197 protein-coding genes, 5 tRNA genes, 13 pseudogenes and 1 other annotated feature (2 of these 216 running past the window's edge) are annotated in these 230,686 nt (G+C 47.4%); of the genes and pseudogenes, 65 read left to right on the top strand and 150 right to left on the bottom strand.

Annotation, left to right across the window (positions count from 1 at the left end):
* On the bottom strand, nucleotides 1–1,982 hold the 5' portion of the coding sequence (locus tag ACW5MY_RS02125) for a penicillin-binding transpeptidase domain-containing protein (protein WP_289394141.1). The gene continues 22 nt to the left of window position 1, outside the view; only the first 1,982 of its 2,004 coding nucleotides appear in the window; its start codon is at nucleotides 1,980–1,982; its stop codon lies off the left edge, out of view.
* Nucleotides 1,983–2,137: 155 nt separating this feature from the next.
* Between ACW5MY_RS02125 and ACW5MY_RS02120 the strand changes: the two genes are divergently transcribed.
* Nucleotides 2,138–2,458 carry an antibiotic biosynthesis monooxygenase family protein gene (locus ACW5MY_RS02120; protein WP_013351038.1) on the top strand — a complete coding sequence of 107 codons (321 nt, stop codon included), beginning with the start codon at nucleotides 2,138–2,140 and terminating at the stop codon, nucleotides 2,456–2,458.
* On the opposite strand, the gene ACW5MY_RS02115 is transcribed toward ACW5MY_RS02120, so the two are convergent.
* The 9 genes from ACW5MY_RS02115 to ACW5MY_RS02075 all read right to left on the bottom strand — a co-directional run bounded on the left by ACW5MY_RS02115 (nucleotide 2,429) and on the right by ACW5MY_RS02075 (nucleotide 9,834).
* Nucleotides 2,429–2,644 (bottom strand): YczI family protein, encoded by a 216-nt coding sequence (locus ACW5MY_RS02115; RefSeq protein WP_326373844.1) that lies wholly within the window; start codon nucleotides 2,642–2,644, stop codon nucleotides 2,429–2,431. The genes ACW5MY_RS02120 and ACW5MY_RS02115 overlap by 30 nt on opposite strands.
* Nucleotides 2,645–2,839: 195 nt before the next feature.
* Nucleotides 2,840–3,481 carry a GDSL-type esterase/lipase family protein gene (locus tag ACW5MY_RS02110; RefSeq protein ID WP_013351036.1) on the bottom strand — a complete coding sequence of 214 codons (642 nt, stop codon included), beginning with the start codon at nucleotides 3,479–3,481 and terminating at the stop codon, nucleotides 2,840–2,842.
* A gap of 64 nt (nucleotides 3,482–3,545) precedes the next feature.
* Nucleotides 3,546–4,295: an IclR family transcriptional regulator gene (locus tag ACW5MY_RS02105; protein ID WP_013351035.1), complete on the bottom strand. Its 750-nt coding sequence runs from the start codon at nucleotides 4,293–4,295 to the stop codon at nucleotides 3,546–3,548.
* A 17-nt stretch (nucleotides 4,296–4,312) separates the two neighbouring features.
* Nucleotides 4,313–5,320, bottom strand: a complete 1,008-nt coding sequence (locus ACW5MY_RS02100; protein WP_289394445.1) for a 5-oxoprolinase subunit C family protein — start codon at nucleotides 5,318–5,320, stop codon at nucleotides 4,313–4,315.
* A gap of 2 nt (nucleotides 5,321–5,322) precedes the next feature.
* Complete coding sequence (gene pxpB, locus ACW5MY_RS02095) at nucleotides 5,323–6,054, bottom strand: 5-oxoprolinase subunit PxpB (protein ID WP_013351033.1); 732 nt, start codon at nucleotides 6,052–6,054, stop codon at nucleotides 5,323–5,325.
* Nucleotides 6,055–6,083: 29 nt separating this feature from the next.
* Nucleotides 6,084–6,878 carry a putative hydro-lyase gene (locus tag ACW5MY_RS02090; RefSeq protein WP_013351032.1) on the bottom strand — a complete coding sequence of 265 codons (795 nt, stop codon included), beginning with the start codon at nucleotides 6,876–6,878 and terminating at the stop codon, nucleotides 6,084–6,086.
* A 4-nt stretch (nucleotides 6,879–6,882) separates the two neighbouring features.
* Nucleotides 6,883–8,097 carry an NRAMP family divalent metal transporter gene (locus tag ACW5MY_RS02085; protein ID WP_013351031.1) on the bottom strand — a complete coding sequence of 405 codons (1,215 nt, stop codon included), beginning with the start codon at nucleotides 8,095–8,097 and terminating at the stop codon, nucleotides 6,883–6,885.
* Nucleotides 8,098–8,119: 22 nt separating this feature from the next.
* Nucleotides 8,120–8,884, bottom strand: coding sequence for a 5-oxoprolinase subunit PxpA (locus tag ACW5MY_RS02080; protein WP_014469757.1), 765 nt, complete (start codon nucleotides 8,882–8,884; stop codon nucleotides 8,120–8,122).
* A 200-nt stretch (nucleotides 8,885–9,084) separates the two neighbouring features.
* Nucleotides 9,085–9,834, bottom strand: coding sequence for a Cof-type HAD-IIB family hydrolase (locus tag ACW5MY_RS02075; RefSeq protein ID WP_013351029.1), 750 nt, complete (start codon nucleotides 9,832–9,834; stop codon nucleotides 9,085–9,087).
* Between the two features lie 128 nt (nucleotides 9,835–9,962).
* Here ACW5MY_RS02075 and ACW5MY_RS02070 point away from each other — a divergent pair, with 128 nt between their 5' ends.
* The gene (locus ACW5MY_RS02070; RefSeq protein WP_003156294.1) at nucleotides 9,963–10,127 is read left to right on the top strand and encodes a hypothetical protein; all 165 of its coding nucleotides are present in this window, start codon (nucleotides 9,963–9,965) and stop codon (nucleotides 10,125–10,127) included.
* 38 nt (nucleotides 10,128–10,165) lie between these two features.
* Here the strand turns inward: ACW5MY_RS02070 and ACW5MY_RS02065 are convergent, their stop codons facing one another.
* From ACW5MY_RS02065 to ACW5MY_RS02045, 5 genes are all read right to left on the bottom strand, one after another.
* A complete protein-coding gene (locus ACW5MY_RS02065) occupies nucleotides 10,166–10,561 on the bottom strand; it encodes a 3-hydroxyacyl-ACP dehydratase FabZ family protein (protein WP_013351028.1) in 396 nt (131 codons plus the stop codon).
* A 68-nt stretch (nucleotides 10,562–10,629) separates the two neighbouring features.
* Entirely contained in the window at nucleotides 10,630–11,751 is a 1,122-nt protein-coding gene (locus ACW5MY_RS02060; RefSeq protein WP_013351027.1) for a mannitol-1-phosphate 5-dehydrogenase, read from the bottom strand.
* 1 nt (nucleotide 11,752) lies between these two features.
* Complete coding sequence (locus ACW5MY_RS02055) at nucleotides 11,753–12,184, bottom strand: PTS sugar transporter subunit IIA (protein ID WP_013351026.1); 432 nt, start codon at nucleotides 12,182–12,184, stop codon at nucleotides 11,753–11,755.
* Nucleotides 12,185–12,209: 25 nt separating this feature from the next.
* On the bottom strand, nucleotides 12,210–13,643 hold the full coding sequence (locus ACW5MY_RS02050; RefSeq protein ID WP_434534067.1) for a PTS mannitol transporter subunit IICB: 1,434 nt from the start codon (nucleotides 13,641–13,643) through the stop codon (nucleotides 12,210–12,212).
* A gap of 183 nt (nucleotides 13,644–13,826) precedes the next feature.
* Nucleotides 13,827–14,168 carry a hypothetical protein gene (locus ACW5MY_RS02045; protein WP_013351024.1) on the bottom strand — a complete coding sequence of 114 codons (342 nt, stop codon included), beginning with the start codon at nucleotides 14,166–14,168 and terminating at the stop codon, nucleotides 13,827–13,829.
* A 176-nt stretch (nucleotides 14,169–14,344) separates the two neighbouring features.
* Here ACW5MY_RS02045 and ACW5MY_RS02040 point away from each other — a divergent pair, with 176 nt between their 5' ends.
* Genes ACW5MY_RS02040 through ACW5MY_RS02030 form a run of 3 tightly spaced genes read left to right on the top strand, consistent with a single transcriptional unit; the run spans nucleotide 14,345 to nucleotide 17,202 of the window.
* Entirely contained in the window at nucleotides 14,345–14,917 is a 573-nt protein-coding gene (locus tag ACW5MY_RS02040; RefSeq protein WP_041481699.1) for a DeoR family transcriptional regulator, read from the top strand.
* Between the two features lie 32 nt (nucleotides 14,918–14,949).
* On the top strand, nucleotides 14,950–16,578 hold the full coding sequence (locus ACW5MY_RS02035; RefSeq protein WP_014469750.1) for a copper resistance protein CopC: 1,629 nt from the start codon (nucleotides 14,950–14,952) through the stop codon (nucleotides 16,576–16,578).
* Between the two features lie 12 nt (nucleotides 16,579–16,590).
* Entirely contained in the window at nucleotides 16,591–17,202 is a 612-nt protein-coding gene (locus ACW5MY_RS02030; RefSeq protein ID WP_013351021.1) for a YcnI family copper-binding membrane protein, read from the top strand.
* 45 nt (nucleotides 17,203–17,247) lie between these two features.
* On the opposite strand, the gene gdh is transcribed toward ACW5MY_RS02030, so the two are convergent.
* The 4 genes from gdh to gabT form a co-directional block, all read right to left on the bottom strand.
* The gene (gdh, locus tag ACW5MY_RS02025) at nucleotides 17,248–18,033 is read right to left on the bottom strand and encodes a glucose 1-dehydrogenase (protein WP_013351020.1); all 786 of its coding nucleotides are present in this window, start codon (nucleotides 18,031–18,033) and stop codon (nucleotides 17,248–17,250) included.
* A gap of 20 nt (nucleotides 18,034–18,053) precedes the next feature.
* Nucleotides 18,054–18,917 carry a RhaT/GlcU family sugar-proton symporter gene (locus ACW5MY_RS02020; protein WP_013351019.1) on the bottom strand — a complete coding sequence of 288 codons (864 nt, stop codon included), beginning with the start codon at nucleotides 18,915–18,917 and terminating at the stop codon, nucleotides 18,054–18,056.
* A gap of 153 nt (nucleotides 18,918–19,070) precedes the next feature.
* A complete protein-coding gene (gene gabD, locus ACW5MY_RS02015; RefSeq protein ID WP_013351018.1) occupies nucleotides 19,071–20,459 on the bottom strand; it encodes a succinate-semialdehyde dehydrogenase in 1,389 nt (462 codons plus the stop codon).
* A 105-nt stretch (nucleotides 20,460–20,564) separates the two neighbouring features.
* A complete protein-coding gene (gabT, locus tag ACW5MY_RS02010) occupies nucleotides 20,565–21,872 on the bottom strand; it encodes a 4-aminobutyrate--2-oxoglutarate transaminase (RefSeq protein ID WP_013351017.1) in 1,308 nt (435 codons plus the stop codon).
* Nucleotides 21,873–21,980: 108 nt separating this feature from the next.
* Here gabT and gabR point away from each other — a divergent pair, with 108 nt between their 5' ends.
* Entirely contained in the window at nucleotides 21,981–23,390 is a 1,410-nt protein-coding gene (gene gabR / locus ACW5MY_RS02005; protein ID WP_013351016.1) for a MocR-like transcriptional regulator GabR, read from the top strand.
* A 27-nt stretch (nucleotides 23,391–23,417) separates the two neighbouring features.
* On the opposite strand, the gene ACW5MY_RS02000 is transcribed toward gabR, so the two are convergent.
* Nucleotides 23,418–23,732, bottom strand: a complete 315-nt coding sequence (locus ACW5MY_RS02000) for an ArsR/SmtB family transcription factor (RefSeq protein ID WP_013351015.1) — start codon at nucleotides 23,730–23,732, stop codon at nucleotides 23,418–23,420.
* A 141-nt stretch (nucleotides 23,733–23,873) separates the two neighbouring features.
* Here ACW5MY_RS02000 and ACW5MY_RS01995 point away from each other — a divergent pair, with 141 nt between their 5' ends.
* From ACW5MY_RS01995 to ACW5MY_RS01980, 4 genes are all read left to right on the top strand, one after another.
* Nucleotides 23,874–24,161 (top strand): putative quinol monooxygenase, encoded by a 288-nt coding sequence (locus ACW5MY_RS01995; protein WP_013351014.1) that lies wholly within the window; start codon nucleotides 23,874–23,876, stop codon nucleotides 24,159–24,161.
* 16 nt (nucleotides 24,162–24,177) lie between these two features.
* A complete protein-coding gene (locus tag ACW5MY_RS01990) occupies nucleotides 24,178–24,924 on the top strand; it encodes an NADPH-dependent oxidoreductase (protein ID WP_289394140.1) in 747 nt (248 codons plus the stop codon).
* Nucleotides 24,925–25,085: 161 nt separating this feature from the next.
* Nucleotides 25,086–25,961, top strand: coding sequence for a TetR/AcrR family transcriptional regulator (locus ACW5MY_RS01985; RefSeq protein ID WP_462061660.1), 876 nt, complete (start codon nucleotides 25,086–25,088; stop codon nucleotides 25,959–25,961).
* Nucleotides 25,962–25,978: 17 nt separating this feature from the next.
* A complete protein-coding gene (locus ACW5MY_RS01980) occupies nucleotides 25,979–27,403 on the top strand; it encodes an MDR family MFS transporter (protein ID WP_014469749.1) in 1,425 nt (474 codons plus the stop codon).
* A 40-nt stretch (nucleotides 27,404–27,443) separates the two neighbouring features.
* On the opposite strand, the gene ACW5MY_RS01975 is transcribed toward ACW5MY_RS01980, so the two are convergent.
* Genes ACW5MY_RS01975 through ACW5MY_RS01960 form a run of 4 tightly spaced genes read right to left on the bottom strand, consistent with a single transcriptional unit; the run spans nucleotide 27,444 to nucleotide 31,058 of the window.
* Nucleotides 27,444–28,394, bottom strand: coding sequence for a siderophore ABC transporter substrate-binding protein (locus tag ACW5MY_RS01975; protein ID WP_289394138.1), 951 nt, complete (start codon nucleotides 28,392–28,394; stop codon nucleotides 27,444–27,446).
* 21 nt (nucleotides 28,395–28,415) lie between these two features.
* Complete coding sequence (locus tag ACW5MY_RS01970; RefSeq protein WP_013351009.1) at nucleotides 28,416–29,174, bottom strand: iron ABC transporter ATP-binding protein; 759 nt, start codon at nucleotides 29,172–29,174, stop codon at nucleotides 28,416–28,418.
* A complete protein-coding gene (locus tag ACW5MY_RS01965; protein ID WP_003156331.1) occupies nucleotides 29,168–30,115 on the bottom strand; it encodes an iron chelate uptake ABC transporter family permease subunit in 948 nt (315 codons plus the stop codon). Before ACW5MY_RS01965 ends, ACW5MY_RS01970 begins: the two co-directional genes overlap by 7 nt.
* Entirely contained in the window at nucleotides 30,105–31,058 is a 954-nt protein-coding gene (locus tag ACW5MY_RS01960; RefSeq protein WP_013351008.1) for an ABC transporter permease, read from the bottom strand. Before ACW5MY_RS01960 ends, ACW5MY_RS01965 begins: the two co-directional genes overlap by 11 nt.
* A 413-nt stretch (nucleotides 31,059–31,471) precedes the next feature.
* Between ACW5MY_RS01960 and ACW5MY_RS01955 the strand changes: the two genes are divergently transcribed.
* Together ACW5MY_RS01955 and ACW5MY_RS01950 are read left to right on the top strand one after the other, a co-directional pair.
* Nucleotides 31,472–32,836 carry an aspartate kinase gene (locus ACW5MY_RS01955; RefSeq protein ID WP_014469748.1) on the top strand — a complete coding sequence of 455 codons (1,365 nt, stop codon included), beginning with the start codon at nucleotides 31,472–31,474 and terminating at the stop codon, nucleotides 32,834–32,836.
* Between the two features lie 94 nt (nucleotides 32,837–32,930).
* The gene (locus tag ACW5MY_RS01950) at nucleotides 32,931–33,032 is read left to right on the top strand and encodes a YjcZ family sporulation protein (RefSeq protein ID WP_013351006.1); all 102 of its coding nucleotides are present in this window, start codon (nucleotides 32,931–32,933) and stop codon (nucleotides 33,030–33,032) included.
* Between the two features lie 147 nt (nucleotides 33,033–33,179).
* Here ACW5MY_RS01950 and phrC read toward each other — a convergent pair whose 3' ends face one another.
* The 4 genes from phrC to ACW5MY_RS01930 form a co-directional block, all read right to left on the bottom strand.
* Nucleotides 33,180–33,299, bottom strand: a complete 120-nt coding sequence (gene phrC, locus ACW5MY_RS01945; protein ID WP_013351005.1) for a phosphatase RapC inhibitor PhrC — start codon at nucleotides 33,297–33,299, stop codon at nucleotides 33,180–33,182.
* Nucleotides 33,283–34,431, bottom strand: a complete 1,149-nt coding sequence (locus tag ACW5MY_RS01940) for a response regulator aspartate phosphatase (protein WP_013351004.1) — start codon at nucleotides 34,429–34,431, stop codon at nucleotides 33,283–33,285. The genes phrC and ACW5MY_RS01940 overlap by 17 nt, the downstream gene beginning before the upstream one ends.
* A 158-nt stretch (nucleotides 34,432–34,589) precedes the next feature.
* The gene (locus tag ACW5MY_RS01935; protein ID WP_161988189.1) at nucleotides 34,590–36,017 is read right to left on the bottom strand and encodes a sensor histidine kinase; all 1,428 of its coding nucleotides are present in this window, start codon (nucleotides 36,015–36,017) and stop codon (nucleotides 34,590–34,592) included.
* Nucleotides 36,004–36,687: a response regulator transcription factor gene (locus tag ACW5MY_RS01930; RefSeq protein ID WP_013351002.1), complete on the bottom strand. Its 684-nt coding sequence runs from the start codon at nucleotides 36,685–36,687 to the stop codon at nucleotides 36,004–36,006. Before ACW5MY_RS01930 ends, ACW5MY_RS01935 begins: the two co-directional genes overlap by 14 nt.
* A 212-nt stretch (nucleotides 36,688–36,899) precedes the next feature.
* On the opposite strand from ACW5MY_RS01930, the gene ACW5MY_RS01925 reads away from it, so the two are divergent.
* Nucleotides 36,900–38,336 (top strand): ABC transporter permease, encoded by a 1,437-nt coding sequence (locus ACW5MY_RS01925; RefSeq protein WP_013351001.1) that lies wholly within the window; start codon nucleotides 36,900–36,902, stop codon nucleotides 38,334–38,336.
* Between the two features lie 14 nt (nucleotides 38,337–38,350).
* A complete protein-coding gene (locus ACW5MY_RS01920) occupies nucleotides 38,351–39,034 on the top strand; it encodes an ABC transporter ATP-binding protein (protein ID WP_014469746.1) in 684 nt (227 codons plus the stop codon).
* A 103-nt stretch (nucleotides 39,035–39,137) separates the two neighbouring features.
* On the opposite strand, the gene ACW5MY_RS01915 is transcribed toward ACW5MY_RS01920, so the two are convergent.
* The 10 genes from ACW5MY_RS01915 to gerKA all read right to left on the bottom strand — a co-directional run bounded on the left by ACW5MY_RS01915 (nucleotide 39,138) and on the right by gerKA (nucleotide 49,924).
* The gene (locus ACW5MY_RS01915) at nucleotides 39,138–40,484 is read right to left on the bottom strand and encodes an MmgE/PrpD family protein (protein ID WP_013350999.1); all 1,347 of its coding nucleotides are present in this window, start codon (nucleotides 40,482–40,484) and stop codon (nucleotides 39,138–39,140) included.
* A complete protein-coding gene (locus ACW5MY_RS01910) occupies nucleotides 40,481–41,632 on the bottom strand; it encodes a M20 peptidase aminoacylase family protein (protein WP_013350998.1) in 1,152 nt (383 codons plus the stop codon). Before ACW5MY_RS01910 ends, ACW5MY_RS01915 begins: the two co-directional genes overlap by 4 nt.
* A gap of 17 nt (nucleotides 41,633–41,649) precedes the next feature.
* The gene (locus tag ACW5MY_RS01905) at nucleotides 41,650–42,399 is read right to left on the bottom strand and encodes an amino acid ABC transporter ATP-binding protein (protein WP_013350997.1); all 750 of its coding nucleotides are present in this window, start codon (nucleotides 42,397–42,399) and stop codon (nucleotides 41,650–41,652) included.
* Between the two features lie 13 nt (nucleotides 42,400–42,412).
* Complete coding sequence (locus ACW5MY_RS01900; RefSeq protein ID WP_014469745.1) at nucleotides 42,413–43,087, bottom strand: amino acid ABC transporter permease; 675 nt, start codon at nucleotides 43,085–43,087, stop codon at nucleotides 42,413–42,415.
* 22 nt (nucleotides 43,088–43,109) lie between these two features.
* On the bottom strand, nucleotides 43,110–43,901 hold the full coding sequence (locus ACW5MY_RS01895; protein ID WP_013350995.1) for an amino acid ABC transporter substrate-binding protein: 792 nt from the start codon (nucleotides 43,899–43,901) through the stop codon (nucleotides 43,110–43,112).
* Between the two features lie 28 nt (nucleotides 43,902–43,929).
* Nucleotides 43,930–44,421, bottom strand: a complete 492-nt coding sequence (locus ACW5MY_RS01890) for a GNAT family N-acetyltransferase (protein ID WP_013350994.1) — start codon at nucleotides 44,419–44,421, stop codon at nucleotides 43,930–43,932.
* Between the two features lie 12 nt (nucleotides 44,422–44,433).
* On the bottom strand, nucleotides 44,434–45,756 hold the full coding sequence (locus ACW5MY_RS01885) for an LLM class flavin-dependent oxidoreductase (RefSeq protein ID WP_014469744.1): 1,323 nt from the start codon (nucleotides 45,754–45,756) through the stop codon (nucleotides 44,434–44,436).
* A 171-nt stretch (nucleotides 45,757–45,927) separates the two neighbouring features.
* Nucleotides 45,928–47,046, bottom strand: coding sequence for a GerAB/ArcD/ProY family transporter (locus tag ACW5MY_RS01880; RefSeq protein WP_014469743.1), 1,119 nt, complete (start codon nucleotides 47,044–47,046; stop codon nucleotides 45,928–45,930).
* Between the two features lie 24 nt (nucleotides 47,047–47,070).
* The gene (locus ACW5MY_RS01875; RefSeq protein WP_462061659.1) at nucleotides 47,071–48,297 is read right to left on the bottom strand and encodes a Ger(x)C family spore germination protein; all 1,227 of its coding nucleotides are present in this window, start codon (nucleotides 48,295–48,297) and stop codon (nucleotides 47,071–47,073) included.
* Entirely contained in the window at nucleotides 48,284–49,924 is a 1,641-nt protein-coding gene (gene gerKA, locus ACW5MY_RS01870) for a spore germination protein GerKA (protein ID WP_014469741.1), read from the bottom strand. Before gerKA ends, ACW5MY_RS01875 begins: the two co-directional genes overlap by 14 nt.
* Nucleotides 49,925–50,046: 122 nt before the next feature.
* Between gerKA and ACW5MY_RS01865 the strand changes: the two genes are divergently transcribed.
* Nucleotides 50,047–50,268, top strand: coding sequence for a hypothetical protein (locus ACW5MY_RS01865; protein ID WP_014469740.1), 222 nt, complete (start codon nucleotides 50,047–50,049; stop codon nucleotides 50,266–50,268).
* A gap of 115 nt (nucleotides 50,269–50,383) precedes the next feature.
* Here the strand turns inward: ACW5MY_RS01865 and ACW5MY_RS01860 are convergent, their stop codons facing one another.
* Nucleotides 50,384–52,129 carry a right-handed parallel beta-helix repeat-containing protein gene (locus ACW5MY_RS01860; RefSeq protein WP_014469739.1) on the bottom strand — a complete coding sequence of 582 codons (1,746 nt, stop codon included), beginning with the start codon at nucleotides 52,127–52,129 and terminating at the stop codon, nucleotides 50,384–50,386.
* A 279-nt stretch (nucleotides 52,130–52,408) separates the two neighbouring features.
* On the opposite strand from ACW5MY_RS01860, the gene ACW5MY_RS01855 reads away from it, so the two are divergent.
* Nucleotides 52,409–53,887 (top strand): peptide MFS transporter, encoded by a 1,479-nt coding sequence (locus tag ACW5MY_RS01855; RefSeq protein WP_013350987.1) that lies wholly within the window; start codon nucleotides 52,409–52,411, stop codon nucleotides 53,885–53,887.
* Nucleotides 53,888–53,929: 42 nt separating this feature from the next.
* Here the strand turns inward: ACW5MY_RS01855 and ACW5MY_RS01850 are convergent, their stop codons facing one another.
* From ACW5MY_RS01850 to ACW5MY_RS01835, 4 genes are read right to left on the bottom strand one after another with little or no spacing between them, the layout of a single operon-like run.
* Complete coding sequence (locus ACW5MY_RS01850; protein WP_014469738.1) at nucleotides 53,930–54,391, bottom strand: hypothetical protein; 462 nt, start codon at nucleotides 54,389–54,391, stop codon at nucleotides 53,930–53,932.
* Entirely contained in the window at nucleotides 54,391–54,618 is a 228-nt protein-coding gene (locus ACW5MY_RS01845; protein ID WP_014469737.1) for a non-oxidative hydroxyarylic acid decarboxylases subunit D, read from the bottom strand. Before ACW5MY_RS01845 ends, ACW5MY_RS01850 begins: the two co-directional genes overlap by 1 nt.
* Nucleotides 54,619–54,635: 17 nt before the next feature.
* Nucleotides 54,636–56,057: a phenolic acid decarboxylase BsdC gene (gene bsdC, locus ACW5MY_RS01840; protein WP_014469736.1), complete on the bottom strand. Its 1,422-nt coding sequence runs from the start codon at nucleotides 56,055–56,057 to the stop codon at nucleotides 54,636–54,638.
* 2 nt (nucleotides 56,058–56,059) lie between these two features.
* On the bottom strand, nucleotides 56,060–56,680 hold the full coding sequence (locus tag ACW5MY_RS01835; protein ID WP_013350983.1) for a non-oxidative hydroxyarylic acid decarboxylases subunit B: 621 nt from the start codon (nucleotides 56,678–56,680) through the stop codon (nucleotides 56,060–56,062).
* Between the two features lie 83 nt (nucleotides 56,681–56,763).
* Between ACW5MY_RS01835 and ACW5MY_RS01830 the strand changes: the two genes are divergently transcribed.
* The 6 genes from ACW5MY_RS01830 (at nucleotide 56,764) to ACW5MY_RS01805 (ending at nucleotide 61,515) form a co-directional block, all read left to right on the top strand.
* Nucleotides 56,764–57,636: a LysR family transcriptional regulator gene (locus ACW5MY_RS01830; RefSeq protein ID WP_013350982.1), complete on the top strand. Its 873-nt coding sequence runs from the start codon at nucleotides 56,764–56,766 to the stop codon at nucleotides 57,634–57,636.
* 132 nt (nucleotides 57,637–57,768) lie between these two features.
* A complete protein-coding gene (gene tcyA / locus ACW5MY_RS01825) occupies nucleotides 57,769–58,566 on the top strand; it encodes a cystine ABC transporter substrate-binding lipoprotein TcyA (protein ID WP_289394443.1) in 798 nt (265 codons plus the stop codon).
* Nucleotides 58,553–59,257 carry an amino acid ABC transporter permease gene (locus ACW5MY_RS01820; RefSeq protein ID WP_013350980.1) on the top strand — a complete coding sequence of 235 codons (705 nt, stop codon included), beginning with the start codon at nucleotides 58,553–58,555 and terminating at the stop codon, nucleotides 59,255–59,257. The genes tcyA and ACW5MY_RS01820 overlap by 14 nt, the downstream gene beginning before the upstream one ends.
* Nucleotides 59,258–59,269: 12 nt before the next feature.
* Nucleotides 59,270–60,013 carry a cystine ABC transporter ATP-binding protein TcyC gene (tcyC, locus tag ACW5MY_RS01815; protein WP_013350979.1) on the top strand — a complete coding sequence of 248 codons (744 nt, stop codon included), beginning with the start codon at nucleotides 59,270–59,272 and terminating at the stop codon, nucleotides 60,011–60,013.
* 98 nt (nucleotides 60,014–60,111) lie between these two features.
* The gene (locus ACW5MY_RS01810; protein WP_014469732.1) at nucleotides 60,112–60,741 is read left to right on the top strand and encodes a YczE/YyaS/YitT family protein; all 630 of its coding nucleotides are present in this window, start codon (nucleotides 60,112–60,114) and stop codon (nucleotides 60,739–60,741) included.
* A gap of 99 nt (nucleotides 60,742–60,840) precedes the next feature.
* Nucleotides 60,841–61,515, top strand: a complete 675-nt coding sequence (locus tag ACW5MY_RS01805; RefSeq protein WP_013350977.1) for a 4'-phosphopantetheinyl transferase family protein — start codon at nucleotides 60,841–60,843, stop codon at nucleotides 61,513–61,515.
* A gap of 35 nt (nucleotides 61,516–61,550) precedes the next feature.
* Here the strand turns inward: ACW5MY_RS01805 and ACW5MY_RS01800 are convergent, their stop codons facing one another.
* The 6 genes from ACW5MY_RS01800 to ACW5MY_RS01775 form a co-directional block, all read right to left on the bottom strand.
* Entirely contained in the window at nucleotides 61,551–62,861 is a 1,311-nt protein-coding gene (locus ACW5MY_RS01800) for an aminotransferase class I/II-fold pyridoxal phosphate-dependent enzyme (protein ID WP_061573951.1), read from the bottom strand.
* A 121-nt stretch (nucleotides 62,862–62,982) separates the two neighbouring features.
* Nucleotides 62,983–63,714 carry a surfactin biosynthesis thioesterase SrfAD gene (gene srfAD / locus ACW5MY_RS01795; RefSeq protein WP_013350975.1) on the bottom strand — a complete coding sequence of 244 codons (732 nt, stop codon included), beginning with the start codon at nucleotides 63,712–63,714 and terminating at the stop codon, nucleotides 62,983–62,985.
* A gap of 18 nt (nucleotides 63,715–63,732) precedes the next feature.
* Nucleotides 63,733–67,572: a non-ribosomal peptide synthetase gene (locus ACW5MY_RS01790; protein ID WP_289394134.1), complete on the bottom strand. Its 3,840-nt coding sequence runs from the start codon at nucleotides 67,570–67,572 to the stop codon at nucleotides 63,733–63,735.
* Nucleotides 67,573–67,606: 34 nt separating this feature from the next.
* Nucleotides 67,607–78,367, bottom strand: coding sequence for a surfactin non-ribosomal peptide synthetase SrfAB (gene srfAB / locus ACW5MY_RS01785; RefSeq protein ID WP_462061658.1), 10,761 nt, complete (start codon nucleotides 78,365–78,367; stop codon nucleotides 67,607–67,609).
* Nucleotides 78,368–78,388: 21 nt separating this feature from the next.
* Nucleotides 78,389–89,143: a surfactin non-ribosomal peptide synthetase SrfAA gene (gene srfAA / locus ACW5MY_RS01780; protein WP_462061657.1), complete on the bottom strand. Its 10,755-nt coding sequence runs from the start codon at nucleotides 89,141–89,143 to the stop codon at nucleotides 78,389–78,391.
* Nucleotides 89,144–89,732: 589 nt separating this feature from the next.
* The gene (locus ACW5MY_RS01775; protein ID WP_013350971.1) at nucleotides 89,733–90,095 is read right to left on the bottom strand and encodes a winged helix-turn-helix transcriptional regulator; all 363 of its coding nucleotides are present in this window, start codon (nucleotides 90,093–90,095) and stop codon (nucleotides 89,733–89,735) included.
* Nucleotides 90,096–90,326: 231 nt separating this feature from the next.
* Between ACW5MY_RS01775 and hxlA the strand changes: the two genes are divergently transcribed.
* The 4 genes from hxlA to comJ all read left to right on the top strand — a co-directional run bounded on the left by hxlA (nucleotide 90,327) and on the right by comJ (nucleotide 92,723).
* Nucleotides 90,327–90,962, top strand: a complete 636-nt coding sequence (gene hxlA / locus ACW5MY_RS01770; protein ID WP_013350970.1) for a 3-hexulose-6-phosphate synthase — start codon at nucleotides 90,327–90,329, stop codon at nucleotides 90,960–90,962.
* Nucleotides 90,959–91,516 carry a 6-phospho-3-hexuloisomerase gene (hxlB, locus tag ACW5MY_RS01765; protein ID WP_013350969.1) on the top strand — a complete coding sequence of 186 codons (558 nt, stop codon included), beginning with the start codon at nucleotides 90,959–90,961 and terminating at the stop codon, nucleotides 91,514–91,516. The genes hxlA and hxlB overlap by 4 nt, the downstream gene beginning before the upstream one ends.
* 350 nt (nucleotides 91,517–91,866) lie before the next feature.
* Nucleotides 91,867–92,304 carry a NucA/NucB deoxyribonuclease domain-containing protein gene (locus tag ACW5MY_RS01760; protein ID WP_013350968.1) on the top strand — a complete coding sequence of 146 codons (438 nt, stop codon included), beginning with the start codon at nucleotides 91,867–91,869 and terminating at the stop codon, nucleotides 92,302–92,304.
* Between the two features lie 20 nt (nucleotides 92,305–92,324).
* Nucleotides 92,325–92,723 carry a competence protein ComJ gene (gene comJ / locus ACW5MY_RS01755; RefSeq protein WP_462061656.1) on the top strand — a complete coding sequence of 133 codons (399 nt, stop codon included), beginning with the start codon at nucleotides 92,325–92,327 and terminating at the stop codon, nucleotides 92,721–92,723.
* A 40-nt stretch (nucleotides 92,724–92,763) separates the two neighbouring features.
* Here the strand turns inward: comJ and ACW5MY_RS01750 are convergent, their stop codons facing one another.
* The 6 genes and pseudogenes from ACW5MY_RS01750 to ACW5MY_RS01725 all read right to left on the bottom strand — a co-directional run.
* Nucleotides 92,764–94,200, bottom strand: coding sequence for a glycoside hydrolase family 1 protein (locus ACW5MY_RS01750; RefSeq protein WP_013350966.1), 1,437 nt, complete (start codon nucleotides 94,198–94,200; stop codon nucleotides 92,764–92,766).
* A 104-nt stretch (nucleotides 94,201–94,304) separates the two neighbouring features.
* On the bottom strand, nucleotides 94,305–94,628 hold the full coding sequence (locus tag ACW5MY_RS01745) for a YckD family protein (RefSeq protein WP_013350965.1): 324 nt from the start codon (nucleotides 94,626–94,628) through the stop codon (nucleotides 94,305–94,307).
* Nucleotides 94,629–94,701: 73 nt separating this feature from the next.
* Nucleotides 94,702–95,136, bottom strand: coding sequence for an RDD family protein (locus tag ACW5MY_RS01740; protein ID WP_013350964.1), 435 nt, complete (start codon nucleotides 95,134–95,136; stop codon nucleotides 94,702–94,704).
* Between the two features lie 14 nt (nucleotides 95,137–95,150).
* Nucleotides 95,151–96,287: a zinc-dependent alcohol dehydrogenase gene (locus ACW5MY_RS01735; protein ID WP_462061892.1), complete on the bottom strand. Its 1,137-nt coding sequence runs from the start codon at nucleotides 96,285–96,287 to the stop codon at nucleotides 95,151–95,153.
* Between the two features lie 63 nt (nucleotides 96,288–96,350).
* Nucleotides 96,351–97,546 (bottom strand): annotated as a pseudogene (locus tag ACW5MY_RS01730) (GTP-binding protein).
* A 188-nt stretch (nucleotides 97,547–97,734) separates the two neighbouring features.
* Nucleotides 97,735–98,031, bottom strand: a pseudogene (locus ACW5MY_RS01725) (MFS transporter); the annotation flags it as partial.
* A 172-nt stretch (nucleotides 98,032–98,203) separates the two neighbouring features.
* Here ACW5MY_RS01725 and nasD point away from each other — a divergent pair.
* The 3 genes from nasD (at nucleotide 98,204) to cobA (ending at nucleotide 102,478) form a co-directional block, all read left to right on the top strand.
* Nucleotides 98,204–100,621, top strand: coding sequence for an NADPH-nitrite reductase (gene nasD, locus ACW5MY_RS01720; protein WP_013350961.1), 2,418 nt, complete (start codon nucleotides 98,204–98,206; stop codon nucleotides 100,619–100,621).
* Nucleotides 100,622–100,651: 30 nt separating this feature from the next.
* Nucleotides 100,652–100,972: a nitrite reductase small subunit NirD gene (nirD, locus tag ACW5MY_RS01715; protein ID WP_013350960.1), complete on the top strand. Its 321-nt coding sequence runs from the start codon at nucleotides 100,652–100,654 to the stop codon at nucleotides 100,970–100,972.
* A 66-nt stretch (nucleotides 100,973–101,038) separates the two neighbouring features.
* Nucleotides 101,039–102,478: a uroporphyrinogen-III C-methyltransferase gene (cobA, locus tag ACW5MY_RS01710; RefSeq protein ID WP_013350959.1), complete on the top strand. Its 1,440-nt coding sequence runs from the start codon at nucleotides 101,039–101,041 to the stop codon at nucleotides 102,476–102,478.
* Between the two features lie 46 nt (nucleotides 102,479–102,524).
* Here the strand turns inward: cobA and ACW5MY_RS01705 are convergent, their stop codons facing one another.
* The 9 genes and pseudogenes from ACW5MY_RS01705 to ACW5MY_RS01665 form a co-directional block, all read right to left on the bottom strand.
* On the bottom strand, nucleotides 102,525–103,535 hold the full coding sequence (locus tag ACW5MY_RS01705; protein WP_013350958.1) for an NAD(P)/FAD-dependent oxidoreductase: 1,011 nt from the start codon (nucleotides 103,533–103,535) through the stop codon (nucleotides 102,525–102,527).
* 198 nt (nucleotides 103,536–103,733) lie between these two features.
* Entirely contained in the window at nucleotides 103,734–104,969 is a 1,236-nt protein-coding gene (locus tag ACW5MY_RS01700) for a PucR family transcriptional regulator (protein ID WP_013350957.1), read from the bottom strand.
* Nucleotides 104,970–105,126: 157 nt separating this feature from the next.
* On the bottom strand, nucleotides 105,127–106,581 hold the full coding sequence (gene putP / locus ACW5MY_RS01695; protein ID WP_013350956.1) for a sodium/proline symporter PutP: 1,455 nt from the start codon (nucleotides 106,579–106,581) through the stop codon (nucleotides 105,127–105,129).
* A 90-nt stretch (nucleotides 106,582–106,671) separates the two neighbouring features.
* Nucleotides 106,672–108,219: an L-glutamate gamma-semialdehyde dehydrogenase gene (gene pruA / locus ACW5MY_RS01690; protein ID WP_013350955.1), complete on the bottom strand. Its 1,548-nt coding sequence runs from the start codon at nucleotides 108,217–108,219 to the stop codon at nucleotides 106,672–106,674.
* 18 nt (nucleotides 108,220–108,237) lie between these two features.
* Nucleotides 108,238–109,149, bottom strand: coding sequence for a proline dehydrogenase family protein (locus tag ACW5MY_RS01685; RefSeq protein WP_088030667.1), 912 nt, complete (start codon nucleotides 109,147–109,149; stop codon nucleotides 108,238–108,240).
* Between the two features lie 187 nt (nucleotides 109,150–109,336).
* Nucleotides 109,337–110,122 (bottom strand): nucleotidyltransferase domain-containing protein, encoded by a 786-nt coding sequence (locus ACW5MY_RS01680; protein WP_462061655.1) that lies wholly within the window; start codon nucleotides 110,120–110,122, stop codon nucleotides 109,337–109,339.
* Between the two features lie 70 nt (nucleotides 110,123–110,192).
* Complete coding sequence (gene cah, locus ACW5MY_RS01675; protein WP_289394131.1) at nucleotides 110,193–111,149, bottom strand: cephalosporin C deacetylase; 957 nt, start codon at nucleotides 111,147–111,149, stop codon at nucleotides 110,193–110,195.
* 173 nt (nucleotides 111,150–111,322) lie between these two features.
* Nucleotides 111,323–111,883: a shikimate kinase gene (locus tag ACW5MY_RS01670; RefSeq protein WP_013350951.1), complete on the bottom strand. Its 561-nt coding sequence runs from the start codon at nucleotides 111,881–111,883 to the stop codon at nucleotides 111,323–111,325.
* Nucleotides 111,884–112,007: 124 nt separating this feature from the next.
* Nucleotides 112,008–113,317 (bottom strand): annotated as a pseudogene (locus tag ACW5MY_RS01665) (MFS transporter).
* Between the two features lie 212 nt (nucleotides 113,318–113,529).
* Here ACW5MY_RS01665 and ACW5MY_RS01660 point away from each other — a divergent pair.
* Nucleotides 113,530–114,321, top strand: a complete 792-nt coding sequence (locus ACW5MY_RS01660) for a sugar phosphate isomerase/epimerase family protein (protein WP_289394130.1) — start codon at nucleotides 113,530–113,532, stop codon at nucleotides 114,319–114,321.
* Nucleotides 114,322–114,354: 33 nt separating this feature from the next.
* Here the strand turns inward: ACW5MY_RS01660 and nadE are convergent, their stop codons facing one another.
* Both nadE and ACW5MY_RS01650 read right to left on the bottom strand, forming a co-directional pair.
* On the bottom strand, nucleotides 114,355–115,173 hold the full coding sequence (gene nadE / locus ACW5MY_RS01655) for an ammonia-dependent NAD(+) synthetase (protein ID WP_013350949.1): 819 nt from the start codon (nucleotides 115,171–115,173) through the stop codon (nucleotides 114,355–114,357).
* A gap of 131 nt (nucleotides 115,174–115,304) precedes the next feature.
* The gene (locus ACW5MY_RS01650; RefSeq protein ID WP_013350948.1) at nucleotides 115,305–115,901 is read right to left on the bottom strand and encodes a DUF1989 domain-containing protein; all 597 of its coding nucleotides are present in this window, start codon (nucleotides 115,899–115,901) and stop codon (nucleotides 115,305–115,307) included.
* A 123-nt stretch (nucleotides 115,902–116,024) separates the two neighbouring features.
* Here ACW5MY_RS01650 and ACW5MY_RS01645 point away from each other — a divergent pair, with 123 nt between their 5' ends.
* Nucleotides 116,025–117,371, top strand: a complete 1,347-nt coding sequence (locus ACW5MY_RS01645; RefSeq protein ID WP_013350947.1) for an amino acid permease — start codon at nucleotides 116,025–116,027, stop codon at nucleotides 117,369–117,371.
* On the opposite strand, the gene ACW5MY_RS01640 is transcribed toward ACW5MY_RS01645, so the two are convergent.
* Complete coding sequence (locus ACW5MY_RS01640; RefSeq protein ID WP_013350946.1) at nucleotides 117,355–118,116, bottom strand: YqcI/YcgG family protein; 762 nt, start codon at nucleotides 118,114–118,116, stop codon at nucleotides 117,355–117,357. The two genes, ACW5MY_RS01645 and ACW5MY_RS01640, sit on opposite strands and share 17 nt — an antisense overlap.
* 67 nt (nucleotides 118,117–118,183) lie before the next feature.
* Nucleotides 118,184–118,813, bottom strand: a pseudogene (locus ACW5MY_RS01635) (LysE family translocator).
* Between the two features lie 337 nt (nucleotides 118,814–119,150).
* On the opposite strand from ACW5MY_RS01635, the gene ACW5MY_RS01630 reads away from it, so the two are divergent.
* Entirely contained in the window at nucleotides 119,151–119,816 is a 666-nt protein-coding gene (locus ACW5MY_RS01630) for a MerR family transcriptional regulator (protein WP_157862695.1), read from the top strand.
* Nucleotides 119,817–119,873: 57 nt separating this feature from the next.
* Here ACW5MY_RS01630 and ACW5MY_RS01625 read toward each other — a convergent pair whose 3' ends face one another.
* Complete coding sequence (locus tag ACW5MY_RS01625) at nucleotides 119,874–120,335, bottom strand: MarR family transcriptional regulator (RefSeq protein ID WP_013350944.1); 462 nt, start codon at nucleotides 120,333–120,335, stop codon at nucleotides 119,874–119,876.
* Between the two features lie 113 nt (nucleotides 120,336–120,448).
* Here ACW5MY_RS01625 and ACW5MY_RS01620 point away from each other — a divergent pair, with 113 nt between their 5' ends.
* Nucleotides 120,449–121,981 (top strand): MDR family MFS transporter, encoded by a 1,533-nt coding sequence (locus ACW5MY_RS01620; RefSeq protein ID WP_289394129.1) that lies wholly within the window; start codon nucleotides 120,449–120,451, stop codon nucleotides 121,979–121,981.
* 43 nt (nucleotides 121,982–122,024) lie between these two features.
* Here the strand turns inward: ACW5MY_RS01620 and ACW5MY_RS01615 are convergent, their stop codons facing one another.
* Nucleotides 122,025–122,978 (bottom strand): L-lactate dehydrogenase, encoded by a 954-nt coding sequence (locus tag ACW5MY_RS01615; protein WP_013350942.1) that lies wholly within the window; start codon nucleotides 122,976–122,978, stop codon nucleotides 122,025–122,027.
* A 257-nt stretch (nucleotides 122,979–123,235) separates the two neighbouring features.
* Between ACW5MY_RS01615 and ACW5MY_RS01610 the strand changes: the two genes are divergently transcribed.
* Entirely contained in the window at nucleotides 123,236–124,054 is an 819-nt protein-coding gene (locus ACW5MY_RS01610; protein ID WP_289394128.1) for an RDD family protein, read from the top strand.
* A gap of 43 nt (nucleotides 124,055–124,097) precedes the next feature.
* Here the strand turns inward: ACW5MY_RS01610 and ACW5MY_RS01605 are convergent, their stop codons facing one another.
* Nucleotides 124,098–124,571, bottom strand: coding sequence for a DUF6773 family protein (locus tag ACW5MY_RS01605; protein WP_061573692.1), 474 nt, complete (start codon nucleotides 124,569–124,571; stop codon nucleotides 124,098–124,100).
* 90 nt (nucleotides 124,572–124,661) lie between these two features.
* A pseudogene (locus ACW5MY_RS01600) lies at nucleotides 124,662–126,096 on the bottom strand (YfcC family protein).
* A gap of 133 nt (nucleotides 126,097–126,229) precedes the next feature.
* Here ACW5MY_RS01600 and ACW5MY_RS01595 point away from each other — a divergent pair.
* Entirely contained in the window at nucleotides 126,230–127,351 is a 1,122-nt protein-coding gene (locus ACW5MY_RS01595) for a M20 peptidase aminoacylase family protein (protein ID WP_013350937.1), read from the top strand.
* A 35-nt stretch (nucleotides 127,352–127,386) separates the two neighbouring features.
* Here ACW5MY_RS01595 and ACW5MY_RS01590 read toward each other — a convergent pair whose 3' ends face one another.
* The 10 genes from ACW5MY_RS01590 to ACW5MY_RS01545 all read right to left on the bottom strand — a co-directional run bounded on the left by ACW5MY_RS01590 (nucleotide 127,387) and on the right by ACW5MY_RS01545 (nucleotide 137,488).
* Complete coding sequence (locus tag ACW5MY_RS01590) at nucleotides 127,387–128,268, bottom strand: glycine betaine ABC transporter substrate-binding protein (protein WP_013350936.1); 882 nt, start codon at nucleotides 128,266–128,268, stop codon at nucleotides 127,387–127,389.
* On the bottom strand, nucleotides 128,268–129,116 hold the full coding sequence (opuAB, locus tag ACW5MY_RS01585; protein ID WP_013350935.1) for a glycine/proline betaine ABC transporter permease subunit OpuAB: 849 nt from the start codon (nucleotides 129,114–129,116) through the stop codon (nucleotides 128,268–128,270). The genes ACW5MY_RS01590 and opuAB overlap by 1 nt, the downstream gene beginning before the upstream one ends.
* The gene (opuAA, locus tag ACW5MY_RS01580; protein ID WP_013350934.1) at nucleotides 129,117–130,373 is read right to left on the bottom strand and encodes a glycine/proline betaine ABC transporter ATP-binding protein OpuAA; all 1,257 of its coding nucleotides are present in this window, start codon (nucleotides 130,371–130,373) and stop codon (nucleotides 129,117–129,119) included.
* A gap of 382 nt (nucleotides 130,374–130,755) precedes the next feature.
* Complete coding sequence (locus tag ACW5MY_RS01575) at nucleotides 130,756–131,958, bottom strand: MFS transporter (protein ID WP_013350933.1); 1,203 nt, start codon at nucleotides 131,956–131,958, stop codon at nucleotides 130,756–130,758.
* Between the two features lie 114 nt (nucleotides 131,959–132,072).
* The gene (locus ACW5MY_RS01570; protein WP_014469703.1) at nucleotides 132,073–133,161 is read right to left on the bottom strand and encodes a toxic anion resistance protein; all 1,089 of its coding nucleotides are present in this window, start codon (nucleotides 133,159–133,161) and stop codon (nucleotides 132,073–132,075) included.
* A 6-nt stretch (nucleotides 133,162–133,167) separates the two neighbouring features.
* Entirely contained in the window at nucleotides 133,168–134,790 is a 1,623-nt protein-coding gene (locus tag ACW5MY_RS01565; RefSeq protein ID WP_013350931.1) for a YceG family protein, read from the bottom strand.
* Nucleotides 134,791–134,862: 72 nt separating this feature from the next.
* Nucleotides 134,863–135,636 carry a TerC family protein gene (locus ACW5MY_RS01560; RefSeq protein ID WP_013350930.1) on the bottom strand — a complete coding sequence of 258 codons (774 nt, stop codon included), beginning with the start codon at nucleotides 135,634–135,636 and terminating at the stop codon, nucleotides 134,863–134,865.
* A 38-nt stretch (nucleotides 135,637–135,674) separates the two neighbouring features.
* Complete coding sequence (locus ACW5MY_RS01555) at nucleotides 135,675–136,253, bottom strand: TerD family protein (RefSeq protein WP_013350929.1); 579 nt, start codon at nucleotides 136,251–136,253, stop codon at nucleotides 135,675–135,677.
* 33 nt (nucleotides 136,254–136,286) lie between these two features.
* Nucleotides 136,287–136,868, bottom strand: a complete 582-nt coding sequence (locus tag ACW5MY_RS01550) for a TerD family protein (protein ID WP_003156648.1) — start codon at nucleotides 136,866–136,868, stop codon at nucleotides 136,287–136,289.
* 23 nt (nucleotides 136,869–136,891) lie between these two features.
* Entirely contained in the window at nucleotides 136,892–137,488 is a 597-nt protein-coding gene (locus ACW5MY_RS01545) for a TerD family protein (RefSeq protein WP_013350928.1), read from the bottom strand.
* Between the two features lie 274 nt (nucleotides 137,489–137,762).
* Between ACW5MY_RS01545 and ACW5MY_RS01540 the strand changes: the two genes are divergently transcribed.
* Nucleotides 137,763–138,758 (top strand): LLM class flavin-dependent oxidoreductase, encoded by a 996-nt coding sequence (locus ACW5MY_RS01540; protein ID WP_462061654.1) that lies wholly within the window; start codon nucleotides 137,763–137,765, stop codon nucleotides 138,756–138,758.
* A gap of 43 nt (nucleotides 138,759–138,801) precedes the next feature.
* Here ACW5MY_RS01540 and ACW5MY_RS01535 read toward each other — a convergent pair whose 3' ends face one another.
* The 3 genes from ACW5MY_RS01535 to ACW5MY_RS01525 are packed head-to-tail and all read right to left on the bottom strand — an operon-like array spanning nucleotide 138,802 to nucleotide 141,308.
* Nucleotides 138,802–139,641 carry a metal ABC transporter permease gene (locus tag ACW5MY_RS01535; RefSeq protein ID WP_013350926.1) on the bottom strand — a complete coding sequence of 280 codons (840 nt, stop codon included), beginning with the start codon at nucleotides 139,639–139,641 and terminating at the stop codon, nucleotides 138,802–138,804.
* Nucleotides 139,599–140,294 carry a metal ABC transporter ATP-binding protein gene (locus tag ACW5MY_RS01530; RefSeq protein ID WP_014469701.1) on the bottom strand — a complete coding sequence of 232 codons (696 nt, stop codon included), beginning with the start codon at nucleotides 140,292–140,294 and terminating at the stop codon, nucleotides 139,599–139,601. The genes ACW5MY_RS01535 and ACW5MY_RS01530 overlap by 43 nt, the downstream gene beginning before the upstream one ends.
* 54 nt (nucleotides 140,295–140,348) lie before the next feature.
* Nucleotides 140,349–141,308, bottom strand: coding sequence for a metal ABC transporter substrate-binding protein (locus ACW5MY_RS01525; RefSeq protein ID WP_013350924.1), 960 nt, complete (start codon nucleotides 141,306–141,308; stop codon nucleotides 140,349–140,351).
* A gap of 208 nt (nucleotides 141,309–141,516) precedes the next feature.
* Here ACW5MY_RS01525 and ACW5MY_RS01520 point away from each other — a divergent pair, with 208 nt between their 5' ends.
* The gene (locus ACW5MY_RS01520) at nucleotides 141,517–142,062 is read left to right on the top strand and encodes a PadR family transcriptional regulator (RefSeq protein WP_013350923.1); all 546 of its coding nucleotides are present in this window, start codon (nucleotides 141,517–141,519) and stop codon (nucleotides 142,060–142,062) included.
* A complete protein-coding gene (locus tag ACW5MY_RS01515; protein ID WP_013350922.1) occupies nucleotides 142,063–142,557 on the top strand; it encodes a DUF4188 domain-containing protein in 495 nt (164 codons plus the stop codon).
* On the opposite strand, the gene ACW5MY_RS01510 is transcribed toward ACW5MY_RS01515, so the two are convergent.
* From ACW5MY_RS01510 to ACW5MY_RS01500, 3 genes are all read right to left on the bottom strand, one after another.
* Nucleotides 142,542–144,221 carry a glycoside hydrolase family 13 protein gene (locus ACW5MY_RS01510; RefSeq protein ID WP_013350921.1) on the bottom strand — a complete coding sequence of 560 codons (1,680 nt, stop codon included), beginning with the start codon at nucleotides 144,219–144,221 and terminating at the stop codon, nucleotides 142,542–142,544. The genes ACW5MY_RS01515 and ACW5MY_RS01510 overlap by 16 nt on opposite strands.
* Nucleotides 144,222–144,304: 83 nt before the next feature.
* Nucleotides 144,305–145,084, bottom strand: a complete 780-nt coding sequence (locus ACW5MY_RS01505; protein WP_013350920.1) for a glucose 1-dehydrogenase — start codon at nucleotides 145,082–145,084, stop codon at nucleotides 144,305–144,307.
* 113 nt (nucleotides 145,085–145,197) lie between these two features.
* Complete coding sequence (locus ACW5MY_RS01500) at nucleotides 145,198–146,319, bottom strand: response regulator aspartate phosphatase (RefSeq protein WP_013350919.1); 1,122 nt, start codon at nucleotides 146,317–146,319, stop codon at nucleotides 145,198–145,200.
* A gap of 109 nt (nucleotides 146,320–146,428) precedes the next feature.
* Between ACW5MY_RS01500 and ACW5MY_RS01495 the strand changes: the two genes are divergently transcribed.
* Nucleotides 146,429–146,932, top strand: a complete 504-nt coding sequence (locus ACW5MY_RS01495) for a M15 family metallopeptidase (RefSeq protein WP_014469700.1) — start codon at nucleotides 146,429–146,431, stop codon at nucleotides 146,930–146,932.
* Here the strand turns inward: ACW5MY_RS01495 and ACW5MY_RS01490 are convergent.
* A complete protein-coding gene (locus tag ACW5MY_RS01490; protein ID WP_014469699.1) occupies nucleotides 146,929–148,287 on the bottom strand; it encodes a YcdB/YcdC domain-containing protein in 1,359 nt (452 codons plus the stop codon). The two genes, ACW5MY_RS01495 and ACW5MY_RS01490, sit on opposite strands and share 4 nt — an antisense overlap.
* 201 nt (nucleotides 148,288–148,488) lie before the next feature.
* Complete coding sequence (locus ACW5MY_RS01485) at nucleotides 148,489–149,886, bottom strand: YcdB/YcdC domain-containing protein (protein WP_289394123.1); 1,398 nt, start codon at nucleotides 149,884–149,886, stop codon at nucleotides 148,489–148,491.
* 117 nt (nucleotides 149,887–150,003) lie between these two features.
* Between ACW5MY_RS01485 and ACW5MY_RS01480 the strand changes: the two genes are divergently transcribed.
* On the top strand, nucleotides 150,004–150,999 hold the full coding sequence (locus ACW5MY_RS01480; protein WP_013350915.1) for a DUF5105 domain-containing protein: 996 nt from the start codon (nucleotides 150,004–150,006) through the stop codon (nucleotides 150,997–150,999).
* A gap of 42 nt (nucleotides 151,000–151,041) precedes the next feature.
* Here the strand turns inward: ACW5MY_RS01480 and ACW5MY_RS01475 are convergent, their stop codons facing one another.
* The 3 genes and pseudogenes from ACW5MY_RS01475 to ACW5MY_RS01465 form a co-directional block, all read right to left on the bottom strand.
* Nucleotides 151,042–151,974, bottom strand: a complete 933-nt coding sequence (locus ACW5MY_RS01475; RefSeq protein ID WP_013350914.1) for an aldo/keto reductase — start codon at nucleotides 151,972–151,974, stop codon at nucleotides 151,042–151,044.
* Between the two features lie 136 nt (nucleotides 151,975–152,110).
* Complete coding sequence (locus ACW5MY_RS01470; protein ID WP_013350913.1) at nucleotides 152,111–153,181, bottom strand: helix-turn-helix domain-containing protein; 1,071 nt, start codon at nucleotides 153,179–153,181, stop codon at nucleotides 152,111–152,113.
* A 136-nt stretch (nucleotides 153,182–153,317) separates the two neighbouring features.
* Nucleotides 153,318–153,963, bottom strand: a pseudogene (locus ACW5MY_RS01465) (esterase/lipase family protein).
* Nucleotides 153,964–154,401: 438 nt separating this feature from the next.
* Between ACW5MY_RS01465 and ACW5MY_RS01460 the strand changes: the two are divergent.
* Together ACW5MY_RS01460 and lmr(B) are read left to right on the top strand one after the other, a co-directional pair.
* The gene (locus tag ACW5MY_RS01460) at nucleotides 154,402–154,968 is read left to right on the top strand and encodes a TetR/AcrR family transcriptional regulator (RefSeq protein WP_014469693.1); all 567 of its coding nucleotides are present in this window, start codon (nucleotides 154,402–154,404) and stop codon (nucleotides 154,966–154,968) included.
* 36 nt (nucleotides 154,969–155,004) lie between these two features.
* Nucleotides 155,005–156,444, top strand: coding sequence for a lincomycin efflux MFS transporter Lmr(B) (gene lmr(B) / locus ACW5MY_RS01455; protein ID WP_041481591.1), 1,440 nt, complete (start codon nucleotides 155,005–155,007; stop codon nucleotides 156,442–156,444).
* Between the two features lie 34 nt (nucleotides 156,445–156,478).
* Here the strand turns inward: lmr(B) and ACW5MY_RS01450 are convergent, their stop codons facing one another.
* The gene (locus ACW5MY_RS01450; RefSeq protein WP_013350910.1) at nucleotides 156,479–157,606 is read right to left on the bottom strand and encodes an aminotransferase class V-fold PLP-dependent enzyme; all 1,128 of its coding nucleotides are present in this window, start codon (nucleotides 157,604–157,606) and stop codon (nucleotides 156,479–156,481) included.
* Nucleotides 157,607–157,678: 72 nt separating this feature from the next.
* Here ACW5MY_RS01450 and pcp point away from each other — a divergent pair, with 72 nt between their 5' ends.
* Nucleotides 157,679–158,326: a pyroglutamyl-peptidase I gene (gene pcp, locus ACW5MY_RS01445; RefSeq protein ID WP_013350909.1), complete on the top strand. Its 648-nt coding sequence runs from the start codon at nucleotides 157,679–157,681 to the stop codon at nucleotides 158,324–158,326.
* Here the strand turns inward: pcp and tatC are convergent.
* The 4 genes from tatC to ACW5MY_RS01425 form a co-directional block, all read right to left on the bottom strand.
* On the bottom strand, nucleotides 158,323–159,048 hold the full coding sequence (tatC, locus tag ACW5MY_RS01440) for a twin-arginine translocase subunit TatC (RefSeq protein ID WP_013350908.1): 726 nt from the start codon (nucleotides 159,046–159,048) through the stop codon (nucleotides 158,323–158,325). The genes pcp and tatC overlap by 4 nt on opposite strands.
* Nucleotides 159,049–159,111: 63 nt before the next feature.
* A complete protein-coding gene (locus tag ACW5MY_RS01435; protein ID WP_003156681.1) occupies nucleotides 159,112–159,309 on the bottom strand; it encodes a twin-arginine translocase TatA/TatE family subunit in 198 nt (65 codons plus the stop codon).
* A gap of 12 nt (nucleotides 159,310–159,321) precedes the next feature.
* Nucleotides 159,322–161,073, bottom strand: coding sequence for an alkaline phosphatase D family protein (locus ACW5MY_RS01430; RefSeq protein WP_014471400.1), 1,752 nt, complete (start codon nucleotides 161,071–161,073; stop codon nucleotides 159,322–159,324).
* A gap of 263 nt (nucleotides 161,074–161,336) precedes the next feature.
* Complete coding sequence (locus tag ACW5MY_RS01425) at nucleotides 161,337–161,765, bottom strand: cell wall hydrolase (RefSeq protein ID WP_013350906.1); 429 nt, start codon at nucleotides 161,763–161,765, stop codon at nucleotides 161,337–161,339.
* A gap of 153 nt (nucleotides 161,766–161,918) precedes the next feature.
* Between ACW5MY_RS01425 and ACW5MY_RS01420 the strand changes: the two genes are divergently transcribed.
* Entirely contained in the window at nucleotides 161,919–162,302 is a 384-nt protein-coding gene (locus ACW5MY_RS01420; RefSeq protein WP_013350905.1) for a DUF2512 family protein, read from the top strand.
* A 91-nt stretch (nucleotides 162,303–162,393) separates the two neighbouring features.
* Here ACW5MY_RS01420 and ACW5MY_RS01415 read toward each other — a convergent pair whose 3' ends face one another.
* The 5 genes and pseudogenes from ACW5MY_RS01415 to ACW5MY_RS01395 all read right to left on the bottom strand — a co-directional run bounded on the left by ACW5MY_RS01415 (nucleotide 162,394) and on the right by ACW5MY_RS01395 (nucleotide 165,663).
* Nucleotides 162,394–162,828 carry a transposase gene (locus ACW5MY_RS01415; RefSeq protein WP_076983823.1) on the bottom strand — a complete coding sequence of 145 codons (435 nt, stop codon included), beginning with the start codon at nucleotides 162,826–162,828 and terminating at the stop codon, nucleotides 162,394–162,396.
* 219 nt (nucleotides 162,829–163,047) lie between these two features.
* Nucleotides 163,048–163,386: a thioredoxin family protein gene (locus tag ACW5MY_RS01410; RefSeq protein ID WP_013350904.1), complete on the bottom strand. Its 339-nt coding sequence runs from the start codon at nucleotides 163,384–163,386 to the stop codon at nucleotides 163,048–163,050.
* A gap of 185 nt (nucleotides 163,387–163,571) precedes the next feature.
* Complete coding sequence (locus tag ACW5MY_RS01405) at nucleotides 163,572–163,961, bottom strand: DoxX family protein (RefSeq protein ID WP_289394120.1); 390 nt, start codon at nucleotides 163,959–163,961, stop codon at nucleotides 163,572–163,574.
* A gap of 131 nt (nucleotides 163,962–164,092) precedes the next feature.
* Nucleotides 164,093–165,031 (bottom strand): ring-cleaving dioxygenase, encoded by a 939-nt coding sequence (locus ACW5MY_RS01400; protein ID WP_289394119.1) that lies wholly within the window; start codon nucleotides 165,029–165,031, stop codon nucleotides 164,093–164,095.
* A gap of 24 nt (nucleotides 165,032–165,055) precedes the next feature.
* Nucleotides 165,056–165,663 (bottom strand): annotated as a pseudogene (locus ACW5MY_RS01395) (nitroreductase family protein).
* Nucleotides 165,664–166,092: 429 nt separating this feature from the next.
* Here ACW5MY_RS01395 and ACW5MY_RS01390 point away from each other — a divergent pair.
* Nucleotides 166,093–166,986: a cation diffusion facilitator family transporter gene (locus tag ACW5MY_RS01390; protein WP_013350900.1), complete on the top strand. Its 894-nt coding sequence runs from the start codon at nucleotides 166,093–166,095 to the stop codon at nucleotides 166,984–166,986.
* 128 nt (nucleotides 166,987–167,114) lie between these two features.
* Here the strand turns inward: ACW5MY_RS01390 and ACW5MY_RS01385 are convergent.
* The 5 genes and pseudogenes from ACW5MY_RS01385 to ACW5MY_RS01365 form a co-directional block, all read right to left on the bottom strand.
* Nucleotides 167,115–167,252 (bottom strand): annotated as a pseudogene (locus ACW5MY_RS01385) (IS5/IS1182 family transposase); the annotation flags it as partial.
* 140 nt (nucleotides 167,253–167,392) lie between these two features.
* Nucleotides 167,393–167,557 (bottom strand): tryptophan RNA-binding attenuator protein inhibitory protein, encoded by a 165-nt coding sequence (locus ACW5MY_RS01380; protein WP_013350899.1) that lies wholly within the window; start codon nucleotides 167,555–167,557, stop codon nucleotides 167,393–167,395.
* Between the two features lie 88 nt (nucleotides 167,558–167,645).
* Nucleotides 167,646–167,897 (bottom strand) — a binding site (T-box leader).
* 48 nt (nucleotides 167,898–167,945) lie between these two features.
* Nucleotides 167,946–168,866, bottom strand: a complete 921-nt coding sequence (locus ACW5MY_RS01375; protein WP_013350898.1) for a macrolide 2'-phosphotransferase — start codon at nucleotides 168,864–168,866, stop codon at nucleotides 167,946–167,948.
* Between the two features lie 296 nt (nucleotides 168,867–169,162).
* Nucleotides 169,163–170,110, bottom strand: coding sequence for a DNA-binding domain-containing protein (locus tag ACW5MY_RS01370; RefSeq protein WP_013350897.1), 948 nt, complete (start codon nucleotides 170,108–170,110; stop codon nucleotides 169,163–169,165).
* A complete protein-coding gene (locus ACW5MY_RS01365) occupies nucleotides 170,110–171,402 on the bottom strand; it encodes an ATP-binding protein (protein WP_013350896.1) in 1,293 nt (430 codons plus the stop codon). Before ACW5MY_RS01365 ends, ACW5MY_RS01370 begins: the two co-directional genes overlap by 1 nt.
* Before the next feature lie 275 nt (nucleotides 171,403–171,677).
* Here ACW5MY_RS01365 and ACW5MY_RS01360 point away from each other — a divergent pair.
* From ACW5MY_RS01360 to ACW5MY_RS01345, 4 genes and pseudogenes are all read left to right on the top strand, one after another.
* Nucleotides 171,678–172,620: pseudogene (locus ACW5MY_RS01360) on the top strand (glutaminase).
* 24 nt (nucleotides 172,621–172,644) lie between these two features.
* Nucleotides 172,645–174,081: an alanine/glycine:cation symporter family protein gene (locus ACW5MY_RS01355; RefSeq protein ID WP_013350894.1), complete on the top strand. Its 1,437-nt coding sequence runs from the start codon at nucleotides 172,645–172,647 to the stop codon at nucleotides 174,079–174,081.
* Nucleotides 174,082–174,197: 116 nt separating this feature from the next.
* Nucleotides 174,198–175,148 carry a homocysteine S-methyltransferase gene (mmuM, locus tag ACW5MY_RS01350; RefSeq protein WP_013350893.1) on the top strand — a complete coding sequence of 317 codons (951 nt, stop codon included), beginning with the start codon at nucleotides 174,198–174,200 and terminating at the stop codon, nucleotides 175,146–175,148.
* 113 nt (nucleotides 175,149–175,261) lie between these two features.
* Nucleotides 175,262–176,665 carry an amino acid permease gene (locus tag ACW5MY_RS01345; protein WP_162145046.1) on the top strand — a complete coding sequence of 468 codons (1,404 nt, stop codon included), beginning with the start codon at nucleotides 175,262–175,264 and terminating at the stop codon, nucleotides 176,663–176,665.
* 40 nt (nucleotides 176,666–176,705) lie between these two features.
* Here the strand turns inward: ACW5MY_RS01345 and ACW5MY_RS01340 are convergent, their stop codons facing one another.
* Nucleotides 176,706–177,773: a branched-chain amino acid aminotransferase gene (locus ACW5MY_RS01340; RefSeq protein WP_041481589.1), complete on the bottom strand. Its 1,068-nt coding sequence runs from the start codon at nucleotides 177,771–177,773 to the stop codon at nucleotides 176,706–176,708.
* A 351-nt stretch (nucleotides 177,774–178,124) separates the two neighbouring features.
* Here ACW5MY_RS01340 and gltP point away from each other — a divergent pair, with 351 nt between their 5' ends.
* Nucleotides 178,125–179,378 (top strand): glutamate-aspartate/proton symporter GltP, encoded by a 1,254-nt coding sequence (gltP, locus tag ACW5MY_RS01335; RefSeq protein ID WP_013350890.1) that lies wholly within the window; start codon nucleotides 178,125–178,127, stop codon nucleotides 179,376–179,378.
* A 36-nt stretch (nucleotides 179,379–179,414) separates the two neighbouring features.
* Here the strand turns inward: gltP and trhO are convergent, their stop codons facing one another.
* The 8 genes and pseudogenes from trhO to ACW5MY_RS01295 form a co-directional block, all read right to left on the bottom strand.
* Entirely contained in the window at nucleotides 179,415–180,383 is a 969-nt protein-coding gene (trhO, locus tag ACW5MY_RS01330; protein WP_013350889.1) for an oxygen-dependent tRNA uridine(34) hydroxylase TrhO, read from the bottom strand.
* Nucleotides 180,384–180,488: 105 nt separating this feature from the next.
* Nucleotides 180,489–180,764: a hypothetical protein gene (locus tag ACW5MY_RS01325; RefSeq protein ID WP_013350888.1), complete on the bottom strand. Its 276-nt coding sequence runs from the start codon at nucleotides 180,762–180,764 to the stop codon at nucleotides 180,489–180,491.
* Between the two features lie 41 nt (nucleotides 180,765–180,805).
* Complete coding sequence (locus ACW5MY_RS01320; RefSeq protein WP_013350887.1) at nucleotides 180,806–181,621, bottom strand: phosphatidylserine decarboxylase; 816 nt, start codon at nucleotides 181,619–181,621, stop codon at nucleotides 180,806–180,808.
* Complete coding sequence (locus ACW5MY_RS01315; protein ID WP_013350886.1) at nucleotides 181,614–182,102, bottom strand: DedA family protein; 489 nt, start codon at nucleotides 182,100–182,102, stop codon at nucleotides 181,614–181,616. The genes ACW5MY_RS01320 and ACW5MY_RS01315 overlap by 8 nt, the downstream gene beginning before the upstream one ends.
* Nucleotides 182,093–182,626, bottom strand: coding sequence for a CDP-diacylglycerol--serine O-phosphatidyltransferase (pssA, locus tag ACW5MY_RS01310; protein WP_013350885.1), 534 nt, complete (start codon nucleotides 182,624–182,626; stop codon nucleotides 182,093–182,095). The genes ACW5MY_RS01315 and pssA overlap by 10 nt, the downstream gene beginning before the upstream one ends.
* Nucleotides 182,627–183,104: 478 nt before the next feature.
* Nucleotides 183,105–184,259, bottom strand: coding sequence for a phosphoribosylglycinamide formyltransferase 2 (gene purT / locus ACW5MY_RS01305; RefSeq protein WP_014469669.1), 1,155 nt, complete (start codon nucleotides 184,257–184,259; stop codon nucleotides 183,105–183,107).
* Between the two features lie 82 nt (nucleotides 184,260–184,341).
* Nucleotides 184,342–185,409 carry an iron-containing alcohol dehydrogenase family protein gene (locus tag ACW5MY_RS01300; protein ID WP_013350883.1) on the bottom strand — a complete coding sequence of 356 codons (1,068 nt, stop codon included), beginning with the start codon at nucleotides 185,407–185,409 and terminating at the stop codon, nucleotides 184,342–184,344.
* 72 nt (nucleotides 185,410–185,481) lie between these two features.
* Nucleotides 185,482–185,950, bottom strand: a pseudogene (locus tag ACW5MY_RS01295) (helix-turn-helix transcriptional regulator).
* A gap of 648 nt (nucleotides 185,951–186,598) precedes the next feature.
* Between ACW5MY_RS01295 and hpaB the strand changes: the two are divergent.
* Nucleotides 186,599–188,044: a 4-hydroxyphenylacetate 3-monooxygenase, oxygenase component gene (gene hpaB / locus ACW5MY_RS01290; RefSeq protein ID WP_041481588.1), complete on the top strand. Its 1,446-nt coding sequence runs from the start codon at nucleotides 186,599–186,601 to the stop codon at nucleotides 188,042–188,044.
* Nucleotides 188,045–188,098: 54 nt separating this feature from the next.
* Here the strand turns inward: hpaB and ACW5MY_RS01285 are convergent, their stop codons facing one another.
* Entirely contained in the window at nucleotides 188,099–188,341 is a 243-nt protein-coding gene (locus ACW5MY_RS01285) for a DUF2651 family protein (RefSeq protein ID WP_013350879.1), read from the bottom strand.
* Nucleotides 188,342–188,676: 335 nt separating this feature from the next.
* Here ACW5MY_RS01285 and glpT point away from each other — a divergent pair, with 335 nt between their 5' ends.
* Nucleotides 188,677–190,011: a glycerol-3-phosphate transporter gene (gene glpT / locus ACW5MY_RS01280; protein ID WP_013350878.1), complete on the top strand. Its 1,335-nt coding sequence runs from the start codon at nucleotides 188,677–188,679 to the stop codon at nucleotides 190,009–190,011.
* A 97-nt stretch (nucleotides 190,012–190,108) separates the two neighbouring features.
* Complete coding sequence (locus ACW5MY_RS01275; protein WP_013350877.1) at nucleotides 190,109–190,993, top strand: glycerophosphodiester phosphodiesterase; 885 nt, start codon at nucleotides 190,109–190,111, stop codon at nucleotides 190,991–190,993.
* Nucleotides 190,994–191,094: 101 nt separating this feature from the next.
* Here the strand turns inward: ACW5MY_RS01275 and ACW5MY_RS01270 are convergent, their stop codons facing one another.
* Nucleotides 191,095–191,343 carry a DUF2651 family protein gene (locus tag ACW5MY_RS01270; RefSeq protein WP_041481587.1) on the bottom strand — a complete coding sequence of 83 codons (249 nt, stop codon included), beginning with the start codon at nucleotides 191,341–191,343 and terminating at the stop codon, nucleotides 191,095–191,097.
* Between the two features lie 550 nt (nucleotides 191,344–191,893).
* A pseudogene (locus ACW5MY_RS01265) lies at nucleotides 191,894–193,512 on the bottom strand (APC family permease).
* 184 nt (nucleotides 193,513–193,696) lie between these two features.
* Here ACW5MY_RS01265 and ACW5MY_RS01260 point away from each other — a divergent pair.
* Nucleotides 193,697–193,957, top strand: a complete 261-nt coding sequence (locus ACW5MY_RS01260) for a hypothetical protein (protein WP_013350875.1) — start codon at nucleotides 193,697–193,699, stop codon at nucleotides 193,955–193,957.
* A gap of 45 nt (nucleotides 193,958–194,002) precedes the next feature.
* Here ACW5MY_RS01260 and ACW5MY_RS01255 read toward each other — a convergent pair whose 3' ends face one another.
* The 12 genes from ACW5MY_RS01255 to ACW5MY_RS01200 all read right to left on the bottom strand — a co-directional run bounded on the left by ACW5MY_RS01255 (nucleotide 194,003) and on the right by ACW5MY_RS01200 (nucleotide 204,159).
* Nucleotides 194,003–194,701, bottom strand: coding sequence for a YqeB family protein (locus ACW5MY_RS01255; RefSeq protein WP_013350874.1), 699 nt, complete (start codon nucleotides 194,699–194,701; stop codon nucleotides 194,003–194,005).
* Between the two features lie 110 nt (nucleotides 194,702–194,811).
* Nucleotides 194,812–195,060: a sigma-G-dependent sporulation-specific acid-soluble spore protein CsgA gene (locus tag ACW5MY_RS01250; RefSeq protein WP_041481694.1), complete on the bottom strand. Its 249-nt coding sequence runs from the start codon at nucleotides 195,058–195,060 to the stop codon at nucleotides 194,812–194,814.
* 93 nt (nucleotides 195,061–195,153) lie between these two features.
* Nucleotides 195,154–195,630: a DUF4879 domain-containing protein gene (locus tag ACW5MY_RS01245; protein WP_014469659.1), complete on the bottom strand. Its 477-nt coding sequence runs from the start codon at nucleotides 195,628–195,630 to the stop codon at nucleotides 195,154–195,156.
* Nucleotides 195,631–195,734: 104 nt separating this feature from the next.
* Nucleotides 195,735–195,914: a hypothetical protein gene (locus ACW5MY_RS01240; RefSeq protein ID WP_013350871.1), complete on the bottom strand. Its 180-nt coding sequence runs from the start codon at nucleotides 195,912–195,914 to the stop codon at nucleotides 195,735–195,737.
* 13 nt (nucleotides 195,915–195,927) lie between these two features.
* Nucleotides 195,928–197,070 carry an ABC transporter permease gene (locus ACW5MY_RS01235; protein WP_013350870.1) on the bottom strand — a complete coding sequence of 381 codons (1,143 nt, stop codon included), beginning with the start codon at nucleotides 197,068–197,070 and terminating at the stop codon, nucleotides 195,928–195,930.
* Nucleotides 197,067–198,254, bottom strand: a complete 1,188-nt coding sequence (locus ACW5MY_RS01230; RefSeq protein ID WP_289394114.1) for an ABC transporter permease — start codon at nucleotides 198,252–198,254, stop codon at nucleotides 197,067–197,069. The genes ACW5MY_RS01235 and ACW5MY_RS01230 overlap by 4 nt, the downstream gene beginning before the upstream one ends.
* A gap of 9 nt (nucleotides 198,255–198,263) precedes the next feature.
* Nucleotides 198,264–199,199, bottom strand: coding sequence for an ABC transporter ATP-binding protein (locus ACW5MY_RS01225; RefSeq protein ID WP_289394113.1), 936 nt, complete (start codon nucleotides 199,197–199,199; stop codon nucleotides 198,264–198,266).
* Between the two features lie 138 nt (nucleotides 199,200–199,337).
* Entirely contained in the window at nucleotides 199,338–199,982 is a 645-nt protein-coding gene (locus ACW5MY_RS01220) for a response regulator transcription factor (RefSeq protein WP_013350867.1), read from the bottom strand.
* A gap of 4 nt (nucleotides 199,983–199,986) precedes the next feature.
* Nucleotides 199,987–201,099, bottom strand: coding sequence for a sensor histidine kinase (locus ACW5MY_RS01215; protein WP_013350866.1), 1,113 nt, complete (start codon nucleotides 201,097–201,099; stop codon nucleotides 199,987–199,989).
* Nucleotides 201,100–201,112: 13 nt separating this feature from the next.
* Nucleotides 201,113–201,826 (bottom strand): YjjG family noncanonical pyrimidine nucleotidase, encoded by a 714-nt coding sequence (locus ACW5MY_RS01210; RefSeq protein ID WP_013350865.1) that lies wholly within the window; start codon nucleotides 201,824–201,826, stop codon nucleotides 201,113–201,115.
* A 91-nt stretch (nucleotides 201,827–201,917) separates the two neighbouring features.
* Nucleotides 201,918–203,303 carry an amino acid permease gene (locus tag ACW5MY_RS01205; RefSeq protein ID WP_041481586.1) on the bottom strand — a complete coding sequence of 462 codons (1,386 nt, stop codon included), beginning with the start codon at nucleotides 203,301–203,303 and terminating at the stop codon, nucleotides 201,918–201,920.
* Nucleotides 203,304–203,727: 424 nt separating this feature from the next.
* Nucleotides 203,728–204,159 carry a MarR family winged helix-turn-helix transcriptional regulator gene (locus tag ACW5MY_RS01200; protein WP_013350863.1) on the bottom strand — a complete coding sequence of 144 codons (432 nt, stop codon included), beginning with the start codon at nucleotides 204,157–204,159 and terminating at the stop codon, nucleotides 203,728–203,730.
* 196 nt (nucleotides 204,160–204,355) lie between these two features.
* On the opposite strand from ACW5MY_RS01200, the gene ACW5MY_RS01195 reads away from it, so the two are divergent.
* The 3 genes from ACW5MY_RS01195 to ACW5MY_RS01185 all read left to right on the top strand — a co-directional run bounded on the left by ACW5MY_RS01195 (nucleotide 204,356) and on the right by ACW5MY_RS01185 (nucleotide 206,378).
* Nucleotides 204,356–204,760, top strand: a complete 405-nt coding sequence (locus ACW5MY_RS01195; RefSeq protein WP_014469649.1) for a CidA/LrgA family holin-like protein — start codon at nucleotides 204,356–204,358, stop codon at nucleotides 204,758–204,760.
* Complete coding sequence (locus ACW5MY_RS01190; RefSeq protein WP_013350861.1) at nucleotides 204,730–205,422, top strand: LrgB family protein; 693 nt, start codon at nucleotides 204,730–204,732, stop codon at nucleotides 205,420–205,422. The genes ACW5MY_RS01195 and ACW5MY_RS01190 overlap by 31 nt, the downstream gene beginning before the upstream one ends.
* Nucleotides 205,423–205,532: 110 nt before the next feature.
* Nucleotides 205,533–206,378 (top strand): aldo/keto reductase, encoded by an 846-nt coding sequence (locus ACW5MY_RS01185; protein ID WP_013350860.1) that lies wholly within the window; start codon nucleotides 205,533–205,535, stop codon nucleotides 206,376–206,378.
* Between the two features lie 50 nt (nucleotides 206,379–206,428).
* Here ACW5MY_RS01185 and ACW5MY_RS01180 read toward each other — a convergent pair whose 3' ends face one another.
* The gene (locus tag ACW5MY_RS01180) at nucleotides 206,429–207,595 is read right to left on the bottom strand and encodes a DUF4885 family protein (protein WP_013350859.1); all 1,167 of its coding nucleotides are present in this window, start codon (nucleotides 207,593–207,595) and stop codon (nucleotides 206,429–206,431) included.
* Between the two features lie 134 nt (nucleotides 207,596–207,729).
* Between ACW5MY_RS01180 and ACW5MY_RS01175 the strand changes: the two genes are divergently transcribed.
* Nucleotides 207,730–208,611: a hypothetical protein gene (locus tag ACW5MY_RS01175; protein ID WP_013350858.1), complete on the top strand. Its 882-nt coding sequence runs from the start codon at nucleotides 207,730–207,732 to the stop codon at nucleotides 208,609–208,611.
* A gap of 76 nt (nucleotides 208,612–208,687) precedes the next feature.
* On the opposite strand, the pseudogene ACW5MY_RS01170 reads toward ACW5MY_RS01175, so the two are convergent.
* The 17 genes and pseudogenes from ACW5MY_RS01170 to ACW5MY_RS01090 all read right to left on the bottom strand — a co-directional run.
* Nucleotides 208,688–209,155: pseudogene (locus ACW5MY_RS01170) on the bottom strand (ABC-2 transporter permease); the annotation flags it as partial.
* A gap of 99 nt (nucleotides 209,156–209,254) precedes the next feature.
* Nucleotides 209,255–211,342, bottom strand: a complete 2,088-nt coding sequence (locus ACW5MY_RS01165) for a hypothetical protein (protein ID WP_462061653.1) — start codon at nucleotides 211,340–211,342, stop codon at nucleotides 209,255–209,257.
* A 68-nt stretch (nucleotides 211,343–211,410) separates the two neighbouring features.
* Nucleotides 211,411–211,812, bottom strand: a complete 402-nt coding sequence (locus tag ACW5MY_RS01160; RefSeq protein WP_462061652.1) for a hypothetical protein — start codon at nucleotides 211,810–211,812, stop codon at nucleotides 211,411–211,413.
* A gap of 29 nt (nucleotides 211,813–211,841) precedes the next feature.
* A complete protein-coding gene (locus ACW5MY_RS01155; protein WP_462061651.1) occupies nucleotides 211,842–213,071 on the bottom strand; it encodes a hypothetical protein in 1,230 nt (409 codons plus the stop codon).
* A complete protein-coding gene (locus ACW5MY_RS01150) occupies nucleotides 213,049–213,729 on the bottom strand; it encodes a hypothetical protein (RefSeq protein WP_462061650.1) in 681 nt (226 codons plus the stop codon). The genes ACW5MY_RS01155 and ACW5MY_RS01150 overlap by 23 nt, the downstream gene beginning before the upstream one ends.
* A 509-nt stretch (nucleotides 213,730–214,238) precedes the next feature.
* Nucleotides 214,239–214,895, bottom strand: a complete 657-nt coding sequence (locus ACW5MY_RS01145; protein ID WP_232469713.1) for a hypothetical protein — start codon at nucleotides 214,893–214,895, stop codon at nucleotides 214,239–214,241.
* A 317-nt stretch (nucleotides 214,896–215,212) separates the two neighbouring features.
* Nucleotides 215,213–217,015 (bottom strand): glutamine--fructose-6-phosphate transaminase (isomerizing), encoded by a 1,803-nt coding sequence (glmS, locus tag ACW5MY_RS01140; protein WP_013350854.1) that lies wholly within the window; start codon nucleotides 217,013–217,015, stop codon nucleotides 215,213–215,215.
* Nucleotides 217,016–217,445: 430 nt separating this feature from the next.
* Nucleotides 217,446–218,792: a phosphoglucosamine mutase gene (gene glmM, locus ACW5MY_RS01135; RefSeq protein WP_013350853.1), complete on the bottom strand. Its 1,347-nt coding sequence runs from the start codon at nucleotides 218,790–218,792 to the stop codon at nucleotides 217,446–217,448.
* A gap of 17 nt (nucleotides 218,793–218,809) precedes the next feature.
* Complete coding sequence (locus ACW5MY_RS01130) at nucleotides 218,810–220,240, bottom strand: CdaR family protein (RefSeq protein WP_013350852.1); 1,431 nt, start codon at nucleotides 220,238–220,240, stop codon at nucleotides 218,810–218,812.
* Nucleotides 220,233–221,054 carry a diadenylate cyclase CdaA gene (gene cdaA / locus ACW5MY_RS01125; protein WP_013350851.1) on the bottom strand — a complete coding sequence of 274 codons (822 nt, stop codon included), beginning with the start codon at nucleotides 221,052–221,054 and terminating at the stop codon, nucleotides 220,233–220,235. Before cdaA ends, ACW5MY_RS01130 begins: the two co-directional genes overlap by 8 nt.
* A gap of 165 nt (nucleotides 221,055–221,219) precedes the next feature.
* On the bottom strand, nucleotides 221,220–221,846 hold the full coding sequence (gene rsiW / locus ACW5MY_RS01120; RefSeq protein ID WP_014469641.1) for an anti-sigma-W factor RsiW: 627 nt from the start codon (nucleotides 221,844–221,846) through the stop codon (nucleotides 221,220–221,222).
* Between the two features lie 13 nt (nucleotides 221,847–221,859).
* Nucleotides 221,860–222,423, bottom strand: coding sequence for an RNA polymerase sigma factor SigW (sigW, locus tag ACW5MY_RS01115; RefSeq protein WP_003156766.1), 564 nt, complete (start codon nucleotides 222,421–222,423; stop codon nucleotides 221,860–221,862).
* Nucleotides 222,424–222,655: 232 nt separating this feature from the next.
* Nucleotides 222,656–222,727: transfer RNA gene (locus ACW5MY_RS01110), tRNA-Gln, on the bottom strand.
* A gap of 4 nt (nucleotides 222,728–222,731) precedes the next feature.
* A tRNA-Tyr gene (locus tag ACW5MY_RS01105) sits at nucleotides 222,732–222,816 on the bottom strand.
* 19 nt (nucleotides 222,817–222,835) lie between these two features.
* Nucleotides 222,836–222,908: transfer RNA gene (locus ACW5MY_RS01100), tRNA-Thr, on the bottom strand.
* Nucleotides 222,909–222,913: 5 nt separating this feature from the next.
* A tRNA-Val gene (locus tag ACW5MY_RS01095) sits at nucleotides 222,914–222,989 on the bottom strand.
* 3 nt (nucleotides 222,990–222,992) lie between these two features.
* A tRNA-Glu gene (locus tag ACW5MY_RS01090) sits at nucleotides 222,993–223,064 on the bottom strand.
* Between the two features lie 181 nt (nucleotides 223,065–223,245).
* Between ACW5MY_RS01090 and ACW5MY_RS01085 the strand changes: the two genes are divergently transcribed.
* The 7 genes and pseudogenes from ACW5MY_RS01085 to ACW5MY_RS01055 all read left to right on the top strand — a co-directional run.
* Nucleotides 223,246–223,698 carry a 2-thiouracil desulfurase family protein gene (locus ACW5MY_RS01085; RefSeq protein ID WP_014471375.1) on the top strand — a complete coding sequence of 151 codons (453 nt, stop codon included), beginning with the start codon at nucleotides 223,246–223,248 and terminating at the stop codon, nucleotides 223,696–223,698.
* Between the two features lie 18 nt (nucleotides 223,699–223,716).
* Nucleotides 223,717–224,192, top strand: a pseudogene (locus ACW5MY_RS01080) (GNAT family N-acetyltransferase).
* A 99-nt stretch (nucleotides 224,193–224,291) separates the two neighbouring features.
* Nucleotides 224,292–225,221, top strand: coding sequence for an N-acetylmuramic acid 6-phosphate etherase (gene murQ / locus ACW5MY_RS01075; protein ID WP_013350847.1), 930 nt, complete (start codon nucleotides 224,292–224,294; stop codon nucleotides 225,219–225,221).
* A gap of 143 nt (nucleotides 225,222–225,364) precedes the next feature.
* Complete coding sequence (locus ACW5MY_RS01070) at nucleotides 225,365–226,732, top strand: PTS transporter subunit EIIC (protein WP_013350846.1); 1,368 nt, start codon at nucleotides 225,365–225,367, stop codon at nucleotides 226,730–226,732.
* Between the two features lie 17 nt (nucleotides 226,733–226,749).
* The gene (pbp4b, locus tag ACW5MY_RS01065) at nucleotides 226,750–228,033 is read left to right on the top strand and encodes a penicillin binding protein PBP4B (protein ID WP_013350845.1); all 1,284 of its coding nucleotides are present in this window, start codon (nucleotides 226,750–226,752) and stop codon (nucleotides 228,031–228,033) included.
* Between the two features lie 46 nt (nucleotides 228,034–228,079).
* Entirely contained in the window at nucleotides 228,080–229,990 is a 1,911-nt protein-coding gene (locus ACW5MY_RS01060; protein WP_013350844.1) for a glycoside hydrolase family 3 protein, read from the top strand.
* 15 nt (nucleotides 229,991–230,005) lie between these two features.
* Nucleotides 230,006–230,686 carry the 5' portion of an exo-beta-N-acetylmuramidase NamZ family protein gene (locus ACW5MY_RS01055; RefSeq protein WP_013350843.1) on the top strand. It continues 564 nt past the right edge of the window, so the window shows 681 of its 1,245 coding nt (coding positions 1–681); its start codon is at nucleotides 230,006–230,008; the stop codon falls past the right edge of the window.

Here is a 230,686-nt window from a genome sequence, read left to right as displayed (position 1 = left end):
TTCGCTTTTTCAACGACGTAATGGCTTCCGCCGCGTTTTTTGACGTCTTGAATCATCATGGCGATCAAGAGGTCTTTCTTTTTATAGTCGTAGCCGACAAACCAGCCGTTTTCTTTGCCGTCTTTATCTTCTTTAGACGTTTTCAGCTCGGCTGTACCGGTTTTTCCGGCTACGTTAATGCCGCTTACGACCGGCTGATATGCAGAGCCGCGCGGATCTTCAACGACGCCTCTCAGCCCTTTTGTGATTTCTTCGGCATTGGCTTTGGATACCACTTGCTTATGCCAGATTTGCGGTGTTTTTTCTCCGTCTTTGATTAATGTCGGTTTGACGAGATTTCCGTCTGTTACAAATGCGGTATAGTCAGCCGCTAAATGCAGCGGAGACATCAGCATCTGCCCCTGGCCGTAGCCCGTATCTCCGAGAAGAATCTCGGAATCAAGCTTGCCGTTAGCGATTGACGATTTTTCAATCGGAAATTGGTATGGAATGTCTTCATCAAAACCAAATGATTTTAATCCTTTTGTAAACGCGTCAGCTCCGGCATCTATGGCATTTTGCGCAAAGTAGATGTTGTCCGAGGTAATCAGCGCGTTTTCGAGATCCACTTCATTCAGACGCTCTGATACGCGTGTGACATGGTAGCCGCCCCAGCTTGAATCTTTCTGCCACTCTTTTCCGGTGATTTTTTTCTTTTCTGATGCTTTCAACGTTCCGTTTGTCAGGCCGACTGCCGCGGCAATCGGTTTAATCGTTGATCCCGGCGCATAGAGTTTGTTGAATTTCGCTGAAAACGGATTGTTTTTATCTTCATTCAGCTTTTTCCATTCTTTGCTGTTCCAGCCGAAGATAAAGCCGTTCGGGTCATAAGACGGAGCGCTGACAAGCGCGAGGGTCTCTCCCGTTTGCGGTTCGAGGGCGACTGCCGCTCCGCTGTCATCTTTCATGGAATCATACAGCTTCGTCTGCGTTTTCATGTCAATCGTTACATGAATATCCTGCCCGTTTTTGGCTTTCTTTTCAGCGATGACCTCACCCGTTTGCGGAACGTAAATTTTCCAGCCGGTCGTGCCGCGCAGCTTGTCTTCATATACATTCTCAAGGCCGGCGATGCCGATTTTGGAGGTGTCGCTGTATTGGCCGTCTTTTGCTTTTTTCAGATCCTCCGCTGTGATCGTTTTAATATACCCGGTCAGGTGGGCCGCTTTTTCGCCGTACGGATAGTAGCGGGAGCTGACTGTCGTTTTCGTCACGCCGTCTAATGAAAGCAGGCTCTTGACCTTGCTTTCGTCATCCGGTCTGATTTTTTGAACCGGGACATAGGAGTCGTCTTTTACCCAGCCCTGATTCAGCTTGCTTTTTATATCGTCTTCAGAAAGGTCCAGTTTTTCAGACAGTTTTTTGATTACGCTGTCTTTATCCTTGCCGAGTTTTCCCGGAATAATGCCGATTTCCGGCACCTCCGTATTCACAGCGAGGCCTTTGCCGTCTTTGTCGTAGATTTGCCCGCGCTTCGGTTCTTCATTTGCGATCTGCACGGTTTTGTCGTCGGAAAGCTGTTTGAAAATAAAAGAAGGATTCCAGTCGATGTTCCATGCTTCTCCATCGTCTGTTTTTTCTTTTTTCAGGACGGCCGTGTTTTCAAAGGCGACCTTCCCTGCTTTTGTATCCATGCTGACTTTATAATCGATGTGCTGAAGGTCATCTTTTTTCTTATCGTCTTCGTCCTGTTTTTCGGCAGTGACTTTCAGATTTTTGACCCCTGCTTGTTCATAGATGGTTTCATATCGTTTTACAAAATCCTTTTTGGACAATTTTTTCTTTTCATCCTGTGTGAGGCTTTGGTACATCTTATCGTAATGACCGCCGTTCCAGTCTTTCACGAAATCTTTCATTCTGTCTTTGGCCGACTCCGTTTTCGAACAGCCGATCAAACCTAGGATTCCTGCGAGTAAAAGTAATAGGTATAATCCTTTTTTCACTGTTAATTCCCCTGCCTTCCAATTGTTATTTTCTCCTAAATCAAATCAGGCTGGCAAGGATTTTTTTCTTATAGCGTTTAAAATTTTTTTGTTTTTCCAGCCATCACGGTCCATATACTTATACAATGTATCTATTAAAAAAGGGGGAATTTCAGATGATCAGAGAAGCAGCCATGCTGCATGTAAAAGAAGGCTTTGAAGGGGAATTCGAAGAGGCATTCCGCCGGGCGGAGCCGATTATATCGGGCATGAAAGGTTATCTGTCCCATTCCTTGTCCAAATGTATGGAAAAGACGCATAAATATTTGCTGCTTGTGGAATGGGAGACATTGGAGGATCATACAAAAGGCTTTCGCGGATCACCGGAATATCAGGAATGGAAAGCCTTACTTCACCGTTTTTATTCACCATTTCCCGTTGTGGAACATTTTGAGGATCTATCAAACTCAGATCGCGTGAAGCGTAAAACCGATTAAGGAGATCGACCATACAAAAACAGCGGTATAGATATTGAATCTCCCCGAACCGTCGTTTTCCTTCCGCTTTTCTTCCAGTCCCTGAATGAACATGACCGCACCGAGAAACACGAGCATAACCGGCTGTATGACAGAGGTATGTTCCGCATACGTAAATGCGGCGGCCGCAAGTATAATAATCAGCATCGCGAGTGACAGTTTTAAGGCGCGCAGCAAAGCAATCCATCCTTTCTGTTATCATTTTTTGAACACAATTCTATTTCTGTCTTTATCCCCCATTATTCTAGCGTACTTTTTGCACGGATAGAACGAAAGTCGGACAATTTTAAGTTTGTTTTAAGGAGAACGAAAAGCGCGCTCCCGATGAAAAGGAGCGCGCGGTTATGAGCGGGCGAGGCTTCCGTATCCGAGCCCCCGCAGGACGCATGCCATGACTTCATATCCTCTGCTGTTGGGATGTACGCGGTCATGAGAGAGATATTCGTTCAGCTTTCCTTTGAAAGCGCTGTGGACATCGGCAATTTTGACGTGCGGCGCTGATGCGAGTGTGCTGAGGTGCGCATTATAAGAAGATATCCATTTTTCCGCAATGGAGATGCCCGGAAAAGGATTGTATAAATTGAAAACGCGGATCTCATAAGGAGAGGGGTGCGTTTCTTTTAAGGCAGCGATCTTGGCAATCATCTTTTCAAAGTTCTCATGGCAGTGACGGGACACGCCGGCGAACACCGAAGCGTCTTTCGTTTGCTGATACGCCCGAACCGAATCGATCAAATCGTTGCCGCAGCCCGTAATCGTAATCATATCAGCAGCCTGAATCCGCCTCTGAATGTACGGCAAGGACATAAGCCCGAGAATTTCTCCCGTCTCAAGGCCTGACTTGGCAAAGATGGATACCTCGGTCCTTGTCTGTAAATCTTCTGCCATCATACACCCGAACCGCTGAACAAAGCCGGGGGAAAACGGCCCGGATCCCCTTCCCGTCGTCAAAGAATCCCCTAGCGCCGTATAAACAAGTCCCATTTACTTTCCTCCACTCATTACTGTCGATATTGTAATGTACGCGAGCGAAGGAAAATTGGCTCGGTCAATACCCCAATTTCTCAGAAATATGCTGTGCCGCGGCTTTGACCTTTTCCGTTAAATACGGCAGCCGATCCTCTGAAAACCTGGCTTCAAAGCCGGCGATGCTGATTCCCGCCGCCACCTTTCCTTCGTGGTTGAAAATAGGCGCCCCAATCGCCGCCGTGTAATCCTCTAATTCCGAATAGCTGATCGTATACCCTGATTGTAATGACGTTTCAATAGATTGAAGCAGTTCAGCCGGATTCGTCATCGTGCCTGAGGCAATTGCGGCAAACTCTGTCTTCTGAAGGTATGTGTCAATCTCCTCTCTCGGCAGAAACGATAAAATGCTTCTGGCGCACGCCCCCGCGTACAGCGGCGAGCGGCGGCCGATTGCGGTAAACAGCCGGACGGTTTGGGTGCCTTCAATTTTTTCAACGTAAATGGCTTCATCGCCGTCCCTCATAATCAGCTGAACGGCTTCATCCACTTCACCGCACAGCTCTTCCATTATCGGCTTGGCTATTTTCCTGATGTCCAGACGCTCAGAGACAAGCTGGCCGAATTGCAAAAAGATCAGACCCAGCTGATAACGGCCGTCCGCTGCCCGGGTGAGAAATCCCATTTCCTCCAGTGAACTTGCCATCCGGTGAACCGAGGTCTTCGGCATCTCCGATCGAGAAACAAGCTCATTTAGGCTCAGGCTTGGTTCAGTCAGAAACAAATGAAGCAGCTCCATTGATTTGATGACGGTTTTGTTTTTGTTTTCCATGGTCTTTAGCCCCTTTGTCAGATCAGCCATTCCATTTTGAGCCTGGCTTTCAGCTCCTTTATCTGCTGTTCCCTCTCCAAAAGCAGCATTTCCGCTTCCTCCAGCGAAACGGCCGAGAACGTGATATGTTCGCCCGGCATCGTTTGGGCGGCAAGAGGAAGATCGGCGGATATAATATGCGCCATTCGCGGGTAGCCTCCCGTCGTCTGCCTGTCAGCCAGCAGAATAATCGGATTGCCGTCCGGCGGCACCTGCACCGTCCCGAATGTCACGGCCTCAGATACCATTTCAAGCGGCTGCTGTAATTCAAGCGGAGCGCCCTTCAGCCGGTAGCCCATTCGGTCGGACTGCGGCGTGACCGTAAACGGCTCTTTGTAAAAACGTGATTTTGCTTCTTCTGTAAAAGCATGAAATTGCGCCCCTTCAAGCATACGAATGACCGGATTTTTTTTCAGCGGCAGAAAACCTCTGCTGCTGACAGACCAATCAGGCGCTGAGAAACCATGCTGCCCGAGAGAATCGCTCAAACGGTGCGCGATGATTTCCGAGCACTGCGTCATACTGCCGAGCGGAAGTTCATCATCCTTTTGCAGGGCTCTTCCGTAAAAGCCGCCGATCCCCGCTCTGACATACGTGCTTTTGCTTTCCATGACGGCGGGCACGTCAAATCCCCCCGCGACGGCGAGATAAGCGCGGCTCCCCATCTTGCACGGTCCAAATGAAACAACGCTGTTTTCCTTTACAAGAACCGGTTTCCACAGAGGGGCCGGTTCTCCATTAATATGAAAGGCGAAATCAGCCCCCGTGACGGCAATGACTGCCGGTTCTGAAAGCTCAAAGGAAGGACCGGGCCCCATTAGCGTAATTTCCAGTCCTGCTTCTGTTTCTTTATTTCCGGCAAGAAGATTGGCAATGCGCAGAGAGATCGTATCCATTGCGCCGCTTCCCAGTACACCGTATTTCTGGTACCCCGTTCGCCCCGTATCCTGAATCGTCGTCAGAAGACCGGGCTTCACCACTTTCATGCTCATTCGGCTCCCTCCTTGATGCGGCTGTATTCTTCTGCTGTGATTCGGACGAATTTCACCGTATCGCCCGCTCTCAACAGGCTTGGCGGATGTTCTTCCGGCCTGAAAAGCCGAAGCGGGGTGCTGCCGATCAGCTGCCAGCCGCCGGGAGTGGATATCGGATACACACCGGTCTGCATTCCGGCGATTCCTACTGAACCGGCCGGGATTGACGGCCTTGGCGACGACTTTCTCGGCGCTCTGATCCGCTCAGACATTCCTCCTAAAAACGGAAATCCCGGCGCGAATCCGAGCATATAGACGAGATATTCGCCTTCGGTATGAATGCGGATGACGTCTTCCGGCGTCAGATCGTTCATCTTAGCGACCTCTTCTAAATCAGGACCGAAATCACCGCCGTAGCAAACGGGGATTTCCATTACCCGGCGCTCTTTTTGCCTGTCGGTCTTTAAATGGCTGAGGCGTTCTATCACTTCTTTCTTGGCCAATGCAAAAGGAGAGACGCCTTTTTTTATATTTGAGACGGCATACACATCATAAAAGATCGTTAAGCTCGTAAATGCCGGGATACATTCAACGAAGCCCGGAAACGGCCGTTCTTCAATACAGGCCGCCGCCGCATGAACCCGGCTGTTAACCTCTTCGCTGATTTGCCCGCCAAAGCGGATGATAACGGCGGAATCACCGTGCGGCTGTATATCAAGCGCTGTATTGCCGCTATACTGCATCATTGTCATCACCTCGTTGTTTTCTTTCTCACTTACAGAACAGCAAGCGATTCATTCCGGATATCGGTGATCAGCATGTGCCCCGGTGAATGCGTCATCACGATCTCAGGCTTTGCTTCCATGATCACCGCCTGCGGTGTAACGCCGCACGCCCAGAATACGGGAACTTCGCCTTCCCGCACCGTCACGGCATCGCCGAAGTCCGGCTGATTCAAATCGCTGATGCCGATGCTTTTCGGATTTCCGATGCTGACGGGGGCGCCGTGTACGGCGGGAAAACGTGACGTGACCTGCGCCGCGCGGACTGCAAGCCTTTCCGGAATCGGCCTCATGCTGACGACCATCTTTCCTGAAAACCGCCCGGCCGGAACACAGTCAATGTTTGTTATATACATGGGAACATTCACTCCCTCATCGATGTGCCTGATGGGAATTTGCTGATTGATAAGGGCTTGCTCGAATGAAAAGCTGCAGCCGATCAAAAACCCGACAAAATCATCCTTCCAATACCGGGTGATATCCGTTACCTCTTCAGTAAGCACGCCATGCCGATAAATCCTGTACTTCGGAAAGTCCGTCCGGATATCAGCTCCCGGCGCCGCAACAGCCGGTACGGGTGAGCCCGTATCCGTCACGTCAAGCACCGGACACGGCTTTTGATTGCGCTGGCAGAATAAGAGAAAATCAAAGGCAAGATCCTTTTGCAAAACGACGAGATTGGCTTGTGCATAAGAAGCGGCCCATCCTGCCGTCGGCCCGGTCATCTGCCCCTTCCTGATAAGCTGTCTGACTTCTTCGGGAGTCATGTCACTCATATGTTTTTTCATGTCATCAGCTCCATAGCTGCGGCAATTGCGAGAATAATGTATAGATGCCCATAATCGCCATGACAACGACGACTGTCGCCCCCGCAATAGTGAGCCAGACTGGATGCTTGTAATCGCCGACGATTTTTTTCTTATAAGCGCCCAACAGAATCATCGCTAACGCAAGCGGCAGAATTAAACCGTTAAGCGAACCGACCGCGACCAGAATTTTGGCAGGCTGGCCGATCGTGACAAAAATGAGCGTGGATACGATGATAAAACCGATAATGACGCCGTGTGAATGCTTTTCGATTTTTGCCGAGAACGATTTGAAGAATGACACCGATGTATATGCCGCGCCGATGACGGACGTAATAGCCGCAGACCACATGATGACGCCGAAAATTTTATAGCCGACATTTCCCGCTGCAAGCCGGAATACAGAAGCCGCGGGATTATCGGGATCAATACGCAGGCCCTTTGAGACGACGCCGAGCACGGCGAGAAACAGGGCAATCCGCATAATAGATGTAATTAAGACACCTGTGATGGAGCTTTTCGTGACCTGAGGAATGACTTCCTTCCCTTGGATGCCTGAATCAAGTAAACGGTGGCCGCCGGCAAATGTAATGTATCCGCCGACCGTGCCGCCGACAAGGGTCACGATCGCCAGCACACTGATATGATCAGGCATAAAGGTTTTCGCAACGGCGTGTCCGACCGGCGGGGCCGTCGTTACGGCAACATACACCGTTAATATGATCATGACGATTCCGGCGATTTGCATAAAACGGTCCATGACTTTTCCGGCTTCCTTTATGACGAAAATCAGAACCGCGACCGCAGCGCTGATTAAAGCGCCGATTTCCGGTTTGATCCCGAATAATACTTGAAGGCCGAGACCCGCGCCGCCAATGTTTCCGATATTAAACGCAAGTCCGCCGAGCACGACCAGAAAAGCAATGGCATAACCGGCGCCCGGGAGCACCATATTTGCAATCTCTTGGCCGCGCTTTCCGGAAACTGCGATAATCCGCCACACATTGGTCTGTGCGAAAATGTCCAAAATAATGGAGATTAAAATGATAAAGCCGAAGCTTGCCGCCAATGTATTGGTGAACGTGGCCGTTTGCGTCAGAAAGCCGGGCCCGATTGAAGATGTCGCCATCAGAAATGTCGCGCCTAAAAGCAGCGACCATCTGCCGGGAGCCTTTCCGGCTGTTTTTTTCTTTTGTTCCATGCTGTCTTCCTCCCTCTGCTGCTCAGTCTTTTGCAAGCGCGCTGATTTGAATGTCAGCCGCTTTTAGTTCTTTTCTGATCGTTTTTGCGAATGTGAGCGCATGGGCGCCGTCTCCGTGAATACAGACGGTGTCCGCTTTCAGGTTTACAGCTTGTCCCTCCGCAGATGTCACCGTATTGTCTTTCACCATTCGGATCACTTGCCCGACCGCTTTTTTGTCATCCTGAATCAGCGCATCCGGCTGTGAACGCGGCGTCAGCGTGCCGTCTTTCTGATAGGTGCGGTCCGCAAACACTTCACTTGCCGTCTGCAGTCCGATTCGGTCCCCCGCTTTAATCAGCTCGCTTCCGGAAAGTCCGAATAAAATAAGTCCGGGATCAAAATGAAAAACCGCTTGAGCGATCGCATCTGACAGACCGCGGTTGACGGCGGCCATATTATATAAAGCGCCGTGCGGCTTCACATGCTGCATCGCGACACCTTCTGCTTTTAAAAATCCTGACAGCGCGCCGATTTGGTACAGTGTCAGATCATACGCTTCCTCGGGCGTAATCGCGATCTGCCTCCGCCCGAATCCCTGAAGATCGAACAGCCCGGGATGAGCGCCGATTTTCACGCCTTTCTCCGCCGCAAGCGCAACTGTTTTGCGCATCACGGTGGGATCACCCGCATGAAAGCCGCAGGCGATGTTTGCAGATGTCACATAATCCAAAATCTCTTCATCAAGCCCGATCTTATAAGCACCGAAACTTTCTCCTAAATCACAATTGATGTCAATCTGAAACATAAGATCCCTCCTGTATTGTAAACGTTTTATTTTATTATCATTCCGCTATTCGGAACGACTATTCCGAATTATTGGACTTTTTTCATTATATCAATTCTGACAGATTTGAACATCCTTTTGTCAGAAAACCTACCATGGACCTAGTCAGAAATGTGACAAAACAAAAAAGAGAGCCTCATACAGAGACCCTCTTTTTTCTATTACAGCACCCAGTGGCGGATCGCTTTGGCGACCCCGTTTTCCGTGTTGACATCAGTCACCCAGTCAGCCGTTTCTTTCACGATGTCCTGCGCATTTCCCATGGCGACGCCGACGCCCGCCTTTTCAATCATGGCAATGTCATTCAGACTGTCGCCCATTGCCATCACATTTTCCATCGTGAAGCCGAGTTTTTCCGAAACCTTCGCAAGCGCTGCCGCTTTATTAATGCCGAGCGCATTGACTTCGATATTGATCGGGCTGGAGTTTGTGATTTCGAGCTCCTTGTTTTCCTTCAGCTCTTTCAGCACCTCATTCCGCACATCGTCATCCTCGATTTCAAATCCGAACTTGAGCCACTGGTGATCCGTAATCGTTTCCGGGAATTCCCCTCTCCATACTCTATCGACGGTAGAGGCCCAGAAATTCGTGTTGTGCTTATTTCTCAGATCCCATAATTTTTGAATATGATCGGTATGAAGAAGCTTGCGCTCAACCAGCTCAAAGTTGGAATCCCAGATTTCGCTGCCGTTTGCCGTAATTAAAAAGGATGACAGCTCGAGAGACTCAGCCAGCTCGCGGCAGGTCATCAGCGTGCGTCCTGTGCTGATGACGACGTGAATTCCTTTCGCCTCCGCTTCCTTGATCGCCCGCCGGTTTTCCTCCGGGATGAGCTGCTCGTCATTGAGCAGGGTTCCGTCCATATCAATCGCGATCAGTTTAATATCTGCGTCTTCTCTTTGTATCGGCATATATGTACCTCACTTTTTATAATGTAGTCGTTTCTATTTTAATACATATGACCCACAGGAACAAAAAACCGCTCCCAGACGTTTGGCGGGGAGAACGTTGAGGAAAAGAACTATTGAGGTGATGAAGGATGAAAGAAAGAAAACAGAAGAACAAACCGAATGAAAATCCTGAACATCATGATTTAACCGATCCGATTCCGCTGGAAGAGCTGAAAGAAAACGCCAATGACGAAAAACACAAACACGACCAAAGGGACAATTCACAAAGTGAAAGAGATTATGATACAAAATGACGGGCTTGTCCGAAAGCCGCCGCTGAAGGCGGCTTTTTTTATGATGGCTGGATAAATATGCTGATCTCAGCTTCCGCCACAGGCTTCCCGGCAACGGACGCTTTCGCCCGGCCGAATACAAACCCGCGCCTGATTCGCGTGACTTCAAACAAAAGATCCAGACGGTCTCCCGGCAAAGCGGCACCTAATCTTTCCGCTTTCTTCACCGCAGACAGCAGGCCGAGGCTGTTTTCACCTGTAATTCCCGCGCAGGCGGCCGTTTGGGCCATTGCTTCAACGATGAGCGAAAACGGCATCTCTCTTTGTGATTCTGACATAAACCAGTCATTTTCACTGATGTATTTATAAGCTTCCGCCCATTTTCCGGCTTCGCTGTTCTTCGTGCCGTCAATCAAAAGAAACGGATAACGATGGGGCAAAAGCTCCTCATTCATCACGCAGCCTCCCTTCCCTCACATTATAACAGAAGAAAAAAACCCGCGTCCCCCGATGCGGGTTCATCTTATTGATTCAGCTTTTTAAGTACGATGCCGTGCAGCGGTTCATGCGGCTGAATACCGCAAATGTCTTGAAGAACCGCGCTCGTGCCTTTTTCCGCGATAAGCTTTTGCAGCTCAACCGCTTCCGGATCACCCTTATAGTCAAAGCGCAGGGCGGCGGCGATGCCTTCTGCCAGCGCGTTCGGCTCTTTTATTTTTTTGGCCGGCCCTACTAATCTATCATTCGCTCCGAGTTTTCTGAGCGGTGATCTGGCGACCCTCGTCACATCATCCGTGATGTATTCATTTTCAAAACGGCTGATGATTTTCTTCATGTACTGCTCGTGTTCGGCTTGCTTAAAGCCGTACGCCTTTACCAGGTACTCGCCCGTTTCTGAAAGGGCATCGTACACGACACGCCGGATTTCGGGATGGTCGATGGCTTCTTTGACGGTTTTTAATCCGCGCTGATAGCCGACGTACGCCGTAACGGCATGGCCGGTATTGACGGTAAACAGCTTCCGTTCAATAAACGGTGTAAGATCATCAGTAAACAGCGCGCCTTTCAGTGCCGGCTGACCGCCGGAAAAGCCGGTTCTGTCTATGACCCATTCAAAAAACGGCTCTACGGATACTTTCAGCGGGTCCTCATGGTGCTGAATCGGCACGATCCGATCCACCGCGGAATCCGGGAAGCCGACCGTCTGATTCACCAGTTCCCGCTCCGCTTCCATCAAATGTCCGAAAACCTCTTTTTTCAAAAAACTGCTGCCGCCGATCATATTTTCACAGGCGATGATATTCAGAGGTTCAGAGGACGTTCTGCGCTTCAGCCCTTCCGCAATTGACGGGGCGATGAATTTGAGAACGTTCGGCCCTACTGCCGTCGTAATGATCGCCGCGTCATTGATCAGCCTGTACAGCTCTTGTTCTTGCTTCGCGCTGTTGATGGCTGAAACGGGGCCGATGGTTTCTGTCTGCCGGCCGCCGTCGGCAAGCTCCACGGTATATTCCTTCTTTTCATTAAGAAGGCTGACCATCGTTTCATTCACATCAGCGAAAACAACCTCATAGCCGGAATGATGGAGCAGGGCGCCGATAAAGCCCCGCCCGATGTTTCCCGCTCCGAAATGAAGGGCAATCATGTCAGTTCACCTCGCTGAAAATAGCGGCCAGTTCTTCTTCCGTTTTTGCACTGATCAGCCGTTCGATGTTTTCTTCCTCTGAGCAGATGATGGCGATGTTTGACAAAATGTCTAAGTGCTCATTGTTTTTTCCGGCGATACCGAAAACGACCTTTGCCGTATTGCCTTCACCGTATTCAACACCATTCGGAATCTGGATGATGGAAATGCCTGAATGAAGCACTTCTTCCTTCGCGTCTTCCGTGCCGTGCGGGATCGCAATGAAATTCCCCATAAAAGTGGATGATGTTTCTTCACGTTCGAACATTTTTTCCACGTAGCCGTTTTTCACGTAACCGTTATCAATTAATGTCTGTCCCGCCAGGCGGATGGCATCCTCTTTTGAGTTCACTGTTTGGTTCAGTTTGATATTCGCTTTAGCCAATACTTCCATGATGAAAATCCCTCTTTCTGTTTGATTAGTTTTTAAGCTTTTCAATCAGTTCATCGTATTTCGGACTGTTTAAGAAATTATCAACCGAAATGTGCACCGCCTCCGGCCGCTTCGCTTTCGCGCGGTCAGTCAGGTCCTTATGCGTAATGACGATATCCGCGTCATTCGGAAGATTATTGATCGACGTATTTGTCACATCAATATCCAGCTCTGCTTTTTTCACTTTGTTTCTTAAAATGGAAGCGCCCATTGCGCTCGATCCCATACCCGCATCACACGCGAAGATAATGCGGCTGACTTGATCAGCGGAAATATCGGCTGCGCCGCTTTCCGGCTCTTCCTCTGTATCTGCCAATGCGGCCGCCGCTTCGCTTTTCCTGCCTTTCATTTCCTGCATTTTTTCCGCAGCGGCTGTCAGATCTTCTTCACCCGCTTTAGATGATTTCAGAATAAGCGCCGATACGATAAACGATACGGCGGCTGCAACGATGACACCCGCCAGCACACCGAGATAGCTTCCTTTCGGCGTCAGCGCTAAAATCGCGATGATGCTGCCCGGCGATGATGCTGCGACAAGTCCCGCGTTAAAAATCGAGAATGTGAGCAGTCCGCTCGCTCCTCCCGCGATCGCCGCGAGGATCAGCATCGGTTTCATTAAAATGTAAGGGAAATAGATTTCATGAATCCCCCCGAAGAAATGAATGATCGCCGCTCCCGGAGCCGTCGATTTTGAAGAGCCTTTTCCAAAGAACATGTATGCCAGTAAAATACCGAGTCCAGGCCCGGGGTTCGCTTCCACTAAGAACAGAATGGATTTACCCGCTTTTGCGGCCTGCTCGATTCCGATCGGACTTAAAATGCCGTGGTTGATCGCGTTATTGAGGAACAGGACTTTCGCCGGTTCAACGAAAACGCTTGCAATCGGCAGCAAATTCGCATGGACAATGACTTCCACACCCGCCGCCAGCAATTTGTTAAGAGACAGGACGACCGGGCCGATCGCATAAAATGCGATAATTGTCAGCACAGCGCCGATAATTCCCGCCGTGAAGTTGTTGATCAGCATTTCAAAACCCTGTCTGACTTTATCTTTAAATAAACGGTCTACTTGTTTAATGAGATAACCGCCCAAAGGCCCCATAATCATTGCGCCTAAGAACATCGGAATGTCTGCTCCGACAATGACTCCGATGGCGGCCGTCGCCCCGACGACTCCCCCGCGATGATCGTAAATCATTTTTCCGCCCGTATATGCGATTAAAAGCGGCAGAAGATACGTAATCATCGGGCTTACCAATGTATTCAGCTGCGGATTCGGAAACCATCCCTTAGGAATAAACAGCGCGGTGATAATTCCCCACGCAATAAATGCGCCGATATTCGGCATGATCATACCGCTTAAATAACTGCCGAACCGCTGTATCTTCACTTTCATGCCAGCTTGCTGTTCTTGCTGCATGTCAATTCCCTCCCTGTTTGCTCGCCTTAAGATGAAAATAAATAAGACACGGGGTTTCTTTCTCCCCTGTGTCTTCATCATAAAACGCTTACAATACTCATTCAACGAAAAGTAAAGAGGAGTTTGGCACATAGAGTGTGACAAATCCTTAACTAAAAAAAAGACACCTCATAACAAGGTGTCTTACCGCTTTCTGTATATAATGTGTCCTTTTGTAACGACGAGTTTCGCAATGAGCCGCTCACTGACAATGAACACCGGATATGCGCATACGAGCGCGAAAATGGCGGCCGGCACATACCGCGCCGCCGGAAACATCGGCATGACAGCGATTCGGGCCATCTGCACAAGATAAATCAAAAGGACCGTTATCGCAATGGCAACAGCCATAATCGGAGCTGATACTTTATATTCACGCAATTTCACATGGCAGTGCCCGCAATCAAACTGGCACGGGATTATGGATGATCTGACCATGTCGCCTGTAATCGGCTTGCCGCAGTTCGGGCAGGTCGTTTCTTTCATGTTTATTCCTCCATTCAACTCTTCTATTATAACAGACTCTGTCTCCGCGTTTTACATTTGTGATTGTTCAACATGTTTTCACATATTTTATCATCAGGCTCTTGTACACATTTGTGAAAACATCTACTCTTAGAAGGAGGTTCATCACTCATTTGCATAAAAAGGAGGATGCAGAATTGCTTCCGATTCACAGACAGCAAACATTGCTTGAATGGCTGAAAGAGGAGGGCCCGCTGAAAATCTCTGACATCAGCGAGAGATTCGGCGTTTCCGAGATGACCGTGTACAGAGACGTCAATCAGCTGGCGGATGCAAACCGGATTATCCGGACCCCCGGCGGCATTACGCTCCCGCCCGCTTCAGAACAAAGCGCCAATCAATGCGGCTATTGCCTGCGGCCGATTCAGCATTCATATTCTGTTCAGCTTATTACCGTTTCACAAGCCGTTGAGCAGATGTGCTGCATTCATTGCGCGATTTTGCGGTATGAGGATAAAAAGGAAGAAGTGTCCCACGTCATTTGTAAGGATTTCCTTCTCCAAACGACGCTGACAGCCGCTTCTGCATACTTTTTAGTTCATGCCGACATTGACCTTCATTGCTGCCGGCCTCAGGCGATTCCTTTCTCAACGCTTGATTACGCGGAACGGTTTCAAAAAGGCTTCGGCGGGGTCATTTGCACTTTTGACAAGGCGGCGGACATCATCTTACACGACAGGCAGAAAGGATGCACCTGCAGCAAGACATAACAACAACCAACCGGAAGGCGGTGTCACCAGCCATGAGACAGAACAAACGCTGGCTCATCTTTTTGCTGTTCCTTGTTTTGATTCCGAAAACAAGCTTCGCCCACGCCTACATCACAAACTCAAATCCGGGTGAGAACAGCGAATTAAAACAAGCGCCAAAGCAGATTGAAATTGAGTTTAATGAACAGATTGAAGAAGGCTTCCACTCCATTAAGGTCTATAATTCATCCGGCGAACGGGTCGATGCGGGCAAAACGGTGATTCAAAAAAATGATTCCCGCATCATGACCGCGGCTTTGAAAAAAAATCTGCCGCATGATATTTACAGAGCGGAATGGAACGCGGTGTCAGCTGACGGACACCCGGTATCCGGCGTCATTCCTTTCAGTATCGGGAAAGCCGGCGGAGACCTTCAGGAGAAAACATCATCGCAAGCGGCCCTCCACCCCGAAGCGGCCATCGACCGCGGTATTTTGTACACCGCTCTCTCCCTGTTTATCGGCACGGCCTTTTTCCATCTGTTTTGGTTCAGAAAAAATGAAAGTTCATCAAAAAACAGCCGAACCGTAAAGCTGCTCGTTATCTCTTTATGTTTAATGGGACTCGCGCTTGTCTGCCAGCTCCCGATCCAGACGAAAGAAAACGCGGGCGGCGCTTGGAGCGCCGCGTTTCAGCCGGACTATGTAAAAGAAACGCTTCTGAAAACGGCCGGCGGGTATGTCTGGATGATCCAGATCAGCTTATTTATCCTGCTTGCTGTGTCCATGATCCCGCTGTTGAAGAAGAAAGCATTTCGGTCATTTGCGTACTGGACGGCGCCGCTATTGTTCTTTTTCGCTTCGCTTTTGGCAAAAGCATTTGCCGGACATGCGGCGGTCATTGACGAAAAAGCGGTCGGCATCACAATGGACTTTCTCCATTTATCAGCCGCGTCTGTATGGACGGGCGGTATAGCCGCGCTTGTGCTGCTTCTTTCATCAGAGTGGAGAAACACCGATAAAACCATCGCCTGGGAAACGGTCAGACGGTTCTCCCCTTGGGCATTCGCCTCTGTCGGCGTGCTTTTATTTTCAGGTGTGCTGAACGGATTTTTCATTATCCGTTCGTTTGATTCACTCTTTCACACCGCTTACGGCAAGACGCTTCTTTTGAAAATCGGACTGTTTGTCATCATGCTTGCTCTCGGCGCCATTCACGTATGGATGACAAAACTCCGCAGAAACAAAAGCATCAGCGGCACAATAAAGGCCGAATGGGTAATAGGGATTGCGGTGTTATTTACAACCGCCGTCTTCACAAGCCTGCCCAGCCCGCCGCCGCCTGCGCCATTGCCTTTTAACGGCTCAGACATGATCGGAAACGGGGAAACCCTGTCCTTGCACATAACGCCGAACCAGCCGGGTAAAAATGAATTTCAAGTCATTGTCACCGATCACAACGGCAGCCTTGTGAAAGACATTCAGCAATTTACGGTGACGGTTTATCAGACGGGCTTCAGCGGCAAACAGCATGAAAGCACCTTTGATTTGAAAAAAACGAAGGAAGGCACATTCGAAGCCGCCAATATGTCCATCACCGAAAAGGGAAACTGGAAGATCAAAGTCCACGGACTGACAAACGACTTTAATGAAATCAATCAAATATTCTCAACCACAAACTAAGGAGTGTATCTCATGTTGAAAAAAAAGGCTTTAGTATTCATGTCTGCCATAACCCTGTCACTCATCGGTTTTACGGCAACAGCAAGCGCCCACGTCTCAGTCAAACCCGCGGAATCCGCGGCGGGTTCCTGGGAAACGTACACGATGAAAGTGCCTGTGGAAAAAAATGAGCCGACAACGAAAGTCGTGCTGAAAATGCCTGCGGGCGTTGAATTTCAGCAGTACCAGCCGATTCCGGGCTGGAAAACGTCCGTATCAAAGCATGATGACAAAGCGGTCTCCGTCACTTGGGAAGCGAAGAACGGCGGCATTCAGCCCGGCCAATTCCAGCAGTTCACATTTGTTGCGAAAAACCCTGAAAAGACCGGGGATGCCGCTTGGGACGCCTACCAATATTACAAAGACGGCAGCATTGTAGAATGGACGGGTGATGAAAAAGCTGACACGCCTCACTCGATTACGAAAATCACAAAAGCGGCCAACGTGACGGATGCGCACGGAGCTGAACAGTCAAAAGAAGAAAGCAAATCCGGCGTATCAGCGCTTGATATCGCGGCCATCGTTCTGTCAGCTGCGGCGATTATCCTTTCCATCGCGGCGCTTGTTAAGAAAAAACGCGCATAAAGCAAAAAGCGATCCGGCTCATAAGAGCTGCGATCGCTTTTTTTCTTATCCGCGGCCTGCCTGGAATGACGGATATTGTGTCATTCCGCCGTCAGCAAACAGCGTAATGCCGGTCACGTAGCTTGATTCCTTTGAAGCAAGCCAGACGGCGACAGCCGCGATTTCTTCCGGCTCACCGATATACCCCATCGGAATCATGCTTTCCACATCTTTTTTCTGAACGGGATCCGCAAACTTTTCCGCATTGATCGGCGTATTGATGGCGCCCGGCCCGATATTGTTAACACGGATGCGCTTCGGCGCGTACTCAAGCGCCAATGTTTCCGTCATTAATTTAATGCCGCCTTTACTTGCCGCATAGTGGACAAACAGCGGCCACGGAATCATTTCATGTACGCTCGACATGTTAATGACGTTTCCTTGAATATCATTCTCTACGTAATATTTAATGGCTTCGCGGCATCCCAGAAAAGCGCCGGTCAGGTTGGTGTTGATGACTTTGTTCCAGTCTTTTAGCGGCATTTTATGCGACTCGACCGGATTTTCCATGCCGGCGTTGTTGATCATGATATCTAATGTGCCGAATTCCTTGACCGCGGTCTGCACAATGTTTTTGACATCCTCTTCTTTTGTAACGTCACCTTGAATAATGACCGCTTCGCCGCCCGCTTTTTGAACTTCTTCTTTTACGGTTTGAGCCTCTTTTTCATTACTGTAGTAGTTAATCACGACTTTCGCCTGCTCCTGCCCGAAGCGGATCGCCATCGCTCTTCCTAATCCTGATGATGCTCCTGTAATGGCAACGACTTTTCCTTTTAGATCCGTGTACATGTTCAAACCTCCTGCATTTGTTATGAATTTGATTTCGCAACGCCTAAGAATACCGCGGCCACGATGATCAGGATAATCCCGATCGCAATGGCGACCAGCTGACGCTTCGTTTTGCTCTCACGGAGAATGAAGATTCCGCCGAGCGTGCTGATGACGATTCCCATTTGAGACAGAGAAAAGCTTGTCGCGACACCGACGCGCGGCTGTGAGATGAACAGAAACATATTCCCGAGCGCCCAGATGATTCCCGGCAGAATGTTCCTGAGGGCGTACTTATTAAACGGTTTGTGCTTGTACGTCAGCAGCAGCCCGCCAATTACCATCCCGATCGCCTGCGGCAGAAGCGCTGACCAGCCGGATACTCCGAACAGCCGGGCCACGACGACATATACCAAATAACCGAGCGTGGAAATAAGCAGGATGACAATGCCTTTTTTTAAGTTTCCCGGTTCTCCGTCCGCCCGCCCCTTTTTATCTTCTAAAGATGTGAGCACAATACCGACGATGATAAAAATAAGGGCGAGAATACCCAGTGTAATCGCGATAGGAGTTGACCATTCCTTGAATACGATCACGCCGAATAAAGAAGTCGAGACGAGCTGCATTCCCGTCGAAATCGGCATGGTTTTCGAAACGCCCATCAGCTGTATGCTTTTCAGCTGATTGCTTTGGCCGAGCGACCAAAACAGCCCCGATACGATGCCGACAATAAAGATCCGCACAGACAGCACCGGGTGGACAAACAGATATAACACAAACGAAACGATGAGCGCCCCGATTGTCGTTCCCAGTGTCTGACTGTAAGGCCCGCCGCCTAATTTGACGTTAAATAACACGATGCTCCCCCAGAACAAAGCCGGGAGAAGAGCCAGTAATATATCCATGATGGCGACCTTCTTTCAATCGTATTTGCTGTTATTTTGTCTGGAATCGAACCGATTATTCCCATGAGATCAAAAAAGCCTGCCGGCGATTTCACCGGCAGACTGCTCAATTAAAAAAGCCCCCGCTTAGAAGCAGGGGCTCTCTTTCAGCTATTAAAGTCCGATTGACATGTATTTGGTTTCGAGATACGGCTCAATGCCTTCCGTACCGCCTTCTCGGCCGATGCCGCTTTCTTTCATTCCGCCGAACGGCGCTTGAACCGCGGACGGACCGCCGTCGTTCCAGCCGATGATGCCGTATTCAAGCTGTTCAGAAATATAGATGCCGCGGCGGTAGTTTTCTGTGAAGAAATAAGCCGCAAGCCCGAACGGCGTATCGTTCGCAAGCTTGATCGCTTCATCGATATCTGAGAACGTAACGATCGGCGCAACCGGACCGAATGTTTCTTCATGCATGATGTTCATGGATGTGTCTACATTTGACAGCACGGTCGGCGTAACGAAATAGCATCCTTTTTCATCGTTTTGGTCATACGTTCCGCCCGTCAGCACTTTCGCGCCTTTTTCCACGGCGTCATTAATTTGGCCGACGATTTTATCGAAGCCTTTTTTGTTGATGACGGGACCAACGTTTACGCCTTTTTCAAGACCGTTTCCGACTTTGAGTTTCGCAGCTTCTTCACTCAGTTTTTTCGCAAACTCGTCTTTCACGGATTCGTGAACGATCAGGCGGTTCGCACAGACGCAGGTTTGGCCGGCATTTCTGAATTTAGAGGCCATTGTTTGGGCTACCGCCAGATCAAGATCAGCGTCTTCATCCACGATCAGCGGCGCATGTCCGCCAAGCTCCATCGACATATGTTTGACGGTGTCGGCACTGTTTTTCATCAGGATTTTGCCGACAGGCGTTGAGCCGGTGAAAGTAATTTTGCGGATTTTCGGACTGCTGGTAAAGACGTTTCCGATTTCGGCTCCGTCACCGATCACCACTTGCAGCACGTCCTCCGGAATTCCCGCTTCAAATGCGAGACGCGCAAGGGCGTAAGCGGAAAGCGGCGTATCTTCCGCCGGCTTGATGATGAATGTACAGCCTGCCGCCAAAGCCGGCGCGGCTTTTCGGGTGATCATCGCATTCGGGAAATTCCACGGCGTGATCGCCGCTACCGGGCCGACCGCCTGACGGGTGACGACAATCCGTTTGCCCGTAGTCGGCGCAGGTACGGTTCTGCCGTAAATCCGTTTTGCTTCTTCGGCAAACCATTCAATATAGCCGGCGCCGTATAAAACTTCTCCGACCGCTTCTTCATACGGTTTACCGTTTTCCTTCGTAATTAATTCCGCAAGTTCTTCTTTATTTTCAACAATCAGCTCATACCATTTTTTCAAAAGGGAAGCACGTTCTCCCGCTGATGTTTTGGACCATGATTGAAACGCTTTGTGTGAACGTTCAATCGCTTTTTCAACATCTTCGGCCGTCTGCTGAGGGATGCTTTCGATCGCCTCTCCCGTTGCCGGGTTGTAAACTGTTAATTGTTCTGGCATATTGAACATTCCTTTCTCTGCTATAGTAAAACCATTGAATGCTTATTGATGTATCTCACACTCTCATGATAGCAGACCCATCCGCCGGCATTCCAATAATTGAACTCACAAAGCGGCTTCGATAATGGAAAGGCCTTCTTTGAGCTGTTCATCCGTCACGACAAGCGGCGTCAGAAATCTGATAATGTTGCCGTTAATGCCTGCCGTCAATAGCAGCAGCCCATTCTCATTCGCCGCTTTTGCGACAGCCGCGGCTTTTGCTTTGTCCGGTTCTCGCGTGTCCGGATCTTTGACAATTTCGATGGCCGCCATCGCGCCGAGTCTGCGCACTTCTCCGATACAGGCATGCTCTTTTTTCCATTCGAGCGCCTGATGCTCAATGATGCGGCCGATCTCCTCGGAGCGCTGATTAAGCCCTTCTTCTTCAATAATGTCCAAGACGGCAAGCGCAGCCGCACAGCCGAGAGGGCTTCCCGCATATGTGCCGCCAAGTTCCCCCGGCGCGGCGGCATCAAGCATTTCCGCCCGGCCGATGACGCCGCTCAGCGGCAATCCGGCCGCGAGTGATTTAGATACGGTAATCAAATCAGGAACGGCTCCGAAATGCTCGATCGCAAAATACGTTCCCGTTCTGGCAAACCCGGTCTGAATCTCATCCGCCACAAAAACGATGCCGTGTTTTTTACAAAAAGCGGCGACGTGCTGCACGAAACGTTTTGAAGGAATGATAAAACCGCCTTCTCCCTGAACCGGTTCCATGACGACACAGGCCACGGTTTCCGGCGCAACTGCGGCGATAAAGAAATCATCAAAAGCGCTGATGATAAAGTCGTCATACTGCTCATTGCTCATGCCGGCCGGCTTTTGATAATAGTAAGGAAACGGCGCCTGATACACCTCTGAGGCAAACGGGCCGAATCCGAATTTATAAGGCTTTACCTTGCTCGTCATGCTCATCGTCATGTTCGTGCGGCCGTGAAACCCTCTTGTGAATGAGACGACAGCCTGGCGCTTCGTATATTTTCTGGCGATTTTCACGGCGTTTTCCACCGCTTCCGCTCCGGAGTTGAGAAAAATCGCTTTTTTCGCATGATCTCCCGGCGCAATGGCGCAGAGTTTTTCGGCCAGCTCAATATAAGACGGATACATCATGACGTTAAATCCCGGGTGAATGAGAGCCTCCGCCTGTTTCTTCACGGCCTCCACCACCTTCGGATGGGAATGGCCGACATTCAGCGTTCCGATCGCTCCGGCAAAATCAATGAATCGTCTGCCGTCCAAATCGTATAAAAGCGCCCCTTCGCCTTTTACCGCCATACTGCGGTTTCCGTTGCCGACCCCATTGGAAACAAATTGATCCCGTTTTTGCTGCCACTGGGCAGTTGTCACTTCAGATGATACTGTTTGACTCATAGATTTCATCCCCCTGCATTGTTTTCTTATCATTCTGACTTCTTTTTGGTATGATGAAAAGTACCAAAATCAATTTATCCATGGTATCAGAAAGGGGTCAGGGTCTGTATGCTGACAATTTCCATTGATCATTCGGAAACGGCGGATTATATCTATCAGCAGATCTACCAGCACGTAAAAGCGGCCGTTTTGAAGCGCAGCCTGATGCCTCACACAAAGGTGCCGTCTAAACGGGAGCTTGCCGAGACGCTGAAGGTCAGCGTGAATTCAGTGAATTCGGCTTATCAGCAGCTGCTTTCGGAAGGTTATTTATATGCAGTCGAAAGAAAAGGCTTTTTCGTTGAGGAAATTGATACGTTTTATCACGAAGAAGCGCCGTCGCTCTTATTGCCTGACGATTTGAGAGAACGGGAACCGGACAAAAGCGGCTGGATTTCGTTTTCACATATGAGCGTGGATACGGCTCATTTCCCCCTGAAAAGCTGGTTTCGCTGTGAGCAGAAAGCAGCCGCCCGTTCATTTCATACGCTTGGTGAACTCGTCCATCCGCAAGGCTTATATGAAGTCCGGGAAACAATCTCAAGGCTTATTTCTCTGACAAGGGGCGTCACATGCCGGCCGGAGCAAATCGTGCTCGGGGCGGGTACGCAAATGCTGATGCAGCTGCTGACGGAACTGCTGCCAAAAGACGCGCTGTACGCCATGGAGAACCCGGGATATATGAGGATGTACCGGCTGCTGCAAAACCTCGGGAAAAAGACGGCGACGGTCAGCCTTGATGAAAAAGGCATGTCTATGGCCGAAATCGAAAAGCAGCGGCCCTGTGTATTGATCACCACGCCGTCCCATCAATTTCCCTCAGGTGTGATCATGCCCGCTTCCCGGCGGATTCAGCTTTTAAACTGGGCCGCCGAACAGGACGGCCGCTTCATTATAGAAGATGACTATGACAGTGAATTTAAATATGACGCCGACACGATACCGGCGCTTCAAAGCCTTGACCGGTTTCAAAACGTCATCTACATGGGGACCTTTTCAAAATCCCTTTTCCCCGGCCTGCGCATCAGCTACATGGTTCTGCCGCCCGGACTTTTGCGGGCGTTCAAAGAAAGAACGTATGACCTGCATACGTGCAGCACGCTTGGCCAGCTGGCGCTTAAAGAATTTATCGATTCAGGTGAATATCAGAAACATATTAAGAAGATGAAGCAGCATTATAAGAACATGCGTGAGCGTCTCATTTCGGCCCTGGAAGAAACATTCGGAGAAAGAATCAATGTAAAGGGCGCCAATGCGGGCCTTCATTTTGTCATTGAGTTTGACTGCCCCCGTTCAGAAAAAGAGATATTGGCACGGGCGGATGCGGAACAGCTCGACCTGTTTGCGATGAGCCGGTTCCGCCTGAAAGCGGGCGGCGAATCAAACAAACCTCAGCTCATCCTGGGATTCGCCCGTCTGAAGGAGAAAGAGATTCAAGAAGGCGTTACAAGGCTGTACCGGGCGGTTTTCGGCGCATAAAAAAACCCCCGGAATTCGGGGATTTAGTTACCAGCGGTCCGGCTCTGTCTGTAAAATCGCCTCCAGCAGGCCGGGAAACGCCTCTTGTAAATCATCTTTGCGCAGGGAATAATAACGGTGCTTTCCGTCTATGCGCACTTGGGCGACCCCCGCCTCCCGCAGCACTTTGAAGTGATGGGACAGCGTTGATTTGGCGACCCGGACATCAGCACATGTGCTGCACGTTTTTTCTGTTGTTTCCGCCAACTGTTTGACCAGCTCTAAACGGAGCGGATCACTCAGAGCATGAAGAACCTTTGTCAGCTGTAAGCGGGCGGTTTCAGGATGGTTTGGAATGTTCATGAGTCAAATGTAACACATATAAGCGGCGGGTGACAATTTAGGCCGTAAGGGTTTTTTCTTTACCTTGCGCGGCGATACATGTTACAGTTAGTTCGATAATATTCGAACTATAACAAATAAACCCAATCAGGAGGAATAACAATGATCGTTTTACAGGCCTACATGAAAGTAAAAGCGGATAAACGCGAGGAATTTTTAGGAGAAGCGCAATCACTTGTTCAGCATTCACGCGCGGAAGAAGGAAATGTGCAATACGACCTTTTCGAAAAGATCGGTGAGGAAAATACTTTCGTCATGCTTGAGCAATGGAAAGATGAAGAAGCGATGAAATCCCACAACGCCACTGACCATTTCCAAGGATTCGTGGCAAAAGCCAAAGACCTGCTGAGTGCGCCGCTTGATGTCGTACGCACAGAGCTATCAGAGTAACGAAAGGATGAATGACATGAACGAAGTCCTTCAAATATTAACAGACCACCGTTCCATCCGGAGCTACACCGATGAGCCCGTATCAGATGAACAGCTGGATCTTATCATCCAAGCGGCTCAAGCAGCGCCGACCTCCATTAACGGCCAGCAATTTACCGTTATTGCGGTGAAGGATAAAGAACGAAAGAAAAAAATATCCGAATTGGCTGGCGGCCAGCCGTGGATTGACCAAGCGCCGGTTTTCTTATTATTCTGCACTGATTTTAACCGTGCCAAAATTGCGCTTGAAGAATATAATGATACACCGCTTGAGGTAACGAACGGTTTAGAGTCCGTTCTTGTCGGAGCCGTTGATGTCGGGATTGCGCTCGGTACGGCAACAGCTGCGGCTGAATCAATGGGACTCGGCACTGTGCCGATCGGCGCCGTGCGCGGCAAGCCGGATGAACTGATTGAATTGCTGAAACTTCCGAAATACGTTTTCCCGGTTTCCGGTCTCGTCATCGGCCATCCGGCAGACCGCTCCGCGAAAAAACCGCGTCTGCCGCAAGCAGCCGTTCTTCATCATGAAACGTATCAAGAGGAAGGTTTAAGAACACATATTGAGGCCTATGACAAGCAGATGTCCGAATACATGCAAAACCGCACCGGCGGACAGGAAACAAGAAACTGGTCACAAGGCATCACCTCCTACTATAAACAGCTTTATTATCCTCACATTCGTGAAATGCTTGAAAAACAAGGGTTTAAGACGGATAAATAAGCGCATCAGCCTGCCGGAAACACTCCGGCAGGCTTTTTCTTTTTCGCAAACAAAAGCGTTGACACTGTGTAAAAATTTTTGTTAATATTTTCATCATATATTCATTGGTTTTCTGTGAACCGATGGGTTTTCTATTGTGACGAAAGAAGGAATCTGGGCTTATGAATGATAAGAAAACGGATATTCTGCTGGCGGCAAGAAAGCTTTTTTCTGAGAAAAGTTTTTCGTCGGTTTCGATGCAGGCGATTGCCGAGGAGTGCAAAGTCTCCAAAGCATCTTTATATAAGCTGTTTGAATCAAAGGAAGATCTGCTCTTGGAGCTGCTTGATTTTAACCTGAAACAGATGGTAGCGGCTGCCTCATTATTAAATGAAGAAACAAGCCTGTCCCCTGAAGAACGGTTTGCCAAAAAACTGATGGCTGAGCTTGAGGGTTTCAGGCGCAATCAGCAGTTCTTTAACATGCTGATGTACGGAAGCCCTTCCTCTATTAATGAACGGGTAAAACGGCATATTCACAGGGCCCGCTCCATCTTTATCTGCTGGCATCGAGATTCACTGATTCAGACGTACGGCGAAGAGATCATTCCTTATGTATGGGAGCTGGTTATTGTCCTTCAGGGGCTTTTGAGAGAATGCATCACGCTGATTAAGCTGGAAAAAGAACCGCTCGCCCTGGAGCCGCTCACGGAGTTTATCATCCGCCACCTCAATCTCATCGTTGAAAACAGGAAAACCGAAACCGCTTTGCCTCAGGAGATGATTGACCTTTATATCGCCTCCGCTTCCTCATTTGAGCCGAAAGGCAAAACCGTATTGCTGGCTGAAAGCCTGAAAGAGCTGAAAGAAGCCGTCTCAGCTCTTCCGGAGGAAAAATACGATGCCGCAGGGCTCGCCTCCGCGGCATCCATGCTGGAGAAAGAATCAGCGGACAAACAGCCGCGGGATTTCCTCTTAAAAGCGCTCATCGGTTATTTGGAACAGGCCGGACCGCTGCACCAGCCGCTTGCAGCCGTTAAAACATTGCTCAAACTATAAAGAAAGAAGGAATCAGCTTGAATAAGAGTATTGAAACTGCACCATACAACCGCTCTGTCATTGTCGGGATTCTTTTGGCGGGAGCGTTCGTCGCCATTTTGAACCAGACACTGCTTATCACGGCGCTGCCTCATATTATGAATGACTTCAATATAGACGCCAACAAAGCGCAATGGCTGACAACGTCGTTTATGCTGACAAACGGGATTTTGATTCCGATTTCCGCATTTTTAATAGAGAAATTCACCAGCCGCACCCTCTTGATTTCCGCCATGAGTATTTTCACAGCGGGCACCATTGTCGGCGCATTCGCCCCGAACTTTCCGGTATTATTAACGGCCCGGATTATCCAGGCGGCCGGTGCCGGAATTATGCTGCCGCTCATGCAGACGGTATTTCTCACGATTTTCCCAATGGAAAAACGCGGCCGCGCGATGGGAATGGTCGGCTTGGTTATTTCGTTCGCGCCGGCGATCGGCCCGACGCTTTCCGGATGGGCGGTCGAAGCATTCTCTTGGCGGTCTTTGTTTTATATTATCTTTCCGATCGCAGTCATCGATTTGCTTTTAGCAATTATTCTGATGAAAAACGTCACGACATTACGAAAAACACAGATTGATATTTTATCCGTGATCTTATCGACACTCGGATTCGGCGGTCTGCTTTACGGTTTCTCAAGCGCCGGCTCATCAGGATGGACCAGTACTGAAGTGCTGACCTCGCTGCTTGTCGGAGCGGTCGCGCTGATTTTCTTTATCGCAAGACAGATCAAGCTCAAAAAACCGATGCTGGAATTCCGCGTGTTTTCCTTCGGGATTTTCAGCCTGACCACCCTGCTCGGCACGCTTGTTTTCGCGCTGCTGATCGGTACGGAAACCATTCTTCCGCTCTACACGCAAAAGGTCCGCGGCGTATCCGCGTTTGATACCGGATTAATGCTTTTGCCGGGCGCAATTGTGATGGGAATGATGTCTCCGTTTATCGGCCGGATTTTTGATAAAATCGGCGGAAAGGGCCTTGCGATGACCGGATTCTTCATTATCCTGCTCACGTCCCTGCCGTTTATGAATCTGACAGACTCGACTTCTCTCATTTGGATTGTCGTCGTTTACACCGCGCGGCTTTTAGGAACAGCCATGATTATGATGCCGGTGACGACAGCGGGAATCAACGCCCTGCCGCGCCACTTAATCCCGCACGGAACAGCCATGAACAATACCGTCCGCCAAGTCGGCGGTTCTATCGGTACGGCGCTGCTTGTTTCCGTTATGAGCAGCCAGGCCGCGCACGCAAATGCGTCGTCTCCGGCAAACGCCGCCCTGCACGGCATGAATGCGGCATTTGTCGTAGCTGCCTGCATCGCGCTGGCCGGATTCCTGCTATCTTTTACTTTGAAGAAAAAACCGCGTCAGCCCGAGCAGCAGCAGGCCGTCACGCGCTAAACGAAAAAGAACCCGATCACTTGTGTGACCGGGTTCTTTTTTACTTCTCAATTCCGTTTTTTACTTCTTTCACCATTTGCGCCATGGATTCCAGGCCGCCTCCTGATAAGTACCATGTAGCTGAGTCAAGGTATACAACATGGTTGTTTTTCACGGCTTTCACCGATTTCACATAATCATTTTCAACCACTTGTTTTGTTGAAGATTTTGAGCCGATCGCTGTTCCGCGGTCAACGACAAACAAGTAATCAGGGTTTGTTTTGGCGATATATTCATAGGAAATGCTTTGTCCGTGCAGTGATGCTTCGATGTTTTTGTCAGCCGGTTTGACGCCGAACACATCATGAATGAAGCCGTATCTTGATTTAGATCCGAACGCGCTGATTTTCCCGTCGTTCGCCATCACCACTAAACCGTTTTTATCCGTGCTGCTTGTCTTTTTCTTCAGATCAGCAATGGATTTGTCAATTTTCGCAAGCTTATCTTTCACTTCATTTTCTTTGTTGAAAATTTTGCCGATCACTTCGGTGTTATGCTTGAATCTGGCAACGTAGTTTGTATAGTCATCATCAAGATAAATCGTCGGCGCGATTTTTGAGAACTCTTTGTAAGAATCAGATTGTCTGTGAGCGATAATGATTAAATCCGGATCAATATCCGCGACTTTTTCGAAATCCGGTTCTTTTAAACCGCCTGTATTGGCGTATTTATCACTTTTGTATGAAGATAAGTATTTTGGAATGCTTTGTTTCGGAAGTCCCGCGACATGATCCTGTAAACCGAGTTCATCCATCGTATCCAGCATTCCGAAGTTGAATACGACGACTTTCTTCGGATTCTTCGGCACTTTGACTCCTTCTTTGTTCAGGTCATCCTTAATCGTGATTGTTTCTTTTGATTTGCCTGATGTTTTGTCCCCGTTTCCGTTTCCGCATGCAGAAACAACAAAAATCGTAACGAGCGCAATGAAAAGCAATGCGAATTTTTTCATGACTTTCACCTCATCTGGTTTTTAAGAAAAATACACACCGATCCGCTGACTGTCAATCTCTTGAATCGGGATGGTCATATCATAAATCTCTTCAAGCACAGAGGTTTCAATAATCTCCTCCGCCGGCCCTTCTTTGACGATCCGGCCGTTTTTCAAAGCAACGATATGGTCTGAATATACTGATGCGAAGTTGATATCGTGAATCACTACGACGACCGTTTTTCCGAAGTCTTCCACAAGCCGCTTCAACAGCTTCATCATTTCAACGGAATGCTTCATATCTAAATTGTTCAGCGGCTCATCGAGAAAAATATAGTCGGTATCCTGAGCGATGATCATCGCGATAAACGCCCTCTGGCACTGTCCTCCGCTGAGCTGATCGAGATATTTATCCTTTAAGTCATCAAGCTTCATATAACTGAGTGCCTGGTTGATATGCACCCAATCCTCATCCGTCAGTTTTCCTTGAGAATAAGGAAATCGTCCGAAGCTGACCAGGTCTTTAATCGTCAGCCTGATATTGATTTGATTTGTCTGTTTCAGGATGCTGATTTTTTTCGCCAGATCATTGCTTTTGCAAGACCCGATCTCTTGTCCGTCAACCGTGATTTCTCCGGAATCCGTCTTAATCAGCCGGCTCATGATAGACAGCAGCGTGCTTTTTCCCGCGCCGTTCGGACCGATAAACGAGGTGAGCCTGCCCTTTTGAATGGAAAGAGACGTTTTCTCAAGGACGACTTTCCCGCCGTATTGTTTGCTTACATTTTTGACCTCTACCATGATTTATTCTCCTTTAACAGCAAATAGATGAAATAAATCCCGCCGGCAAAATTAATGATGACGCTCAGCGTTGTGGAAAACGTGAACACTTTCTCCACGACGAACTGGCCTCCGACAAGCGCAACAATGCTGATCAGAACAGAACCCGCAATTAAATACGTGTGCCTGTAGGTTTTTAAAAACTCTCTCGCCAGATTGACGACAAGCAGCCCTAAAAACATGATCGGCCCGACAAGAGCCGTAGAGACGGACACAAGTATAGCGACGACAATGAGCATCTGTTTCACAAGCTTATCGTAATCAATCCCAAGGTTGACGGCGTGTTCCCGGCCGAGCGACAGCACGTCAAAGAACCGCGTGAACCGCCAGACATAAATGCCTGTCAGAAGAAAGACAGCACCGGCGAATCCTAAAAGATCGGTGTTGATATTGTTAAAGCTGGCAAACATTTTGTCCTGAACAACCTGGAACTCATTCGGATCAATCAGCATCTGCATAAACGATGACAGACTGTTGAACAGCGTGCCGAACACGACGCCGACAAGCAGAAGGAAAAACACGTTCCGCCCCTCGCCTTTAAACATGAGCTGATACAAAACGAGTGACAAGAGCACCATCAGCCCGACGGAGATGACGAAATTAAGGTTTTTGTTCATCATGACGATATTCATTGAACCGAACAGGAACACGATGACGGTCTGAATGAGCATATACAGGGAATCGAGGCCTAAAATGCCCGGTGTCAGTATGCGGTTATTTGTAATCGTCTGGAAGATGACCGTTGAAAATGCGATCGCTCCTCCGGTGAGCATCATGGCAAGCACTTTGAAGCATCGTCTCGGCAGGGAGTATTCCCAATTGCCCAATCCGTAGAACAGAAAGAATCCGATACATATAATGGCGAGCGCCGCCAGCAGCGTAATTTTTTTATTATGACTCATATGCTTTTCTCCTTAACAGCATATACAGGAAGATGCCGCTGCCGATCACACCGACCATCAGGCCGATGGAAATTTCGTACGGGAATATGATCACCCTTCCCAAAATGTCGCAAAACAGCACAAAAACAGCACCTAACAGAGCTGTGTGAGGAAGGCTGCTCCTCAGGTTGTCCCCTTTGTAGATCGACACCATATTCGGAATGATCAAACCGAGAAACGGCAGCATCCCGACGGTCAAAATCACAAGTGAAGCGATAAGCGACACAATGATCAGACCGATATTGACGACGCGTTTGTATTTCAGGCCGAGATTGACGGAAAAGCTCTCTCCCATTCCAGCCACCGTAAACTTATCCGCATACACATAAGCGATGATCACCAGCGGGATACTCAGGTATAAAAGCTCGTAGCGGCCTTTAACGACCAATGAGAAATCCCCCTGAAGCCAAGACGACAGGTTTTGGATCAGATCGTATTTATATGCGATAAACGTGGCGATTGAGCTGACGATATTCCCAAGCATTAAACCGACGAGAGGAATAAAAATCGCATCATTAAACTTGATTCTCTCGAGGATTTTCATGAAAAGGAAATTTCCCGCCAACGCGAAAATAAAAGCGATTGACATTTTCACAAGCGGACTCGCTGACGTAAAAAGCATTAATGAAATCAAAATTCCGAGCCTCGCCCAGTCCATCGTTCCCGCAGTCGTCGGCGATACAAATTTATTCCGGCTGATCTGCTGCATAATTAATCCGCAGATGCTCAGGCTCATGCCGGCAATAATAATGCTCGCCAGACGCGGCAGCCGGCTTTCAAATAATGTACTTGCCTGTTCTTTATTTAAATGAAAAATATCCAGCGGCGACAAATCTTCTACCCCGATAAAAATAGAAGTACACGCCAATACCGCCAGTAACAAAAGTAAGTAACGTAGCTTCATGCTGCCTCCCTGAACCCATCACAAACGGTATGACTCATTGCCAAACAACTCCCATATATCCCCACTCGTAATGATTATCATTATCAACGACAACTATAATCTTATCATCTTTCCAAGCGCAGTCAATACGGTTTTGCTTCAAAAGCGGTCATCCGCGGGCCGTACACTAAATTGTCTTACAATCAGTCTATCAATAATTTGCAGGATTTTCTATAACCTACATTTGGAGGCTTATCATTTTTCACACGTGATTACACGCTTTGAGGAAGCAAATCTGACAGAAAGCAGCTGAATTCCTCTCCATAAATACAAATGTACTCCTCGAGAAGAAAAAATCCTTGATTTACATGTTCGAAAGAGAGATAATAAAAATTAAATTTGTGAGAAAATTTAAACATTAGGGGATGTAAATCATGAAAGTTGTAAAATTCGGAGGCAGCTCCCTAGCGTCAGGAGCCCAGCTTGAGAAAGTGTTTCAAATCGTGACGGCCGATCCCGCGCGGAAAGCCGTCGTCGTATCGGCGCCAGGAAAACGCTTCTCGAACGATACAAAGGTGACGGATCTGTTAATCCGCTGTGCGGAGCATTATTTGCAAAAAGGAGCAGCGCCCGAGCTTGCCGAAACGGTCATTGAGCGGTACGCCGCCATCGCGCGCGAGCTGGATCTGGATTTCTCTATTATAGAAAGAATCCGTCGTGACTTATTCGCTCTCTTAAACAGCTGCAAAACCAATCCCGACCGGTATATGGATGCGGTGAAAGCGAGCGGCGAAGACAATAACGCGAAGCTGATCGCAGCCTACTTCCGCAGGCAGGGCGTGAAAGCGGAATACGTAAACCCGAAAGAAGCGGGGCTGTTTGTGACGAATGAGCCCGGCAGCGCGCAGGTGCTTCCTGAGTCTTATGATCATTTATACCGTCTGAGAAACCGCGAAGGATTGATCATTTTTCCGGGATTTTTCGGATATACGAAGGAGCATGAGATTGTGACGTTTTCCCGGAGCGGTTCAGATATTACAGGCTCCATTCTCGCCAACGGCCTAAAAGCCGACCTGTATGAGAACTTTACCGATGTGGACGCCGTCTATTCCGTCAATCCGTCAATCGTGCCGCACCCGAAAGAAATTAACGAACTGACGTATCGGGAAATGCGTGAGCTCTCCTATGCCGGGTTTTCCGTTTTTCATGATGAAGCGCTTATTCCCGCATTTCGTGCCGGCATCCCTGTTCAGATTAAAAACACGAACAATCCCGATGCGAAAGGAACGCGCGTCGTCAGCAGCCGTGACAACACGAACGGGCCGGTCATCGGCATCGCAAGCGACACGGGCTTTTGCAGCATTTACATAAGCAAATATTTAATGAACCGGGAAATCGGTTTCGGCCGCAAAGCCCTTCATATTTTGGAGGAAGAAGGATTGACGTATGAACACGTTCCATCCGGCATTGACGATATCACGATCATTCTTCGGCACAATCAGATGGATTCGGAACTGGAACAGAAGCTCGTCACCCGTCTGAAGCAGGAACTTCAAGCTGATGAAGTCACTGTCAGGCACAATCTGGCGCTGATTATGGTCGTCGGGGAAGCGATGCGCCATAATGTCGGCACAACCGCCAGGGCATCCAAAGCGCTGTCGGGAGCCGGCGTCAACATCGAGATGATCAATCAGGGGTCATCGGAAGTCAGTATGATGTTCGGAGTGAAAGAAGAACAGGAAAAACACGCGGTGCGGGCACTGTATGACGAATTTTTCGCCGGGGTCTTACTCTCATAGGAAACAGCCTCTTTTTTCTCTTGTCCACTAATATCCCTTACAGAACAGCTTCTGAAACATATTGTATGGTATAGACAATATGGAGGTGAAGCAAATGATGGGATACTCAGGTGGCGGAATCAGCTCTTTCGCTTTGATCGTTGTTTTATTTATCCTGTTAGTAATTGTAGGTACTGCCTTCGTCGGCGGTTACTAAACATCACTCCGTCTATATGAAGACGCTGCGGGTTTTGACCTGCGGCGTTTTCTTTTTGTTTTCCGCCGCTGCCCAAATCCGGACACACAAAAAAGACTGCCGCGATCATTCTCAGGCAGTCTTTTCCTTTGTTCAGTTATTTTCTTCTCACGTCATTCCTCTTTCAGCCACATGGAATTCAGCCTGATCTGTCTGGCTTACACCTGCAGCTGTAAAAATCGCGGCGGCTGCTAAACAAATAACAAACCATTTAGATTTCAATTTCATACAAACCCTCACTCCTTTGTATTTGTTTCCTTGCCTCTTCGACTTTCAGAAAATAGTCAGAAGAAATTTTAAAGCAATTTTGTTCATAGTAATATTTAGCTGCTTCTAGTGCTAAATCCTCTATATCGGCGTATAAATTTTTATCTTCGAGGTAACGGAAACATGCGCTGATTTTTTCCTCATCCGGTTTCGCCTGATACAGAGCCTGCAGCCATTCGAATTTTACCGTGTAAACGGGATCGTCTGTTTCTTTAGCATATTCATATCCCCGCTTGTGATATTCCGATGCTTTATCTTTTTTTCCGAGTTTAAAGTAAATGAGTGTGATTAGAAAATATGCCTGAGGGAGAGAATTGACGATTCTTTGTGATTCAAATGTATCAACTGCCCGTTCAAAGTACGGTATGGCTTCATCGATGCGGTTCTGATTGTAGTAGCACAGTCCGAGGTTATACAGCGCCCTCCCGACAAGCTGCGCTTTTTGTTCTTTTTCGGCCATTTGCAGAGCGTGCTGAAAATGTTTGGCCGCCTGTTCAAAACGTCTTTCATCCATTAAATTGACGCCGAACACAAAATGGCATTGAATGATCCGGACGTTGTATGTGTCCTGCTCTACGTAAATTTCATAAGCATTTTTTATATGTATCAAAGAAAAATACGTTTGTTTCATATGATAATAAGCTTCGGCCACTTTAAAATAAAACTCCGCGCGCTCCACGTGGTCCGATACGAAGGCCAATTTTTTCTCAGCCTGTTTATAATACGTGATCGCTGATATAAATTCTCTTTTATCAAATTCAAACATGCCTTTGAAAAAGTTGACGTAATAATCGAGAAGCCCTTTGAGCCCGGCCTGGCTGTTATCTATGTTATCGAGAATTTCCGACAGGGTCGGCTGGTCTTCTATTTTCAATTTCTCCAGCGGCTCCAAATAGTCCAGCATCAGCTGATGGCGAAATTCCATGAGGGAATAATAAAGTACTAAGTTCGAATCTGGCTCCATATGGTCAAGCTCTTGTTTGATCTCGGCCTTCAAGATCTCTGCATCCGGCACGCTGAATGTTCTTATGTATCGGTACCACTCGTTAATCTTCTGCCCGACTGCTGAAGAAGGAATTAACCCGCTCTTCATTCCTTCACCCTCCCCATCCAAGACCTGTTTACCAGTTATTTTATCACGTTTCCGTGTCTTTCCATCCCGAAAAACACGCAAACTTTGTTTCGGCAGAGCGCAATTTTTCGAAGGGAAGATAAAACAGCCGGCAGCCAAACAGACTGCCGGTTTCAAGATTATTCATTTTTCGTATTCAGCGGAAGGCGGATTGTAAAGGTTGTGCCTTGTCCCTTTTCGCTGTTAATGTCTATCGTGCCTTTGTGCAGTTCGACGAGCTGCTTCACGATGGACAGGCCGAGACCGTATTCACCGTATGCCGTATTCGTTCGTGACACGTCCGCCTTATAAAACCGCTCCCATATATGCTCAATTTCTTCTTTGGAAATACCGATTCCGGTGTCTTCAATTTCAATAATTGTTTCCTTATAGCCTTCATACCCGCGCAGCGTAATGTCTCCGTTTTGCGTAAATTGAATGCTGTTTTTCGTAATGTTGACGAGAATCTGGATCAGCCTGTCATAATCGGCGAACACTTTGACGCCGGCCTCCACTTGAATCCGGAGCCGATTTTGTTTTTCCTCCGCTTGCTGATTGAGATGCTCTTTAATAATTTCAAACACTTCGATGAGCGGCAGACTCAGCTTGTCCAGCTTGATTTGCTGAGATCTGATTTTTTCATAATCCAAGTTTTCCTTCACGAGCCTGAGCATCCGCTTCGTCTCTTCACTGATCAGAGAGAAGCATTTCTCTTTATCTTTTTCGGGAATGGTGTTGCTGTTGAGTCCCTCCACAAGTCCGTTAATGGTCGTCAATGGCGTTCTCAGTTCATGAGAAACATCGGCGATAAATTGGCGCCTCCGCTTTTCAAGGCGGTCAATCTGTTCTCGCGATTGCTTCAGATTATGGGCCATCGTATTGAAATCGGACGCCAGCATGCCGATTTCATCACCGCCGCTGTTCTTAAGCGATATATCGTAATCACCGGACGCCACTTTTCCGGTCGCATCCCGCAATGTCTGAATCCGTTTGACGTGTAATTTAGATAGAAGCCAGCTTAACAGTATCGTGATGATAAGGGTGCTGATGATCGCGTAAAACATATAACGGTTGACCTGGCTGATCATCTGCTCGACCCCTCTGACGGGAGACACGAGCAGCACCGCGCCTTTAAATTGATCGTTGATAAAAAGCGGCTTTGCGACAAGCGAGACTTCTAAGCCTTCCGTATTAAAACGGTTCATCTCCGCTCTGATCTGAACGGTTTTGCCTTGCTTCAGCATGTGCCACTCTTTATTTTTGAGCTTCTCACGCGGCGGCATATCATCAGGAAAAAAGTAAGGCCGCTGATGTTCATCAAAAATAATAAACCGGGTCTCGCGCGTTTTTAACATGTCCTGATAGGGATACAAACGGCGCAGATCAAGATCGCGGCCGTTCAGCTCACTTGTGATCTGTTGGGCATAGGATGACAGCTCATCCACTTTGTTTTGATACGCAAAATCTTTCACAAAATGCGAAAACAGGGAAATGATGATGAAAAAGGCCAAAATCAAGATGCTGACATGGCTCAGCAGTAGCTGATATAAGTATTTAATCCTCATCAAATTTGTATCCTACCCCCCACACAGTGTACAAAAACGGTTTTTCGTCACTGGACAGTTTTTTACGCAGCCGTTTAATATGAACATCAACAGTACGTTCATCACCGTAAAATTGATAGCCCCACACCTGCTCAAGCAGCTGTTCTCTTGAGAAGACCTGGCGTGGGTTCTGTACGAGATAAAAGAGCAGATCAAATTCCTTCGGCGTCAGATTCTCGACGGATTTTCCGTGAAGAAACACTTCCCGCGTCTTCTTATTAATTGAAAAGCATGCCGTTTCGATCAAGTCGTCGCTTTTTACGGCCTGCCCCGTCGCCCGGTATCTTCTGATCACCGCTTTAATCCGCGCCACAAGCGTCAGCGGGCTGAACGGCTTAGTGACATAATCGTCGGCCCCCATTTCAAACCCGATTACCTGATCGGACTCAGTGTCCTTTGCGGTCAGCATAATAATCGGCACACTGCTCGTCTCTCTTATTTTCCGGCAGATCGTCACTCCGTCCATGGATGGAAGCATAATGTCCAGAATGACCAAATCCCAGTCCTCCTCCGTAAACCGCTGATAGCCTTCCACTCCGTCATGGACAAATTCGGCTTCAAATCCTTCTTTAAAAAAGAACATTTCCGTCATGGTGCATACGCTTATATTGTCTTCTATCATTAATATCTTCATTGTATCCTCCGCTTATCTTGAAGCTTTTTCTTATAATAGCACCATTTTACCCGGATGTTTTCCCGTTTCACAATTGTTAGTTTTTATTTCATCACCCGGAAATAGTTTGTTCATATTTTTTTCATACATTTCTCCTACTATATACATATCGGATGACCGGTGCTAAAGAAGGCCGGTTTTACAAGATCTGACACCCACACGGAGGAACAGACATGAATTTTATAAAAAGAGCCTTTTGGAGCATGAAGGCAAAAAAGGGAAAAACATTATTGCAGCTGATTGTGTTTTCGGTGATTTGTATTTTTGTCCTGTCCGGCCTTACGATCCAGTCAGCGGCAAAGAAATCAAGCGAACTGGCCAGGCAGCAGCTCGGCGGGAGTGTCACACTCCAGGTTGACCGCCAAAAGCAAATGGCGCAGCAGCAAAAAGACGGTGAAAAAAGGACGTTTGAATCAACGCCGATTTCCGTCTCGGATGCCAAGAAGCTTACATCTTTACAGCACGTGAAAAATTACAACTTTCTCACGACAGCGTCAGCAAACGCAGAAAGCTTTGACGCGATAGAAAGCTCAGACGCATCAGCCGATAACAATTCCGGCGGAAGCCGTTTTCAAGGCGGCGGAAGACAGATGATGTCAGCGGACATTTCGATCGAAGGCGTGCTCTCTACGGCACTGCTTGACGATTTCACGGACGGCAGCTCAAAAATCACGGACGGCCGCGCCATCACAAAAACAGATGCGGACGCAAAAGTCGCAGTGATCAATAAAACACTGGCAGATCAAAACAAGCTGAAGGTCGGCGGCTCCATTACCGTTTCCTCAGCATCAGATGATTCGGTGAAAACGAAGCTTAAAATTGTGGGAATCTATAAAACAACATCTTCCGGAGATGATCAGGCACAGCATTTTTCATTCTTAAATCCTGATAACAAAATCTATACGCCTTACACCGCCGCAGCGGCGTTAAAAGGATCTGACAACAAAAACAAAATCAGCTCAGCCGTTTATTACATGGATGATGCCAAATATATTGACTCATTCGTTGCGGCTGCGAAAAAAACATCCATAGATTATAAAACGTACACGCTGACGACGAATGATCAGGTGTATCAGCAAATGGTCGGCCCGATTGAAAATGTCGCGTCGTTTTCTAAAAACGTGGTGTATCTTGTATCCATCGCGGGCGCGGTCATTCTCGGATTAATCGTGATGATGTCGATCAGGGAACGCAAGTATGAAATGGGTGTCTTAATGGCGATCGGCGAAAAACGCTGGAAGCTCATCGGACAATTCCTAACGGAAATACTGGCGGTCGCCGTCATCGCCATCGGTATCGCATCTGTCACAGGCAGCCTTGTAGCGAATCAGCTCGGAAACCAGCTTCTTTCTCAGCAGGTCAGCTCAGCCGATGATTCACAGCAGCAAGCAAGCGGCTGGGGCGGCGGAGAAATGCCGCGCGGAGGCGGTATGTTCGGCCGGCATTCATCAAGCACGGACGTCATCAGCACGATGCAGGTAAACGTCTCGCTGAATGACCTTCTGATTCTTGGCGGTATCGGCATCGCGATTGCCGTCATCGCCACATTACTGCCGTCTGTATCAGTCATGCGGCTTCATCCTAAAACCATCCTGACCAAGCAGGAATAAGAGGAGGCAGCGTAATGAGCCTATTAACCTTTCAACAGACCGGCTATTGGTACCAAGACAAATCACAGCCGCTGTTTCAGGATATAACGATCAGCTTTGAAAAAGGGAAGTTTTATACAATTGTCGGCGCCTCCGGAACGGGGAAAACAACGTTTCTGTCTTTGGCGGGCGGTCTTGACACACCTAAAGAGGGAAGCATCCTTTATAACGGAGAAGATATCTCCAAAATCGGACTGACCAAATTCAGAAATCAATATGTCTCTATCGTCTTTCAATCTTATAATCTGATTCCGTATATGACAGCGCTCCAGAATATCACAACGGCGATGGAGATTACCGGATCTAAAGAGAAAAACAAAGATGCGTTCGCGCTCAGCATGCTGGAAAGAGTGGGTATTACGGAACAGCAGGCCCGGCAGCGGGTGCTGACATTAAGCGGCGGACAGCAGCAGCGGGTTTCGATTGCGCGGGCTTTCTGCTGTGACACGGATTTAATTTGTGCGGACGAGCCGACGGGCAACCTCGACGAGGATACGTCAAAGGAAATCGTCCGGCTCTTTCAGGATCTGGCGCATAAAGACAGCAAATGCGTCATCATGGTCACGCATGATGAACAAATTTCCAAAGTTTCGGATATCAACATCCGCTTATCAAGAGGAAGTTTCACCGTAAAAGAAAACGGCACAGCCGTTTCCTGAAACCGCGCCCCTGCCAGCGCAGACAGGGGCGCACCCTATATCCCCCTATTCAATAGAAGTGAACGTAAAAAAAGCGAGGGCTGCATCCCCTCGCTTTTTTTATTTATATCAGCTGTAAATAACGTTCAATATTCGGCTGTCCGGCTGCTTTGATCAACTCTGCCGCTCTTTTCTCTTCTCCTGGCAAAGCGAGCCTGAGTTTGTCTTCAATGTCTTTTTCAGAAAGACCGTTTCCCGGCGCACCCTTCGGACAGTCGATACGCGCTTCATACACATGATTGCCGGCAGCCGTAACCCGTACAATTGTAAAACGGCCCTTCGGAACGGCGTTGTCAGCCGGCTGAATTTGATCATCATAGCCGCGGTGAATCCGCGCGAACCCCTTTTGAAGGAATTCCGGAATCGGCTCGGATGTGAAATGTTCAGCTGAAAGATCTTTACCGTGCAAAGCTAACGAGATCACATATTCCACACTGAACCGTCCCGCTTCGCCGGTTTTCGGACGCCGTTCTGTCAATGCGGCGTCCCCGCCAGGCGGATAAATTACGTCGACCCGTTCCGTTTGGCTGAAGGTGAGACCGTGCTCGGCCTTCAGCTTGAGAATGGCGTCCGCCGCATGATGGGCAGCCGAGCAAAACGGATACACCTTAAACCAAAGTCCCGGGCTCGTGATCCGCCAAGGTTTTCCCCATCCGTTTAAAAGCAAAGTTTCTGCCCGTTCAAGATCGCCGTACAGCCCGAAAAAGCCTTTCTCCCCGTCAAGCGCATGAGCTGACCCGCCAAAACCGGCCTGCGCAAGCTTGACGGCGAACAATCCGGCTTGAGCGGCCAGCCCGGCATGGAGCGGCTTCATTTCCGTTCCGAATTGCACACGCATGCCTCCGGAACGGGCGGCCGCAAACCCGATCGCTTTCTGCAACTGATGATGATTCAGGTTCTCCGCAAACCCGACGGCGCACGCGGCCGCAATCGCGCCTAACGTCCCCGTATTGTGCCACCCTTTTTCGTAATGAGATCTTCCCGATGACTCACCGAGCCGCGCCATCACTTCGATTCCTGTCACGTAAGCACCGAGAAAACGGCTCTTGTCTATACGGCCTGATGATGCGGCTGCAATCAGAGCCGGAAGGATGACGGCGCTCGGGTGCCCTCTTACATCAGAATGGACATCGTCAAAATCAAGCGCATGGGCGATGAATCCGTTAATCAGCGCGGATTGGGACGGCGTTGTTTTTTGTTTTCTGCCGATAAGCGGAGCTATCGGCGCTCCGCCTTCTTCTTCGGCCAGCTTTATCAGTTTCTCAATGCCTTTATCCCGTCTTCCCGCAAAGGCTGCCGCTGTAAAATCAAGCAGCCCTTTGCGCGCTTCTTTCATCGCTTCGGCGGATGTTTCCGGCACAGACGACATGACGGCCTGAGCAAGCCCGGCCGTCAGATTTTCCGTATTCATTCCGTCTGCTCCAATACATTGACGGCAAGCCGGGCGAAAAACTCAGCCGCGGCCGGAAGCGCTTTTTCGTCGAGTGTGAAGGCTGGATGATGCCATTCTTCTGTTCCGTTTGTTCCCATCCAAACGAAGAAGCCGGGGATTTTTTCTTGATATAAGGCGAAGTCCTCACCGCCGGGAGACTGTTCTGCCCGAACGGTTTGAAGCCCGAGGCTTTCAGCCGTTTGTTCCGCCGTCTGTATGAAACGGGCGTCGTTCATGACTGACGGGAGGTAAGGAAACCAGCGGAATTCAGCTTCTGCCCCGAATCCGGCGGCGATTCCTTCAGCAACCCGCTTCATATGTTTCGGAACAGCTTCCCGCGCTTCTTTTTGAAACGTACGGACGGTCCCTTCCATTTCAACACGATCCGGGATGACATTCCAAGAACTGCCGCCTTGAACTCTGGTGATGCTGACGACGGCATTATGGAGCGAGCTGATATTTCTGCTGACAACCGATTGCAGGCCGCCGATGATCTGCCCTGCCGCCTGAATCGGATCGATGCTGTTGTCGGGAATTCCGGCGTGCCCGCCTTTTCCTTTAACGGTCATTTCAAAGCGGTCGACACTCGCCATCAGCGGGCCTTCTTTCAGGCCGACCGTGCCGACTGGGAGATCGGGTTTGTTATGCATGCCGAATATCGCCGATACACCCTCAAGGGCGCCGGCTTCAATGACCTGTCTCGCTCCGGCGGCGATTTCTTCGGCAGGCTGGAAAATAAACCGGACCGTTCCTTTCAGCTCATGCTTTCTATCATTTAATAAGAAAGCCGTGCCGAGAATAGATGCCGTATGAAAATCATGACCGCAGGCATGCATCACGCCGCTGTTTCGCGAAGCAAACGGGAGGTTTGTTTTCTCTTCGATCGGCAATGCGTCGATGTCCGCTCTGACAGCGATGACGGGGCCGCTTTTGTCGCCTTTGATTTCAGCGATCACTCCGGTTTGAAGTTTCGGAACATCAAGAACCGAGATACCTTCTTCCTCCAGCCAGCGGCGGATTTTACCCGTCGTTTCGTATTCCTCGCCTGACAGCTCAGGGTATTCATGAAGGTCGCGGCGGATATTGATTAAACGTTTGTTTAATGATTCATACGTTTCATTTGCCATTTTTTCTTCATCCCTTCTTAGACAAGTTCGGCAGGCTCTCCCACTTGCTTAATGAATTTTTTCGTCCGTTCGTTCTGCGGATTGTCAAACAGCTCTTCCGGCGTTCCCTGCTCGATGATGCGTCCGTCCGCCATAAATATGACCTGGTCGGCAACTTCACGCGCAAAAGCCATCTCATGAGTGACGATGACCATGGTTGTCTGTTTTTCGGCAATTGATTTGATGACTTGGAGCACCCCGGCTACAAGCTCCGGATCAAGGGCCGAAGTCGGTTCATCCAGTAAAATCGCATGGGGATCAACGGCCAGGGCGCGCGCAATCCCGATCCGCTGCTGCTGTCCGCCTGACATCGTAATCGGGTAGCTGTCCGCTTTGTGCTCTAAACCGACTTGCCGCAGCAGATCCATACCGATCTGTTCCGCTTCTTTTTTCGGTTTCTTTTGCGCAGTGATCAGCGCTTCTGTCACGTTTTGCAGGGCGGTTTTGTTTTTAAACAGGTTGTAATTCTGAAACACCATCGCCGTCTGCTGGCGAAGCTTGTGTACGTCTTTGCGCGAATAGGACGCTGCATTCAGCTTGGCATCACCGATTTCAATGATGCCGTCATCCGGGCGCTCCAGCAGATTCAGACAGCGGAGGAGCGTTGATTTTCCCGAGCCTGACGGGCCGATGATGGCCGTGACTTCACCGCTCTTGATCTCAAGATCGATCCCGTCAAGAACAGTAAGGTCTTTAAATGCTTTTCGAATGTGTCTGACTTGTATCATCCCGAGCCTCCTCCTATGTGCGATAAGGCTTGCTGATCGCCCGTTCGAGCAGATCCTGCAGCACGCTGTAAATAATCGTAAGAATCCAATACATGATTGCGACGGCTAAATACGTCTCAAAATATTTGAGGTTGCCTGATGCGTACATTTTCCCTTGGGCGAACATCTCCATCACTCCTAATGTAAAGGCGAGCGATGTTTCTTTTAACAGGCCGATAAACGTATTTCCCGTTGCGGGAAGCGCGTTTCTGATGGCCTGCGGAAAAATGATCCGCCTGTACGCCTGGGATTTTGTCATTCCGACAGAAAGACATGCTTCAAGCTGCCCCTCATCGACTGAGTTGAGCGCGGCGCGAAAAATTTCAGCCAGGTAGGCGGCATTTTTCAGGCTTAACCCGATAATCGCCGCAGTTAACGCCGTCATCTTGCTCATTCCGGGGAACAGCTGAGGCAGGCCGTAATAAATTAGGAAAAGCTGAACGAGCGTCGGCACGCCCCGGAAAAATGAAATATACACCTTTGACAGCTGGTGAAGCACAGGAATACGATTTTTCGTGATAAGCGCTAATATAAGGCCTCCGATCACGGCAAATACCATGGCCGCGACAGCCATTACTAATGTGATCGGCAAGGCTTCGATTAACGCGGGAAAAGCTGAAAACATAAATCCCCAATCAATGCTGTTCATTCTCGATTTTCACCGCCGTTTCTTAATGCTTTTCTTCCGTTGTAATGTCTTCTTTAAAGTATTTTTCTGACAGCTTTTTCAGCGTGCCGTCTTTCTGCAGTTCTTCAATGGCTTTGTTTACTTTTTTGCGGATTTTATCGTGTGCCGCATCCTTCGCAAACGGGAAAGCGACTTTTTCATAGACAATCGGGTCTCCTGCCAATTTCAAAGGCAGACCGGTCTTTTTGATTTGGGCGATCAGGAGGCTGCGGCTGTTTACGTAAGCGTCAACGCGTCCGTAAGCCACGTCTTTCAGCGTACCTTCTTGTGTTTCATACGTTTTAATGTTGATTTTTTTATCCGGGTCCTTGCTCTCAAGGTTTTTCGCGTGGTTTGAGCCCAGAACGGCCGCCACTGTTTTTCCTTTTAGATCATTGACTGATTTGATGTCTTTGTTATCGTTTTTGACGACAATTTGAGTGCCCGCATAGGAATACGGTTCTGTAAAGTTATACGTTTTCTTGCGTTCACCCGTGACAGCGACCTGGTTTGAGATAGTGTCGAGTTTGCCGGTCTGGAGCTCGCCCATCAGTCCGCTGAATTCAAGCAGCTTCCAGTCCAGCTTCATGTTGATTTTTTTCGCTACGGCTTCCATGACATCCACGTCAAAGCCGGTCAGCTTGCCGTTTTCTTTATATGCGAACGGATAGCTTTGTCCCGTGGCGCCGACATGCAGCACGTTACCTCCGTCTTCGCTTTCTTTTCCGTTACCGCATGCTGATAAGACCGCCAAAAGCGCGGCAAACAGCAGCAAAGCCCATGTTTTCTTTTTCATTGAACTCCCGCCTTTTTCTATGAATATGTTAATTCTGCAATTGTTTTTTTAAATAGATGGTGATGTGTCCTTTTCCTAAATCCTTTTCGCCTGCACGGACGTAGCCTTTCCGCTCGTACATGCCGATCAGCCACGGATGCTTGTCTGCTGTACCCAATGATACGAAGGGGGCTTTTAAAGTATCGCGAAGCACCGTGTTCTCCAGCCACTCCAGCATTTCTGAGCCCGTCCCTTTTTTTCCGGTGTCAGGGTCGACGGCGAACCACCAAATATGAGGGACACCGTACGGCCCTGGATTCGGCCCCCACGGCATCCGCAGGGAAATCGTCGCCAGAATCCGTCCGTCTTCCTCCAAAACGTAACAGGCGTTTTTTTGGATGTTATTCAAAACGAGCTCTTTATCCGCCGTTGCTGCGGCAAAGTTTATGCCGAGCTTCCGGATCGGTTCATACGCCCGCAGTGTCAGTGAAAGCAGTTCATCAGCGTCTCTTTCCGTTGCGAGCCGGTATTGTCTTGACATGATGAGCCCTCCTTAGCCGGCATATCGGTTTGCCGGTTTTTCCAGTCCGAAATGTTCTCTCAGCGTCGTTCCTTCATATTCTTTTCTGAACACGCCCCGTTCTTGTAAAATCGGAATCACTTTATCTACAAAAAGAGTGAGACCTTCAGGCAAAAGCGGCGGCATGATGTTGAAGCCGTCACAAGCTTGTTTGTCGACCCATTCTTCCATCTTATCGGCAAGCTGTTCAGGCGTTCCGACAAAGATATGATGACCTCTTGAACCCGCCACATATTTGTACAGCTCGCGGATGGTCATGTTATCGCGCTTGGCCATCTCTTGAACGAGCTTGAAGCGGCTTTTCACGGCATTTGACGCTTCCGCATCCAATTCAGGCAGCGGGCCGTCAAGCGGGTAAGCGGAAAGGTCGACGCCGCCCAAATAGTTTTGCAGAATGTTCAGGCCGACAGACGGGATGATGAGGTCTTGGAGCTCCTCATATTTTGCCTGCGCTTCTTCCTCAGTATCGGCAATCACGGGAAAAATCCCCGGCATGATCGCGATTTTTTCAGGATCACGGCCGAAAGAAGCCGCTTGTTCTTTAATAGAATGATAGAATTCCTGCGCAGATTCCAAATGGTTTTGCGCGGTAAAAATGACCTCCGCCGTTTTGGCGGCCAGCGCCTTTCCGTCTCCTGATGATCCCGCCTGAATGATGACGGGGCGGCCCTGCGGAGTGCGGGCGGCATTTAACGGCCCTCTTACGGAAAAATATGTTCCTTTATGATTCAATTCATGCATTTTGTCTTTATCAAAAAACGTCCCTGATTCTTTGTCGCGGATAAAGGCGTCTTCCTCCCACGAATCCCATAATCCTTTGACGACTTCAACGAATTCTTCCGCGCGCTGATATCTGAGATGGTGCTCAAGATGCTTTTCGCCGCTGAAATTAAGCGCGGTTGATTCAATTGATGATGTGACGACATTCCAGCCCGCGCGGCCGTTGGAAAGATGATCAAGCGATGCAATTTGTCTCGCGATGTGGAACGGTTCACTGTATGTAGTGGAAGCGGTCGCCGTCAGACCGATGCGGGATGTGACCTGAGCGAGCGCCGACAGCAGCGTAAACGGCTCAAAACGCGTTAACACATTCGGATGTGATTTGCTGTCTATTGATAAACTGTCCGCTAAAAACAGCATGTCCAATTTCCCCCGCTCCGCTGTTTTGGCCAGTTCTTTGAAATAATCTAAATTCATGCTCGCGTCCGCCGGAGCCTCAGGATGTCTCCAAGAGGCGACATGATGGCCGGTGCCCGCGAGAAACACACCGAGTTTGATTTCTTTTTTCTTTGTCATGACGTATCTCCTTCTATTCTGAAATACCGTTCGGAAAATATTAACACTACTAAACCTATATTTCCTAGTAAATTTATAAGAATAAATCAAAATGTACAATTGTCAGGCAAGTTTGTCAATGCATTCAGACAAAAATCATGATTTTAAAAATAACCCGGCGCATCGGCCGGGTTATTTCTTCGAAACTGTATAGACGCTCCCTTTGACTTTTTTCTTGATCACGGCAATGATAAGCAGCAAAACGGGGAACAGCACTTGAAACGGAAGATGAATATAGATCGGCACAATTTTTAAGCCTTCATTCATGTGTTCCGAAAAATTGCTTGCGATGCTGATGGAGAGAATCAGTACTCCCAATCCGACCGGCAAGGCCAGCTGGGACGGATTTTTCTCTTTAAACAGCGTGGAGACCCCCACGACAACCGAATATGTAAAAAGACTGACTTTGAAAAAACCGCCGATGACGAGCACGAGCATAAAAAAGACATCCAGCCGGTCTAAAAACTCTTCCACTTTAATCGTCTGTATGGTGCTCAGCAGCGGGAATTGAGAGCGGAGCATTAAGTTGACGTCCAGCACACAAATATTAATCGCCACCGACATCGCCAAAAACAGACCGCTGATGATAATCGCCAGAAATCCTGTTTTCTTCACTTTTTTCCGATCTTTTAAGTAAGGGAAAATCATGACAAACACGATTAATTCACCGAACGGGATGAACATGGTCTGTTTAAACACGGAATAAATGACTGTCCCCATGCCTTCCGCTAAGACAGGCTGGAGAAATCTGAGGTTTATCGTGCCGGAGCTGATAAGGAGGATCAGCCCGATGGCCGTCAGGAAATACATAATGCCAAACAGCAGCTCGCCGGCTCTCGCTATGACTTCAATTCCCTTTCTGACCGCAAATATCGCAGCAATCATCAGCATGGCATTCACAATGACAAGCGGTGTGTCCTGATAGGCGAAGGTGACAAGCATTTCGCCAAAATCCCTCAATACACGGGCGGCGATATAAGCAAAATAGAGAATATAGAGAAGAAAGACCACCCAGCTCAGATGCCTGCCGATCAGTTCGTTCATGTAATCTCTCGGAGAAGACTCAGGAAAATACTGATACAGCGCCTGATAAACGTAGAAAAGTCCGAGACCGACAACGCACCCGAGAAGCACGGACAGCCATGCATCCCGTCCGGCCATCGTGCCCGGCGGGATCAATAACGAACTGCCCAATTCAAACAAAATGATCATAATAAACAGCTGACGCGTGCCGATTTTGGCATTTTCCATGTGCTTTGCTCCTTTCTCCTCAAATCAATCATGCTGGAGCTCGTCTGAAAGAGGATTATTCCGCAAGCCCGTTCTTCTGATGATGACTTCCGTTTTTACATCCACGGGGAGATTAGGAAAGATTTCTTCATCCCACTTCCCTTTTAACTTTTTCCATTTATGCGGATGCTGCCGATAAATCAGGTCTCCGAAGCCGATGAAATCATTCTTATGAGCCTTAATATCTTCAATAGATTTGGTGATATCTTTGTCAAGCTGCGCGCTGAGCGCCTTTTGCATGGTCATCAGCACTTTCGGATCAGACAGATGGAAAGGGTATCTGACGGCGTCCACCAGTCCTTCGACCTCAGCATGAACGTGAATATGCGGTTTCCCGCCCGGAAAAGTGGCCGTCACCTTCGTATTCTGGCGGGTGACCTGCAGACTGATTGCATGCTTAACGTTCTTCCAATCCGCATTGATGAACGTATGCTTGATTTTGTTCAGCAGCCATACCGCGCCCACACTGTCGTCATCCTCGATCCAGTAATCGAGTCTCCCATCCTTTTTGAACACAGCCAATCCGTCAGCTGACAGCAGCGCTTTCGGTTCAGTCGTCTGCGTATTTTCCATCGTAGGACCGACTTTATCGTCTCCGTGCATTTCATAACCCGGTATAAACGGCGACCTGGTCGGAGAGGCGAGATCAATCAGAATGTCCTGAAGGCTTGTTTTAATGACTCTGCCGTATTGTTCCTGCGTAAAGCTGAGCGTCTTGTTCACTTTATTGGAAGGGATTTTATCAATCGGCGTCAGCACTTTAATAATGTCTTCAGCCTTGCAATTATGCGCAATGACCGCGGTTGCGGTCGTCCTGAATTCGGTGTCGCTTTCAAGATTGTCCAGAATAAAACTGAGCCCTTCCTCTTTCGCCAGCTTTTCACTGAACACCACAAGATTCGTATGCGCAAAATAGAGCCTTCTGGACACCTTCATCGAGCCTTTTCTCAAAGCTTCCGTCATATTGTCTCCGGACACGGAATAGACGGAAACCGGAGGCCGGTCTCCCGCTCCGCCGCCCTGCAGACCGCCGGCCACGTTTCCCGGGTTGATAATTTGAAAGTGAAGGACGTATTTTCCCGATTCGGTCCGGTCAATACCGATGGCGGAGATCACCGCCAAATCGGTCAGCTCTCTTTTATCCCAGCACCCGGATACAAACATGAGGGAAACCATCGTACAAAGGAGGAGTATCCATTTACGTCTTTTCATTACCGTCGCCCTCTTCTATATCTTTATTAACCATTCCTCTGGATGTCTCCGGTTTCGGTCTTTGATGTTCTCCTTGGCGCCTGTTGTTTTTCTGCACGAGCAGTCCCGGCCTTTTTTCATCCGCCCACAGCGGAGCGCGGAGAAGGGAATCCTTCAGCCCGCCCGGGGACAAAGGAGCGAGCGGGGACATATACGGAAAACCGAATGAACGCAGGCTGCACAGATGAACAAACATCATGATAATGCCCAGAATCAGCCCGTAAAATCCCATCACCGCCGCCGACAGAATAAAGACAAACCGGATCAGGCGCGCAGATATCGCCATGTCAAAAGCCGGGGTCGCAAAGCTGGCAATCGCCGTCAGCGCGACGACGATAACCATGGCCGGGGAAACGATGCCGGCCTGTACGGCGGCCTGGCCGATGACGAGCGCTCCAACTATAGAAACGGCGGAACCCGCAACTCTCGGAAGACGGACGCCCGCCTCCCTGAGAATCTCGAAGGCCACTTCCATCGTCAGCGCTTCAATGACGGCCGGAAACGGGACCGTCTCCCGCTGGGCGGCGATGACAATCAGCAGCTGCGTCGGAATCATTTCCTGATGAAAGGTCGCCGCCGCCACATAAATCCCCGGCGCCACCAGTGAAATGAAGAATATCAAAACCCGAAGCAGCCTGATGCTTGTAGCGATATCAAATCGTGAATAATAATCCTCAACTGATTGAAAAAATTGAATAAATAAGGCCGGTGCGAGGAGAACAAACGGCGTTCCATCCACGATAATCGCAAATCTTCCTTCCAGCAGATTTCCCGCAACAACGTCCGGACGTTCCGTATGATACACAGTGGGAAACACGGAAAACGGCGCGTCTTCTATAAGCTGCTCAATGTAGCCGGATTCCAGAATGCTGTCGATATCAATGTGCTTCAGCCGCTTGCGGACTTCCTTAATCAGCTTTTTTTCACAAATTCCGTTGATATACATCAGCGCGACGTCCGTATTCGTCTCGTGTCCGATCTCCATTTTTTCAACCCATACATCAGGCGTTTTTACATACCTGCGGATCATGGAAATATTGGTTTGCAGAGATTCTGTGAATCCCTGCCGCGGGCCGCGGAAGGACACCTGAGTGCTCGGCTCTTGAATGGACCGGTGTTCCCCTCCTTCCGTACTGGCGATCAGCGCCTTGTCAGCCCCGTCGACAAAAATGAGCGTGCTGCCCGCCACCAGCCCGGCAAAAAGGCTTTTCCATTTCTCTTCCTCTTTTACTCCGCCGATCGCAAGCGTTTTTTCGTATATCAGGCAGACCGCTTGTTCCGGCTGAACGGACGGAATATCGATTAAATCTTCCAGAAGAGATTGGCTGACAAGCTGTTCGTCTACCAAACCGGCGATATACACAATCGCGGCCGGAAGCTCTTCCTTTCCGATTTTCAGCCGGCGGATAACGACATCAGCACTGTTGCCGAACCTCGCAGACAGCTTCTTCATATTTTTCTCTAAGCTGAGGGAGATCGGCTCCTCCCGCTCTTTGTCTGATTTGTTTTCCGGTTCTTTTCTGTCTTCATTGCCACGGTCGTTTTGATCGGCTTTTTTTTGTTTCTTCTGCTTAAAAAATGGCGGCATATCGCAAAAAACCTTTCCTCGTTTTTTTCATATTCTTCCTGTACGGCAAAAGATTATGCACGGCGGAAAGTCTGTATAAGTTTTGCAAATTTGAAAAGGATAAAAAGGGAGAGTGATACCGCATGAAAATATTGGGGATTTCCATTTTTTTACTGACTTCCTGTCTGATGATTTCTGTAGGGGTGGATATGCTGCAAGGCTTCAGTCTCTATGGAGCGGTTCAAAACAACCTGTCCGCTTTTAAATTGATGACCTTCTCAGAATGGCTGATGCTGTTTTTCTTCGCCCTCTTTTTAATCAAAGAAATGTTGGCTTTATATAAAACAGGAAAAAAAGATGCCTGACAAGCGCCCGGCACTTCGTCACTGCTGTTGAAAGCTGTATTGTGTCAAAAAAGAACACATCGCTCCTTTTTTCGGAGTTCATGTGTTCTTTTTATTGTTCAGACGGTAATGATGATCAGATGACGATATTTCCGATTTCCGTATCTGTAGTGTGTTTTACAATGATGCCTTTGATAATGCGGTTGCCGATGATTTTCGTGCTTGCGGAGGAACTGGTTTGGATAGCCGAAGCAGAAGCGGCGGAAAGGTTGTTGATGGTATTCCCCGAAACGAGGGAATTGGAGGTTCCGTTCAGATAGATGCCGATCGGGCTGCCCGCCGTTCGGTTGATCGTGATGGTATTGTCTATGACTTCATGCGTTCCTGAGTTCAGATACACGGTAACGATAAGCGGTGATGATTCAAAGCGGTTGCCGATGACAGAGGTTCCTGAGGATGTCGAACTGAAAATGGGATAGTTTTTGTAGCTTTTGAAGAGATTGCCTTTGATGACAGCCTTGGCGTCGTTTGTCACAGATACGGCATAGGACTCTGCGGCGCCCTGAAACGCATTAGGGATGAGCGTATTTCCTTCAATGAGGGCATTTCCGCCTGTGACCCATATGCCCCGGCTGAACGATTTCAGCACATTCTGTTTTACGGTGATATTGCCGGCTGATATGCTGATTCCGTCTGTTACCTGATTCAAAGTGTTATTCATAAAGACGGCGTTTTCAGAAAGCGTGGCCCGCATTCCCGCGCTTCGTCCCGTTTCGGAACGCCCGTTTTCAATGACATTGCCGTCAACGGTCACATCTTCCGCCCGATAGACGGAAATGCCCGTATTTTCAAATTGATTGATTTTGTTGTGGGTAACGAGGACGCTTTTCCCCCTTACATCTATCCCGGTGGAAAAACCGGTAATCAGATTGCTGGAAATGACGGCATTGCTGCTGTCCTGCCCTTGTGACACACCTTGTCCGGCGATTCCGGTTCTTGAGCCGCCGTTTGACCAAAAGAGGACGTTCCCTGAAATGACGGTATGCGCGCCGTACCCGTAACTGATTGTATTGTCGGAATGATTTCCTTCAATTAACACGTTATATCCGTTAAAGTTGGTGACTGAGCTTGCGGTGTTTCCGTAAAAGAAGTTGTTGCGGATCGTAATATGAAGAGCCTCTTCATAATCAACATCGCCTTCTCCGTACGATTCAATATCGATTCCGAATTTCGGGGCTGTTCCATTTCCTTTCCCGGCGTCTTCAATCACGCAGTCTTCCACCGTGACGGTGTTGCAGCCGGTGATTGAAATGTTGTTGCGTCTTGACTGTCTGATATCGCAGCGGCGGATGGTTATATGTTCTGATGTTTCGTAATCACTGTTTGTTTTTAACCCGAGCGGACTGACAATAATGCCGTCTCCCGTAAAATCCGATATCTCCACATCTTCGATCAGTACATTGCTGCTGCCTTCAATACAGATTCCGAATCCCCATTCATGGGTCGACCGCAAAGGAACATTGATATACTTGTGTTCATCCCGATCCCCGATGATGCGGCCCCCGGTGATGGTGACATTTTCCCGCCTGCCTATATAGAAAGCCGAGTAGCCCCAGGAGCTGTTCGGCGTTACTTTAATCGTACATTCCGGATCCATGACGATGGAGAGATGGCTCGGCACATTAATTCCGGCGTTCCTAAACGGCTGGCCGCTGTCACCGCCAAGCGTGCCGTTGATTTTATACGTTCCGGACGGAAAAAACACCGTATGACAGCCCTCGCTGACGGCTTTGGCCAAACATTGGTTGATGGCGCTTGTCACGTCGGTTTTCCCGTCTGCCGCCACGCCGCAATCCGTTATATCCAATATACGATTCGGCAAGTGATGATCTCCTCCTTTCTCTCTTATTGCCATCTTATTCCGCCATATCCCGCTCCGCCTGTACATACTTTAAATTTTATTAAAAAAGTTTATAAAGATAGTTTAGTTAGATAATATACCAAAAATAAGTCATTGGAATTAGGAAAATACGTATATATTCTTCGTTATAATATCTTTTCATTCTGGAATTTTTTGAATTCAGTATAAATTATATTGACACAAGTATTATATAAGAATATGATTTTTGTAATACACTTTTTTAAGAAAGGGTTGGCTCAGGTGGCATCTATTGAAAAGGAAGCTATAACAGAAACTGTGCCGCAACGAGGCTTTTTCGGTCATCCCCGCGGCTTGTTCACACTGTTTTTCACCGAATTTTGGGAGCGTTTCTCCTACTATGGTATGAGAGCTATATTGCTTTACTATTTATACACGGAAGTCGCTCATGGCGGTCTCGGCTTTGATAAAAGCACCGCAGTTGCCATCATGTCCATATACGGATCTCTCGTATACATGTCGAGCGTCATCGGCGGATGGCTGGCCGACCGGGTATTCGGTACGGCAAACACCGTATTCTACGGCGGAATTTTAATTATGTTCGGCCACATCGCTCTTGCCTTCCCTGGCAGCACGGCGGCGTTTTTTCTCAGCATGGCTCTGATCATTATCGGAACCGGCCTGCTTAAACCGAACGTATCCAGCGTTGTCGGAGATCTATATACGAAGGAAGACGAGCGCCGCGACTCTGGTTTCAGTATCTTTTACATGGGGATCAACCTCGGCGGATTAGTTGCGCCGCTAATTGTCGGAACACTCGGACAGAAGTACAACTACCACTTAGGCTTCGGATGCGCCGCGGCCGGTATGTTCCTCGGACTGATTGTTTTCGCTCTTACGAGAAAGAAATACCTCGGCAAAGCAGGCTCCAATGTACCGAATCCGATTTCTAAATCATCAGTGATCGGAACGGGAATCGGAGTGGTCATCGCAGCCGCCGTTATTTTCGTTCTCATCCAAACCGGCTGGCTGACAATCCAGCGTGTAATTGACGTCGTCAGTGTCCTCGGCATTGTCATTCCGGTTATCTACTTTATCGTGATGTTCACAAGCAAAAAAGCGACAAGAACGGAAAAATCACGGCTTGCGGCTTATATTCCGCTGTTTATTGCGGCGGCCATGTTCTGGGCTATTCAGGAACAGGGTGCGACGATTCTTGCTTTATATGCGGATCAGCGCACGAGGCTTTCTTTTGCGGGAATGCATCTTGAGTCTTCATGGTTCCAGTCTCTGAACCCATTATTCATCGTTATTTTCGCGCCGGTGTTCGCTTGGTTCTGGATGAAGCTCGGCAAACGCCAGCCTTCAACACCGATTAAATTCGCGATCGGCATTATCCTTGCCGGATTGTCATTTTTAGTCATGGTGCTTCCGGTTATGGGCGGAAGCGGCGAGCTTGTGAGCCCGCTTTGGCTTGTGCTCAGCTTCCTTTTGGTTGTGCTTGGTGAGCTTTGCCTTTCACCGGTCGGTTTATCTGTCACAACGAAGCTTGCGCCTGCCGCTTTCTCAGCGCAGACAATGAGTATGTGGTTCTTAACAAACGCCTGCGGCCAAGCCCTGAACGCAAAAGTAGTCGGTTTGTTTGATAAGATTTCTGAAGCGGCCTATTTCGGCTCAATCGGGCTTATTTCCATCATTCTCGGTATTATTTTGGTTCTTCTTTCTCCCGTTATTAAACGGGCGATGAAAGGCGTACAATAATAGAAAAGCCTGCGGAAGCGTCCGCAGGCTTTTTTTGTGCGTTTATTGTTTTAACTCCTCAAGCGTTTCGCTCCATCTCTTCAGGACACTTTCCGGCTCGTGAAGCTGAATGGCCGGGCCGGACGTCAGATCAGCGTATTTCGCCCGATCTTCCTTGACGGAAATCACGCGGCAGCTGAACCGTTCCCGCTCGTATTTCGCCTCTTTCAGCGGCGGAAGCGCCTCACATTCCAATGTGACGTAATAGGCAGCTCCTCCGTGCCAGGCGATGAAAAGAGCTTGTCCCGAATGCAGCAGGCTTTTTACAGTCGTCGTGTTTTTCCATAAGGCGATCCGGAGATTTGTGCTGCTCACGGCCAGAATCTCACCGGCGCTGATCATGGCCGCGTGCGGACGGCCTTGTTTTGTCACGGATTGCAGTACAAATGCATCGTGCTGCTTTTTCTCAAGCTCCGTCCCGTCTAAAAGCGTGTAAAGGGCTTCCGGTAAATGCTCCGTCAGCATTACGCTTTTCTTTCCGGAACAGCGGGAACTTGAGTGGCCGTCTCCGTTTCTTTCGGATCAATTTTAAATGCCGGGTTGAATGTTTCCGGATTCGTGATGCTTTCCGGTTCACAGGATCTCCATGTGAAAAAGCAGGTCTGGCATTGGTATATTTCCCAAGCGCCTTTGACCGGCGATTGGCTGACGGTTTCTCCTTTTTTCGATTCACAGCGCGGGCATGTTTTCATTGCAAACTCATCCTTTCTTATTGATTCATTAAGTCCATCAGTTTTTGTTCCCACTCTTTTGTTGTCAGCGGAGAATCAAGCGGCTGCGAATAATGGCCTCTTGTTTCCGGCGCGGCAGGTGTTGTGGCGTCAAGAATCATTTTGTGTGTCATCCCTGCCGGATCAGACCCCGGGTCAAGCGGAAGAACGGACAGGTCAGGAATAATGACTGCGTCGTGTTTCGGATGCATTTTCGTTGAGAGCGCCCACATGACTTGCGGCAGATTAAACGGATCGACATCCTCATCCACGACAATGACCATTTTGCAGTAGCCGAGTCCGTGCGGCGTTGTCAGGGCGCGCATGCCGACCGCCTTAGCAAAGCCGCCGTATCGTGTTTTCGTTGAAATGATGGCGATCAGACCGTGCGTATACATGGCATTAACGGCGACGATTTCGTTCGGATATGCTTCCTTCAGCTGCTGGTAAAGAGGCACGCACGTATTAATGCCGATCATATAATCGCACTCCGTCCACGGCATGCCTAAGTACAAATGTTCAAAAATCGGATTGTTTCTATGATATACACGTTTGATTTTGATCACCGGCATGCTGCGGCCGCCTGAATAATGACCCGTGAACTCACCGAAAGGGCCTTCGTATTCCCGTTCTCCCGCGAGAATCTCTCCTTCTAGAACGACTTCGGCGCCCCACGGGATGTCTAAGTCGGACAGCTTGGATTTGACGATTCTGTAAGGCTCCCCTTGAATCGCGCCGGCCATTTCATACTCGGATTGATCGTATAACAAAGGAGTTGACGCGGCCGTCGTAATCACCGGCTCACAGCCCAGCGCGATCGTAACGGGAAGATTCACACCCCGTTCTTCAGCCTGGCGAAGATGAATCGCAATATCATGCTGAGGCACGGGCTGGATGCCGAGGCGGTCTTTTCCCTTCACCTGCATTCTGTAAATGCCGACATTCTGCTTGCCGAAATTGTCCGGGTCTTCAAGATCGCGGGAAATGACGCACGCTTTATCCAAATAATAGCCGCCGTCTCCCTGGTTGATTCTGAATAACGGAAGGATGTCAAAAAGATTGATGTCTTCCGTTATTTCATTTTCATGAAACGGCGCAGTTTCTTCCCGTTTGACCGATACCGGAAATGAATCGTACCGTTTGGCGAACTCAAAGAATTGTTCTTTTACAGGCGTATCTTTCGGCATGCCCAGCATCATCGCGTGATTCGGCCAGGAGCCGATGACATTCAAGGCGACCTGCGCATGATGTTGTCCGTAAATATTGTTAAACAAAAGTGCGGGGCTTTTATCCCCGAGGTTGCTGGCTGCACGCGCGGCGGCGCCCAGATCCGGCTCCGGTTTTACCTCTTCGTTGACTGTTAACAGCTGCCCTTCTTTTTCAAGAGCGGCGAGAAATTCCCTAAAATCCTGATAGGCCATTATCAGATTCCTCCTTTTTGTTTTTCAATTCCGTACCACCGTTTCGCTTCCGGCAGACGGATGCCGAACTGGTCGAGCGTCCGGAACACAATGTGGTCGATCAATTCGTCCATGTCAGCCGGTTTGTTGTAAAAAGCCGGCATCGGCGGAAGAATGACGGAACCCATTTTTGTAAGCGCTAGCATATTCTCTAAATGGATTTGGCTGAGCGGCGTTTCTCTGGTCAGAAGCACAAGTTTTTTCCGCTCTTTCAGGATGACGTCAGCCGCTCTTGTCAGCAGATTGTCAGCCATTCCGGTGCGGATGCTTGCAAGTGATTTCATGCTGCACGGAGCGATGATCATCCCATCCGTTTCAAACGAGCCGCTTGAAATCGCCGCTGCCTGGTCTTTGTGAGAATACGTATAGGACGCCAGTTTCTCTACATCTTTTAACGTATAATCGGTTTCATGTGTGATGGTGACATTTGCCCAAGGAGAAACGACAAGATGGGTTTCGATCTCCGCGGCCTTTAAATATTCTAAAAGCCTGATCCCGAATATGGCTCCCGTAGCCCCGGTCATTCCGATGACGAGTTTCATATTGAACCCTCCTTTACGCTTGAAATATGGTGTCAAAACCATCATACTCCTGATATCCATATGAAAAATATTCGTTAAATCTATATATCATACCCTAAAGGTATAAAAGAAAGGAGCGCATTCTCATGGATATCCGGCAATTGCGTTATTTCGTCACCATTGCCCAAGAGCAGAAAATTACGACGGCCGCCAAAAAGCTTCATATGGCTCAGCCGCCGTTAAGCAGACAGCTGAAACAGCTCGAAGAAGAATTGGGCGTCATTCTGTTTGACCGCAATAAAAAGAAACAAATGACCCTTACATATGAAGGAAACGTATTTTTGAAAAGAGCGAAAGAGATTCTTCATAAGTTTGAGGACGCCATTATCGAGGTACAAGAGCTGAAGGAAGAAGCAGCCGGCCCCCTTGCCGTGGGGTCAACCATTTACTGCGCCGCACTTATGCTTGAGAAAGTGTCGCAGATGAAAGAGCAGTATCCTCATCTCACCTTTAACATTTGGGAAGACGAACCCGTCTCACTGCTGGAGCTCCTGGAATCCCGACAGATTGACGCCGCCGTCACCACCACCTTGATTAAAAGCGACAGCATTGAATCGAAGGAGCTTGAAGACATTCCGTGTGTATTGGTGCTGTCTGAGCATACAAAACGCCTGTGCGGAGAAACGATTAAGCTGAAGGACATCGCTTCTTTGCCTCTGATCCTTTTGCGCACCGTCAATGGAAGGGGTGTGTATGACCAAGTCCTCCATGTTTGTGAACAGTACGGTCTCGACCTCCAGGTTGTCTGTGAATGCCATGACTCCGCGACGCTTTTGAGCCTCGTCTCATCTGGGTTCGGAGCCACGATTCTGCCTTTGACGATGATTCCCGTCCATATGCGATCGCATGTCAAAACGGTCGCCATCGAGGACAATCCGTTTGTCATGACACCGGCCGTCATCTGGAGAAAAGACAGCTACCTGCCGAAGCCGGTCAGACAGTTTTTGCAATTATTTTGACCCCCCGGAAACACGGAGATTTCACGCTCATGAAAACCAATTACTTGACTCATACTAAAAAAAAGTTATCCTTTACAATTGGGAGCTATTTTTTCTCAATAAAACTAATCAGAAAAGTGGGGAATAAAGAAAATTAAAAAAGCATTATTGGCTTTATTCATGATGGTCAGCATCGCGGTGCTTGCAGCCTGCGGAAACTCACAGGACAGCGGATCTAAGTCAAAAGACGGCGATCTTTGGGCTTCTGTCAAGAAAAAAGGCGTACTGACCGTCGGTACAGAAGGAACGTATGAACCATTTACCTTCCATGATAAAAAGACTGACAAACTGACCGGTTATGATGTTGAGGTTATTCAAGAAGTCGCGAAACGCCTCGGTCTGAAAGCTGACTTCAAAGAAACGCAATGGGACAGCATGTTTGCCGGATTAAATGCTAAACGGTTTGACGTCGTCGCTAACCAAGTCGGCAAAACAGGCCGTGAGAACCAATATGATTTTTCTGATAAATACACAACGTCAAATGCCGTCGTCGTGACGAAAAAAGACAGCACGATTGCGAAAGAAGCTGATGTCAAAGGAAAGACAGCGGCTCAATCATTAACAAGCAATTACAATAAATTAGCTAAAGAAGCCGGCGCGAAAATTGAAGGCGTTGAAGGCATGGCTCAATCCCTTCAGCTCATTCAGCAGGGCCGGGCTGATCTGACTTACAACGATAAGCTTGCCGTACTGAACTACTTAAAAACGTCCGGTATTAAGAACGTGAAAATCGCGTTTGAAGCAGGCCAGCCGCAACAAACTTATTTCGCATTCCGAAAAGGAAGCGGCGAACTTGTGACTCACGTCAACAAAGCGTTAAAAGAAATGAAAGAGGACGGGACTCTTTCTAAAATAGCTAAAAAATGGTTCGGCGAAGATGTTTCTAAGTAACATGCCTGAGCCCGTGATTGCGGCAGCCATTCCATGGGATCTGGTGCAGCAGTCATTCTGGCCGATTCTTTCCGGGGGAATCTATTACTCGATTCCCCTTACCATTCTTTCCTTTATTTTCGGAATGATCATCGCGCTGATTACGGCGCTCGCCAGAATGTCAAATATGAAACCATTGAGATGGGTGTTCAGCGTATATGTATCAGCGGTGCGCGGCACTCCTCTTCTCGTTCAATTGTTCATCATTTTTTATCTGTTCCCGACCTTTAATATTACACTGGACCCTTTCCCAAGCGCTGTCATCGCATTTTCACTAAACGTAGGCGCCTATGCTTCTGAAATCATTCGGGCATCTATTTCATCCGTGCCGAAAGGGCAATGGGAAGCCGGTTATACGATCGGCATGACCTATCGCAAGACATTGTTCCGCGTGATCCTGCCGCAGGCGTTTCGCGTGTCCATTCCGCCATTATCAAATACATTTATCAGCCTGATCAAGGATACATCTCTCGCGTCACAGATTCTCGTCGCGGAGCTGTTCAGGAAAGCCCAGGAAATCGGCGCGCAAAACCTTGATCAGATCTTGGTCATCTATATTGAAGCCGCCTTTATTTATTGGATCATCTGCTTCTTGCTGTCAATCGTACAGCTTGTGATCGAACGGCGTCTCGACCGTTATGTGGCCAAATAAGGAGGTTTCGATATGCTTTCTGTTAAAGGATTAAATAAATCATTCGGCCAGAATGAAATTTTAAAAAAGATAGATATGGAGATAGAAAAAGGGAAAGTCATCGCCATTCTGGGACCGTCCGGTTCAGGAAAAACGACGCTTCTGCGCTGTCTGAACGCGCTTGAGATTCCCAATCACGGCGAGCTGGCATTCTCCGATTTTTCAATAGATTTCTCCAAAAAAGTGAAGCAGGCTGATATCCTTCGCCTCCGCCGCAAATCAGGCATGGTCTTTCAGGCGTATCATCTGTTTCCTCACCGCACGGCACTTGAGAACGTCATGGAAGGACCCATTCAAGTGCAAAAGCGCGACAAAGAGCAAGTCAGAAAAGAAGCGATTGAGCTTCTTGAAAAAGTCGGACTGAAAGACAAAATGAATTTATATCCGTTCCAGCTTTCCGGCGGTCAGCAGCAGCGTGTCGGCATCGCCCGCGCGCTTGCGATTCAGCCTGAGCTGATGCTGTTTGACGAACCGACGTCAGCGCTTGACCCGGAGCTGGTCGGCGAGGTGCTCAAAGTTATTAAGGATTTGGCGAATGAAGGCTGGACGATGGTTGTCGTCACGCATGAAATCAAATTCGCGCAGGAAGTGGCCGATGAAGTCATCTTCATTGACGGCGGCGTCATTGTGGAACAAGGACCGCCGGCCCAAATTTTTTCCGCGCCGAAAGAAGAACGCACGCAGCGGTTTTTGAATCGTATACTGAATCCTTTGTAGGAGCCGAAGAAGAAGCGAAACACTGATTTCGCTCTTCTTTTTTTTGGCAGTTATGCTACAATGACAATTAATGAGATTTTATGAAAGAAGGGACCTCTTTGAAGCGGGAATTCGTGATGCGCTGGACGTTTTATTTTGCCGGTCTGTTGATTTTGTCTTTCGGGGTATCTTTAACCATTAAAGGAAAAGCTCTCGGCATCAGCCCTTGGGATGCCTTTCATTATGGGCTTTTTCAGCATTTCGGTCTTTCCGTCGGGCAATGGTCCATCGTGGTCGGCGCGGTGATCGTCGCTTTAACCTGCCTGTTCACGAGAACGCTCCCGAAAATCGGCGCCATCTTGAATATGCTGATGATGGGAATGTTTATTGATTTTTTTTCATTTCTGCTTCCTGAAGCGCACGCTTTTTCCTTAGCGGCCGTGTTTTTTTCTTTCGGATTGCTGCTGATCGGCTGCGGCGTCGGTATTTACGTATCGGCCGGGCTCGGCGCGGGCCCCCGGGACTCTCTGATGCTGCTGATTTCTGAAAAAACGGGCTGGAACGTGCAATGGGTGCGGAACGGCATTGAACTGACGATTCTTGCCGCAGCCTGGACGATGGGCGGACCGATCGGAGCCGGAACCATTATTACGGCTGTTTTGACCGGGCTGATTCTGCGTTTTTCTTTGCCACAATCCTCTAAACTGTTAACATATGCGATCTACGGGCGGGCAGCGTCCGTTCATTAAGAACAAAGCCGAATCGGTTTTGTTTTTTTTATTGCCGGACAGCTTGCGTCTGATATGATAGGATGGTTTTGACAATATTTGCAGACGGAGGATCTGGACATGAAGATTTACGGAGTATATATGGACCGCCCGCTTTCTCCAAAGGAAGAGGATCGGATGATGGCGGCTGTGTCCGCTGAAAAGCGGGAAAAATGCCGGCGCTTTTATCATAAAGAGGATGCTCACCGCACCTTGCTGGGCGACATGCTCATCCGCACCATTGCGGGGAGGGCTTACGGACTTAATCCGGCTGCGATTGTATTCAGCGTCCAGGAGTACGGAAAGCCGTATATCCCCGCGCTTCCGGACTTGCACTTTAATATTTCCCATTCCGGGCGCTGGATCGTCTGTGCCGTTGATTCAAAACCGATCGGTATCGATATTGAAAAAATGAAGCCCGGCACGATTGATATAGCGAAACGTTTTTTCTCGCCTTCAGAGTACAGTGATCTGCAAGCGAAAGATCCCGATCGGCAGACCGATTATTTTTATCACCTGTGGTCAATGAAAGAAAGCTTTATCAAACAGGCCGGAAAAGGGCTTTCCCTGCCGCTTGATTCATTCAGCGTCCGCCTTGAAGAGGACGGCCGCGTGTCCATTGAACTCCCGGACGGACATGAACCTTGTTTCATCCGCACATATGATGCGGACGAAGAATATAAGCTGGCGGTTTGTGCGGCTCATCCCGATTTTTGTGACGGGATTGAGATGAAAACGTATGAAGAGCTGCTGTAAGCATAGAAAAAGGAGGGTGTCCCCCTCCTTTTTTGTCAGCCGGATATTTCCGCCTGTTTCTGAAGCTGCTTTGCTTCTTGATAAATTTCTTCAAACAAATCCGCGATGTGTTCTTCTTCAACGCATGAAAACGCGATTCGCAAATCCGTTTCATTAATGGATATCGTCCCGATTCCTCTCTTTTCAAGCAATGACACTCTCAATTCGCCGGCGTTTATGTCTTTCAGCCGGACACACATGAAATAGCCTGAGTTAAACGGATAAGGCGTCCATACGTCTTCATAGTGCTTGTTTTCTGCAAGAACGGCTTTCACTTTGTCAGCCCGTTTTTTCATGATGTTGTATTTCAGTGATTTTTCTTTCTCATATTCCGGTGACTGCATCGCCCGCAGCATGAATGTTTGGGACGGATGCGGAGCGCTTGAAATCGTTCCTCTGATAATTCCTTTTGTTTTTTCCTCGAGCACGCGCAGCGCTTTTTCGCTTTTTGTGCTGTACGTAATAAAACCGACGCGGAAGCCCCACGCGTAATTTTCCTTTGTGGCTCCGTCTATTTTCACGCAAAGCACCCTGTCATGCACTTGGGCGAGTTTGCTGAAGATGGATTCCTGAATGGCCGTTTCATCGTAAAACAAATTGTAATACGCATCGTCTACGAGTACGACAATCTCTTTGCCGGCCTCCGCTGCCTCCAGAATCACGCTGACGATTTCTAACGCTTCCTCTTCCCCCGGCGTATAGCCTGTCGGATTATTCGGGAAATTCAGCACGACAATCGCCTTCTCTTCCTGCTTTTTCAGCAGCTCGGACAGACCAGCCGCATTAAAACGCCCATCCTGCTGAAAAAGCGGGTACGTCTCAATAGATGCCTTGCGCCGGACACCGAAAATGAAGTTGTAATTTCCCCAATATTTATCAGGCAGAAGCAGCGTATCCCCTTCATTGACGAACAAGTCGGTGGCAATGCTCAGCCCGTGTGTCAAAGCGTTTGTCACGATCGGCGTGCTGATGTCTTTGCCGGCTAATGAAGGATTTTCGAGACGCATTTTTTTCAGCCATTCCTGTCTGAGCGGCTCTTTTCCCTGCGGCGGAGCATAATCGTAGATATCATCGGGGTTATAGGCGGACAATGTCTCTTGTATATGGGAAAAGTGCATGGACTCTCCTTGTGAGGTGGCGATTCCGATTGTGGCATTATACTTTCCGGCCTTGGCTTTCGCTTCCGCCGATTGCGTCAGCACCCCTTTCGGATAAAACAAATCTTTGCCCAAATCAGAAAGCATATGAAGCACGTGCGGGTTTTCATCAGATAATGTTCTGTTCAGCTCTTTAGCTGCATCATTCATGTACGACAATCCCTTCAAAGTGATATTCCATTAAATCATAACATAAAATTTTTGATAAATGAGAAAACTCCAAGGCCGATTTTGTTACAAAAAACAGACAGCGGATGCTGTCTGTCACATTTTATAACAATTGGCCTGCAGTGCTCCTGTTAATAATCTCATAAATTCGTTCCGCCACTTTTTCAGTTTCACTTAAAATGAACATGTGGCCGTCCGAAAACTCATGGAATATGGGATTTGCGGCCCATTTTTTCCATCCGTCCGCATCTCTGATACATTTATGATCCTTCCGCCCATTAAAAATATGGACGGGTGATTGAATGATGTGAGAATCAGACGGGCGGAAGCTTTCAAGCGCGCGGTAGTCGGATCTGAAAGAAGGCAGGAAAAATGACATGACCTCCTTATTTTCCACTAACTCCTGCGGCATTCCGCCAAGCTCGATAATATGGGCGAGAAATTTTTCATCATCAAGATGAGAAACTTTTTTCCTTTCCGCATGCGGCGGCTGGATGGCTGAGATGATCACGGCCTGCGGGTAAATGCCTTCCCGCTCCAGCTTTTGCGCCAGCCTGAAAGCGACCATGCCCCCCATACTGTGGCCGAACAGCACAAACGGGCGGTCAGGACTGAGATTCAACTCCTGCTTGTACAAGCTGACGAGCTGCTCAAAATCTTCAACGGCGGACATTTGATTTGTTCCGTGTCCCGGCGGTTCCGCGGCAAGCATCTCACACTCACCCTGAAGATAGGTGTGGAGCGGGCGGAATGATGCGGAATAGCCTCCTGCGAACGGAAAACAGATGAGCTGCGTTTTTTCTGTCGTATCGAACGATTTAAAGAGCTGGACCATTAGCGGCTTCCTCCTTTTCTATCGTGAAGTTGTCAGCTTCAGATGTTCATTCCTTAGGAATTCGAGCAAATGTGCCGCATTCCTTTCGAGACAATCTCCCTGAAGCATTTCTGCGTGAGTGCCGCAGCCTTTTTTCACACGGTATTCACCTGTCGTGGCTTCCTCCCACGAAGCGAGCCACGGCGGCATCGCAAAGTCCGGTTCTGATGTTAAAAGATCTATATCCGCGTTGACCGTGCCGGTGCTGACGGTGTGCACGAAATAAGAATAAAATGCGTTTGTTTTTTTGGCGAGCCCTTCTTTGACGGCTTCGTTATTCAGCGCTTCATTGTCCCGGTTCACCTTCATCAGCGCCTGAACATCACTTTCTACGGTGCGGCCATCCAAGTCGCTGACGCCTTGTTTTTTATAGGAATCCACCATGATCAGCCGCTCCACTTCACGGCCTTCGGCTTCAAGCCGTTTGGCGGTTTCAAAGGCGAGCGTGCAGCCTGCCGAGTATCCGAACAGCTTGATGGGCCCTTCCGGCTGAAGCTGATTGATCAGCTCAGTGTATCGGTCGATACGGTTGTCTTCCTCGATGAAATCGAACGCACAGATTCTGCAGCCGGACAGCTGTTTTGCCAGCGGCTGGTACATCAGCCCGTAACCGAGAACCGGCGGAAATGCAAACAGTGTGTCAGACTGATCTTTATTCATGATTGTGAGATCTTTCATTCCTTTTTCTTCACCGTGAAGCAGAAAATCGGCAATGCCCGCGATTGTCGGCGCTTCGAATAACAGCTTCACCGGGATGTCCGTACCGAGCTCTTTTTTAATGCGTGACGCCGCGGTCATCGCTTTTAAAGAATGGCCTCCGAGTGCGAAGAAGTCATCATGAATCCCGATTGATTCTGTTCCGAGCACCTCGGCCCAAATGCGGGCGATGCGTTCTTCCGTTTCGTTGCGCGGCGGCGTCTGGTCTTTGTCTGTCCGCTGCTTCGGCTCTGCTTTCGGCAGCAGGGGTTTGTTCACCTTGCCGTTTGGCGTGAGCGGGAGTTTCTCAAGGATCGTGAACGATTGGGGCACCATGTATGCCGGAAGCTGTCTGCTTAAAAAGACTTCAAGCCCGTTCGTGTCAATTTCAGCGCTGCATACGAGGTATGCATCAATGTAAGCGTCTCCCGATTCATTGCGGCTGACGGCTGCAACAGCTTCTTTAATACCTTGATACGCTTGGATCTGCTTTTCAATTTCTTCAAGTTCAATACGGTGTCCGCGGATTTTGACTTGATCGTCAATACGGCCGGCAAATTCAATCGTGCCGTCCGGGAGCCAGCGCGCCAAGTCGCCCGTGCGGTATAGGCGCTCACCGGGCTTGAATGGATTCGGGATGAATTTTTGCTTCGTCAAATCTTCCCGGTTGAGATAGCCGTTTGACACACCCATTCCGGTCAGCGTCAATTCACCGACCGCTCCGAATGGCTGCAGCCGCCCTGTTTCCGTGAGAATGTAAGCGCCCGTTTCATTCAGCGGCCTGCCGATCGGGACAGCCGACATGGATTCAGGAATGTCATGAATGGTATGAGCCGTTGCGAACACGGTCACTTCAGTCGGCCCGTACACGTGAATGAGTCTGCCCGGCCCCATGATGCGGAGCGCTTTTCTGACATGGGCCGCGGAAGCGCGTTCTCCGCCGAATAGGATATGCCGGAGCCCTTTCATCCACTCGCCACCCGCGTCTGTCAGCACATTAAACAGCGCGGTTGTGACAAACATGACGGTGATGCCTTCTGAAACGATCAGCTCAGTCAGCTTTTCAGTATTCAAAATGGTGTCCTTATCCGCAATGACGAGCCTTGCTCCGTTTAAAAGCGATCCGTAAAAATCGAAGGTGAAACCGTCAAAGGCATAGTTGGAAAGAGAGAGCACCGTATCCGTTTCGGATATGCTGATATAGTTTGTGTGTTTGGCGATTCTTTGAATATTGGCATGTGTGGTCACATTGCCCTTCGGTTTGCCCGTTGTTCCTGACGTGTACATGATATATGCCGGCATATCGGCGCCGCCGGATGCTTCCGGTTCATCAGAAGGGGCATCAAGCCCGTCTTCTCCGTCAATGCACATCAGGCTTCCCGCATTTGGCAGCTTCTCAGCTTCCGCATACAGCGCTTGATGCGTCACGATGCAGCCGGCTTTGCTGTCTTCAAGCATGTAGGCGATCCGGTCTTCCGGGTACTCCGGATCGATCGGCAGGTATGCCGCGCCCGCTTTTAAAATGCCGAGAATTCCTGCGGCCATCTCACAAGAACGCTTTACAAACAAAGCGGCTACTGATCCTTTTCCGATTCCTTGTTTTTGTAAACGGTGCGCGAGACGGTTTGATTCTTCATGAAGTTCCCGGTAAGTCAGCGTTGTTTCTCCGGCTGTTACTGCCGGCGCGTCAGGATTTGCTTCAGCCGCCTGACGGAACCAATCCGTCAGCTTTTTCGCCTCGGCAGACAGACGGGACGGATTAAGGTCTGTGACAAGCCGTTTCTCTTCAGCCTCATCTATGATATTCACCGTATGCAGGGGCGCTTCCGGATGCTGTACGATATAGCTGATGGCTGTCAGCAATTGCGATTTCAGCCTGCTGATAAACGCTTCGTCAAAAACACTTTCGTTGTAAGCCAGCTTGATCAGCATTTGTTCACCCGGCGACGCCATGACATTCAGATCGTAGTTTGATTTTTCAAAGACGTGGACATCTTCCATTTCAAACCCGTTCTGCCGTGCTTCTTTGCTGTCAGCGTCTTGAAGCGGATAGTTTTCAAAGACGATGATATGGTCAATCAGTTTCTGCTGGGAAGCCTGGCTTTGTATGTCATAAAGCGGGACATATTGATGCGGCTCTGACTCCAGCGACTGCTCCTGAAGATGTCTGAGCAAATCTTTGAAATTCATGCCGTCAGTGAGACGGACCCGCTTCGGCACAACATTGATAAACAGTCCGACCATATGCTCAACGCCTTTAATATCCGCGGGACGTCCGGACACGACTGTACCGAACATGACATCATCCGTGCGCTGATAGCGGCCCAGTATCAGGCTCCAGACGGCTTGAAGCGCCGTACTGAGAGTCGTATGCTGTGATTTGGCGAGCTCCGTGAACGCTTTTGTTTCCGCTTCGGGCAGGGAGAAAAGCAGTTCCTTCGGCTGATATTCGGCTTTCTGTTTGTTCCTTTGCTCGGCGAACGTCGTCTGACCCTCGAAATCTGCCAAATAGCCGCCCCAGTAGCTGAGTGATGCCTGCTTGTCCTGTTTTTCCAGCCATTTAATATACTCTTTATAAGGCTTGACCGGTTTTAAACTGTAAGGCTTGTTTTCTCTTAAAGCATTATAAACTTGAAATAAGTCTTGAACGACGACGCCGAAGCACCAGCCGTCAAGCAGAATATGGTGATAGCTCCATACCCATTCATAGCGCTTATCCGCTTTTTTGAAGACGGCGGCACGCATCGGAATGTCACGGGTCAGCTGGAATCCTTTCACCTTATCTTTCTCTTTATACTCATTGATGGCGGTCATCTGTTCGCTTTCAGAAAGATGTGTCAGATCGATTTCGTCAATATGAAAAGTTCTTTTTTTCAGGACGACCTGCACCGGGCGTTTGACTTTTTCATGGATGAACACGGTACGAAAAATATCGTACCGGTCCACAATGACGTTCATGCTTTCTTCCAGCATCCTGACGGAAAAATCACCTTTTACTTTCATTGTCATTTGTTCGATGTAAAAGCTTTGGCCGGGATTCAGGAGAGTATGAAACAGCATTCCCTCCTGCATCGGCGACAAATAATACATATCCTGAACTTGATCCTTGCTGAATTGGCTCATCTGCTCCGCTCCCCCCTTCTGTTATCTGTTTTTATCACGTTAAATTCTCCTCAAGCATGTCAAAGATGTCTCCCATTTCATCCATCTCAAGATCCTTCGCGCTGAAATCGCTCGGCGTAAATTCTTTCTCCTCTTTGGCCGTGCAATGGCGGATGATCATTAAGAGATTGTCTTTAAATCGTTCTATCTGTGTTTCAACGGTGCTTCTTTCATATTCCTCCTGATTGTATGAGCAGGAAATGACGAAGCGGCCGCCGGTGATCATACCGCTGAAGCTCAATGCGTATAACGCTTCTGACTCTTCGCTGACCTGACGTCCCATATCATATGGAGACGGCTCAAACCATTCGGTTTTCACCTCATTGTCAAACTGCCCTAAGTAGTTAAAACTGATTTCTGGCGTGAAACTTCTTTCTGTTTCATCTGGTGACAGATATCGAAGAATTCCGTAGCCGACGCCTTTATCAGGAACGCGCCTCACCGTCTCTTTTACCGTTTTAATGACAGAGGAGACGCCGTCCTCCTTGCTGACCTGCAGAATCAGAGGATATTGGGCCGTAAACCAGCCGACCGTACGTGAAATATTGACATTCGGTATGATTTCTTCCCGGCCGTGCCCTTCTAAGTTGATGCCGACTTTACCGTTTTCCGTCCATTCACCGATCGTTAAGCCGAGCGCGCTGAGCAGAATGTCGTTGATTTCCGTTCCGTACGGATGGTGAACATCCGTGAGCAGCTGTGCCGTTTCTTCCTCAGTCAGTTCACATTTCACGGCCGCCGTATGCTTGACGAGCCGTTTTTTCGTATCACGGTCTTTCGGCAGCCGCGGCAGCTGTTCCGCATCTGCCCGCGCCCAATAATCCGCCTGCTTCTTCAGCTCATCTGACTGCGCAAACGTGTGCAGCGCCTCCGCCCAATCTTTGAAGGAGTGGGTTTTCTGCGGGAAAACGATGCTGTTTTGCTGCTGTGCCTGTTTATAGCCTGAAGCAAAATCCTCAAGCAGAATTCTCCACGACACCCCGTCCACGACGAGATGGTGAATCGCGATTAAAAGGTGATCGCCTTGTTCTGTCCGGTATTGCTCTGCTTTTAGCAGCGGACCGTTCCGCAGATCAAGACTGCCCTGAAGATGATCGGCAAGCCGCTGGATCTGGCTTTTCAGCATATCCTCGTCAGTTCCAAACAGGTCAACGATTTCAAAGCTTGTCTTGCATTCACTGACAGGCAGGTATGTCTGAATGACGCCTTCCCTTTCTTCACGGTAGACCATGCGAAGTGCATCGTGATGTTCGATCAATGCTTGCAGCGTTTTTTCCACCAGTACCGGATCAAAGCCGTCTTTCGCATGAAGCATAACGGACTGGTTCCAGTGGTGTTTGTCCGTAAAGTTTTTCTCAAAGAACCAGCGCTGGATCGGCGTTAAGTCCGCTTCGCCTTCGACAGGGCCCTGGTCGGCCTGCTTGCCTTCCGTCCGCTCCACATAGGAGACGAGTTCTTCGATGGTCGGGTGCTGGAAGAGATCCTTCATCTCCAGCTTGTAGCCGTGCTGGTTCAGGCGGCTCGCCATTTGAATGCCTTTGATCGAGTCGCCGCCGAGCGTGAAGAAATTATCGCTTACGCCGATCTGTTCAAGGCCGAGCACTTCCTGCCAAATGTCAGAAAGCAGCGTCTCCATTTCCGTTTCCGGCGCTTTGTACGCGGCGCTTCCCGCTTCAATGTCCGGCGACGGCAGGGCTTTTTTGTCAATCTTTCCGTTTGCGGTGACCGGAAGCTCGTCCATCTCCACCCAGAACGCCGGCACCATGTAGTCAGGAAGGGTATCTTTCAACGCCGCTTTGAGCGCTTCGATGTCCGTCTGCTGAGGCGCGACATAGGCGCAAAGCGCGGTATTGCCCGCTTTGTCTTCCACCGCTGTCACGGCTGCGTCATGAACTCCCGCAAGCTGGGCGAGGCGGACTTCAATTTCTGAAAGCTCGATCCGGTAGCCGCGCACTTTGACCTGCTGGTCGATGCGGCCGATGTATTCGATGCCGCACTGCGTGTTCCATTTGACGAGGTCGCCGGTCCGGTACATGCGCTCGCCGGGCACAAACGGATCGGCGGTAAACCGCTTCGCCGTTTCTTCTTCACGGTTCAGGTATCCGCGCGCAAGCCCGCGGCCTGCCACGCACAATTCACCGGCAATGCCTTCCGGCTGCACCTGATCGCCGTCGCCGAGAATATAAGCTCTCGTATTGGCAATCGCCCGTCCGATTGAAAGCGAATCTTCCTCCGGATTGATCACGCCGCTTGTTGCGACGACGGTGTTTTCCGTCGGGCCGTAGTTGTTGACGATCGTGTACGGCTGTTTCACCGCCCGCTTCAGCTTGTCGCCTCCGACGAGAAGCATGCGGAGAGAGCTATTTTCCAGCTCCATAAACTGTTCGGCCAGCTGCGTCGGCAGGAAGGTGATCGTCACGCCGTGCTCTTGGAAATAGTGATTTAAGCGGGTGATATCCAGCCGGATCGCTTCGTCAATGACGTGAAGCTCCGCGCCGATGGTCCATGTCGGGAACATCTCCCAGATGGAGGCGTCAAAACCGAAGCCCGCGTATTTGGCGCTCTTATCGTCCGCCGTCATGGCGAATGCGTCGTGGTGCCAGAAGCACAGATTCACGAGCGCATGGTGTTCGACCATGACACCCTTCGGCTGTCCGGTCGTTCCCGACGTGTAAATCATATACGCGAGGTGATCCGCCGTTGTTTCCGTCTGCGGGTTCGCTTCATCATTTTCATCAAGCGGCAGGCTCAGAATCGAGCGGCTGCCGTCAAGCAGAATCGTTTCTCCGGTGTAGCCATCCGGCACATCGAGCGCTTCCTGCGTGAGAAGCAGCTTGGCGCCGCTGTCCTGCAGAATGTAGCTGATACGTTCTTCCGGATAGTCCGGATCAATCGGCACAAATGCCGCTCCCGCTTTCAGGACGCCGAGTACGCCCGCGGCCATTTCCAAGGACGGTTTCGTCAAAATGCCGATCCGTTCGTCAGCCGTGGCACCGCAATCCATGAGAATGCGCGCAATGCGGTTCGCCCTTGCGTTCAGCTCGCCGTACATCCATTTCACGCCGTTGTACGCCACGGCCGGACGGTCTGTGTGGCGGGCAGCCGTTTCTTCAAAGAGACGGTAAACCGTTTTGTCCCGCGGCACGGAAAGCGTTTTTCCTTTCCATGCGTTAAGAAGGGCTTGTTGTTCAGCATCGCTGATCAGTGAAAGCTCAGGCAGCTTTCTGTCAGGGCTTTCTGCCGCTTCCTTCAGAATTCGCAGGAAGCCGGCGCTCCACTTTTCAATTGTTTCTTTCTTAAACAGATCAGTCGCATATTCAAACTGAAGACCGAGGCCTTCTTGATCCGTAAAGCCGCCAAGCGTCAGATCGAATTTCGCCGTGCCTTGGTTCGACTCATACGGGGTAATGCGCAGGTTCTCCAGTTCCAGCGTTTCTTTATCCGGATCTTCTGTCGTCACCATAACCTGGAACAACGGGTTTCGGCTCATATCTCTCGGCAGGTCAAGCTTTCCGATCAGATCCTCAAACGGATATTCCTGATGCGCCAGCGCATCGAGATTGGTTTGTTTCACCCGTTCGAGCAGTTCGGCGAAGGTCTGCTCTTTGCGCGTTTCATTGCGAAGCGCAAGCGTATTGACAAACATGCCCGGCATTTGCTGAACTTCGGCGCTCGTTCTTCCGGCGGTCACCGAGCCGATAATAATATCGCGCTGCCCCGTGATTTTGCTCAAAAAGACATGGAACGCGGCGTGAAGCACCATGTGAAGAGTCGCTCCCGATGCATCCATTAATTCACGCACCGCTTTTTCTGTTTCAACCCCCGCTCTGAAGCGGACGGATTGTCCTTTAAAGCTTTGAACCGCAGGACGAGGAAAATCGGTCGGCAGATTCAGTTCAGGAAGCTCGCCGGAAAACGCAGAGAGCCAATAACGCTCATGCTCTTTCATCCGTTCGGCCTGCTCAGGTTCATTCTGCCAGACGGCGAAATCTTTATAATGCAGGTTCGGCGCCGGCAGACTTCCGCCTTTGTAAAGATGGGCAAGCTCTTTGACCAGCATGCTTCTGGACACGCCGTCGGCAATAATATGATGCATATCCAAGAGCAGCAGGTGTTTCTTTTCATTCAATCTGACAAGAGCGGCCCGAATGAGCGGAGCCGCACTCAGATCAAACGGCTTAATGAATGCCCAAATGATAAGATCGGCTTTCTCTTCATCAGCTGCTTCAAGGACGTGCAGCTCGATGTCTGCCTGTTCTGCGATCCGCTGCATCGGCCGGCCTTTTTGATCGATAAAAGACGTCCGCAAAGATTCGTGGCGATTGATCATCTGATTGAGCGCTTCCTGAAGCCTTGAAATATTGACTTCTCCTTCCATCAAAAGAACGGACGGCATGTTGTAGCTGATTGTGTCCCGGTCAAGCTGGTTCAGGACGTACATTCGTTTTTGGGCGGATGATAACGGGTACACGTCAGCCGCTCCGGCTGGCCGGATCATCCGATATCCCTCAGATACCGCCGATTTTTCGATATATACGGCAAGCTGGCGGACAGTCGGCTGTTCGAACAGCGCTTTTAACGGAACCGTTTTGTCCAGTTCAGCCTGAATATTGGCGAGAAGCATCATGCCTTTTAAAGAGTGCCCGCCGTAATCGAAGAAATTATCGTCGATGCCGAGAGAATCCGCACCGAGTGTCTTTTGCCAAATGCGGCACAGCTTCTCTTCCAGCTCCGTTTCCGGCAAGGCTGAAGCCGCTTGCGCCGTTTGGCTTGCGCCCGGTTTCGGAAGAGCGTTTTTATCCGTTTTTCCGTTGGCTGTGAGCGGAATATGGTCAACCTGCACGAAATAGGCCGGAAGCATATGAGACGGGAGTGTTTCGGAAAGCCGTTTGCGAAGCTCGGAGCCTTTCAGGTCGCTGTCGGACTTATAGTACGCGCACAGTTCCGGCAGCCCGCCTTCGCTGACCGCGAGAACGACCGCCTCCTGAATGCCGTTTATGCTTAACAGTACGGTTTCAACCTCTTTTAATTCAATGCGGTAGCCCCGGATTTTCACCTGGTCATCCGCACGGCCGATAAATTCAATCGTCCCGTCAGAAAGCCTGCGGACGACATCTCCCGTTTTGTACATCAGGCTGCCCGGTGAAAAAGGATTGGGGAGAAACTTCTCAGCCGTCAGTTGCGGACGGTGGAGATATCCTCTGGCAAGCCCCTTTCCGGTGATATAAAGCTCACCGCTTGCGCCCGAAGGAACAAGCTGCATTGATCCGTCCAGCACAAGCGCACCGGTATTTGCGATCGGGCGGCCGATGACGGGGCGCTGCTCATATTGATCAAGCCGCTCCATATTGATCCGCCCGGCAATGGCGCCGATCGTCGTTTCCGTCGGCCCGTAGTGATTGATGAAATCCGTATGGGCGTATACGTCATGAAACTTGCGGACATCGGACGTAATGATTTTTTCACCGCCGAGCACCACTAAACGAAGCGGGCTGAAACGGAGTTCTTCCGCAAAACGGGCTGTATTGACGATCATATGGAACAATGACGGCGTCAGCTTCATATACGTAATGCCGTTTTTCTCTATATACTCACCAAGCTGATCAGGCGCGGTGTACGTCTCTTTCGGCACAATGTGCAGCTCGCCTCCCGCCTGAAGGATCGGGAACAGGGCCGTGTATCCGAGATCAAATGCGTAGGAAGACAGCAGCACGGATTTGTCAGCTTCGGTCAGACCGGCTTCACGGCTGAACCATGTGACATAATTGACCAGATTGCGATGCTCCAGCTGGACGCCTTTCGGTTTGCCCGTTGTTCCCGAGGTATAAATGATATAAGCAAGCTGACCGGCGCCGGGCTCCGTTTCGAGCCGATCGGCGCTTTCATTCCGCCATTCTCCGTCTTCCATTACGACCGTTTTTCCGTTATAAACGGCAGCCGCGGTCATATTTCTCTCATTGACAACGAGAAGCTTCGTCCCGCTGTCTTCCAGAGAGTAGCGGATTCTCTCTTCAGGCGTTTCCGGATCAATCGGGAGAAACGCAGCCCCGGCTTTCATGACGCCGAGAATCGCGGTAATTAAGTCAGCCGAACGATCCATCATAATGGCAACGATGTCCTCACTGCCCGCTCCGCAGGACTGTAGGTGGCGCGCAAACCGGTTCGACTGTTCATCGAGCTCGCGATATGTCAGACTTGTTCCGCCTGCAACCGCCGTGAGATCAGGCGTTTTTTGCGCTTGCCGTTCAAACAGCGAAACAAAAGTGCCTTCAGGCAGGTCCGCTTCCGTACGTTTTTCATCAGAAAGGAGCGCTTCCCGCTCAGAAGCAGACAGCAGACTTGCATCAGCCAGCTGAATATCCGGATTTTCGGCACAGGCTTTAATCAGATTGACAAAATGAGTGCTCCAGCGGCGGATTGTTTCATCCGCAAATAAGGCTTTCGCATAATCAAAGCTCAATCCGACCTCTTCTCCGCGTTCAGCCGCTTCTAAAGAAAGATCAAATTTAGCGACATGATGATGCATGGAATATGAAGAAATCTGCAAATCACCGAGCCGCAGAGACGGGATCTCCATGTTCTGCATATTAAATAACACGCTGAACAGAGGACTCCGGCTTGTATCCCTCGTTAACGGCAGTTTTTCAATTAATTCTTCAAGCGGATAGCTTTGATGCTCAAAAGCTTGCAGACTCGCCGTTTTCACCTCGTCCAGGAATTGCTTGAACGTTTTTTTGCCGGAAGGATGCGACCGAAGCGCAACTGTGTTGACAAACATGCCCGGCACCTCTTGGAGATCAGGATGCTGTCTTCCGGCTGCCGGAGATCCGACTATAATATCTTCCTGTCCTGAATATTTGGAGAGCAGCACTTGAAAAGCGGCTAACAAGAACATATACATCGTCGTATCCGTATCAGCCAGCAACGTCTTAATCTGCGCCGTCACCTGCTTATCAAGTCCGAAAATGACGCGTTCCCCTTCAAAACTGCGCTCGGCAGGACGCGGGAAATCAAGCGGCAGGTCCAGCACCGGCAGATCGCCTTTGAACCTATCGAGCCAGTAAGCTTCGTGCTGATCGAGATTTGCTTTTTCACGCTGCCAGACTGAAAAATCTTTATAATGGATCTTTGGCGGCGCAAGCTCCGTGCCTTGATAAAGCTTCGCCAGATCACCGATGAAAATGCCCATTGAGCTGCCGTCCGTAATAATGTGGTGCATGTCAATCAGCAGAAGATAGCGATCTTCTTCAATCCGGATCAGCTTCGAACGGACGAGCGGCGCACGATTGAGCGCAAACGGTCTGATAAAGGCTTTTGTCAGCTCTTCCGCATCTTCTTCCCGTACCTCTGCGGTTTCCAGCTCAAATGATACATTTTTATGAATGGTCTGCACGACTTCTCCATCCGCCATGTCAAACGATGTACGCAGTGTCTCATGCCGATTGATTAATGCCTGCATGGCCCCCTCAAGACGGTTTTTGTCTACCGATCCCTCCAGCAAAAGTACAGCAGGGACGTTGTAGCTCGTGCTGGCCTGCCCAAGCTGATTGAGGATATACATCCTGCGTTGTGCTGAGGAAACAGGATAATGCTTCTGATAAGGCGCTTGTCGGATCGGTTCAAACTGCTGCTCCTCCTCGCTCTCATGCTGCAAATAATGCGCAAGCTCCTGGATTGTCGGCTTTTCAAATAACACTTTGATTGGCACTTCTTTTTGAAAATGCTCCTGGATTTTAGCGGTCATCATCATGGCTTTTAAAGAATGTCCGCCAATCGTGAAGAAATTGTCAGTCACACCCGCTTTTACCCCAAGAATGCCTTCCCAAATGTCCGCGAGTTTCTGCTCCGCTTCCGTTTTCGGCGCTTCGTATTCTTTTTGAACGGCTTCAGTCTGCGGCTCAGGCAGCGCCTTTTTATCAATTTTTCCGTTCGCCGTCAGCGGAAACTGATTCATCTGGATGAAGTGCGCGGGAATCATGTATTCAGGAAGTGATTCCGAAAGCGCTTTGCGCAAGTCTTCCGGCGAAAGGGCTTGGTCTGCTGTAAAGTAAGCGCAGATTTCATTTTCGTCCGCTTTGTTTTTCCGAATCACAGCGGCAGATTCCGTCACATTCTCCGCCTGGCTGATTTTCGCCTCGATTTCGCCGAGCTCGATTCTGAAACCGCGGACTTTTACTTGATTGTCAATTCTGCCGAGAAACTCGATCGTGCCGTCCGGAAGCCACTTCGCCAAGTCGCCCGTCCGGTATATCATTTCATCCGGTCTGAATGGATCACAGACAAATTGTTTCTCCGTTAATTCAGGCAGATTCACATAGCCTCTTGCCACTCCGCTTCCGCCGACGCACAGCTCACCGGGTGCGCCGATCGGCTGAAGATTGCGGTTTTCGTCCATAATGTATGCAGTGGAATTTCCGATCGGCTTACCGATCGGGACAGAACCTTCATAGTCCTGATCAATGAGAAAACTGGTCGAAAACGTCGTATTTTCCGTCGGGCCGTAGCCGTTCCAAAGCGAGAGCTCCGGTGACGCCTTTCTTACTTTGCTGACGATATGCGGTACAAGCGCGTCCCCGCCGATGATGAGGTGCCGGAGCGTGTTAAACATACCGGCATCCTTTTGGGCAAGCTGGTTAAACAGCGGAGATGTCAGCCACATTGTCGTGATCCGCTGCTCTTTAAGAAATTGAGCGAATTGTCCGGCGTCAAGCAGCGTCTCTTTTTTAACCGGGTGCAGCGAAGCTCCGTTCAGCAATGCACCGAAAACTTCAAAGGTTCCGGCATCAAAGCTGACGGCTCCCGTTTGCGCCATCCGGTCTTCTTCATGAACCGGCACGTAATTCGAATGTTTGACGAGCCTGATGATATTTCTGTGTTCAATCATGACGCCTTTCGGTTTGCCGGTCGATCCGGATGTATACATGATATACGCCAGATCGTTTCCGCCTGAAGGGAGATTCAGGTCTGTTCCGCTTACCTTTTCATCCGTGCTTTCGTCCAGCATGATGACCGGAACTTGCAATGTGCCCGCTTGTTCTTGATAAGCCTGAACCGTCAGCACGAGCTGAATCGAGCTGTCTTCCGCCATGAAGCGGAGACGGTCCTCCGGAAATGCCGGATCAATCGGCACATATGCGCCCCCTGCTTTTAAGACGGCAAGCATTCCGATAACGGTTTCCGCAGACCGGTCATTCATAATAGCTGCGGTCCGGCCTTTTTCCAGTCCGTTCCCGACAAGATGTCTCGCCAGACGGTTGGCCGCTTCGTTTACTTCGCGGTAAGTCCACTCGTGTCCATCTTCTTTTATCGCGATGCTTGCAGGCGTCCGGTTTGCTTGTGCTTCAAACAAACGGTGAACGGCCTCCTCTTTTGGAAGCTCCGTTTTCGTATCATTGAATATTTCAACAATCTGCCGTTCTTCCTCGCCTGAAACAAGGCCGAGATCCCGCACGGGGGCATCAGGCGTTCCGACCGCCGCTTTCATCATGCGCGTCAGATGATGCGCCGTTCGTTCGATGGCATCATGAGCGAAAGCCGCCCCGTTGTATTTGATTTTGACAGTCCACGTTTTTCCCGGATAAACGATGAGATTGAAATCAAAGCTCGTCTGCTCAAAAGCATGTTCCACTTTTATGGAAAATCCGAGTCTTTCCTCCATGCCCCCGTTTTCGAGCTCTTTGTCCAGCGGATAATTTTCAAACGCGACCAAATGATTCCAGAGGCTGCCGTCCAGAGCGGAGCGCTTTTGAATGTCATAGAGCGGCACATAATCATAGCGCTCAGCTTCCACTGCGTTTTTCTGAACTGCCGTCATCACGTCAGAAAAGGATGCTTCTTTGTCAATCTTGATTCTGACGGGAATCGTATTGATGAACAGCCCGGCCATTGTTTCAATGCCGTTGATTTCTGAAGGACGGCCTGATACGACAGTTCCGAACACTACATCGTCTGTATAGTTGTATTTGCTGAGCACCGCGCCCCAAACGGCCTGAAACAAGTTAGGCCCCGTGACTTGATGCCGGTTGGCGGTCTGCTGAATTTGCGCGACCAGCTCTTCATCCCAGACAAAAGAATATTCTTCATTTTGGTAGCCTTTCTTTTCTGATGCCAGACGGCCCGGGAGCAGACTCGGCTGTTCGAAATCCGCCAAGCGGCTGCTCCAATATTGTTCCGCCTCATCATAATCCCGTCCTCCGAGCCATTTGATATAGTCAGAGTAAGGCTTGCCCTGGCTTCCCCCGGCGGGCCGGCCGGCACGAAGCGCTTCATAGTTTTGAAACAGGCTTTTCATCAAAACGCCCATACTCCAGCCGTCCATGACGATATGATGATTGCTCCAGACGAGATACAGCTCCTTCTCACTGAGTCTGAATACCGCCGCTTTAAAGAGAATATCCTTCGCCAGATGAAAACCCTGCTGCTGCACATCGCGTTTATAGCGCTCTATATATTCGGTTTGCCGTTCTTCATCTAATTGACTGATATCTTCATAGTGCACCTTTGTCTTCCGCTCCGCCAATACGACTTGGCGCGGTTTTTGAAGCTGCTGGTGCACGAATACCGTACGCAGGATGTCATATGTCCGGATCAGCTCATTGACGCTTTTTTCAAAAAGCTCAAGCTGAAAGCATCCATGAATCCTAAGCTCTAATTGTGTGAAGTAGGAGGAAGAATGCGGATCAAGCAGCGCATGATACAGCATTCCCTCCTGCATCGGTGTGAGTGCATACACCTTTTGAATCGATTTTTTGCTCATAAGTCACCTCTGCCTTTTCTGTTAAAGAATTTCCATTAATTTATCAAGTTCATCAAGCGTCAGATCATCATCACCAAGATCACTAGGCGTAAGTTCAGGGCCGTCTTGAGACAGGCAATGATCTATGATTTCCAGAAGGTGCCCTTTAAAGCTGTCACTGAACGATTGAATGGTTTTTTCATGAAATTCGAGAGAATGATAGGCAAACGTCATCGTCATCTGCCCATTTTCTATAAATCCGACAATATCAAGCGCATTCGGCTTCTCCGTGTCAGGGCTCAGCGATTGTCCTGACGGCATATCGGACCTTGTAAATAAGCCGGAATCCGACATCTCATTAAACTGTCCTAAGTAGTTAAAGGTGATATCCGGATCAATCTCAAACGACAGATTCTCTTTATGCTCAGGCGCCGTTACATAACGCAGAATACCGTAACCGACTCCCTTGTTCGGGATATGCCTGATGTCTTCTTTCATTTGTTTCAGCTGATATGAAAGATCGTCGGCGTGTTTCATCTCAAGGATCATCGGATACATGCTCGTAAACCACCCGACCGTCCGGGTGATATTCAGGCCGTCAAGAATGTCCTCGCGCCCGTGGCCTTCCAAGTGAACGCCGATCGTGTCTTCACCCGTCCACTCTTTCAGCGCCAGTCCGAGCGCCGTGAGCAGGATGTCGTTCATTTCCGTATGGTAGGCTTCATGTACATTTGTCGTCAGCTGTTCAGTTTGTTCAGCTGTCAGAGAGAAGCTGACCGTTCTTGTATATTTCATGCGCTGATCAGAAGACTGCCTGTCTTTCGGGAGCTGAGTGCATACCTCTTTTTCCTCAAGCTCTTTCCAGTAATCCGCTTCTTTCAGAAACGCCTTCGTATTTGCGTATTCTTTGATTCTCTCAGCAAATTCCGCAAATGAATGTGTTTTCGGCGGCAGCGCCGGTTCATTGCCTTGCTTCAGCTGTGTATAAACGGAAGTGAAGTCCTCCAGTAAAATCCGCCAAGATACACCGTCTACGACTAAGTGATGAATCGCAAGGAGAAGGTGATCTCCGTCTTCCGCCCGGAAGAGCCCGGCCTTCAGCAGAGGTCCTGTTTCCAGTGAAATACTGCTTTGAAGACGATCTGCTTCCCGTTCGATACGGTCTTCATGATCTTCAGCAAGTCCGTTCAGCTCAAAGACGTTCAGTTCAACAGGGGCATCCTCAAGCCCTCTGTAATACGGTTTTTGCTCGCGATAAATCATCCGGAGCGCATCATGATGCGCCGTCAGTACATGTAATGTTTTTTCTGTTACAGCCGGATCAAAGCCGTCTTTCGCATGAAGCATGACGGATTGGTTCCAGTGGTGTTTGTCCGTAAAGTTCTTCTCAAAGAACCAGCGCTGGATCGGCGTTAAGTCCGCTTCGCCTTCGACAGGGCCCTGATCGGCCTGCTTGCCTTCCGTCCGCTCCACATAGGAGACGAGCTCTTCGATGGTCGGGTGCTGGAAGAGATCCTTCATCTCCAGCTTGTAGCCGTGCTGGTTCAGGCGGCTCGCCATTTGGATGCCTTTGATCGAGTCGCCGCCGAGCGTGAAGAAATTATCGCTTACGCCGATCTGTTCAAGGCCGAGCACTTCCTGCCAAATGTCAGAAAGCAGCGTCTCCATTTCCGTTTCCGGCGCTTTGTACGCGGCGCTTCCCGCTTCAATGTCCGGCGACGGCAGGGCTTTTTTGTCAATCTTTCCGTTTGCGGTGACCGGAAGCTCGTCCATCTCCACCCAGAACGCCGGCACCATGTAGTCAGGAAGGGTATCTTTCAACGCCGCTTTGAGCGCTTCGATGTCCGTCTGCTGAGGCGCGACATAGGCGCAAAGCGCGGTATTGCCCGCTTTGTCTTCCACCGCTGTCACGGCTGCGTCATGAACTCCCGCAAGCTGGGCGAGGCGGACTTCAATTTCTGAAAGCTCGATCCGGTAGCCGCGCACTTTGACCTGCTGGTCGATGCGGCCGATGTATTCGATGCCGCACTGCGTGTTCCATTTGACGAGGTCGCCGGTCCGGTACATGCGCTCGCCGGGCACAAACGGATCGGCGGTAAACCGCTTCGCCGTTTCTTCTTCACGGTTCAGGTATCCGCGCGCAAGCCCGCGGCCTGCCACGCACAATTCACCGGCAATGCCTTCCGGCTGCACCTGATCGCCGTCGCCGAGAATATAAGCTCTCGTATTGGCAATCGCCCGTCCGATTGAAAGCGAATCTTCCTCCGGATTGATCACGCCGCTTGTTGCGACGACGGTGTTTTCCGTCGGGCCGTAGTTGTTGACGATCGTGTACGGCTGTTTCACCGCCCGCTTCAGCTTGTCGCCTCCGACGAGAAGCATGCGGAGAGAGCTATTTTCCAGCTCCATAAACTGTTCGGCCAGCTGCGTCGGCAGGAAGGTGATCGTCACGCCGTGCTCTTGGAAATAGTGATTTAAGCGGGTGATATCCAGCCGGATCGCTTCGTCAATGACGTGAAGCTCCGCGCCGATGGTCCATGTCGGGAACATCTCCCAGATGGAGGCGTCAAAACCGAAGCCCGCGTATTTGGCGCTCTTATCGTCCGCCGTCATGGCGAATGCGTCGTGGTGCCAGAAGCACAGATTCACGAGCGCATGGTGTTCGACCATGACACCCTTCGGCTGTCCGGTCGTTCCCGACGTGTAAATCATATAAGCGAGGTGATCCGCCGTTGTTTCTGTCTGCGGGTTCGCTTCATCATTTTCATCAAGCGGCAGGCTCAGAATCGAGCGGCTGCCGTCAAGCAGAATCGTTTCTCCGGTGTAGCCGTCCGGCACATCGAGCGCTTCCTGCGTGAGAAGAAGCTTGGCGCCGCTGTCCTGCAGAATGTAGCTGATACGTTCTTCCGGATAGTCCGGGTCAATCGGCACAAATGCCGCGCCCGCTTTCAGGACGCCGAGTACGCCCGCGGCCATTTCCAAGGACGGTTTCGTCAAAATGCCGATCCGTTCGTCAGCCGTGACACCGCAATCCATGAGGATGCGGGCGATGCGGTTCGCCCTTGCGTTCAGCTCGCCGTACGTCCATTTCACGCCGTTGTATGCCACGGCCGGGCGGTCTGTGTGGCGGGCAGCCGTTTCTTCAAAGAGACGGTGAACCGTTTTGTCCCGCGGCACGGAAAGCGTTTTTCCTTTCCATGCGTTAAGGAGGGCTTGTTTTTCTGTTTCATTCACCAATGAAAGCTCGGAAAGCTTCGCAGCCGGATTTTCCGCTGCGGCTTCTAACAGATGGAGCCAATAATGCTTCCATGTCTCTGCCGTTTCCGGTTTAAACAGCGCGGTGTTATATTCAAGCACAAACGTCAGGCCTCCGTCTGTGTCATCGGCCGTCATTGTCAGATCAAACTTGGCTGTTTTTCTGTCAAACGGATGATGCTTCAGCTCAATTCCTTCCATGACCAGATCTTCCGCATTTGCGTTTTGCATGGAGAATACCGCATCAAACAGCGGATTTCTGCTCGTATCACGCTGCACCTCAACCTTTTGCAGCAGGTCTTCAAGCGGATAATCCTGTGCATCAAATGCACGTAATGCGGTTTGTTTCACTTCTTCAAGATAATCCGCGAAAGTTTTGTCCGCCTCCGGATACGTCCGAAGCGCGAGTGTATTCACAAATACGCCGATGACGTTTGCGAGATCCGCATGTGACCGTCCCGCGACCGGTGAGCCGACAATGATGTCATGCTGTCCGCTCAGTTTTGAGAGAAAAGCGCTGTATGACGCCAGCAGCACCATGTACATGGTAGAACCCGTTTGTTTCGCAAGACTGCGAAGAGCCGACGTCTGCTTCTCCGTCAGAGAAAAGACCAGCTTGTCTCCTTCAAAGGTTTGCACGGCAGGACGGCTGTAATCAGCCGGAAGCGTCAATACCGGAAGCTCGCCGTCAAGCTCCCGAAGCCAATGCTCCTCCTGCTTGCGATACTGCTCTGATTCAATAAATGTCTGCTGCCATACCGCATAGTCTTTATAATGAATCCGCAGTGGCTCAAGCGTTTCGCCGCCATATAAGCGGGACAGTTCATCTATCAGCACGCCTACGGAAGCGCCGTCCGAAATGATATGGTGCATGTCAAACAACAGCAGGTGATCATGTTCAGCCAGCTTGACCAGGCCCGTTCTGACGAGAGGAAGCTGATCCAGGCGGAACGGCCGGATAAAGCTCTGAATAATTTGTTCAGCGTCTTCCTCAGAGGCTTCGTAATATTCCATGTCAATATCAGCTTCGGCCCATATACGCTGAACCGTTTCTCCATCCTTTATGTCAAACGTCGTTCTGAAGGCTTCATGGCGCTCTGTCAGCTGTTTCATGACGGATTTCAGCTTTTCTGCATCAAGCTTTCCTTTTAAACGCAGCACAGACGGCATGTTATAGCTTGTTTCAGCGCCTTCCAGCTGCTGAAGCACGAACATCCGCTTCTGCGGTGAAGAAACCGGATACGTTTCCCGCACGGCAGCAGGCATGATACTCTCAGCCGCCTTCCGTTCAGATCCGGCAATCAGCTTCGCCAGGCCCGCAGCCGTCGGAGAAGTGAACAGATCCTTTAATGTAAGCCGGACGCCGAATGTCTGCTGAATGAGAGCAAGCAGTTTCATCCCCGCTAACGAATGGCCTCCGATCTCAAAGAACTGATCATGGATGCCAACCCGCTCCATTTGCAGCACCTCAGCCCAAATATCCGTTAGTTTTTGTTCTGTTTCATTGCGCGGCGCCGTATATGACACGGCGTTCGCTGCAGTCACATCAGGCATCGGCAGCGCCCGCCTGTCAATTTTTCCGTTTCCTGTAAGAGGCAATTCATCCATTTGAATAAAGACGGCCGGAATCATATAAGCCGGGAGATCCTTCGCCGTATGCTCCCTCAGTTCCCGGGAAGATATTTCTCTAAGGCCGACAAAGTACGCGCAAAGAAGTTTGTCACCCGCGCCCTGGTCTACAGCGAGCACGATGCATTCCTGAACCTGGTCATGACTTTGGAGCTGATGCTCAATTTCGCCAAGCTCAATCCGCTGTCCCCGGATTTTCACCTGATGGTCGATACGTCCGATAAACTCGATATCGCCATTCGGCAGCCATCTGGCCAAGTCGCCCGTTTTATACATCCGTTCACCTTCCTTAAACGGATGTTTTACAAATTTTTCTTCCGTCAGTTCAGGACGGTTGTAGTAGCCTTCTACGAGGCCTTCCCCGCTGACGCACAGTTCTCCCGGGATGCCTGCCGGCTGTATTCGCCCGGCCTTGTTCATGATGAAGATTTCCGTATTGCTGACCGGTTTTCCGATCGGAACGGAGATCGCATCCTCTTCAATGACATCCACTGGATGGTATGTCGCAAATACAGTGCTTTCCGACGGGCCGTACATATGGAGCAGTCTTCCTTTTCCGACTGCCGCAAGCGCCTTCTTGACATGCTCAACAGACGCTCTTTCGCCCCCGAACATGATTTTCCGAAGCGTCGTCAGACAGGACGGCTCCATATCAACAAGCAGGTGGAACAGGGCCGTCGTAATCATCAGAATGCTTACATTCTCCCGTTTGATCACACGGGACAAGCGGGACATGTCCAGCACCGTATCTTTCGGAACGATCACAAGCTTTGCACCGTTTAACAGCGAACCGAACATATCAAACATAAAGGCGTCAAAGACGTAGTTTGACAGTCCGAGCACCGTGTCTTCTTCAGAAACGGTCAAATAGTTCGTGTTTTTTACCGTCCGTAATATGTTGGCATGTGTGACGATGTTTCCTTTCGGCGTTCCCGTCGTGCCTGATGTATAAGTGAGATTCGCAATGGTTTTTGAATCAAACGGCAACGCGAGATTGTGAGAGTCCTTTTCATAGCTCTCCTCATCATCAGCAAGCACGATGACGCCTTGAAAACCGGCTTTTTCCGCAATCGGCTTGAGGCTTCGCTGAGTCAGGAGCACACTCGCCCCGCTGTCACGGAAGAAATGCTGAATCCGCTGAACCGGATGCTCAGGATCAATCGGCACATAGGCGGACCCCGCTTTTAACACAGCCATAATGGAAACAATCATATCCAATGACCGTTCACACAAAACAGCCGCGGTTTTTCCGCTGCCCCCGGCCGAAAGAATATGCCGCGCAAGCCTGTTGGCCCGTTCATTCAGCTGTTGATACGACAGGGTTTCCCCTTCGAACTGAAGAGCCGTCCGGTCCGGGTTCTTTTGAGCCTGTTCTTCAAAGATCTGCACGATCGTTTGATCTTTCGGGTATGCCGTGCGTTCCGGGTTGAACCGCTGTAATTGGTTCAAAGCCTCCCGTTCAGAAAGCAGATCATATTCGCTGATTTTCGCTTCCGGCTGAGCTGCCGCGCTCTCCAGCAGGCGGACATAATGCGTAAGCATACGGTCAGCAGTCGACCGCTTAAACAGCTTCGTGCAATAGTCCAGATCAAGCGCAACGCCTTCTGCCGTCTCCCTGGCCTGCATTGTCAGATCGAACTTGGCGATATTGAAGTTTGTTTCATGAAGAGACAGTGTCAGATTACCGATCTCCGGAATTCCGTCCGAAATATTTTGCAGGCTGAACATCGTATCAAATATCGGGTGCCTGCTCATATCCCGGGGCACATTCAGTTCCTCGGTCAGCCACTCAAACGGATAGTCCTGATGAGAAAACGCGTCCAGCACCTGCTTGCGCACATGGCCTAACAAGCCTGTAAATGTCTGATCCTGCTTCACGGTGCTCCGCAGCGCAAGGGTGTTGACAAACATCCCGATCAACCCCTCAGTATCAGAATGGTGTCTTCCCGCTGACGGTGTCCCTACGATGATGTCTTCCTGTCCTGAATATTTAGAAAGCAGCGTATAATATGCCGATAACAGCACCATGTAAAGGGTGGCTCCGTTTTTCTCGGCAAGCTTTTGCAGCCGTTCCCGCAGCGTTTTCGGCAGCTTGACTGACACGCGGTCACCTTCAAAGCTTTGCACCTGCGGCCGCGGATAATCAGGGAGCAGCTGAAGCACCGGCAGTTCGCCGCTGAAGACTTCCTTCCAGTATGCCCGCTCCTTCTTGTAGCCTTCTTCCGCCCGTTCCGCCTGCCAGACGGCGTAATCTTTATATTGAATGCTCAATTCAGGCAGCTGTTTTCCGCCATAGATGTCTGCAAGTTCCTTCAGCATGATGGAAATAGACACCCCGTCTGAAATAAGGTGGTGCATATCAAACAGCATCATATGGCGATTGTGACCGAGCGTTTGCAGACCGATTCTGAACAGCGGCGCCTCTTCCAGCTCAAAACGGCGCACAAAGTCCTTCATGACCTGCTCATTCGTTCTTCCGCCCGCTTCAATCACTTCAATATGAAATGGAACTTGCTCATGAATCACCTGTCTCGGCGTGCCGTCTTCTGATTGAAACGATGTTCTGAGCGCTTCATGTCTGCTGATTAAGGCAGAAAATGCACGCTCAAGTTTTTCACGATCTAAAGCGCCTTCGATCATGGCTGCCGCCGGCATGTTATACCCGACTCCCGCATCTTCAAATTGGCTCGCGATATAAACCCGCTGCTGAGCGAGAGAAAGCGGATAGCTCGCTTGCTTCTCAGCCGGCTCAATCGTACTGAAAGCCGGTCCTTCGTTTCGGCTTGCCGCATAATCGGCAAGCGCCGCGATTGTCGGATGCTCAAACAAGTACTGCAGCGGAATTTCAACGCCCATTTGCTTATGAATTTTCGTCAGAAGCGTCATTGCCTTTAATGAATGACCGCCTGACTCGAAGAAATGATCATAAATACCCGCCTTGTCCATGCCGAGTACTTCCTGCCAGATGACGGCGAGCGTTTCCTCCGTTTCATTTCTCGGTGAGGCATACTCGGACGAACTGACAGCCTGCACATCAAGCGCGAACAGCTTTTTGCGGTCCGCCTTCCCGCTCGGCGTGAGCGGAATTTTATCCGTTTTTGTAAAGTAAGCAGGCACCATGTAATCAGGAAGGTGTTTGGACACATACTCCCTGTACTCGGCAGGATGAAACTCGGTTCCTTTCTCCTGAACGATATAGGCGCAAACATCCAAGCTGCCCTGCTGATCCGGCCGTGCCAGCACGACGGCCTCCGCCGCGCCCGGAGCTTTTCTGAGCACCGTTTCAATTTCTCCCAGCTCAATGCGGTAGCCGCGGACTTTCACCTGATCATCTTCACGGCCGATATATTCGATTGTGCCGTCCGGCAGCCAGCGTGCCATATCACCCGTACGGTACATGCGGCCGCTCTCACTGAACGGGTCTTGCAAAAACTTCTCTGCAGTCAAATCCGGAAGATTTAAATAGCCGCGGCCTACACCGTCTCCAGCGATATACAGCTCACCGGCCGTACCGTCGGGCTGAAGCCGTTTGTGTTTATCCAATATATACAGCCGGGCATTTCCGAGCGGTTTTCCGATCGGAACGTACGCCGCCTGCTGCATCATTCCGTTATCTGCTGACACCGGGTGCACGGACGCATCTACGCACGTCTCCGTTGGCCCGTAGACATTTGTCAGCCGCGGCGCTCTGCCCGTTTGATGAAAGAGTTGCAGCAGCTGTTCAGCAACAGCTGCAGACAGGCCTTCTCCGCCGATGAGCATGTGGCGCAGTTCAATTCCGCTGACATCTCCCGCCGCAACCATCATCTGCAGATGCGCAGGCGTTCCGTCGGTGGCTTCAATCCGGTTTTGGCGATAATAGTCCAGCAGTGCCGAGCCGTTCGTTACAGTTGTTTTCGGCACGATATAAAGCGTCTGACCCAGAAGAAGTGAGGCAAAAATCTGTTTGACGGACGCATCAAAATGAAACGGAGCCAAAAGCGCCATTCTTAATGTCTGTTCACCGCATTGATATATCTCCTGCTGGAGTGATTGAACCAGATGATGAACTTGCCGGTGTTCAATCATCACGCCTTTCGGCCGCCCCGTTGTGCCGGACGTATAGATAATGTAAGCCAGCCGGTCTGATTGAGTGCCGACACCTTCAGCAGCCGCCTCATACTGAACGGCCTCGTCAAAATCAATCCATTCAGCATCAGTTTCACGCGCCTGTATCCCGGCCTCTGTCAGAACGGCCTTCGCTCCGCTGTCCTCCAATATGTACTGAATCCGATCCGCCGGAAAGTCAGGATCGATCGGCACATATGCGCTGCCCGCTTTCAAAATTCCCAATATTGCCGCAATGACACGTTCAGAACGGCCGAGCAGCACCGCGACAGGAGAGTCCGCTGATATCCCGGCTTTAAGAAGGCGTCCAGCGATACGGTTTGACTGATCATGTAATGTGCGATAGGACAATGTTCGGCCTTCATATACAACCGCGGGTTTGTCAGACAGTGTCTTCGCTTTCTCTTCAAACAGCGCCGGAATCGTCATCTCCTTGCGATAAGCCACCTGATTGCCGGAGGCCCGTTTCAGAAGCATCTCTTTCTCAGAATCCGAAAGAAGAGCGAGCTCATCAATTACGCGATCAGGAGATGAAATCGCATCTTCAATCAGCGTGATCAGACGTTCAGAAACAGATTTAATTTCCTCGGCTTTGAATATGTCACTGCGATAGTCAAAATCAATCGTCAATTTCCCGGTGTCCCATCGTTCCTTCACATGAATCGAAATATCATTTGTTCCGCTTCCGCTGAAGATCGGGTCTGTCAAGAAGGACAGATTCTCTTTTTTCTGCCACTGCATCACCTGATACTCCAGAGATACTGTAAACAATCTGCTCAGCGAACTTTTCGAAGCGCGCAAATCATTGACAAGCAGGTTATACGGATACTTTTGGTGGCGGAGAATTTTCATCAGATCCTTCATCCGGCCTTTGACGAATTCCAAGAACGACTGTCCTCCGTCAACGCTTGTCCGCACAGGCACCGTAGATACGAACATCCCGAGCATTTGCTTTTCCTTCGCATTCGTCCGGTTTCCCATAAACGTACCCGTGACGACGTCATCCCGGCCTGTTACTTTGTAGAGATAAGCGATCAGAGCTGACTGGAACAGAGAAAGAACGCTGACCTTATGCTCCCCGCAGAATGATTGAATCCGGCCGTACAGGTCATGAGGAATTTCTTGAGAAAACCGTTTCGCATCAAGCCCCGCATCTGCCTGGCTCCGTTTTAAAGACACAAGCTCCGGTACGGTCTCAAACTGTCCGTTCCAAAAATCCCGATCCTTTTTGAACCGCTTCGACTGCACATATTCCTGCTCTGTCAGCACGTGCTCGATAAAGGAAGGAATCTCCGCCTCGTTCTCACTTGCTCCGCCCGAAAGCTCCAAATAAATATCGGTAATCGTATTGCCCAGAATCGTCATGGAAATTCCGTCTGAAATAACGTGATGCACATTAACATAGAACCAAACCTCTTTTTCGCTGATGGTGTGCACGGAAAAACGAAACAAATCCTGATCATATAACGCCAGAGGCTTGCTTGCCTCGTCACGCCCCCATTTTGACAGCTCGTCCGCAGAGCAACCGGCTTGCCTGATATCTGTATGCTTGATAGTCAGCGGACGGTATTCGCTCACATATTGAACGGGCTCCCCCTCATCATCAAGCCGAAGACGGATTCTCATCGACTCATGCCGCCGGACGAATTCCTGTATCGCTTTCTCAACGAAATGGGCTTGTACCCCGTCTTCAGAAATGAGTTTCCCGAAGCCGGCAAGGTTTGAAATACTTGTGTGCGGATAGAATTTCTCTGTATACCAGATACGTTTTTGAGCATTTGTTAAAGGATAAAAAGTTATTCCCATATGTGTACGCCTCCCTTTTTAAGATAAAATTGTCAATTCTTCCTTAGAAACAGCCTCCCTCAATGTCCCTAACTCATTCTCAAGCCAAAAGAACCACTTACCTCCAAAACATCCCGATTCAAAACACCGCCGAAATCCGTCATCCATTACTTGTAAAGACCGAAATTTCGGCATCAAATTATGGGAAATCCAGACAAAAGTCAAGATTGTAAGCACGAAAGGTTTACCTATTTCTTCATGAATTTCTATATATCTACTTACGTTCACTTTATATGAAAATATTGTTTTTATCACCGAAAAATGGGTGAAAAGTTTCATGCGGCACACCGAAAAAAATTCCGACAAATCCAGAGGGATTTTTGCGGCATCCCGCAATTTATTTTCAAAAAATATTATTTACGTAAAATTAAAAATCTTTAAACTATAGTATAAAATCTGCCGAATATCCCATTATGGCAGAATGAAAAAAGTTAACATATGTAAGCCGATACAAGAAAAAAAGCGCAAGAACCGAAACAGGAGGTTCAACCGTTCGCAATATGATTTCATTAACCCGCAAAAAAAAGCACTCTATTTTACATAGAGCGCTTCAAAAAGATTCCTTAATTGCAGTTTTATCAATGTTGATTAATTCCATATATTCTTTTCCCCACTTATACATGGCGTCCAGAATCGGCATAAGGCTCTCTCCTTGCGCCGTTAAAGAGTACTCCACTTTCGGAGGGACGACAGGGTAAACTTCCCTGTGAACGATCAGATCCTGCTCCAGCTCCCTGAGCTGATTCACAAGAATTTTGTGCGTAATATCAGGAATTAAAGCTTTCAGCTCATTAAACCGCTTCGTTCCTTCTTTCCCCAAGTGCCACATAATCAGCATTTTCCACTTCCCGCCTATCACGGCAAGCGTCAATTCCTTTTCGCAATTAAACGTCTTCTTATCCATTCGGCTCACGGACAACTCTCCTTCCTCTGACTTTTCGTATGTTCATCATCTATTAATACACACTTACTTTTTCACAGAGCTTTCATCAGTTTATACTACCACGCAGTTTTGCTGAAACAAAGCGCATTGCCTGCGGGGACAGTATCCTCAAGGTAACTATTAGACTTCAAAGTGCGTACTTCTCAACATGCGGGACGCTCTATAGAATGTAAATACATTAAGAAGAGGAGTGGATATAAAGTGGAATTACAGCTCGCATTAGACTTAGTGAATATTCCTGAAGCAATTGAACTTGTGAAAGAGGTCGAACAATATATAGATGTTGTTGAAATCGGCACTCCGGTTGTCATTAATGAAGGACTGAGAGCCGTACAGCAAATGAAGGAGGCCTTTCCTCATCTGAAAGTGCTTGCTGATCTTAAAATCATGGATGCGGGCGGTTACGAGATTATGAAAGCGGCAGAAGCGGGAGCCGACATCATCACCGTTTTAGGGGCAACAGATGACTCAACGATCAAAGGGGCGGTTTCTGAAGCAAAAAAGCAGCAGAAAAAAATCCTCGTCGATATGATTAACGTAAAAGACCTTGAAACACGGGCAACAGAAATTGACCAACTCGGTGTTGATTATATTTGTGTTCACACAGGTTATGATCTTCAAGCAGAAGGAAAAAATTCATTCGGGGAACTGACGGCGATTAAAAAAGCGGTCAAGAACACAAAAACCGCAATTGCCGGAGGCATTAAACTTGATACGCTTCCTGAAGCCATCAAACAAAACCCGGATTTAATCATTGTTGGCGGAGGGATTACGGGCGCTGACGATAAAGCGGATGCTGCTTCAAAAATGAAACAGCTGATCACACAAGGATCATGAAAACGACTGAATACTTACATGACATCCTGAATGAATTATCCCGTACCGCATCATTAATAGCCGACAGTGAAGCTGACAAGCTTGCGGAGCAGATTTTATCGGCAGATCAGATCTTCACATCCGGAGCCGGCCGTTCCGGTTTTATGGCTAAAGCGTTCGCCATGAGGATGATGCATATCGGACTGAACGCTTACATTGTCGGTGAGACGCTTACCCCTCCCCTCCAAGAAGGCGGTCTCGTCATCATCGGCTCCGGCTCAGGAGAAACAAAAAGTCTCCTCCACACAGCCGAAAAAGCCAAAAGCCTTAACGGCATCATCACTGCATTAACGATTAACCCCGCCTCGAGTCTCGGCAAACTTGCGGATCTCACGATAACGATCCCAGGCTCTCCTAAGGAAGAGACAGACGGAGACAGAAAGACGATTCAGCCGATGGGTTCTTTATTCGAACAAACTCTTCTGCTGTTTTATGATGCGGTTATCCTAAAAATCATGGAGAAAAAAGAACTGAATTCGGCAGATATGTTTACAAAACATGCGAATCTGGAATGACATGCTGACGGCCTTCTTATAAGATGGCCGTCTTTTTATCGTTCCGTCGCGCAGAATTACAAACCGTCACGGGGCGGAAACTCGCCGACGAATTACCCTGCCGGTGAGCTTATCGCTATAATAGCCAATTATTCAGACGGCCGCAATCATTCATTTCTGAATAGAGAAACGGCAAAAAACACTTTCTGATCGGTTTTTTATTGGATAAAGCGGATTTGTACGGACGGTTTTACAGATATTCAGCAGAATTGCGGCTGAAAAATATATTTTAACAGCTTTACAGCGGGACGATTCTGCTTTATTCTTGGACCAGCTTCACAGCAATTTAAAACTGGAGGTGATTGATACTCTTGAAAACATTAAAAGCACTGCTGCTTGTTCTTATCATCATTGCCGGAGCAGTCGCGGCCCTGATCAAGGGTGATATTTTCTCAGATAACGAGCAGACCGTTCAGAAGAGTGATTACGACAAGGTAATCCTATTTCCGTCCGATCGATATCCGGAAACAGCAAAGCATATTAAGGACGCGATAAAAGAAGGACATTCCAGCATATGCACCATTGACAGAGACGGAGTACATAAGCGGCGTGAACAATCTCTTAAACATGTGCCTGTAAAAACAGGATACGATAGGGATGAATGGCCGATGGCGGTTTGTAAACAGGGCGGAAATAATGCCTCCGTAGAATATATTTCTCCGGCAGACAACCGCGGAGCCGGCTCTTGGGTCGGACACCAGCTTACCAATGATCCAGACGGAACGAGAGTATTATTTAAAATCAAGTAAAAAACAGGAGGAACAGCGCATTGATTAAATCATGGAAACCGCAAGAACTGACCATTTCTTATCATCAATTTACAATCTTCCAAAAAGATTCAGAACCGCCTGTTATCGATTGGACCGATGAAGCCATTGAAAAAGGATACGCGGAGGCTGACGATGCTGTTTCATTTGAAGCAGGGAGAAATACGAAGGCATTTATCGTCCTGAGGCTGAACACAAATGAGCCGGTGCCATCCTATGAGAAAAAAGCGACTGTTCCCTTCGAGGCTGTAAAAGATGGGATTGAAATTGAAAGCGTGATGTCAAAAAGGATTTTCTTCGATCTTCCGAAAGGCCGATACAGCCTTACCTGTTATTCAGTGCCTGCCGAAATATCCGATCTTCATGCAGATACGTATATTATTGATGCGGCCGCAATGTAAAAGAAATCCCTGAGAGAATCATATTTCTCTCAGGGAACTTTTATAAACTCTTACCGTTTGTTTCAATTACATTCTGATACCAATAAAAACTTTTTTTCCTGATCCGTTTCAGATCCTTTTCGTCTTCTTCATCACGATTGATATATACAAAGCCGTAGCGCTTTTGATAGCCGTTCAGCCAGCTTAACAGATCCGTAAATGACCAGCTGCAGTAGCCGATGAGATTAACTCCGTCACTGATGGCCTCTCTGCACTGTTCAAGATGGGAGCGTAAATAGTCGATTCTGTAGTCATCCTGAATCGAGCCGTCTTCTTCTATTTTATCGAATTCCCCCAGCCCGTTTTCTGTAACAAAAACCGGAAGCTGATACCTACTCGTTATACGCCGGAGGCCGATGCGCAGGCCTGTCGGGTCAATCGTCCAATCCCAATTGCTCGTCACAAGATCAGGATTCTTTTTCGTTTTAAACAGTCCCGGTATACCTGTGTCCTGGTTTGTCCCTTTCTGCCCCGTCGTGTTCATTTTCCCCTCCGATACACCATCAAGAGGATTTCTTTCATACGTAATCGTCTGATAATAATTAACACCGATGAAATCCGGCTTGCCTTTTGCCAGCAGCTCCATATCGCCGGCTTCAATGGCAGGCGCCCAGCCCTTTTCCTTTAAATAGCTGAAAGGAATTTGCGGATAAGTCCCCCAGCAGTACATATCAAGCCACCAATGATTCATAAATTCCTCTGCGTTTTCAAATGCAGTTATGTCTTCAGGGTGACTTGTCAGCGGATAAGCCGGTGAATATGCGAAGCTCGGGCCGATCAAGCCGTCAGGAACATATTTTCTGAAGGATTCAATTGCTTTGGCATTAGCTAAAAATGCGATATGATTCGCTTCATAAAATCGTTTTCTGTCCTTTACACCGGGTGGATGTGAAGCTGTAATGAATCCGTTATGAAAATTATAATTCTGCTCATTTAACGTGACCCAGTACTTCACCTTTCCGGCGAATCTTTTGTATAACGCAACGCAGTAATTATTAAAATCATCAATTATTTTCCTTGATTCAAATCCGCCGTACTCATCCATCAGCGCCTGAGGCAAGTCCCAATGATAGAGAGTCAGCACCGGCTCAATATTGTTAGAAATCAATTCATCGATCAAGTTTTCATAAAATGCGATCCCTGCTTCGTTGATTTCCCCTCTGCCTTTCGGAAAAATTCTCGGCCAGCTGACAGAAAAGCGATAAGCTTTCAAACCCATCTCTGCCATCAAGGCGATATCTTCTTTATAACGTTCATAATGGCCGACTGCTGTATCACCGTTTGAGCCTTTAAATGTTTTACCCGGTATTTTTGTGAAAAAGTCCCATACTGAAGGGCCTTTACCGTCTGTATTCCAGGCTCCTTCAACCTGATAGGCAGCTGAAGCTGACCCCCATAGAAATGTATCAGGGAAAAGACCCGGTTTTTCATGTATCATGTGTTTTCATCCTCCTGATGCGTATGATATTAATATCATACGTTATGAAACGCGTTTCAAAGCAATCCCGATAAAAACAAAAAAGCATCCGACTTGCCGGATGCTTAAGAATGATGATGCCGTTTTTCCAGTTTATGAGGGGGAGGCTTTGGAATAAAGCCGTTTTGTTTCATCATATTAAAGTGCCTGTCCATATGCTGTTTAATATGCTCTGCTTTTTCTTTCGGCAGGACGCCGTACTCAACATATTTGGAAATGACATGTTTGCGTTTTTCGAGTATTTCTTTTTCAAGTGATTCAATTTCTTTTTTCTGCTGTTGCGTAAGTGACATTGTTGAAGGCATTTTCGTTTCAGCGGCGTGTGCCGGCATTGTGAAAACCATTGCCGTAATGAAAAACGCAGCCAATGATAACGCAGCTTTTTTCATGACTCTTTCCTCCTTTAACGTTTGTAATATGTTGTGCCTTCATCCAGTTTTTATGCAAAAAAAAAGAGCGAAATTATTCGCTCTTTTCAATCGATTCATCCGGCAGCGCGTATGTGACATACGTTCCTGCTACAAAATCGTGGATTGACCGTTTGTCTTCTCTCATTCCGACCATGAAGGCGCTCACGATCACACCGATTCCAAACGTCACGCCATATATTAAAGCGCCCACAAGCACTCTTAAAATCATAGTAAGAAAGCCTACCTGAGTGCCGTCTTTTTTGACAATGCGGATACCGCAAATCTTTTTGCCGATAACGTAACCGTTCCAGTAAACTGGGAGCAAAAGAGAATAAAGAGTCAAAATGATGCTGATCATTGTGCTATCATTCGGATCTTTTCCTGTTGCCAGCATAAAAATAATCGCCAGAGGCACTGAAGTAATTAAATAGTCGAGTACTAAGGCTCCCAATCTGATCCAAAATCCTGCCGGTCTGTAAATATTCATTGTGTTTCCCCTCGCTATGGCTTCAAAATCACTTTAATATTGCCATCTTCTTTTTTGTCAAATATATCATATGCAGCAGGGGCTTCCGCAAGACTCATTTTATGCGTAATGATATCCGTCGGATCAATTTCATTTTGTTCGACCATTTGATACAGCATCGGCATCAGATGGATAACGGGTGCCTGCCCCATTTTTAAAGAGACGTTGCGGGTGAAAAAATCACCGAGCGGAAAACCGTCCGCTTCAGAAATATATGCGCCTGTGAGCTGAACTGTTCCGAACTTCTTAACGGCTTCTGACGCTGTAAGAATCGGACTGATGGTTCCGAACTGATTCGGCTTTTGCTCTGCTTTTTCTTTTGAAAGCGGCGTACCGTCCATTCCGACACAATCAATCACAACATCCGCGCCCCCTGACGTTTGCTCATGCAGCAGTTTTCCGATCTCATCATGTTCTGAAAAATTGAAGGTCTCTGCTCCGTTTGTGCGTCGCGCATGTTCAAGACGGTGCGGGACTTGATCGACTGCGATGACCCGTTTTGCTCCTTTTTTCCAAGCGAATTTTTGCGCCATTAAACCGATCGGCCCGGACCCCAGAATAACGACTGTGTCTCCTTTTTTCACTCCGCTGTGCTGGACGCTCCAAAAGGCGGTCGGCATGACATCTGACAGAAGCAGCACCTGCTCATCTTCAAGCCCGCTGTCTGCCGGAACCAGAAAAGAAGAGAAATCAGCAAAAGGAACACGCAAATATTCAGCCTGCCCGCCGGGATAATTACCGTTAAAATCCGAGAAACCGAATAAGCCGCCGGCATCTGTATGAGGGTTTGGGTTTGATTCATCACACTGGCTTTCCATCTGGTGCTTGCAATAATGACATTCACCGCAGCCGATGTTAAAAGGGATCACGACGCGGTCGCCTTTTTTCAGCCTTTTGACTTGACTGCCCGTTTCTTCAACGATTCCCATCGGCTCATGTCCGACGATATAACCCGGATCGGCGGGGATTCCGTTTTTATATAAATGAAGATCTGAACCGCAAATCCCGGTTGCGGTGATTCGAACGATGACATCTCTCTCGTCTTGAATGGAGGGTGCCGGGACTTCTTTCACTTCCATATGTTCTTTCCCTTGGTATGTCAGTGCTTTCACATTGGTCAGCTCCTTTTTCATCACTCCTTCCCTTCTCACCCGCTTCTAAACTTGGCCGGTATGTTATTCAGCCCGCTGAATGTCCCATTGAAAAGGATCTTCAAGCTGCGACCAGTCAGAATCGAACTCAGACGGTGTCAGCAGACACTGATCTAATTCCTTTGTGATGGCTGCTTGATCTAAATCAGTTCCGATAAACACCAGATTCGTATGGCGGTCTCCGAATTGAGCGTCCCAATCCTCTCCGGTTCCTGCTGTTTGATCTGCTCCTGCTCAAGTTTCGGCATCGCCGCCACCCAATAAGAAACAGGCTCAATCGAGACTGCCGGACCTGCCTGAGACATCAGCAGCGCAAGGCTGTTGCGGGTTGCGCACCATGCAATTCCTTTTGCGCGTACAATGTTGTCAGGCATTGATTGATGCAGCCAGCTGTCAAAACGAGCGGTATGAAACGGCAGACGCCGCGAGTACACAAACGAAGTGATTCCGTACTCTTCCGTTTCCGGAGTGTGCGCCTCATGACCTGCCGTCAGCTCCTTTATCCATCCTGCAGATGAACTTGCCTCCTCAAACTCAAATAAACCGGTATTTAATATGCATTCGGGAGACACCTCTCCGCGGACGGATCGGATCAGCTTGGCCCGGGGCTGTAATGCACGAAGAACTGTTTCAAGCTGTTCAAGCTCTTTTTCGCCCACCATGTCGCGCTTATTTAAAATGAGAACGTCACAAAACTCGATTTGATCAATTAATAGATCAGCAATCTCTCGTTCATCCTCTTCTCCCGCCGCTTCCTTACGGTCAAGGAGGCTGTCACCGGACTGGAAATCATGCCAGAAGCGGTTTGCATCCACCACAGTCACCATTGTGTCCAGCTTGCAGAAGGCTGTCAGATCAATGCCCATTTCTTCATCTATGTAAGAAAATGTTTGGGCAACGGGAATCGGTTCGCTGATCCCTGTTGATTCAATTACGATGTAATCAAACCTGCCGTCTTTGGCGAGTTTCTCGACCTCGACTAATAGATCCTCACGCAGCGTGCAGCAGATACAGCCGTTGGATAATTCCACAAGTTTCTCATCTGTCCGTGATAAGCCGCCTCCCTGCTTCACCAAGCCGGCGTCTATGTTTACTTCGCTCATGTCATTGACGATGACAGCAATTTTTAAACCGTTGCGATTTTGTAAAATATGATTCAAAACAGTCGTCTTTCCAGCACCAAGATAGCCGCTTAATACTGTAACCGGAATTTTTTTCATGAACATATCCTCCTGATAAAATAGAATGATTACGATTTATGATACATACCCGTCTCTTTTCAATTATTATGTACATCAGTTTAAATCGCAATCGTTACTATTTATTCTGCTGTATTCTCCGTTTAAAATCAAGTAAAAGTTATACATCATGAAAAAGACACGCTGTCACACGTGTCTTCCGCTCAAACTTAAACATCCGCATGGCTGCTTTCAGTGCCATAGCTTTTTCTCCAATAATAACCTGCTGCGAGAACAAGCACAAACGCAAGCAATGCGATACATGAAAAAGAGATAAAGCCGATAGCATAAGATCCCGTCACCTGCTTTAATGACCCTAAAATATTGGGAAGAAAAAAACCGCCTATGCCGCCGGCCGCCCCGACGATTCCCGTCACCATTCCGATTTCTTTTCTAAAGTGCTGCGGGACAAGCTGAAATACCGCTCCGTTACCCATGCCGAGCGCCATCATTCCGATAAACAGCAGATTGTAAAATGCCCGGTTTTAAGATGTGCGCCGTACGAATCAGCCCCATATAATTTTTCATAAAATTTTTAGATTTTTTCGTATTTTTTGTTACATTTCATAACATGCATCTTAAATATTTGTTTTTGCTGTGCTACGCTAAAAAAAACATAGATAAGGAGCGGATCATCTGATGGGAAAAAAACAGCTAGTCCTTGTTGGAAATGGAATGGCCGGGGTAAGAGCAATTGAAGAAATACTGCGTGTTTCAAAAGACGAATTCGAGATTACGATATTCGGGGCCGAACCTCATCCCAACTATAACCGAATCCTTCTGTCAAAAGTGCTGCAAGGCGATACAGATATTAAAGATATTACGTTAAACGATTGGGACTGGTACAAAGAAAACAACATTCAGCTGCATACCGGTGAAACAGTCATCAAAGTGAACCCGGAAAGCAAAACCGTCATCACAGATGCAGACAGAATCCAGCCTTACGATGAACTCATCCTGGCGACAGGCTCCGTACCTTTTATCCTACCGATTCCGGGCGCGGATAAACAAGGTGTCACTGCTTTCCGGGATATTAAAGATACAGACACGATGCTCGCCGCGTCAAAACAATATAAAAAAGCAGCCGTCATCGGCGGAGGACTGCTGGGTTTGGAAGCCGCGCGGGGACTGCTGAATCTCGGCATGGACGTGTCCGTCATCCACCTCGCCCCATTCCTGATGGAACGCCAGCTTGATGCAGCGGCAGGACGCCTGCTGCAAAACGAATTAGAAAAACAGGGCATGACCTTTTTACTTGAAAAGCAAACTGAAGAAATCCTCGGCACTGACAGTGTTGAAGGCGTACGCTTTAAAGACGGCACAATCATTGAAGCTGATTTAGTCGTCATGGCCGTCGGCATCCGCCCGAATACACAGCTTGGCGCAGAAAGCGGCATTCCGGTTAACCGCGGCATCATTGTCAATGATTATATGCAAACTGAAATCCCGCACATTTACGCGGTCGGCGAATGTGCCGAGCACCGCGGAATCGCATACGGACTTGTGGCGCCGCTCTATGAACAGGCGAAAGTGCTCGCAAAGCATATTTGCGGCATCGAAACAAAACCGTATGAAGGTTCCGTTCTCTCCACTCAATTAAAGGTATCAGGTGTCGAGGTGTTCTCTGCCGGTGACTTTAACGAATCAGAGGACAAAAAAGCGATTAAAGTGTTCGATGAACAGGATGGCATCTATAAAAAAATCGTCCTGAGAGGAAATCAAATTGTCGGTGCTGTTTTATTCGGCGACAGCAGCGAGGGCGGCCGCCTGTTTTCAATGATTCAAAAAGAAGCCGATATCTCCGAAACCTCCAAAATATCAATTTTACAGCCTCTTGATCAGGAAGCAGGTACAAGTATGACCGCGGCGATGAGCGACGATGAAATCATCTGCGGCTGCAACGGCGTATCAAAGGGCGCGATTATTCAAGCCATTCAGGAAAAAGGCTGCACATCCACGGACGAAATCAAAGCATGCACCGGGGCATCCCGCTCATGCGGAGGCTGTAAACCGCTCGTTGAAGACATTCTTCAATACACACTGGGATCAGAATTTGACGCATCCGCGCAAAAAGAAGCGATTTGCGGCTGCACCTCATTGTCGAGAGATGAAGTCGTAGAAGAAATCAAAGCCAAAGGGCTGTCACATACGAGAGAAATCATGAACGTGCTCGGCTGGAAAACGCCGGAAGGCTGCTCCAAATGCCGGCCTGCCCTCAACTACTACTTAGGCATGATCAATCCGGCTACGTACGAGGATGACAGAACTTCCCGATTTGTGAACGAACGGATGCACGCCAATATTCAAAAAGACGGAACATACTCCGTCGTTCCCCGGATGTACGGCGGTGTGACCAATTCCACAGATCTTCGCAAGATCGCCGATGTCGTCGACAAATACGAAATCCCGCTCGTGAAAATGACCGGCGGCCAGCGAATTGATCTCATCGGCGTGAAAAAAGAAGATCTTCCGAAAGTATGGGCCGAGCTTGATATGCCGTCAGGCTACGCGTACGGAAAAACGCTCCGCACGGTAAAAACGTGCGTAGGCGAACAATTCTGCCGCTTCGGCACGCAAGACTCCATGGCACTGGGCATTGCGCTGGAGAAAAAATTCGAAGGGCTCAATACACCTCATAAAGTCAAAATGGCCGTGTCTGCCTGCCCGCGGAACTGTGCGGAGTCCGGTATTAAAGACCTTGGCGTCGTCGGCATCGACGGCGGCTGGGAGCTTTATGTCGGCGGGAACGGCGGAACTCATTTGCGCGCCGGTGATTTGCTGATGAAAGTGAAAACAAATGAAGAAGTCTTAGAATACGCTGGTGCTTACCTTCAGTACTACAGAGAAACGGCAAACTATCTGGAGCGTACATCCGCATGGCTGGAGCGCGTCGGTTTATCTCATGTCCAATCCGTGTTAAACGATCCGGAAAAACGGCAGGAGCTCAATGACAGAATGAATGAGACACTCTCTGTCCATAAAGATCCGTGGCAATACTTCCTTAATGATAAAAAAGCTTCTAAAGATTTATTCGAAAATGTCGTCACGACTTCATAAAGACAGAACAAACAGTGAGGGGGAACGGACATGGTTAATAAAGATATGACAAAGGTTTGCATAGGCAGATTAAACGAATTACCTGAGAAATTAGGAAAAACCGTATATGTAGAAGATAAAGAGCTTGCCGTATTTAAGCTTTCCGACGGAAGCGTCCGAGCCGTGGAAAACCGCTGTCCTCATAAAGGCGGCGTCCTGGCTGAAGGCATCATCAGCGGAGAATACGTTTTCTGCCCGATGCATGACTGGAAAATCTCCTTAGAAGACGGAAAAGTCCAAGAGCCGGATCATGGCTGTATCAAAACATACGATACATTGATCGAAGGAGAGAATGTATACCTCCTGTATTGATCAAAGAACCGGATCACTTTTTCAAGTGGTCCTTCATTTTTTAAATTGTGAAGGGATGAAGCCATCATGAAAAACGGAATCGTATATTTTGTCGGTGCAGGACCCGGAGACCCGGGGCTGATCACCGTAAAAGGAAAACAGGCTCTGGAGAAAGCGGAGATCATTTTGTATGACCGGCTCGCAAACCCAAAGTTTCTTGAATATGCCTCACCGGAATGCCGGTTCATCTATTGCGGAAAGCTGCCCGACCGCCATTTTATGAAACAGTCGGAGATCAATGCCCTGCTGATTGAAAAAGCGGCGGAGGGCTTCACCGTAGTCCGCTTGAAAGGCGGAGATCCAAGTGTGTTCGGCAGAGTCGGCGAAGAAGCAGAGGCGCTTCATCAGCACGGCATCCGCTACGAAATGGTGCCCGGCATCACCTCGGGAATCGCAGCGCCGATGTATGCGGGAGTCCCTGTCACCCATCGTGATTTCGCTTCGTCCTTCGCCATGATTACCGCTCATGATAAATCATTACAAGGCAGGCCGAATCTTGACTGGGAAGGGCTTGCCAGAAGCGTTCAAACGCTTGTGTTTTACATGGGCGTTAAAAATCTGTCATTTATATGCCGGAAGCTTATGGAGTACGGAAAATCCCCTTCCGTCCCTGTACTCGTCATTCAATGGGGAACATGGGGGCGGCAGCGGAGCATAAAAGGAACGCTTCACGATATCCATGAAAAAGTACAAAGCCGTAAAATCACCAACCCTGCCATTATTGTCATCGGAGATATCGTGAATTTTCAAACACATAGCTGGTTTGAAAGCAAACCGTTCATCGGCCGGCATATCATGGTGGTCACCCATGGCGATGCTGAACATACATTGACAGACAAGCTGCGGGAGTATGGCGCCGATGTTATCGAATGGCCGAAGCGGATCATTAAAAAAATGCCGGTCAACGAAACCATCCTAAAACAGATCGGCACCTTTGAACATATCTTTTTCACATCACGCCTTGCCGTCTGTGAATTCTTTGACACATTGGCTTTCAACCAAATCGACATCCGCCGGGTGACCGCAAACCTGAATGCAGCGACTGAAGCGGCACAGAAGGAACTTGAAAAACGGGGCTTCCTCCTATCAGAATATCAAAGTGATTCTCCGCATTCACTCATTGTAGGGAGCCGTCAAGCGGCAGTAAACATGCCAGACTCAGAATCATGCCCGTTTTATGTCACCCATGAACATATTGCAGATGAGCGGTTCACTTCCATGATCGAACGCACGATCAGTGAGTCCCCTCTGCAAATGATTATCTGTCCGGACAAAGAAGCCGCTCAGCATTTGATCAGCGCGGGAAAAGAGATCGGCATATCACCGAACCCGTCGGCAAACCGCCCTCCTGTCGTCTGCATGGGCGAAGACGTGCCCGCCGGTTACGGATTTACCGCCGTGAAAAATCAGGAACAATTATTTGCGTTTATACGAAATGAAATGAAAGAAGTGCTCCTTCACAGCTGATGCGCTTTATCTGACCCCCGGCCCAACAGCGGAGGTCAGTCCCTTTTTATTGTGTCACCAATTTTTTATGATGAGTTGAATACATCGCCATATGATCCGCCTGCGGGTCCAAATATGCTTTGGCGCTGTTGACGGCGGTCGGCCCCTCAGTGAAACCGCCGGCTATCAATCTGAGTTTGCTTTCATAATACGCAGCGTCACCGGCAACAAACACCCCCGGAAGGTTCGTCCGCATATGTCTGTCAGCTTTAATTCTGCCTTCTTCAATCTCAAGCCCCCAATCCTTCATCGCACCGAGATCAATTTTAAACCCGTGGTTGATAATGAGCTCATCAAGCTTGATGTCTTCAGAAAGGCCGGACTCAGTTTGGCAAACGGTGACGCTTTCGATCCGTTCTCCTGTGCCGTTAATATGCTTCAAACGATACGGCGCAAGCACCCGCACGGAAGACCGCTTCATTTTCGCGACGCTGCTTTCCAAGCCGCCGAACTCCTCACGGCGGTGCAAAACGGTAACAGACGCCGCAATCGGTTCCAGCTCATTCGCCCAGTCAACCGCGGTATCTCCCCCTCCGGAAATCACGACATGCTTACCTTGAAACGCATCCAGCTTCTCCACTTTATAATGAAGGTTCTTCCCTGAATATCGGCTCGCATCCGCACTGTTAAGTTCATTGACCTCCAGCGTCCCCATGCCGACCGCCAAGATCACGGTGCGTGTATAGTGCTTTTCCCCTTCGGCACTTTCCAGCACAATGGTTCCGTCCTCCAGCCGTTCAAATCCGGTCACCCGCTGATTCAACACGATATCCGGCTCAAATGTCGCCGCCTGCTCCTTCAACTGCTTAATCAGCTGTTCCCCGGTGATCCCCGGTATTCCGCCGATGTCACGGATGATTTTTTCAGGGAAAAACATAGACACTTTCCCTCCGAGCCGCGGCAAAAACTCGATCACCTTCGTTTTCAGCTCGCGCATCCCGCAATAAAAAGCCGCAAACAGGCCGACCGGGCCTCCGCCTATAATCGTGACGTCATACACCTCATGATTTTCCGCCATTATTCTGCCTCCCGTTTATATCTATACTTAAAAAGTTTTAATTGAGAATCAATATCAATAAAAAGTATAACATACATCGGGGAGCGGTGTTTATTCATTTCTCATCACGGAAAAGGAGAGATTCACAAGCGCGGTTCAGTGAGAGTTGACAGGCGGGAGGGATTAAAGCTGAAACCAGTACGGCGACTGGTTTCTTTTCTATTTCTTTTTCATCAGCATAATATCGAGATACAGCTGACACCTTGTTCTGAAGTCGTTTAAATCAATTGAAGTCATGTCAAGAATCTGTTTGATACGGTAGTTCAATGTGTTTTGATGAATAAAAAGCTGTTCTGCGGCTGGTTTTGTTTTGCAGTTATTGAGGAGATAGATTTCTAATGTTTTCAGCAGTTCGGTACTGCTTTCTCTGTCTTTGGCTTTTAATAAAGCTAAATCATAGTTTACATATTCCAGTGAGGCGTTTTTTTCTTCGATGCTTTCAAGATAACGGTAAATCCCGAGCTTACTGTATTCATACGGGATATTTTCCTGGTTCCCGGTAATTTCGGCAGCCTTTATAACTTCAAGGGCTTCTATATAACTTTTGCCGAGCTTCAGGATGCTGCTGTATTCATTGCCGATTCCGATATAAATTGGAGTGGGGATCTTCTGAAAGTGAAAATGAGTCAGCAGTTTGTGGATGAATTCAGATGCTGCCGAAGTGCCGGAGCTTTTTTGCGAGAAGCTTGCGACGACGATGACAATATTGGAATCGATGGTTAAAACATGACTCACTTTATCTCGCAAATTCAAGTACGATTTGATATTTTCCTTCACATCTTCGACTGCCTCCCCATCTCCATTTGCGGCATGGAGGACGACTACTGAAAAGACCGACGGCAGCACGGCGTTCATCTTTTCTGCCTCCCGCCTGAACTCCTTTTCAGAGGAGAATTGCTGAAAAATCGCCCGCTTCACAAGGTCTTCCGCTCTCTCTTCCTTTTCCTGTTTCACCCGGTTCGTTTTATGGATGATTTTCCCGACATGAAATGATGTTTCATATAAAAAGTTGAGCTCTTCGTCCGTCAGGTTGCGGTCGAGCTCCTGAATCCAGATGTAACCCATCACTTCCCCTTTATGTTTAGCGCTTACAACCACTCTCTGATTCAGGCCGATACTGTCTATTTTTTCAACACGGAACGGTTCAGGAACGGTTTTCAGTTTTTCGATTACCCCGTCCTTCAGAAACCTTTCAAAAATCTGCACGGGGCATTTTTTTGAGAAGATCGTCTGCTGGTTGGCGGAGTCGAAGTGATTAATGTAATAAGAATTATAGGCAAGCAAAAAGAAATCCGCGCTTTCCAGAATGACGGGCTTCTGCAATTCATAACTGATGAAATCAATTAATTTATCAATGTCCGTAAATGAAAAAACTCTCTCTAAAAGCTCTTCCATACCTATTTCTCCTATGCTCTTTTTATCTTTATCATACTCTGCGGGGTGACTTTTTGTATAGAAAAAAATTCATATATTCCCAAAATAGTATTATCCGGAGGCCTGTATCATGAAAAGAGGAAAAAGGGCGGTCCCTTCTTCCTCTCGTTCTTTGCTTTTATTGAGAAAGTGTATCACGGTACTCATGAAACTGATCTGTGACATCTTTTGACGGAGCCTGTGTCAATAAGCTGACGACAAATACAGCAGCAAGGCTTACAGCAAAGCCCGGAATGATTTCGTACAAAAAGCCTGAAAGACCGGCATTCGCCCAAATGATTACGGTAATCGCTCCCGCAATCATGCCGGCGAGTGCCCCCCATTTCGTCATCCGTTTCCAAAATAAACTGAGCAGTACGACCGGCCCGAATGAAGCGCCGAATCCCGCCCATGCATAGCTGACAAGGCCAAGTATCGTGTTGTTTTTCTCCCATGCGAGCACCAATGCGATGATGGACACCGCAAGTACTGCCATTCTCCCCAGAAATACGAGTTCCTTATCAGAAGCCGAACGCCTGAACATGGATTTATACAAGTCTTCCACTAAAGAACTGGACGTAACGAGCAGCTGAGACGAAATCGTACTCATAATGGCAGCCAAAATCGCAGAAATGAGAAATCCCGTAATAATCGGGTGGAACAGAATATTGCCGAGCTGAATAAAAATGGTTTCCGGATCAGCCAGCTTCAATCCGCGCTGATGGTAATACGCGATTCCCGCGAGCCCCGTAAACAGAGCGCCGAGTGCAGATAAAATCATCCATCCCATTCCGATCCGTCTGGCGCGTTTGATCTCTTTCACAGATGTGATCGCCATAAAGCGCACAATAATATGCGGCTGACCGAAATAGCCGAGCCCCCACGCAAATAAAGAAATAATGCCTAGAACGGTCGTTCCTTTGAACATATTAAACAGTTCCGGGTTGACTGAACGGATATCGGCAACGGTTTCTCCCGGGCCGCCCGTATGAAAAATTGTCACAATCGGCACGAGAATAAGCGCCGCAAACATAATGATCCCTTGGACAAAGTCCGTCCAGCTTACCGCCAAAAAGCCTCCGAACAAGGTGTAGGCGACAACGACGCCTGTCACGACCCACAGCCCCGTGTGGTAATTCAATCCTAAAATGCTTTTGAATAAGACGCCTCCGGATACCATGCCGGATGATACGTAAAATGTGAAAAAAACGAGAATGACAAGACCCGAAAACAGCCTGAGAAGCTTCGTGTGATCGCCGAAACGATTTTCAAGGAAACCCGGAATGGTAATGGAATTTCCCGCTTTTTCGGTATACGTTCTCAGTCTCGGTGCCACGAAAAGCCAGTTCGCCCATGCTCCGAGCACAAGTCCGATGACAATCCAAGCGCCGCTTAGCCCCGTTGAAAACATGGCGCCCGGAAGCCCCATTAAGAGCCATCCGCTCATATCCGCCGCTCCCGCGCTGAGCGCTGTCACGGCAGGGCCTAAAGAACGCCCCCCGAGCATATAATCCGTCAGATTTGACGTCCGTCTGTAGGCGTAATAACCGATAAACAGCATTCCCGCCATATAAATACAAATGGAAATAATCAACTGAATGTTTGCTATGGCATTTCCTCCTCCGTTTTATATGTTTATGGTGAAATGGACACCCCCCGCGAGGAGGTGCCCATTCAGTCCCGCTTAAAACATTTCACTGATTGTTTTCGCCTGCATGTGAAGGGCCAAGTAATCCGGGCCGCCCGCTTTTGAATCCGTTCCGGACATTTTGAAGCCTCCGAACGGATGGTAGCCGACAATCGCTCCCGTACAATTGCGGTTGAAGTACAGGTTGCCGACATGGAACTCCTGTTTCGCCCGTTCAATATGTTTGCGGTTGTTTGTGATAACCGCTCCTGTCAAACCATATTCGGTATTGTTTGCCACTTCCAGCGCTTCATCAAAGTTTGACACTTTAGAAAACGCGACGACCGGACCGAAAATCTCTTCCTGCATGAGTCTGGCTTTCGGATCAAGGTCAGCGAAGATCGTCGGCTTGATGAAGTAGCCTTTTGAATCATCTCCGGTGCCGCCGCTGACTAAACGGCCTTCTTCTTTTCCGATTTCAATGTAGCTCATGATTTTGTCGTAAGAGCCTTGGTCGATGACAGGGCCCATATACACGTCAGCGCTGTCAGGGCTTGCCGTCACTTTTGATTCAGTGATTTCGATGACACGCTCAAGAACGGCATCGTATACTTTTTCATGCACAACCGCACGGGATCCGGCAGAACATTTTTGTCCCGCAAAGCCGAATGCTGATGTGAAAATGGATTGTGCCGCCAATTCAATGTCCGCATCCTCGTCAACAACAACCGTATCTTTACCGCCCATTTCAGCAATGACGCGTTTCAGATGCTGCTGCCCCGGCTGCACTTTTGCCGCGCGTTCGAAAATTCTCGTACCGACTTCACGTGATCCCGTAAACGTAATGATGCTTGTTTTCGGGTGATCGACGAGATAGTCTCCCACTTCCGCTCCGCTTCCCGGCACAAAGTTGACAACGCCCTTCGGAAGGCCTGATTCTTCAAGCACTTCTACGAATTTTGCCGCGATGACAGGTGTCGCGCTTGCCGGTTTAAGAACGACCGTGTTGCCCGTTACAATCGGTGCCACTGTCGTTCCCGCCATAATTGCAAAGAGGAAGTTCCATGGCGGAATGACGACCGTTACGCCTGTCGGTGTGTAGACATATTGGTTCTTTTCGCCTTCGTGGCTGTTGACCGGCTTGCCTTTTGCCAATTCAACCATCTGGCGCGCGTAGTATTCCATAAAGTCGATGGCTTCCGCCGTATCCGCATCAGCTTCGTTCCAAGGCTTTCCCGCTTCCTTGACGAGCAGGGCGGAGAATTCGTGCTTTCTGCGGCGGACTTTGGCAGCCGCGCGGAACAGAACGGCCGCTCTTTCCTCAGGGGATGTGTATCTCCATTCCTCAAACGCTTTAGCGGCTGCTTCGATTGCCTGCTCGGCATGCTCCTGAGATGCCTTTGACACTTTTCCGACGACTTCTTCTTTGTCTGCAGGGTTAATGGATACGATTTTTGCTTCCGTCTCTACTTTTTCACCGTTGATGACGAGCGGATAATCTTTTCCCAGATATTCGTTTACAGTCGCAAGCGCTTTCTTGAATTCTTCAACGTTTGATTGATCTTGGAAATTCGTGAATGGTTCGTGTTTATAAGGTGTAGTCATTGTCATCTCTCCCTTTTTTTACTTCTTTGTCATTCCTTTAAAGGCGAATGCGATGTTTGAGGGGCGTTCAGCGAGCCGTCTCATGAAATAGCCGTACCAGTCATCGCCGTAAGGCAGGTAGACTCTCATGTTGTATCCTTCTTCCACAAGGCTGAGCTGGGTTTGCGAGCGCATGCCGTACAGCATCTGAAACTCAAAGCGGTCGTTCGGAATGCCGTGCTCTTTGACAAGCTGCTTTGTAAAATCGATCATCTTGTCGTCATGCGTGGCAATTGCCGTATAATGTCCTTTTAAAAGCTGTTTGCGGATGAGTTTTTTATAATTTTCATCTACGTCGCTTTTTTCAGGATAGGCCACCTTTTCCGATTCTTTATAGGCTCCTTTGACAAGGCGCAGAAACGGGTTCAGCGGGCCAAGGTCATCAAGATCCTTCTCCGTTCTGTACAGATAAGCCTGTACCACGGTGCTTACGTATTCATACCGGCTTCGGAAGTCTTTAAAGATATCCAGCGTTTTCTGGCATCTCGTTTCATCCTCCATGTCAATCGTCACCATGACTTTATGTTTTTCCGCTGTCTGGAGGATTTTCGTCATATTTTCATAGACGAGATCGAGATCTATATCAAGACCTAAAGACGTCATTTTTAATGACACTTGGGAATTCAGCTGTTCATCAGCGATTAAAGCGATGGTCTGCATGCACTCCTCGGTGCGCTCCTTTGCAACATCACCGCTGTTGACAAATTCCCCTAAATGATCGACAGTAACAGACAGCCCCTGGCTGTTCAAATGTCGGATTGTCGGGATAGAACTGCGGAAATCCATTCCTCCGATGATTTTGCCGGCTGCCACGCGGCTTCCCCAGTTTCTCGCCATCTTATTGAGAAAGCTGCTCTTGGACAAAAATAAGAAAAAATCTCTTGTAATCACTTCCAACCTTAACACCCCGCAATCTAAGAAGTATTTGTATGAGTCTATTGTAAATGGACAAAACATCCTCTCACAATATTCTAAAAATACAAAGATTCTGATAAATTTTTGTGGTTTTACCACAATCAGCTTCTTAGAGAGCAGGCGGTTTATGCCGAAAAAAGGCGGACGGAAATGACAGAAATCGTCAATTTCCGTCTTTTTGCTCCCACGCCTCTTCGACGGTCTGAATCAATAGCTGATTCAATTCTTCCGTTATATCGGATTTCGGCGTTTTTATCGTTTTGGCATATAGCCCGATGCGTTCTATTTCCTCTTCTATAAACGCGTGAATGATCGTATTTTTGGGTTCCGGAGCCAGTTCCTGACCGCTTTTTTTCCTTGTAAGCAAAGAATTGATTTCAGAAATGAGCGATTCATCCGTCAATAGGGCATCCGCCAGTACGGGAAAAGACATCGGAGGCACGGAGCTGAACGTTTCAATCCACCTGCAGGCGAGGAGAGGCCGCAGGACATAAAAGTACTTTTTAATCTTCACTTCACCGCCCCGCAGTTCCGTTTTTTCATTCCGTTTTGCCATATTGAGATAATGATGGATGCCGGCTTCGGGCGAGAAGGCGCGGGTTTTCAGTTTTCGGAGCTTTTCAGCCGCCGAGAAAGCTTCGTAATAGATCATCTCAGAAGAGAGCCATTCCAAAAGAGGCGGATTTGATTTTTTAAAGAGCAGCAGCGCTTTTCTCAATTCCCAGCCGCTGATGTCAAGCATGTCATGGATCGGCTCTTCTATGACATCCCTATGCGGTTCAATGGAAAAGTACCATTCTTTTTTCGGCACATAGAGAAACCGTACATCGTAGTCGCTGTCGCTTGACGGAAATCCCCATGCGCGGCTTCCCGATTCTACGGCGTAAAGCACCTTAACGTCGTGCTGTGCCTCAATTCGTTTTAATTCTTCGATGATCCTTTGTTTCATTTGTATCCGTCCTTTTCCGTCATCATTCATGAAAAAAGCCCAAATGTAAAACTTGGGCTTTTCGCTTTTATCAGCCTTTCAGATGCGCTTTCAGAAAGGCCAGCTTTTCCGTATGGAAAGAAGGTATGTACTCATGGCCGAAATACCGGTAAACCTTCAATTCTTTTTCTGTTTCTAAATGATTGTAAGCGGCAAATACCGTAGACGGCGGAGTCACGCGGTCAATCAGTCCGATGGACATGAGAACCGGAGCCTTTACGCGGTCTGCCAGATTCATGATATCAAAATAGGCCAGTGTATTCATCGCGGTCTTCTCTGTCTCCGGGCTGCCGTTTTTTCTGAAAAAGGAGTTAATCTCAAGATACGGCTCATCAAGAGCGACATCAATCGCCCGCTCAAAATTGCTTAAGTAAGGATAATCGGCTGCAACCGCTCTCGGAATGTCGGATAGTGCCGCCGCGGCGATTGAAAGCCCGCCTCCCTGACTCCCGCCGATAACGGCGATTCTCGTTTCATCGACTTCGTCAAAGCCGCTGATGACTTCCAGAGCCCGTACGGCGTCCAAGTACACTCCGCGGTAATAATATGTATCTTTATCTAAAATTCCTTTCGTCATCCAGCCGGGAACGTGTCCGTGCGGTGAGACGCTTGTATCTGTGCTGCTGTGCTGGCCGCGGACAAGCATGCCGAACGCAGCATATCCGTGCAGCGCCCAATTCACGATATCATGGATGTCCCCGTCATAGCTCGCGTTGTAGCCGTGATATTTCACGATGGCCGGATGCGGTCCTTTTCGGTCGGGAACGGCGTACCATCCCTCAATTTCCGCCTTGCCGAAGCTCCGGTATTTCAGCCGGAATACTTTAACGCCGTCAGCCGGATAGCTTTCAGGCGTCAATTCAGGCTTTGCCTTTTCCTTTGCAAGCTCATGTAATGATGATGCCCAAAAATCCGCAAAGTCATGAGATGCGGTTTTATTTGGTTTATAGGTTTGCAGTTGATCAAGCGGCAAGTCGTATAATTGCATATCCGATTATTCCCCTTTGTTTTATAAGATTTAATTTTCTGACTCTATCTTAACACGATTTCACACTTATTTTCTAAACATTTTTATAAATAATCGGCGGGCGCATTCACTTTTTATCAAACGTTTGTTTAAAATAGAAAAACGGCCGTGCGCTCACAGCGTCACGGCTCTTTTTACATCGGCTGATACAGGTCCCAGCCGATTTTTAACGTTTCGACGATATAATCGGCAATTTCTTCAGGTTCCAGATTATCCGTCGCGACTTTTGAATTATGTTTATCATAGATGCTTTGGCGCTCGTTAAAGAGCTGCTGCATTTCCTCCATGGAACGGTTATGCAGAACCGGACGGCTTTCAATCAGCAGGTCAGCCCGCTGCTTCCAATTCTCCCATGACAAATCAAGATGGAGCACGAGACAGTTTTCAAGGCAGCATTGCCTGATTTCCTCTTGTTTAAACGAACCGCCCCCAAGCGACACGATCTTGAATTTCGTATTGCGGCAAATATCTAATATATAATCCTTTTCAGTCTGTCTGAAAAAGGCTTCACCCTTTTTCTCAAACATTTCGGGAATGGACATATTGAAATCTTTCTCAATCTGCAGATCAATATCAATGAAATCTCTGTATAATTTTTTAGCGACCAGCTGGCCGATTGTTGTCTTTCCGACACCCATGAATCCGATCAGTACGATATTTCTTTCTCTTACGGGAATGGCACGTTTTGCGTTCATCTTCGGCGAAATCCTCCTAAGGAATGAAAAAGTTATGTTTATTATATGATAATTCAATATTGAAATATAGAGATAATCAATGAAAGAAAACCCATCCTCAACAAGAAGAGATGAGTTTTTCTTTCTATCGGAGCGTAATGCGTTCGACCTTTCCGACAATGAAAATATAAGAAAACGCCCCGATAAAAGCGACAGCGCCGACAAACAGAATCGCTCCGTTATATGAACCGGTCGCGGAGACGATAAACCCGATGATAAGCGGTGTGATGATACCGGCCATATTGGCGAAAAAGTTAAACACGCCCCCTGCCAATCCGATTGTCTCGCTCGGCGCCACCTCACTCAGCATTGTCCAGGATATATTGGACATGCCCTGCGCGAAAGAAGCAATGGATAGAATCGTCAAAACCGCAGGAGAAGAATCCGTAAAATTCGCGAGAACGATGGTGCCTGTCAGCAGAAGACCGAGGATGACAGGCGTTTTCCGGGCAACGTTCACCGACACGCCCCGTTTCATCATGCCGTCAGACCAAAATCCGCCGAACAATACGCCGAAGAAGGCAGCGATATACGGGATTGATGCGGCGAAGCCGACTTTTAAGAAGGCCATATGCTTTGCCTCCGCCAGATAAGTCGGAAACCATGTCAAAAAGAAGAACAGCGTGGAGGCTACGGCGAATTGGCCGATATACAAGCCGACAAGCTTGCGGTACTTAAGAAGCTGGACGAAATCCGCCCACGTGATCCTGCCGGCTGATTCAGACACCTCTGTCAGTCCGCCTCCTTCTTTAATATAATCAAGCTCCTCCCGATTCACTTTCCGATACCGGTTCGGCTCCTGATACATCTTAAACCAGAAAATGGAGAAAATAAGCCCGAGCGCCCCCGAAGAAATAAAGACGGCGCGCCAGTCAAATGCCGTCAAAATCCAGAATAATACCGGTGTGGCGAATGCGAGCCCGACATATTCCCCGCCGTATAAACACCCGTCGCAAAGGCGCGTTCACGCCTTGGAAACCACGTCGTGACAATCCGGTTGTTTGCGGGAAACGCAGGCGATTCAGCCAGCCCGATAATCAGGCGGCAGCCGAATAAAAATCCGAAACTGGCTGCAAAAGCCTGTACTCCCGTGAAAACCGACCAGACAAATAATGAAATTCCGTACGTCCGTTTTGACCCGAATTTGTCCAGAATGAGTCCGCCCGGAATCTGCATTCCCGTATAGGTCCAGCTGAACGCGGAAAATACGACGCCCAAGAGCGCGGGGCTTATATGCAGCGATGTCTGAATGGACGGGGCGGCGATGGATACACTGGCACGGTCTATATAATTAATCGCAGTGATAAAAAACAAAAGAACCAGTATCACATAACGAGCGCGAGTCGGTTTATTGCGGATGGGACTGAAGTCCGTCAGCTCCGTTTCATTTTTCAATGGCTTCTCCCCCTTACTCGAATGACATCCATTGTACAACACTTCGGGCAATTATTTAATACTTTGACGCAAAAAAGCACTAAACTATTTATGTGCGAATGATGCAGGTGAACCTCCCTCATAAAAAAAGTGTTTACCCTTTTCATCTGTTTATCCGTATCGTACCCGGGGAAAAGTACACATATGATAGACAGTTAACGGGAGGATTACCGATGAAACTGAGCTTTTGCACGACGGGGTCTAAAAAAAAGCATATTCTCGACGTCATTTCTTTCGCGAAGGAGCACTCCTTTGACGGCATCGAACTGTGGTACGGCCACATCAAACAATATATTAAGGAAATCGGCCCGCTCGACAGGCTCGATCAGCAGCTTCAGGAGGAGGGCATCGAGGTGCCGGCTGTCAGCTTGTACACTGACTTCGTCTCTCAGGATGAAAGGCAGGCATTAAAAGATGTTCAAAGAGCATTAAGCGCGGCACGGCAGCTTCACAGCCCCTTGATCAGAGTCTTTGCGGGCAATCTGGCTTCGCACCGGACGTCACCGGAAAAGTGGGAGCGTGCGGTTGATCAATTTCAGGAGGCGGCACGGCTCGCTGACAGTTATGAAGTCGATATCGGGCTTGAGATTCATTACGATACGTACGCGGATACACCGGAGGCGGCGCTGGCATTTTTAGAGGATGTCGGACATCCGCCGGTCCGCATCATTTTTGACGGCTCCAACCTTCACGTCAATCACATTGACCAAATGACCGCTTTGGAAAAACTGTATCATACCGTCAGCCATATTCACTTAAAAAACTATCATTGGAACTTTGACAACTGGTATCTCAGCAAGCCGGTGCCTGTGCTGCAAGGTGATTTACAGCAGGAACCCTTGCTGAATGAACTGATGAACAGGCAATACGGCGGATTCGTGTCACTCGAATACTTCGGTCGTCATGCTGAAGTGCATATTAAAGAATCTCTGAATGAGATGAAACACTGCTTTCATAAGAAATAAAAACCTCCCTTTCAAAAGGGAGGTTTTTTATTTCTATTTCCACCAATCATCAAACATCGATGCAGGCACCTGGCGCTTATGCTCCGAACTGAGGTAGCGTTTTTCCAGCGCCTCAATTACTTCAGAAGAAACGTCCTTGCCTTCTAAATAGTCATCAATGTCATTGTATGTGATGCCAAGTTCGGTCTCGTCAGTCTGCTGCGGTTTGTCATCGAGCAGATCAGCCGTCGGTAATTTTAAATACAGGCGTTCCGGCGCGCCGAGCTCTTCTAATAAACGTCTGCCCTGGCGTTTCGTCAGGCCCGTAAGCGGCAGCAGATCAGCTCCGCCATCACCGTATTTCGTGAAGAAGCCGGTCACAGCCTCAGCCGCATGGTCAGTTCCGATGACAAGCAGCCCCTCTTGTCCGCCGACGGCATATTGAGCGATCATTCTCATTCTTGCTTTTACATTTCCTTTGTTAAAGTCAGACAGCTGATCGCCGGTTTCTTTTTTGTACTGATCGGCGAACGCGCTGACAGCGGGCTTAATATCATACGTCCATGATTTATCAGGCTTAATGAATTTGAGCGCCATTTGAGCGTCATCCTCATCCTGCTGTGTGCCGTGCGGAAGACGTACGGCGATAAATTCCGCGTTTCCGCCTTCCTCTCTGATGCTCTCAGCCGCCATTTGGGCGAGGCGTCCCGCAAGCGTGGAATCCTGGCCCCCGCTGATGCCGAGCACAAAGCCTTTGGCACCTATTTTTTTCAAATATTGTTTCAGAAAGTTCACTCTGTCCTCAATTTCTTGTTTCGGATCAATTGAGGGCTTTACATGGAGATCATTCATAATTTGTTTCTGGATGCTCATCCCAATCACTCCTCCTGCATTGTTTCTTTTGATTCATTTCCCGTTCATGCTGGAAATGAATCATGCCACTATGTACGACTCTGTTAAATATAGCACAGGTGCAGATTTTAAGTGAATCAAATACACCGGGATCAGCTGATTTCCACCCGCAGCGCAGTGATGCTGTCGCCGTTGCATTTTCCTTTTTCAATCGGGCAGGAGGAAAACGCGACGACAAGATCCATTTCCGCACGGAGCCGTACATAATCGCCTGCGTCGGACAGGGGCGTTTCGACTGACAAGTTCCCTTTCTCATCAAGCACCGTGTTCATGAAAATGGCGAAAGGATAATGCATATGCGGCCGCGGCACCCCGAATTGCTCAAGCGCCCCGCTCATATTGTCATAGCACGTATCCTGGAGCTCGTCTTTATGCTTTCCGTATAAAAGCCTGTTCATATCCGGGCGGCAGGCGGGGAGCAGCAGGTCATGCTTGCCGACTGTATCTTCAATCAGCGTCAGCATCGGCTTGTATAAATTAGAATAAATATGATCGCCCGTTTTCACATTGATGGACTGGTTGGCATCAATCGTCGCGCCCTGATCAAGATGCTCATAAAAGTCCTTGGCATGATAGGCCGTAAAGTCAGCCACCTGCTGTCCTTCCACATCGACTACTTTTATAATCTGCCCTTTGTGAACCTTCAGGCCGAGCCCTTTTTTCGGCGGTACGATAAATTGCTGTGTCATCAGACTGCTCCTTTTTTCTTCTATTATGAACCCCGGCCGTTTGTTTCATGTAAAGCAATTAATTGGATGTATATTCCCGTTCTGCCGGCCGCAATCTAAGCTTTGATAAAGGGGTTGAATTTCATGGGTAAATCACAGGACCAGCCTAAAGGAAATCTCGCTTGGTGGCAGCTCTCCTTAATCGGCGTCGGCTGCACAATCGGGACGGGCTTCTTTCTCGGGTCCAGTATCGCTATTGTCAAAAGCGGATATTCCGCGCTGATCTCATTTCTGATTGCCGGACTCGGCACCTATTTTGTCTTTGAGCAGCTCGCGAAGCTTTCGGCTAAGCAGCCCGAAAAGGGGTCTTTTTGCGCTTATGCGAGAAAGGCTTTCGGCTCTTGGGCAGGCTTCAGCAACGGGTGGGTGTACTGGTCGTCCGAAATGCTGATCACAGGGAGCCAGCTGACAGCGATCTCGCTGTTTACGAAGCATTGGTTTCCGAATGTGCCGCTGTGGATCTTCGCCTCCATCTATGCGGTGCTCGGTCTTTTGATTATTTTTACGGGGTTGTCCGTTTTTCAAAAAACGGAGCATGTGCTCGCTGTTGTAAAAACGGCGGCGATTTTTATGTTTATCGTCATCGCCGTCTTGGCGCTGTGCGGTATATTTTCACACAAGCCGGATGTGCAGGTGCCGAATGATACAAAGGATTTGTTCCCGCACGGAGCGATGGGGTTATGGACGGGGCTGATTTATGCGTTTTACGCTTTCGGAGGAATTGAAGTCTTGGGGCTGATGACCGTACATCTGAAAAAGCCGGAGGAAGCTTCAAAATCAGGCAGACTGATGCTCATCGTTCTTGCGGTGATTTACGTTATTTCTCTCGGCCTGGCGCTGCTGTTGATCCCGCTCGCCAAATTCACCGAACAGGACAGCCCGTTTATTTCGTCGCTGAAGGGCTTTCATTTAGATGTCATTCTTGATATTTTTAACGGGATTTTTATTATTGCGGGATTTTCTACGCTCGTCGCCTCGCTGTTTGCCGTGACGACATTGCTCTGTACAATGGCTGATGACGGAGACGCGCCGAAATGCTTCAGATTAAAAGAAAACAAAAAGATCTGCTGGCCTGCGCTCGGATTGACATTTGCCGGGCTTATCGTCTCCATCATACTGTCATTGGTGCTGCCGAAAAATATATATGAACACATGACAACCGCGGCGGGTCTGATGCTTCTTTATACGTGGCTGTTCATTTTATTCTCAAGCAAGAAACTGACCGAACCGACAAAGATGGGAACCACACAGATTTTTATCGCCCTCTTGCTGATCATCGCGGCCGTCTCCGGCACGCTGTTTGAAAAATCAAGCCGGCCCGGTTTTCTGGTCAGCCTTTGTTTTCTCGCCATCATTGCAATCGTGACATGGATCGTACAAAAAAAGCAGGGACACAGCCCTGCCGGATCATTGCTTATTTCGTCGGTTTAAACAATCTTTTCAAGTAAGAAAAGGGACACTTTGACACTTGCGTCTCATCATCACGGAGGAAATATTGCTTCCATTCTAAATTGTCTTTTCCTCCGTACCACCCCAATCGGGGATGAAGAGGGGCTTCGTCATATGCTTCTAATCGTTTTCTGATCAGCCGGCTCATATTGCGTCCGAACACGGTTGAATCGTTTAATCCTTCGAAAACCCATCTTGGCTGAAACGCCAGCATAAAAAACGGAAAGCTTCTGCTTTGTCTCGCTTCATGCGCAGGCGTTGCGCACAGAATAAAATACGGCTCGCCGTCAAAGCAGAACTCCCATTTATAATGTTCAGGATCTTCCGGCATGTCTTCCGGCCAGTCTTTCGGGTCGCAGCCGCTCAGCCGCTTTAAGAAAGACCAGAACAGCTCTTCATACTCCTCAATGGAACAGTGCTCGGCTAAATCCTCCGGCGTATCAAAAATCACAAGCAGCGACGCGTATCTTCCGGTATCCCTTGAGATCTTTCCGTACTCGGACAGCAGCAGTCCCACTTCCTCCGGGGTTTCCCGATCACGAGGGTCACCCGCGAAGGATATCCGGAGCTGATCTGTCAGAAATCCCTGACGGCCGGGAATGCACGGAAATGTGTCCGCTTCATCGCCTACCTTTTCTGATAGTAGCTCAAAAGCGATCCTCTGCCAATTTGGCAGATTCAATAAATTTTCCTCAAGGCAACTTTTTGTGTACAGCACGCTTGCCATCTGCCCACCTCCAGTATCGTCATGATACGTTATGATGGAGATAGGCGATGAGTGACTGTTCTTCTCTTTATGAGATGAGCATCTGAATCCCCTGCCATCCGAAATAAAACCCAAAAACGATCAAGGACACACCTGCCGCTCCCGTCAGCCAGCGAAGCGCTTTTTCATGAAGGAGATTTCTGAAAGTGCTCGCGGCGATCGCCATACAGAAATCCCAGATCAAAATGCCGAGAAGAATCCCGGAGCTGTAAATCAAAAGCTGGTTCGCATCGAAGGATTCAGCGGTTTTGGCGAGAATGCTGCCGTAAATGCCGAGCCAAAATAAAATGCTCAGCGGATTGGAAAGAGAAATAAAAAACCCCGCGCCGAATGTTTTGTAAAATGCCGGTTTTCCTTTTCCGCTTCTGACATTCATGGCTTCCCTTATAATTTTTTACGTCTCGACTCCCGTATAGGTCAGCACGAAAAAACCGAAGAGCCACAAAAACGTTTTAACAAATGGAGCCGTCAAAAATTGAGACAGCCCGAAATAGATCAGAATCATATAAAGCCCGTCTGCCGCCATGGCGCCAAGACCGAAAATCCATGCATGCCAAAAGCCGTTTTTGATGCCTTTGTCAATTTGCGCCGCATTGACCGGGCCGACAGGTGCTGACAATGACAGCCCGAGAACGATGTAGCTTAAAAAGATGTTCATTGGCTTCCTCCTCATTCATGCAACTTGTACAAATTATTCATAAATGGGCCGGGCTATGCAAAAAACAACACCTAAAGTTTCGAACTTTAATGAGTATTTAAATCTTTATCAAGTATAACTTAATATCGGTTGTCCTAAGATCCTTTTATATATATAATATTACCCATCAAGTTAGCTACTAAAGTTACGAACTAAAAATCTTGAGGAGTTTTAATGATGTTAAATGAATACGTAAACCTAGACAATGACATAACTATTATATTTTGTAAGCATAAAAAGTCTGGTGAGCAAAATGAAATATACATAGATACACATGACCTACCACAAGTTTCTAGCATTGAAGGTAGATGGAGCCTTAGCAGGGACAAAAGAGGTTTTTATTTCGTTACGACGGACGTTTAGTAATGGTAAGCAGTTAAACTTAAAACGTTTTATACTTGGGCTTTATGAAAAAACAACTAATAACACTCAACAAGTAACATTTATTTCAGATAACTTCCTAGACTATAGAAGGTGTAACCTTTTCTTAGCAAATAACCCTAAAGAGTTAAACAAAAAAGAAACAAAAATAAAGCTTAAAAAACTGGCAAAAAAAATACCTGTTATTGATAAGAGCGGTACACCAGCTCCAATGAATAATTCCAAAATTTTTTTTACAACTAGAGAAATCAGCGAAAAAATAGGCACAGACCAATGGAATATTAGAAAATGGGCAAAGGTACATAATATTGTACCTAAAAAAAATAAAGCAGGACAATTATTATTCACGAAAGAACAATTTGATTTATTTTCGAAACTTAAAAATACAAGCAAACGGTTAAATTCTCAAGAACAACCTGATACTAAATCACACAATAAACAACTTGAAACTTATAATATCTTTCACGGTCTAACCAACAAACAGGTTGTCGCTATTAATCAGAATACAGGAAAGACTGACTACACGTTCAAAGACATCAATGAATTCAATTTACTAAGAAAAATTTTCAAAAATATCGATTGAATAAAATATTAAGAAGCCTAATAGAAAATTTCTGTTAGGCCTTCTTTGATTAGTTATTTATTTTAATTTCTCAAGTTCATCTTCCATAATATCCGTCACTTTTTTGAGAAAATCGAATATCAGATGCAATTCTTCTTCTTTATATTGCCGGCAAAGGCTGACCGTGGACTGGGATAAGGAGCTGAACAATTGCTTCACATTCGCTTTTCCCGCTGTCAGCGGCACAATGATCACCCGCCGTTTGTCTTCGGGATCTTTTTTCCTCATGACATATCCCGCTTTTTCAAGCCGGTCAATGAGCGCCGTTACCGAGCCTGTGCTGAGGCCGGTTTTTTTCCCAAGCTCACCCGCGGTCATCGGGCCTGCTTCATTTAAAATATCAGCTGATTTCAAATCGGTCGGAAACAGACCGAGAGATTGAGCGGCCGCCTGATGAAAAAGGATTGTCCTTGTGGCCATCTTCCGGAATAACTGTATGGCGGTTTCCTCCGTCTCGCTTCTGGTATTTCTTGTTGACAACTGACAGGCCTCCCTATAAAATCAATTTATCTTGACGATCAAGATAATTTTCGGCAAATCTAATATGATCATAGCAAATTTAATGGTCAAAAGTAAGTATAGGAGGAAAAAGCATGGAACAAACAGCCGCGAAGGACGCCTCGACAAAGTTTGTCGTCATCGGTCTTTTGCTGGGCATTTTAATGTCGGCTATGGATAATACAATCGTTGCCACTGCGATGGGAAATATCGCGGCGGACCTCGGAAGTTTCGATAAGTTCGCGTGGGTGACGGCATCATACATGGTAGCCGTTATGGCCGGTATGCCGATTTACGGAAAACTGTCCGATATGTACGGACGGAAACGTTTCTTTTTATTCGGTCTTATTCTTTTCTTAATCGGATCCGCATTATGCGGAATCGCCCAAACAATGGACCAGCTCATTATTTACCGCGTCATTCAGGGAATCGGCGGAGGCGCGCTGATGCCGATCGCCTTCACGATTATTTTTGATTTATTTCCGCCGGAAAAACGCAGAAAAATGTCGGGTATGTTCGGTGCCGTTTTCGGCCTGTCCAGCGTTCTCGGGCCGCTTTTAGGCGCGCTCATTACCGACTCCATCAGCTGGCACTGGGTGTTTTACATCAACGTGCCGATCGGCATTTTATCACTGTTCTTCATTCTTCGTTATTATAAAGAATCACTTGAGCACAAGAAGCAGAAAATCGACTGGGCCGGCGCGATTACGCTGGTGGTTTCCATTGTCGGTCTGATGTTCGCTCTTGAGCTCGGCGGAAAAACATATGATTGGAACTCCGTTCAGATCATCGGTCTGTTCGCTGTGTTCGCCGTGTTCTTTATCGCCTTTTTTATTGTGGAAAGAAAAGCGGAAGAACCGATTATTTCATTTTGGATGTTTAAAAACCGTTTATTTGCCACCGCTCAGATTTTGGCTTTCCTTTACGGAGCCACATTTGTGATTTTGGCGGTGTTTATCCCGATTTTCGTTCAGGCTGTGTACGGCAGCACCGCGACGAGCGCGGGCTTTATTTTGACGCCGATGATGATCGGTTCTGTTATCGGAAGTATGATCGGCGGGATTTTCCAAACGAAAGTGCGGTTCCGTAATTTGATGCTGATTTCCGTGGTCGCTTTCTTTATCGGAATGCTGCTGCTTTCGAATATGACTCCGGATACGGCGCGTACGATGCTGACGGTATTCATGCTGATCTCCGGATTCGGCGTCGGCTTCAACTTCTCATTGCTGCCGGCAGCGTCCATGAACGACCTTGAGCCGCGCTACCGCGGAAGCGCCAACTCAACAAACTCGTTCTTAAGATCATTCGGCATGACGCTCGGTGTGACGATTTTCGGAACCATCCAGACGAATGTATTTACAAACAAGCTGACAGATTCTTTCAGCGGCATGAAAGGAGCGGGCGGCGCGATGCAGAACATCGGAAATTCCCAGGAAATCTTCCAGGCCGGCACGCGCGCTCAAATTCCGCCGCAGATTCTGGATAAAATTATTGACGCAATGTCGCAAAGCATCACATATGTATTTACCCTTGCTCTGGTGCCGATCGTCATTGCAGCCGTTACCGTTTTGTTTATGGGAAAAGCGAGAGTGAAAACCTCTCAGGAAATGGCGAAAAAAGCGAATTAAAAAAAGCAGTACATGGCGTTTATCATGTACTGCTTTTTTGTGTTTACTCTGCAAAATGCGGAGCGAGAATATCTTTCAGCACGTTTGCACTGCGGCTGAATTGAGCCTGTTCTGTTTCATTCAGCTCAAGTTCCGTCACACCGGCGATGCCGTTCCGATTGACGACGGCCGGAATGCCGATAAAGACATCGTTGACTCCGTATTGCCCGTCCAAATATGTGCTGACGGTCAAAATGCTGTTTTCATTACGCAAAATCGCTTTTGTGATGCGGGCGAGGCTCATCGCCACTCCGTAATATGTCGCGCCTTTTTTCTCAATAATATGGTAGGCCGCGTTTTTCACATCTTCAACGATCTGATCCAGCTCGTCCTGCTTGTAAGCTGCATTTTTCTCCAGTAATTGCTGCACCGGCACTCCGCCGATATTGGCGTGACTCCATACAGGAAGCTCGGTATCTCCGTGCTCGCCGATAATGTGGGCGTGTACGTTTTGCGGGGCGGCACCGAAGTATTCACTCAGCATATAACGGAATCTCGCAGAATCAAGTGTCGTACCGCTGCCGATGACGCGTTCTTTCGGCAGGCCGCTGAATTTCCACGTCGCATAAGTAAGAATATCGACCGGGTTTGTGGCAACGAGGAAGATGCCGTCAAATCCGCTTGCCATGACTTCACCGACAATGCTTTTGAAAATGGCGAGATTTTTTTCGACCAGCTCAAGTCTCGTTTCGCCCGGTTTTTGGTTGGCTCCGGCACAAATGCACACAATATCGGAATCCTTGCAATCCTCATATGTGCCGTAAGACGTTTTTACCGGATGAGGCGCAAATGCCTTTCCGTGGTTTAAATCCATGACATCTCCCATTGCTTTTTCTTTATTTACATCAATGATCACAAGCTCATCCGTGATCCCTTGGTTAATTAGCGCAAATGCATAACTGCTTCCAACAAAACCTGCTCCGATTAATGCTACTTTGTTCACTCGTTCGTTCATCATGTATGCTCATCCTCCAGTGTTTCGTGGTGTCTGTTTTTATATTGTGAAGTATTTCACATTTATATTGTGCAATACTTCACAAACTTTTGCAAGAGAAAAGTTTTATTTTTTTATTCTTTCCAACTGAAAGGAATAAATGAATAGTTATGATGTCATATATGTGAAAATGAGGAATAAATACCTATTCTAAAAAAGGAAATCTGACTATAAAATGTGATTTGTTGTCTTTTTACTGTACGAAAGGAGAATAATGAATCATGAATTATGCAAATATAGGTGAACGGATGGCGGCTTTTTTGGTTGACCTTCTGCTCATGTACCTATTCATTCTGCTTGTGCCAATCACCTTATATGCCGGAAGACCGCTGAGCACTTCTTTTTTCTTCATTTTTACCGGCTTGATTGTGCTTTGCTATATTTTGATGCCGCTTACTCCGTTTGAAGGAACGATCGGCGCTTACATCTTTAAACTGAAGGTGGTAAAAGCGCATGATGGGAGCAGAATTTCATTCGGGCAAGCTGTCGGCAGATTTTTTGTTTCCCTTCTTCACTTTCTCTCTGTTCTGCCATTTATTACGGTGCACTTTACAGAAAAAGCGCAGGCAGTTCACGATATGGCGGCCGGCACCGCAGTTCTCAGGAAATCACCGGATGTCCAGTCATCCGAACCGCTTCCCGATGCCGGAAAGTTCTATTATCGCATTCCGGCTGTCCTGTTAGATGTGATTATCATTGTATCAGTCATCCTTTATATCGCGAAACTGACCGATGAAGCCTTGTGGGCCGTGCTGATCTCTGAATTTGTGATGATTATTCTGTATCCGATGCTGATGCCGCTTACAAAAATGAAAGGAACGATCGGACTGTTCATTTTCAGGCTGCGTGTCGCCGATGAAAAGTCCCGCGGGAACATTTCTTTTAAGCAGGCATTTATCCGCTATTTTACGATCTTCGTGTATTGCGCGAGCCCGCTGTTATACTTTTTGTTTCTCTTTAAAAATCGCTCACAGAGTGTACATGATTTAGCCGCTCATACATACATTGCACAAGCACGGTCAAAATCGGCCAACATATAAAGCAAGTCCCTGCTTCTGCTTGAAACCAAGCAGGGCTCATTTGTCAGCTTTTTTTGCGAGATCTTCTATAAATCAGCCTTACTGCAACATAACGGACCAGAAATATGAAGATGCTGCATACGAGAAATAATGCAATCAATTTCAGCCACCCTGTAAAGTGATGCGGGATTCCTTGGTCATACATGGTGATCAGCGTAATGATAACGGCAACGGCAAGCGTTTCTCCCATTTGCCGTCTGATTTGTTTTTTCAATGCTGCTTCAGAATGAATAGCCGGCAGCAAAATCCCCGATGCAGCTGCTCTGATGCAATAATAAACGATTATAATGAAGAAAACCGCCAAGCTTCCGGCCCATTCCCTAAACGGACAGTTCAGGACAAGTCCGCGTACTATGATGTCAAGCAAAGACAGTGTGCCCATAAGCATTCCGACTTCTGACCAAATCATTCGTTCTTTCTCTCTCACACTCTCATTCTTTCCATTCACGTTTGAAAGTCTGTTCCTACGCTGATTGATGACTTCCTCCCGTACTTTTATGAATGGCTTACAACTTCATTATATCTTGCCGATTCATAATGATAAACCGAAATATCATTGACAAAATGTTTAGTAAGGACCCCATTTGATCAGGACGCCTATGCAGATAAACACAAGGCCGATCACAAACCAGATCAGCGCCAGCGGGACCATAAAACGAAGCCACTTTACGTACGGAATGCCGCTTGCAGCCAATACGGCCATCAGCACGCCGGAAGTCGGATTGACACAGTTTACGACGCCTCCTCCAAGCATGACCGCTTCAATCCGCAACCTGTCTCGTGATGCCCATCAGATCAGCAAGCGGCGCCAAGATCGGAATAAATACGACCGCCTCCCCCGACCCTGATGAAATCAAAAAATGAAGCAGAGCGCTGGAAATATACATTCCGATTGCGCCCGCCATCGGGCTGAAACCGTGCAGCAGTGACGCCAGTCCATTGACTACCGTATCAAGCAGCTTTCCGTGTTCCAAAATAACGGAAATGCTTCTCGCCATTCCGACGATCAGTGCTCCGTAAACGAGCCCCTGAGAGCCCGTGATAAACGTTTTTGCGATATCATTTGCCGCCATTCCCGCAATCAGGCCGGACAAGATCGAGATAAAAATGAACACGGCGGCCATTTCTGAATCAGACCAGCCAAGGGTGAGCGCGCCGTACAAAAAGCCGGCAAGCGACAAAGCCGCAACAGCGAGAATCAGCTTATGCCGGACAGTGAACGAGACTTGTTTGTCCTCCGGCTCAGATACCTGCGGGACTGAACCTGCCGCCGGAAACCAATCGTTCCCCAACAGGCTGGCGTCTTTTGATTTCCTGAGCCTTCTCGTATACCGATATATATATAAAATAGAAGAAAGCAGAAAACAAATATAGACGGCAATCCGCAGGCCGATGCCCGAAAACAGCGGCAGCTCCGCGATGCTTTGTGATAACCCGAGCGGCGATGGAGATAATATCGTTGCGTTAAACCCGGCATAACAGCCGATATAAATGACGGCCGCTCCGGCCACGGCATCCCATTTCAGCGAACGGGCGACAATCAGACCGATCGGGATAAAACCGATCACGGAATTGACGACGATGCCGGTTGTGCCGAGGATCGAAAATAAGGCGCCGACAATCGCAATAAACAGCAGCTGTTTTGTACGGAACGTACTGATGACATTATTGATCAATCCATTGATGGCGCCCGTCTTCTCCAAAATCGCAATGGTGCCCCCTGTAAAGAGGATTAAAAAGATAATCGGTGCGGAACTTGTCATCCCTTCCTGAATCGCGGTGAAAAAAGCGATCGGGCTGACCGGAGACTGCTCCAGAGAATGATAGCTTCCCGGGACGGCCGACGTCACACTGCCCTTTGTCACCCTGTCGAATTCCCCCGCGGGAACGATGTACGACGCTAACGCACATAGTAAAGCGACAATGAAAAGCAGAACGTAAGCATCGGGCATCACAAACGATTTCTTCTTTTTTAAATCAGGTTCGGCCTTCGGCACAGCCATAACATCACCATCCCGCTTTAAATTTATAAACTATTCAGAAAATACAGATATGTGCTATATTATATACAGACTGATTGCCTGTTTTCAATATCAAAAATAAAAAACAGACAGCTTTTGAAGGAGGACTTACGGCATGAACAGACTGACAGAGCATGATAAACAAGTCATTATGGATATTTTCAACCACCTGCACGCCCATCCCGAAGTAAGCTGGAAAGAATATCAAACAACTGAATATCTGACTGAAAAACTGAAAGAAGCAGGCTGCCGGACCCGCACGTTTGATGATTGTACCGGGGTGATCGGCGAAATCGGAGAAGGTTCACTTGTCGTGGCTGTCCGGGCGGATATTGACGCGCTGTGGCAGGAAGTGGACGGTGTCTTTCAGGCGAACCACTCATGCGGACATGATTCACATATGACCATGGCGCTCGGCACGATGATGCTTTTAAAGCGCCAGCGGAAGCTTCCGAAGGGCACCATCCGCTTTATTTTTCAGCCGGCTGAAGAAAAAGGCGGCGGAGCGCTGAAAATGATTGAAAAAGGAGTGCTCGATGATGTTGACTTCTTATACGGAGTGCACGTACGCCCCGTACAGGAAACGGCAAACGGCCGATGCGCGCCGTCCATTCTGCACGGCTCAAGCCGGCATATCGAAGGCATGATTATCGGAGAAGAAGCCCACGGCGCGAGACCGCATCTCGGTCTTAACAGTATCGAAATCGCCGCCCTTCTCGTGCAAAAGCTGAGCTTCATTCATCTTGATCCCGGCATCCCGCATTCCGTGAAGATGACAAAGCTTCAGGCAGGCGGAGAGAGTTCCAATATCATCCCGGGAAAAGCATCCTTCAGCCTTGATCTCCGCGCACAAACCAATGCCGCCATGGAAAAACTGACCGCTGAAACAGAAAGAGCCTGCGAGGCGGCGGCTGCCGCATTCGGCGCAAAAATTGAACTGCAAAAAGAACACAGCCTCCCGGCAGCCGAGCGGAACAAAGAAGCGGAAGCCATCATGGCGGCTGCGATAAGCGGCATTCTCGGAGAAGAACATGTTGATGAGCCTCTTGTGACGACCGGAGGGGAGGATTTTCACTTTTATGGGTTGAAGGTGCCGAACTTGAAAACGACGATGCTCGGTCTTGGGTGCGGGCTGCAGCCGGGGCTTCACCATCCCCATATGACATTTGACCGAAGCGCCATCTTTACCGGCGTCGAGATATTAACGGCCGCCGTCCTCGCATCGTTTGAAGCATAAAAAAAAGCAGCCCGGCACGGGGCTGCTTTTCTTCATTACTTCTTCAAATCTTCAATTGAATTGACGTTTTTCATATATTGAGGAACGACCAGACCCATCTTGACGCCTGTCAGACTCGTTCCTACATCTTCATATTTGCCTTTATATTTAGACGCATAAGCTTTATGGGTGTTCGGTAGCCAAGCAGACAATGATGCATCCGCGCTGCCTGTCGCAACCGCAGTCCACATCGGGCCTGCCTCCACTTGCGTCAGCTTCACGTCATAGCCAAGGTCTTGCAATACCTTTCCGACTACATTGGTACTGGCAATTTCACTGTCCCACGCCACATAAGCCAGGTTGATTTTATCACCTTTTACTTTATGAGCGCCTTTTGTCCATTGAGCCACTTGATCTTTATGTTTTTTCACGTAATCAGCAGCGGCTTTGGCCGGCTTTTCGCCTTCTTCAACGGCAATCATGACTTCTCCCATATCGTCCTGCGTCCATTTGAACTGGCTGAGAACTTTGACCGCGTTAGGCTGTTCCTTACTGAAGCCGGTTCTTGTAATCGTATGAATCTGCTCGGCAGTTCCGTACGTTTTTTTCGGATCATCAAGGAATTTCAGCTTATATCTGGAGAACATCCAGTGCGGCGTCCAGCCCGTTACGATGATCGGCTTCTTCCGGTCATATGATTTCTTCAATGTCGCGGTCATGGCGGCGCTTGATGCTGTCACGACGTTCCAGTCTTTCAATCCGTAATCCTTCACGGCCTCATCAGTTAAGGCCATGATTCCCGAACCCGGGTCAATACCGATAATGGTTTTGTTCACCTGGGACGCAGCCGTAGCTTGACCATCAGTCTGCGAACCGCAGGCGGCCAAAGAAAGAGCCAGCGCAGCGGTAACGCCGACACCGATGATTTTCTTAAGCATCAGGCATTCCCCCTGCTCTTTTTCTTCACTTTAATGTTTTGCGTAATACGGTCAAGCGTAATCGCGACGATAACGATCGCGATACCCGCTTCTACTCCGACACCGGTTTTCAATTGTGTCACGGCGCTGTATACTTCAGAACCGAGACCCGGCGCACCTACCATGGCCGCGATAACGACCATTGATAACGCAAGCATGATACTTTGGTTAATACCGGCAAGAATCGTTTTTGTGGCAAGCGGAAGCTGTACCTTGAACAGACGCTGAGACGTCGTTGAACCGAATGCTTCCGTCGCTTCAATCAGATCAGCCGGAACTTGTTTAATACCGAGAACCGTCATGCGGATCGTCGGAGGCATCGCGAAAATAACAGATGCCACAACGCCCGGCACAACGCCGATATTAAAGAAGAAAATCGCAGGCAGCAGGTATACGAAGGCCGGCATGGTCTGCATTAAATCGAGAATCGGTGTGACAATGCGGCGGACCGTTTCTTTTTGAGACGCCCACACGCCGATCGGAACCCCGATAATAATGGAAATCAAAACAGATGTTACGACAAGCGCCAATGTTTGCAGCATCGGCGACCAATAGCCCAAATAATCAATAACAAGGAATCCGATTAATGTAAAGAGTGCAATTCCTTTCGTACTGATCCACCAAGCAAGGGCTGCAAAAATCACAGTTAATAAAATAGACGGGATGTAACCCAACCCGCTCACAATCGCGTTTACGAAAGCGGCTAATCCGTTTGAGATTCCGTCAAAGAAACCTCCGAACGTCATAGTAAGCCAGTCAACAAACCGGTCAACGATATCTGCTAACGGAATTCTAGGCAATCTGTCCATTTACTTCACCCCCTGAACAGAAGAATCCTGAGCTTGTTCAGCAGAATCTTCAACATTTATATAATCGTTATTGCCTGAAAGCGCGCCGATTAATGCGCCTTTTACGACAATGCCTTTCATGCGGCCTTTATCGTCCGTGACGGCGATCGGAATATTCGCATCGGACACGACATCGAAAATTTCCGTCAAGTATGTGCTTTCGTGCACAGTCGTAAATTCAGTATTTAAAATATCCTGCAGCGATAAGTCGGATTCGACCGCTTTTTTCGCATCCGCCGCGTGAATGACGCCGAGTAGCTTTTTTTGTTTATCAACGGCGTAGATAGAAGAAATACCTAAGTTCTTCATCAGCTGCAGCGCTACACGAGGCCCTTTGTCAATCCGCACAGTTTCAGCGCGCTTCATGATGTGGCCCGCTGTCAGAACTTTAGATAAATCAACGTCTTCAACGAATTTTTCAACGTATTCATTGGACGGGCTCATTAGAATTTCTTCAGGTGTCCCGATCTGAACGATGTTACCGTCTTTCATCAGCACGATTCTGTCGCCGATGCGCAATGCTTCATCAAGGTCATGCGTGATGAAGATAATCGTTTTGCCGACAGAGTCATGAAGGTCTAAAAGCTCATCCTGCATATCTTTACGGATCAGCGGATCAAGCGCACTGAAAGCTTCATCCATCAGAAGAATGTCAGGATCATTCGTCAATGCGCGGGCAAGGCCGACACGTTGCTGCATTCCTCCACTGAGCTGATCAGGGAATTGATGTTCAAAGCCTTCAAGACCGACAAGTTTAAGCGAATCAAGCGCTTTTTTCTCACGCTCTTTTTTGTCAACGCCTTGGAGTTCCAATCCGTATTCCGTATTTTCAAGAATCGTTCTGTGCGGAAACAGTGCAAATTTTTGAAAGACCATGCTGATTTTTTTCCGGCGCACTTCCCGGAGCTGGTCTTTTGACATATTTGTTATCATGTCACCATCAATATAGATATTCCCGGCAGTCGGTTCAATAAGCCGGTTTAACAGCCGCACTAAAGTTGATTTACCGCTCCCCGATAGACCCATGATGACAAATATCTCCCCATCATATACATCAAAGTTTGCTTGATTGACACCAACGGTTGATCCGGTCGCTTTCAGGATCTCTTTTTTGTTTTTTCCGCTGGACAGCATCTGAATGGCTTTTTTTGTCTGTTTTCCGAAAACCTTAGATACATTTTCGACTTTTATCTTAATTGGTTTCTCATCCGAATTCATATTTTCCCTCCATAATAAGCAATCTTTAATACCGTAACACGTTTGTAATAAGTCAAACAAACATCATAATCCCTTTTATTTTGTATCATTACTTTAAAAACATCCATGTGACTTATTTTCCTCTGGTATGCTTCTAAATACTCTCTAATCCTCCTTAATGATGATAAATTACAAGGGAAATTGAGCTTTTATCAGGCTTGAGAACGTTTCCATCAAATATGCTGCAAACTGATTTCCTATCCTTTTTTTACAAATACAAGAATTTTTTTGCGATATTGTCCCAAAAAAAGGTGTTGCCTCTTCCTGAAATTAAGGAACATTAAGGAAAAATATAGGCCTTCCAAACAGACGCCTCACTAAAAAAAGCACCCCAAAAGGGTGCTCATTGCGCAAGCTCTGTCTGTTTCGTTTCTTTTCCGAGAATAAGGATGGTGATGACGGCAATCAGGATGGCCGCGCAAAAGACGGCAAAGACAGCTGTAAACGAAACGTTCCGGGCTGCAAGCGACCCGACGAGAAGCGGGCCGAAAATACCGCCTATTCTGCCGACTGCCGCCGCAGTGCCGGAACCGGTCGCACGGATCGCCGCAGGATATTGCTCCGGTGTATAAGCGTAAAGCACGCCCCATGCGCCGAGATTGAAGAATGACAGCAGCATGCCGGCCGCAAGCAGCATACCCAATGAATCCGCGGCACCGAAGAAATAAGCGCTGCCCGCCGTTCCGAGCAAATAGATGACCAAGAGGGTCTTCCGCCCCGCTTTTTCGATCAGCCAAGCCGCTGAGAAATATCCGGGAAGCTGGGCAAGTGTCATCAGCAGTACGTATTCGAAGCTCTCAATCATGCTGTAGCCTTTCATCAGCATCACGCTCGGCAGCCACAAAAACATGCCGTAATAGGAAAAGACGACACAGAACCAAACGACAGACAGCAGCACCGTCTGCCGGCTATACGGTTTCGCCCAGACACTTCCCGCCTGCCCGCGTATGCTTTTTTTCTGTGATAAGGCCTGATGCGCCGGTGATTCCGGAAGGCTTCTCCGCAAAATCAGCGCATAAAGTGCCGCCAGCGCCGTTAAGAGCAGTGCGGCCCGCCACCCGAATGACGGTATGACAAAGTAAGAAATAACCGCCGCAAGAAGCCAGCCCGCGGCCCAAAAGCTTTCAAGCAGCACGATGATCCTCCCCCGCTTTTCAGGGGCAGACGCTTCTGACACGAGCGTCGAAGCGACGGGCAGCTCTCCGCCAAGCCCCATACCGATCAGAAAACGCAAGATGAGAAAAACCGTCAATCCCGTTGCGAAAGCGGATATGCCGCTTCCGACAGAAAAGAATAACAGCGTGATCATAAACACTTTTTTCCGGCCGATCCTGTCAGCCAGCATTCCGAATACAAAAGCGCCCGCTGCCATACCGATTGAATTGACGCTTCCGATCCATTTCATTTGATCGGGTGTTAAATTCCAATCAGCGTGAAGCGCGGCGATAATAAACGATAAAATTCCGACATCCATAGCATCAAACAGCCAGCCCATTCCGGCAATCGCCAAAAGTTTACGCGGTGTGACGGCAGGTTGTTTGTTCATAAGCAGCACCTCAAATCGAAAATGATTACCGTATAAGTTTACACCTGTCTTTACACATTGTCATTATCTTTTTTCGCAAAAAAACCCGCTTGCCGTAAGCAAGCGGGGTGCTGATTAATTCTTTAAGACTGCGTTTTTAATATTATCTTGGAGCTGTTGAATCCTTTTCGCTCCGTCTTCTCTGAGGCGTCTGTTCTCTTCCTCAATCTGCTTTGTTTCCTGCATGCCGCTGACAATCGTATTCCAAGATGTTTCGATTGTCTCAATGTCAATGCTCGGACGGCCTGCCATACGGGCAATCTCCACGCTTTGGCTTGAAATATTTTCAGCGTTGCGCTTCAGCATTTCATTCGTGCGGCGGTCCAGCTCGCTCATTGAATCAGCCACAAGCTTTTGGCGTTTGACAGTGACAGCCTGAATAATGCCGTTTTTGAAAATCGGAATCGTAATGACGAAAGCGGAATTGATCTTCCCGATAAGCTTCGTATTCCCGCGCTGAAGGAGGCGAATCTGCGGTGCCGTCTGCAGCGCCACCATCCGCGCCATATCTAAATCATACACACGTTCTTCAAGCGCCTGAAGCCCGTCGCGCAGCGTATCGAGCTGCATTTGCGCCAGCTGGTTTCCGCCCGCCGCTTTTTCTTCATAAGAAGGAATAAGCGCCTGCATTTCCTCAAGCTTCATCTGCCCGGCAACGACATATTTTTCAAGCTCCATGTAGTAGTTAATGTTGTTCTCATACATCTCTTCAAGCGTATGGTTCGTCTTTGCCATTTCATCTTTGTATTTCGAAATTTCAACATGGATTTTTTCAATTTCTCCGCCCAGGGTGCGGTACTTTTGAAAAATCTTTTCAATCATGCTGTTTCCGCGTTTGAACATTTTAGCGAGAAATCCCTTTGGCTCATCGAAATCATTTTTGTCAAAACGATCCATGATTTTTCCGAGCTGCGTCAGCATTGTGCCTGAATCTGTGACACTTGTTGTTTTCATCATATTTAAGATGCGATCGGAGAACTTCGAGATTTCAACTGCCGGTTCTTTTCCATACTCGAGCAGCTCCATTTGGTTTTTCACATCAATTTGCTGCGAGATGCGCTGTACCTCAGGGTCTTGGCGGAGCTGCAGCCTGATGTCGTCTGCTTTTTGTTCAGAAATCTCTTCATTTTTATCAAGAATAAGCGGATTTTGATTTTCTGTCATGTTTATTTACTCTCCCTGCTTTTGCGTAATAGTTCTAAACAGCTTTCTTACGAGTGACGGCTCCTTATATTCCTGCCGAAACACCATGTCCTCCAGCCAATGGACATCAAATTGGCTTTCTTCTATATAATGCTCGATGTCCTGATGACCCGGCGGATTATACAAGATGATATCAACGCCGAATTTATTTAAAAACAAAAGAGCGGCCGCATCAGAACGCGTGAATTCGCCATTTTGTTCCGTATGATACAAAAGCAGCTTCGGAACGGTTTGGGCGTAATCAAACGTCTGAATCAATTGCAGCAGCGAAGCGGGCAGGTTCGTCGCCTGGCGGAACAAATAAATAGCGGCATCCCTTGCCTGCTCCCCTGGCAAAGCCTTCATTCCGGGGTTTCTGCACATGTCAGAAATCACATTGGCGATGGCGGTCTGCACCCCTGACGGGAGATGCTTGTACTGCCAGATGTTGCTTCTTTTCAGCCTTTCCGCGTCAATCGTTCCTTCTTCATTTAAGACTTGACTGTAATGATACTGGTAGTTGGCTTTCAGCTCTTCCGTAAACGGAAAACTGCGGATCATGTGTGTCTCCTGATAGTCCGCGGCGGTATGGAGCCTGTTCCAATATTCTTTCGTATCTTTGGAAACCCCCATTACTTTCGCAAAAAGGTTCGGAACGGCAACCCGCTCCCTGTCCGCTTTAAATTGCGGACGGATAAAGGCCCGCTCCTTCGCAATGAGAAATAACTCATCATACGTCGTTTTTAATGTCACGGACTGCGGGGTATGCTCTCTGAACTGCCAAGGCTTATACATCATTGACTCTTCATGGTTTAACACATGCTCAATTTCTTTGGTTGACCGGTAGGCCGCCGTGGAGGTTCTAACCGGTTTTTCTTTTGGAAAAGGCTCAAGGCCGCCTATTGCGGGGAGCTTTATCACAAAGCTGAGCTCCTCATCCGGATCAATCTCACTGAACAGATCTTCACCAGCCGGATGAAATAATAGGACATCACAGCCGACCAGCATTAAATAATAGAGAAAATAGAGCTGGCTTTTGGCAGCGTCTCCATACCACACCACCTTCGGCATCTCACGCTCTATATCGGCTTGTTCGAGCCATGGATTCAGGTGGTTCAGCGAAAACTTTGACACATCCAGGAGCACACGCCGGAAATCGGGATGATTCAGCCCGTTTTCATGCCGGCTTGCAAAGGTTTCCAAAAGCGTCATAAACGCGGTTCTCAGCCGGCGGTGCATAAGCGGATCGGGATGTTTGGCAAGCAGCCTGCCTCCGTCGAGAAACGCGACAAACCTGGAAACCGAAAGCCCTTTCTCCTTTTGATTGACCGTATGAATGTGCTGCAGCGCCTGAAACGTTTCAGGCGCGATGGTCTTATCCAGTGTTTCGCTCAATACATGAATGTTTTCATGAGAAGACAGCTCGAAAAGCGTATTGTAATATTCCGTCTCATCATAAGGAGTGCCTAAAATCCTGACGGCAAGGCGGGTAAAAGCCAGCCCGTTTTCCCGCTCGTAACCGGGGCGTTCCGGCAGCGGCTGCATCAGAAACGTTTCCCAGTCATCGTTTTCAAGCTCAGCCTTTCGGATCACCAATTCTTCCTGCCTCATCATCTTCCTCCTTTCTCTTCTTGATTATCGGTACAAAAAAGGAAGGAAATGAACTCTCCCTCCTTTTTGGTTTTATTCTTCTTTAGATGCAGCCGTCTGCTCCTGAACCTGCTTTTGTTTGTTGAAATAATGGATGACAAACGTCACCACAAACGCAGCGATGATGATTCCGAAGAACACCACGTGCGGCATTTCATAATCAAAAGCGCTCGCCGCCATTTTCACGGCGATAATCCCGATCAGCACGAAAGCCGTGTTTTCAAGCTCAGGGATTTTATCAATTAAAACAAGGAATACTTTTGCGACTGTACGCATCATGAGAATGCCGAGCATACCGCCGATCAAGAGCACCCACACTTTTTCCGATACCGCAAACGCGGCCAAAATGCTGTCAACAGAGAAGGCAAGATCCATCAGTTCCACTGAAACGACAGTGGCCCAGAAAATCCCGAACGTACGGACCATCCAAGAATTTTTCTTCATGCCTTCCGTATCGTCATCACCTTCTCCGATCCAGAAATGCTTAATGACGAGCCAAGCCAGGTACAGCGCGCCAAGCACTTTGATCCACCAGAACTTAATGAGCAGCATTCCGATTCCGATAAAGATAAAACGGAAAATATATGCTCCGAACAATCCGTACGTCAATGCTTTCTTTCGCTGTTTTTCAGGCAGATGCCTTACCATAACCGCAAGCACTAACGCATTGTCGGCCGACAGCAGGCCTTCCAGCAGAACCAAGGAACCGATCAGCCCCCATGATACAGGGTCAGTCAGCACCTCACCCCACATTTTCCAATCAAAAAAGGAAGCGTAGGTCGACATAATATGATGTAGAAAATCCAAGTTTTTTCCTCCTATTTAGTAAAACGGTAATTTCCTGCTTACACCTGCAAGCCGTAATTCCGGCACAGTGATGCCAGACCGCCGGAAAACCCGCTGCCGATGGCGTTAAATTTCCACTCAGCCCCATGGCGGTAAAGCTCACAAACGACAACCGCCGTTTCAATCGAGAAGTCTTCCCCTAAATCAAAACGAAGCAGTTCATTCTGGTTGTTTTCATCGACGACGCGCACGAACGCGTTCGAGACTTGTCCGAAATTTTGGCCGCGCGCTTCCGCGTCATGAATCGTGACGGTGATGCCGATCTTTTCTATATTTGCGGGTATTTTTGTGAAGTCGACGATAATTTGTTCATCGTCTCCATCGCCCTCACCCGTCCGGTTGTCTCCCGTATGGATGACGCCGCCGCTCGGATGTTCCAGGTTATTGTAAAAAACAAAATCAAGATCATTTACACAGTTGTCATGGGCATCGACCAGAAAAGCCGACGCATCAAGGTCAAAATCATGCCCTCCGGAGTACTTGTTCGTATCCCAACCTAAGCCGATCACCGCTTTTGTAAGGCCTGGGTTCGTTTTTGTCAGATCAACACGCTGTCCTTTCGACAATTGAATAGCCATGTGCCGTCCTCTCCCTTCTGTGTTTTATATGGTTCAGCCGATTTGAAGGCCGTAATCTGTCGCAATACGGGCCAGTCCGCCTTGGTAGCCTGAGCCGATCGCGGAAAATTTCCATTCGCCGTTATGTCTGTAGAGCTCCCCTGCGATAATGGCTGTTTCGATTGAGAAATCTTCAGCCAGATCATAGCGGATCAGCTCTTCATTTGTTTCTTCATTAACAATGCGCACGAACGCGTTGGAGACTTGTCCGAAGTTTTGGCCGCGCGCTTCCGCTTCATGAATCGTGATGACAAATGAGATTTTGTCAATAGCGGCAGGCACCGCACTCAGGTTGACTCTTACGCTTTCATCGTCACCCTCGCCCTGGCCTGTCAGGTTGTCGCCTGAATGTGCGACGGAACCGTTTCCGCCTTCAAGCTGATTATAGAAAATGAAATCATCAGGCGACGCGCATCTTCCCGCTTCATTTAATAGAAAGACGCTGGAATCTAAATCAAAATCATGTCCGCCGTCGTATTTGTTTGTATCCCAGCCAAGGCCGACAACGACTTTAGAAAGACCCGGATTTGTTTTAGTCAAATCTACTTTTTGCCCTTTTGCCAATGAAATTGCCATGTGTGCACTCTCCTTTTTTTCGTTTAGGCGTATCGGTTAACGATATCGCCGATTTTTGTATCGTTTGTGCCTTCTCCTACTGCGGCGAATTTCCACTCGCCGTCCTGACGGTAGATTTCAGCCGCGATCAGGCTCGTCTTGCCTGAATAGTTATCTCTTAAATTGTAAGTCACCAATTCTTCGCGGTTAGATTGATCAACGACGCGGATGAACGCGTTTTGAATCATGCCGAAGTCCTGTTTGCGTCTGACGCAGTCATAAATATTGACGACAAATACAAGTTTATTAATCTGTGCGGGCACTTTCGCCAAGTCGATGAGAATTTGTTCATCATCGCCGTCGCCTTCTCCCGTCAGGTTGTCACCCGTATGTACGACACCGCCGCACCGGCTTTTCAGGTTGCCGAAATAGATGACGTTTTTGCTGTCTGTCATTTTATCATTTTCAAGCATCAGTACGGAAGCGTCACAGTCGATATTGGCACCGCCTCCGCCGAACAGCTTTCCGAAAAAGCCGCCCGATGATACAGGGTCCCAGCCCAATCCGACCAGCAGTTTTGACAGGCCTGCTTTTCCTTTTGTTAAATCAATTCGCTGTCCTTTTTGTAAAGAGATCGCCATATGATTCACTCCTATTCTGTAAGGGTGCCGATAAGCACGCCGCAAGTGCGCATTTTCACAAAATTCCGGGATAAGGATCCCGGTATTTATTAAGATATACGTCTTTTATTATATCAAAGTTTCATAAAACATAAGAATTTTTGACGAAAAACGGCGAAAATTCACTTTCTATATTCTCCTTCATTCCGGAGAGAATAGAGAAAACAAAGAAATTGACGGGGACGAACCATTTTTTCTATCCTTGTATCAATACATTCAGGAAAGGGGCAGACGAGTGATTGATTTAAGCATACTTGATCAGGCGCCCGTATCCAAAGGAAACGGGCCGCACGAGACGCTTCGCCATTCCGCGGAGCTCGCCCGCCTCAGCGAAGGATGGGGCTATAAGAGGTACTGGTTTGCCGAGCATCACGGCACAAGGGGGCTCGCAAGCGTGTCGCCGGAAATTATGATGGCTCATACCGCCGCGGCCACAACGTCCATCCGTATCGGCTCAGGCGGCGTTCTGCTGCCGCAGTACAGCCCCTATAAAGTCGCGGAAACATTCCGTCAGCTTGAGGCGCTGCATCCGAATCGAATTGACCTTGGGGTCGGACGCTCACCGGGCGGCACGACGAAAATCCGGCTCGCCCTCACAGACGGGGTCAAGAAAAGCATGACCGAGTTCAACAGACAGCTTCAGGATTTATCATCCTTTCTGACAGATTCTATCCCTGCGGATCATGATTATGCAGGAATAAAAACAGCGCCTTTGATTGAAACAGCCCCGCAGCTTTGGGTGCTCGGCCTCGGGGAAAACAGCGCCAGACGCGCGGCTCAGCAGGGTGCGGGCTATGTTTTCGGCCATTTCATTAATCCGGAACGCGGGGAAAAAGCCTTTCAGATCTATCGGGATCATTTCCGGGCCTCCGCCCATTTTTCCGCTCCCGCCTCTCTCTGTGCCATTTTCGTCATATGTGCGGCTACGGATGAGAAAGCGGAAGAACTCGCGTTAAGCCAGGATTTATGGCTGCTTCGTGTCGGGAAAGGGGCCGACAGCCGCGTGCCGAGTGTTGAAGAAGCGAAGGCTTACCCGTATTCCCCGGAGGACCGTAAGCAGATAGAAGAAAACAGGAAGCGGATGGTGATTGGCTCCCCCGCCTCAGTCAGACGCCGCCTGCTTGAACTGTCAGATCGTTATCAGACAAAAGAGATGATGGTGCTCTGCAACGTCTTTGACTTTGAAGCAAAAAAAGAATCATACGAACGTCTCGCTGATTTATTTCTATAAAAAAAGCCGTCAAACGGAGCGGCAGATGAGACTGCCTCCCCGCTTAACGGCGGTTTTTGCGTTCTTTTCCTTTTTTAAACGCATTCCAAATCCCCTGCAGCGTAAAGCCGAGCAGAAGCAGAATGATTAACAGTAAAGTAATTGACGGCCCCGGAGGCGTTCCGAGCTGGTAAGACGACGTCAGCCCCGTGAACACACTGAACAGAGAAATGACAATGGCTGCCGTAAACACCCATTTAAACCCTTTGGCGATACGAATCGCAAAAGCCGCGGGCAATACGAGCAGCGCGGAAACGAGCAGCACGCCGATAATCGGAATAATGACCGAAATCGCAAGCCCCGTCACGATGCTGAAGGACATTGACAAGAGATTTGTGTTAATGCCTGATGTCTTCGCCGTCGCCTCATCAAAGGTAAGCAGATAGAGCGGTCTGTTTAAAATAATGAAATAAAGCAGAATCAGCAGGGTAATGCCGCCGATAATATAGACCTGCTGCTGGCTGACCGTCACAAGCGATCCAAATAAATATTGATCGATGCTCATCGACGCGCCGCCTTTTGACAGACTGATCAGAAACATCGCAAACGACAGCCCGGCCGCCATTAATATGGCGATAGAGACCTCTGAATATGTACGGTATGCCCGCCGCATGTATTCTATGCCGATCGCTCCGATCGTGACGACAACGATGCTCGCCGCCGTAATATTGGTACTGAGAAAAAAGCCGATGGCAACGCCGGACAATGAAATGTGAGACAGCGTATCCGCCATCAGCGCCTGTCTTCTCAGCACGAGATATACGCCTAATATCGGCGCCATAATTCCGATCATGCTTCCCGCTAGAAAAGCTCGTCGCATGAATTCCAAGTCAAACATTTCCATCCGCCTTTTTCCCCCCTCTCAAGCCGTATGACTTTATCCAGATACTGCTGGACTTCGTTTTGTTCGTGTGTCACCATGACGACGGTGCGGTTGTGATTTTTCACCTGATGGTGCATAAATTCGTAGAAGCCCTGTCTGCTTTCATAATCAACCGCGGTTGTCGGCTCATCAAGCATCAGCAGATCCGGATTGCTCGCAAGCATTCTCGCAATGCAGATTTTCTGCTTCTGTCCGCCGGATAAGTCACCGATTTTCCGGTTGCGGAAATCCCACATTTCCACCATCTTCAGCGCATTTTCCACCTCGTGGTGATCCGTTTCGTTCAATCGTTTAAACCATTTCCCTTTCGTATAACGGCCAGATTGCACAAGCTCAAGAACCGTGCTCGGAAATCCTGCGTTAAATGAAGAAATCTGCTGCGGAACATAGCCGATTGTCAGGCGTTTTCCGGCGGCATTTTTTTTACTGATCTCGGCCGTTCCTTCCCAAGGTCTGAGCATGCCGAGCATGACTTTCATCAGCGTCGATTTTGACGCGCCGTTCGGCCCTGTAATGCCGACGAATTCGCCGCTTTTGATTTCCAGCGACACGCCGTCAAGCACGGGTGTATGCGAATAACCAAAAACGATATCCTGTAATGTAACGAGATTCATGCTGATCTTCCTTTCCCGCATAGAAATAGTGTGCACCCCGCGGCGCACACTATGTTATTTAACCAATAGCGAATCTTTCAGTGCATCGAGGTTTTTCTCCATAATGTCGATATAACCGATGCCTTTATCCCGTTCTTTTTGGCTTAAACCTTCCAGTGTATTGAGCACTTCCGTTTTCGCGCCGATTTCACCGGCAAGTGTATCTGCAACTTTAGGCGATGCGACTTCTTCAAAGTAGATGATCTTCACATCATGCTTTTTGGCAAACGTTTTGAGCTCTGCCAGTTTTGCCGGGCTCGGCTCTTCTTCAGGAGAAAGGCCTGCAATCGCGACCTGTTTCAAACCGTACTCTTTAGCTAAATAGCTGAATGCCGCGTGCTGTGTGATCAATTCTTTTTTCGCCGCTTTATTTAATGTTGTACGGTATAGTTTATCAAGATCCTGCAGTTTTGCAATATATTCTTTACTGTTTTTCTCATAGTATGCTTTATTCTTCGGATCCTGTTTTACGATCTGCGCCGTAATGGTTTTGACCTCTTTTTGCGCAAGAACCGGGCTCAGCCAAACGTGAGGGTCCATGCTGTGGCTGTGGTCATGACCGCCGTGATCATGCTCCTCTTCCTCTTCATCCGAACCTTCGAGCAGGTCAATTCCTTTTGACGCCTTTACAAACTTCGCATGATCGGAGCCCATGCTTTTTTCCGCTGAGGGAACCCATGTCTCCATATATTCGCTGTTGTAAACGAAAAGATCGGCGTTTTGAATACCGGCGATATCCTTCGGCGTCGGCTCCCAATCATGAGGTTCGACCGAAGACGGGATGAGCATATCTACATCGCCTTTGTCTTTGACAATTTGTTTTGTGAATTCGTACATTGGATAAAAGGTCGTCACGACGTGCAGTTTGCCGTTTTTCGAAGAACCTGACGAACCTTTTGTAGATGAATTGCCGCAGCCCGCCGCAATTAAAAAGCATGCTGCGATGACAATGATTCCGCTCCATTTTTTAAACAAGCTCGTTTCCCCCTGTCCTGTAAATCAGAATGATGACGATTTCCGAACCGTACTTTGTACTTTCTCGTTCATTTGTTCCTATACCATAATAAAACGAAGTAATTACGTTTTGCAAGATATTTTTTGAAAAGAATTGATGTGTAGATATGTTTCAGTTATTATTATATCTAATTGATATATATCTATTGAATATATAGGAGGGTGAAAATTGAGTAAGAAATCTGATACTTATTACGCCTTACTCGGTTTAATAACAATAGGATGTCACACGGGTTATGAAATAAAGCAAATGATGGATCGGAGTTTGCAGCATTTTTGGACCATCAGCTACAGCCAGATTTATCCTAATTTAAAACGGCTTACAGAAGAAGGATTGCTGACGGTGACAACAACCGTTCAAGAAGACCGTCCTGACAAAAAAGAATACCACCTTACCCAAAAGGGTGAAGATGCATTACAGGATTGGCTGAACGAGCCGGTCAAGCAGCCAGCTGCCGAAAAAAATGAGTTGCTGCTGAAGCTTTTTTTCAGCGATAAACAAGACACTGCCTCAAATATCCGGATGATAGAGCACTATAAACTCCAGCTCAATATGAAATATGAACTGTATGAAACAATCGAACAATCACTTTTAAAACGGGATGGTATGGAGCTTAGGCTGTTTACTATTGACTACGGCAAACGAGTGACAGCGGCCGCGATCGAGTGGGCAGATGCCGTCATCAGCAAACTGCAAAAAGGAGATGAGCTTTAAATGAAAAAACAGATGATCACCGCTTCACAGGTAACAGCCCGCTCCAATGAAGAAACCGTCGTCTTTATTATCGGTGTTCGAATTAACAAATGGCCTTCAATACATCGCTGGCTTCCTGTTGTCCGAGCAATGACGCCAATGATTAAAGAATTGTATGCCAATAAGGAGCTCGGCTTTCTCTCTATGGAAATGTCCTGTACATTACGAAGCATTACACTGATCCAATATTGGCGCTCTTTTGATGACCTTATGTCCTACGCCAAAGGAGAAAAACATATGAAAGCATGGCGGCATTTTTATCAGCGCGCGGCCGCATCTCAAGCGGTCGGTATATACCATGAAACATATACAGTTCCCGCTGGCAGTTATGAATCCATCTATGTCAATATGCCGGCATTCGGTCTCGCCAAAGCAAAAGGAAGCATCCCCGTTACAAAAGAAACGAGGACGGCTGCCAAGCGGATCAAGACTGCTCAGGATCAGGCAAGCAGATAGACTCTTGTTTCATATGGACGGAATGTTATGCAGGAATCCGCGCTTCCGGCATTTTCATAGTTGCTGAGAAGCAGTTTCGCACTTCCAGGCTCGGAACCGTCCGGCCAATAAAAGGCGGCTTCTTCTTTTGATACATTGCTGATAGAGATGAGCTTTTGTCCGTTTGCCTGTCTTTCATACACAAACAGCTGCGGGTCATCAGGGAGCAGCAGCGTGTAGCTGCCTTTTATGACGTCAGCATACTGTTTTCGTAAACGGATCAGTTTTTTGTAAAAGTTCAATACGGAATCGGGATCATTCTCAGCCTCGGCTGCATTGATCGTTTTGTAATTGGGATTGACCTTCAGCCACGGTTCTCCTTCTGTAAATCCGGCATTTCGGCTTCCGTCCCACTGCATCGGTGTACGGGCATGGTCGCGGCTTTTCGCCATGATGGACGCCATGACTTCCTCTCTGTCACGGCCCATTTCAAATACCCTTTTGTGATACATATTGACGGTCTGAATATCCTGATAATCCTCTATCCTGTCAAACGGAGCGTTTGTCATACCGAGTTCTTCTCCCTGATAAATGTACGGCGTGCCTTTCATGAAATAAAGCAGGGCGGCAAGCATTTTGGCGGATGCTTTGCGGTATTTGCCTTCGTCTCCGAACCGGGATACGATCCGGGGCTGGTCATGATTGCACCAATACAGCGTATTCCAGCCTTGGTGCTCAAGTTTTTTCTGCCAGTCTGTGAGCACTTTCTTCAAGTCAGACAGCTCAAGCGGCTTTACATCCCAATGCTCTTGTCCCGGCTTCTGATCAAGCTCCATATGCTGAAAATGAAAAATCATATTCAGCTCATGCTCATCGGTTCCCGTGTAGACCAGCCCTTCCTCAGGCGTCACTGATCCGGCCTCGCCGACCGACATCACGTCATATTTGGAAAATACCTCTTTCGTCATTTCTTTTAAGTAATCATGTATCCGTGCTCCGTTTGGCCGGAAAGGCTTCGGATCAGCCCGGCGAGCGATATAATCTTCATACGGCGGCAGGTATTCTTTTTTTGACAGAAGATGGAGCTGGTCAATACGCAATCCGTCCACGCCTTTATCGAGCCAGAATCTCATCATCTCGTACACTGATTGCCGCATTTCGGGATTTTCCCAATTCAGATCGGCTTGTTTGACGGCGTTCATATGCAGGTAATATTCACCTGTATGCTCTTCGTACTGCCAGACGGATTGTCCGTAATCCGACACCCAATCGGTCGGCGGGCCGTCTGCGGTGCCCGGCCGCCAAAAATAATATTTACGGTATTTGCTGTTCGGATTCATTTCCGCTTCTTTGAACCAAGGATGCTCTGTGGATGTATGATTTAAGACGAAATCCATCACAAGCTTTAATCCGCGGCTGCGGCATTCCGTAAGCAGATCGTGAAAGTCCTCCATCGTTCCGTAAGATTTCATAATCGCTTGATGATCCGTCACGTCGTAGCCGTTATCGACGTTTGGCGACGGGTAAATCGGGCAGATCCATATCACATCAGCGCCAAGTTCTTTTATGTAATCGAGACGCGCGATAACCCCCCGCAGGTCGCCTATGCCGTCGCCGTTCGTGTCTTGGAAGCTTCGCGGATAGATTTGATAGACAACGGCGTCTTTCCACCAGTCATTCGCCATCTTGTGATCCCCCTGTTTTTTTAGGGAACCATTTCCTTTATGATCCTTCCCTAAACAAAAAAGAGAAGGTTTCCCCTCCTCTTTTACCTTTCCAGCTGAGACGGATAAAGCGTCATGCCTCCGTCGACGAAAAGTGTCGTTCCGGTCACGTATCTTGCTTCTTCCGACACCATCCATGCGGCGGCCGCGGCGACTTCTTCCGGTTTTCCGAAGGCGTTCATCGGAATTTTTTTCAGCTGGGTCTGTTTGTGTGTTTCATCTTGCAGATCCTCATTGGACTCCGTGGCGATCGTGCCGGGAGCGATGGCATTTACCCGGATGCCTTTGTCTGCGTAATTGAGCGCCATCGTTTCCGTCATCATTTTGATCCCGCCTTTTGATGTTGCGTACTGCACGTTTTCAGGACGCGGTATTTGCTGATGGACGCTCGATATGTTTAAGACCGTTCCTTTTGTCCCGCGCTGGAGCATATGGTTAAGGGCCGCTTTCGCCCCCAAAAAGGTGCCGGTCACGTTGACGTCGATGACCTTTTGCCAATCTTCCAGGCTCATTTCATGGGGCATCGCTTCGGCGCCATTAAAGCCGGAGTTGTTGACCATCACATCCACACCGCCGAAGTGCTCTTGTGCGGCATCAAACAGCGCCTGAATCCCTTCTTCTGAAGATACATCGGCTTTTACGGTGACAGCTCGGCCTCCCGCTTTCTCAATGAAGTCAGCCGCTTCATCTGCTCCGGCGGAATCACCGAGGTAGTTCACAACTACATTCATCCGCTCCTTGCCGAAGCGTTCGGCAATGGCCTTTCCGATTCCTTTCGAAGAACCTGTTACGATCGCTGTTTTTCCCTGTAAATCCTGATACATTGTCTCATTTCCTCCCTGATGTTAATACAGAGCATGTACCCGGTTTTGACCGGCTGAAAACAGAAGGGATCATAAAAAGAACGACGAAACCGAAGCTCCCCCGTTCTTTTTCATTATGCGTAATTGTTCATTTGCAGCCTTTTTTGCACGCCGACAAGCCTGCTGAAAAAATAAGATGCCGCTTTGTAGTTCTCCCGTTTATGAAAGAAATGAGCCGCGTCCTGAAGCAGTTCCTCAGTGTCGGCCAACAGCTCCTTTGATTCCAGAATGTCAAAATACTCTTTGAGCGAATCCTGTCCGCCGTCACCCTGATAAAGCTCCTTAATCAGACGGAATTTTGTCATATAGATCTCGTCTTCCCACTCCGCCGCGCTTTTCATGCCCCGCGCATAGCTGGCGGCGGCGTCACTGTATCTTTCCGTTTTAAAGTAGATATGCGTGAGTGAAAAAACAGCCTGGATGACCTGCTGGAAGCTGTGCGCTTCAAAACCGGCAGCCGCTCGTTCAAAGTCTTCCGCCGCCTTGCAAAAGTCACCCAAACTGTACATACAGTGCCCGATATTATAATAGGCCGCAGCAATCATATAGTGATCATCAAGCCGCTCCGCGTGCTCCAAGGCGCATTCAAGGTATTCCAGCGCTTTTTCATGCTGCTGGGCGTCCATCAGGTTACCGGCAATGATAAATTTGCACTGCACCCTTCTCATTCCGTATAATTCATATTTCTTGTAAATATCAAGCGCCTGTCCCGCGTAATTCATCGAAAAGAAAGTCTGCTTGATATGATAGTACACTTCAGAAATTTTATACAGAAACTCGGCTTTCTCTATGTCATCTTCCACATATTCTAGTTTTTCCTCAGCCCGTTTATAATGAGAAATCGCTGAGATGAAGTTTTTCTGCTTAAATTCATACATTCCCCTGAAATAGTAAAAATAATATTCCAGTAAGCCGGTCAGCTTTTGCTGGTTCATCTCAATCTCAGTGAGCATTTCAGAGAACGGAGGCTGGCAGTCGCCGTCTTTCATGGGTTTTAATTTATCCAGCATGATGCGATGCCTAAATTCCATCAATGAAAAATACAATAATAAATCCTGATTTTCTTCCATATCTTCGAGTTCATATTGAATCTCCCGCTTCAGCGCTTCAGCTTTATCGGCTTCAAACGCGCGGATCAGCTTATACCATTCATTCATCTTTACGGCTACTTCTTCTGATGGAATCTTGGATTTCATAGATTTGCCTCCTTCCTCCGGCTACTAATTATGTTATATTTTATCATAGCAAATTTATGACAGTGAGCAAACAAAGATTTTAATCAATTAAAGAAAGAGAGAATTCACCATGAGATTACCAGTCAGAATAGCATTGCTTTTGATCCTCTTCTTTTCCGCGGACCTATGTTTTTCCTATGTGCAGAAAGAGCTGAGGCCGCAAACGGCGTTACAAGAGAGGGGCATTCCAAATGCTCTTCATCCGCTCGTTAAACAAAATGCGGAATTATTGCAGACGGCCGCTCTGAAAAAAGGCATCACCGTCGTGATTACAGAGGGTTTCAGATCAATTGAGGAACAAAACGAATTGTACCGTCAAGGACGTTCAAAAAAAGGAAATATCGTCACCTACGCAAAAGGCGGAGAATCATATCACAATTACGGCCTTGCCATCGACTTCGCCCTGCAAAAAAAGGATGGCAGCCTGATTTGGGATATGACGTACGACGGAAACCAAAACGGCAGGCCCGATTGGCTTGAGGTCGTATCGATTGCCAAAACGCTCGGTTTTGATTGGGGAGGCGATTGGAGAAACTTTAAAGATTATCCTCATTTACAAATGATCCCTGGCTAATAAAACCTTTTCTTTTTTTGCTTATGCGCATCAATATACGGAGGATATACAGGCCTGTACACAAGCTTATATCCTTCATTGCCGGACGGCGTAAAATCGCGCTGCCACTCCAGCTGCAGATGAAAATCAGATAAAAAAGCGGACTTTGCTTCTTCGATAGTAACGGCCGGCACCGGATTGATCTGCTCTAACTGCTCCGGATCAATATCAGGCGCCATGTAAGCTTCCACAAGCCCGGTTACGGGACTGACAAGTATTCTCGCAGCACCGAACCGAAGCGGAATATCCCGATGCCATACGGAAAAATGGTAGCGGAACCGTCCCCTCCCGTCCGTTTTCAGCGGATTCATTTTAAAAAACTCGTCCGCTCTCGGGTAAAGCTTGTATAAAAATTGAAGCGCGGTTTCCTCGCATTCTTCAGCTGAATAAAAGGCCGGGCCCTCATGCTCAATAAAAGATTTAAAGGCTGTCATCTTCCCTGTCTTTTTGTCCGTTTTCATCTTCATTGTATTTTTGTTGCTGCTTTCAAAATAGCTTTCTATACTCAAATCTTTCCGTTCCGGGACTGCCCCTTTCCGCCATGTCGTTCCGATCTCATCCCCGAGATCGCGCCGGCGCGTCTGAATCATATCCGCGGTAAATCCCATCAATTCATCGATGCTGACTTCCCGTTTATGTTCAAGCGCGGGAAGCGGTTTTGCCGATTCGTTCCTGTCCTCGCAAAACGGCTGATCCGGCACGATATCATCTTCTCCGGCCGGATAGCTGTAAGCCGGGAGAATCGGTTCGTAGACAAGGCGCGGCGTTTTCTCAAAATTGACAACGTCATAGACGAGACTGAAGGTCAGCCCGCTCATATAATGCGAGATCACCTTCTCCTGATCGACGAAGGTTTCCGGGACGGGCGCTTCACCCTTATCCCCGTAATAGAGAAACTGCACGATGAAGCCGCTCTCGGTTACATCAACGAAAAAACCCGAATCGGGGAGCGGCCGGCCGAGCACTTTTTTTGTATAGATGAAACGGATGCACCCATTTCGTTCTTCCCTCGCCTGAAAGGTGAACTTCATAAAAGTAAGCGGGCGGTGTCTGGCCGCAAACCGCAGAGCCGTCAGCTTTAATTCGGCGTCTGACAACTGAAGGTCTGAACCCGGACAGTCATTGCGTGAATATGTAAGCAAAGATCCGTCGCCGCCCAGCTCAATCGTTACCGTTTTTTCCGGATGGTTACGATCTTTCCATATATAATAGGCTCTCGTTTTTTGTTTTTCATCAAAGTCTTCTATTTCAAGCTCATAGTGCGGCGGTATGTTCCCAATCTCCAGCGCTTTTTTTCTCAGATGTTCTTTCAGCAATGGGGTCATCCTTTCAGGAAGAGTGTATAAAAAAGAACTGTTTTTTATTATATAAAAATGACCTTATTCTTTTAAAGGGAAGAAAGTGCCTTTTATGTGTCTATTTTTAGCAAAGAGGGGAAAGAGCCGTATTCAGGGCGGTTATTTTTCATACAAATGTCACATGTCACTTAAAACCCCCAAACCGAACACCTATGACCTTCAGCCTATTAAACTCATGATCGCTTCCCCCGTATGCGCCTCAATAAACCGCGGGAAAACCGGCTTGTATACGAGCCTGTACACATTTCTGCCGCTGCCGTCATCGTAACGGTCCCAAGCGAGCTCTGCTTTGATATTCCGGCGAATCGCATCCTTCGCCTCTTCCATTGTCAATGAAGGAACGGGATCGATATTCTCAAGCTCTTTCGGATCAATTTCCGGCGGCATATAAAAAGTGACAAGACCCGTCTTTTTGCTGACACAGATTCTTCCTTCTCCGAATCGCAAATCAACGCCGCCCGAACAGGCCTTATATGTAAGTCCCGCGTTTTCTCCTTCATCATCCGGCTCATCATATTGAACCCGGAAATACTGATCCGCTTCCGGAAACATGGCGAATAAAAAGCGGATGGCCATGTGATGGCATTCTTCCTCGGAAAACACCGGTTCGCCTTCTTCTTGTATAAATGACATCACCCCGGTGAGCCGGCCTGATTCTTTATCATACCTTGTTTTCAATACATGTTCATTCCGCTCTTTAAACAGACTTTCAAAGCTTTTATCTTCCCGTGCGGATTTTGTTTTTTCACGACGCCACGCTATGCCGATGCAGCCGTCCCCAAGATCGCTTTCCCTATCTTTATAAAAACCTTCATGCAGCCCGATCATGTCATTGATGCTCATCTTTTCCGCTTCAGGTTCAGGGCGTGAAATCGAGACATACGGCCGCGTGTTGTGTTCCAGCTCTTCATACTCTTCTATTTCTTCATTCTCTTCCTTCAGGTCAGCAGATATCGGCCGCGTCGGAGACACGATTTCATAGACGAGATGGGGCTTGTCATCCCCCTGCACATAGACGGACTGATGCAGTACGGTGAACAACAGCTCTGCTTCAATCTGTTTGACAAAATGAGCCGATGCTTCCCGCTTGTCCGCAATTGTCCCGGGTCTTAACAGATCATCGGCCTTCCCTTGGTACGAAAAGCCGGTTACTTCCCCTGTCACAGCTAGGTCGACGTAAAACCCGGTCAGCGGAAGCGGCAGACCGTAAGCCATCTGAACATAGGAATATCTTACATCACCATCATTTACGGAGCTTTTTTTCTCCAATTCGAACTCAGCCAATGCCCCCGGACGATGGGTTTCTAAAAACGCCCGCATCCGTTCTTCTATGTCCGTTTCCAAAAGAGGAGCAAGATCAGTCCGGAAAGCCGGACGGGATAAGTATTTCAGTTTTCCGTCCGGTTCCAATTCGACCATGATGCCGGCTTCCGGATCGTTCTTGTCTTCCCACCAAAACAGAACCTCATCTTCCTGGTATTCTTCCACATTACTCTCGTAGCCAGGAGGTACGTTTCCGATTCTGAGAGCCAGCTGTTTCAATTCTTCTTTCTTCATCATAACACTTCCTTTTCTTCCAAAAAGATCAAGACTCTTTTATACAAAACTAGTATAATTAACCTGTTCATCTATATGACTATTGAATCAACCATCATAACAACAGGGGGTAACAAGATGTCCATTAAAAAAATGAGCGCCGTGTTTTTCATTTTGCTTCTCACGGCATTTACCGCCGCTTGCAGCAGCGAAACAAGCGGCGGCAAGGAAAGCGGCACGGCGAAAGTAAAAATAAAAGATACGGCCTGGGTGACTTCAGACGATGCTGAACACCCGACCGCACTGAAAGTAACGGTCACTGTCAAAAATACGGGCAATGATCCGCTTACCGTCAAAAGCAGCGACTTCTCGCTTTATCAGAATGACGCGAAAACAGCTGCGGCCGATAAGGAAGACCGGATGCAAAGCGGCACGCTTCATGCGGACAAGACAGTGACGGGAAGTCTGTACTTCACGGCTGACGAAGGCAAATCATATGAATTGGTATATCAGCCGCAGGCAAAAGACGCGAAGCCTTTATCTTATAAACTGAAAGTCAAAGGCACAGCTCCGAAAGCAAAACCCGATCCGGCGGACGCATTATCCGCATACATTGATGTGATGCTGTACGGCCGGCATAATAAAGATTTCACCCGCCTGACCGGTGTAAATGAAAAAATGACAGCCGCCGCATACCAGGAATCGGCGAAAGCGAGCTTTATCGCTTCAGCAGGCATTTCGAAGGAACAAGCCGACTCAAAAGCCATTTCCGCTATTATTGACGCCATGTCATCAGCGCTGCGTGATCACACAGAACTCAAGGTGCAAACCAAATCCATGTCAGACGGCAAAGCCGTCCTGGAAGCAAAAGTGACGCCGCTTGATATGTCTCCGCTTGCAGGCCGGCTGCAAGACCGTGTGCAGGACTATGCCGGAAAGCATCCCGATGCTGATGAAAACGAAATTGTCAGCCATCTACTTTCTGTCTATCCAGAAGAGTTTATGCGCCTGAAACCGGCTTCTTCTTCCGTGACGAAAGAAATCGAAATGAAGAAAAACGCCCGCGGCCAGTGGTATTTGGACACAGACGCCGACCTGGAAGGATTGACAGAAGCGTTTTTGAAAACGTCCTGACAGCAAGAAAGGAAATAGCGCAGGCTATTTCCTTTTTTATTTTCACTTGAAGATGTCACTGATATATTGAACCTCGTCTTCGGTTAATTGCACATCAAGCGCGCCCAGATTGTGTTTCAGCTGGTCAGGGCGTTTGGCTCCGGGAATAATCGCATCCACAGCCGGCTGCGAGAGAAGCCATGCGAGTGCGATATGCGCTGCAGGCACGCCTTTTTCTTCCGCAACGGCCTTCAGCTTATCCACTCTCTCCAAGTTTTGCTGAAAAGCTTCTCCCTGAAACGGCGGCCTGTTCTTTCGGCTGTCCTCAAAGACTGTGTCTTTTGTGAACTTTCCTGTCAGCAAGCCGGAAGCAAGCGGGAAATAAGGGATGAAGGAAATGCCGTTCTTTTCACAGTAAGGCAGCAGATCTTTTTCCGCCTCGCGCTGAATCAGTGAATATTCCGATTGAAAAACCTCTAAATAGCCGTCAGCGTTGAACTCCTGCAATTGCCGGAAGCTGAGATTGGAGGCGCCGATTGCTCTGATTTTCCCTTCGTCCTTCAGTTCTTTCAGCGTGCCGGCCACTTCGGCCAGCGGTGTTTTGCCGTCAGGGAAGTGAACGTAATACAAATCAATCACATCTGTTTTCAGCCGCTTCAGGCTTTTTTCCGCCTCACTCCGAAGAAATTCACGGCTGTTGTCCAGCTCAATTTGTCCGTTGACCTCTTTATGCGCACCCTTTGACGCAATCACGAGGCTGTCCCGCACGCCGCGCTCTGCGACAACTTCACCGATTAACTCTTCGGAACGTCCCAAGCCGTATATAAACGCCGTATCAATAAAATTGACGCCGCCATCCAAAGCTGTGCGGATGAGTTCTTTTCCCGTTTCATCATTAAGATTCGGAAACAGGTTATGTCCTCCGACCGCATTTGCGCCAAAGCCGATACGCTTTACCCGTAAATCCGTCCTGCCCAGCGCACGTGTCTCATCCATGGTTCCATCCCCTTCCTGTTATCGCTCTTTTTATTATTAGATAGCCGGCAGGAATTATCCTTCCTGAGGGCGCATCAATAGAAAAAACCTTGAAAAGCGTTTGCCCTTCAAGGTTTTTTTGCCGTCTATTAAGATATTAAGATGTCAGAGCCGCGGCGAAGCGATCAGCTTCATCCTGCATAGCGCCTTCAATTTCTTTGTAGCGGCTGGAAATCGTTGATGCGCTGACGCCGTACTTCTTCGCAAGCTTGGCTTGAGAAACGGACGCGCCGTTCAGAGAAATGCTGTTCACATAATATTCGACCGCTGCCGCGAAGGCTTCCGGCTTTCTGATCGTCGGTGTTTTTTTGACACAGAATGTTTTCCACAGATCAATAACGGCCGGAACCAGCTCAGCCGGGTATTCATCCCCGCTCAGACCTTTTTCAATGGCGTCCGCCGTTTCCTTCTCCATGTCATTCGCCCACTCCGCCTGTGTTTCTTCAGCAGCCGGCTTCGGCTCTTCCGCCGTTCCTAAAAGAGCGGCCAGCACAGTGTCGAAGTTCTCCTGCATAAAGCGTTCAGGCGATTTTCCTTCCGCAAGGGCCGGGGCCGCCGCCTTTTTCACTTTGCTGATCAAAGCTTCGGTCCGCTTCACAGGGAAGATCGTAAACTGCATGAAGAACTCCGCTTTTTCCGCTTCGTGGATCGGATAGCCGAGAATCAGGCTTCCCGCCGGCGGAAGATCCTGCTGGCTGACGTCCATTTCCACTTTGAATTGTTTTTTCGTCATGACATCTTCAAAGTGAATCATTCCTTCTTTCACATCTTCAAGCACCATAACGGCAGGTGTCATGCTTTTCCATGATTCAACGATTTCCCGAGTTTTCGGGCGGTTGATGCCGCCGGCTTTTTTCTGAAGATATTCTTCAAAAATCGTCTTGCCGCCTGCCAGCGGCCGGAAGAAAATTCCCCAGATGCCAAGGTTGAAGACGCCGATGTCTTTTGTCTGTCTGTCCAGCTCCGTAATGAACTCGTGCTGGTTAATAAATGATGAAATGCCGTCTCTATGTGCTGTAAAGGCGTACTCCATTAGGCTTTCCTGAATCTGTTTCGCTTCTTTTGCCGCGATGTCTGCCGGAATGTCAGCTGCTTTACTTCCGCAGCATTTTTTATATTTCTTCCCGCTGCCGCATGGGCAAGGGGCATTTCTTTTCACTTTTCCCACAATAAACCCTCCGAATTCTGATATAACTTTATTATTTTAACAAAAATAACTTCAGAGGGCTTGGTTTACGGCGAAAAAAGAATATGGAAGAAAAAAAAGACCCCGGAAATTCTCTATGTCCGGGGCTCTGAATCTGTTAATTCGTATTTTGCCCGCCGCCGTTCAGACCTTCTTTAATCAGCCCGTTTACTTGGCTGTTCATTAAAAGTCCGATGTGCCCGACACCGTGAATCTGCACGTTTCTCGCGCCGATCAGTCGTGACAGCGGGTTCATGACGATTAAGTCCGCTGAGCTGTAATTGATGTATATAAAATCTTTTGGTTCGGATCAGTTCCCGGAAGCGCTCTGTTGGTCACAAGGCCGTTCGCTCCGCCGAGTGTGACGACGTTTGCGATTTTGTCCCCGCCGTCAAGATTTTTAATGTAATAGAGTGTGTTGGCGCCGCCCATGCTGTGCGCGACGATATCGACTTTATTCGCGCCTGTTTCGCTGAGCACTTTTTTCACGTAATTTGACAGTCTCGGCGCATTGTGTCTGTTGTTTCCGGTTTTGTCCAGAAAATCAATGGCGTACATCTCATTTCTTGACCCAGCCTTGGGATGCCAAGTACGTTTTGATTCCCGCGAAGTTAAAGGACGCTCCGCCGATTCCGTGGACCATGACAACCGGATTATGACCTGAGGAGGCTTTTGATACGGTCGGCTGGAAGGCAAATACGGAAATGACGGACAGCATACAAAACTGTAAGGATGGCTAGGATTTTGCTTTTTATTTGTTTCATGAACTTTCCTCCTGCTATGTAATATTTTTGCAATTTTCATTCTATTAGAGGAGAAAAGGAAAAAATAGTGTATTATTTACTGTTTTCTACAAATAAATAAGAGCGGAAAAATAAGAAAGTCGCCCCTTTCCGATAGCACGATTATGCTTTAATACGGCAATCAAAAAAAGGATAGAGCGCCCGGTTCTCTTTTCCTAGATGCATTGAGCATCGGCTGTTTGAGAGTTGAGAGGATTTGAAGCTGTCAGGCATGAAGAGAAAACTCCCCCTATCCCTGCTTTTGTTCTTCCATCATATAAAAACAGCATGCCTTAACGATTTTTGAATCTTCCTGAGAAAAGATCCGTTTCAAAAATCCTTGACACCGCCATGTGAAATCACGATAATAGACCAGTCACTATATTTAAATTTGTCATCAATCAGTAAGGTGGGAACATAATGAGTTATGGAGATTCTCGTGAAAAAATACTCGCCGCGGCAACCAAGCTGTTTCAGCTGCAGGGGTATTACGGCACGGGTCTGAATCAGATTATTAAAGAAAGCGGTGCGCCGAAAGGTTCTCTTTACTATCATTTTCCGGACGGCAAAGAGCAGCTCGCCATTGAGGCTGTCAATGAAATGAGCCATTATATCCGTATGAAAATAAAAGAAAGCCTTGATGCCTATCCTGATCCTGCGGAAAGCATTCAAGCGTTTTTACAGGACTTATCACGCCAATTTACATGTCCGGAGAACTTCGAAGGGTTTCCTGTCGGTTTACTGGCTGCCGAAACTGCTTTAAGAAGCGAAAAACTCCAGCAGGCCTGTCAGTGCGCTTATCAGGAATGGGAGAATCTGTTCGCGGGCAAATTGAGATCTGCCGGTTTTTCTGATGAAAAAGCGGCGGAAATCAGCACTGTTTTAAATGCCATGATAGAAGGCGGCATCATTTTGTCCTTAGCCAAAAAAGACAAAATGCCGATCATCCATATTTCAAAACAAATCCCCAGCCTTCTGAGGACATAAAATACGAGAGACATGTTACGTATGTAAGAGAGGAGAATGATTTTGGAAAAGGCTCAACCTTCCAAACAATATAAAGTCATGCCGATCATGATTTCTTTGCTGACGGCAGGGTTTATCGGCATGTTCAGTGAAACGGCGCTGAATATCGCCCTGACTGACCTGATGAAGGAGCTGCATATCACTCCTGCGACCGTCCAGTGGCTGACGACGGGCTACCTGCTCGTTCTCGGTATTCTTGTGCCGGTTTCGGGGCTGCTGCTGCAATGGTTTACGACGAGGCAGCTGTTCATCGTGTCACTCGCCTTTTCCATTGTCGGTACGCTGATTGCGGCCCTTGCGCCAAGCTTTCCGTTTCTTTTGGCGGCAAGAATCGTACAGGCTTTAGGAACCGGGCTGCTGCTGCCGCTGATGTTTAATACGATTCTCGTCATCTTTCCGCCGCATAAGCGCGGAGCGGCGATGGGGACGATCGGGCTTGTCATCATGTTCGCCCCTGCGACCGGTCCGACTTTTTCAGGGCTTGTGTTAGAACATTTGAACTGGCATTGGATTTTCTGGATTTCCCTGCCGTTTCTTGTCTTGGCTCTTTTATTCGGAATCGCCTACATGCAGAACGTATCAGACATTACAAAGCCGAAAATTGACGTGCTTTCAATTATTCTGTCTACGATCGGATTCGGCGGCATCGTCTTCGGTTTCAGCAATGCGGGCGAAGGATCAGGCGGCTGGTCAAGCCCGACGGTTATCGGTTCGCTCACTGTCGGTGCGATAGCGCTCATCTTATTTTCCATCAGGCAGCTGACAATGAAGCAGCCGATGATGAATCTGCGCGCTTTCCGCTATCCGATGTTTATTCTCGGAGTCGTGATTGTATTTATCTGTATGATGGTTATCTTATCAACAATGCTTCTATTGCCTATGTATTTACAAAGCGGACTGATGCTGACGGCGTTTACGTCGGGTCTCATCCTGCTGCCGGGCGGTATTTTAAACGGCTTTATGTCTCCGGTGACAGGGCGTCTGTTTGATAAATACGGGCCGAGGTGGCTTGTCATTCCCGGGTTTGTCATCACGGCAGCCGTGCTTTGGTTTTTCTCAAACATTACCGGCGCTTCGACGGCCCTTCTGATCGTCGTGCTTCATACATGCCTGATGATCGGCATTTCCATGATCATGATGCCGGCGCAAACGAACGGGTTAAACCAGCTGCCGCCGGAATTTTATCCGGACGGAACGGCCATTATGAATACGCTCCAGCAGATGGCCGGCGCAATCGGCACTGCGGTGGCGGTCAGCATCATGGCGGCCGGTCAGAAGGATTATATGAGCACCGTGAAAAATCCAAATGATCCTTCCGTATACTCCCACGCGCTGATTGCGGGCGTCCAGCACGCTTTTATCTTCGCAATGATTGTCGCCGTGATCGGCCTGATCAGCGCTTTCTTTATGAAACGGGTCAAAGTGAATCACTCATAAGAAAACAGCAGACTCTCCATGAGTCTGCTGTTTTTTATATACCGCGCGCTTTAGCCAGTTCATCAATCGCATAAATAAGGTCATCGGCCGTGTTATAGAAATGCGGCGCCAGCCGGATGATTTGCCCGCTGAGCGCGCCTACGATGTTTTTCCGTTTCAAAAACGAAGCCGTTTCCGCCGCTTTTTCATCCCATATGGAAATCATGCCGGGCCTGTCATCGGCAGACGTCGGGCCTGCGAGGCGCAGCCCTTTTTCAGAAGCGTATTCGTACCCAAATGCGCTGAGTTTTTTTACTTCTTGATGAATGTAATCTGTGCCGATATCGTTTAAAAGGGATAAAGCCGCCTGTGCCGCATATATGCTGATAAATGCCGGGGTTCCGGTCTCGAAGCGTTTGGCTCCGTCAGCATAAGAAAAATGGGTCAAATCCAGCATCGACGCCCGCTGCTGCCCGAACCACCCGGTGACTTTCGGATTCAGTTGTTCGGCAAGTTCCTTTCTGACATAAAGAAACGCCGTCCCCGGTATGCCGAGCATATACTTTCTCGCACCCGCGGCCAGCATATCAACTCCCCACTCGTTCACATCAATCGGGACATGCCCCGCCGATTGATAAGCATCGACAAAAAGAAGCGATCCCTTCTTTGCGGATATCTCCGCAATGCGCTTGATATCCTGGACAAAACCGGATGTAAATGACACATGGGGCACACAGGTGAAAAGCGTCTGCTCCGTAATATACGTCTCATACCGCTCTAGCGGAATCATTCCTTCTTCAGACGGAATCACTGAAAGCTCCATCCCAGTCTGAGCCTTCAGAATGTGAGCGATCGCCGGAAAATCCAATTCCGTATACACCGCCTGTTTCTTTCGGCAATCTGGTAAAGCGGAAACGACGGCAGAGGCGGCAGCCGTTACTGAAGGTAAAACGGCAATTTCTTCAGGCTGGGCGCCGATCAATTTCGCAAACTCACATCTTGCCTGCTCCATGCGGCCGATGGCTTCCTCCCAATTTCCTCCGTACTGAAGCAGGCTTTCCTGATAATCGGTTATCGCTTTTGACACCGGCCGGGCAAGAGCGCTTTGAGAGCAGCTCGCGAGCATCGTATGTGTTTGGAGCACCGGAAATACAGATCGGTATTGCAGTAGAGGCGAATTCAAGACATGTTTCCCCCTTCGGCAGGAATATATGTCCATTATAGAGTATGGTAAAAAGAAAAGGAGGGTTTTTTGATGGAGAAAAAAGTATTGCTTACAGGCTTTGACCCCTTTGGCGGGGAGACGGTCAATCCTTCATGGGAAGCGGTCAAACGGCTGAATGGTGCCGCTGAAGGCCCCGCCTCTATCGTATCCGAACAAGTTCCGACCGTTTTTTACAAGTCCCTTGCCGTGCTGCGCGAGGCGATAAAGAAACATCAGCCTGACATTATCATCTGTGTCGGACAGGCGGGCGGCAGAATGCAGATCACGCCGGAACGGGTCGCGATCAATCTGAATGAAGCGCGCATACCGGATAACGAAGGAAACCAGCCTGTCGGGGAAGACATTTCTCAAGGCGGTCCCGCAGCCTATTGGACCGGCCTTCCGATCAAACGGATCGTTGAGGAGATTAAAAAAGAAGGCATTCCCGCGGCTGTATCCTACACGGCGGGGACGTTTGTATGCAATCATCTCTTTTACGGGCTGATGGATGAAATCAGCCGTCATCATCCGCACATCCGTGGCGGGTTTATACACATCCCGTACATTCCAGAGCAAACCTTGCAGAAATCCGCGCCGAGCCTCAGCCTTGATCACATCACAAAAGCGCTCAAAATCGCCGCGGTGACCGCCGCGGTGCATGAGGACGATATTGAGACCGGCGGAGGCGAGCTTCACTAAGCGGCAGACGGCGTCTCGGCCCATTTCTTTCGGTAAACGATGCGGGACAGCGTCACACTGATTTCGTAGAGGACGAGCAGCGGAATCATGACGAGAAAGTCAGACATAAAATCCGGCGGCGTAATCAGCACCGAGACAACGATCAGCAAAAAATACGAAAGCTTTCTCGCCTTCGCCAGCCGGGTTGGGTTTACGATCCCCAGACGCGTCAGAAACATGACGGCCAGAGGCATTTCAAACAAAAACCCGAACGGCAATGTAAGATTAAGCATAAAGGTAAAATACTTATCCGCCGTAAATACCATGTCAAAGTGGCCGGCGGATAATTGTGTTAAAAATCCGAGCACAATCGGAAAGAGCACAAAATACCCGAAGGAAATTCCGATGATAAACAAAACGGAAAGCCCCGGAATGTAAAGCAAAGCGGCGCGGCGTTCAAACGCGGTCAAGGCCGGCGCCGTAAAACGCCAGAGCTGAAAGGCGGCAACCGGAATCGTTGCCGTAATGGCGCAAATTCCCGCAATCATCATGTACACCCATAAAATCTCGCTCGGGCCTAAAACGGCCAGTCTGCCAGGCAAATCCTTGATCAGCCAGTCATAAATATCCTGTACAAACCAGCAGGCGCCGATAAAAAACACGAGAAAGGCGATGACGGTTTTAATGAGACGCTGCCGGATTTCCTCTAAATGCCCGATCAAGTGGGTTTCTTTTTTATCCAATCGTACATCCTCCTTATATGAAAGAAGGGGCAGAAGCGGATTCGTCTGCCCCCGTGTCATGATTCAGCCTGCCGTTTTATCTTTCTCAGCCGTCTGCTTGTCCGGCTCTTCATTTGAGACCAGTGTTTTTGCGGCGCTTTTAAATTCAAGCAGCGTCCGGCCGGCTGCACGGCCAATTTCCGGAAGCTTTGAAGGTCCGAAAATGATGAGAGCGATGACGAAGATCAGGATTAACCCGGGAATGCCGATATTTGAAAACATGAGTGTGCCCCCTTATTGTGAGATTTTGGCCCGTTTCTTTCTCATTTGCTTTTCGTGCGCATTGTTATGGGCGAAGAATCGATCCTCTTCCACTTCGTTTGACTGCTTTAAGCCTCCCGCAACCGCGTTTTGAGAGACCTTCCGAATCCCCGTCTGGTCTTTCTGATAAATGAAGGAAGCCCGTGTGGATACCTCAGCCCCCGGCTCCGTCACATACGGCACCACTCTGTAATCCGCTCTCCATTGGGCGGGCGTCACCGTACAGCGGACATAGCCGCGATAATCGTTAAAAAACTTGATGTGCGGGTTTTGTTTTAAGATCTGATCCGTATCGGCCCGTTTATCCGCCCCGTTTCCTCCAGATGTAATGGAAGTCCCGACGAATTCGGCTCCGAAAATCTTTGAATTCGTTTGATTAAAATCGGTATGCAGGTTTGACGCCCAGCTTGCATGAACATCACCCGTCAGCACGATGACATTGTTCAGATTTTTGCTTTTTATAAAATTGATGACCCGCTCCCGCTGAGCCGGGTAGCCGTCCCATGAATCCATGCTGAATATCGGATTGGCGGTTGTTCCGAAATTCCATTGCGCGAAAAAGATTTGCTGCGCCAGCACATTCCACTTCGCTTTTGAGGCGGCTAAATTTTCGAACAGCCATTGCTCCTGCTCTGTCCCCATCAATGTGCGTTTCGGGTCTCTCCACTCATCAGAAGGGGGCTTATTCCCGTCTCCGTTGGCCTGGTCATCTCTGTACTGTCTTGTATCAAGCACATTAAACGAGGCTAAATTGCCATATGAGAATTGCCTGTACAGCCGCATATCAGGACCGTTCGGCAGTGACATGCGCCTGAGCGGCATGTGTTCATAATAAGCCTGATAAGCTGCGGCCCGTCTGAGCACAAACGCTTCAACCGATTGGCCTTTTTCAGGGATGACATTGGCATAATTGTTTTCCACCTCATGATCGTCCCATGTCACGACCCACGGAAATGCGGCGTGGGCGGCTTTCAGATTGGCATCAGAGCGGTATTGGGCGTGACGGTTGCGGTAATCTGCCAGTGTATACACTTCGGCGCTGCTGTGCGTCCTGACATTCCCCGTTTTTGACACATATTCATTCGGTCCGTATTCATAAATGTAATCTCCGAGATGGAAGACAAGATCAAGCTTTTCCTTCGCCATATGCTTATACGCCGTATAATAGCCGTGTTCATACTGCTGGCATGAGGCAAACGCAAACGTCATGGCGGACACGTCAGCACCGGGGGCGGGTAGCGTTTTCGTCCGGCCGACGGGGCTGAGCTCATGCCCGCTTTTAAACCGGTAATAGTACACTTTATTGGGCTTGAGCCCGTCCGCTTCGACATGGACGGAGTGTCCGAGATTCGGCTTGGCCATCTCCGTTCCGCGTTTGACGATATGGCGGAAATGTTCATCAGTGGCGATTTCCCAATTTACCGGCACAGCCTGCTTCGGCATGCCGCCCCCATTCAGCGGGTCCGGGGCAAGACGCGTCCAGAGAATGACGCTGTCAGACAGCGGGTCGCCGGAAGCTACGCCGAGGGTGAACGGATAGTTAGAAAATTTCGGAGCGGCATTCACTTCAAACGCGCCGATGGATTGCGCGATCGCTAACCCGAGGGAAAGGCCGGCGATTTTCCCCGCGCCCTGTATAAATGCGCGGCGGTCAAACGTATTGTTCTGAAAGCTTTTGTTCTCCAATTCCTTGATCCATTCATCTAAACGGCCGTCATGTGTCATGTCAGTTCCCCTTTCTTCTCATTGATCGCCCTCATTATAAAAAAGAAATGTTAAACCGCTATGAAGAGTGTGAAGGATTTGTAAGGCCGGAAAATGAACGGCGGGAGACATTTTTCACATTGTTTCGACAAACCTTTGCCCAGCCGGGAGAAATCCCCCTCTGTTTCTTTTTGGCTTTTCATCCGTCAAGCGCACTTTGTTCCTATTTTTCTTCCCAAGAAATTAAAAAAACACCGTTCATTCCAAGAACGGTGCATCCGGGATTAAAATGTATTGTACACGTTTTCGCATGTTTCGCCTGTCGGCTGATAGAAGCAGTGGGACTTGAATCTGCCGACAAACGGCTGATTATACCAAGTCGGCGGGCAGTCTCCCGGCGGCTTAAAATACCACAGACTGAATTTAGCCGGCCAAAACCGTTCACCATTAATCGTCCGGCGGGCAAGCCTCCGCTCGGATTCGCGCGGCCTCTGGTAAAAGTATCCGTGAGTCACCGCTTCAAACGCGTGCGGCTGAAATACCATCTGCCTAATGGTGCGCAGGCCTTTAAAATCAGAACAATTCGCCCGCACCCGATTGATTCCCACATTGCCGACCAGCAGCATTCCCTGCTTTCCTTCGCCTTCCGCTTCCGCCCTGAGCAGCCTTGCCATTAGATCGACATCGGCGCTCGACGCTTTTACGACTGCCATCATGACACCTCCCGTTTTTACTCCTTTCATCATATTCAGCCGCGGCCTAGTGATGACAGACAAAAGCCAGAAAACAAATGTTCACGAAAAAAAGGTTTATATTTCACATGATGAGGAAACATACTAACATGATTTCCATAAGGAGGAATTCGCATGGAGCACATTAAAGCGCTTGCCATTAAAGGCATTATGACCATCATTATTCTGTATCTGATACTGGGCTTAGGTTTCCGCTTTACATTCGGCGACGTGCTGCTGATGACCATTGTGTTGGGAGCCGTTTCCTACTTTACGGGCGATCTTTACGTGCTGCCAAGATGGAATAACATTACGGCGGCGTCCGCTGATTTCGGAATCGCGTTTCTTGTTGTATGGCTGATGGGAATGCCGCTGTCCATGGGCATTTCAGGAGGAAGACTGGCGTTTGCCGCTCTTATTTCCGCCATCATCATTGCTGTCGGAGAATACTTTTTCCATATCTATCTGATGAGAAAAGACTTGGGCGGGTCCCGTTTTTTAGAGCCCCGATCTGAATAACGCAAAAAAGGCCGGATAACGGCCTTCAGCTTGTAGAGAAAATGATGTTTTTTCTACAAGCTTTTTTGTTTTGTACTGTTTCTTTCCATATTCATTTGATTTCAGGTGCAGAAAAAGCACTCCCACATGCCTTGGCTAGGTATGCGGCAATCTTCTTCATGTTCTGGCATGCGGCTGTGAGGAGAACTTGTTCCCTCACATTTTGTTTTCCCAACCAGCAATAGCGAAGCATCTGTTTTGAATCTGCAAAGCTTCGCTCGATTTTTTCTTTTTTTGCAGAGGTTTTTTCCTGAAACAGACAAACGATTTTGTCTGACCTTTTCTTTATCATCCTCCCATACATGTCGGGTGATGACCTTTTGGTGGTTCTTTGATCTTGTGCATTGTTCGAGAATGGGCATGCGGAACAGATTTCAGGATTTGATTTATATGATCGATATCCTTTTCGGTCAGTTGCTGCGTATGTAAGCGTTTGGTGATTTAGACAAATGGATCTGTCTTGTTCACTGTCATAATGAAATTTCAATTTTGGAAACAACCCTCGGGTAGGGCGGTAACGTCTATGTATTTATCAATTTTTCAAAGCAGGTGATCCTCTTCGACAAGTTGGTCAAGCAGAACAAATTCTTTCTTTTATTTTATGACAGGGGAATGGATATTTTAAGGAAAAAATAAAGGCTGTCGAGATTTTCTCGACAGCCTGATCCCCTTAAAGGGGGCTTTTTATTTGTAAAGTATAAACGCTTTATACATCTTGATATAACTGATAAACCCTTTTCAGCCTTTCTTCGAGCTGTTCAAAATGAACGAAGCGGGCTTCTCTCAGAAACTCAGTCCCATCAATGAACAAAAGAAGCACGGGGACAGTGAAGACTGAAAATCTGCCGGCAACCTCTTCTACCTCGTCAGCATTGATATGCCCCAATTTGATTTTTAGAAACTGATCCAATACTTTTCTGAGCTGCGGCAGAACAGCGTGACATACTGTACAGGCGGGCCTTGAAATGTAGATAAAACTGAATTGATGCTGTTTAATAAAATTCTCGATAGAATCTAATGAATGTAAGTCTGTCAGCTCTTTCATCAAAACCCTCCTTCAAATCGGCTCGTCTTTCATGACCAAGCTCATCAATACTCGTACATTCACTATACACATTTATATTGATCATATCCGTTTTTTTGCTTTGCAGAACACCCGCAAATGATGCTTAAAATTCCAAAACAAAAGAACAGTTACCGCTTTTCAGTAACTGTTCTTAGATACCTATATTAAAAATGCAAAGCGTACGCCCCTGAACTGATGAGTGCAACTCCGATGGAGACTACAATCAGCACCAAGTTATATTCAAAACCGCCGGCACCGTTCGCAAACCCTTTCGCTCCATGAACTTTTACAATGGCACCTAGCATAATGATCGTTATGATAGCAGCTCCAAGCGGGAGGAATACACCTAAAATAAATAAAATTCCGCTTACGAGTTCCCCGAGACCTGATAAAGCGGCCGCGGCGTTGCCTGGTTTAACTCCAATTGACTCGAACCATTGTCCGGTTCCTTTAATCCCGTATCCGCCAAACCAGCCAAATAATTTTTGTGATCCATAAAACAGAAACACCACACCAATCATGATTCGAATAAGCAACAATCCTGCATCTTCCATTTTTATCTCTCCTTATTTTTCATATTATATGATGTGCTGCAAGGCAGCTTGTTTACCAACGGTCACTTCCAGCAAACATCTGTTAAATGTATGTCTTTTATTTTTCTTCATGCTTCACGTTTATCTATAAATCAATCTAATTCTCTCACTTCAAACGGCAGCAGCCCTTGTTCAATATGAGCCCGATGCGGTTCATACTGCTCAGGGAGCATCAATTTTCCGCCCATTGTTTCTTGTGACTCATCATGGGCAAAGCCCGGCGGATCAGTTGCGATCTCAAATAAGATTTCCCCATGTTCTCTGAAGTAAACCGCATTAAAATAGTTTCTATCCTGAACAGGAGTCACACCATATCCGTGCGTAGCAATCAATCTTTGCCATTCTAATTGATCTTCGTCATCCTGAGCCCGCCAAGCGATGTGATGGACCGTGCCGACACCCATTTGTCCGCGGCCGATAGGCGTTAATTTAAGATCAATCACATTTCCGATCTCACCGGCAGAACGATAACGAACGAAGTCTCCTTCTTTGCCGACTCGCTCAAGCCCCATGATGTTTTCTAGCAATTCACCTGTTTTTTCAGGCTGTGCTGATAACAGGGTTGCACCGCCAAAGCCTTTAATGGCAACATCCGGGGTTACATCTCCGAAAGTCCACGTATTGGCCTCCCCTGCTTCTCTTTCCACGATTTCTAAATGCAGGCCATGCGGGTCATCAAATTCTATATATTGTTCTCCAAAACGCTCGATTTTTGTGTATGGCACGTTGAACTTTTCAAGTCTCTTTTCCCAAAATGACATAGCACCTCTTGGCACGACGTAAGATGTCACGCCAACCTGTCCGTCTCCAATGATGCCTTGACGGGCGTCCGCCCACGGAAAGAATGTGATGATTGTTCCCGGCTTCCCGCCTTCATCCCCAAAATAAAGGTGATACGTACCCGGATCATCAAAATTGACCGTTTGCTTGACCAATCGCAGCCCCAGCACTCCAGCGTAGAAATCAGCATTCTCTTGAGGGTGACCGACAATTGCTGTAATATGATGTATTCCCATCGTTTTTTTAGCCATTTTTATCCGCTCCCTTACAAGTATTTAAATATACTCCACAAACTCATTCACAGGCTTTCGGTAGCCGCGCGGCCTTCTGCTTTCTGTTTTTTCTTTCCCGATTGTAATCATCATGACAATCTCAAATTGATCATCTATATTCAAAATCTGTTTCACGGCTTCAGTATCAAACCCTATCATCGGACAGGTGTCCCAGCCTTTTTCCTTAGCACTCAGCATAAACATCATCGCAGAAAGTGAAGCATTTCTTATCGCCTCATCTCTCTTAAATGGCTCTCCCCTGTTTTCATAAAACGAAACGGTGTCTTGAACCATGTGATCATACTCTTGTTTATTTAATATCCCCAGCATCTTCAATCCTTCATAGATGTCAGCCGCTTTCTGATATGCCTGCTTATCCCCTAAAACTAAAAGCACCGCTGATGAGCTAAACACTTTATATTGTCCGTTTGCGGCCTGCTTCAGCTTTTCTTTCACATCCGGGTCAAGAACCGTCACATATTTTGTATGCTGCAAATTAAAAGCTGATGGAGCCAACGCAACCAATTCAAACAATCTCTTGTGATTGGATGATCTGGAAGAAAGTTGCTTGCAGATCTTCTTTCATTCACTAGCTGTACAAATTCAGCCATTTCCCTCGTACCCCCTTTATCTCGAATTCGAGATATTATGATATAAAAAATCAAATAACATATGATCAAAAAAACGAAACGTTCTCTTCACTGATCTTTTCGTGATTCAAACGACCGGCAGGTTCTTATCCTGCACTCTAATTAAGTTATATTGAATTAAAATATCTTGAATTCGAGATAATAATATAAGATAAATACTCAAATGTCAACAGTTCATTTTTAAATTCAGCGTAATTTTGTCTGTGTATGGTTTAGCCCTGCTCCAACTTTTTTTCTGTCACCTTATTTATTAGTAAACAGGAAACAACCTTGCTATAGACCCACTCGAAACTGAATTGGTATGATAAGCAAAGTGATTACACAAGAAAGGATACGGAGAGCGCATCAAAAGCGCCCCTATTTTTTTGTGCAGTTTTATAGGAGGAAAAAATGGCAAGTGAAAGAGAACAAATAAGCAAAAAAGTTGCTTTGATTGCATTGATAGCCAATCTGATCTTAATGGCAGGAAAGATCTTTTTTGGACTGATAGGCGATAGTGAAGCAGTTTTTGCCGACGGTATACATTCTGCAGCGGATGTCGTGGCTTCGATTGCTGTCCTGGCCGTCATCGGCATTTCTAATAAGCCGCCCGATCAAGACCATCCTTTCGGGCATGGCAAAGCTGAGGTCATCAGCGAAGCGATTGTAGGAATCATATTAGTGCTCGTTTCCGTGTATATTCTAATAGAAGCGATTTCGTCCTTTGTTGAAGGTCCAAGCATCCCGCAATACAGCGCATTGTTTGCGGCTCTGATATCCTACGTGGCTAAGCAGATCTTATATCGTTATTCGATCAAACAAGGGGAAAAATGGAACAGTAAAGCGGTTATAGCGATTGCATACGATCATAAAGGCGATATCGTTGCCTCTCTTGCCGCTTTTATCGGCGTCCTATTGGCGATTATCGGGAACACCCGCGGATGGTCCTATCTGTTGTACGCCGATGCAATTGCCAGTGTTATCGTGGCGTACCTCATTTTTAAGATTTCAATGGAATTAATCAGGCCGTCTGTTGACGTTCTCATGGAAAAAAGTGTTGATCCCGAACTGATAGAGGAATATAAAGCGGTTATTTTGCATTGTCCTCAAGTCAAACGGCTCGATAAAATCCGAGCGAGAGAACACGGCCACTATAAATTGCTTGATGTCCGGTTATCTTTGGATCATGATTTGACGATTAAGCAGGGACACGATATTGCCCGCGAAATCCGAAATGAAATCAAAAGACACTTTTCAGATGTTGAAGAAGTGCTCATTCATGTGAATCCTTATTTTGAAGAATGAAAAAGCAGCTTGTATAGAAAATGATGTTTTTCTACAAGCTTTTTTGTTTTGTCCTGTTTCTTTTTCAGGCGCAGAAAAAGCACTCCCACATGCCTGGCCTTGCTTGGCAGGTATGCGGCAATCTTCAACATCATTTTGAATAAGATCAGCGGATCAAGTGAGGGGCGGCCTTTATTTTCGCTGTAGTAAGGTTTGGCCTTTTCAACGATGAGAGAAGTCTATATATTTCGAAGCAGGTGATCCTCTTCGGCGAGTTGGTCAAGCAGAACGAATTCGGCTGTGTTTTGAGAAGCGTTTCTTGTGTGGAACGTGAGAAAGACACCGTCTGATATTTTAAGGAGAAATAAAGGCTGTCGAGATTTTCTCGACAGCCTGAAGGCCGGATAACGGCCTTTTTTCTTTGATTTCACTGATCAATATGCTTTTTGATAAAATGCAGCAGCGTGTTTCCCTGAGCCGTCAAAATGACGCCCTTCGCTCCGCACTTCGGGCAGGGCGCTCCTTCTTTCTCCGCGCCGGTTCCTTCACAATGCGGACAAGTGAGTTCAAGATCGTCGGTTGCGATCACCATGAATATCCCTCCTTTTTTGATTTTCGGTCCGTCTCCAGTCACTTTCCATGGCCATCACCTCCTTAACGATACAAAAAAACCCCATCCATCAAAGGACGAGGTTTTCGCGGTGCCACCTTTATTAACGGCTGAAAAGCCATTCTCTCAAAAAGTACAGAAACAACACGGTTTCAATACTCCTTTCTTGATAACGGGGAAAGAATCCCGGCACCGCCTACTTTCATTTAAGCGCAGCAACTCAGAAGCCCATTCGGCATCGGACGGGGATCGGTTCACAGCGGCCACCGACTCTCTGAACCCCGCACGCAGATGCGTACTTGCTCTTCCTCAGCATTGTTCATCCGTTCTTTTGTTTTAAAAAGTATCATACGCTGTCATCCGGCGGAAGTCAATAACCTTTCGAATCAGACAGGCCGAGCATTTCCCGCGCCATTTGCATATGTTCTTCCTGACCCGTCTGAAGCGCGAACTTCGCCGTCTCCACAGGATAAGCAGCCTGCCATTCTGTCACATGCTCCTGCATTTTCGGCCAGACACGCCCGCCTTCAGCTTGGTAGCTCTTAATCAGGCGTTTCGTTTCTTTTTCTCCTAATATTACTTGGTAAAGGACAAAATCCTTGGCCTGATCAGCAACCTTCGCCTCCGTCCAATCGAGAAGACCCGTCACACGCTGATTTTGGCCGATTAATATATGCGGAGGGTGCAAGTCGCCATGGATCAGCGCGGAAAAATCAGGCCAATACGAGCTGTCATTTATCCATGTTTGCCATCTTTGCCAAAGCGGCTCTGAAACTCCGATTTCTTTTTTTATATGATCCATCGATTCCGCTGTCCTTTGCCTGACATCATCCGGTTTTATGATTTCAATGCCGGCTCTGGAGGCAGCGGCCGGATCTGCCCCGTGCAGCTCGGCTAATGCTGCTGCAAGCGAGCCGACAAAACCGTCTGAAGGCGGCTCGTGTTCCATATTCCAGACGTGCTGTTTCTTATCCAGATCAATCGCGGCGGCGGGTATGCCGTCCAGTTTCGGATAAGCGATCAGTTCCGGTGTATGAATCCGCCAATCGGGCACTGATACCGCGGCATAGCTGCGGAGAAACGCGAGAACGTTACTTTCCGCAGCCGCTCTTTCAATAACATCGGGGCGGCGCGGTTTTCGGAGCACCCATGTTACGCCGCTGTCATCTTCAGCAAATACGACTTGGAAGTCCATACCCGTTTCATTTATGTCCGCCCCTTCATATTTTAACTGTAAGCCATTTTCCTTTGCGATGTTCAGAACGGATTCTATATCCCTTTGTTTTGTCATTTTGTTTCCCCATTTCCCTTATTTACTGACACAGAGCTTCGCCTGAGGCGGAGAAAAATGAGATATGTGAAGACGCCAAAAAGAGGGCGGCATAATCGCCGCCCCCTCACTATAACTGTCAGGGTCCTTTATTCAGGCAGACAATCCCGGTTTTCTCCGCGCTCAAGGCAGAGACATTGACACTATTTCATTAGTGCGTAAACCGGAATATGATTTGCCATCAGGACCCCTCCGTTCTTTTTGAGTTAACATTATTTTACACAAAGACCTTATATAAGTAAACTCTATTGTTCAGGTTACCGGCTTCCCCCGCTGACAAATTTCGATCCTTCGCGTAAATCTTTCGCCTCCAAAAAGAAGACGTGAATGAATTTTTTCATATTCACTTTAACCGGAGAAAGCGGAATGGTTTCTTTGGCCTGCATTTCTTTCATTCTCTTGCTGACGGCAGGGAAATCGAAGAATTTCGAGGCGTAGTATTCAAATTTGGGATTTGAAAAATCCGTTGTGCCCAGAGAAGCGAAGTGGTTTAACGAATGAATGATTGCTCTTCTGATCCGCTGTTCGGAGGCTTTGGTCTCCCTGCTGACGTCTGCTTCCGACGCCGCAGGCCCCAGTTTCCGCAATGCGACATTTGTAAACACCCGCTTCAGCGACGGAACGCTTTTTTGCGCTTGCTCATCCTCAAATAAAAAATGCAGCACGGCCATCAGATCGTGCGCGCCGCTTTCTCCCACAATCCCTAATTCTGATAACAGAAATTTTCCCGTCTCTTTAACGGATTTTTCATGGGCTTCAGAAAGGCGGCTTTGCTGCGGTTCATTGCGCTGAACAAGCCGTCTTAACGAATTTTGGATGTCGCCGATGGACGTTTCCAATTCTATAAGGTCTTTCACTTTTCGGAGGACGGTGATGATCTCAATTTTGTTGATCGGTTTGTGGATAAAATATTCAATACCGAGAGAATAGGCTTCCCCCACCATTTCCTTCGCCTCCACCTGAGATATCATCACCGTTTTTCCGGTGTACGAATTCTGCAGGTGCCGGATCGTCTCAATCCCGTCCCGCCCCGGCATCAGCAGATCTATTAATAAAATGTCGACTTGTTTAAAATGGAGATAATGCCCTTCAATCTGACTCCCGTCCTCCGCCTCACCGACGACTTCGCCTAAATCCTCATCCTCGATAATCTGTCTCAAAATAGAACGGATCGCCCGGTCATCATCAGCTATAAAAAAGCGCATTATGAACTCCCCCTTTCTGCAATCAAATGCCTCACCGGCAGCTGAATCGTAAATATGACGCCTTTTGGCTTGTTATGAAAGGAGATGTCCCCGTCAAGTTCAGTTACGATTTCCTTCACGTAAGAAAGCCCGATGCCCGTTGAAGGGGTGCCGAATTCATCGTATTTGGACGTAAACCCCGGATCATAGACAATCTCTCCGATTTTTTCCGGAATGCCGGGACCGTCATCTTCCGCCTGAAATTCGGCCGTATCATCCTCCGCCCTGCGCAGCGTAAGGCGGATCTCACCCCTGTCTCCCATGGCCTCCACGGCATTGGCGGTAAGATTATTCAAGATCGACAGGACGGTAAAGACATGGTAATCGGGATGCTCTCCTTCAATCACGCTTTGAAACTGAATGTCCTTGCCTAAAGATTCGGCGTATTTTTCATTGATTCGGATGACGAGGCCGATCAGGGCGGCGGCATCCATGTAATCCCGGAACCTCTCATTTGAAATCAGCTTCGACAGCCCGGCGAATATCCGCTGATTGTCTTTTTTCACTTCATGAATTTCTCCCGCAAGGCGCAGCATGCGGCTGCCGAGCTCCCGGTCGTTCCCGCTCATTTCCCGATACAGCTGATAGGATTCCTTCGTCACATGTTCTGTCGTTTTCAGCGTTTTTTTCAAATGAATCGTTTCTTCATACAAGTTAGACACGATCATCAGCATATGCTCATGCTGCTTTCTCGTTTGCTTTTCCCTGACCTGAGCTTCATGCAGCTTCATCACGTTGAAAAAACTCAGCACTATAAATGTGTGAGAAACTGCGATAACCGCAATATCTGCCAGCTTGTCCGGTATCATAATCGGCTGGCCCCCGGAAAACTGAACCGCCATTTCAACGGTGTCAGACGCGATTTCAATGAGAAAACCGAGAAATCCGATCATCAGCGGCCGATCGCGAAAATGTCTGACCTTCAGCACGTAAAACAAACAGGCATATGTAAAGTAAAAAAAGAAACTGGGGTATTGGCTGAAAAAAGCCTCCGTAAAGCCGGCATGCTCTCCTCCCCAGCAAGCCAGGCCGATCCGGAATGCCACAACGGCTGCACCTGTCAACAGCCCTGACAATACCGCAGGCACATGCCGCAGCAGCAGCAGAAAAAAGAAAAAAGCGGGCGCGCCGAAGCTGATCCGGTACACCTCATTTACGGGGTAAAATTTCAGTTCCCCCGCCAGCGGCACGGTGATCAGCATAAGGGCGAAAAGATAGCCGTCTTTTTTTAGTAAATATTCGAGCCTGATCACAATCACTTCCTTCTTCTATCTATTTTGAATAAGACCGAAGGAGTCCGCAAATTTAGACCCGGTTAGCGGGACGCTCGGGCTGATTTATAAATCTATCGGCTTATTTTAAGAATGATTTTGTCGTATTTTGTATGATTCTGTAGATGTCATTATACATTAAAATTGAACACACTATATTTGAAAACGTTTTCCAAGACCGATTTCCGCTTGCGGACAGGCTTGCAATAGAGGAGGAATGTTATGAAAGATATGGTCAGCGCCTTGAAAAAGAGGAACTGGCTTCACTTTTACAAGATTGGGTCGAGCATTACCGCCCGTTTTCCGTTAATGGAAAAAGCGCAAATTATATACCCGCCCTCGAGAAATCAACGACTCTCAGCTGGGCATTTGCATATTAGAGCCTGATGGCTCCGTGATTCATGCCGGTGAATGGAATGTCCCGTTTACATTGCAGAGCATCTCAAAAGTCATCAGCTTTATTGCGGCCTGCATGAACAGAGGCATTTCTTACGTGCTGGATCGCGTGGACGTGGAGCCGACAGGTGACGCGTTTAATTCTATCATCCGGCTTGAAATCCATAAACCCGGCAAGCCGTTCAACCCGATGATCAATGCGGGCGCCATTACCTCGCCTCGCTTCTTCCGGGTGAAACGGCGCATGATAAATTAGAATACCTGTTTTCCGTTTTTGAAAAATTGATAGGAAAACGGCCTCACATTCACGAGGAGGTCTTCCGCTCTGAATGGCAGACCGCGCACCGGAACAGGGCGCTCGCCTACTATTTAAAAGAAACGAACTTTCTTGAGGCGGATGTGGAAGAAACGCTGGAAGTCTACTTAAAGCAGTGCGCCATGGAGGGTACAACCGAGGACATCGCTTTAATCGGATTGATTCTTGCGCATGACGGCTACCATCCGATCCGCCGGGAACAGGTCATTCCGAAAGATGTCGCAAAACTCGCCAAAGCCCTGATGCTGACGTGCGGCATGTACAATGCGTCAGGCAAATATGCGGCTTTCGTCGGTGTCCCGGCAAAAAGCGGAGTATCCGGCGGCATTATGGCATTGGTTCCTCCAAGCGCCAGAAGAGAACAGCCTTTTCATAACGGCTGCGGCATCGGCATTTACGGTCCGGCCATTGATGAATACGGCAACAGCCTGACGGGCGGCATGCTGCTGAAACATATCGCACAGGAGTGGGAGCTCAGTATTTTTTAATCAAACGAACCAAGAGGTGATTGGATGCAGGAATTCCTTGAAAATGTAATCGGTTCAGCAAATGATTTTTTATGGTCAAAACTTTTAATCGTACTGCTTCTTTCTCTGGGACTGTTTTTTACGTTCAGATCAAAGGGTCTGCAAGTCCGCATGCTGAGGGAAATGATCCGGGTTTTAAAAGAAGGCGCGGCCGCCCGGTCAAAAAACAGCATTTCCCCGTTTCAGGCATTTTGCATCAGTATGGCGGCGCGTGTCGGAACCGGAAATATTACCGGAATCGCAATTGCGATCGCACTCGGCAGTCCGGGTGCTATTTTCTGGATGTGGATTATCGCAGTCATCGGTTCGGCTTCAAGCTTTGTTGAAAGCACGCTTGCCCAAATTTATAAAGTAAAAGATCAAAACGGCTTCCGCGGCGGCCCGGCCTATTACATGGAAAAAGGCCTGAAGAAACGCTGGATGGGCGCGCTGTTCGCCGTATTAATCACACTGTCATTCGGGATCGTCTTTAATTCCGTTCAGTCTAATACGATCAGCATCGCCTTTCAAAACGCGTTCGGCACCAGCCGGCTTACATTGGGCCTCATTTTAATAGCGGTCTTCGCCTGTGTTATTTTCGGAGGCGTCAAACGAATTGCGAAGATGGCGGAATATGTCGTAGTCGTCTTAGCCGTTTTATATATCGGCATCGCTTTCTTTGTCATTCTGACGAACATCACCCAATTGCCTAGCGTTCTGTCGATTATCAAAAAAAATGCTTTCGGTATTGATCAGGCAGCGGGCGGCGCTTTAGGTGCGGCATTGATGCAAGGTGTGAGACGCGGGATTTTCTCAAATGAAGCGGGAATGGGAAGCGCCCCGAACGCGGCGGCGACGGCTACAACGAGCCACCCGGTGAAACAGGGACTCATTCAGGCATTCGGCGTCCTGACGGATACGCTTGTCATCTGTACAAGCACGGCACTTATCATTTTATTTTCAGACGCTTATCACCAGCCGGGCCTGAGCGGCATCGCGCTTTCTCAGGCTGCCTTGAGCGACCATGTCGGCGCGTGGGCATCGGGTTTCCTTGCCGTCTTAATGCTTCTGTTCGGCTTCAGCGCTCTTATGGGCAACTATTATTACGGAGAAACCAATATCGGATTTTTAAGCCAGAACAAGAAATGGCTGTTCATTTACCGCATCTGTGTGCTCGGAATGGTTCTATTCGGATGCATTTCCAAAGTCCAGCTTGTGTGGGATATGGCTGACTTGTTCATGGGCTTAATGGTGGTCGTGAATTTAATCGCGATTTTCCTTCTGTCGAAAAAAGCGTTTGCCGCTTTGAGCGATTATGTCCGGCAAAAGAAAGCCGGAAAGGACCCCGTCTTTTACAGAGATGTGCTCCCTGATGATGACGGGATCGAATGCTGGGAGTATTCAGATATCGCTAAAAACACGAAAGGCAAACACATTTCCTAAACAAAAGGTGTTCGGGCAGCTGGCCTGAACACCTTTTTTCTGCCGGTTCATTGACAAAGAGAAAAGCGTCTATTACTCTTTTTATATATTTTCAGAAAAGTCAGAGAGGAATGCCTATGAATCCCATTACACAAATATTAGATGAATATCCGGTTATGATCATAGACGGAGCGATGGCTACCGAGCTTGAACGGATGGGCTGTGATTTAAATGACGATCTGTGGTCGGCCAAAATTCTTTTGGAGAGACCCGAACTGATCAAACAGGTGCATGCAGAATATTTTGCCGCCGGCGCTGATTGCGCGATCACCGCCAGCTATCAATCAACGATTGAAGGATTTGCGGCACGCGGCATCCCAGAAACTGATGCGATCCGCCTTATTCAGACATCAGTTGAGCTCGCCGTCCAAGCACGTGATGAATTTTGGGCGCATGAAGAAAACCGTATACACCGTCCCAAACCTTTGATCGCCGCTTCTATCGGACCTTACGGCGCGAGCCTTGCCGATGGCTCTGAATATCGCGGACATTACGGACTGACGGAGGATGAGCTGATCAGCTTTCACCGCCCCCGGATGAAAGCCCTCATCGAATCCGGCGCCGATCTTTTGGCCTGTGAGACCATTCCGTGCCTGTCAGAAGCAAAAGCGATCACAAAGCTGCTGGAGGAATTCCCCGGCACTTATGCATGGATCAGCTTCAGCGCCAAAGACGGACGGCATATCAGCGAAGGCACGCCTATTTCCGAATGTGCGGCTCTGCTCGACTCCTGCAGCCAAATCGCAGCGATCGGCATCAACTGCACACCGATTGAACATATTCCGACGCTGATAGAAGAAATCAAACGGGCAGCGTCCAAACCGATTATCGCCTATCCGAACTCCGGCGAACAGTATGATCCGGTGACAAAAACCTGGATAGGCGCAGCCTGCGAAAACAACTTCGGAAAAAGCGCGCAAAGCAGCTGGTACGAAAAAGGCGTGAGCCTGATCGGAGGCTGCTGCCGGACGAAACCTGCGGACATCCAGGCCATTGCCGATTGGGCCAAGACCTTAAAAACAACTTGACTAATCGGAATAGTTTGTATATTCTATTCAAAAAGCCGGTTCGCCGGAATCTCGTGCCATTCGCCGGCATGAGATTTTTTATTAGAACGGCCCTCGCAGAAAGTTGGAAAACAATGAACAACAAGAACGAGACAAATTTTCAGAGAAGTATGAAAAGCAGGCACCTCTTTATGCTCTCACTCGGAGGTGTGATCGGAACAGGGCTGTTTTTAAGCTCTGGGTATACCATTCATCAGGCGGGTCCGGCGGGCACCATTTTCGCTTACCTTTTGGGCGCGTGCATCGTCTATCTCGTCATGCTTTGCCTCGGTGAACTGTCAGTGGCCATGCCGGTAACGGGCGCATTCCACACCTATGCGAAAACCTATATCGGACCGGCGACGGGCTTTACGGTCGCATGGCTGTACTGGCTGACGTGGGCGGTGGCGCTGGGCTCTGAATTCACGGCGGCCGGGCTCTTCATGCAGCGCTGGTTCCCGCATACTTCGGTGTGGATGTGGAGTGCGGTATTCGCTCTTTTCATCTTTTTATTAAACGTCTTCTCCGTGAAATTTTTTGCTGAATCGGAGTTTTGGTTCTCAAGCATTAAAGTCTTAGCCATCTTACTGTTTATTTTATTGGGCGGAGCGGCGATGTTCGGCATTGTCCCGATGAAAAGCGGTGAGGCCGCACCTATGCTGTCGAACTTTACGGTTGGCGGCAGCCTTTTTCCAAATGGCTTTTTCCCGATACTGATGACGATGCTTTCAGTAAACTTTGCCTTTTCAGGGACGGAATTGATCGGAATCGCTGCCGGGGAAAGCGCTGATCCGGAAAAAACCGTTCCGCGCGCCATTAAGACCACAGTCTGGCGGCTGGCGCTTTTCTTTATCGGAACGATTTTTGTGCTGTCAGGGATGATCTCCATCCAGGAAGCCGGTGTGATTGAAAGCCCGTTCGTCACGGTATTTGACAGAGTCGGCGTGCCCTATGCGGCCGATCTGATGAATTTCGTCATTTTAACGGCGCTTCTGTCTGCCGCCAATTCAGGGCTGTACGCGTCATCACGTATGCTGTGGTCCCTGTCTAAAGAGGGAGAGCTTCATCCTGCCTTTGCCAGGCTGACGCCTAAAGGCATTCCTTTTAACGCTCTGATCTTCAGTATGATCGGCGGCATTCTGTCGCTGCTGTCAAGCGTATTTGCAGCGGATACAATCTATCTTGTTCTCGTCTCCGTCTCAGGATTTGCGGTCGTGGCGGTGTGGATGAGCATTGCCGCATCGCAATTTTTGTTCAGAAGACGGTTTCTTAAAGAAGGGCATCAGGTTTCAGAGTTGAAGTATCGGACGCCGGGATACCCGGCCGTGCCGATAGCGGCCTTTCTTCTGTGCCTCGCCTCCTGTATCGGCATTGCTTTTGATCCGAACCAGGCCATCGCCCTTTATTGCGGAATTGCATTTATGGCCGTCTGTTACATCGCTTATTATGTGAGAAACCGGAAAAGCACCGCACGCGTTCAATCCGCTAAATCCCAATAACCGAAAAAAGAACCCTGCCGCGCAAGGGTTCTTTTTACATTTATACTTCAACCACCCATCTGAACGAATCCCGCACCTTCCCGACCTGGATGCCGGTAATCGTTTCATAGAGCCTTTCTGACACTTCACCGATCAAACCGTTATTCAGCTCAATCGTTTCTCCGTGAATATGCAGCGCGCCGACCGGCGAGATGACGGCTGCGGTTCCCGTACCGAATACCGCTGACACTTCGCCTCTCATTGCGGCCTGATAAATGTCATCAATGGCAACGTGTTCTTCCCTGACAGGTATGCCCCAGCTTTTTAACAGCTCTATCACAGATGCCCGGGTGATGCCTCCGAGAATGCTTCCGTTTAACGCCGGCGTTACAGCCTCTCCGTTTATGATGAAAAAGATATTCATACTGCCTACTTCTTCCACATATTTCTTTTCCACCCCGTCTAGCCAAAGCACCTGATCATACCCCAGTTCTTCGGCTTTTTGCTGAGCCTGTAAGCTGGCCGCATAATTTCCGGACGTTTTGACATCGCCCACTCCGCCGGTGACGGCACGCACATACTCATCCTCTACATAAATACGGATCGGTTTCAGCTGATCGCCGTAATACGAACCGACAGGCGTCAGGACAACCATGAATTTGTAACGGTTTGAAGGCCGGACTCCTAAAGAAGGCTCAGTCGCAATCACAAACGGACGGATGTATAATGACGTTCCTTTTTCTTTCGGAATCCATTCCTGCTCCAGCACCACCAATTGTATCAATGCTTCCAGCGCCAGCTTCTCGTCGAGAGGCGGCATGCTCATCCTCCGTAACGATTTATTCAGCCGTTTAACATTCTGGTCAGGCCGGAACATCAATACCCGTCCTTCTTCTGACCTGTATGCTTTCAGCCCCTCAAATACGGCTTGCCCGTAATGGAAAACGGATGCGGACGGATCAAGATGAACCGGTTCATAAGGTGTAATTCTCGGATCATGCCAGCCTCTTTCTTCTTCGTAATCCATGACAAACATGTAATCAGTGAAGTACTTGCCAAATCCCAATGAAGCGGAATCCGGTTTTTCTTTTCTTGCTGTGACCTTACGTATTTCAATCAGTTGATTCAACAAAAGCACACCTTTCTTATAATTCTTAAAATTTTCAGTCTTTTATGATCTGCATATATTTTCTCTGTCCGAATCGTGTATGCACAGATATATGAGGATGCAGTTGTCCGTATCATATCATATAATTATCAAAATTTTTAATATTTTCGAGTAAAATTCTTTCTTTATCCTATGCCGCTTCATTTTTTCCAATGAGGACTTTGTGTCATATTCAATGATTGCGCTTACATAATGTAAAGCAATCCTCTCTTTCACACAGTCAATGTGTGACAAATTTATGGCAGAGAGGAAGGTGGTTGCCGCCTGCTTCGCGAATTACGTAAGAAATGCGCAAGTAAAAGGGGGATTCGCTTGAAAAAATTTATCGCATTCCAGATTTTGATCGCTTTAGCCATCGGAGCATTGATCGGCCATTTCTTCCCGGATTTCGGGATGGCGCTGCGGCCCGTCGGAGACGGATTTATCCGCCTGATTAAAATGATTGTCGTGCCGATCGTGTTTTCGACCATTGTTATCGGAGCCGCCGGCAGCGGCAGTATGAAAAAGATGGGCAGTCTCGGCATCAAAACGATTATTTGGTTTGAAGTCATTACGACGCTTGTTCTGGGGCTCGGCCTGTTATTGGCGAACGTACTGAAGCCCGGAGTCGGCCTTAACCTCTCTCACCTTGCTAAAAAAGATATTCACGAGCTTTCCGGCTATACTGAAAAAGTAGTCGACCTGAAACAAATGCTTCTTGATATTATCCCCGTTAACATCATTGACGTTATGGCGAAAAATGATCTTCTCGCCGTCATCTTTTTCGCAATCTTATTCGGTGTCGCCGCAGCCGGCATCGGCAAAGCATCCGCACCTGTCATGAATTTCTTTGAATCAACGGCAAATATTATGTTCAAGCTGACGCAAATGGTGATGGTCACCGCTCCGATCGGCGTTCTCGCCCTTATGGCCGCCTCCGTCGGACAATACGGAATCGCGCTTTTGCTTCCGATGCTGAAGCTGATCGGCACTGTATTTCTCGGGCTGTTTTTGATCCTTTTCGTTCTGTTTCCGATTGTGGGGCTTATCTTTAAAATCAAATACTTTGAAGTGCTGAAAATGATCTGGGATCTGTTTTTGATCGCATTTTCCACGACAAGCACAGAAACCATTCTGCCTCAGCTGATGGATCGGATGGAGAAATACGGCTGCCCGAAGCGGGTCGTCTCCTTTGTGGTTCCGTCAGGTTTATCGCTGAACTGTGACGGCTCAAGTCTCTATTTATCGGTGTCATGTGTTTTTCTGGCGCAGGCTTTTCATGTGGAGATGCCGCTGTCTCAGCAGCTTCTGATGATGCTTGTGCTCGTGATGACAAGCAAAGGCATTGCCGCCGTGCCGTCAGGCTCACTCGTCGTGCTTCTGGCGACCGCGAATGCCGTCGGTCTCCCCGCGGAAGGCGTCGCCATCATTGCCGGTGTCGACCGCGTCATGGACATGGCGCGAACCGGTGTCAACGTGCCGGGCCATGCGGTCGCCTGCATCGTCGTATCCAAATGGGAAAAAGCCTTCAATTATAAAGGACCCGCCGCCGCATCAGACCAGAGCGCCCGGACAGAAAGTATGTAAACACAAAAAAGACCACCTCATTGGTGGTCTTTTCTGTTAATCAATCGCCGCATGATCTTCTTTTTCAATCAGAGCAAGGCGTTCATTGATTTCTTCCTGGGTCATTTCGTGCTCTTTCACATACATGTTGCGTTCGTTTGTTCGGCATTCGTGACTGCAGCTGCGCATGTATTTGTATTCATTTTCAGGTGTGCAGATCATTTTTTTATTACATGCCGGATTCGCACAGTTCACATAACGCTCGCATGGCTCGCCTGTGAAATAATCTTTTCCGATAATAACATGCTCTACGCGGTTTACCGGTACGCTGATTCTTTCGTCAAACACGTAGCACTGTCCGTCCCACAGCTGTCCTTGCACTTCAGGGTCTTTCCCGTAAGTGACGATACCGCCGTCAAGCTGGGATACATCTTCAAATCCCTGCTTCAACAGCCATCCGGAAAATTTTTCACAGCGTACGCCGCCTGTGCAGTACGTGAGGATTTTTTTGCCTTCAAGCATGTCTTTGTGTTCTTCAATCCAGCTCGGCAGCTCACGGAACGCCTCAATATCAGGTCTGACTGCTCCGCGGAAATGACCGAGGTCATACTCATAGTCGTTTCTGGCGTCGATTACGATCGTGTCAGGGTCCTGCATTTTCTCATAAAATTCTTTCGGTTTTAAATGCTTGCCCGTTGTGACATTCGGATCAACATCATCTTCGAGGCGAAGCGTCACAAGCTCTTTTTTATGGCGGACAAATATTTTGCGGAACGCGTGTCCGTCAGCCTCATCAATTTTGATCGGCATATCGGCAAAGCGCGGATCAGCTTTCAGCGCCTTCATGTATTGATCCGTCTGTTCAACCGTTCCGGACACCGTACCGTTAATGCCTTCCTCAGAAATCAAAATACGGCCTAACAGACCGAGCTCCTTACAAAACTTCAAATGCTGAGCCGTGAATTCTTCAGGCTCATCAATCTTTACATATTTATAATAAAGTAAAACTCTATATTGTTTTTCCATGATTATACACCCTGTTCAATTATATTAATGATCACGCACACTCTACTATATCATACAGGAAAACGGGCGAAAGATGAACATTTCCGTCCGGACTCTTTCTTCCAGTCATGCCTCGCCTTTTAACACCTGCTGAAAATAAAACCGATACGTATTGCGCAAAAAGGTCTCAAGCGGCAGGCCCGCAGCGGTCTGGTACTTGCCGATAATAAACGGAAAACGGTCACGGCCTTTTTCCCGCAGGACATCGGCGCTGTCTTCAGCCAGCTCTGATATGAGCGCTTCGACGACAGGCCAGCAGGCGTCCCGCACGGCTTCAAGAACTTGCTGGCCGCCTGTATGCTGGTACTGCTCTATCAGCTTTGCCAAATCCTTTTCTGCCATATTGTCACTTCCTTACACCATATAAAAAAGAGGAGCAGCTTTTATAAAGCGGACGCCTCCTCCTGTGACTCCGCATAACCGATGATCTGGCCGACCTGTAATTCGCGGCCTTCTGTCAGGTTATCCGAAGGGGTAAACATATCTTTCTCGAATACTAAAATAACGGTCGATCCAAATGAAAAATAGCCCAGCTCTTCACCCGTTTCAAGCTTGTTTCCGGTGCTGGTCTGAACGATGGAGTTAATATTCATCGCGCCTACCGGAATCATGAGCATCTGCTGGTCAGCTCGGGTCAGCTCGTACACATAGCGGTAATTTTTTGAGAGGACATCTTTTCCGTACTTCAGCCCCATCGTATTAACGGGATAGGAGCGTTTCCCAAGCTCGGCCAGCTTCTGATACGTGCAGCTGACGGGGGAATGGAAGCGGTGATAATGTCTCGGACTCAGGTAAAGCACGGCAAAATAGCCGCCGTTGTATTTGTGATCGGCGCTTTTAAACCCCGTCAGTTCGGCGAACGAATAATCTTTCCCTTTTACCATGAAGGTTTGATTCGGGTTAATCATGCCCACCGTTTGAACGACGCCGTCCACCGGACTGACAATGGCGTTCTTCTCTTTTGCCACGGGGCGGAGATTCAAATTAATATCACGAATGAAAAATGACGCCAGTGAATCAAAGTCAGAAGCTGTGCGTTCCGTTTCATTCCAGTTGATGCGATAGTGTTTGGAAAACAGCGGAATCATCGGCTTGCTCAGTTTCGATTCACAGAAGTTTTTAATGAGATAAGACGTCAATCGATTATTAGTCAGTTCAATCAATGAACGATAAAGAACTTTAGCGGCAGTATTAAACATTGATTACTCCTATGAATTTTCCTATAGTAATAAAAATAAAACACCATAAAAACGCTCCGATGGCGGCGAAGCATAGGTAGGTTTTGAAATCCATTCTGCCGATTCCGGAAAAGTAGCATGTCACGTGTCTGATGCCGGGGATGAAATAACCTAAAATAATGGTGTACGGCCCGTACTTTTTCATCCACCTGTCTACTTTCTCCATCCTCTTTTCCTTCAGGCCGACCCATTTCCCGAACTTATTAATAAAGGGCCGGCCGGCTTTTCTGCCGATGAAGTAGCTGATGATCATCCCCAGAAGCGCTCCGATAAAGCTGATAAGAATGGAGAGCTCATAATTGAGCACTTTTAAATGCGTGAAGTAGCCCACTAGCGTCATCATGACTTCATCCGGAATAGGCAATCCGATAATACCAAGTGTCAGCATGAGAAAAATCGCGATATATCCGTAATCGGAAATTAATTGCTGAACTAGTTCCATCTTCTGCTCTCCAGGTTTTCAGGCGCCTGTTTTTTAAAGTGGGGAAATTTAATGTTGCTGACCATTAAATATCCGAGCGCAATCGTTCCCGCTCCCAGAAGAAAAGCGTTATTGATGAAGCTCAAAATGACAAGACACATGCCCGCAAAAGGAATCGGCATCCCGATAAACGTCGGCAGCTTGCTTTGTTCGATATTAAATCTCGAAAGCCGGATCATCCCGCAAATGCTGTAGGAAAGCGCGATTAAAATTCCGATGAACGGAAGCGTATATAGTGAAACAGTGTAAGCGAGCATAGACGGCGCCACGCCGAACGTCACGAGATCAGCAAAAGAGTCAAGCTCCCTTCCCATCTCCGATACCGCGTTCAGCTTACGGGCGGCCAAACCGTCAAAGAAATCAAGAAACATCCCGGTGAAAATAAAAATCACCGCAGAGTGAATATTATGATACAAAAGGGAATGAATCGATAGAAGCCCGCAAATAAAATTTCCAATTGTAATCATACTAGGTATATAATTCACAGTTTACACAAACCTCCAATTAAAACCATATCAAATCGGACTGCGTATGCATAAAGACTCCATTTTAAGGAAACATAAAATGAAATTCCTTCAATGCTATCATTCAAATTCTTTTATTATACAGCATTTGGTGTTATTTGAACAATCTAATCTGGTGATTTTTGTTTTTTCGCCGTTCATATTAAGGTAAGCAATCGGCGTTATCTCTATTCCGGATTACCCTGCTTAATTTATTCCATGCCGCGATGCGGATTGTCCGTTCTTCACAGATGAAAGACCATATGGTGTATTGTTATTTTCTCCTCTGTTAAATGAGAACATTACATATAACGATTGCGGACATAAAAAGTTTCATGAATTATAAAGCCGGCACAAAACGGCCTCATACATTATCTCACAACCCCGTTTTCCAGTATATAGTCTGTCCAAACAAAAAAGGCGCCTTACCATTACGGTAAAAACGCCTCTTAAGATATAGTTATGTGACTGATAAATGACTGAGTGCTTCGGCCGCTCTTTCTCTCGCCTCTTCAACCGTCTCGGCTGCAGAAAGCGCAACCGCCATACGGCGACCGTTTTTTGTGACGGGTTTTCCGAATACGCGGACTTGAGTGCTTTTAACCGCCAAAGCCTTCTCCAAACCTTCAACCGCATAATCGGCAAGCTCTTTTGATGCCTTCAGCGGACGGCTTGCCCCCGGCGACAGCTGGGTGATTTCCGGAATCGGAAATCCCAATATCGCGCGGACATGCAGCGCAAACTCTGACAAATTCTGCGTCACAAGCGTAACGAGCCCCGTATCATGCGGACGAGGAGACACCTCGCTGAAATACACTTTATCTTGAGTAAGGAAAAGTTCCACCCCGAACAAACCGTATCCGCCGAGCTCATCCGTTATGCTTTTCGCAATGTGTTTCGCCTCTTCAACCTGCTGTTCCGTCATATGATGAGGCTGCCACGATTCCATATAGTCGCCGTCTTTTTGTTCATGGCCGATCGGCGCGCAAAAGGACGTACCGTTCGCCGCACGCACTGTCAAAAGAGTGATTTCCGATTCAAACGGAATGAATTCCTCGACGATGACCCGGCCGTTTTTCACCCGTCCGCCTTCCATCGCCATGTCCCAGCAGCTTTTTAGTTCGGAAGCCGAGCGGCACACGCTTTGCCCTTTTCCGGAAGAGCTCATCAGCGGCTTTACCACACACGGAAAGCCGATTGTTTCCGCCGCTTCTTTACATTCTTCATATGTATTCGCGAATTCATAGCCGGCAGTCGGAAGATGCAGCGTCTCTGCCGCAAGCCGTCTGATGCCTTCACGGTCCATCGTCAGCTTTGCCGCACGCGCATTCGGAATGACGTGAAAGCCTTCTTCTTCAAGCTTCAGCAGTTCATCCGTCGCAATCGCCTCCACTTCCGGCACGATCAAGTCTGGTTTTTCTTTTTCAATCACTTCTCTGACCTGCGCTTTATCAAGCATATCAATCACATAGCTTTTGTGCGCGGCCTGCATGGCAGGGGCATGCTCATAGCTGTCAACGGCTACAGTGACAACCCCGAGCCGCTGCGCTTCAATGACGACTTCTTTCCCCAGCTCGCCTGATCCTAATAACAATATCTTCTTCGCCTGATACATGTCCTTTTGGCCCCTCCCTTTCTATACCCCACTCATTATAACGGAAATATTCAAAAAATAAAGACAAGATAGATCATAAGCTCTATCCTGTCTTTTGCGCTGATTCGAGCGATTCAATCGCCGCTGACACGTCCTTCTCGCCATATTGCCCCATTAAGCATAATGATTCTTCCGCCCGGCAGGCGTGAGAAGCGATGCGTCGCTTGGCTTCCTCACGGCTGTCACGGATGCCGAGATCAAAGAGACTGACGGGAAATCCGAGCCGGCGGTAAAACGGAAGCAGCTCTTCAATCTCATGACTCCGATTCTCAAGCGCGAGCTGCACCAATATGCCGTAAGCAACCTTCTGGCCGTGCAGCACCTGATGTGTCTCCTGAAGAAAACTGAGCCCGTTGTGCACCGCATGCGCCCCTGCCATCCTGCACAAACGGCCTCCATACCCGCCGACCGTTCCCGCAAGCATAATGATCGTTTCCGCCGTATGGATGAACGGCAATGACAGCCTGCCTTTCTCCATGCTTTCGACGGCTGCTTCACTGTAACGCAATAACAGATCGCGAATATATTCCGCCTGTCTCAGCCCCGCCTGAGCCATCAGCGGCGGCGCCTCCGTATTTCTGATGACCGCCTCAGCCTCATACCATTTCGCCAGCGTATCACCGATCCCGCTTTTCATATATTCAATGGGAGAGGAAAGCAAAAACAGCGGATCAACAAGCGTCAAATAGCTGGAACGCTTATGATAATCCACTCTGATAAAATTGCCGCTCTCATCATACATGACACTTAACGGTGTACTTGCCGCACACGTACCCGCAATGGAAGGAACCATCACAGCCTCAATATCAAGCCGGTCTGCCGCCGCTTTTGCCAAATCCAAAATCGTGCCGCCTCCGATACCGATGATCACATCCGCACCTTTCGCCTGCTCACAGACCTTACGCACCGCCTCAGGTGAACAGTATCCTTTATGCTGAATCACATCCCAGGAAGAACCCCCGCTGTAATCGGCAAACGCCTGATAGGACTTGATTCCGGTCACAATAACGGGTTTTCTGAATACCTCCGACAGCCCGGGAAGTTCTTTTGCGATCCCTTCCTTGCATATGTACTGATTCGGGCCGCTTCGCACGATATCTTCAGGCTTCATTCGAATCTCTCCTTTGGTTGGGATTTACATGTATTTTCCCACTTGTCAGAAAATACATCAACCGGAGGTGCGTCAGCGCTTCGCTTCCTCCGCCTCCAAAAACAGCTCATCAAGCCGCTCTAAAGCATCCGCCTTTTCAAAACTGCTGAACCACAAATCATCATAAGAATCGAGGATGCGGTAATGATGGGAAATCAAATGATGCTGCAAGCGGAACTCGCCTTTTTTCTCGATGGCTTTCCACCACACCCTGCCGCCCATCGTCTTCCCCTTCGGCCTGTCAATTGTTCGGTGAGCAACCGCTTCAATGACCTCCAGCGGATCATCTCCTAATACGGATTGCAGTGTTTCACTTGATCTGAAAAGCGCGCAAACCGCTACAACATGCGGCCATTCCGCGAGCGCCCGCCCTTTCTCAATCTGCACCAGCGCCTTTTTAGAAAGGCCGATCACATCCGCCATTTTTTCTTGTGTATAGCCTCTCCGACCGGATTTTCTTCAGCTGGACCGAGACAAGCTCAGTCATATAATCTTGATCCATCTCAACCTCCATATTTATCAATATAGCCATTTTACACCGCGGCACGCCTTTTTTATATCGGAACATCTTTAAATGAATCAAAAGAAGCGGGAAAAAAGTGATGATAAGCATGAAGCAGACTAGGTCTTGTAAACATGATGAATTGTCTTGAAGAACAGGATACCGAGAAGTTATTCAAGCTGAAAAAAACAGTTTTCCAAACCTGACTTCTCATTATTTGATTTTATGAAATGGATTTTTATCGGAAGCATTATTGCCATGTTTCTGACAGCACTTTTCTCAGGTCAAGTCAGCTATGTTCATGTTCCCCGCCTCTTTCCGTATCTCCTGCTTTTTTTATTCGCCAGAGGCTTAATGTATCTTACAAAACTGCTGAAACTGTACAAAAAAGGACCTTTGCACTCAATTCCTCACTTTACAAAAAACGCTGAAAACACCCGTATCACCGGAATGATAGACTTCGTCCTCGAACAAAGATACAAAGACATGATCAGTTAAAAACCCCCTCTGCGTAAGGGGTTTTTATTATGCAATCATTTCAGCCTCCCTAGCCGAAAAAGGCTCTTCCCCTTTGGAAATAACCGGAACACCCCATTTCGTTTTCAATATAATGAGGTAGTGGATCTGTAAAGAAAGAAGGGCGACATGATGGGTATCATTAATGGCAAAATGTTTATTGACCGATTAAACCGGCTTGAGAATGAAATTTGGCTTGACGGTGAAAAGATCGAGGGACACATTTCTGAACATCCTGCATTTAAGGGCCTTCTGGAAACGAAGCGCTCTCTTTATGATTTGCAGACGAAACCGGGCTTAAAAGACCAGATGACTTACAGTCTTCCCGGTAAAAAAGAACGGGCCGGGCTTTCATACCTGCAGCCGAAAACAAAAGAAGACTTAAAAAGAAGAAGAAAAATGTTCGAGCACTGGGCCAGGCACACGCATGGAATGATGGGACGGAGCCCGGATTACATGAATACCGTGCTGATGAGTTTCGCCTCTTCTGCCGCGATTTTGAAAGACCGGGATCATTGTTTTCCTGAACATGTTCAGGCGCTGTACGAACGCGCTGTTGCACAGGATCTTTCTTTTACGCACACGTTTATCACCCCCCAGGTAAATCGTTCGCAAATGGGTGTAAACGTGTCACCTGCCCCTATCTCGGCAAAAGTCATCGAAAAAAATGAAAAAGGCCTCGTCATTCACGGCGCCCGGCTTTTGGCCACACAAGGCGGCCTGACAGATGAAGTGCTCGTCGTTTCTCTGCCTAAGATGTATTTTGAATCGGATGAAGCGTTCGCTTTTTCAATCCCATCCAATACAAAGGGAGTAAAATTCATCTGCAGGGAATCTTTCGTACTGGGAAAATCATCATTTGATTATCCGCTCAGCTCCCGATATGAAGAAATGGATTCTATCGTTGTATTTGATAACGTTTTAGTCCCTTGGGAACGCGTATTTTATTATGATAATTACGATGCGGCTTTTGATTTTAATATGAAAAGCTCTTTTAACGCCTTCGCATTTCATCAAGTCATCACGAGACAAATCGTAAAGACGGAGTTTCTCCTGGGCCTTGCCCAGACGATTGTCGATACGATAGATGTCAGCGAGTATCAGCATATTCATGCAAAGATGGCTGAGATCATCACCGGTCTGGAAACGATGAAAGCACTTTTGGAAAAGTCGGAGAATGATGCGGAAACGGATGAATGGGGATATATGCGACCGAGTGTCATTCCGCTTCGTATTGTCAGCGCGATTTTTCCTGATATCTACCCGCGGTTCACGGAGATCATTCAGCTGATCGGGGCAAGCGGAATGGTGACTTTGCCGACTGAAAAAGCGTTCCATTCAGATATCAGGGGAGACCTTGACCAATATTTACAGGCGGCCGAATTGAACGCTGAGGATCGGGTGAAAGTATTCCGTTTGGCATGGGATTTGACCATGAGCCCCTTCGGCACGAGACAGACACAATATGAACGATACTTCTTCGGAGACCCCGTCCGCTTAACCAGCCATCTGTACAGCACGTATCCGAAAGAAGAACAGGCCGCTGTCATTAAGGAATTCCTGCACATTCATAAATAAAACAAAGCAGAGCCTCATCTCTGCTTATGATAGCTGGATCGGCTGCCGCCGATCCTATTTTTTATTTTGTTTGATCACCACCATCGTAATATGGGATAACGCGAATGAGACAAGCGTGTACACAACGGCCCACCCGATAAACGAGTAATTCAATACGGTAAAGGTGCATATAAGGCAAACGGCCAAAGCGGCAGCCGGCATAATGAACGCGTTTTTAAACAGATACGTTCCGGCGACTGACAAGATGATGATACAAAGCGGCAGAACACCGAACGCAAAATCCAATTCATCAATCAACAGATGCACTCCCTTCGCTTTTCTTAAATCGGCCTAACACATCTTATGCCTGAGTACAAAAACGAGTACTTCAAATCCTTTCGCGTTCCGGCTGATATTCCCTTCGGTTATTTATTCAAAAAAATGAAAACTTTTCATAAAGCGTTTACAATCACGCCGGACTGTGATAATTTAAGAAAGCGCTATCATATACAAGTTAATAATTTTTGGATGGAGATGAGGAGAGCCAGAAAAACCCGCCCTTTTACGAGGGTGATTTCTGGTTCTTTTTGTCATTTTCAAGGAAAGGAGTCATACATACATCATGATAGACGTTCAGCAAAGGGGAGGATATGATGTTTCAATTGTTCAAGCCGGCTCCGCATATTGAGAGATTGGATGATTCAAAGACGGATGCGGCCTATAAACGGCTCAGGCTGCAAGTATTTTTAGGGATTTTCATCGGATATGCCGGGTATTATTTGCTTCGCAAAAACTTTGCCTTCGCCATTCCTTATCATCAGGAACAAGGATTTTCAAAAGGAGAACTTGGCTTGGTGCTTGCGGCCGTATCAATCGCTTACGGCTTCAGCAAATTTATTATGGGGATGGTGTCTGACCGCTGCAACCCGAGATATTTCCTTGCGACAGGTCTGTTTTTGTCAGGTGTCGTAAACATTTTATTTGTTTCCATGCCATGGGTCACTTCAAGTGTGACGATTATGTTCATTTTTATGTTTATTAACGGGTGGTTTCAAGGAATGGGCTGGCCGCCTTGCGGACGGACGATGGCTCATTGGTTTTCCATCAGTGAACGCGGTACGAAAATGTCGATTTGGAATGTCGCCCATAACATAGGCGGAGGTATTCTCGCCCCGCTCGTGACACTCGGCATCGCTATGTTTGTTACTTGGAAAAGCGTGTTTTTCTTTCCGGCCATCATAGCCATTGTCATTTCATTTGTGATTGTTCTTCTCGTTCGGGACACTCCGCAATCATGCGGGCTTCCGCCGATTGAGGAATACCGGAATGACTATCCGAAACATGCGTTTAAAGACCAGGAAAAAGAGATGACGACCAAAGAAATTCTGTTTAAATACGTGCTGAATAATAAATTTCTGTGGTATATCGCATTTGCCAATGTGTTTGTTTACTTCGTGCGGTACGGTGTTGTTGACTGGGCGCCGACCTATTTGACGGAAGCGAAAGGATTCTCTCCTGAAGATTCCAGATGGTCTTATTTCCTTTATGAATACGCGGGAATTCCGGGAACGATTTTGTGCGGCTGGATCAGCGACCGGTTTTTCAAAAGCCGCCGCGCACCTGCAGGCGTACTGTTCATGGCCGGTGTATTTATCGCTGTATTGGTTTATTGGCTTAACCCTGCCGGTCATCCGCTCGTCGATAATATCGCGCTTATCAGCATCGGGTTCTTAATCTATGGACCTGTCATGCTTATCGGGCTTCAGGCTATTGACCTTGCTCCTAAAAAAGCGGCGGGAACGGCAGCCGGCTTAACCGGGTTTTTCGGCTACATCGGAGGCTCCGCTTTCGCCAACGCCATCATGGGTTATGTCGTAGACCGCTTTGACTGGAACGGAGGCTTTATCATGCTTGTCACCTCATGCTTGCTGTCCATCGTCTTCTTGGCAATGACGTGGAATACAGGCAAACGGGCGGAGCATGCGTAAGAAAACAACATAAAAGATTAATATTTTTGCAGTACAGGATTTACAACTATCTTCTACGCTAGAGACAGATATTAATTTTTTTAAGGGGGAAGAAAACATGCGGAAACATAAGTTGTTTGCTTTGGTTTTGCTTTCATTCGGTTTATTGTCATTCATCGTCACGCCTGTATCAGCAGCGGGGAAAGGAAATCTCTTGTCTCCTGACAGAATATTGACCATTGCCCATCGAGGTGCTTCGGGATATGTGCCGGAGCACACGATCCTTTCTTATGAAACTGCGCAAAAAATGAAGGCTGACTATATTGAATTGGATTTACAAATGACAAAAGACGGCAAGCTGATCGTCATGCATGACGAAAAACTGGACCGCACCACAAACGGACACGGCTGGGTGAAAGATCATACATTAGCCGAGATTCAAAAGCTCGACGCCGGCTCTTGGTTCAATAAGGCCTATCCGGAAAAAGCAAAACCGCAATACGCGGGACTTCGTGTACCCACACTTGATGACGTGTTAAAACGATTCGGCAGACATGCAAACTATTATATTGAAACAAAGGCGCCTGAAACGTATCCGGGTATGGAAGAAAAGCTGATCGCTTCACTGAAAAAGTACAAGTTGGCAGGAAAGCATGCGAAACCCGGACAAGTCATCATTCAGTCTTTCAGTAAGGACAGCCTTCTGAAAATCAAAAAGCTTGATCCGAAACTTCCCGCCGTCCAATTGCTTGAAGCGGAACAGCTGACTTCAATGACTGACGCAGATTTAACGGACATCAAAACATATGCCGTCGGAATCGGGCCGGATTACAAAGCGCTGAACGCTCAAAACGTCCGGAACATACGCAGCCACGGACTGCTGCTGCACCCTTACACCGTAAACAGCGAAGCGGACATGCGCCGTCTGCTGAATTGGGGCGTAACCGGTGTGTTTACCAACTATGCGGATATATTCCAAAAGGTCAAAAAAGAATATAAATAATGAAGCCGCATGGGTTCGGAGATGATGCCGAACCCATGTTTTTTTGCCCGATAAAAAACCTTGTGGGACGTTTACCGCAAGGTTTGCATTAAAGGATATAATTATTTATTTCTATTATCTATTTTCTTTCTTATACTATTTGTCATATATGATAATACTATTGATATTAAACCATAGACAACAACCCATCCCCAGAAGGATAGATTAAAAACAGTGAACATTAATATGACTGAAACAACTATACTGACAAGCGGCATTATATACACCTTTTTGAAAATATAAGTGAATATAATCGATAAGACGATAATAGAAAGCGGTAAAATACCAAAAGCAAGATCTAGCTCATCCATTATTATTCTCCTTTGTGAATTTAATTTCCCTTATGTATACACACTCTGCTGTCTAGCCATTTAAAAAATGTATCTAATCACTCCCTACTTCTTTGTTTTTCTTAATCATAAAAAAGTCATATTCAGAAACATGGGCATTGTTAATCATTTTTTCAAGATCTCTGATAGGAGTATATTTTAATTTTTACCATACCTGTTTAATTCTAACAATAAAATTTCAGACTCGTCAAAATAAGTGAATTTTGCTTGGTTTTCAAATTTTGTCGATCTATTTAACGGGATTTTTTCCCGGCTTCATACTTTTCAGATCGAAAGTATTAAGTATTGAATTAGCTGCCAAATGATAGAGTGTCATTTTTCACAACAGTTATTGATAAGGCAGAGAAATCATGAGAAAAAAGAATACTGGTCTTGATTGTTCTGTCGTTAGGCTTGCTCATTCATCGACACGCCTGTATCGAGCCACATGGGTTCGGAGATGATGCCGCATCCATGTTTTTTGCCCGATAAAAAACCTTGCGGGACGTTTACCGCAAGGTTTGCATAATCATTATTCTTTTCCGGCAGCGGCTTCCGCCTGTCCGCCTTTTAATTGATCGTTGATTGCTTTGCGTCTTTCAAATACTCCGTTTGGTATCCGCTCTTAAGCGCCCACGTATAGAAAACAAGGGCAACGATTGCGATCAGTCCCATATCCCATCCGTACGGAATGATGTCCAGACCGCCGAATTTTTCACTTCCGAGCCATGAAATGACCATCATGCTGAGCAGATAGACAACCATCCAAACGCCGCCTTTAAAGTTTCGGCGGAATCCTTTCCACTTCGCTTTCGCTTGGTAGTAGAAGTAAATCGGAAGGCCGATCAAAATGATAAACAGCACCTGCCCCGTTAACGGCCAGCGCGCCCAATACAGCACGAGAGACGCGAATACGAAGCCGAGCGGAGCAACCACGCTGAGGCCTTTCAGACGGAGAGGCCGGTACAAATCCGCAGCCGTCCGCCGCAGCGTCATAACGGTCACAGGACCCGTGATATAAGAAATCAGTGTCGCAACGGAAATGATTTCAGCAAGCACACCCCATCCTCTGAATAAAAACAGAAAGATAAACGATACGATCAGATTAAAAATCATCGCTTGGCGCGGCACGCCGTACAGCGGATGAAGCTTTCCGAAAATGCTCGGCATATACTTATTTTTTTCCATGCCGTAAATCATGCGGGACGTCGTAGCGGTATAGGTGATACCTGTTCCTGACGGAGATACGAACGCATCCGCATAAAGGATAATGACAAGCCAGTTAATATTCAACGCGATCGCCAAATCGGCAAATGGAGAGTTAAAGTTCAGGTGACTCCAGCCGTGAACGATCATTGAAGGTTCAACCGCACCGATAAACGCGATTTGCAGCAGGACGTAAATGACGGTTGCGACCAATAACGAACCGACAACCGCAATCGGAATCGATTTGCTGGGATTTTTTGCTTCTCCGGCCATGTTAATCGGGCTTTGAAACCCGTTAAACGCAAACACGATACCTGATGTGGCCACCGCCGTCAGCACGCTCGCCCAGCCGTTCGGCGCAATGCTTGCCCCTGATGTGAAGTTTCCGCCGTGAAAACCGGTAAACAGCAAAGCCCCGATTGTCAGCCCCGGAATAATGATTTTAAAGATGGTAATCAATGAATTCGCCTTCGAAAATAAGTTAACTGTCCAATAATTCAGTAAAAAGTAAATAATCAGCAATACAGATGCAAAGCCGAGCCCCTCTCCCGTAAGTGTGCCGTTGTGAACAAGATTGCTTGTCCATTTGGCCCAGTCCCACGGCCATGAACTCATATATTGAACAGATGCCACCGCTTCCACCGGAATAACGGAAACAATCGCAATCCAGTTTGCCCACCCTGCAATAAATCCAATAAATGACCCATGAGAATATTGAGTGTATTTAACCATTCCCCCGGCTTCCGGGAACATTGAACCCAATTCACTGTAAGAAAGTGCGATAAACAGAATAACGATCATACCAATAATCCAGGAAATAATGGCGGCAGGTCCCGCAATCTGAGCAGCCCGCCATGCCCCGAATAACCAGCCGGAGCCAATCATCGACCCAAGCCCGACCATCATGAGTGCAAACGTTCCCATTCTGCGATGTAATTGATTCATAAAGTTAACACCTTTCACATAAAATATGACTTCAGCACTATCATATATTTATAATATTATTCTGAAAATAGATTTGTCAATCTTTATCGCATTAAAGCGGAAAGCCAAAATTCCCCTTCGATGTTTAAACAGCCGCCAAGCGGGAATAAATACTGCAAGCCAGAAATAGAAAGGAGTTTTTATTATGAAACAAAAACTGCTCATTTCAGGACTTGCCGTGTCGACTGTCGGAGTGACTTCCTATCTGCTCAAAGATAAATCAAACCGCCAAAAGGTGAAGAGCTTTATCCGCAATATGAAAACATCGCTTTCCGGGAAGCACGATATTGAATCATTTCCCGTCAATAAAGCAGGCAACCCGCATCCCGAAGATATTGAAGATAACAAAATGGTATCCGAAGGCTCCATGTACCCGGTTCAATACTATGATGACAAGAAGAAATAATCTGTTTCCAAGCTGCCCGGCCGTATAAAACGGCGGCAGCTTTTTTTATGCAGACGGCGTTTTATAGATCCGCCAATATTGGCGTGACCCTTGATCCCGCACGGTAATGCCCAGTTTGGAGATTTCAGCTTTCAGTTCTTTCGCATCAGCCTTCTCATCCTGTTTCAGCGCTTTTTGTCTCGCTTTTAAAAGAGCATTGGCCCCCGGCTCCAAATCCGGCATGTCCGGCACCCACCGTTTGTATTCATCTTTAAAAGGATCTTCCGTCCCCAGCCAGACATACCCATGCCCGCGAAATGCATCAGCTGCTTTTTCAACGGCCGGCTCAAGCTTTTCCCGAAAAAGCTCCTGCCCTTCAGCCCCCAATAAAACAAGCTGCTTTTGATCCGTAAACACACCGGAAATGCTGTCTTTTGAAAACACGCTTTCTTCATTATGTATGGTTAAGGACACCTCTCTATCCGTTACGACTGCCACAAGACTTTCTTTAAAAGCAGCCCTCGTCAGCCAGATCCCTCCGAATAAACCGATAACGGCGGTCACAGCCGCAGCCTTCCATCCGTGAAAAGAAGCGATGATTCCAAGCGGCCCCTGAAATGGCAGCCAATCCAATGAAACGGCCCATTTCGCAATGACCGGCAGAAACCATCCGATGACCAGCCCCACTAATGGCGGCACCAGAAAAACCAAAGCTTTCTCAACTGATGACAATTCAAGTACCGTCTGTTTTTTTATTTCGTTCATTTTTCTCCTCCGTCTGTTTTTGTCACAACTATCCATTATACAAAGATTTGGATGATACTGTAAACTGTTTCCAAACAATAAAAAAAAGCCCCCGTCAGCCGGGAGGCTTTTTAAAACAGAAGCTCATATACTTCATTCAATTCCATTGTGCGCTTCTCATCCTGCTCGTTCTCAGCATATTTGATTTCCTTCTCAAGCACCTGATTTAACGCATCCATTTCCAGATCATTAAGATCTTTCACAAACTCACCTTCATTTGCATAATGCTTCACCTGCAGCTTTTTATAAATCCCGCGGCAAACGTCATGCTCCAAATGGTTTGAAAGCGACTCGCGCAAATACCCGAGTGTCTTGTCCATCATGTAAGCCCTCCCTCTTCTTTAAGAATAGCTTCCCGGAAAGAGAGAAAAACTATACATAAAAGCCCGGCATCTGCACACCGGGCGTTTGTTTTAATTCTGTACCTGAATAGAGAAAAATCCGCTGCTTAACGGTGTATACGGCCCATTCAGCCCCGTTGCGGAGAAAGAGAACGTTCCTGAACTGACATAAGAAAGAGGAACGCTGTAATATTTAATGTAGCCTGTAATGATATTGCCGTTTTTCGTATATTCATCTTCCAGCGCTTTTGACGTAAGATTTGTAATATTCGTCCCGTTGTTAAACGCCTGAATCGTGTTATTGTTCGGATACCCTTGGAAGTATACCGCTAAATAACCCGTAGTGCCCTTCATCGGTTTTGATGCGCTGATTTGGTTCGGCCCGATATTTTCCCATTGATAATTCTGTCCGTCAGAGGTCACTCCGATAATACGGATTTGTGTTAAAGCAGGAGCCGGCGCCGCAGACGCTGACGGGGCCCACAATCCGCTTACCAGCATTAAAACAGCGGCAGCCGCGGCAAATAACATAACGATTCTCTTTTTCATGTTTCTTCCTCCCTTTATCATATTTTCATAGAACACTTACTATTTTACATGATTTACAAGGAAAAAGATTACATTTAGGTGAATAGTCCGGAAAACTTTGTGAACTAGATATGAAACGCTCTGGAAGCACCATTGATAATGAGAAAGATGCCGCAGATTCTTAACACGATCCTTGAACTTCTGTCATCTTTACCGAAAAAGGTTTTTCCCAGTTTGCCGATCCATACGTTCATTGCGGCTCCCGCGAGCATTTCTATTATTCCGATTACTTCTGCCATATACAAAGCAGTCATCCTCCTAACCGTGTTTTTTCATATTCCGGCTTATCAAATAAAGTGACAAGGCCAGAAACACTGCGCCGGCAGCAAGAAACAGGCTCAGCGGCGCAATCTGCGTGCTGCTGCCCCCATTGTTTTGAAACGCGCCGATCGCCCATTTTTCAGGCGTAAACAAAGACAACGTCCGCATGTACTCCGGAGCCGAATCTAAAGTGAAGAAGGCCCCTCCCAATAAACCCGTGACAGCTATAAATACGGAAGCAAGCGATGTGAATTGCTTTTGGCTTTTCATAAACGGTATTACCGCCATCGTTACAGAAGTGAGCGCAAATGAGCAGGCCGCAAGCACCGCTCCCGCAGCAAGAACGTGATCGGCAAAACGGATATGCAGCATGAATTTTCCCGCAGCGAGAATCACTATAATATGCAGAAGTCCGAAAAGATACGCCGCCGCAAACTTAGAGATGGCATATGCCGTATAGGAAACGGGCGTACTCAGCAATCTTGCATATGTATGATTTTCTTGTTCATCTATAAATGACCGCAAGCTTTGGACCGCAACGAACCAAATAAACATCACTAAAAAACCGATGAGCCTGCCGGCCGCTTGTCCGCCTGCATAAACGTGATGGCGGTCAACTGTGACGGCAGAACGGTCCTGAATATCCTTCAGCAGATCAGACGCCGACTGCTTCCCGTCAGAGTGCAGCGTCCGGGACATCACCTTTGCATCGCGGACTATTTTTTTCAGGGTTCCCGCCTGCTGGGCAATCAGCTGCTCTGTCAAAACAGCATCACCCTTTTCTTCATTCTGAATAAATGAAACATTCAATTCGTCTCTGGAAAATAATGTCTCTTCAAAATGAGAGCCAATCAGCAATCCGAAGGAAATATCCTGATGATTGACTTTTGTCTTTAAAACGTCCTCCGTTACCTTCGTGACTTTTACATGGCCGGCTGTCTGAATCATTTTCATAAATTGTCCCGAGAAGACACTCTGATCCGCATCAGCCACATATACTTCCCTCTGCTGACTGTCATCCGCAGAAAAGGAAAAGAAATAAGTCAGGAGGAGCGGAACGGAAATCGTCGCAAAGATGGCGGCCCGATTTTGCAGCATCAGTTTCAGCTGATGTCTGATCATGAATAACAGCTGCGTCATGAAACAGCCTCCTTCCGCTTAAACACCCATATGGTCAAACATAAAAACACAGCGCCGATGGCAAAAAGCTCTGCCAAATCCGCCGAAATACCGCTCAGACCTGCATGCTGGGTGACACTTACATAGCTGTTTATGGCTTTCCCGTTCGGTATCAGCTCCTGCACGATTTTCAAACTGTCAGGCAGGCTTTCCTTTGTGATAAAGCTTCCGCCTAAAAAACTGAATCCATACAAAATGGGAGCCGCCATGCTTGAGACGGTCTCGTGGTTTTTTGCAGTAACCCCCCACAGAAGCACAATACTGCCGATCGCAAAAGAATAAACGATCGTAACCAGCAATATCTCAAATAAGTTGCCCCATTTTACCTGATACAAGATGCTGCTTACGATGATGACGGCAGCCATTTGCACAAGGATGGCAAACATGATTCCCAAAAGCTTGCCCCCCACGTACTGTATATGTAAAACAGGCATTGATTTGATTCTGAATAACGTGTGCTGCTGTCTTTCTTCCACTATGCCGTGAATGAGCGCAAACGCGGTCATGATGGAGAACATGACGACCATCGCGATTGAATAATACTGCATCGCATCAATCGGAGCCGCTTGATTGCCGGCCGTCCGTTTCGGTATGGTGACAGCCTGTTCATGTTCACTGGAAAGGCCGCTGATTATGCTGCTGACATCCTTCTTTGACAGATGTCCCGACTGCTTCAGCACCGCTTTTTCCTCACTGTTTTCCGCTTTTAGTCTGGTAACAAACGAATCGGCCATCATTTCAACAATGTCTCCGTTTACAGAGTCTTGTTGGTCTGAGATGACTTTGATACTTGTTTTTTTATTGTTTTCTGCCGCTTTTGCAAACCCTTTCGGCACGTATACAAAAACGGAGACTTTGCCGCTTTCGACAAGCTGTTTCCCTTCTTGATAACTGCTTATGTCTATTACACGGATAAGATCATTTTGTTTCAGAACGTCATTCTTTAATGCGTCTCCTAAAGAACTCTCCGCGTGATCCGCATTATAAAACGCGGTCTTGAATGACTTCACTTTCGAATCGCCGTGAAAAACTGTTCCTAAAATAAAAATCATCAGCGCCGGAAACAGAATCAGTTTTATATAGAAAGACTTTTCCCTGGTCAATAACCGAAAATCTAATAAAATCAGCCTGAATAATGTTTTCATGACGCCCCCCTATGAATCCCGCAGCGTTTTGCCGGTAAGCCGGAGGAAGATGCTTTCCAGATTCGCTTCCTCAAAATGAATGCCCTTGATGGTGATACCGGTTTTTCTGATATCATCCGCAATATCAAGGATATTCCGATCTGCCGCAGAAACGAGCATAGAAATATTCTGATGGCTGACGGCAGCCTCAGACACACCGGGAATGCGGCGGATTTTTTGAACGGCCTCATCATTCAGATCCTCTGTATTCACAATCAGGGTATCAGAGGCTTTTGCTGACTGTTTCAATTCGTCTTTCGTCCCGCAAGCAATGATTGAGCCGTGATCCATGATCGCCGCTCTTTCACAGAGATATTCGACTTCTTCCATGTAATGGCTCGTGTAGATGACGGTCATCCCTTTTTCTTGATTTAACGTCTTAACGGTTTCAAGAATATGGTGTCTGGATTGCGGATCAATTCCGACGGTCGGTTCATCTAAAATGAATAGTTTCGGTTCATTCATTAGAGCAGCGCCGATATTCACCCGTCTTTTCATACCGCCTGAAAATTCAGACACTCTTTGGCTGCGCTGTTCCTTTAATTCGATGATGTCCAGCACTTCATCAACCCGTTTATAGAGCTCCTTACCGGAAAGTCCGTACAGACTCCCGAAAAAAGCCAAATTATCCTTTGCGCTTAACGCTTGATATAAGGCTATTTCCTGCGGGACGACACCCATCACTTTTTTTATGGCCGCAGGCTGTTCCAGTAATGGTGTTCCGTCAATGCAGATTGTTCCGCCCGTCGGTGAGAGCACGGTGCTGATCATTGACACCGTTGTTGATTTTCCGGCGCCGTTCGGCCCCAGCAGGCCGAATATTTCCCCTTTTTCGACGCGCAGCGATATATGATTGACGGCGGTGAAATCGCCGTACTTCTTTGTCAAATCGGTTAATTCGAGCATTCGTGCAGCACTCCTTGTATCATGTCTGCACTTATTCTACTCTTTGAAATTCTTGTTTTCTATTCACTTTCGTACTCGATATGGATATTACTTTCGTCATATGTTTGAAGAGAAAAAGAGAGGAGGGTGAAGCGGGGGTTATATCATTTTTTGCAAATATAATGTAAGCTCGGTTCTGTTTGTGACTTCAAGTTTGTCGAGGATTCTGGATACATAGTTCTTCACGGTGCCCTCAGTCAGAAACAAGTCTGCGGCAATGCGTTTATTGCTTTTGCCTTCCATAATGTGCTTTGCCACATCAAGCTCTCTCGGCGTGAGAATCTCCGTCAGATTTGATTTCGGTTCCTCCTGCACGGCAGGGATGTCCATATGATTGAGCGCTTTTACGACTTGAACCGTGACTTTGGGGTTCAGCATCATATTCCCTTCACAAACGGCTTTAAGAGAGGCGACAATTTCATCTGAATCAGCATCCTTCAAGATGTAACCGTCAGCACCGCTTTTCAGCCCGGCAAAAATATAGTGTCCATCTTCAAACGTTGTCAGAATGATGACTTTCACAGACGGATATCTGTCTTTTACCGCTTTTGTCGCTTCGATTCCGTCCATGCCGGGCATTCTGATATCCATCAAAATCACATCAGTTTCGGTTTGCGGAAGCAGATTGAGAACTTCTTCGCCGCAGGAAGCTTCTCCTGATACTTCAATTCCTTCGTGGAGGCTCAGGATCATTTTCAGCCCCTCTCTTACAATAGACTGATCGTCTGCGATCATGACATTCACTTGATCATTCCTCCTTGCACGGAATCCTTATTTTCACGTCAAAACCCGTTTCATTTCCGGAAGAGAAAACGGCTTCTCCGCCAAGTGCGGCCGCTCTTTTTTCAATTCCTTTCAGACCGTTTGATTTTATGATCGTTCCGCAGGCTGAGCCGTTATTATGAATATGTGCCGCTATCATGTTCCGGTCTTTTTGAATCCGGACGGAAACATATGAAGCATGTCCGTGCTTCATCGCATTCGTAATCGTTTCCTGAACGGATTGATAAAGACAGTGCTTCACATCCGGCTGTGCCGCCTCTATGGCTGCATCCATCTCAAGCTCGAAGCGTATGCTTCCCGCCTCTTGAAAATGGCTGAAAATGTCACGGAGCGCTTGTTCAAATTCCCGCCCCGACAAAGAGCCCTGCAGCAGCGTAACCGCCTGGCGTAGCTTCAAAATGGACTCTTTCGTAAGATCATGCGCCTTATGAATGAGTTGATGCCCGGCTGTCTTCCCGGCAAATTCCAAATTCATTTTCAGAGCAGCCAGATAATGACCGAGCGAATCATGCAGCTCCTGCGCAATTCTTGTTCTTTCTTTCGTAACGGCCAGTTCCTCAATGCGGTCCGAATATTCCTTCAATGTGGCGTTAGCCGTCTTCAGCTCTCGGTTCAGCAATTCAACCTTCGACTTCTCCTGCAGATTTTTCCGATATAAATAAATCACCGCAAACATGATGAAGTATGGCAGCACAATATCACTGACACCCGCTCCGGCGGCATATAAAGCTCCGCCAAATGCGGCGGCGTTCACCGTTACCAAAACAGCTGAAATCTGATGATCAGTGATAAGGACCTCCACCAATAAAAGCACCATTATGGCCTGCGTTCCCGCACAATAGACATTGTATAGCAGAAATCCTGCCATCACGTTGCTCAGAAGAAAAGATCCGTGATATATGGCGGGCCGTCTCTTCATATATATCGGCCGCAGACAGTCATTAGCCGTCAGCAGCACCACGAGTGCAGACAAAAAAACCTTCAGATCCCCCCGGCCGGAAGGAAGCTGAAGAATCGTATGAAAGATGGACAGTAACGCAAAACCCCTGATCAGTAACTTCGTATGTGCAATCTTCATCCTAATCCTCTCCTTACAGATGAGCGGCGGCTTTTCGTTCTACTTTCAATACATCATACAGCTCATCAAGCGATTGAATCTCATACGTCGGGATGATCCCGGACTCATTTTCTTTCTTCCCGGGATTAAACCAGCATGTATCAATTCCCGCCATCTGACCGCCTTTTATGTCCGCGCTCAATGAATCGCCGATAATAAGCCCGTGTTCGGCAGAAAAACCGGGAATTCTCGCAAACACATAATCAAAGTATTCCTTCATCGGCTTTTGAAAACCCGTATCCTCAGAAACAAACACATCTTTAAAAAACGGATACAGACCGGAGTCGCCCAGCCGCTTATATTGTGATCGCGACACCCCGTTTGTCACAATGTATAAATCAAATGAAGGACTCAGCCTTTCAATCAGCTCATAAGCTCCGTCTATCATCTGGTGCCCTTCTTCTAAGTATTGGCGGTACGTCTGATTCATCAGCACGCCGTCCGCTTCGAGGCCGTATTCTTTAAACAAAAGGGCAAACCTTGTATTCACCACTTCATCGCGGGTCATTTCACCCTCTTCAAACGCCTTCCACAACCCTTGATTTAACGCTTTATAACGGGCCTCCACCTCTGCCGTCAGGTCCAGCTTTGAACCTTGAAACAATTTTTGAAGAGCATCGGTTTCTGAAGCGGTAAAATCCAGCAGCGTATTGTCTATATCAAATAATAACGTACGGTAGTGACTCATCGATGTTTCCCCCGGTTCTGCTTTTTTATCCAGTATACCACTCGCGGACAAGCCGAAAAAGACACCCCTTTAAGAGAGGTGTCTTTTTGAGTTATACAGCGTCTTCTATTTTCGATTCTTCATCAGGCATGCGCTTGCCGATGCCGAACGCATAATAGCTGACCGTCACAATCGCCAGAAAAATCACCCCGACGACCAAAGATATCCGCGTATCTTTGTTAAACCACATGCCGACCAGCACCATCAATAAGAAAGCGATCGCCAAATAGTTTGTCACTGGCGCAAAAGGCATTTTAAACGGGTGCTTATCAAGCTCAGCGCCCTTTGCTCTTCTGAAACCGAGATGGCTGATTAAAATGACGAACCACGGAATCATTCCCGGAAGCACACTCGCGCTGTAGACATAGACAAAAATTTTCGGAGGCGCGATATAGTTCAGGACGACACCGATCACAAGTCCGATTAATACTGCAAGCGTACCGAATATCGGAACACCGCTCGAAGAAACTTTCTTAAAAAATTTCGGCGCCTGACCGTTCACGCCCAATGTATAAAGCATGCGTCCCGCGCTGAAAATCCCGCTGTTACAGCCGGACATCGCAGCGGTAATCACAACAAAGTTAATCAAGCCGGCCGCTGCCGTAATTCCGACTTTCGCAAATGTCGAAACAAACGGACTGCCGAGTGAGTGAAGCTCATCCCACGGATACACGGTGACGATAACGAAAATCGCACCGATGTAGAAAATCAAAATCCGCCAGATAATGCTCTGAATCGCGCTTCGCAGCGTTTTTTGAGGGTCCTTCGCTTCCCCCGCCGTAATCCCGATCAGTTCGACCCCTTGATAAGCCGCAATGACCAGTGATAACGCAAAGAAAAATCCGGAAAACCCATTTGTAAAGAAACCGCCGTGCGACCATAAATTAGATAATCCGATCGCATGGCCGCCGTTACCGAAACCGAAGAAAATAATCCCGATTCCGGCAACAATCATCAGAATAATGGTTACGATTTTGATCATGGCAAACCAAAATTCAAACTCACCGAAAGATTTTACCGAAATCAAATTCGCCGCACCGAGAATGGCCATGGCGATAATGCCGGGAATCCATGCAGGCAGATCAGGAAACCAATATTTCATATACGAACCGACGGCGATAATTTCAGACATCCCGACGATCACCCATTGAAACCAGTTGCTCCACGCCGTCATATAGCCGGCTAACGGATGTATATACTTATGGCCGAATGTCGCAAACGACCCTGTACTCGGCTCTACATAGAGCATTTCGCCCATCGCACGCATGATAAAAAAGATAAAGATACCGGAGATCGCATAAGCAAGCAGAACGGACGGCCCGGTCCATTCAATCGTGCTGGATGACCCCATGAATAAACCGACACCGATCGTGCCGCCCAGCGCAATCATCTGGATATGACGCGCGCCTAAGCCTCTCTTTAATTCTTTGTTTGCCACTTCGCTTCCTCCTCTTAACAGCTCAGATATATGTGAAATAATGAAGCAGAAGGTGCACCTGTTTGAACCTAACTCAATCTTCATTTCCCGCAATATTAGAAATATTCTATCTTCCTATTGTTATATAATCTCTAATTTCCTTATCTCATCATAATAAATTTTCGTGGAAAATACAATTGTTTTTTTCAGGTAAACACCTTACACCCTAAACCAGAATACTCAAATTAAAGCGTTTTCATTTTAATAAATTATGAATATTAAGATAATAAAAGCTGCAATCTCCGAGAAACACTATTTCCCGGGATAAATGTTTTCCGCCCCCCATTCTATAAAATTTTTGCTAAAGCAGAATGGCGTAAAGCCTTCCCTCTTCCATTCTCCTTCATATACGCCATAATCCTGCTTAACCGGGAAAAATCATTCACTAATCGATAAATGCCTCATTCAGCCGCAGCAAAAGCCTGCCGAACATTTCTTTTTCATCGCCGGACCAATCATCAAGCATGCGTTCATATCGATCAAGTCGCATCTTTTTATCAGCTTTTAACCTCTGCCTGCCAAGCTTCGTAATCGTAAAAAGACTGACCCGCCCGTCAGAAGGATCGGATAAACGCTGGATCAGCTCCTTCGCCTCCAAGGCCGCGGCCTGGCGCGACAATGTAGAAATATCAAGCTTAAAGGATTCGGCCAATTCCTTCACACGCGCCGGTCCGAATTCATCCAGCTGCCGTAATAACAAATACGAGGCCCTTTCCAGATTTCCGATTTTGCGGTCGGAGTTATCAAGATAAACAGCCCTCCTAATAAAAGTGGTGAGCTCATATTCAATTAATTCAATCGGATCTTGTTTTGACAAACGGCTTCACTCCTTACAATTGACATCAGCAATATTAGTTGTATAATACAAACATATGCACATTTACTCAGAAAACATATAGAAATTTTTTGCATACATATATTTGTATAGTACAAATATATGCACCAAAAGTAAAGAAACTTACCGAAGCAACAAGAAAGGGGGAAGCTGCTCTTCTCCAAAGAACAGCATCGTCGTGAAAGTCATACGCATCATATTGCAAATCATTATTTTATTCGCATTTTCCTTTATCGGGGGAGCCATTCAGCAGCTCTGTCATCTGCCCATTCCCGGCAGCATTATCGGTTTGATCCTGCTCATCATATGTTTATCGGTTAAGATCATTCCCGTCAAAATGATTGAAGACGGAGCGGGATTTTTGCTGTCTTTTCTTCCGTTGTTATTCATTCCGGCCATGACGGGGGTCATCAATTATCCGTCACTGTTTTCCGCAAGCGGAGTGGCCCTGTTTTTGATCGTTGTGCTGAGCACTCTCGTCACAATGATCGCCGCAGGGTACGCCAGCCAGCTGTTAGAGCATAAAGCCAATCAGAGAAAGGAGAAAAAGAAGTGCAGCAAACATGTATCGCAATCCTTATAATTTTGTTCACGGCCGCCGCCTATCTGGCCATGGTGAAATTATATGTGCGCTTTCCTTATCCCTTTCTCATACCCGTTCTGACGACTACGATTTTCATAATCGCTGTGCTGCTTGTTTTTCATATTTCGTATAAAGAGTATATGATCGGCGGACAATGGATCAATTCACTGCTCGGCCCGGCCGTGGTGGCTTTGGCATACCCGCTTTATAAGCAGCGCCGTATGTTAATCAAGTATATGTTTCCGATTATCGGCGGCGTGCTGGCCGGTTTATTCTCCGGAATGGTCAGCGGCCTGTTATTTGCAGAACTGTTCGGCATCAGCCGGAGTTTGATTTTGTCAATCATTCCAAAATCAATCACAACTCCGGTCGCCATTCAAATCGCATCAGGAATCGGCGGGGTCCCTTCCATGACAGTCGTGTTCGTCATGATCGCAGGGTTTTCCGGCGTCATCTTAGGCCCGCTGCTTCTCAAGTGGATCCGCATCCGCAGTTCACTCGGAAAAGGAATCGCATTCGGGAGCGCTTCCCATGCGCTCGGCACCTCAAAAGCGATGGAATACGGAGAATTAACAGTCTCCATGAGTTCTGTTTCCATGACGCTCTGCGCCGTATTAGGGTCGGTCTTCGGCCCCGTCGTTGCATGGATGTTTCAAATATAAAGCTGGCGGTTTTCCGTCAGCTTTTTTCATGTGCAGGTCATCTCACTTTCTTCCATTATTATGTTTCATTTGTAAGATTAATGGTAAAGTAGAAACCAAGGAGGGATTTAATGATGACTGCAGCAATTCCGCAAAAGAAACTGCTGGATGGGACAAGCATTCCCGCGATCGGCTTCGGTACATACGCTCTTAACGGGAACAACGGCGTTCATGCCGTCAACAGCGCCATTGATATCGGCTACCGCCTGATTGACACTGCTTATAACTATGAAAATGAAGGGATGGTCGGTGAAGCCATCCGCAGAAGCTCAGTTCCGAGAGAACAGTTATACGTGACGTCCAAACTTCCGGGGCGCTACCATGAATATGACAAAGCGGTACAGACAATCCAAGAATCTTTATATCGCGCCGGTCTGGATTACTATGACCTGTATCTTGTCCACTGGCCGAATCCGAAACAAGACCGCTACACGGAAGCATGGCAGGCACTGATTGATGCGAAAAAATGGGGCCTGATCCGTTCCATCGGCGTCTGCAATTTCCTGCCTGAACACATTGAACGGCTCGAACGTGAAACCGGCGTAAAGCCAGGCATTAACCAAATTGAATTACATCCCGCTTTTAATCAGCAGCAGCAGCGTCAATGGCATGAGGAACAGGGCATCGTGACAGAATCATGGAGCCCGTTATCCCGCGCCGGAGAAGTATTGAACGATCAAAAACTCGGACAGATTGCGGACAAATACGGCAAAACCATTTCTCAAGTCATTTTACGCTGGCATATCCAGCTGGGCGCCATCCCGATTCCAAAATCAGCATCGCCCGAACGCCAGCTTGAAAACATCTCCGTTTTTGATTTCTCCCTTGATGAAAACGACATGAAGATCATCGATTCGCTTACCCGCCCGGACGGACGCATAAATGGCCAAGACCCGGCGGAGTATGAGGAATTTTAAGAAGACGAATAAAGAAAAGCTGACGAAATCCATTCGTCAGCTTTTTAATTTTATATACGCACGCCCAGCTGCCGTTTCCATTCAGAAAGCCAGTCCGTACCCCCTGATCCGTATTGCTTGCGTTGGCCGACGTCACGCAGAGACCCGTCTCTATAATCAATTGACAGCACCAAATCAGGAATGGCATCATACCCCGTTCTCGCCAGCTTCGTGAGCCCCTGTCCGTAATGGGCGGCTGCTTCTGCGGCCGTATGTTTCAGCAAAGGATCTTGCTGCAGCGCTTCTTTATAGACGTCTAAAAGGTCGCGGCCGTCTTCTGTGACGTACTTTCCGTTCACGATCTGCAAGTCTTTCAGATGATAGCCGGTCACCTCATACATTTCCCGAACAACTTGATATTTCTCATACGCTTCTGCCGTAAACTGCGAGGAATCATCACTCCGGCTCCGAATGATGTGCGCAAACAGCTCTTTGCTGTTTTCCCCAGAGTTTAAGACGGCTTCAATCTGCTTAGTGAGCTCTTCATCGTCCGTTCCGCTCACTTTTAACAGATAATCAATCGGTGATATCGTAAATGTAAGGTTCGCGCCCTCCGGAATCTGAATATGATTCCGATGGAAAAGCATCTCAATCTGCTGATTGACCTGCCCGCGCTGAAACACCTTTTCATTTTCTCCCTCAATCTCTCCGCTGAGCGTTTCACCCCGAAACGCCGCATCACGAAAATCATAGCTTTGGGCTTTCCCCTTAAACAGCCATTCCGTTTCATTATGATAAGCGGCCTGACGCTCTGATTCCGATAAATCACTCCTGAAATAAGGAGAATTGGCACGCTGATATTTGTCCTTAATATAACCTAAAGGATCAGGCTTTCGTTTATTGATTTCGTTGATACGGCTGTACTTCTCATTAAGAATCTTACTCGCAATATCACTCTCAGACTCATACGGATTATTGGCTTGAATCACCGTCTCATTCCCATTATCCGTCATCGTTTTCTGATTTGCGGATTGATATAAACGGGACAGGCTGCTCCCTTTCTCAGTGACACCGCTCGTTGAATAATTCACCTGGCTCAGATCGCGGCTCCCGCCTGCCTGAATCAATAAGCTGTCCGTTCCTTTTGCCGCATCTTTCACATTTGTTTTGGAAGAATACCGCTGAAGCACTTGCTGAGCCATTACTTGATTTTTTATATATCGAGCGTTTAGGCGCATGTTTTTAACCTCCGCTTGAGATGATGTTCTAGTGTTTTTATCGGCTGTCTTCCAGTATATTTTAACCTTAAATAACAAATGTTTACATAGCTAATGTTTTTATGTATGATGTAGTCAAAAAGGGGGATTTTTCCATGAAGAAGTGTATATTGATTCTATTTGTCAGTGTCATCGTTTTATCAGGCGCATTGTTTGCATCTTCACCTTCAGCCTCTGCGTCTCAAAAGAACTCGTTACAAATAAGCGCCATTACAGGAAATCATTCATTTGAAACTGCCAATCCAGCAGGCTACTGGAAATATAAAAATATTGATACTGCCATATTGCCAAAAGGGGAAAAAGATTCGTATTTCACTTTCACGGCAAATAAGGGAGAAAGACTTTATGTCAGGAGTTCAACAAGAAGTGAATACAAGGGAATGGACATTGAAATTTATAATAAAAATAAAGTACTGATCAGTAAAGGCACAGAAGTGATAAATCCTGATACGGCACTGCCTTTTATCTATGCGAATACAGATGCGAAAGAAAATAACGAGACGTTCTACGTGAAAGTGTCCCGCGGCTCCTACACTGACGATATGTACTTTACACTCTCCATTTACGACCGAATCAAATCCGGCAGTGAGACTTTCTCATTCAGCGGCACAGCTGAAAATAAAGGAAATACAAACCTCAGTCCGAATGGATCAGATTCAACTGTTCTTAGACTCGACTTAACCAAACAGACAAGCATTCCAAGAGACGCCACAGTGAAAAGAATCAACACCACCGCAACCCAAACACCAAGCCAAGGAAATACAAGCCACTACATGATGTCGGAAGAAAATAAAGTGTGGCACCGCGCACTCGCAAACAGCTCCACACAAGGAAATTACGGTATTACACTGGATGATAACCTCTCAGTCTCAAGCATCTGGAATTTTAAATACAACACCCTTGCAACAGCAAAATCAACTATGAAAAATGTAAAATTGAAGATTGATTATGAGTACGATGTGACAACGCAGTTTTAATTAGAAGAACAGCCGCCCATTGTGCGGGCGGCTTTCTGCTTGGAATTTAAGTAAATTTATGAGCCCGTGCCATGCCTTATCCTGTTGTAAATTCTTTTTTACGATAGATAGCTGCGGCAATGAAAAAAGAAATGATATATAATATAACGCCGATAATGATATATATAATAGGGACATATAAAGAAGGATTTATGTGCAAAAATGACAGTGGTAATTTTTCTGTTACATAACCAACGACACTTTGCAATCCAAAGGTAGTAAAAAGCCCTCCCATTGCACCTCCAATCACAATCGCATCAGACTTTTCCGGGCCCATAATGTAGAGAAGAGGATAAACGATTGCACCGGCAAAGAGAACGATGAACGTTCCGAAAGAGACAATATTCAAAATGCCGTCAACAGGTTCCTCAGCACTCAGGCTGTATACAAAGAAAATACCATAAGATATTACAGCCCCGATCACAACAACCAAAAGATAAAAGAAATAGTGACTTTGAACAATATTTGTTCTGCTGACCGGTAAAGTCAGGACATATTTGTCATGCGCCTTGACATTCTTTACATTTCACCATTAAATACACTCCTACTATTTTATATTTATTTTTAAAGATAATAATCTTAAGTTAGCATTCAACTATTTTTACTACACAATAGATTCCCTTAGCATATAACTAACTGTAGAACCTCTATTGACCAAAAAATTCAAAACAACTATCACTTTATTACGTAATGCGGGTTTTTTCTTGAAACTCAATCTATTTTCTAAAATATATCGTTGCATATACTCTTCTATATAATATTCCGTATTCACTTCTAACTTTTTTTGTTCAAGATGCGGATTATTGTTAATTATTTCATATAACCAATCAATCCCTTGTGAAAGATAATTATTATATCCAACAGTATTTAAAACTCTTCCAATCGCATACAAAACACCTGGCTTATAACCTAATTCATAACTTATATATCTAAAAAATAAATGGTCATCCTTCTTTAATGAATGCCAAGATTTTATCTTATCGTTCCACCAGTGGAATGCAAATAAATAAGTTATAACTATTTGATGAATATCATCATGATATTCTCTTGAAGAAACGGTTCTATCCCTTTCTTCTGTTTTTTTACATAAAGATATTATAATAGGTTGAATATTATTCCATATATTCCAAAACTCATCATACTTATCCATTTCATCTTGTTTAAGAATAATATCTCTTAAAAGCCATTCAAAGCTTTCACAACTATTTATAAATGGTTCAAAAGCTCTTATTAATTTCTTTTGTTCCTCTAATGATATACACATCAAATATTTTGCCAACCATTTAATATACTCCATTTCGGTTTCTATATTTGCTACAACATCTTCTCTTCTTTTATGTCGTTTTTCAAATAAGATTTCCCAAATATTTTTTCCGATTTCTATTGATTTCATTACAGTAATCTCATTAGTTGGTGCCAAAAGCATATTTAAATTAAGTAACGAATTATAACTTAAATGTGAAAAATCATTAGGAATAGCATAGACATTTTTTATAATATTATTTATTACATGTTGATTTTTATTGATAAATTCAATCGATGAAATTCCATTATATATTCTAACCTCTGAATCATATAGAGGTTTTAATTCAACATAACCACAGAAAATACCTGATGCTATTTTAAAATTTGTTTCCCACATTTTGGTTGAAAAAGTTTGAATTACTAGTTTATTAGAATCTAGTATTAATATTAAAAGTAATTCAATAGATTTCTTTAGAGATATGTCACTCATATCTTCATTAGAAATTATTAGTGGCAAAATATAAATTGCCGCTTCAAAACCACTTCCTGTTTGAATAACATTCCCACTTTCAATGTTCAATTCAATAAAATTTAAAATACTATCTTTACAGTAGTGACAGTCATCTTCTGAAATTAATTCTTTATAGTCCCTTATTAATATAGCGAAAACATATATCGGAGCATACTTCTGAAGATAAAAATATTCATTATTTTCACTCTCCCAAATTTCTCTAGCTTCCCCTAAGGCTTTTAAAGGATTATTTTCATAGTCTATATACTTTTCACTATCCCTTTTATGCTCAAAACGTGCAATTGACCACATATACAAATCATTTCTATTAAATATTTTTCTGTTTTTCTCTTCCGTTTTATTATGAATTTCAACTAGAGAAGCAGGTAGTTCTGTCACCAAAGAGGCATATGTGTGTCCATCCTTTTCGAAAAAATTATCAGTATCAAGCTTTAATTTTCTGATATCCATTCTATAGTATACGAATTGATATTCTTCCTCAAATTGCTCTATTTTCTCAAACACTTTATCGAGTTGACTATATAAAATTTTATTTCTATTCTCTAAAACTTCAATAGGTAGTTTTTCTAAATTTAATTGATACTCAAGAATTACATCTTCTAGCCTTTTCTTTCTAAAAGCTTGATTATTGGTCCTTATTCTCTCGTCTTCATACAATTTGTTAGCCGGAACTACACCCTTCAAAAAATTTGAACCAAATTCTTTAACAGCTCGGATGTTATCTAATATAAAAACCTCTTTGGAAGAAATTAATATGCATGCGATGTTAAATAACTTTTGAGGGTATGCCTCCACTAAACTTACTACTACTGATGTTAGAGCTGCCGATTGAGAACTTAATAGTTTTATACAAATCTTTTCTATAACACCTGGTATTTCTTCCAAAACAAGTAATAACCATCTTTCTAACGCCATCAGGATACTTTCAAGTAAATTAGGAGCTGGATATGTACCTCTGTGCATCAGCCATAAACGTTCGCTCGCTACTCAATTTCACGTGGACTATAAAACATACTGTCTTTAAAAAACCAATATTTATTTGCTAAATCAAATACTAATTTAGGATTCGAGTCAACTAAATTTCCACAATTGTATACATTAGTTAATCCCTGCACACACAAATCATAATATTTATGCAGATGATTAAAATCTGTATCTGTTGTTACCTCTTCTACAATGATAGATAACTCACTGTCAATTTCCCAGGCACTTGATAATATTACATTATTTATTTTCTCGATTTTTTTATCATTTAACTTATAGATTAATGATTTATCAGCTTTTACTTTATTGTATAAATATAATGCAATTAAACCTGCATGTTTGGTTTCAATGCCTTTTACATTATGTGAAGTCCAACTATATAAACATTCAATAACTAACATTATATTTTGAGGTTTCCATTCTATTGCTGTTAGATTTTCATAGATGAAATTAAAAATATAACCCCATCCTGCTCCAGTGTTGGCTTTGTGGATCTATAAAGATTTGCAGATTTTTGTTCTTCAGAAGTTAAAATTTTATTCCAAAAGTCATTATTTATAATTCTACACGTAGTATTTAATAAGAATATTGCCCTGAATAATAATTTGTATTCATCTCTAGTTAACATGGATTTTATAAAGTTTATTGAAATTTGATTATCTTCAATGCTCATTAAAGTTATCAAAATCTCATCTTGCCAAATTGAAGAAATTTTACTTGTATAAAATACTTCTATAATAAAATCTTTAATACCTTCAGTTTTTTGTACCAACTTATCTTTAAGCCATAAACGAAGATTTTTTCTCACAACTAAACTGTCACCAATCTCTTCAAAAAAGCTTTTACAGTCTTCTTTCTTAATATATAAATTTTCAAATATATGTTTTAATACAATTTCTTCGTAGATATCATGACTCAAGGAATATCCTCTCATAACTTCATCATAGAATATTATTTCATCTTCCCTGAGTGCCGCAATTGCTTCTGAATCATCATATAGTTGATATTCATAGTAATATACACCCTTATTCGCACAAGATAGGACAATATTACAAATAGTCTTTTCTCTACGAATATCTAACTCTCTATAATGATTAGTATTTTTAATTTTATACGTCCATATACTTTCTATAAATTGTTCAATTGTTAAAATATCGCTATCGCTTTCACAAGCTATCTCAATATATAAATTCAGATGAAACAAATTACAAATTAGATTAATATAGGATTCTTCTTTCGGAAGAGGAAAATCTGAATCCTTTAATAAATATTGTAATTCTTGTTTTGACAAAGTCTCTATCTTTAATTCTTGATATCTTACCCCATTTAAAAAAGTATTAATAAAATTATCCTTGTGTACTGTCCTTACTGTAAAAATAATTTTCCATCCATACTTAATCGATAAGTTCACAAACTCATTAAATATATCTCGGTTATTCATCACTAATACTTTTTCCGTGGAATCAATCAAACAAACCTTATTTTCATCGTCTTGGAAAAGCTTTAAATAATCTTCAAAAGTATACTCTCCAAATCTCCTTGAGAACTCTGCAAAAGTAGTAACATCAAAATCTGTCGCTTTAAAAGCGATATTAGCTCTATTTTCATTTTCTAATAAATCTTTTGCAAAGCCCGACTTACCTGATCCCCCCCTCACCATAAATAATTAAACATGGAATTTCTGACTCATAAAAAGAGTGGATATCAAAATCATTATTTTTATTTATTTTAATGATTTGGTCTCTATATCTTATAGTTGACTTTATATTCTCTAATTTACTTTGACTATGAAGTTTAACTTGAGCTAAGTACCCTTTAATTCCTGAATCTGGATTAAAAAAATAATCTCTAATAAGTTCCAATTCGGGTCTCATTAACATTATCTCGAAATTACTTTTGACTCTCCATTCCACAAGAATATCTCTCTCAAGTCCATATTCTTCAATTTCTGTTTGATATTCAGGCTTTACAGTATCTTTCTTACTACTTGCACTCAATTCTTTATTCGTATAAATTATAAATCTATCAATTTCAGGGTATTTAGTTTTTGCGCCCTTAATAGCATTTTTTAATTCTGTTTTTTTATCAGCAATACTAGTGCCTGCATCGTAATATTTCGCCTGAAATCCAATACATCCTTCTTCAGTTGTTACAGGTAAAGTTTCCACATATGGCTGATTAAAGTATCTAAATATTCCTGTTTCGATTTTAAACTCATGACAAAAAAGTATATAAGCTAAATATTCAAATACATCTCTAGTCTTCTCAGTAAATTTATATTGAAACACATCCCAATTAATTGCTATATCTTTATACATAACATTACCTCTTAGTAAATTTTTCTGATTATTACTTTAGTTCTATGACTATCAATTAATCCACTTAAAATTTGAGGATAACAATAGCTTTTATTCTGCTGGTTATTAATGAAACATATTAAAGTTGAAAAATGCTCTGTCTTCACGTTCTACTTCAATCATGCTGACTTCTTATTTGGAAATAGCTTGAACTCAGCAATCACATACTTCCTTTCAGTAACACCATCACTCAAATAAACAAACCAGAAAACTCCTTCAAACTCTCATCTGCAATAACGATTGTTTCTTCAACAGATAGCAGTGGATATTGTTCACGTATATCAATTACCAAATCGTAATATTCTAACAAATAGAAGTACGTGTAACGTGACCCAATGAAGGTACATCTTGAATTGTCACCCACGGCTTATAATTAGCCCCTAACCTTATCCGAAACCTTCTTTATATTTCTTACCAATAGAGGGCGAACGTTTTCGCTTGGACATTCTATCTTTAGCTTCTTCCTAAATTTAAATAAGTATTAAATCACTTATAGCTATTCTAGAAAAATTACGTGTCTGTATACTAGGTATTTTCAAATTGAATTGTTGAATTGCATTCTTTTCAAAATACTCATCACAGTAATAATTATGATATTGAGCTACCCACTCGTATTTAGAATAAAGTTTTTTATCGCTTTTGAAGTGGTTCAATTTAGTTAAAATAATATCTTTGTGACTTTGAATTTTTTGAATATATTCCATGATATCTTCAGTCGTGTTATATATTTCATGTAGTCCATACAAATAATTAACAAAAACTTTATCATCTTCATCTATTAATAAATGTGAATTCTGTGGAGCATATGATGCAGAACCATAATAGCCCAGGTGTTGCGATACCATTTTAATCATTTCATCACTTAAAATAATTCTAGGATAAATTGCCTTACTACTTTCTAAATCATGTGCTTCAATTAACGCTGGTCCATAAGCAAAATCATCATCACCATAGTAATCTCCTAAATCAATACCGCCACGTAAGAAATACCCATTTAATGTCATCTCTAATTGGTAATCAATAAATGACATAAACAAATTACCTGATTGCCCTTCACCATCTTCAAATCTTGGATATGCTAGTATGACATTGTCAGTAAATGTTTTAAAATGACCATATGGGTTCATCTCTCTCATTAACGCATATTGTTTTGTAAGAATTTTATGAAGATCTTTAAGTAAGTGATTTCCAGACTGTAGGTTAGGTGTGTTTATAATTAAACTTGAAAACCTAAAATATCAGTAAAACAAACTATCGATTCTAATAGACTCGGATTATTGGGATTATATTTGGGTAACATTTTCACTCCGCCTTTTATCTGAATAATAAAAAATAACCTCTTACGGATATCATACCGAAGAGGTTATTTTCAATCAAACTTTATTATAAATGATCAATCTTTTTTATAAAACTACAAATATAATAACCAAAGGGGTTAAATATATTACTCCACAGTCACACTCTTCGCAAGGTTGCGCGGTTTATCAACGTCACAGCCGCGGTGCAGTGCAGCGTAGTAAGCAATCAGCTGCAACGGTACAACAGATACCAGCGGAGCAAGCGCAGGGTTGACTTCCGGCAGGACGAATCTGTCGTCTGCGTCTTCTAAACCTTTTAGCGAGATGATGCAAGTGTTGGCGCCGCGGGCTGCGACTTCCTTCACGTTTCCGCGGATGCTCAGGTTGACGTGTTCTTGTGTCGCCAGCGCAAAGACTGGTGTTCCTTCTTCAATCAGAGCGATTGTTCCGTGCTTCAGCTCACCGCCGGCGAAGCCTTCCGCCTGGATGTAAGAAATCTCTTTCAGCTTCAGGGCGCCTTCGACACATACGAAGTAGTCAAGGCCGCGGCCGATGAAGAAAGCATTTCTTGAAACAGTCAGATACTCACGCGCGATCATTTCCATTTCGTCCTTCTGGTCGCAAAGGGCTTCCATGGCGTTTGCCGCGATACCCAATTCTTTGACTAAATCAAAACCGATATCAACGCCATTGCGTTCGGCTGCAACGGACGCAAGAATCGCAAGCACGGCAATCTGAGCCGTATACGCTTTTGTTGATGCAACGGCGATCTCAGGGCCTGCGTGCAGAAGCAATGTGTAATCCGCTTCACGGGACAGCGTGGAACCCGGAACGTTTGTAATTGTCAGCGCTTTGTGACCCAGCGCTTTGACTTGAACAAGCACGGCGCGGCTGTCCGCTGTTTCTCCGCTTTGAGAAAGGAAAATAAAGAGCGGTTTCTTAGACAGAAGCGGCATGTTGTAAGAGAATTCACTCGCTACATGCACTTCAACCGGGACGTTTGCCCACATTTCAATATATTGTTTCCCGACAAGACCGGCATGGTAGCTCGTTCCGCAAGCCACGATATAAATGCGGTCCGCTTCCGCCACGGCGTCAGCGACATCGCCAGCCACAGCCAGTCTGCCGTTTTCGTCCTGATACGTTTGGATGATTTTGCGCATAACAAGCGGCTGCTCATCCGTTTCTTTTAACATGTAGTGAGGGTATGTGCCTTTTTCAATATCACTGGCGTCAAGCTCAGCGATATAAGACGCACGTGTCATGACTTCACCGTCAAGGTTTTTAATCACGGCTTCGTCTTTTGTCACGATCACCATTTCTTTGTCCAAAAGCTCAACGTATTCATTCGTTACTTGAAGCATAGCCATCGCGTCAGATGCCACGACGTTAAAAGTATCTCCAAGGCCGATTAACAGAGGGCTTTTGTTTTTTGCAACGTAAATGGTGTCTGTGTTTTCGCCGTCAAATAATGCAATTGCGTAAGAGCCTTTTAACAGAGTCAGTGTTTTGCGGAACGCTTCTTCTGTACTGAGTCCTCCTGCCACAAATTGCTCAATCATTTGAACGACTACTTCAGTGTCCGTGTCGCTTTTCAGTTCAACGTTTTCAAGGTATTCACGCTTCAGCTGAACATAGTTCTCGATCACACCGTTATGAACAAGTGTAAAGCGGCCAAGTGCGCTTTGATGCGGGTGAGCGTTCAGGAAGCTTGGTTCGCCGTGAGTCGCCCAGCGTGTATGGCCGATTCCCGCTTGAGATTCAACCGTTTGATCCACCACTTCACGAAGGTCGGCGATGCGGCCTTTTTCTTTGTACACATGCACGCCCTGCTCATTCGCCACAGCGATACCGGCAGAGTCATAACCGCGGTACTCAAGCTTCTCTAATCCTTTTAACAAAATCTCTTTCGCATCAAGATGACCGATATAACCAACAATTCCACACATTTTTTCTTCCTCCTAAAGGTGTAAAAGGAGACGAAGAAAGTCAGATTACAAGGGGACTTTCAATCGTCCCCTCCCACATGTTTTTTTGGAAGATCATGTGATTTCCCTTTGTTCGGAGAGTCGCCCCTCCGGTTTAAAGAAATCCTTACGGCTGTGATCTAAATGAATCAGCCGGGAGGCATCCGCCGAAAATTCGATAACCTCCATCCTCGTCAACTAAGCCGTTTTTCGGGCGCTTAGTTCGGGCGCTATAATTATGAAAGATGCAAACAATGCCGCCTTTCCTATAAATGAAAAACAAAGGCTGAACAAGCTTGATTTTACAACATGTGCCAAGGACGGTCAATTATTTTTTTCCGTCCCGGCATCATGTTACTATCATTTTATGCTGATCTCACTTGTCTTGTTCGCTCTCTGTTTATAAACTTCGCTATTCCGCTCCCATTTCTGTCCGCACGACATCCACGATTTTTGTGACATATTCGTCACAAAGCTCTTTTGTTCTTGCTTCCGCCATTACACGGACAAGCGGCTCGGTGCCTGACGGGCGCACTAAAATCCGGCCGTCTCCGTTCATTTCTTTTTCCACTTCAGAAATGACGGCCTTCACCTTAGCGTTTTCTTCTACCTTATATTTATCCGTCACTTTCACGTTTACTAAAAGCTGCGGGAATTTTTTCATTTCACCAGCAAGCTCTGAAAGGGTTTTCCCCGATGCCTTCAGCGTATTCACAAGCATGATCGCCGATAAGAGCCCGTCGCCGGTAGTGTTGTAATCAAGGAAAATAAGGTGCCCTGACTGCTCGCCGCCGACATTATAGCCGTCTTTTTTCATCGCTTCTACGACATAGCGGTCACCGACTGCCGTTTGGATGCTTTTGATTTCTTCTTTTTCAAGCGCTTTGTAGAAACCGAGGTTGCTCATCACGGTTGATACGACTGTATCATCCTTCAGACGGCCTTCTGATTTCAAATACTTCGCGCATATGTACATGATCTGATCGCCGTCCACGATGTTTCCTTTTTCATCAACGGCAATGAGGCGGTCGCCGTCTCCGTCAAACGCAAGGCCGATATCGGCATTTTTTTCTTTGACGAAAGCACTCAGCGCTTCCGGGTGTGTAGAACCGACGCCGTCATTAATATTTAAGCCGTTCGGAGACGTTCCCATTGTAGACACGTCAGCATCAAGATCGGCAAAAAGGTGTGTCGCAATGGAAGATGTCGCACCATGGGCGCAGTCAAGCGCTACGTGAATGCCCGTGAAATCCTCATCCGCCGTCTGCTTTAAAAATTGCAGATACTTTTGAACGCCTTCAAAATAATCGTTCACAAGCCCGAGGTCCGCGCCTGTCGGTCGCGGAAGTTTGTCTTCCGGTTCATCCATGAGACGTTCAATCTCGGCCTCCTGCTCGTCAGAAAGCTTAAAGCCGTCTCCTCCGAAAAATTTAATTCCGTTATCCTGTACGGGATTGTGAGAAGCGGAAATCATGACGCCCGCCTCAGCATCCATCGCTTTTGTTAAATAGGATACCCCCGGCGTAGAAATAACGCCGAGGCGCATCACTTCAGCTCCGATCGATAAAAGTCCGGCGACAAGGGCTCCCTCCAGCATATGTCCGGAGATACGTGTATCGCGGCCGATCAGCACTTTCGGGCGCTGTTTATCTTTGGTCAGGACATAACCGCCAAAACGCCCCACTTTAAAGGCCAGCTCTGGCGTAAGCTCGCTGTTGGCAACACCTCTTACACCATCTGTTCCAAAATACTTGCCCATTTTGTATCGCTCCTTTTTCATTCTGTTGAAGATGAATCAGCACTTGATCCGTCTTCATCCTGGTCTTGATTTTGATCCTGGTTTTGACTTTTATTCTGATCGCTGTCAGTGTCTTCCTGGTTCTTGTCTTTGTCTGCGCCTCCGCTTGTGCCGTCTTTATTGCCGGAATCAGCGGAGCCGCCGTCATTTTTATTTGAACTTGTGTTTTTCTTAGAAGTCAGCCTGATCTTAACCGTGTCTTTTGACAAGGACCATGTGACATTTTGCGGCCCGTTTACTTCAAGCTTTACAGAATGCTCTCCGTCATCTAAGCCCGAGACATTGGCATACAGCTCAATGTCCGACTTTTTCAGCGCCTTAATGTTGGACGGAGAGCCTTTGGCCGTAATATTGATCGCCCGCGATTCAGGGTCGAGAAACTCAATCCGCTGCGAGCCTCCCAGTCCGACCGTCTTGATTGGGACATTGCTAAAATCCTTTTTGTCTTCACTGTCCACCTTAACATGAAGGGTAATTTTCCCCGGTGACACCTTTGTGACACCCTTAGGAAGCGGGATGTCGGCATCGACATCCGTATCTTTATCAATTTTGTCTAAATCAAGAGATACACCGTCGATAAATTCAAGTGAATCCAGCACATCCTGCGGGCCGTAAACCGTCACCTCACTCGGATTCGAGTCAATGCTCGCAATGCTCACCCCGTCAGGAAGACTTCCCTTCCTTTCAATTTTGAAAGGGAGCTTTTTGCTCGGGCTGGCCACGGGAACCGTCACTTTAATGACTGACGGTTCAACATCAACAGGAAGTGCGTTGCCGTCTTTGTCATAGACGGTCACCTTCACTTCCCTATCAATGGTCTCATTTGCATTTTCAAGGTTCACGGATGCTTTGACAAGCGAAATGTTGTCAATCACATTTTTCGAACCCGTAATCTGTACGTTTTTCGGGCTGATAATCGGCTGCTGGGGCGTATATCCCTTTTTCATTTTGCTTTTATTGTAGTATTCAACTTCAACCGGAAAACTTTCAGCCGTTTTTTCCTGAATCGTAACCGTCGTGACTGACGGGTTAATGGATATCGTCAGTCCGTCCGATACATTTTTCGCCTTCAATTCGACCTTATGAGTCCCGGTCTTCAGCTTATTCATATCAGCGTATATCTCAAAATTCTTCGTCTGTCTCGCCTTTTTCACCGCGCTTGTCGAGCCTTTAATCGTGACATTTACGGTCTGGGGCACGCCGGTGACTACGTAATTCGCTTCATCATAGTACGCTTTTACAGGAATATCAGTAAGCGTAGCCTCGTCAGTCGTTGATGTCGGAAAAAAGGATTCCCCCGGCTTTTTCGGAGTCGGCGCCTGGTTGTTGTTAACCGCCACATAAAGCAGGAGCGCAAAGAGCAATGCAATGATCTTTACAGCCCAGCGGTTGTTTAAGAATTTATCCATTTTTCTTGCCCCTCCAGTACCAGCGGTTAGAAGAAGTATCTCTGGCGTTTTTCTTAAACTCGGCTTCAAGCATTTCTTTCAGTGCTTCTTCCGTCAATTCTCTGCGAAGGTCTCCGTTTTTGGCCACACTGATGGCGCCCGTCTCTTCGGATACGATAATGGTTAAGCTGTCCGTCACTTCACTGATGCCGACAGCCGCTCTGTGCCGCGTCCCCAGCTCCTTTGAAATAAACGGGCTTTCAGAAAGCGGCAGATAACAGGCAGCAGCCGCAATCTCGTTATTTTTCATAATGACCGCTCCATCGTGCAGCGGCGTATTCGGAATGAAGATATTTATCAAAAGCTCCGAGCTGACCTGCGCATTAAGCGGGATGCCCGTCTCAATATAATCGCCCATTCCCGTGTCGCGCTCGATGGCGATGAGAGCGCCGATGCGGCGTTTCGCCATGTAGCTGATCGATTTTGTAATCGCTTCAATTGTCTTATGCTGTGCTTCCTCCACGGGGGTGCCGCTCCTTGAAAAGAACCGGCCCCGTCCGAGCTGTTCAAGCGCCCGCCTCAGCTCCGGCTGGAATATAATGATAATCGCTAAAAATCCCCATGTTATCGCTTGGTCCATCAGCCATTGAAGCGTGCTGAGTCCCAAATATGAACTGGCCATCCGGACCAATACGATGACGACGATTCCTTTTAAAAGCTGAACCGCCTTCGTTCCGCGTATGACCATGATTAATTTATATATCACATACCAAACAAGGAGAATATCAACGGCATTGCCGAGGTATTGCAAAAATGGGATGTCCTCAAAAGCCATTTCCTCGTCCTCCAAGAATTCAGTCATTTCGTTTTTCCGTTATGAATTGTGCTGCATGAGCAATATGTACATCATATAGCGTGCTCATTATACCACATTTTGATTTCTCAAGTGAAATGAGCCAGCGTGGCAATCCGTAAAAAAAGAGTAAAGCGATTATACGCTTTACTCATCTTCATTCGGGTCTAAAGCGCTCACAACGCCCTGACCCGCCGATTTCAGTTCGTACCAGACCCAGTCAAACAATTGGTTAATTTCTTCAATCTGCCCGGTGACTTGTCCGGCTGAGGCCATGTATTTTTCTCCGTTGACGACGGTCACATTGCCGTCGACCTTACCTTTAATGACCAGCTTGCCGTTTTTTACTGTGACATCACCCTTTACGGTCTCGCCTTCAGGGACGGTGACCGTGTGATTCTGTACGACAAGGTTCGGCTGCTTGGACACACTGAAATTGTGGTCGTTATGCCAGCTGTTGAAAAAACCGCCGCCCATTAAAATCACAAAAACCGCTGCGGCTGCAATGATCGGATGAGTTTTGATCCATCGTTTAACAGAAGCGCGCTTTTTCTCTTTTGGAAGATTCGCCATAACTTTGGCAGTAAAATCAGCAGGGGCTGTGACATGCGATGTGCTTCGGACGAGCGCTACGGATTTCTCCATTTCATGGAAATGCCGCTTGCAATTCTCGCATGACCGCAAATGTTGTTTTAATACGTTTTCATCTTCAGGAAGGATATCTCCATCAAGATGCTTATGCATAAGCTGCACGATCTGTTCAGGACAGCTCATTTCATCACCCCACTTAAAGATCTCTCAATTGTTTTCTAAGAGCCTCTCTGCCTCTGTGAATCCTTGTCTTGACGGTGCCGACAGGGATATTCAGAATCTCCCCGATTTCAATTAAAGAGAGTTCGTCAATATACTTTAATACAATAACCGTTCTGTACTTGTCAGGCAGCTTTAAAATCTTTTTCTGAATTGTGTCAGACAGCTCCAATGACAATACGGCGTCTTCAGGGAGAACCCCATCCGCAGCGATCTGCGAATACATCGTCAGCCCTTCTGCTCCCGCCACTTCTGCGTCCAGATAGTAATCAGGCTTTTTCTTGCGGATGCGGTCAATGGTCAGGTTGGTCGCAATTCTGTAAAGCCACGTTGAAAACTTTCTGTTGATATCGAAACTGTCGATATTGACATACGCTCTGATAAAAGCCTCCTGCGCAATATCTTCCGCTTCGTGGACATTGCCGAGCATGCGGTAGCAAAGCTGGTAAATCTTATCTTTATAAAGGTCAACGATTTCCGCAAACGCATTTTGATCGCCTTTTTTGACTTGCTTAATTCTTTTTTTAATCAGGTTTTCCATGTTTTATCTTACCTCTGCCCTTCACCGGTCTGTATCTATACGTTGATTGTTTTAAAAGGTTTCATTTTTTTATTACATTTATTTTACCAAATTTCAGGCAGGGTGTAGATGGAAAATACAGAATATACTGCCTTAACAGCAGCTTAAAAATAGTATATCTGATGAACAATTGGAAATCGAGGTAAAGCACCGATACATAAAAAAAGACACCTTATGCAAAAGGTGTCTGAGACTGGGCTAGCTGGATTCGAACCAACGCATGACGGAGTCAAAGTCCGTTGCCTTACCGCTTGGCTATAGCCCAAAAATGGTGGAGGGGGACGGATTCGAACCGCCGAACCCTGAGGGAGCGGATTTACAGTCCGCCGCGTTTAGCCACTTCGCTACCCCTCCGTATTTTTCAGAAAAACAGTGCCGGCCAGAGGACTTGAACCCCCAACCTACTGATTACAAGTCAGTTGCTCTACCAATTGAGCTAGGCCGGCAAATATGGTGGAGGATGACGGGCTCGAACCGCCGACCCTCTGCTTGTAAGGCAGATGCTCTCCCAGCTGAGCTAATCCTCCATATGACCCGTACGGGATTCGAACCCGTGTTACCGCCGTGAAAGGGCGGTGTCTTAACCGCTTGACCAACGGGCCGTTGTGTCCGCGTCGAGCTGACAAAAGTTATTATATACAGGTTGTACCCTATTTGTAAAGAGAAAAATTATTTTTTTTATTTTCAAACTTTTTTACCCGTTTTTTAACTGAAAAACTCATCCCTTCTTTCTTATTTCATTTAAGATGGAGGTATCATAAATATTGAAGGGAATGGACACAGATGATCTTAGTCAGCTCTTGTCTCGGCGGTATCGAATGCAGGTATAACGGCTCCCACGCCGCTTCGGAAAAAATCCTCAGACTCGTGGATGAAAAGAAAGCTGTTATGGTCTGCCCTGAACTTTTGGGCGGCTTCACCACTCCCCGCGAACCGGCGGAAATCATCGGCGGCACGGGCGAAGATGTGCTGAACGGAACGGCGAAAATCGTAACGGCATCTGGTGAAGACGTTACCGCTTTATATATGGCCGGCGCGGAAAAAACACTGGCATACGCAAAAGAAATAGGCGCCGGCACGGTCATCCTTAAAGAAAACAGCCCATCCTGCGGAAGCAGCTTCATCTATGACGGAACTTTCTCAGGGAAAAAGATCACCGGGGACGGCATCACTTCCGCTCTTTTAAAACGGGCAGGCTGCCGTGTGTTATCAGAAGATGAACTGGATCAATTATAAAAAAGGAGAGAAGATATCATGGATGTAACCCTGTCTTTTTACAAACCGGAGCATGCAGACAGGCTGAACGGGTTTGTACTCAGTGAAGAAGATAAAATGTTCTCCGCTCTCCCGAAAGATGTCCTGCCGCAGGCGCTTGTCATCCGGGATCGTTATCCCACAGTCATTTTAAAAGAAGACAGCCCAGTCGGTTTTTTTATTTTACATACCTCAAAAGAAACCATCGCCCCATATTCGAACAACGTGTCTGCCATTTTACTGAGCGCGCTGTCATTACATGCGTCACAGCAGGGAAAAGGTTATGCCAAACAGGCGATGCTGCAGCTTCCCGCTTTTATCGCAAATTATTTCCCTTGGTGTGATGAAATCGTGCTTGCAGTGAATCATCCAATCATCGTGCACAGAACTTGTACCGGTCTTCCGGTTTTATTGATAAAGGGCGGCGCAGGATCGGCCCGATCGGCGAACAGCACATTCTGCATCATTTTTTGTGAAAGCGTTTCATTATTCATCTTTTCCCTGCCGATTTTTCTTGAAACATATATTCAGAAGCCCATATACTTCAAGTAATAACGACTTGGGAGGGTACATTCATGACAGACCGGCTTAACATTCACAGATTGACCACAGAAACAAGAAATCCAGAGACCGCTTCAATCCATCAAGCAGACACGATGGAAATCCTCCGCATCATTAACCGAGAGGATTTCAAAGTGGCGGACGCCGTTCAGCAGGTGCTGCCTGATATTGAAATTGCCGTTCAATTTGCCCATCAGTCATTGCGGCGAAACGGCAGGCTGATTTATGCGGGAGCGGGCACAAGCGGCAGACTTGGTGTACTGGATGCGGTTGAATGCCCGCCTACATACAGCGTAAGTCCCGACACCGTCATCGGACTGATGGCCGGAGGGGCAGACGCCTTTTTGCAAGCGGCTGAAGGAATCGAAGACAGCGAGGAAACCGGCGCTCTTGATCTCAAGACAATCGGGCTTACCGAAGACGATACCGTGATCGCCATCGCGGCAAGCGGGCGCACTCCGTATGCGGCCGGTGCGCTGAAATATGCAAAAACAATCGGCGCCAAAACCGTCGCGCTCACATGCAATAAGCACTCATTGATCAGCACGTATGCCGATCACAGCATCGAAGTTGTCGTCGGCCCCGAAGTGATTACAGGGTCAACACGAATGAAAGCGGCGACGGCACATAAAATGATTCTGAACATGATTTCCACCGCCGTGATGATTAAAAGCGGCAAAGTGTACGAAAATTTAATGGTGGACGTTCATGTCAGCAATGAAAAATTGAAAGAACGGGCAATCGGCACCATCCAAAGCATCACGGGCGTGCCGTACGACAAGGCAAGGGAAACGCTTGAGGCCTCAGGCAGCCATGTCAAAACGGCGATCGTCATGCTGAAGACGAATTCGGACGAAACACACGCAAAAGCACTTCTCAAAGAAGCAGAAGGCTTCATTGACAAAGCCATTGAACAGCATATTTCAAGAGAAAAAAACCGCTGATCATCCCTTGGTCAGAACGCCCCAGTCAATGATCATAAAGTGCTTTACGAGCCCGCGCCGTTTTCATGATCGGCGCAGGCGCTTTTAAGACGCGTTTCAGGCAAAGCTCCGCGGGAAAATTGTACTGAAAGAGGAGGGTTTCCATGAGCAAAGAGGCATTTTATCATGCGCTGGCCAAAGATATTCTGGACAATTGCGGCGGTTCATCCAATATTTCAGGCTTTACCCATTGTATGACACGCTTAAGAATTACACCTTTTGATCAGGACAAAACGGATATTGAAGCGCTGAAACGGCTTGACGGAGTAATAGGCGTCGTCGAGGCCGAAACCCTGCAGATCATTCTCGGCGCGGGTGTCGTCAATCATGTCGCCGACGCTTTCGCAAACCTTATGTCACCCGGAAAAAACATTGATTTAAAAGAAGCCGCCTCACGGAAAAAAGCTGATCTCAACAGAAAAAACACAACACCCATCACCCTGTTTCTCAGAAAGCTATCAAGCATCTTCATTCCTCTTATTCCCGCACTCATTGCATCAGGTTTAATCACCGGCATTACGAAAGCCGTCATTCAGGCCGGCTGGCTCCCGAAAGAATCCCAAATCGCGCTTATATTAACGGTTATCGGTTCAGGCTTATTTGCTTACCTCGGCGTCCTTGTCGGCATCAATGCGGCGAAGGAATTCGGCGGGACACCCGCGATGGGCGGCCTTGCGGGGATATTGATCCTTAACCCTGAGATCGCCAATATCAGTTTGTTCGGAGAGAATCTGCTCCCTGGCAGGGGAGGATTAATCGGCGTGCTTTTCGCCGCGATTTTTATCGCTTATACCGAGCGGTTGATCAGAAAGTACGTCCATCAATCCATCGACATTATCGTTACGCCTACATTGTCTTTGCTTATCACCGGGCTGGTAACATATGTCGTCTTTATCCCTGTAGGCGGTTTTATTTCTGATCTGATTACATCAGGCTTATTGTCGCTATTGAATGTCGGGGGAGCAGTGTCGGGGTTTGTATTAGGGGCCGCCTTCCTGCCTCTTGTCATCACCGGGCTGCATCAGGGCTTGACTCCCGTGCATCTGGAATTAATCCGATCAATCGGAGATGACCCGCTTCTCCCGATTCTCGCGATGGGAGGCGCAGGTCAAGTAGGCGCAGCCTTCGCCATCTTTATGAAAACAAAAAAAGCCTCATTGAAAAGAGCGATTGGAGGCGGACTTCCATCAGGTCTGCTCGGAATCGGGGAGCCGCTCATCTTCGGCGTCACACTCCCGCTCGGCCGGCCGTTTTTAACAGCGTGTTTGGGCGCGGGAATCGGCGGCGCCTTTCAAGCCCATTTTCAAGTGGCCACTTTTTCAATCGGTGTCTCCGGCCTTCCGCTCTCATTTCTCGTACAGCCGGCCCAGATCGTTTTGTATATCATCGGTCTCTTCATCTCTTACGCGGCGGGCTTTGTCTTCACTTATGCTTTCGGGTTTACGGATGACATGGCTGCTGAATTTGATTAGCCGGGAGGAATCAGAATATGAAAACACTGGCAGCCGCCATACTCACAATGGTCATCAGCTTTTCTTTTCTGCCGCAGCACAAAGCCTTCGCCCAATCCAAATTATACGATACAGCAAAGCTCAGAAAGGTTGATCAAATGATTGAAAAAGACATTGCAGCAGGATTCCCGGGCGCCGTCCTCGTCGTCGTAAAGGACGGACGAGTGATAAAAAAGAAAGCATACGGCTACAGCAAAAAATATGATGGAAACGTTCTTTTATCTCATCCGAAAAAAATGAAAACATCAACTATGTTTGATTTAGCTTCCAATACAAAAATGTACGCGGCGAATTTTGCATTACAGCGCCTCGTCAGTCAGGGGAAGCTTGATGTATATCAAAAAGTCTCGGCTTACCTTCCCGATTTCAAAGACAGAAAAAGCGATCCGGTTCAAGGGAAAGACCGCATACGCGTCATTGATGTGCTCCAGCATCAATCCGGTCTTCCGGCAAGTTTTTATTTCTATCAGCCTGACACGGCGGGCCCTTTTTATTCACAACAACGGGACAAAACGATCCGTTTTCTCACCCAAATCCCGCTTGAATACAAACCGGGGACAAAGCACGTATACAGTGATATCGGGTACATGCTTCTCGGATGCATCATTGAAAACATAACCGGAAAAACCCTCAATGCTTATGCGGAGCAAGAACTGTATAAACCGCTGAAACTGAAGCATACCCTGTTCAATCCGCTGCAAAAAGGCTTCAAAGAAAAAGCATTCGCAGCCACTGAACGCTTAGGCAACACGCGTGACGGGGCCATCCATTTTCCTCACATCAGGACGTATACGCTGCAAGGGGAGGTTCACGACGAAAAAGCTTTTTACTCAATGGGAGGAGTGTCCGGCCATGCAGGACTGTTTTCCAGAGCTGATGACATGGCCGTCCTTCTTCAAGTCATGCTGAACGGCGGCACTTACAAACACGTTTCTCTCTTCAATAAACAAACGGCTGATCTGTTCACAACGACGGCTTCATCTGACCCGACTTTCGCTCTCGGCTGGCGGAAAAACGGCAGCCCTGATATGGAGTGGATGTTCGGTCCTTATGCAAGCAGGCAGGCTTACGGCCATACCGGATGGACCGGCACCGTCACGATCATTGACCCCGCTTATAACCTGGGGATCGCACTTTTGACCAACAAAAAGCATTCCCCCGTCGTCAGCCCCGGTGAAAACCCCAATGTTTTCGAAGGGGATCTTTTCCCGACCGGAAGCTACGGCAGCGTTGTAAAGGCGATTTACGAAGCCATTGAATGACACCCCAAGTCTTTTGTCTACACTATGACGACAGGAGGACATCATTATGAAACTTGTCATCTCAGCTGTATTACTGTTGTTCATTGTTTCCGGCACACATCATGCATCGACAAAACCGGACATTCCGTCACAGGCGGAACAAGCGGTATCCCGCATGACATTAGATGAAAAACTGGGGCAGATGCTCATGCCTGATTTTCGAAATTGGCAAAAGAAGGGGCAGTCATCCCCTCAGGCTCTTACCCAAATGAATGACGAAGTCGCAGGGCTTATTCAAAAGTACCGGTTCGGCGGCGTTATCTTATTTGAAGAAAATGTAAAAAGCACTGAGCAAACGGTCCGCCTGACAGATGCCTTTCAAAAGGCGAGCCCTGATATTCCACTTTTATTAAGCATTGATCAAGAAGGCGGCATCGTAACAAGACTTGGTGAAGGCACTCATTTCCCAGGCAATATGGCACTCGGAGCCGCGAGAAAAACAGCTTACGCGTCCCAGACCGGCGCCATAATCGGGAAAGAACTGAAGGCACTTGGCATTAATACGAATTTCGCTCCCGTTCTCGATATCAATAATAATCCCGGAAATCCGGTCATCGGCGTCAGGTCATTCAGTTCAGACCGTGATCTGACAGCATCACTCGGCCTTGCCTCAATGAAGGCTCAGCAAAAACAGGATGTCGCTGCCGCCGTCAAACATTTCCCGGGACACGGCGATACGGATGTCGACAGCCACTACGGCCTCCCGCTTGTCACCCACAGTCAAGAAAGGCTGCGTCAGATTGAACTTTATCCGTTCCGGAAAGCCATTCAGGCCGGGGCCGATATGATCATGACAGCCCATGTGCAATTTCCCGCTTTTGACGATACAACTTATAAAAGCAAACTGGACGGTTCAGACATCCTCGTACCCGCCACACTCTCGAAAAAAGTGATGACTCATCTTCTCCGTGAGGAAATGGGATTTAACGGCGTCATTGTCACGGATGCATTAAATATGAAAGCCATTGCCGATCATTTCGGCCAGGAAGAGGCGGTCGTCATGGCCGTAAAAGCAGGAGTGGATATCGCTCTGATGCCGGCCCAAGTGACATCGCTGCAAACGGAAAACCGCTTTGCCCAAGTTCTTGCCGCTTTAAAAAAGGCGGTTCAGAAAGGGGAAATACCGGTTCAGCAAATTAACAAATCGGCGGAACGCATCATTTCCCTGAAAATAAAAAGAGGTATATATCCCGCGAAAGAAACAAGTCTGAATAAGAAGGTCGCAAAAGCAAAGCAAACCGTCGGAAGCAAAAACCATCTGAAAGCTGAAAAACAAATCGCGGAAAGATCCGTCACCGTCTTACAAAACAAAAACCGTACCCTTCCATTCAAACCGAAAAAGAACAGCCGCGTTCTCATTGCCGCTCCTTATGAAGATCAAACAGCATCCATGGAACAAACCATCCGGCAGCTCATCAAGAAGAAAGAGATCCGGCCGGTAACCATCAGTAAAATGAACTTCGCCGAGCGCACATTTAATGATGAGTATAAAAAGCTCGTATCCGACGCCGATTACGTCATTACAGGCTCATATGTCGTGAAAAATGACCCTGTCGTAAATGACGGCACCATTGACGATTCTGTCACAGATCCCGGCAAGTGGACGACCGCATTTCCGCGGGCCGTCATGAAATCCGCACAATCGAACCATAAACCCTTTGTGCTGATGAGCCTTCGTAATCCTTACGACGCCGCTAATTTTGAAGAAGCTGAAGCCCTTATTGCAGTCTACGGCTTTAAAGGATATGCAGACGGACAATTTCTTCAGCCAAACATTCCGGCAGGCATTGAAGCGATATTCGGACAGACAAAACCGAAAGGCAGGCTGCCCGTTGACATTCCTTCCGTCACTCACCCGGGAACGACGCTGTACCCTTATGGCTTCGGAATTAATCTAAAAAACGGAAAACCGCTTTAAACAGGAGGGCTGATCATGAAAACACAAACGGCTGCGCTTCTCGCCGGATTAGTCGTCATCAGTGCCATGACGGCAGTCTCGGCGGCTTCTGACAGAAATTCACACACTGCCAAGAAACCAAGCATCGAAACAGGCATCGACCGCCTGCTGAAAGATTATAAACAAGAACTGAAGGGAAAAAGGATCGGGCTGATCACCAATCCGACCGGTGTGAACTCAACATTGAAAAGCAGCGTTGACGTGCTTTACGAGGCACAAGACATTCATTTGACGGCATTATTCGGACCGGAGCACGGTGTTCGCGGGGACGCTCAGGCCGGAGACAAAGTCACATCCTATATAGACGAAAAAACAGGGCTTCCCGTCTACAGCCTTTACGGAGAAACGAGAAAACCGACGCCTGACATGCTGAAAGATACGGATGTGCTGATTTTCGATATTCAGGATGTCGGAACGCGATACTACACCTACATTTATACAATGGCCTATGCCATGGAAGCGGCCAAAGAAAAAGGCATTCCTTTCTATGTCTTGGACCGGCCGAATCCGCAAGGCGGACGAAATCCGGACGGCCCGGTTCTTGAACCTCATTACGCTTCATTTGTCGGACTTTATCCAATCCCGCTGAAGCACGGCATGACCATCGGCGAGCTTGCTCTCTTATTCAATAAAGAGTTTCATATTGGCGCCGACCTC

It is taken from the genome of Bacillus sp. Bwzl_19 (assembly GCF_054900515.1).
This window is presented reverse-complemented; position numbering and strand designations above follow the sequence as displayed.

Excerpts from the sequence above, each read along its gene's own strand:
- ACW5MY_RS01070 (WP_013350846.1), top strand. The coding sequence starts at position 225,365 with ATGAGCAAAGAGGCATTTTATCATGCGCTGGCCAAAGATATTCTGGAC.
- ACW5MY_RS02100 (WP_289394445.1), bottom strand. The coding sequence starts at position 5,320 with ATGAAAGTGGTGAAGCCCGGTCTTCTGACGACGATTCAGGATACGGGG.
- ACW5MY_RS01355 (WP_013350894.1), top strand. The coding sequence starts at position 172,645 with ATGCAGGAATTCCTTGAAAATGTAATCGGTTCAGCAAATGATTTTTTA.
- ACW5MY_RS01345 (WP_162145046.1), top strand. The coding sequence starts at position 175,262 with ATGAACAACAAGAACGAGACAAATTTTCAGAGAAGTATGAAAAGCAGG.
- ACW5MY_RS01545 (WP_013350928.1), bottom strand. The coding sequence starts at position 137,488 with ATGGCGATCTCTTTACAAAAAGGACAGCGAATTGATTTAACAAAAGGA.
- ACW5MY_RS01405 (WP_289394120.1), bottom strand. The coding sequence starts at position 163,961 with ATGGAAGATGCAGGATTGTTGCTTATTCGAATCATGATTGGTGTGGTG.
- ACW5MY_RS01130 (WP_013350852.1), bottom strand. The coding sequence starts at position 220,240 with ATGGATAAATTCTTAAACAACCGCTGGGCTGTAAAGATCATTGCATTG.
- pruA (WP_013350955.1), bottom strand. The coding sequence starts at position 108,219 with ATGACTACACCTTATAAACACGAACCATTCACGAATTTCCAAGATCAA.
- ACW5MY_RS01615 (WP_013350942.1), bottom strand. The coding sequence starts at position 122,978 with ATGATGAACGAACGAGTGAACAAAGTAGCATTAATCGGAGCAGGTTTT.
- ACW5MY_RS01670 (WP_013350951.1), bottom strand. The coding sequence starts at position 111,883 with ATGAACGCAAAACGTGCCATTCCCGTAAGAGAAAGAAATATCGTACTG.
- ACW5MY_RS01805 (WP_013350977.1), top strand. The coding sequence starts at position 60,841 with ATGAAGATTTACGGAGTATATATGGACCGCCCGCTTTCTCCAAAGGAA.
- ACW5MY_RS01535 (WP_013350926.1), bottom strand. The coding sequence starts at position 139,641 with ATGGAAATGTTTGACTTGGAATTCATGCGACGAGCTTTTCTAGCGGGA.
- ACW5MY_RS02055 (WP_013351026.1), bottom strand. The coding sequence starts at position 12,184 with ATGGAAGTATTGGCTAAAGCGAATATCAAACTGAACCAAACAGTGAAC.
- phrC (WP_013351005.1), bottom strand. The coding sequence starts at position 33,299 with ATGAAATTGAAATCTAAATGGTTTGTTATTTGTTTAGCAGCCGCCGCG.
- ACW5MY_RS02115 (WP_326373844.1), bottom strand. The coding sequence starts at position 2,644 with ATGCTGATTATTATACTTGCGGCCGCCGCATTTACGTATGCGGAACAT.
- ACW5MY_RS01905 (WP_013350997.1), bottom strand. The coding sequence starts at position 42,399 with ATGATACAAGTCAGACACATTCGAAAAGCATTTAAAGACCTTACTGTT.
- ACW5MY_RS01185 (WP_013350860.1), top strand. The coding sequence starts at position 205,533 with ATGATGACTGCAGCAATTCCGCAAAAGAAACTGCTGGATGGGACAAGC.
- ACW5MY_RS02035 (WP_014469750.1), top strand. The coding sequence starts at position 14,950 with ATGAGACAGAACAAACGCTGGCTCATCTTTTTGCTGTTCCTTGTTTTG.
- opuAA (WP_013350934.1), bottom strand. The coding sequence starts at position 130,373 with ATGAATTCGGATGAGAAACCAATTAAGATAAAAGTCGAAAATGTATCT.
- trhO (WP_013350889.1), bottom strand. The coding sequence starts at position 180,383 with ATGGAAAAACAATATAGAGTTTTACTTTATTATAAATATGTAAAGATT.
- gabR (WP_013351016.1), top strand. The coding sequence starts at position 21,981 with ATGCTGACAATTTCCATTGATCATTCGGAAACGGCGGATTATATCTAT.
- ACW5MY_RS02080 (WP_014469757.1), bottom strand. The coding sequence starts at position 8,884 with ATGTTTCAGATTGACATCAATTGTGATTTAGGAGAAAGTTTCGGTGCT.
- ACW5MY_RS01645 (WP_013350947.1), top strand. The coding sequence starts at position 116,025 with ATGGGTAAATCACAGGACCAGCCTAAAGGAAATCTCGCTTGGTGGCAG.
- srfAA (WP_462061657.1), bottom strand. The coding sequence starts at position 89,143 with ATGGGAATAACTTTTTATCCTTTAACAAATGCTCAAAAACGTATCTGG.
- ACW5MY_RS02065 (WP_013351028.1), bottom strand. The coding sequence starts at position 10,561 with ATGAATGAGGAGCTTTTGCCCCATCGTTATCCGTTTCTTTTGATTGAC.
- ACW5MY_RS01400 (WP_289394119.1), bottom strand. The coding sequence starts at position 165,031 with ATGGCTAAAAAAACGATGGGAATACATCATATTACAGCAATTGTCGGT.
- hpaB (WP_041481588.1), top strand. The coding sequence starts at position 186,599 with ATGGGTATCATTAATGGCAAAATGTTTATTGACCGATTAAACCGGCTT.
- ACW5MY_RS01880 (WP_014469743.1), bottom strand. The coding sequence starts at position 47,046 with ATGGAAAATGCCAAAATCGGCACGCGTCAGCTGTTTATTATGATCATT.
- nirD (WP_013350960.1), top strand. The coding sequence starts at position 100,652 with ATGGTTAATAAAGATATGACAAAGGTTTGCATAGGCAGATTAAACGAA.
- ACW5MY_RS01930 (WP_013351002.1), bottom strand. The coding sequence starts at position 36,687 with ATGAAGATATTAATGATAGAAGACAATATAAGCGTATGCACCATGACG.
- ACW5MY_RS01925 (WP_013351001.1), top strand. The coding sequence starts at position 36,900 with ATGAATTTTATAAAAAGAGCCTTTTGGAGCATGAAGGCAAAAAAGGGA.
- ACW5MY_RS01985 (WP_462061660.1), top strand. The coding sequence starts at position 25,086 with ATGAATGATAAGAAAACGGATATTCTGCTGGCGGCAAGAAAGCTTTTT.
- murQ (WP_013350847.1), top strand. The coding sequence starts at position 224,292 with ATGACAGACCGGCTTAACATTCACAGATTGACCACAGAAACAAGAAAT.
- ACW5MY_RS01940 (WP_013351004.1), bottom strand. The coding sequence starts at position 34,431 with ATGAAGAGCGGGTTAATTCCTTCTTCAGCAGTCGGGCAGAAGATTAAC.
- ACW5MY_RS01085 (WP_014471375.1), top strand. The coding sequence starts at position 223,246 with ATGATCTTAGTCAGCTCTTGTCTCGGCGGTATCGAATGCAGGTATAAC.
- ACW5MY_RS01700 (WP_013350957.1), bottom strand. The coding sequence starts at position 104,969 with ATGGAAGAGCTTTTAGAGAGAGTTTTTTCATTTACGGACATTGATAAA.
- ACW5MY_RS01620 (WP_289394129.1), top strand. The coding sequence starts at position 120,449 with ATGGAACAAACAGCCGCGAAGGACGCCTCGACAAAGTTTGTCGTCATC.
- ACW5MY_RS01510 (WP_013350921.1), bottom strand. The coding sequence starts at position 144,221 with ATGGCGAATGACTGGTGGAAAGACGCCGTTGTCTATCAAATCTATCCG.
- ACW5MY_RS01965 (WP_003156331.1), bottom strand. The coding sequence starts at position 30,115 with ATGAGTCATAATAAAAAAATTACGCTGCTGGCGGCGCTCGCCATTATA.
- ACW5MY_RS01410 (WP_013350904.1), bottom strand. The coding sequence starts at position 163,386 with ATGAAAGAGCTGACAGACTTACATTCATTAGATTCTATCGAGAATTTT.
- ACW5MY_RS01230 (WP_289394114.1), bottom strand. The coding sequence starts at position 198,254 with ATGAAAACATTATTCAGGCTGATTTTATTAGATTTTCGGTTATTGACC.
- ACW5MY_RS01570 (WP_014469703.1), bottom strand. The coding sequence starts at position 133,161 with ATGACAGAAAATCAAAATCCGCTTATTCTTGATAAAAATGAAGAGATT.
- ACW5MY_RS01425 (WP_013350906.1), bottom strand. The coding sequence starts at position 161,765 with ATGGCAGTCGTAAAAGCGTCGAGCGCCGATGTCGATCTAATGGCAAGG.
- ACW5MY_RS02085 (WP_013351031.1), bottom strand. The coding sequence starts at position 8,097 with ATGGAACAAAAGAAAAAAACAGCCGGAAAGGCTCCCGGCAGATGGTCG.
- ACW5MY_RS01915 (WP_013350999.1), bottom strand. The coding sequence starts at position 40,484 with ATGAATACGGAAAATCTGACGGCCGGGCTTGCTCAGGCCGTCATGTCG.
- ACW5MY_RS02030 (WP_013351021.1), top strand. The coding sequence starts at position 16,591 with ATGTTGAAAAAAAAGGCTTTAGTATTCATGTCTGCCATAACCCTGTCA.
- ACW5MY_RS01250 (WP_041481694.1), bottom strand. The coding sequence starts at position 195,060 with ATGGACAAGACACTCGGGTATTTGCGCGAGTCGCTTTCAAACCATTTG.
- ACW5MY_RS02000 (WP_013351015.1), bottom strand. The coding sequence starts at position 23,732 with ATGAACATTCCAAACCATCCTGAAACCGCCCGCTTACAGCTGACAAAG.
- ACW5MY_RS01435 (WP_003156681.1), bottom strand. The coding sequence starts at position 159,309 with ATGTTTTCAAATATCGGCATTCCCGGGTTAATCCTGATCTTCGTCATC.
- ACW5MY_RS01175 (WP_013350858.1), top strand. The coding sequence starts at position 207,730 with ATGAAGAAGTGTATATTGATTCTATTTGTCAGTGTCATCGTTTTATCA.
- ACW5MY_RS01740 (WP_013350964.1), bottom strand. The coding sequence starts at position 95,136 with ATGAATATTTACAGACCGGCAGGATTTTGGATCAGATTGGGAGCCTTA.
- ACW5MY_RS01575 (WP_013350933.1), bottom strand. The coding sequence starts at position 131,958 with ATGAACAAACAACCTGCCGTCACACCGCGTAAACTTTTGGCGATTGCC.
- ACW5MY_RS01705 (WP_013350958.1), bottom strand. The coding sequence starts at position 103,535 with ATGGCGGAAAATCATGAGGTGTATGACGTCACGATTATAGGCGGAGGC.
- srfAB (WP_462061658.1), bottom strand. The coding sequence starts at position 78,367 with ATGAGCAAAAAATCGATTCAAAAGGTGTATGCACTCACACCGATGCAG.
- ACW5MY_RS02050 (WP_434534067.1), bottom strand. The coding sequence starts at position 13,643 with ATGCAGCAAGAACAGCAAGCTGGCATGAAAGTGAAGATACAGCGGTTC.
- nadE (WP_013350949.1), bottom strand. The coding sequence starts at position 115,173 with ATGAGCATCCAGAAACAAATTATGAATGATCTCCATGTAAAGCCCTCA.
- ACW5MY_RS01260 (WP_013350875.1), top strand. The coding sequence starts at position 193,697 with ATGAAACAAAAACTGCTCATTTCAGGACTTGCCGTGTCGACTGTCGGA.
- pxpB (WP_013351033.1), bottom strand. The coding sequence starts at position 6,054 with ATGATGCAGTATAGCGGCAATACAGCGCTTGATATACAGCCGCACGGT.
- gerKA (WP_014469741.1), bottom strand. The coding sequence starts at position 49,924 with ATGCCGCCATTTTTTAAGCAGAAGAAACAAAAAAAAGCCGATCAAAAC.
- tcyC (WP_013350979.1), top strand. The coding sequence starts at position 59,270 with ATGCTTTCTGTTAAAGGATTAAATAAATCATTCGGCCAGAATGAAATT.
- ACW5MY_RS01225 (WP_289394113.1), bottom strand. The coding sequence starts at position 199,199 with ATGCTCGAATTAACCGATTTGACAAAGAAGTACGGCGATTTCACCGCC.
- cobA (WP_013350959.1), top strand. The coding sequence starts at position 101,039 with ATGAAAAACGGAATCGTATATTTTGTCGGTGCAGGACCCGGAGACCCG.
- ACW5MY_RS01315 (WP_013350886.1), bottom strand. The coding sequence starts at position 182,102 with ATGGAACTAGTTCAGCAATTAATTTCCGATTACGGATATATCGCGATT.
- ACW5MY_RS01430 (WP_014471400.1), bottom strand. The coding sequence starts at position 161,073 with ATGACACATGACGGCCGTTTAGATGAATGGATCAAGGAATTGGAGAAC.
- ACW5MY_RS01835 (WP_013350983.1), bottom strand. The coding sequence starts at position 56,680 with ATGGTTTTGACACCATATTTCAAGCGTAAAGGAGGGTTCAATATGAAA.
- ACW5MY_RS01850 (WP_014469738.1), bottom strand. The coding sequence starts at position 54,391 with ATGCTGACGGAGCATTTACCGGAAGCCCTTTACACGCTTTTAGACGGG.
- ACW5MY_RS01550 (WP_003156648.1), bottom strand. The coding sequence starts at position 136,868 with ATGGCAATTTCATTGGCAAAAGGGCAAAAAGTAGATTTGACTAAAACA.
- nasD (WP_013350961.1), top strand. The coding sequence starts at position 98,204 with ATGGGAAAAAAACAGCTAGTCCTTGTTGGAAATGGAATGGCCGGGGTA.
- ACW5MY_RS01820 (WP_013350980.1), top strand. The coding sequence starts at position 58,553 with ATGTTTCTAAGTAACATGCCTGAGCCCGTGATTGCGGCAGCCATTCCA.
- ACW5MY_RS01145 (WP_232469713.1), bottom strand. The coding sequence starts at position 214,895 with ATGAACCCATATGGTCATTTTAAAACATTTACTGACAATGTCATACTA.
- bsdC (WP_014469736.1), bottom strand. The coding sequence starts at position 56,057 with ATGGCCTATCAGGATTTTAGGGAATTTCTCGCCGCTCTTGAAAAAGAA.
- ACW5MY_RS01970 (WP_013351009.1), bottom strand. The coding sequence starts at position 29,174 with ATGGTAGAGGTCAAAAATGTAAGCAAACAATACGGCGGGAAAGTCGTC.
- ACW5MY_RS01960 (WP_013351008.1), bottom strand. The coding sequence starts at position 31,058 with ATGAAGCTACGTTACTTACTTTTGTTACTGGCGGTATTGGCGTGTACT.
- ACW5MY_RS01500 (WP_013350919.1), bottom strand. The coding sequence starts at position 146,319 with ATGAAATCCAAGATTCCATCAGAAGAAGTAGCCGTAAAGATGAATGAA.
- ACW5MY_RS01390 (WP_013350900.1), top strand. The coding sequence starts at position 166,093 with ATGGCAAGTGAAAGAGAACAAATAAGCAAAAAAGTTGCTTTGATTGCA.
- ACW5MY_RS01275 (WP_013350877.1), top strand. The coding sequence starts at position 190,109 with ATGCGGAAACATAAGTTGTTTGCTTTGGTTTTGCTTTCATTCGGTTTA.
- ACW5MY_RS01325 (WP_013350888.1), bottom strand. The coding sequence starts at position 180,764 with ATGGCAGAAAAGGATTTGGCAAAGCTGATAGAGCAGTACCAGCATACA.
- ACW5MY_RS01680 (WP_462061655.1), bottom strand. The coding sequence starts at position 110,122 with ATGAAACAAAGGATCATCGAAGAATTAAAACGAATTGAGGCACAGCAC.
- ACW5MY_RS01975 (WP_289394138.1), bottom strand. The coding sequence starts at position 28,394 with ATGAAAAAATTCGCATTGCTTTTCATTGCGCTCGTTACGATTTTTGTT.
- ACW5MY_RS01920 (WP_014469746.1), top strand. The coding sequence starts at position 38,351 with ATGAGCCTATTAACCTTTCAACAGACCGGCTATTGGTACCAAGACAAA.
- ACW5MY_RS01215 (WP_013350866.1), bottom strand. The coding sequence starts at position 201,099 with ATGAAGATTGCACATACGAAGTTACTGATCAGGGGTTTTGCGTTACTG.
- ACW5MY_RS01370 (WP_013350897.1), bottom strand. The coding sequence starts at position 170,110 with ATGCGCTTTTTTATAGCTGATGATGACCGGGCGATCCGTTCTATTTTG.
- ACW5MY_RS01875 (WP_462061659.1), bottom strand. The coding sequence starts at position 48,297 with ATGAAAAGACGTAAATGGATACTCCTCCTTTGTACGATGGTTTCCCTC.
- ACW5MY_RS01155 (WP_462061651.1), bottom strand. The coding sequence starts at position 213,071 with ATGGTGAGGGGGGGATCAGGTAAGTCGGGCTTTGCAAAAGATTTATTA.
- ACW5MY_RS02020 (WP_013351019.1), bottom strand. The coding sequence starts at position 18,917 with ATGGATATATTACTGGCTCTTCTCCCGGCTTTGTTCTGGGGGAGCATC.
- ACW5MY_RS01475 (WP_013350914.1), bottom strand. The coding sequence starts at position 151,974 with ATGGATGAGACACGTGCGCTGGGCAGGACGGATTTACGGGTAAAGCGT.
- cah (WP_289394131.1), bottom strand. The coding sequence starts at position 111,149 with ATGCAATTATACGACTTGCCGCTTGATCAACTGCAAACCTATAAACCA.
- ACW5MY_RS02090 (WP_013351032.1), bottom strand. The coding sequence starts at position 6,878 with ATGAAAAAACATATGAGTGACATGACTCCCGAAGAAGTCAGACAGCTT.
- ACW5MY_RS01160 (WP_462061652.1), bottom strand. The coding sequence starts at position 211,812 with ATGTTAGTTATTGAATGTTTATATAGTTGGACTTCACATAATGTAAAA.
- ACW5MY_RS01745 (WP_013350965.1), bottom strand. The coding sequence starts at position 94,628 with ATGAAAAAAGCTGCGTTATCATTGGCTGCGTTTTTCATTACGGCAATG.
- gabD (WP_013351018.1), bottom strand. The coding sequence starts at position 20,459 with ATGCCAGAACAATTAACAGTTTACAACCCGGCAACGGGAGAGGCGATC.
- ACW5MY_RS01300 (WP_013350883.1), bottom strand. The coding sequence starts at position 185,409 with ATGAAGCCTGAAGATATCGTGCGAAGCGGCCCGAATCAGTACATATGC.
- ACW5MY_RS02120 (WP_013351038.1), top strand. The coding sequence starts at position 2,138 with ATGATCAGAGAAGCAGCCATGCTGCATGTAAAAGAAGGCTTTGAAGGG.
- ACW5MY_RS02045 (WP_013351024.1), bottom strand. The coding sequence starts at position 14,168 with ATGAAAGAAACGACCTGCCCGAACTGCGGCAAGCCGATTACAGGCGAC.
- purT (WP_014469669.1), bottom strand. The coding sequence starts at position 184,259 with ATGTATCAGGCGAAGAAGATATTGTTATTAGGATCAGGCGAGCTGGGG.
- ACW5MY_RS01990 (WP_289394140.1), top strand. The coding sequence starts at position 24,178 with ATGAACGAAGTCCTTCAAATATTAACAGACCACCGTTCCATCCGGAGC.
- ACW5MY_RS02110 (WP_013351036.1), bottom strand. The coding sequence starts at position 3,481 with ATGGGACTTGTTTATACGGCGCTAGGGGATTCTTTGACGACGGGAAGG.
- mmuM (WP_013350893.1), top strand. The coding sequence starts at position 174,198 with ATGAATCCCATTACACAAATATTAGATGAATATCCGGTTATGATCATA.
- ACW5MY_RS01420 (WP_013350905.1), top strand. The coding sequence starts at position 161,919 with ATGGAGCACATTAAAGCGCTTGCCATTAAAGGCATTATGACCATCATT.
- sigW (WP_003156766.1), bottom strand. The coding sequence starts at position 222,423 with ATGGAAAACCTGATTAAAAAAAGAATTAAGCAAGTCAAAAAAGGCGAT.
- srfAD (WP_013350975.1), bottom strand. The coding sequence starts at position 63,714 with ATGGTCCAGCTCTTTAAATCGTTCGATACGACAGAAAAAACGCAGCTC.
- ACW5MY_RS01320 (WP_013350887.1), bottom strand. The coding sequence starts at position 181,621 with ATGTTTAATACTGCCGCTAAAGTTCTTTATCGTTCATTGATTGAACTG.
- ACW5MY_RS01530 (WP_014469701.1), bottom strand. The coding sequence starts at position 140,294 with ATGAATCTCGTTACATTACAGGATATCGTTTTTGGTTATTCGCATACA.
- rsiW (WP_014469641.1), bottom strand. The coding sequence starts at position 221,846 with ATGAGCTGTCCTGAACAGATCGTGCAGCTTATGCATAAGCATCTTGAT.
- ACW5MY_RS01270 (WP_041481587.1), bottom strand. The coding sequence starts at position 191,343 with ATGGATGAGCTAGATCTTGCTTTTGGTATTTTACCGCTTTCTATTATC.
- ACW5MY_RS01830 (WP_013350982.1), top strand. The coding sequence starts at position 56,764 with ATGGATATCCGGCAATTGCGTTATTTCGTCACCATTGCCCAAGAGCAG.
- gabT (WP_013351017.1), bottom strand. The coding sequence starts at position 21,872 with ATGAGTCAAACAGTATCATCTGAAGTGACAACTGCCCAGTGGCAGCAA.
- ACW5MY_RS01505 (WP_013350920.1), bottom strand. The coding sequence starts at position 145,084 with ATGTATCAGGATTTACAGGGAAAAACAGCGATCGTAACAGGTTCTTCG.
- ACW5MY_RS01955 (WP_014469748.1), top strand. The coding sequence starts at position 31,472 with ATGAAAGTTGTAAAATTCGGAGGCAGCTCCCTAGCGTCAGGAGCCCAG.
- ACW5MY_RS01865 (WP_014469740.1), top strand. The coding sequence starts at position 50,047 with ATGAAAATATTGGGGATTTCCATTTTTTTACTGACTTCCTGTCTGATG.
- ACW5MY_RS01950 (WP_013351006.1), top strand. The coding sequence starts at position 32,931 with ATGATGGGATACTCAGGTGGCGGAATCAGCTCTTTCGCTTTGATCGTT.
- ACW5MY_RS01595 (WP_013350937.1), top strand. The coding sequence starts at position 126,230 with ATGAACAGACTGACAGAGCATGATAAACAAGTCATTATGGATATTTTC.
- ACW5MY_RS01660 (WP_289394130.1), top strand. The coding sequence starts at position 113,530 with ATGAAACTGAGCTTTTGCACGACGGGGTCTAAAAAAAAGCATATTCTC.
- ACW5MY_RS01800 (WP_061573951.1), bottom strand. The coding sequence starts at position 62,861 with ATGAATGATGCAGCTAAAGAGCTGAACAGAACATTATCTGATGAAAAC.
- ACW5MY_RS01375 (WP_013350898.1), bottom strand. The coding sequence starts at position 168,866 with ATGACAAAACAAAGGGATATAGAATCCGTTCTGAACATCGCAAAGGAA.
- ACW5MY_RS02070 (WP_003156294.1), top strand. The coding sequence starts at position 9,963 with ATGAAAGAAAGAAAACAGAAGAACAAACCGAATGAAAATCCTGAACAT.
- ACW5MY_RS01380 (WP_013350899.1), bottom strand. The coding sequence starts at position 167,557 with ATGGTGATCGCAACCGACGATCTTGAACTCACTTGTCCGCATTGTGAA.
- ACW5MY_RS01165 (WP_462061653.1), bottom strand. The coding sequence starts at position 211,342 with ATGGCGTTAGAAAGATGGTTATTACTTGTTTTGGAAGAAATACCAGGT.
- ACW5MY_RS01640 (WP_013350946.1), bottom strand. The coding sequence starts at position 118,116 with ATGGCAAGCGTGCTGTACACAAAAAGTTGCCTTGAGGAAAATTTATTG.
- ACW5MY_RS01150 (WP_462061650.1), bottom strand. The coding sequence starts at position 213,729 with ATGTATAAAGATATAGCAATTAATTGGGATGTGTTTCAATATAAATTT.
- gdh (WP_013351020.1), bottom strand. The coding sequence starts at position 18,033 with ATGTACACGGATCTAAAAGGAAAAGTCGTTGCCATTACAGGAGCATCA.
- hxlB (WP_013350969.1), top strand. The coding sequence starts at position 90,959 with ATGAAAACGACTGAATACTTACATGACATCCTGAATGAATTATCCCGT.
- ACW5MY_RS01180 (WP_013350859.1), bottom strand. The coding sequence starts at position 207,595 with ATGCGCCTAAACGCTCGATATATAAAAAATCAAGTAATGGCTCAGCAA.
- ACW5MY_RS01480 (WP_013350915.1), top strand. The coding sequence starts at position 150,004 with ATGTCCATTAAAAAAATGAGCGCCGTGTTTTTCATTTTGCTTCTCACG.
- glmM (WP_013350853.1), bottom strand. The coding sequence starts at position 218,792 with ATGGGCAAGTATTTTGGAACAGATGGTGTAAGAGGTGTTGCCAACAGC.
- ACW5MY_RS01515 (WP_013350922.1), top strand. The coding sequence starts at position 142,063 with ATGAAAAAACAGATGATCACCGCTTCACAGGTAACAGCCCGCTCCAAT.
- ACW5MY_RS01210 (WP_013350865.1), bottom strand. The coding sequence starts at position 201,826 with ATGAGTCACTACCGTACGTTATTATTTGATATAGACAATACGCTGCTG.
- ACW5MY_RS01845 (WP_014469737.1), bottom strand. The coding sequence starts at position 54,618 with ATGAAAACATGCCCGCGCTGTGAATCGAAAAAAGGAGAAACCGTCAGC.
- ACW5MY_RS01890 (WP_013350994.1), bottom strand. The coding sequence starts at position 44,421 with ATGTCAAGACAATACCGGCTCGCAACGGAAAGAGACGCTGATGAACTG.
- cdaA (WP_013350851.1), bottom strand. The coding sequence starts at position 221,054 with ATGGCTTTTGAGGACATCCCATTTTTGCAATACCTCGGCAATGCCGTT.
- ACW5MY_RS01485 (WP_289394123.1), bottom strand. The coding sequence starts at position 149,886 with ATGAAGAAAGAAGAATTGAAACAGCTGGCTCTCAGAATCGGAAACGTA.
- glpT (WP_013350878.1), top strand. The coding sequence starts at position 188,677 with ATGTTTCAATTGTTCAAGCCGGCTCCGCATATTGAGAGATTGGATGAT.
- ACW5MY_RS01900 (WP_014469745.1), bottom strand. The coding sequence starts at position 43,087 with ATGAACAGCATTGATTGGGGATTTATGTTTTCAGCTTTTCCCGCGTTA.
- pbp4b (WP_013350845.1), top strand. The coding sequence starts at position 226,750 with ATGAAAACACTGGCAGCCGCCATACTCACAATGGTCATCAGCTTTTCT.
- ACW5MY_RS01235 (WP_013350870.1), bottom strand. The coding sequence starts at position 197,070 with ATGACGCAGCTGTTATTCATGATCAGACATCAGCTGAAACTGATGCTG.
- ACW5MY_RS01255 (WP_013350874.1), bottom strand. The coding sequence starts at position 194,701 with ATGAACGAAATAAAAAAACAGACGGTACTTGAATTGTCATCAGTTGAG.
- ACW5MY_RS01650 (WP_013350948.1), bottom strand. The coding sequence starts at position 115,901 with ATGACACAGCAATTTATCGTACCGCCGAAAAAAGGGCTCGGCCTGAAG.
- ACW5MY_RS01995 (WP_013351014.1), top strand. The coding sequence starts at position 23,874 with ATGATCGTTTTACAGGCCTACATGAAAGTAAAAGCGGATAAACGCGAG.
- ACW5MY_RS01060 (WP_013350844.1), top strand. The coding sequence starts at position 228,080 with ATGAAACTTGTCATCTCAGCTGTATTACTGTTGTTCATTGTTTCCGGC.
- glmS (WP_013350854.1), bottom strand. The coding sequence starts at position 217,015 with ATGTGTGGAATTGTTGGTTATATCGGTCATCTTGATGCGAAAGAGATT.
- ACW5MY_RS02105 (WP_013351035.1), bottom strand. The coding sequence starts at position 4,295 with ATGGAAAACAAAAACAAAACCGTCATCAAATCAATGGAGCTGCTTCAT.
- ACW5MY_RS02060 (WP_013351027.1), bottom strand. The coding sequence starts at position 11,751 with ATGATTGCCCTTCATTTCGGAGCGGGAAACATCGGGCGGGGCTTTATC.
- ACW5MY_RS01895 (WP_013350995.1), bottom strand. The coding sequence starts at position 43,901 with ATGAAAAAGAAAACATGGGCTTTGCTGCTGTTTGCCGCGCTTTTGGCG.
- ACW5MY_RS01910 (WP_013350998.1), bottom strand. The coding sequence starts at position 41,632 with ATGGCAAATGAAACGTATGAATCATTAAACAAACGTTTAATCAATATC.
- ACW5MY_RS01245 (WP_014469659.1), bottom strand. The coding sequence starts at position 195,630 with ATGAAAAAGAGAATCGTTATGTTATTTGCCGCGGCTGCCGCTGTTTTA.
- ACW5MY_RS01590 (WP_013350936.1), bottom strand. The coding sequence starts at position 128,268 with ATGCTTAAGAAAATCATCGGTGTCGGCGTTACCGCTGCGCTGGCTCTT.
- ACW5MY_RS01750 (WP_013350966.1), bottom strand. The coding sequence starts at position 94,200 with ATGATACATGAAAAACCGGGTCTTTTCCCTGATACATTTCTATGGGGG.
- opuAB (WP_013350935.1), bottom strand. The coding sequence starts at position 129,116 with ATGGACAGATTGCCTAGAATTCCGTTAGCAGATATCGTTGACCGGTTT.
- ACW5MY_RS02075 (WP_013351029.1), bottom strand. The coding sequence starts at position 9,834 with ATGCCGATACAAAGAGAAGACGCAGATATTAAACTGATCGCGATTGAT.
- ACW5MY_RS01565 (WP_013350931.1), bottom strand. The coding sequence starts at position 134,790 with ATGAGGCAGGAAGAATTGGTGATCCGAAAGGCTGAGCTTGAAAACGAT.
- ACW5MY_RS01610 (WP_289394128.1), top strand. The coding sequence starts at position 123,236 with ATGAATTATGCAAATATAGGTGAACGGATGGCGGCTTTTTTGGTTGAC.
- ACW5MY_RS01555 (WP_013350929.1), bottom strand. The coding sequence starts at position 136,253 with ATGGCTATTCAATTGTCGAAAGGACAGCGTGTTGATCTGACAAAAACG.
- ACW5MY_RS01790 (WP_289394134.1), bottom strand. The coding sequence starts at position 67,572 with ATGAGCCAATTCAGCAAGGATCAAGTTCAGGATATGTATTATTTGTCG.
- pcp (WP_013350909.1), top strand. The coding sequence starts at position 157,679 with ATGGAGAAAAAAGTATTGCTTACAGGCTTTGACCCCTTTGGCGGGGAG.
- ACW5MY_RS01460 (WP_014469693.1), top strand. The coding sequence starts at position 154,402 with ATGAGTTATGGAGATTCTCGTGAAAAAATACTCGCCGCGGCAACCAAG.
- ACW5MY_RS01495 (WP_014469700.1), top strand. The coding sequence starts at position 146,429 with ATGAGATTACCAGTCAGAATAGCATTGCTTTTGATCCTCTTCTTTTCC.
- ACW5MY_RS01885 (WP_014469744.1), bottom strand. The coding sequence starts at position 45,756 with ATGACAAAGAAAAAAGAAATCAAACTCGGTGTGTTTCTCGCGGGCACC.